Source organism: Fodinibius saliphilus, from assembly GCF_005869845.1.
GTDB classification, from domain to species: Bacteria; Bacteroidota; Rhodothermia; order Balneolales; family Balneolaceae; genus Fodinibius; species Fodinibius saliphilus.
The window spans coordinates 634,385-865,070 of the sequence record NZ_VAWF01000001.1 but is presented as its reverse complement, the minus strand read 5'-3'; the positions used below and the strand labels follow the sequence as shown (position 1 = coordinate 865,070).

Here is a 230,686-nt window from a genome sequence, read left to right as displayed (position 1 = left end):
TACATTTGTATAAAAAGTATGAGGTGACGGGGTGAAACTAATGCCTAAACTGGGGCTAAAAGATTGAAATGTTCTATTACTTGCTTGTTGATTAGTTTTTGTATCTGCTTCGAAAGTCAGGCGATCGAAACGAATACCTCCCATAAAATTTATATTACCAATGGTGTAGGTTCCATTTAAAAAGGCGGCTTGATTCCATACTCTTTCAATCTGGTCTACCGTAATGGCCCCTCGCTGGGCATTCCCTGTGTTTTCAAATTCAGTGCGGTCATCATTCTGAAATTTTGTTTCGATACCAAACTGGAGATTGGCATTATTCCAATCTTTATCAAAGGTAGCCCTAAGACCACCAGCCCAGCGATTGACTGTAATAATACCAAAGGGGAGTGGATTGCTTAAGTCTCTATAGATTCCATATCCAGTGAGATTGAATATACCAGCTGTAGTATCCAGAGTATATGACAGGCCAGCTTGCCCCTGACTTATCGTTTTTCCAGCTTTAGCAGAATCAGCGAATATTGATCGAGCCATTGTGGGATTTTCTTCGGCCTGTTGTTTTGTTAAGCTGCTGGGATGTTGTGCTTCCGGCATATAAATAACTCCCGCTTGGTACTGGAGCTGACTTTTTGAAGTGAGATTGGTTCTTCCGGTTATGCCCGAACGAAACATCTTTACTCCGCTGTAATCTCGAAACCCATCTGATGCGAGATAACTAGAATAAAGCGACATATCATGATCAGGGTTTGATGTTGAGTATTCTATTTCACCCTTTCGCATGCCATAAGATCCGGCCATGGTACGCATTCTCAGGGTATTATCTTTATTATGAGAAGGTTTTGTAGAAAGGTAAAGCACACCACCACTGCTATTGCCCCAGTAGGTAGCGGCAGGACCCCGAACGAGTTCAGCACGTCTAATAAAGGCAGGATCTATAATATTTATCATTGTTTGTCCGTCTGCTACTGTAAGGGGAATGCCGTTGAGGACAACTTGTATACCGCGTACCCCAAAAGCTGCACGCCAGCCAATACCTCGAATAGTCAGCTTTTCACCTAGTGCATAATTATTGCGGTCACTTACCCACAGCCCGGGTAACTGCGCGCCCACACTACTTAGTGAAAGGGGAGCGGATTGATTGAGCTCTTGTTCATTGATTCTGGCTGTAGTAAAGGAGATAGGAGCCGTTTCAGTACTAACAGTAGATTGAATTGCGGTAATTGTAATTGGATCTAATTCTACCTTTAAGCTATCCTTGTTTGATTGGCTAAGGGCATTACCATGAATAAAGAACAAAGCATAAAATAGAATTAAAGCTTTGGTAAAAAGTTTATTAAAATTTTCTATACTTAGTAAAACAGACATTTGACCGATAAGCATTATAAGGTTGGATCGATTTTCTGGTGGTTCCTGTATTAATAGATGTAGAATGTAAAAAAATATAGAACCAGAAGAAGTTAAATATGGAATAGTCTAGCTGTTTACGCAAAATTATAAAGGGTTTTAAAGATTATTAAAATGGATTATCAAATATTAGTAATTGATGATGATAAGCCGATGCATATTTTCATAGATAAGGTGTTATCGGATGACTATAAGGTAGTTCATGCCAATGATGCCCAAGAGGGAATCGATATTTTGTCTAAAGAGCCAATAAATCTTGTTATTGCTGATATATATATGCCGGGACTAAATGGTCTTGATTTTGTACAGGTTTTGAAAAAAGATTCTCTTAAGAAACAAATTCCAGTGTTGGTAATGAGTAATTTGCCGACAGAAGAGAAAAAGGAAAAGGCTTTAACTTATGGTGCTGCTGATGTAATCAATAAATCTGAAATTATCAGCAACCACGATGAATTACTTGAGACTGTACAACTGAAGCTAGTCACTAATGTAGTAGTACCGGAAGTGGGTGATCTTGTAAATAAAAAGAACAAGCTTATTAAAAAAATAATGTCTGATGCGCGTAACAGCGATTTTCAGACTCTTATTAAGGATTTGTGTGACGATATCTTTGAAGAATTCAATCTTGATTATGTTGCTTTTTGTGAAATATCCGATGGTGTGCCGGAACTCATTTGTGATTCCAATAAGTATTCTACAAACGGTTATAGCTTTTCAGAAGACTTGCCTAATGAAGGGACTTTTATAAAGCTAAAAAAAGAAGGTCAGCCATATTTATCTAATAATGTTTTTGGGGAAGGGGAAGGCATTATGCAAAGTTTTTCAAAAAAACATGACCTATCTTCAGAAATAACGGTACCTCTTTTTGCAGCGGATGAAAAGAGATTACTAATGAACGATATGAAAGTGCCTGATAATGCAGAGTTGTTTGGGCTATTCATACTTAAAAGAAATAAGCTTTTTACTACAGAAGAGTATCAAATGCTTTCGCGGTTATTGGTTCAGACTGGTTCAGTTTTATGGCGTATGTATACTAAATCATAGTTAGTTCATTATTTAACGGTCTTACTCATGGGCAGCACGGATATTCTATTGGTGATAGAAGGCACTTACCCTTGGTATCGGGGTGGTGTAAGTGAATGGGTTCACCAATATATGAAGGCCTGTCATAACCAGCGCTTTCATATTCTTCAGGTTGCCACGGACCAATATTTAAATGCCCCGGTTTCGGAAGCTTTGTATGAGGTTCCAGAGCACCTGCATTCCTTTTGTCGAATTCCACCCCCAAGTTTAAAAAAGAATTGGCTGGATGAATCCCAACAATGGAAAAAAAGTGTAGAAGAAAAGACTAAACAGATAGTAAGTAAATGTGATCTGGTTCATATTGCGAATACCGGTTTCGCAGGGTGGTTGGGTAAGGAAGTGGCTGTAGATACAGGAAAACCTCTGTTATTGACAGAGCATGCTCTTTATTGGAAGGAGATAGACATGGGGGCCGTAGCTTTGGAATGTGGATATAAAATTCCTGATAGAGAGCAGCTCAAAAATGAATATACAGAGATGTTTAAAAAAATGGCTGAGGGTATCTATAAGGTTGCTGACCAGGTCGTTTCTGTGTCCGAATGCAATATGGAAGAGCAACATAGAATGGGAGCAACTAATGTGCAGTATATTCCAAATGGCATTCCGGGGAATTGGATAAAGAAAGAAAAGGAATATCAAGGGGATTTAACGGTAGGATGGATAGGGCGGTGTGCCGAAATGAAGAATCCACTTAAATTTTTTTCCTTAGCAGATGCCGCTAGAAAAATGGGGGTCGATGGTATAGAGTTTATGATGCTTAGCTGCGATGCTAATGAACCAAAACTGGCTGATGCGGTTCACAAAAAAAGCAAGGAGTATCCTGAGTTAAGACTGGTATGGAATAAATCTACGGTTGAGTATATAGATAAGATGGATGCTTTATGCATTACTAGTCATAATGAATCACAGCCGCTGGTTTTATTTGAAGCTTTGGCTCGTAAGGTATTACCTATAGGTTGGAAAGCTGGGGACGTTACCAATAGGTATGGTATTATAAAAAATAAAGATGAGAGCACTAAGGGTTTGCTAAACAGTGTTTTATCAGCATGGAATAATCCATTTTATTGGCGGAAAATCGTCAATGAGAAGTCTCTTTTAGTAGCTGAGAATCATAGGTGGGAGCATATTTTTAACCGTTACCGAACAATATTTGATCAGCTATTAAAAGGATGTTCAGTATATAATGATTAACTCAAAACCCACCATATTATTTGAAACTGAGGGATCCTATCCTTACTCCGGTGGAGGTGTGTCTACCTGGGCCCATATTTTGTGTACAGAGTTAGTAGATGATATTGATTTTATTATTATGGCATTGACGGGGAATCCCTATGTAGAGGCCCGTTATCGTAAAACTCCAAATATTAAATCAATTATTCATATTCCTCTGTGGGGTGTTGAAGAACCGGTTAGTCATTTTGATAAGGATCGGCCTTTTTCTGAACATCTGCTCAAAAAGGCTAATACTTCAAATGATGTCATTGAGCAGCTTTTTATGCCAATGTACCGTAGATTTTTAGATCATATCTTTGATCCTTTCCAATCTGCTGAACAGGCAGGTGAACTTATATATGGTTTCTGGAAGTTTTTCCAGCGGTTTGATTACAAAAAGACATTGAGTCATCCATTATTGTGGGATGCATTTAAACGGCGTCTGGAACAGTATTTTGCAGATTTGGGAGATCATAGTGATTCTGAGCATCCCAGTATGCTTGATGTAACTTTCGGAATGCGATGGATCTATCATTTTATGATGCCGTTGGCTGTCGATATCCCAAAGGTGAGTGCTACTCATGCTACCCTGGCTGGTTTTCCAGCAATTTCTTCTATTGTGGCAAAATTTGAATATGGAACCCCCATGGTGGTGACGGACCATGGGGTATATATTCGTGAACGCCTGATTAACGTGAGTCAGGAAGATATGTCCTACTTCTCTCAGCGTCTACTGGTAAATATGTCAACTTTTATGACTCGTGTTGTCTACTATTTTGCCGACCGAATTGCCCCTGTTACTTCAATTAATGCAAAGTGGGAAAAAAAGTATGAGGCAACTGAGGATCGTATTAGACCGATATATAATGGAGTAGATGCTGATCTGTTTCGTCCTCAGCCTAAACCAGAACATACTCAGGATCAACCTACAGTGGTTGCGGTAGCACATGTATTTCCATTGAAAGATATAGAAACGATGATTCGATCCTGTGAGCTGGTTCGTCGTGAAATCCCGGACGTACAATATATTATTTATGGTAGTCTAGAAGTAGATAAGGCCTATGTGCAAAAGTGTAAAGATCTTGTTGAGGAGCTAAACCTGGAAGACCACTTTACCTTCGGTGGATATCATGATACGCCCAGCAAAATATTTAATGAAGGGGATTTATCAATTCTCAGCTCAATATCTGAAGGGTTCCCCTATACAGTATTGGAGTCGATGAGTTGCTCTCGCCCTGTAGTAGCAACCGATGTTGGTGGTGTTAGAGAAGCTGTAGAAGGGTGTGGTATATTATGTAAACCTAGAAATGCCAGGGAACTAGCAGATGGAGTTATAAAACTTCTGGAAGATGATGACCTTCGTATTGAGTTGGGACAGAAGGCTCGTTCACGAGTATTGTTAAAATATACTATCACGAAATCTGTGAATAATTATCGAAATTTATACCAATCTTTTCATGAGCAGAAACATATTCCTCAATCGGGTGGTATAGGATTGTCCGCTGTAAAAAAAGTTATGGAGGAGGTGAAGGCAGATGTCTGAACTTCCTGTTATTGAAAGTAAAACAATAGATTCCGTTGAGGAGCTTACCGAAGAGGTACGAGAACTGGTTGGTAACCCTTTAAGTAGGCGGGCCGTGGCAGCAACTATTGAATCTTTAGGGGTTCGGGAAGTAGATGTTAAAAAAGATTTCGGCTATGATTCAATTTTTGACTTAGCTGACGACCTATATGTTCAGTTGAAGAAAGAGACCAGGAAGCGTGAGGAAGCCAATAGTGGGGAGCAGATTGCCGAAATTACAAATACAGGCTTTTTAGAGCAGGTAAAGTTTTTTTGCTTTTACTATGGCAAAGGGTTGCTTTTTTCACTTCCGATGTTAAGCCAGATTGCAGCCGTCATTATTTTCCGATATTCGTTATGGGCGTGGCTGGAGTTTAATGAGGCCCAGGCTACTGTTGTAGCTTTTGGAACTATAACGGCTTTTGTAATTACCGGGGGATTTATCCAGGTAATGGGCAGGTCGGTAACAACACATAAGAGTAATAATAATTTTAACCTGGCATTTAAAGCTGCCAAACAGATCGTAAGTGCGGGTGTCTCTACGGTATTACTCTTAGCTCTACTCTTTTTTATGGTTAACCTGGTAATCCCTTTTTATCCACAGCCTATGATCGTTTTGGGGTTAGTATATATGGTTCTAATAAGTTTTTTACTATTGGGATCGGGTGTTTTATATGCTTTACAACAACAGATTCCGATACTAGTAATTATTGCCGCAGGAACATTTGTCGTATTATTTAATATGGAGGTTATGAACATGGGGATATATGTTTCCCAATGGTTAGCCATGGCAATTACAACAGGAACATTGTACGGATATGCTTACCTCTTTTTTAAGCTTAAAATACGATTTGGCCCCAGTGAAAATATTGAGCAGTCTTTGGCTGAGCCGGAGGTCCGTTATTACATTAACTACCGCTATTTTATTTATGGATTTGGATATTTCCTTTTTTTATTTTTGGATCGAATTCTGGCATGGTCTGCCGGTCCACCGCCACCGCCCTATATAATTTGGTTTAATACCCCTTATGAGCTAGGGATGGACTGGGCGCTGCTTACGTTAGTTCTCAGTGTGGCAGTGCTGGAGTACAGTGTTGAGGCATTTTCCAAATTCTTAGTGCCTCTACAGAAAAAGGCTAAATTCAGTGAGTTAGAATCATTTAATAAATACTACAAGAGGTTTTATTTTCGACAAATAATTTTGTTGTTACTAGTAAGTGCAATTTCGATAGCCCTTACCTATTACTCCGTAATCAGTTTAAAAAGTTTTGGCAATGAAATCCCTGAAATTCGTGATTTCTTTGCTAACCCCATGACAACGAAGGTGTTCTGGATTGCCAGCATATCCTATGTTTTTTTAAATATAGGCTTGTTGCATACTTTATTCTTTTTCACCTTACACAAACCGAAATATTCAATGTGCTCAATACTAGCAGCGGTAGTAGTAAATATCTTTGTTGGTTATTTGTGTAGCCGAATAATTGCTCTTGAATATGCTGTGTTTGGTCTACTGGGTGGTTCAATCTGCTTTGCGATTATTTCTGGTTTAATAGCTAAAAGATTTTTTCAAAACCTTGATTACTACTACTATTCTGCATTTTAGAATTCTTAAATTATGAAAGATGTTAAAAGTTACGTACAAACTATTGCCAAGAGACTGGGTTCAGCTTTTTCACTCGAAGATTTTGAGCTAGAAGATGAATTGGAGTTTTGGGCTCTGGCTGCTGAATACTTATCAAGAAGTGCAAGCCCCGAATTTCATGAAGTTGCCGAGTGGATGGACATACTCTACAATGCTCCTGTTCATTTTGTTTATCTAAAAGATGAGAAAGGGAAATTAAAACTTCAGTATCGATCTGTTTTTACTGAAAATCTGGAAAGTAAATTTTCGCTTAGTAAACTGAGCAGCAGTGAGCGTAGTGAAAAAGTAGCAAAATTTGAACAGCGCCTTGATAATCTGGAAAAGAGAGTGCTCATAGATGAGGAAATGAAGGAGATGGGGGGCGCTTCTTTTCCTATAGGTCACTGTCATCGTATTCCTTTGTTCAATGAAGATGAATTCTGTGGAATGTACTGTACGGGTCCGTATGTTGAAAATCCTAGTGGTATTATTCCACGCCTGTCAATTATTGGTCGGATTCTTTCTAATTGGTTGATCGAGTCTGACGACCGAGATGATGTAAGAGAAGTTACAGGGCAGGGAATAGAAAAAGAACTCGTGTCTTTAGAGTCTGAGGGGCTTGAAGTGTCGGGTTATGCCAATGTGTTACTAGGTCATCTTACGGGGGTTAAAATGGCAAAATCGGCAGCCTTGGTTGATCTTAGCGAGCCAATGGTGGTCGCAAAAGCAAATATGGCCGATAATTTCGTGGCTAATATTCAATATTTCGATGGTGATAAAGAAAATGCTGACGCCCTTTCTGCTTATTTGAAAGATCAATTGGATCTAACAGAGGATGAAGGTCAGTTAGTTGTTGAACCAATGAATACGCTTTCTCCCAGTACTTTTTTGATTCTTACTGTTGATGGGGGAGAAGGAGAAGATTTTAAATCGTCAGAAAATTATAAGGTGATTTTAGAGACCCTGCAACAGCTCCTTCGGTATCAGGATCAAAACAAGCATATTACCAATCGTATTACTGAAACGTATTACCAAATGCTACGAGAGATTGAGCGGAAAAGGGATAAGACTGCATATCATACGGATCGGGTCATGGCTCTTTGTAACGCTTTTGGGGATTATTTTGGAATGGGAGAAGGCGAAAAAGAGAATGTATTACTTACGGCTAAGCTACACGATATAGGATATTTAAGCCTTCGCCAAAATTCTAACAAGAGAACGGTTGGCTCTGATCTTGAGCACCCAACTCTGGGGTATAAACTGATCAAAAATCTTTCATTAGATGAAAGTGTAAAACAAGGCATACGTACCCACCATGAATGGGTTGATGGCTCTGGAACCCCGAATGGCATTGAGGGTGATGAAATTGTTTGGACCGGAAAAGTTGTTGGCTTGTTTGAGTTTGTAGCACAGTTTATTGAGAGTAGTAAAGATAACGATACTAAAAATGGTAAAGAATGGTTAGATGAATTAACATCAAGGCTTATTGAAAGAGCAGATGTTCAGTTTGATATGATCTTGATACCAACAGCGGTCGAAATGCTTAATGATTTGAATTGGAAAGAGCTTTGTAAACTTGGAGAGGATGCCTAGTATGATAAGGTATGTTGTTTTAATCTTTTGTTCGATATCTCTTTTGATTGATGCGTGTAATACTACTGAATCTGTAAAAAAGATTGATGTAGAACCATTCGCCGCAAGTTATGAGCGCATATCTTCACTTGAGAAAGTAGCTTCAAAGTATGATCTGCTTATTGTAGAGCCCGACAACTATTCAAAAGCAGCTGTTGATACCTTAAATACTCCTGATAATACCTTGTTAGGTTACATTTCGCTGGGAGAGGTTAACAAGTTTCGATGGTATTACCCTCTTATGGAAGAACAGGGCTTTATTGGTATTAATGAGAACTGGGATAGCCCATATCTTAATTTAGCAGATTCTACGACCCGATCTATCTTGCTGGATAAAGTGTTACCAAACATTATGACTAAAGGTTATGATGGACTTTTTTTGGACACTATTGATAATGTAGCACCCTATACTGAGCGTAGCCATTTGCAACCGTATATGCTCGAAATAATTGCAGGTATTAAAGAACGCTATCCCAAGGCGGTAGTAGTTCAGAATGCTGGGCTGTTTATGCTGGATAGAACTCATAAATATATTGATGCCGTACTAATTGAAGATGTAGCTACTAATTACAACTTTAAGCGAAAAGATTACCATCTCAGGTCAACCGAATCATATCGGGAAAAAGTGGATAGAATAATTAAATTAAAACAAGAATATGATCTGCCGTTTTTAATTGTTGATTTTGCTAAAACTTATAGTCTTAAAAAATTGGCGCGTAACAGGTTAGATACTTTGGGCATGCCATATTTTATAAGCACGATAGAGCTAAATGATATTTCAAAAGGGATTTCGAGCAAGCAGCAATAATATATGATTATCCTTTAAAGCTGATATCTGTGGACATTTTTTTTCAGTTACCATATGTGGTAGATGCCTTATTTGCGGCGGCACGTATTATTATTACTTTCGTGTTGTTATTTGGTTTCATTGCTCCACTTTTTTTATCCCATACAAGAAATTTACCTAATATTGAAAAGCTTATCTATTCTTGGGTAGGGTTAGGCGGTATCATTATATTTACTGTTTTTGTCCTTACTGTCCTTCATATCTACGACTTTATAAGTCTGGGATTAACCTTACTGCTAATTCCACTGATTATTAATATATATCGCAGTGATGCCCAGAGTGTGAGAGAATATCTTCGCCAGTGGGAACTACAGGCCCTCATTAAACAAGTGAAAATTATTGAAAATGAAGAAACATCACACTGGGAAGCTGTTGAAGAGAAGGTAAAAAATATTTTTACTATTGAGTCCAAAGAAGGCAGTCACTGGTTTCTTGTTTTTGGTATTGCCTTAACGGGGGGACTCATTAGAATGTATCCTGCCTTGCAACATGCTGCTCCATTTAGCCGTGGGTGGTTTGAACAGCTTGATCGTATTAAGAAGTTGAGATTACAGCAGTATTTTGCAGAAACTCCTATACCAGGAGGTATGCACTCACTGGTAAGTATTTTCAGTATGCTAACACAGATTAGCCCTGAAATGATACTGCACCTGTTAGGAGCACTAACCAGCTTTTTTCTCTGTATTATTGTGTATTGGATATCTCGTGATATTACAAAAAACCGATATCCTTTTGCTTCAATTGTCGGAATGTCTCTGTATGCTATAGTACCAATCTTATTTTTACCTATATCCCTGGACCAACAGGTAGAAGCCAGCAGTATCGATTTAGCCCTCTGTTTCGCGCTGCCAACATTAACTATTTTCATCAGAAATTTACGAGCAACGTACAAAAGTCCTTGGTTTTATATCCTTTCAGGCTTTGTAGCAACCGGATTTACAAACCTGTTTGTGGCTTTTGTTATCCTTTTTCCGCTTTTGTTTTTGGGATTGTTAAGTCTGCCGAGACGAAGATATCTAAAGTCTTTCTTAAGACTTTCGGCTTACTTACTTAGTTTGGCCGTTGTAGTGTTATTACCCTTTATAATCTATGGGTTTTATAAGGATACCGATATGCAGGCTTTTGTATTATCCCAACTTTATGATATCCAAGCATATAGTTATTTCCCGGAACTATTATTTCCAATTCAACAGTTGAGTCTCTACTACATATATATTGCAGGTGGTTTGCTGGTCTATTACCTCATTGATTATGTTTTGAATAAAGGCTCAACTATTCGGGATGAGCTAATATTCGTAGTCGTTTTTATCCTAATTGCATTGCGGTATACCACTTTACTGGATTTTTCTGAACTATTTTGGCTTGATACTGCCCAGCTCAATGAATTTTATGCTTTGATGATAGGGGTTCTTGGTAGTCTTTTGGTAGCAGTATTATTTGAGTTGTCTGAGCGATTGATCGATATTACATCCGCCACTGTTATTAAACTCTCGTGGGTAATTTCAGTAGGTGTTATTGGTGGATTAATTTACATGCAGGGCGGTATTCGAGTAAGCAGAATGCTACCTTCAACGATGCCTGATGGTTTTTTTGAGGCCTACTATCAGGTTATAGATGAACGATTGCCCTATACATATGCTACTGTGGGGCCAGAAGTATTTCGTATTCAAGCCCAAAACAGGCATTTTTATATGGACTATGAATATTTTTTGGATGAATACGGTGCTATTGATTCTCTTTATCAACAGCAATTGACATCAGAATCTGTTGATGTTGTTCCTCCTGCATCGATTTTTGTATTTACCGAAAAAGCCCCATATGGCGATATTCAACAAGGTATTTTGTATGATTCTCCAGGGGTGATGCGTGATGCTGAACAGTGGTTAGCAGATTTTAAAGCGTTACCTGAAAGAAATATTAAAAAATTTTACGATGGACCTTCGACCACTGTTTATGAGATCATAAATCGGCCAACAGAATCAAAAGTTGACGACATTTTGTTTCATATTTTCCCGGGTAATGAATCAGGATATTTGAATGAATAGGCTTTACCTCTATTTGTGTGCTGTTATTTTGGTGATTGCCACTCTTGGTGGGTGTCGTGGAGGGTGTTCTTCGGATCGACAAGTTACTATACAAAACTTTGAGGAATCGAAACCGCTGGTCATGGTGGTTAAAAATCGGTTTGATTCTTCTTCCATTTCTTCTAATGAAAATGTCACACAGGCTTTGGAGTATGCAAAAATCCCATATCAAACGCATGATTTAACACTGGGAGATTCTGAGTTGGAAATACCAAAATCCATTAAGGTAATATATTTTTCCACCGATCGGGTAGAGCAGATGAAAGAGAAAGAAGTGGAAATGTTGCTTGAGTTTGTGGCTGAAGGAAATCAGTTGGTAATATTATCGCCCCTTTATGATGAGCGATTCCAGTATTTTACCGGTTTAGATCCGAATAAAAATCCGGTGCTTAATAAAACAGCAGAAGGGTTTACCTTTAAGAAAAATGTCTTTCCCCATTATAAGGGTAAGCAATATCAAAATAGGGCAACTTTTATTCATAATGGCTTTGGTGGTGAGTATTTTGTAGATGACAAGTCGGTATTAGCAACAGCATCCACAAATTCCGAATACCCGGCAATCATACAAAGAGATATAGGAAAGGGGCGTTCTATCTATTTCAATACAACCGTTATGACCGATAAAAGTTATCGCGGATTACTGTTTTCCGTAGGATTAAAAGCCCTTGAGGGTATCCCATACCGGGTTGCTAATGTAAGCACCATATTTTTGGATGACTTTCCAGCTCCCCTATATAATGAAAAATTAGAACCTGTGGATGAAGAATATGATACCACACACGCTGATTTTGTTGCTCGAATTTGGTGGCCTGATATGAAAAGACTGGCCAACACCTATAATATGGACTATACAGCAGTTATGGCCTTTAATTATAATGCTGTGGTGGTGCCACCTTTCGATTTTAAAGAATGGAAGTCTGGAAAGATAACTTTTGATGGGGAAACATATAATGCTAGTGCCTGGCTTGCCCGGGATATTCGTGACTCGCGGCATGAGCTGGGATTGCACGGCTACAATCACTTTTCTCTTTGGAAGAAGGATTGGAGTAATATTCAGTTTATGCAAGCCTCTCTGCAGGCTGTTAAAAAGCGGTGGCGAATAGATAATCTGGGGAGTTTTCCCGTATCCTATGTACCACCTACAAACAATATTGATTCATTAGGTATACAAGCAATTTCTTTAACCATGCCTAGTATTAAGTACATAAGTTCTATTTATCTGGGTAGTTTTGAGGAGGGAGGAGATCGTGAATTTGGTCCTGAGCCTTATGCTCCAGAGTTATTTGATTATCCCCGAATTACAAGTGGGTATGTGAACGATAATGCTTCAAACTTTAATCAAAATAGTCTCTTCCTTTTTACCGGAATCTGGAATCATTTTGTTCACCCTGATGATGTTTTCCAGGTTCACCAGCGCTCTCAAGATAAATATAGGAGCAGAAATCCCCGGGGATTAGGTTGGCATAGCAATGACGAACATGATATTGGTTTGTATGAGGTTTTTAAAAACCGTGTGGATGAAACTTTGGAACGATACCCTGTTTCACGTTTTCTAGCTGTAAAAGAAGCAGCACCCATTGCACAAAGATGGCTCAATACGTACAGTAAGTACAGTTATGAGGATAACGTACTTAAAATTTCGACCGTCCCCATGGATAGACGGTACTCAAAAAATGAATCAAAATATTGGTTTACTTATGTAAGCGAAGCGAATCAACCGGTTGTAGAACAAGCGCTTTCGACATCAGATATTGCGTTTGAGCAGTCTCCATTATGGGATGGCGCTTTGTATCAGTTTAAAACAACTTCTGATTCCCTGGAAATGCCGGTCTTGGAGAGCGAGGAGGTGCGAGAAAGGGGGCAGCTTGTATCAAAGGTGAAAAGTGATTACCAGGATTATATGAATCCTCCGGAATCTGAAGTTGAAGGAACACAACAGTGGACAGATAAGCGGCTCGAAAAGGCGTTAGCTGCATATAGCAGCAATCACAATAGCCGAGAATTGCGAGAAAAGGTATTGTCGCTGGCTATTGAATTTGATAGAACGCCATTAGCGATTACTGTACTTGAACGGCTTCTGCTGAGCAATGGCGAATGGTATACACAGGATGTAGAACGACTATTGAAATACTATGGATGGGAAAATATGCCTGATCGTGCATATAGATTTACAGAAAAGCTCTGGAAAAAATACCATGATTCATCGATTTTAAAATTCAAGGATATGGTAATCAATCAGTTTGGTGTTCCAAACCAAGAGTTTCGGGATCGATGGTTACAGCGAGCCTATAATTTAACGCCGGATAATCCTGAACTACTTAAATCACTGTTGCAAGCCTCAGATACTTGGGGAAAGCGAAAAAAGTATATTTCAGAACTAATTGATTTAAATCCCCGGTCCGATTCGTTATACGGTTATGCAATTGAGCAATCAATATTTTATGGGGATGCAGATCAAACGATTAATTTACTGCAGTCTTTTCCCGATTCAACCTTCGTCGAAAGGCAAATAATACCATATGCCGATCAGATTGCATATCGATATGCAGAAAAAAATCAATTAACTCGGGCCGGCCTTTGGGCTAAAAAATCAGAAGAGATTGCTGAAACGACTAAGTTGGGTTGGTTGATGCAGCAGCAGCGATATAATGCATTTATTGATCGTAGTAAGCAGTATCTGGACAAGAATCCGGAGAACAATTCGCTGCGTACGTATATCGGTCAACAACTGATCTATGCAAAGTTCAGGGATTTAGGATATGAAACGCTTTATCCACTCTTTGAAACAGGAGAGGCTGAAAAGGAAAGTAAGAAGTTAGTGCGTGATGAAATAGGCTATATGGGATATGAGAAGCAAAAGTCTTTCTATAAAAAGTTTCCCGCTTTCTTTTCTGATAGCCTGCGAAAGGCAGTTACTAGCACATATCGTAAGAGTGAAGGAGTGATAGTGGGTTCAGAAGCTTCATTCACTTCTGATAATTTTGAAAATAATACAGGCTCCTTAGGTATTTTCGGAGAATGGGGAAATCGGACAAAATATGTGCACGGCTTATCAATACATGATCGATATGTTAGTTCTAATACATTAAATGGTAATAGAATAGATTATTTATATAATGTAAATTATAAGTATAAAAGAAATTTTAATAACCAAAGCAGCCAATTAATATTAGGGGGAAGTATTTATTCGGAAAACAATTCCTTGAAGCCTGGAGCACAGTTGGGATACTGGTTTGCTAAAGATTCTACTTATACTTCGGTTGAGGCTAAACTACAGCCGGTATTTACTAATTCTGGGTTGCAGGGTGACATCAACAAAATAGAGGGGACATTATATCGTGAAGACCATTGGTTCGATAATCGTTTTCAAACAGCTCTTTCACTCACTGCAAAATGGTATACTGATAAAAACTTTTCTTACGAGGGATTATTAAAACTATACTATCGTGTTCTTGATAATAATAGATTGACAAAAATACGCCCACTGGTTGATTTTTCTTATGCTGACGCTAAAATAGGATACCTGACCGGGGTTCCATACTATACACCTAATAACCTTGCAGTTAAAGGCGCTGGCGTAGAGCTTGGTTATCAGAATATGCGTAGTGATCCTTCATTTTCAAGTCGTTTAGAAATTTTGGGAAAACATAGTAATAGAGATGGGGCTTTTTTAGCTGCCAGTGGGAGTGTTACTGCACAGATTAATAAATATTGGGATCTGGCACTCAACGGATATTTATCTACCAGTAAAATCTATCGGTATAATAGTTTGAGCCTTAGCATTTCATATATTTTCCCTCGCAGATTGGGCAAATAAATTTGAAACTTTATTTAGGTAAAAGCGTACGTTTATAAACGTTATGAAAGAACAGCTCAAATACCTTTTTAGAAATTATTTTGAAATAACCGCTTTTTCAGTCGGATTGATATTGCTCGCTCTTATGGATCCTGAAATTGCAAACGGACCAGACCTATGTCTTTTTGAACAGGTTGGCATTACCTTTTGTCCAGGCGACGGCTTGGGGCATTCTATTGCGTATACTTTTAACGGAGATATTAGTAATGCCATGCAGTCAAATATATTAGGCCCATTTGCTATTATTATTTTAGTTGGAAGAGTTGGATATTTAATCCATAACAAAATCACTAATAAAAAAAGAAACTACATAGATTATGGCCCGAATGATTGATTTTTTGCCAGAATTAGAGGGGGATGAAGGAGCATATATTGCTAAACTTATGTCGTCGATGAATGATGAGAAAGCACAACGATTCGCCCGCGTTTATCGGGCCCGCAGAAAAGAGCCGCAGATTATTTTATTTACTGCTCTTGTTGGTTTCTTTGGGATAGCAGGCGTTCATCGTTTTGTTATAGGTCAAGTGGGGATGGGTATACTTTATCTATTGACAGGTGGACTATGTGCTATCGGTACAATTGTCGATATCATTAATTACAAAAGTTTGGCTTTTGAATATAATCGGGGAGTTGCTCAGGATGTGATGACACTTTTGGATTAATTTTACAGTCCAAATATCCGGTTTACGTTGAACCCAAATCGGAAATCGCCGGCCCAGAATTGATCTCTATTATTAGCTATAACGTATTGTTCAAGATGCCAGCGAGTGGAGGTGAAGAATAGTTGAAAGACGTGACCGCCTGTTTGAATATTCAGACCTAATGAAAAGGCGTTATTAGTATTACTATTGCGATTACCAATTACTGGATAATATTCTGCAATAAGGGTATACCGTTCTGTAAGATTGATACGGGATCCTACTCCCACTGAAAAAAGATGGTTTTCTTTATTGGCTGTAACAGAACTATAGTAACCATACATTGGAGATAATTGCAGACTAAGAGTTTGGTTGAATTTCTTAGAAACAATAGCTGACGCCAATGTACTAATATCATCTTTTAAGGGTTGTCTGTTTTCTTGGGTAACAATTCCTAGATCACCTTTGAGAGCGATACTAAGAGGTTTCGAATGATCTGTAGTTTGTTGTATCAGCGCATATTTGGTGCGTATATCAACTACATTGAAGCGGGAGGATCGACCAATGCCCACAGACCAACGATCAGTTATTCCATAGTCAAGCCCCAAACGAACATTCTGAATATTATCAAGGCCAAAGAAATTTTGTATTGCCCTGGTCGTAGCAATACCAAAACTATGCATAATGGTAGAATTGAGATTGCGTGCATCTAATGTTTCTGTTGTCGTTAGAGAGACCAGGGAAGGAGTCCAGAACGTTTCAACCGGTTCTGTAATATTGGCTCTTTGTCGTTCCATTTGGGCCTGCCCATTTACGGATATCAATAGTAAAAATAATGGCAATAGAACTATTGTATTAAATAATCGCATATATTATTTGGCTTTTGTATTAGGAGGTAAAGTTGCAGAAATGCGTATATCAATTTTCTCGCTCACTCGGTAAAATAGAATACCTGGTGGCTTGATGTTATAGTCTTTCATATTAAGTGTCCAGTTAGCTTGTAAACGCAGGCCATCACTAGTTTTTTGAAGTGTGCCATCAATAGTTATTGTATTTGAAACACCATGTACGGTAAATTCACCTTGAACAGTTACATTTTGGGGCTGATTATTTTGAGGATTAAAGTCAGAAATCAGTTTGCCATAGAATTCTGCAAAAGGATGGGTTTCAGCATCGAGTGTTTTTAGCATATCTCGATCCCTCTTGCCGATTCCTGTTTCAACAGTGTGCATATCCACATAAAAATCGACTAATGAACTTTGTAGATCTATTTTTCCTACAAGGTGATCAGAAATACCGGTAAAAGAATGGAGGGGCACAGAAGAGTCAAACTCCACATGCCCTGACTTAGTTAGGTAACTTTGACCTATACTTTTGATTGGTATAAACAACAGTACCAATAGTACTGCAAATGAATATTTAACTTTGTTACTAAGGAGGTTGGATATATGCATAACAAAAAGTTAATTATCGGGTGCGCCATCGTCGATCCATGCCTTGATGGAGTCAATTTCAGCTTGTTCCAGAGCACTTCCATTTTCAGGCATGCGGCTTCCTTCATCGGGGTTTTCTTCAATTTTATCTACTAATGGACTGTTATTAGGATTCCCCGGATCTACGATTTTTTTCTCATATTGATTCCCGGTACTATTCATAGTTGCATTATAATCGCTTAGGTTCACACCGCTACTTACACTTCCTGCGTCATGACACCCACTAGTAGCACAGTTGCCGTTAAAAATGGGTTGGATATCCTGAGAATAGCTGACAAGCCGATTTGGGTCTTCAGGCGGGGGGTCACCACCACCGCTATCATCTTGGGAACTCGTAGAGCTACTGCAGGAAAGTAGAAGAAATCCAAGTGAAAAAACAATTATTGACAGATAGTACTTATTTATTGTTGCGGAACCTGTTTTATTACTACATGAAGAGATAGAATAATACATGATATTAGGCCTATATTTGTTAATTGAGTTTTAAAGTACCATCTGGTACTGTACTACGTAATTACTGTTAGAACAGATTGGGATTATTTAATGTTATAATTAATTGAAAATAAGCTACCCAAGGAATAGAGATGAACATTTCCCCAGCCTACCTTTTTAAGAGGAAGTTTAACGAATGGTGTAGCTCTTAAACTTAACTCCTGTGTAATGTCAATTTCATAACCTACCGAAAGAGTGGCATTACTCAACCAGTGAGAGGTTCCGGTGCGCTGATGCCAGCGTTTTTTTAGACCAGGATGATAGCTTTGGTAATTGAATTGATAGTCTTCATCAAGCATGATGTAAGAGGAAAGCCCTGCTGAAGCATATAACCTTGAATGATTAAAATGCATAAAATCATATTTTATAGTAATTGGGATATCAAGCAGTATACATCTACCTATTGTTTCATCCGGTACTCTTCCATACGACCAGTACCCCGGTGGTGGCGAATACTGATCACCCTTGGCTTGGTATTGAACTTTTGTTCTCTGAACACCAACGGAGATGGCAAAATTTCGTGTAACTTTGTATTCAATTGATAACCCAAGTTTGTATCCGGGAGTTTGAAAGTCAGATAAGGTACCCACCGAACTTAGATCAGGTCCTGATAGAAAACCGATGCTAAAACGAGAGAATTGCGGATTGGGCTGTAGGCTTGTGGCACTGATCTGGTTTGATGTTTCTTCTTGTGCTTTTGCCCAAGTGGATCTGTTAACGGCTTTGATGGTTGGGATAGTGGAGGCTATCTCATTAAATCTTGTAGAAAGCTCCATGTTTTTGTCTGTAAAATTGTTAGTTACCAGCTTCTCTAGATTCAGCTGGCCCATTTCTTTAGTATCCTGCTTATCTTCAAGAGCCACTTTATTGTGCAGATTTTCTTGCTCCTTTTCATTTATCGCAGGAGGCTTGTTAATTTTGGAGGCATCTTCGGATTTTGGGTTGTTTGGTTGATCATTTGATACAATATCATCAGATTTCTCAGGAGCTGAATTTGCAGAAGGGGGGACAGTTGTTATTTGTTGTTGGCTATCCAGCTGGTTAGCTAGTTTATTGATCGTAAGCTGTTGGTTATATGTGATATAGGTTAATACAGCAAATAGTAATGCAATAACAGCTGCCGCCAACCATTTTTGTCGGCGTTGTCGGCGAAATTTATCTGCTTTATCGAGGCGCGTCTCCATATTTTCCCAGTCTTCTTCACGATATTCAATATCGTATTCCTGAGATTTTTTTCTGAAAAATTCCTCTAAAGGATCACTATTATTGCTTTGTTCATTCATAATACTGCACTAGCTAAAATTTTTTTCAACAATCGACTGTAGGTTCTTCTTTGCTTTAGACAAGTTAGATTTTGAGGTGCCTACAGTAATATCCAACAGGTCGGCAATTTCTTTATGTTTAAATCCCTCGATAACATGCAGGTTAAATACCGTTCGATATGCAGGAGAAAGCTGTTGCACCATGTCTACAATTTCATTGTAGGATATACCGCTTAATATTTCTTGTTTCTGGCTCACCTTATCTTTTTCGATGTTCAGTTCTACTAATTGATGCTCTTTTTTGTGTTTATGGTAGTGATTGATTGATGTATTTACTATGATCCTGCGCAACCAAGGTTTAAATGGTCGTTCTATATCATATGAATTGATATTGTCAAAGACTTTCATAAAGGAATCATTGAGTATCTCAGTAGCTTGTTGCCGTGAATCCGCATACCGCAGTGTTATGCTCATACCATAGGCATAGAACATCTTGTAGAGCTTTTTTTGACTTTCACGGCGCCGTTTTCGGCATCCTTTTATAATCTCTTTAATCAAAGCGGCTATTCATTGAAATTAAAGTCATATAACTCACCTCTACTAAACTGTACAATATTTGCAGGTAAAGGGTTGCCTCTTTAGAAATATTTCTGTAGTTGATATCCCCCATTCGTAAATGAGTAACACTTTATATTTTAAGTTGTAACATACACTTATGGTGTCCGTAAGGTTTAGAGACTTCAATATAAAATTTTGGAGAATAGTTGTGTTGAATATCATTACTACATTTATAGTGCGGCTAGGTTGCATGCTCGGCATTTATCTCTTTTTTGCAGTGTCGGCTTTTTCATTTACCGGTGGGGGAGTAGATTCAGTTGCTGCCACAGAGAATAGATGGGAACACACTGGTAAACCTTACTTAACGAAAGAGTTTTCCATTCAAGGAGCTGGGGTGCTAAAGACTTTTACTGCCAATGGAAATATCGATGTTTTACCATCCTCTTTGTCCAATAAAGTAAAAGTAGAGCTTTACGTGGATCGCGGATTCTCTTTCTGGTCTAATGCTAACAACCTTGACAATTTCAGAATTACAATGTTGAAACGAGATAAAGAGATTATCGCCTCCGTTGAACGAAAGAAGAGAGATACCGGACTTTTTAGTGGCAGTGTCAGTTTTTCATTTAAAATTTATGTGCCAGAAGCGATGTCATCTGAATTGAAAACACTTTCCGGTGATATTTCTTTGGCTAAAATGCATGGGCGACAGATGGTAAAGACGGGAGGGGGGCACATAAGCGTTACAGACGTGAGAGGTCAATTCAAAGGATTCACCTCTGCGGGAAATATTGAAATTAAAGATAGTCAGGGTACTATTTTTGCACAGTCAGAAGATGGAAATATTACTATAGATCGGAGTAGCGGGGAATTTCGCCTGCGGACCAAAGAGGGACGTATTTGGTCTGAGCGTATTTCCGGAACAATGCTTGCCCGTGTTGAACATGGTGATATTAGAGCTAAGTTTATACAAGTAGGCCAAGGAATTAAACTAGAAACATCAGACGGAGATGTAGATGTTGAATTGCCGGACCGAGCAGGCTATGAGCTAACATTGCAGGGCAGCAGAGTACGATTTCTTGAAGCTGAAAAGGTTGATGGACGAGTACGGGGTGCCAGTATTATAGGGGAATATAAAGGATCTGGGCCACCGATAGATCTTCGAGCCAGAACAGGAAATGTAACTCTGAAAATAAAATAGCTTGGGCGCTCTTTTGAGGGGATTATATCCACATATAAACATATACACTTTTGGGCTGATATTACTATCGGTGTTTCTAATTGTCTCTCCACAAGCATCTGATGCTCAACTAAGGAATAATATTGTTAGTATCAGCAGATCTGATATAAGTCCCAATGAAAAGATAATCTATATCACTGATACCTGGCTATTCAAACCCGGTGATAATGAACAATGGGCCTCACCATCAATTACTGACACTACTTGGCAGAGAAGTAGTACTTATTTGGGATCTTCCGAACTCAGTTTTATTAATTGGGAGGGAATTGGATGGTTCCGCTTCCATTTCAAGGTAGACAGTACATTGGTTAACTATCCATTGGCGCTGATTATGGAGCAGCATAATGGGGCTTCAGAGATTTATCTAGATGGGAAACTACTCTATGAGATTGGTGAGGTATCTTCATTTAAAGAAAATAATATACCCAAAAGAGATAACAATCCACGGCCACTAATTATACAAGATACAGCACATCATGTACTGGCGGTACGCTTTGCAAATTATGATGCTTCAACATTTGAAGAGTACAATAGTACTGCAGGTTTCCGCTTTTTATTTGGTGATTTGCAGCATGCCATTAATTCAACTGTTGAAGATACGACGGGATCTCCATGGTGGCAGCTGTTTTTTGCCGGGGGACTAATAGCATTTACAATAATCCATTTCCTACTTTTCGTTTTTTATCCTTCAGAAAAAAAGAATTTATACTTTGCTGTGTTTACTTTTTTTCTTGCAGCCTTAACCTATTCTGTCGTAGAGAGTAATTTTTCAGAGTCACCGTTAATGGCAATTACTCTTTTCCGTTTTTCTCTTATGTCATGGTTACTATCGGTGATTTATGCACTACGATTTTCGTATAGCCTGTTATCTTCTGAAACTCCAAGGCAGTTCTGGCCTTTTTTAGGAGTAGGATTAATACTGGCGGGTGCTACATGGTTTAATGTTGGAGAAGTGAGTCTTATTCGTGAGCTATTTGTCTTAGTAACATTAGTGGAGATAAGCAGGGTGTTATTTCGACTTTTTTCTACATACAAAAAAGGAGTATTAATTATTGGCGGAGGTCTTGCCGGATTTGCAGGAGGTATTTTTTATACGGTCTTGTCAAACCTTGAAATTCTGAATGGTGAACCGATATGGGGGAACTTAATGGGTGCTTCTGTGCTGATTTTGTCAATGTCGATATATTTGTCTCGTGATTTTGCACAAACGCAAAAGCGCCTCAAACATAAACTGGCAGAAGTACGTCGTCTTTCTGAAAAATCCTTGGAACAAGAACGGATAAATAAGCAGAAAGAACTTGAACGGAAGTTACTTGAAGCAGAAAATGAACGCAAATCTCAGGAATTAGAAAAAGCGCGAACCCTTCAGCTTTCAATGCTTCCCAAACAGATTCCCCAGACCGATAAATGGGATATTGCTGTATTTATGGAAACAGCACAGGAGGTAGGAGGTGATTACTACGATTTTAATATATCTAACAATGGTACACTAACAGTGGCTGTGGGAGATGCCACGGGACACGGAATGAAAGCAGGCATCATGGTAGCAACAGCCAAAAGCTATTTTCATACGCTTGCTACTGACCATGATAACTTAGGAATTATTCAACGCATGTCATCCGGTATTCGAAATATGGATTTGCATATGATGTATATGGGACTAATGCTCATGAAATGCAATGGGCATAACGTCGATATTTGTTCTGCAGGTATGCCACCCTGTTTATGGTATTGCAGTGAAAGTAACGAAATTAAGGAAATTCTGTTGAAAGGGATGCCACTAGGAAGCAAGGTCAAATATCCTTATAAGAACAAAACAATTGAGGTTAAAAATGGCGATACGTTGGTGCTAATGTCTGATGGATTGATGGAACTATTTAATGAAAATCGCCAACAACTTGGTTTAGATCGCGTTAAAAATGTGATAAATGAAAAAGTTGAGTCATCGGCTTCTGATATACTTTCAGAAATTACCAATCTAATTGATCGGTGGTCCGGTACGAAAGACCAAGAAGATGATATTACAGTATTAGTAATGAAAGCAAAACAATAGCTGTAACTTTTAATTGATTGATCTCGTAATAATTACAGACTTTTCAATGAATAAAACGTGAGGATTGCAATGCGTAGGTTTACCATTATCATTGGTTTCATTATTGGATTTTTTGGCTTTGTTCAAGCCCAATCAACGAGTGATTCAACGAATAGTCACGATCCGTTTAAAAATGATCCTTATTTTAATGATCCCATTAAAAAATTCTTTAATAGAACAGAGAAAGAAGAGGATGATACAGATGATAAGCATATGCAAAGATTTGCAGATCTTAATGAAGAAGGATTAGACTTTCAAGGGGTATTTGAAGCAGGTCCCTTTAATTCTAATGCTCTTTACACCATTTATCCTCATCTGCCAATGATCCATTTCAACCGGGTTAATTCATTATTTTTGGGATACCGGGAAGAACGAATGCAATGGTATAATGATGATGACTGGCTTGATATTCCTAATATCCGGATGCATGGGATGCTTGGATATTCAACCGGCCAACGGGATTGGCAATACTCACTGGGGCTTGAAAAAACGATTGGCAGACGAGAGTATATTATCATTGGAGGGGAATACCATAATGCTACTACAACCAATGACAGCTGGAGAGTAGGTCTTAATGAAACATCGCTAACCTCTTTTGCTGCAGGCTACGATTATTTGGACTATTATAAGCAACAGGGGTGGGGTGCCTACCTATTGGCACGATCAAGGCAATATTTTGAAGGAGGTATTGCTTATGCTGATGATCAATATAATAGCATTAATAAAGAAACGGGATGGGCACTTTTTGGAGCAGATGGACGATACCGAGACAACCCACCGGTGGATATGCAGAACGGTGGAGCGGTAGATAGAGTTAACCTATCAAGTATTTATGTCTCGGCGTCATTTAATCCTAAACAGCTGCTGTTAACACGTCATTTCACCCTCTCTTTTAATGGAATGAGTGAATATACTGATCCCAGTTATGGTTCATCAGAATTCGATTATACAAAGTTTACCGGAGAACTGATATCGTATCTCAACTTTGAACCAGGAAGTATTATTAAGCATCGGTTAAGAGTATCTGGGATAAATGGGAAGGCACCTCGTTTTAAACAATTATACCTGGGCGGTATTGGTACTATGCGTGCGTTGCCCTACAAATCTATGGGAGCAGGCAATGAAATGGTTTTAAGTAATTTTGAAATTCATTTTGGGGAACCGGACTTTAATTCTAAAGAATGGATCGATTTTGATGATTTTTATTTGAGTTTATTTTTGGATTCCGGATGGATTAATTACAACCCGGAGCTTGTAGATTCCAAGAGTCCAATTAGTGGTTTTAGTGATTTTGCTATCTCAGAATTGATGCACAATGGAGGTATTGGGATAGGATCGAGTTTGGTACGTGCTGAGTTGGCTTGGGATCTCAACCACACGAGCAAAGCTCCTGTTTTATGGATCCGTTTTAATCCAACTTTTTAATTATCAAAAGGAAACTTTTGTTGGCAAAAAGCAGTTTTGGGTATAAATAATAAAAGCTCCCAACCGTTCAAAGTTGGGAGCTTTTTCTTTAGGGCATTTGGAGCTATAGAAGCATCCAAATTGTTGCTCTTCCGATTCTTATTACGAGCGAAAAAAAAGATTGTTACAGATTAATTGGATTTTTTTTAATAAAAAATTCTGTTAATCCTTCTGTGAAGACGGTATATTTATCTTCAAAATTTTAAAAAGAATAATATTGTATGATTTCTGGAAACCCAACAATAAGTGAGAAGACCTTTCAAGAGGTAGGACAAACTCGACCTGCCGAACAACGAATGACCCTGGAAGGCACAGTAAATAAGACAGGTATTCTCTTTCTAATTCTGTTAATAGGTGCTTCTATTAGCTGGTTTACGCCTACATCGATATTTATGTGGGGCGGAGCTATAGGGGGCTTTATAGTGGCCATGGTCACTATTTTTAAAAAAGAGTGGTCGCCAATAACAGCCCCGATTTATGCAGCGTTGGAAGGGCTATTTCTGGGTGCGGTTTCTGTGATGTATTCGCAAGCTTATGGGGGCATTGTTTTTAATGCTGTACTGCTGACGTTAGGTGTTTTTGCAGCTATGTTGATGGCCTATCGTTCGGGGGTTATACAGGTGACAAAGCGATTCAGGATGGGGGTGGTAGCTGCCACCGGAGGTATTTTTTTGGTTTATCTTGCGAGCTTTGTGCTAAGCTTTTTTGGGATTAATATAAGCCTAATTCACGGTAGTGGATTAATGGGGATTGGGTTTAGCCTGATTATTGTAGGAGTAGCTGCATTAAACCTTGTGCTCGATTTTGATATGATAGAAAAAGGAGTGCAGGCTGAAGCACCCAAATACTTTGAATGGTATGCTTCCTTTGGGCTTATGATTACACTCGTGTGGCTATATATAGAAATGTTACGACTGCTTTCTAAATTACAGGAACGCTAGTTTTTTGATTTAAACTGTGTTGAATATCCGTTCTAATACTGCTATTTCCAGTGATGAGCTCATTATGGGGCTCTTGGTTCTGTTTATATCTGCTTTTTTAGTGGCAGAGTCTCGGTGGTCTCGATTACATAACGAGCAGGCTATATATTCTGATTCTGCCCATCATCTATATCTTCATGAAAAAACAGATCTGACAGAATTAAGTGATTCCCTTTCTAAAGCAGGGATTGTAAAAAATAGAGAAGAACTTCGTTGGGCAGCTGAACTCTTGGGGTGGAAGCGATTTCGTGAGGGACATTATTTGATTGATAAAAAATATACCTATGATGCATTTCTCTCAAAATTAGCTCGTGGCATTCAAGATCCCGTCTCTGTTACTATTTTACCAGGTAAAAGTGTGGGGAAAATTGCTGCTATGGTCTCTGAAGATATGCAGTTTGATTCCCTTTCATTTAGAAAGGTGATTAGAGATAGTTCAATATTGGAAAAACAGAAGTTAACCCCAAGGGGGGTTATCGGACGTTTATATCCCAATACCTATTCTTTGTTTTGGACCGCATCTCCTCGTAAGTTTTTTAAACGAATTTTAAGTGAATTTGACAAAGCGGTCATAAAACCCAATAAATCTAAATTTGAAAAACTGGATTATACCGTTGACGAAATTGTTACGCTTGCCTCAATAGTTGAATGGGAGGCTAAGTCGAAAGCTGAGCAGGCTACTATCAGTGGTCTCTATTGGAATCGGCTGGAACGAGGCATGCGGTTACAGGCAGATCCTACCGTCAATTATGCTGTAGGAGAGCGTCGGAGGTTGCTATATGAAGATTATCGGATTGATCATCCCTATAATACATATCAATATCGTGGGTTACCGCCGGGACCTATAACCAATCCAAGTTCAGGGGCCATTGAAGCAGCACTTTATCCTGAAAAACATGACTATTTATATATGGTAGCCAGCCCCGATGGCACACATTCATTTTCTAAAACCTTTGAAGAACACAAGCGGAAAAGCGCTGAATGGAGAAAGTGGCTTCAGAAACAGTATCGTATCAAGGAGCAACGAAAAAGAAACTCTGAATGATTTCAATTGACCTTTAGCGATATTTTAGCACAGGTTGTACTCCTGTTTTGGAAACGGTGAATATTTTGACTTGCTGATTAACTCGATCTCCTTCAAAAGAAATATTACTAATCAACCCCTCGTAGAGTGGCTGATTTTTTAAAGCATCTTTCAATAGAGCTGGGTTACCTATTCTGTTTAATGTGCGTAAGACAAACCCAGCTGCATCGTAACCAATCATAGAAAAACGATTGGCTTCTATATCGAATCGTTCTTCAAAACGTTTGCTAAATTGTTCTACCTTTTGACTTTTTTTATTGAGATAGAAGCTTTCTGTAAAATAAATGTTCCTATTATCAAACTGATCTTTAGGGACATTTATATCTCCCCAGACTTGAGAACCGAGGATGGGCAAAGTACTGCTTAACCCTTCAAGGTCAACCCAAAGCAGTTCTGCAAGAGTAGGGGCAGCTTGGCCGGTAAAGGGGGCATATATTCCATCAAGCTCGTGGTAACCAAGAGTATCAACTTTGACAGAATCACCGGTAAAATATTTTGTGTATTCCGTGAGCTCAAAACCTTGAGAGGCAAAGTCTTCAATAAAAAAGTAGGAGACCCGTGCCCCCAATCGTTCTGCACGATTGCGAAATTCATAAGCCGCACTTACCCCAAGGGTATTTTTTTCAGCAATTACAGCTAATGTATCCATATTAAGCGTATTTACCGCATATTCAGCCATCTGTTTACCATGGGAACCAAGAGTTGGGTTTGCCTGGTACACATAGGGATTATCACCATCTAGTTCATCGGAATTAGCCAGGGGGGCAAGCATTGGAATTTGGTATTGTTCTGCATATTCGGCCATCTTTTTTGCAGGTTCTGAGAAAAGGGGGCCTAGAATGGCATCTGCGTTAAAGTTCCATCCAAAATTATTCATCGCAAATGCCGCGGTATCTTTATTGGCAGCAGTGTTTTGGAATCTGATAAATGCTTTTTTATTGGGGTGCTGTTGGTTAAATGTTTCTGCTGCTAAAACAAATCCAAAATATAGGCTTCGAGCAACTTCAAAATCTGCCGAGTCATTATCATATGACGGTAGGGCTGCACCAATATTATATGTTAAGCCTTTGGGAATAGTGGGGCTGTTGTTATAAGATTTTTCAACTGCATAGCTTACAGAGTCACGAATCATTTTCGATAACTTCTGCATGGCAGGGATAGTAGTATCTATTTTAGTTTGTACCAATTGACTGTACAGCATCTTTGCTATCGAATAGTCCACATCACCAAAGGCAGCATTTACCAGGTCGTATTTAATTTGTGGAGCATCTGCCTGTTGAAAAGCATTTTTACGCTGATTCATCGTCAAGAAATGCAATATATCGTCATAAAAGTTAATAGCATCTGTAACTAGCTGTGTTTTCCGCTCCTGATCTTTTAATAGGTATAACCTATTTAATGCTTTACCATATTGCCCGAGCTGAAAATCGGCGAGTGCCAGGTTATATTGGGCCTCTAAATACAGTTCAGCTGTATCATCAGAATCAAGTTGTTCTAAATATGACTTAGCTGTAAGGTATTTGCCCAGCCCGAAATAGGCTTTACCAGAAAAAAGGTGTCCTTTATCTGTATCAATCTGTGTAAAAACAGATGCTGCTTCTTTATATTTTCCTTGCTGATATAATTTGAGCCCTTTATCGAAGGATTGAGCCTGCAGGGTACCAGCAAACAGAAAGAAAGAGGAGATCAGTAACAGTACCGTCTTCTTAATGAGAGCATTCTGCAGTTTAAATAAAAATTCCATATAGCGTAAAGGTGAATTAACGAATTATATTCGTTGATACTAACTGATAAGAAGTAAAAATGTTCTCTTGTTTATTCCCACTCAATAGTTGAGGGTGGCTTAGAACTAACGTCATAAACCACACGATTAATACCGGGTACTTCGTTGATAATTCTGTTTGAAACGTGGCTTAAAAATGGATGCGGGAGGTGAGCCCAGTCGGCAGTCATGCCATCAACACTGGTTACAGCACGTAGTGCTGCGGTGAATTCATAGGTGCGTTCATCACCCATAACGCCAACGGTTTGAACTGGAAGCAGAGCTACCAGGGCCTGCCAAACTTCATCATAAAGATCTTGCTTTCGTAGCTCGCTAATAAAGATATCATCAGCCTCGCGAAGCATATCAAGCTTTGATTTATCAACGTCAGATATTACCCGAATTCCCAAACCGGGACCGGGGAAGGGGTGGCGTTTAATAAAATCATCAGGAATACCTAATTCACGACCTACATTACGAACTTCATCTTTGAAGAGTTCTCGAACCGGCTCCACGAGATCAAGGTTCATCTCCTCTGGTAACCCACCTACATTATGGTGCGATTTAATTGTAGCAGAAGGACCTTTGAAAGAAACACTTTCTATCACATCCGGATAGAGTGTTCCTTGGGCAAGATATTTAAAGGTATCATCATGTGAGATGGCATCATCAAATACATCAATAAAGGTATTACCGATGATCTTACGCTTTTTCTCCGGGTCAAAAACGCCTTTCAGATTCTTAAGAAACTGCTCACTGGCATCAATTCCTTTCACCGGAAGATGAAGCTTATCCTCATAAATATCTAATACTTTCTGAAATTCGTTCTTCCGTAGCAGGCCGTTATCAACAAATATACATTGCAGTTGATCGCCAATAGCTTCATAAACGAGTGTAGCTACAACTGTAGAATCAACTCCGCCACTCAGACCACAGACAACTCGGTCATCACCTACTTTTTCACGAATTTCTTCAATGGTGGATTCTATAAATGATTTAGCCGTCCAGTTGCCTTCAAGCTCACAAATGTCAGACACAAAATTACCCAGAATCTGCTTTCCATATACGGTATGAACTACTTCGGGGTGAAACTGGACCCCAAAAATAGGCTTATCGGTATGTCTTACTGCAGCTACATTGGCATTATCGGTATGACCGATAATTTCATATTGCGATGGAAGTTCTTGTATATGGTCGCCGTGACTCATCCAAACTACCGATTCTTGAGGGATGTTTTTAAATAAGTCACTTTGGTCATCAATGATGAGGTCTGAACGTCCAAATTCGCGACGTTCTGCTTTTTCAACGCTACCCGGAATGATATTATGAGCTAATATTTGGAGTCCATAACAGATTCCTAGAACAGGTACATCCCATTCAAAAATATCGGTGTTGAGTTCCGGAGCTCCTTCGTCATTAACACTGCTGGGGCCGCCTGACAAAATAATACCTTTTGGGGGATTGTCTGAAAAAGTATCCAGATCTTTATTGAAAGGATGGATTTCGCAGTAAACATTAAACTCTCTGACTCTGCGTGCAATAAGTTGGGTATATTGAGAGCCAAAGTCTAAAATAAGGATCCAATCTTCTGGTCGATGTTGCATAAAAAATAGAGAGGTATAAAAGAAAAAGGCATCCGATCTAACGGATGCCATGTGTGAATTTAAGCTACGATTTCTTTGTATTCATCCGCGGACATTAACTCATCAAGCTGTGAAGCATCCTCGACCTTTATTTTAGCCATCCAGCCGTCGCCGTAGGGATCGTCATTAACGAGTTCAGGTTCCATTTCAAGTTCTTCGTTGACTTCCGCTACTTCGCCTGAAACGGGAGCATATAGCTCAGATACCGTTTTTACGGCTTCAACAGTCCCGAAAACTTCATCTTTGTCAAACTCAAAACCTTCCGGTTCAATTTCAACAAATACGATATCACCGAGCTCACTTTGGGCAAAGTCAGTTACGCCAATAGTTGCTGTTCCATCGCCATTGTCTCGGATCCATTCGTGTTCTTTAGTATATTTCAGATCGCTGGGATAGCTCATAATTTCGTTAATCTATTTTTCCGGATTAAATGTAAATTCTGAGAGATACTTTGTATTAAATGTACCTTTCTTGAAATTTTCGTCATCCATAAGTTGAATGTGATAGGGGATAGTTGTTTTAATGCCCTCTACAATAAATTCTTCAAGTGATCGCTTCATGCGTTTTATAGCATCTTCACGTGTAGGCGCACTAACAATAAGTTTGGCAATCATTGAGTCGTAATGAGGCGGGATACGATATCCTGCATATGCATGCGTATCAACCCGTACGCTATGTCCACCAGGGGTATGAAAGACCTCAATTTTTCCTGCTGAAGGTCGGAAATTGTGTTCCGGATCTTCTGCGTTAATACGACATTCAATAGCATGGCCCCGCATTTTCAGTTCCTTCTGCTCCAATTCTTTTCCAGCAGCAGCTTTAATCTGTTCTGCTACCAGATCATAATTGGTAACTTCTTCGGTAACCGGGTGTTCAACCTGAATACGAGTATTCATCTCCATAAAGTAGAAGTTTCTGTCTTTATCGACGAGAAATTCTACTGTTCCAGCCCCTTCATAATCTACCGCTTTTGAAGCATTAATAGCAGCTTGTCCCATCTTTTCACGAAGTTCTGGTGTCATGAGAGGGGAGGGCGCTTCTTCTAATATCTTTTGATGGCGACGTTGCAGAGAACAGTCTCGTTCTCCCAAATGAATAATATTTCCATGCTGATCTCCAAGTACCTGTATCTCCACGTGGTGTGGATCCTCTACAAACTTCTCGATATAGACATCTGGGTCATCAAAAGCCGATTCTGCTTCTGTCTTACACATACTAAAAGACTTTTGCAGGTTTTCTGGCTCATGGACGATACGCATACCGCGACCGCCACCGCCGGAAGAAGCTTTTACGATAACAGGATAGCCGATATCTTCACAAACTTTTTGGGCGTCTTCGTAGGTTTCAACCACGCCATCACTGCCGGGTACCACTGGTACGCCACTTTCGATCATGGTTTCTTTGGCCATCGTTTTATTACCCATGCGAGCAATACTGTCGGCCGACGGACCAATAAATTTAATATCGTGTTCTGCGCAGATACGGGAAAATTCTGCTTTCTCTGAAAGGAACCCATAGCCCGGGTGAATAGCTTCGGCATTGGTTATTTCAGCAGCTGCCAACAACCGGGGAATTTTAAGATAGCTTTCAGAACTTGGAGGAGGACCGATACATACGGCCTCATCAGCAAATTTAACTGGGAGGCTGTCTTCATCAGCTGTGGAGTACACGGCAACCGTGTTGATTCCCATTTCCTTACATGTACGAATAATTCTAAGCGCAATTTCGCCGCGATTGGCGATAAGAATTTTGTTAAACATGAATTATATTTTTTCTGATTTATCCGATGATAAATAAAGGTTGGTCGTATTCAACCGGTTCGCCATCCTCTACGAGGATCTTTTTCACTTCACCGGAATGTTCAGATTCAATTTCATTCATAATCTTCATTGCTTCAACAATACAGAGCGTTTCGCCTTTCTCAACATTGTCGCCCACCGATACAAAAGGATCATCATCGGGAGAAGGAGCACGATAGAAAGTCCCTACAATGGGAGAAGTAACCTCTTCACCGGAAACGCCACCACCTGACTCTTCAGCTGAGGAAGCCTGTTCTGCCTGTTGCGGCTGTTGTTGAGCCGGCTGGGGTTGAGCCTGAGCCTGTTGTGGTTGAGCAGGCATCTGGTATTGTACCGGCATCTGCGGTGCTGATGTTTCTTTAACATCAGGTTTCTTTTTAACCTTAATTTTAAAATCTCCTTCTTCAATTGACACTTCATTGACTTCACTTTCAGCAATGAGGTCAAGTAGATTTTCAATGACTTTTAAATCCATGGTATAAAATTAGTTTACGTTACACGTTCAATATATTCGGAAGTGCGAGTATCTACTTTGATTTCTTCGCCTTCATCAATAAATAGTGGTACTTGAATGGTAGCACCGGATTCCAGAGTTGCCGGCTTACTACCACCTTGAGCAGTATCCCCTTTCAAACCTGGACGAGTATCTGCTACCTTTGCTACTAATTGATCTGGAGGATGAGCGTAGAGAACCTTTTCATTATCTACATCTACCACCAGGGTGCAAACTTGTCCTTCTGCAATAAATTCTGCTTTGTTGATATTTTCTTCTTCAACAGGAATCTGTCTATAAGTTTCCTGATGCATAAAGTAATAGAGATTTCCATCCCTGTATAAAAACTGGTAGGGTTGGTGTTCTACTCGTACTTCTTCAACATCTTCACCGGATCGAAACTTCTTTTCGATATTTTTGTCGCTGACGACTCCTTTTAACTTTGTGCGAAGGAATGCGCCACCCTTACCCGGCTTTACATGTTGATAATCGACAATGGAATACAATTCATTATCGATTTTTATAACCATTCCTGTTCGGAAATTTGAGGTCGAAACTTTTGCCATAAATCTGTTTTATCATTCTTCAAATTTAGTGGCACAAAAATACCACGTCGCATGAAGGATAACAAGCACTAAAATAGTTGTTCTATGTACGATATAAGCCCTATTGCTTCTAATAGGTTATATAAAATTGCGAGCGGTGCTAGAAACTTAATAAAAATTGGCCATATTGCCTTAAAAATTGAGCTGTCAAGAGCTGGGTAGCCGTGTTCAAGTTCTTCAAGGGCATTTTCAACGGTCCATACATAACCAAGGAAGTAACAGATAAGGAAACCACCGAGTGGCAGGCCAACGGTACTAAAGATGAAGTCGATTGTACCTATTAATGAGACATCAAATGAGATGATAAGTGAGATGATTAATATTCCACCTCCAATCATCGTAGCAGCTTTTTTGCGTTTAATATTGTACTCATCAATAACATAGGAGGTAGGTACTTCAAGTAACGAAATAGTAGAAGTTAAAGCCGCCATTGAAAGCAATAAGAAAAAGCTTACACCAAAGATAGCACCTGCTGTAGTACTTAAACTATGGAAGAGGGCAGGTAATACCTGAAAAATGAGGTCTGTGCTGGCCAGAAGTTCGCCTGATTCACTGAAAATACTAACTCCAAAGGAATCGGCCATATACATAGCCGGCATAATGAGCAATCCGGCTAAGAAGGCGATGCCAACGTCGGCCAAGGTTACATAAGCGGCTGCCTCTGGGATATTTTCTTTTTTACTTAGGTAGGAACCATAGGTGATAAGAGCTCCCATCCCCAAAGAGAGGGAAAAGAAGGCTTGCCCCATGGCACTAAAAATAAGCGGGGCAGAAATTTGAGAAAAATCGGGCTTTAAGTATTGAGCAAAACCGGTGGCAGCCCCTGGTTGAAAGGAAACGTATCCTATCATAATCATTAGAATACCGATAAGCACCGGCATCATAAATTTAGTTGCCCGTTCAATACCATCACTTACACCACCCAAGATGATAGATACTGTGGCACCCATAAATATGGTGGAAAAGATGCCATTTTTTACTCCATTTGAAACTTCAGCAAAATAATTAGCCCAACTATCGAGCCCCATAAAAAAGAAGATCTCTTCAAAAACATAACTGAAGGTCCAACCGGCAACAACGGTGTAGAAGGAGAGTATCATAACTCCACAGAGGACCCCCCAGAAACCGATAAGGGGATAAAACTTGTTGGAGCTTAATGCCTTGAAGGCTCCAACAGGATTACGGTCTGTATTACGGCCAATGCTCAATTCTGCCACCATCACGGGAAACCCAATAGCAAAACAGCAGATTAGATAGATAAGAAGAAAAGCTCCCCCGCCATTAGAGGCCACCTCTGTTGGGAATCGCCAAATATTACCAAGACCAACAGCAGACCCTGCTGCTGCCAGTATAAACCCTACTTTCGAATTCCAGTTACCCCGAGATGATGTATCTGTCTGAGCCAAAGTTATTCACCGTTAATTTTTATTAGCAAGTACTGCACACTAGTTGTAAATAATTTTGCCTTAAAATGTAATGCAAGAAGATCACTTACAAATCAAATTTTTGAAAATTTACTAATATCCTTGGAACCTATAATATCGTTGTGGTATAAAAAGGGGCAAAAACTGCAGTATTAGCTTTTGCCCCTTCAGAGTATGATATACCGATACTGTTAGGTTATTGGGCTACCTGGTGATGCATCGGTTTCTACAAATTTTAAAGATCCATCTTCCTCTTCACCCATTAGTATCATTCCGTTGCTTTCAACCCCCATAAGCTTTTTGGGAGCCAGGTTTGCTACGATACATACCTTTTGCCCAATAATTTCTTCGGCGTCAAAATCGTTAGAGATGCCCGATACGACTGTGCGTGTTTCAAATCCGAGGTCAATGGTAAGTTTTAACAGTTTATCCGCTTTTTCAATAGCTGAAGCCTCAACAATCTTGCCAGCTCGCAAATCCATTTTCATAAAATCATCGAACTGCATATTCTCTTTTAGTGGTTTGTAATCTTTTGAGTCGGTTTCATCTTGCATTGTGCGTTCTTTGAGTTTTTGGAGTTGTGCTTCTACTTCTTCGTCTTCAATTTTTTCAAATAAAATAGCTCCTTTGTTAATATTTGAACCACTTTGTAGGATGCTGCCAGAAATGTCATTAAGGTTTGGCTTCTGATTCATGTTGAGTTCTTCCCGTAGCTCTTTCATTTTGTTTGGTAGGATGGGATCGAACAGAATACTCAACGCAGCGGTGATCTGAAGACACACGTGCAAGGTATTTCCGCAGGTTTGCATATCATCTTTACGCGATTGCCATGGTTCCATTTCGGTAAAGTATTTATTTCCAATACGCGCCAGGTTCATCGTTTCGGCAATGGCTTCTCGCAGTTTAAACGATTCATAGGCTTCAGTGATCTTATCTTTTTGCTTATTAATCTGAGTAAGGATCTGCATATCCTTTTCGGTGGGATTAATAAGTTCTGGCACTTTACCATCAAAATAGTTTTCTGTGAATGAGGTAGTGCGGTAAACGAAATTACCCAATATATCAGCTAGTTCGCTGTTTACTTTATTCTGGAAATCTTCCCATGAAAAATCGGAATCTTTTGTTTCTGGTAGGGTGGTGCCTAATACATAACGGAGCAGATCCGCATCAAAATCTTTGAGATATTCATCTAACCAAACTGCCCAGCCACGTGAGGTAGAAAGTTTTTTGCCTTCCAGGTTTAGAAATTCATTAGCCGGTACATTTTTAGGCAATATATAGTCTCCGTGTGCCATAAGTGTAGCGGGGAACATGATGCAGTGAAATACAATATTATCTTTACCTATAAAATGGATGAGGTCGGTCTCTTCATCTTTCCAATAAGTTTTCCAGCGTTCGGGGTCACCTTTTTCTTGTGCCCATTCTTTAGTGGCTGATATATAACCGATAGGGGCATCGAACCATACATAAAGTACTTTCCCTTCTCCGCCTTCAACGGGGACAGGAACTCCCCAGGTTAGATCACGGGTAACCGCCCGGTCTGCCAGTCCGTCATTGAGCCAGCTCTTTACTTGTCCTGCCACATTAGGCTTCCAGTTTTCACGAGTTTCAATCCATTTTTCGAGATCTTCTTGGAAATCGCCGAGGGGCAGATACCAATGTTCTGTTTCTTTAGTTTCGGGGGTGTCTCCGGTAATGGCACTCTTGGGATTGATAAGGTCGGTAGGTGAGAGTGATTTACCGCAACTCTCGCATTGATCTCCGTACGCTTCATTATACCCACAACTTGGACAGGTGCCTTTTACATAACGATCCGGAAGAAACATCTCGGCTTTGGGATCATAAAGTTGTTTCTGCTTTTTTTGGACAAAAACGCCATCTTCATACAGTTTTTTGAAGAAAGCCTGTGAAGTCTCGTGGTGAACTTCAGAGCTGGTTCGTCCATAGTAGTCGAAATCAATACCAAACTCTTTAAATATTTTTTTATTTCTGTTGTGGTACTCATCTACAATATCCTGTGGGCTTACATCATCCTTCTCTGCTGCTATGGTAATTGGCACGCCGTGCTCGTCTGAACCGCAGATGTGAATGATATCTTCACCCATAAGGCGTTTATAGCGGACATATAAGTCAGCTGGCAAATAGGCCCCAGCAAGATGACCTAAATGAATGGGGCCGTTAGCATAAGGTAGAGCAGAAGTAACAAGAGTACGTTTTGACATGAATAATAATTTCGCGGTTAATTTTCAGACGTCGAAAATAATAGTATAGCTCCTAAAATAACAAAATGGATTGGGTTTTCAGGAGATAAAATCCAATAAGGTGTTGTATCGTAAATACAGAATAATAAATAGGGTTGGAAAACGTGTTTTATGATCCGTAGTATTAATATTTCACGTATATAAAACGTATTTATAGTAGTTATATGTATCGAGCCCGACAGACCGAGCTTGAGAAGAAAGATTCAATAAGATATGTACTTTTTAAGAGGCAAAAGCCTTTGAGGTATAGAGGTTTTTTGAGCTTGTTACGCCAATCGGAGACTTTCCGCATCTTCTTTATCAAGCTTTTATCAGAAGTTCCCTTTCGAGCTTATCATTGGGAAACTCCGGCTGTAACTAGAAATACCATTGGACACCTATTTGAGTTCGTTATTACGAACAGCCAGAGCATTGACTTGCCCCCGAACCCGGGACCGTTCCGTTCTTATTTTAATGAGACCTATGCCCGCGAGGGGATCACGGTTTTCGATAATTTGGGCGGTGATGCCAAGTTGATTGCTCCTGAACCAATAGGGGAGAATCTCAATTATTCTCATATCGGAGTTTTTACCGAACAGGCTCCAATGGATCAACAACACAATTTTTGGAAAATAGTAGGGGAGGTTACAGAAGAAGAAATTTCAGACGAGCCTATTTGGTTGAATACAGCTGGGGGCGGGGTGTGCTGGCTGCATGTTCGATTGGATAGTCGTCCTAAATATTATCGATATGATGGGTATAGAGATTTTTAAGATTGTGAGACTGTGAGTGTTGAGGCTGTGGGATATGGGATTGTGAGATTTGGATTCTCGGTGTTGCGGAACAGGACGGATTGGAGAAAATATTTTAAATGATATTTAATGATGAACTATCAAAAAAAATAGTACATTGCTAACAGACAGAGTTTTGTAGTCAGGATTGGTCCGTTGGTTTTTGTTTGGCTTGTTTTCATCGAGTTTCTATAGCCATTTCTATTTCGTAAGGTGTGTATTTTTTCACTTTTATCTGAGAATATAAAACGTCGGATTCCCATAAATAATCCGTTAAAAGCTGATTGAGTGCATGCTAAACCCATTAACTGCTTTTATTCATAACAACCATTTGGGACAGAAATACTCATTTTCTAACAATCAAGATACTGAGTAACAGGGACTTGTAGTGAAAACTACATGATCATGCGTTGATGAATCTTTACGAAACACAGACTTTTATGCCAACAACAGGAAGCGATAATAATCCTACTTAACAGCAATTATTGAGAATTCAGTTATTACCTATTTGTTTAACCAAACATAAAACACATGTATATACTAAATATTACCAATAATTATGTGGCAGATATTGAGTTTGACTCAACAACGATTTCTGCTAAAGGGGGCACCCACTCAACAGGCAAGATATCAGGCCAGCATACCATAGAGGGGAAAGGAAATACGGTTTTTAACATTCTGGACCTGGCGAAAAAAAAGCTTCCCGGCTATCCGTCACTGAAGGAGACCTGGGGAGTGCTTTTTGAATATCAGGGAGACGAAATATACGCCCGGTACGAAGGTGACGGGGAGTTTAATATTACGTTTAATGAGTACGGTAATGTCAATGTCAAAGCTGTAAATGGGAAGGCGTTAAAGGTTCGTCTGCCTGGCCTCGTACTTGAGGGAGAAAAGTCTGAAGGCCATTAACAGAACCCCTTGCTAAAGCTCAAACTTCCAGCTTATCATCACGTGTGTATCAAAGCAATCTCCTTTAGAAGCGCTAAAGGGGGTATCCTTGTCTATCCGTGGTGAGAACAAGGTTGTCAAATATTTTTTCAAAAAAGAATTCAAACTATTAATCAACAAATATTATGATAGATTTTTTAATTTCTTCAATTATTGGTTGGGGACCAAAGTGGGCTCCAAGAGGTTGGGCAATATGTGGAGGTCAGCTAATAGCTATATCTGAATACACTGCTGTTTTCTCATTAATAGGAACAATCTATGGCGGTGATGGTCGTACAACATTTGCGCTGCCTGATTTGCGAGGACGAGCCCCCATTGGTTATGGGCAAAGTCCGGGCACAAAACACTATCCTCAGGGTACACGCCAAGGAACAGAAGATATGACGCTAACGGTATTGGAGATGCCTAGTCATACACATAACGCTGTTACACAAAACTTAAGTGCTTCGGTTGCAGCAAGCAGTGAAACAGAAGGGGACACCAATGTACCTGGGCCGAATAAAGTGTTAGCTAAAAGTGTGATTCCTTCAGGTGGGCCCGGTGCCAATGATCCTACTAACACATATATTGATTCTTCAAAGGCTGATACAACATTACACGGAGGTGCTGTCACCGGTAACATCACTAATACCAACACGGGAGGGGGGCAGTCGTTCTCTATCCTTCAACCGGTAACGGCTATTAACTACATCTTCTGTATGCAGGGTATATTTCCTTCCAGAAGCTAATAATACTGATATAACCATTACAGTTCTGGGGATATGATATTCCCAGAACTTTTGAATACAGATTTAAAAAACTACCTAGGTATGTTTCAGCAGCAGATCAAAATTGGGTTCCTCAATCCTTATTCAAGTCTATATCCCAACTATTCCCAACATATACTGGCCGGTTTATTCTTGGGGATGGGAGAGGACCCGTTAAAGCAGGATAAAATAAAATTTGTGCCGCACTATACCGATACCGGTAGCGTGCAAAAAACGAAAGATGCCGTACGGAAACTGATTAATTTTGACCAAGTGGATATGTTATCCGGACTAATCAGTTATGCGGTGCTGCCGGAGATCGTACCCATGCTGGAAAGTCGTGACAAGCTGGGCTTTTTCTTCGATTCGGGGGAGTATATTCCCTATTTCGATTACCTGAGCCCCAATACGTTTTTTTCTTCTAATCAGTTATGGCAGTCAGAGTTTGCTCTAGGTCAATGGGCCCGCTCTGAATACGGAGAGGGCGGAATGATGGTCATGCCGCTGCTGGAATCGGGATACCACTTACATAGTGCCTTTCAAAAAGGATTTAGTATGGGCGGCGGGGGTGAATTGCTACTCTCGGTACTTCCGTTTGATGAAGAAAATCCCCATGATTTAGATATGAATGCGTTATTTAAAAAGATAAAGGATCAAGCTCCTCCTTTCGTGCATGCAATATTTTCAGGGGAAGGGGGCAATGAATTTTTGATTCGATGGGTTGAAGAAGGCTTAAATGGAGAGGTCCCCTTGGTTGTCGCGGAACATATGATGTATGAGGAGTGGTTACAGGATGTTAAAGATCTTGAAATCCAATGCTACTCCTCCTCATTATATGATCCGGCAATAAATACCAAAGAAAATGAAGTTTTTAAAAGGGAATTCCAGCAGACAACGGGTCAGCCGGTAAATATTTTTGCGTTACTTGGCTACGAAGCGGGAATGATGTTCAGAGAAGTTTACCCCTCAATGAAGAAAAGGGACTGGGGGAAAGTCCAAAACCTCTTGCAAGAAGAACATATCGTAGGTCCGCGTGGAGAGCGAGATTTTTATCCAGACTCTGGTTTTGCACTGCCAGAAGTCAATATTACCAAGATGAATTCATCTTCAGGATCTATTAACAAAAATATTATTGCCAAGGGAAAACGACTCGCATATAACCATCATATTTTTGATGATATTCGTAAAGCAGTACCATCAGGGTGGTTTAACCCCTTGTTTTGTGTTTAGACAACAAAAAAAGAAGTACTGCCTTTTGCGGTGCAAATGAGTCTCAGTAATTTTTCAAAAATACGTTGGTATAAAATCCTAATCTGCAAAAAATAATATCGCATACTTTTAATGGTCAGGCCTAATAGCTTTGTATAAGTAGGCAGAACCATATGAGCTACAGCTCTTAATAATATCAAGCCATCATGAAAAGAATAGCTACACTTTTAACGCTCGTAATTTCCACTGTATTAATACAGGCTGCATTTGCCCAAACCACCATAAGTACCGGCAAATTTACTACTGGAGCTACCCTTGATGCTGATGCTAATATCTATGCCCTTCAATATGATTCTGCCAATGATCATTATGATGTGGTGAAATATGATGCTCCCGGCTACTCTAGTTCTACGGTGCTATATAATGGACTCTCGTATAATTCATACCCCACTGATATTGAAATTGCTTCTAACGGTGATGTATATTTCCTTGATGGTTTTGATGGAGGGCCTACTAATGGGCAAATTATTACGTTAGATGCATCTAATGGTTATTCCTCCACGGTAATTGCTTCAGGAGACTATTATTCCGCTTTGGGTATAGATTCCAATGATGACATTTTTGTAGCGCAATATGATGGCTCTTCAACATATGAAGTCGTCAAATACGATGTCTCAAATTCATACAGTACAAGTGTTATTTATAACGGTTTGGGTTTAAATTCACCCTACTCTAGAGGGTTGACGATAGATACGAACGATAATATATACGTACTAACAGACTTTAACTTAGATGGGGCTAATGGAAAAATCATCAAATTAACGGCTCCTGGTTATTCTTCTTCAATTGTGGACCAGGGAGACTACTATGTAGGTCTGGCTGCAGATGGCAATGGTGACCTTTTCGCGACAGCCTATGATGGTACAAACGACCATTACGATGTGGTCCAATATACTAATGGAACTGGAACCCCCTCGGTGGTGTACAATGATCTTACATATTCAGGCAGTGACTACCCATTTGGGTTAGGTTCTAACCGAGCGTTGGGAGACCTGGTGATTCCGGACCCTTTTGCATCTGGCGATGGTGCCTTGTATTACTATGACCGTACCGATCCAGTTACTGATGACGCCGATGGAAACCTGACGGCCGGTTCTGGTGTTTCCGAACCCGTAGGTATTGCCAGCACGCTGGACACCTCGGGCGAAGCGATTGATATTTTTGACTTTATCCTCTCTGACGGGGGTAGCGCCGACGGCTTGGCTATGACGGTATCAGAGATAACCGTAAATGTATCCGGAACCTCTACCGATGCCGAGCGAGCCGATGTCACCTGGCGGCTTAATGGTAATGACGCTTCCAATGTAACCGGCACCTACGACGCCGGGGCCGATCAAATTACCTTTACCGGCCTTAGCATTTCTATTGCCGATGGGGGGAGTGAAACTTACACCATTAACGCCTACTACAACGACAACAGCAGCCTTACTGAAGACCGAACCATTATTTTGTCGGTTGATGGGGATACCGACGTGACTACCGGTTCCGGGGGCACCAGCATGGGAACTACCTCAGCTGTGACTAACGGCTCCGGCAGCACCATCGATATTACAGCCAGCCAACTGGCTTTTACGACCCAACCGGCCAGTTCCACTTCCGGTTCGGCCCTGGGTACCCAACCCTTGGTTACTGCCCAAGATGCCTTTGGAAACACCGATGTTGATTTTGCTGAAACAGTAACCTTGACAGAAGCCAGTGCGGGTTCTTTATCCGGGGATATTGATATTACTGCTACCAGCGGAGTAGCCACCTTTACCGATGTGGCCTATACGGCCACGGCCGACCAAGAATCCTTTACTCTCACCGCCAACGATGAAGATGGTTCGGGTAGTGATCTATCAACAGTCGATGCCAATGCCGTATCTTCGGATGTAGTGGCTACCAAACTGGTTTTTAATACCCAGCCTGCACCCACTACCGTTCAAAGCGGTAGTTCTACTGATTTAACGACAGATCCGGTAGTACAGGCCGTGGATGCCAATGATGTTGTTGATACCGGTTACAGCACGGATATTACGCTGGCAGAAGTCAATGGAGCCGGTTCAGCAGTAATGAGTGCTACCGGGGATACTGACGGAAGCAGTGCTACGGTCTCGATATCGCCCTCTTCCGGGGAAGCCACGTTTTCAGATTTACAGCTTACCTATACTGCTTCGGGAGGAAGTGATGAGAATTTTAATTTACAGGCTTCTTCCGGCGGATTAACCACGGCCAACAGTACACAGTTGACAGCTACAGTAAATGATGATCCCACATTAACGGGACTCCCTTCAGATGTTACAGTTACTGAAGACACTGAAAGCGATGTAGATCTGTCTTCGGCGATATTCGGGGATGCAGACGGAGATAATATTACCGTTACGTTCACGGCTTCGGCCGGTACCTTTAGCACTCCCGCCGATGGGTCGGGCGTAGGAGCAGGTGTGACGGAAACGTTAGTTAGTGCCACTGAAATTACTTTGGCAGGAGCTCCCGGGGACATCAATACCTACCTGGATACCAATACGAACATCAAATACACCGGGGCCAGCAATGTCAGTGGTAATGATGCGGCCACTATTACCGTGGAGGCTAACGATGGCAACGGATCGGGGGATGTTAATCTGGGCACAGTGAACCTGGATATTACCAATGTTAATGATAATCCAACGTTAGCGGGACTCCCTTCAGATGTCACGGTTACCGAAGATACCGAAAGTAATGTAGATCTGTCTTCATCAGTATTTGGGGATGTAGACGGGGATAATATTACCATTACGCTGACGGCTTCAGCAGGCACTTTTAGTAGCCCGGCCGATGGATCAGGAGTTGGAAGCGGGGTGACGGAAACCAAGCTGAGTGCTACCGAGATTACCTTAGCAGGTGCTGTCGGGGATATCAATACCTATTTAGACACCAACACAAATATTAAGTACACCGGTAATGCAGATGTAAACGGAGACAATGCTGCCACCATCAGCGTGGAAGCTAATGACGGGAATGGTTCGGGCGATGTATCTTTTGGTAGCCTCAACCTAGATATCACGGCCGTGAATGACAGTCCTACTCTTACAGGGCTCACCTCGGACGTCAGCATTACCGAGGATACCGAAAGCAATGTTGATCTGTCTACTGCGACCTTCGCAGATGTGGAGGGGGATAATCTGACGATTACCTTGACTGCCTCAGCGGGTACTTTCAGCACCCCTGCCGATGGTTCGGGGGTAGGATCCGGGGTAACTGAAACATTGGTAAGTTCTACAGAAATAACTTTGGCCGGATCTCCGGGCGATCTCAATACCTATTTAGATACTAATACGAATATTAAATACACCGGGGCCTCCAATGTGAGCGGAGACAATGCTGCCACGATTACTGTGGAAGCTAATGACGGCAACGGCTCGGGGGATGTAAGCCTTGGTACAGTCAATATTGATATCACCGGTGTGAATGATAACCCAACCCTTAGTGGTCTCCCATCAGATATTACCGTAACCGAAGACACCGAAAGCAATGTGGACTTATCGCTCGCTTCGTTTAGTGATGTGGACGGGGATAATATCACCGTTACCTTAACTGCTTCGGCAGGGACATTTAGTTCTCCGGTCGATGGGGCAGGTATTACGGAAAACCTGGTTAATTCCACAACTATTACGTTGGCCGGTACTCCAGCAGATATTAACACCTACCTGGATACTGATACGAATTTGAAATATACCGGTGACAGTGATGTGAATGGCAATGATGCTGCCACTATCAGTGTAGAGGCTAACGATGGAAACGGATCGGGTGATGTGACCTTTGGAAGTGTGAATATTGATATTACTGCGGTCAATGATCCTCCTACATTGACCGGGTTGCCTAGTGATGTAACGGTTACTGAGGACACCGAAAGCAATGTTGATCTGTCTACTGCGACCTTCGCAGATGTGGAGGGGGATAATCTGACGATTACCTTGACCGCCTCAGCGGGTACTTTTAGCAGTCCTGTCGATGGATCGGGGGTAGGATCCGGGGTAACCGAAACTAAGGTGAGTGCCACTAAAATTACGTTGGCCGGTGCTCCCGGAGATATTAATACGTATCTGGGCACCAGTACGAACATCAAATACACCGGTGATACAGATGCATTTGGTGATGATGCGGCTACCATCAGTGTAGAAGCTGATGACGGGATCTCCGGTGATATTTCCCTGGGAACGGTGAACCTTGATATAGATGGAATTAATGATGAGCCAACCCTCACTGCTACGGGCACAGATCCAACCTTTATAGAAGGAGCAGGAACCCCGGGAACTAATCTTTTTAACAGTATTACTGCTTCTGCGATTGAATCGGGGCAGACACTTACCGAATTTACTCTTACGGTATCTAATATAGCTGACGGGACTGATGAGATTCTGCGATTCGATGGCAGTGATATCTCTTTAACTGATGGCAATTCGGTTACTACGGCTACTAACTCGCTAAGCACAAGTGTAAGTGTGAGTGCCTCCACCGCTACAGTAAGCTTTAATGGAGCTGCGCTGAGTGCAAGTCAGCTACAAACCCTGGTGGATAACTTGGCTTATCGGAATGCTTCAGATGATCCCACAACAGGATCAAGCCGTGTAGTTACGATTACAGAGATTATTGACAGCGGAGGAACGGCCAACGGGGGTGATGACACAGCGGCGCTTTCACTTAGTTCTACCGTAAGTTTAACAGCAGTTAATGATGCTCCGGTTTTAGCCAATCTTGACGGTAATAATACGGGGGTACAGGCAGGCGGCAATGCTGTTCATATAGATGATGGAGAGGATGCCACGGTATCCAATATTGATTCCCAGAATTATAACGGTGGATTTCTGATCATCACGGATAAAGGGGCTAATAATACGGCAAACGGTGACTTTTCTGTTGATGGGACCAATGCAATATCTGGAGGTGATGCAACCATAGCTGCAGGTGAAACCATTTTAGTGGGAGCAACATCGATTGGAACTGTTCATGCCATAAACGATGGACAAGGCGGTAATACACTGCAAATTGATTTAAATTCCGGTTCCACAAATGCCCGGGTACAAACACTGATTCAAAACCTGCACTGGTCAGTAGCTGCAGGTTCCGGAGCTCAGACTTTTACACTGACACTTAATGACGCTGATGGTACAAGTAACAGTGGGGATGAGGATGTAACAGCTGACTTTTCAATGGTTATAGGCAACCCGCCGGTTGTAGGTAATTTAGACGGGGATACCGTAGATTTTGAGGTCGGTGGCTCGGCAGTAACCCTTGATGACGGCGGGAATGTTACCCTCTCTGATGCTGATAGTCCGGCCAGCTTAAACGGCGGGAACGTGACTGTAACCGTATCTGGAAATGCTGATGCTGCTGAGGATCTGCTGCAGATTGATACCGGTGGAACTATATCATTATCAGGAACTACCGCCGGAAGTAACGTAAGTGTAGGGGGCACTGTGGTTGGGACGTTGGCAAATAATATTGCTAACGGCAATGATCTTATAGTCCACTTAAACACGAATGCCACATTAACCAGGGTACAAGAATTGTTACGGGCAATACAGTATAAAAATACCGCAAGTCCTGTATCCGTGTTTAGCCGAGAAGTAAGTGTTACGCTCACCGATAATGACGGACTTTCGAGTATTACCTCTACGGTATCTGTAAATCTGGCCGGGAATCCCCCAATTATGACTTCCGGCAATGTTACAAAAACCATTGATGAACATACGGCATCCGGAACAGCTATTACTGACAGTGATGCCAAAGATGGAGATGGCGGAGCTGCAGATGCCAATATGAGTTATGCTATTAGTTCAGGTAACCAGGATTATAACGGAGATGGGAGTTCCGCTTTTGCCATCGACATTGACGGGAAACTAACGGTTGATGATGCTTCTGATCTGGATTATGAGGGCTCCCAAACATTCTCATTAACGGTTGAAGCTACGGATACTTTCAATCAGTCGGTTACGCAGTCAGTCACGGTGAACTTGAATGATCTTGCAGAAACCTTTGTGGTCGACGGAGATTCACAGGACTCCTTTGACAGTAAATCAGAAGCCGAAGAGCGTTCCGACGGCGGTGGGTTAGATGTATATGAGGCGATAGGGTTGGCACAGGTAGAATCCAGTAGCCTCGACACCATCCGAATTAAAGAACCGCAAACATCTACGGAACAGATTTTCGTTTCCGGCAAGTCTCAGCAGGTTAATGCGGTAGTGGAAATTGCATCAGGCGTTACGCGTACCGGTACCAACGGAGCGTATATCTTCAGTTCTGACGGCAGCTCATTTGAAAAAATAATCAATAACGGTGATCTGGAGCAGGGGCAGGGTAGTTCAGTAGACCCGGTTTCGGCTTTTTACTTGAAAAATACAACGCTGACCAATGGCTTTGAAAATAACGGGCTTATCAAGAATGACTTTGGGGCTGCAACCAACCAGGCTATAATTATAGATCAGACCTCCACCATTGACGGGGATGTTACCAATACCGGGACGATTACCGGGGCAGCAACGGGTATTGATATCCGGGCCTCAATTAACGGCATCTTTTCGAACAGTGGTACAATTACAGGTGATACCTATGGCGGATACTTCGCAAGCGATATTAATGGAAATGTTACGAACTCCGGCACAATAACAGCTGTTTCGGGTAATGCACTTCGAATTGTTGGTGCTATAAACGGTACGCTGACCAATAAATCTGGCGGAACGCTTGAAAGTACTAATAATGTAGCGCTACAGCTGGGCAGTACAGATCATACTGTTGTAAATCGAGGAGACCTTACCGGCGGTAACGGTACGGCGGTAGAGCTTGGCGACGGTAATGACACCTTTACGGCAGAATCAGGAACAATTACCGGGGTTGTAGATGGGGGAGCAGGGAATGATACATTCAATGGAAACAATGCCGCTGAACAGTTCGCAGGTGGTACCGGTGATGATATTATCAATCCCGGTGAAGGCAGTGATACCATCACTTTTGGAGATGGTGCTGATGAGGTCCATGGAACGGCTCAAGAGCTGAACGGCGATACTATTACCGATGCAGCTGATGGAAATACCGTTGTCTTAGAAGGGGAAACAGGTTTTGGGTACCCGGCGACTGTCCGTACTAAAAAGGATCAGCTTGAAATTGATTTGAACCAAGATGGGTTTGGAAATGCGGATGATATTTTTGTTGATGCGTCCGGTATTGAAGGCTTCTTATTGGTGGTAACGGATGATGGTACCGATACTCGTATAACCATTACTGATAATACCCCACCAAGCATAACGTCTAATAGTACGATCAATTTTGATGAGAATAATACCGGTACGGTCGTCGATGTTGAAGCTACTGACGGCGAGGGCAATGGGGCAGATCAAAATATCAGTTATACTCTCTCGGGAACCGACGCCGGGCTGTTCTCCATCGATGCGAAGAATGGTGAAATAACTTTTAAGAACGTGCCCAATTATGAAACTCCGATTGACGATAATACGGACAATAGCTATGAAGTAACTGCAGAGGCAAATGATGGAATCGTGACTGTAACTCAGGCGATAACAATTACGGTGAAAGATGTTAATGAATCGCCCGCCATAACTGCTATTAGCGATCAAACAATTAATGAAGGTAGTTCTACAAATGCCCTTTCATTTACCATATCGGATGTTGACAATACTTTTGGGGAACTGACCATTACTGCTTCTTCTTCCAACCAAACACTTTTGCCGGATGCCAATATAACGCTCGGCGGTAGTGATGGAAATCGCACGGTTACCCTAAGTCCTGCTGCCTACCAGAACGGCAGTACAACTGTTACACTCGCTGTTTCCGATGGGGCACTGTCTCAGTCTACATCGTTTACGCTTAGTGTCACTGCTGTTAATAACGAACCGGTTATTAGCGGTACGCCAGCCAAGACTATTAATGAAGATGTTGCTTACAGCTTTACTCCTTCAGCCAGTGATCAGGAAGGAGACAATCTTACATTTACGATCCAGAATAAGCCAGGCTGGCTTTCCTTCGACCAACAAACCGGAAGTCTCTCTGGAACCCCGCTTAACGATGATGTGGGCGTTTATAAGGATATTATCATTACAGTTTCAGATGGCAATGGAGGATCAGCAAACTTGCCTGCATATGATCTGACAGTACAAAATGTAAATGATGCGCCGGTTGTTGATGCGGGTATCGCTGATCAGAGTACCGTGCAAAACAAATCCTTCAATTTTACTATACCTGCCGATGCGTTTGATGATGTAGATGCCGGTGATGCTTTAACACTATCGGTTGCCGGCTTGCCCGATGGACTTACTTTCGATGCTGCTAAAAACCTTATCAATGGTAGTGCTACGGCAGTTGATGTTGGTTCTAATACCGTAACGGTAACAGCTGAAGACCAATCAGGCAAAACAGTAAGCACTACCTTCAATTTGGAGGTCTCGGCAGAAGTACCGGGTAAAATTGTGTTATCAAATCCGGCTGATGCACTAACGGATGTGAAGGTGCGACCGCTGTTTGAATGGCAAAAAGAGTTGATTTCGCAGAAGTATGAAATCCAAATTGCTACTACCAGCTCTTTTGCGAGCGCAGATATTGTCATAAATACTGACGTTTCGGGAGATACAAAATTTGAGCCTTCTGCTGATTTGGCACGCAATACCACCTTTTTCTGGCGTGTTCGAGGTATAAATTTGGGGGTTCATGGAGATTGGTCGGCGGTAAATAGTTTCACAACTGTTCCTAAAGTTCCTGCAAAGGTTGTTTTGGATAGTCCGGCAGATCAAAGCAAGGATATAGCTTTACAACCCACGTTGACCTGGAATAGCGCAGCCCGTACTGCTGACTATCAGTTCCAACTGGCTACGGGTAGTGCTTTTGGACAGGGTGAAATCATCATAGACCAAAATAATATCACAAAAACAGAAATAGGTGTTACCAGCCAATTAGACCGGAAAACGACGTATTATTGGCGGGTTCGCGGTAAAAATACAGGGGGAGAAGGAGAATGGTCTTCAACCTTTCAGTTCGTAACACTACCCGCTATTCCGGCCAAGGTAACACTTAAATCTCCGGGAGATCAACATGGAAGTTTTCCTCTCGATGGAACACTTAGTTGGGAGACTGTGAGTGGCGCCAGTTCTTATGAAATACAGATATCGAATGATTCAGAATTTTCAGACGTCGTAGTTTCAAAGAAAAATATCAACACTGAAAAGTATATTTTAGATGGTCAGCTTTCAGACTTTTCAACATATTATTGGCGAGTAAGGGCCTGGAACAGTGCCGGAAATGGAAATTGGTCGAACAGTAGAAGCTTTATGACCGTTGCCCAAGCTCCGGTATTAACGTTCCCGGCTGATCAAGAGAAAGATATTAGTATTGCCCCGGAACTGTCTTGGCAAAGCGGATATGAAAAGACTTCATTTCGCGTAAAAATTGCTACAGAAGACCAGTTACAAGATATCGTAACGGATACAGTTGTAGAATCGACCACATTAAGTCTGGAAGGGCTTGCTACTAATACTCCATATTATTGGCATGTACGTGTAGAAAGTAATGGCAGTACCAGTCCTTATAGTTCAATATATATGTTTAAAACTCATGCCTCTGAAGATGAGAATGTACCTGAACATCAGATTACTTTTGGTGATGAGTCTTCTTCCGGTGGTAATAGCCGAAGTTTCGAGTCTAATGATTACCGGTTGGTTGGATTACCCGGTGATGATGATGTTCCGGTAGAGGATCTTTTTAAAGGCGAATACGGTAAAGACTGGAAGGTATTTTCCGATAATGGAGAACAAGAAGATTATCTTGTTGAACATTCGAAGAATAATCCGCTAACCTTTCAGGAAGGAAAAGGGTATTGGGTGCTTAGTAAAAAGGCCCTTACGGTTGGGGGAGAAATAAAACCTGTTCCCATTTCGAAGAAAGATACCTACAGCATTACACTGCAGCCGGGCTGGTGTATAATTAGTAATCCCTTTACCCGAGCGGTTAATTGGGAAGATGTTCAAAAATTTAACCAAACAAACTTCTCCATTTTTGGGTATGATGGCAGTTTTTATGAGAGCGACAAGTTAAAACCGTTTTTCGCTTACTATGTGTATAATGATGAAGGAGATGAAGTTGAGTTAGAGATTCCTTATACCAGTATTAGTAAAAGAGAACAGGAAGATAAAACAGAAAGCAAAAAACTCTCTTCAAGACCGGCAAAAATTACATTCGAGGTTAAAATGAAGGGGGTAGAACGTCCTGCTAATGTGCATCTGGTATATGATGCGCAACAGAGTAAACAAGACGGGTATACAAAATATATGCCCCCGTTGAAGCTCAGTAAATTTGGCGCTGGAATTGTAAATAAGAAGGAAGCTAACCGAAAAAAATTACTGCATACTGTTGGGGATGTTCTGGATCAGGATCGCAAGCATTATACGATAGAAATTAAAGCTGAGAGAAAAGAGATCATTAAATGGACCCCTAAGATATCGGGTCTTGATAATAATATCGCAGTAATGGTGGCAGAACCTCAAAAAGGCAGAGCCGAAATACTCGAAAACGGAGAATCGTATCCGTTTATGTCTGCTGAAGGAAGAAAACAGTTTGAAGTATATATCGGAAGGAATGCTGAACTTGAGAAAGTAAAAGACAGCATGATACCTCAGAAAATTACGTTGAATCAAAACTACCCGAATCCCTTTAACCCGGCTACAACAATTCGGTTCGGCATTAAAAAACAGAGTGACGTAACCCTTGAGGTATTTGATGTACTGGGAAGAAGAGTAAAGACTTTGGTTAAGGAAAGCCTAAAAGAAGGATGGCACCAAGTTAATTTTGACGGACGGCGTTTAGCCAGCGGTACCTATTTTTATCGATTAATTGTGGACCGAAAAGTACATACCAGAAAGATGGTCTTGATTAAATAGGGAATGAATAATGAAAATTAATATTAGGAAACAACTGATGAAGTTATATAAATCAATCTTTATAATCGGATTCATCGCATTTTGCTGGTCTTTACTGCCTCATTCTTGTTTAGGCCAAGAGTTTGATTTTGAGTTCAAGGCCGATCCTGCTAATAGTGCAGCTCATTCCATTGCTGAACATATTACCGATATCAGGGATGGAATCAATCATCCTAAAAGTTGGAGAGATTTGTCTTTGGATGGCGATCATCCCGCTATTGGCTTGTTAAATCAGGCGATTGATAAAATGGGGATTACTAAAGTTAGGCTGGCAGATACCATCCATATGCTTTCGCTCCCCGACGGGACTTACGAAATCCGAGATATGTTTGTAAAGACTGCTAAAACTGATACCCTGGAACACCAGATTTTAGCATTGCGATTTGATAGTGATGCCCAATTGATAGGTGTAGAGTTGTTATCAGCAGTTAAGAACTACCAGTTAGCTTTTGATCGAAAGGTTAAGGCCACACCTAAAGCAAGGCAAAGAGTGTTAAAGCAACTTAAAACCTTTCAAAATGCACTACAAAAGGGGGATAATACCAAGGTGACTAAACTTTTGACGGATGATGCTTATGTGGTTGTAGGAAAGGTAGCACGCTATTATCATAATAAGGAGTTCGGTCCCTACTACCAATATGCAGTTACTTTACATGAAACATTGGTTTCCGGTAATGTTGATAGGCATCAGGTTAGGCCTGAAGTTCATTATGATAATATCAATGTGTATGAATTACCCCCGTTTGATGATGTTTTTGTAGCAAACTTTTTTCAGGAATGGGAGTCGAAAGGTTATTTCGACAAAGGATATGTGGCAATGGTGTTTGACTTTAGGGATGGAGTCCGGGTTCCGGTACGTAGATGGCAGGATACACCATTTGATACCGGGTACTTAGAAGTAGATCTTTCTCCCGTGGCAGAGTTGGAAGTGCCCCGGCTCGGTAACTTTAATTATAGTCAACAAGAACTTACTGCGTTTAAGGGGATGGAAGATCGTCAGGAAAAGAAGAAGCCGGGTTTTCTCAGAAGAAATAAGCGATTAATCATTTTAGGGCTAGGTACTTCAGCCGCTGTAACAGCTGGAGCACTATTACTGACAGGTGGTGATAAAGATACTGGGTTACCTGGTCCGCCGGGCAGGCCAGCATTTCAGTAAAATGCCCGTATTAGTGTATTATCTGCTGCTGTCTTTCCCACTACGTCGTCACTCCGAACGCAGTTAGGAGTATCAAATCCGCGGTATGGCAATCGAGTCTTGGTAGGCCTGTGCTTATAGTTTGGCTTGATACTCCTCGGAGTGACAGTACGGGGTAGGAGTGAGTTCCAGACTAAGACCAATACTTTTGAAGAATTCCATATAAAGCAACCCCAACAGTAACAGAAACGTTAAGGGAATGCTTGTGACCATATTGCGGTATTTCCACAAAATCATCAATAAAATTCAGTATATCTTCATCAACTCCCGTGACCTCATTGCCAAAAACCAAACAGATTTTTTGATCCTTTGGAACTTCATAATCAGGTAGCAAAGTACTTACGGTTGTTTGTTCAAGGCCTAAAAAAAGATATCCTTCAGCTTTTAACTTTTCTATCTGATGAGGCAAATCTTCGATATAATTCCAATCTACATGTTTCTCCGCACCAATAGCTGTCTTCGAGATCTCTGGTCGGGGGGGAGTGGGGCTAAAGCCAGAAAGTAAGAGCCTGTCAATACCAAAGGCATCAGCACTGCGAAAAGCAGCACCTACGTTATGCATACTTCGAACATCATGGAGCAATATTTTGAGTTGTGAAAGCTCGCCAGGTGTTTCACGATCCAAATTCTGTTCAAGTATCTCTTTGGTACTTAGTTTATCCATAGTAGTGACATAGAAATTCATATCGGAAGTATTGCGACATTAAAATAGAAAGTTCAGCTGGTAATTGGTAATACCTTTAGAGATGGAAAAGAAAGCTAAACGAATTATTGCAGAGAGGGATGTTCAATAATTTACTTATAGCAGGGTGTATATTGGGAGTAATTGCTTTTAAGGCTTAAATTTATATTTGGTATAAGAGTGTTAATCATGGTATTTTATGGAGCTTGTAATGAATAGAATGTCAGCTTCTAGCTGGCATTTATTTTTTGTGGCTTAAAATATATTTCGAATTAAAATTGATCGTCGTGGACAAGAATTATTTATCACGTGAAGGATTTGAAGAGTTAGAAGAAGAGCTTGAAGATCTTAAAGGGCGTGGACGAAGAGAAATTGCTGAAGAAATTGCTGAGGCACGTGCAAAAGGAGACCTTAGTGAAAATGCGGAGTATGACGCGGCCAAAGAGGCGCAGGGTATGCTAGAAAAACGAATCGCGGAACTAGAAAATGCACTAGCTAATGCACGCATTCTTGATGAAGAGGATATCAAGACAGACAAAGCATATTTACTTTCAACGGTAACTATTCACAACCACACGGTTGATAAAGAGGTGAAGTATACTCTCGTATCTAAAGATGAGGCAAATTTCAAAGAGAATAAAATTTCTGTTGATTCCCCGATTGGCCAGGCCATTCTCGGATCTGAGATTGATGATGTCGTGGAAGTAGAGGTTCCGGCTGGAAAGCTTAAATTAGAAATTAAAAATATTGAACGATAATAAATGAATTTAGCAGTAATAGGCACCGGATACGTAGGGCTGGTCAGCGGCACCTGTTTCGCCGATTCCGGTAATGATGTAACATGTGTAGATATTGATGAAGAAAAAGTGGCCCGGCTTCGCGAGGGCGAAGTCCCCATTTATGAGCCGGGCCTGGAGCCGATCTTTGCCCGCAGCATCCGTGAGGGACGCCTCCACTTTACCACGGAGATGGAGCAGGCCGTCGCCGAGGCTGATATCGTGTTCTTGTGCCTGCCGACCCCGCCGGGTGGCGACGGGCAGGCCGACCTGTCGGCCGTGATGAGCGTGGCCGGACAGCTTGGCCCACTGCTGGAGGATTATACCGTGATTGTGAACAAGTCGACCGTGCCGGTAGGCACCGCCGACCGCGTGCGCCGGGCCATTGCCGAGCAGGCTTCCGAGGCCCTCTTTGATGTGGTCTCCAACCCGGAGTTCCTGCGCGAAGGCGCCGCCGTGGACGATTTTATGAAACCCGAACGTGTAGTGATCGGGGCGAGCAGTGAGCGGGCCGCTGAAATAATGACGACCCTCTATGAACCGTTTGTCCGCTCGGGCAACCCTATTATCACGATGGACCCGCGCAGCTCGGAGCTGACCAAGTATGCGGCCAACGCCATGCTGGCCACTAAGATTACCTTTATGAACGAGATCGCCAATATCTGCGAGCGCGTGGGCGCCAATGTCGACAACGTACGCCGTGGCATCGGCACCGACTCGCGCATTGGCAAGCGTTTTCTGTTTGCGGGCATCGGCTACGGGGGCAGCTGCTTCCCCAAAGATGTGCAGGCGATCCACCATACGGCCGGGGAGCATGGCTACGACTTTAAAATTGTGGATTCGGTGATGAAGGTGAATAACCGCCAGAAAACCTCCATCGTCCGTAAGATGGAAGACTATTTTGGCACTGATGACTTCAGCGGCAAGACTTTTGGGATGTGGGGGCTTTCCTTTAAGCCCGAGACCGACGATATCCGCGAGGCCCCGGCGCTGTATATCGCCGAAGAGTTGGTCAGCCGAGGTGCAACGCTCATTGCCTACGACCCGGAAGCCATCGGCACCTTCAAGCAGGCGACAACAGGAGAGGTGCTGGACCATACCACCTTCGTCCATAACCAGAAGGAAGCCCTGGACGACATCAATGCCTTGGTCATATGCACCGAGTGGAATGAGTTCCGTCGCCCTACGGTCGACAATTTTGCCGATGAGATGAAACAGCCGGTAATCTTCGACGGCCGGAACCTCTACGACCTGAACCGGGCCCGTAAGGCCGGTATCACCTATATAAGCGTAGGGCGGCCAGAAATCAATACCCCAAAGCCAGAACCTGCAGAATAGCAAGACAGTTAGTTCTTTTATTGATATGTAATAAGTAAACCTATTGATAAATGGTTTAACAATAAGGACCTTAGATAACTGCAATGCAGTAGTAGTTACATTAAACTTCTAACTCTATCATAAAAGAAGTGCAAAACAAAAAACGTGTCCTCATTACCGGAGGAGCTGGATTTTTGGGATCTCATCTCTGTGATCGGTTTGTTGAGGAAGGATTTGAGGTTATCTGTATGGATAATCTTAGTACAGGAAGTGCAGACAATATCTCTCATCTTATTGGGAATGATAACTTTACATTTATCAATCATGATGTTACCAATTATATCCATGTAGGCGGAGATCTTGACTTCATTTTGCATTTTGCATCTCCGGCTTCTCCAATTGATTATCTGGAGATGCCCATTCAAACATTAAAAGTTGGATCTTTGGGTACGCATAAAGCTTTGGGATTAGCAAAAGCCAAAGATGCGCGTTTCCTATTGGCTTCTACCAGTGAGGTGTATGGCGATCCGCTAACCCACCCCCAAAGTGAAACCTATTGGGGTAATGTAAACCCTATTGGGTTCAGAGGGGTTTATGATGAGGCCAAACGTTTTGCTGAAGCAATGACAATGGCTTATCACAGATTTCACGGTGTCGACACTCGAATTGTAAGAATATTTAATACCTATGGCAGCCGAATGCGAATTCATGATGGCCGTGCATTACCCACATTTATGAGGCAGGCTCTGCGGGGGAATCCGTTAACGGTTTATGGTGACGGATCACAAACTCGCTCATTTATGTATGTAGATGATTTGGTAGAGGGGGTATGGAGATTATCACAAACTGACCATATACATCCTATAAATATTGGAAATCCTGATGAGATAACAATATTGGAGTTCGCCAAAGAAATCATCGAATTAACCGGTTCAGAAAGTGAAATTACGTTTGAAGAACTTCCCAAAGATGATCCGCAGGTTCGTCAGCCAGATATCAGCCGTGCAAAAGAAGTGTTAGATTGGGAGCCCCAGTATGACCGTAAGGAAGGACTCAAAAAAACATTTGATTACTTTAAAAAGAAGGCCTTAAAGGAAGTATCCCAATAATTATGAGCAAATTGGTTGACCTATATCCTTACATCAGGGATAATGGGACTATAAAGCTATTGGTTCTGAAACGTGCAGCTGACGTTATATATGCAGAGCAATGGCGGATGGTAGGGGGAAAGGTCAACAAAGGAGAAAGCCATGTGGAGGCAGCTCGTAGGGAGTTAAAAGAGGAAACCGGTCTAAAGCCGGAACGATTTTGGACAGTTCCTTCTTTAAACCAATTTTACGACCACCATTCTGATGCCATTCGACAGATACCTGCTTTTGCCGCAGAAGTGGATCCAAACAAAGAGATTGAGCTCAACCATGAACATGTCGATTATATTTGGATTTCAGAAGTTGAAATTGAATCCTATATTAGCTGGCCTGAGCAAGCACGTTTGATGAAACTTATTGCTACAATTATTACCAACAATGAAATTATTGACGAGTGGTTAATTTGAATATCCGAGCGTTCAGCGCGACCCTTTTTTCTATAATATTTGCTGTTCTTAGCATTTGCGGCTCCCCGCAAAAAAGCAAAGCACAGTCTTCATATGAACTATTACCGGCACCAGATCTCTGGTATAATAGTATTGATGGTATCAGAATAGGTGGGAGGCTTCGTGGTCAGCAAGCGGGTAGTTTTGGTGATGGGCCGCATAGATTGAATCTTGGTTTTTGGGTAGGTACGAAACTGCCAGAAAATCCGGTATCATATTATATTTCATTTACTGAACCGATTCGTGCTATTTCGGATTTTGGCAGTGAAGCGAATATACAAGTAGCCAGTCAGTTTAGGACTGGTTTGCAGAGGCATGGGTTAACATTTAATAAACGGTGGCAAAACGGTTTTAATGAGGATAATTATAAAGAGCTTTCGGCAGGGTTCAGAGCTGAGCACCGGTTTGATACCGATTATTTATTGTATCCTCAACTGTGGCAAACTGACTGGCTCTACTTAACGACAATTGATTTTGTGATGACTGCCGACAATAGTCTTGGGAGATATATTATATCTATTGGAGCGGATGCCAATTTAGGTGGTAATATAGATTCCTTTTTAAGGGGAGAGGCTTCTTTTGAACAAAAAGTTCATCTGTCGTCCTCTTTCACATTATTTAGTAAGCTATATTCCGGGTTTGCCTCAGAAGCGACTACTCCAGAATATTTGTTTATGCCCGGCCTTAAAACGGCAGTGGGATGGATGGATAAAGGATTAACTCGAGCCCGTGGCACAATACCTCCTTCATGGTTAGAAAGTGGAAATATTCAAGTTACAGGCGCAGGTAATTTGCGGGGATATCTGCAACAGAATATCGATCAACTGAATAGAGGGAGTGCTCCTTTATTAACCTCTTTTTCAACGTTAAATTTAGAACTCGATTATCCAAACCCACTTGACAAAGCGATCGATAATATTTCGATTGTGGGTAATTTTCTTGATTTACGGTCATATGCTTTTTTTGATGTCGGTACTTCATTGGGATTTACTGATTTCGAGGAAGACAGATTGCTTTCTGATGCAGGGTTAGGTTTTATGTTTACACTCAATATTCCTGATTATCTTGGGAAGCCACGGGGTTTGATGATCCGATATGACATCCCACTTTGGTTATCGAATCCGGGAATAGGAAAATCTTTTAAATTTCGCAGCGTTGTTGGTATAGGAGCTGTAATATCACTTTAAAATTTTTGTGAAACTATTTACTAACATATTATTTATAGCAATACTGGGGTGCATTTTTTCAGCATGTACCAGCGCTAGATGGACAGTCAAGGATCAACAAGCAATAGATGAATCTGATCCTGAAACTATAAGTCAAAAATACTTTCTGATGCAAAGGGGAGAAGTGAGTCCCAGCGAATCTATGCTTAGCTTGGACCTCATGGCTCGCACTAAATATCGCTATACACAGCGGGTACTAGCTCAACGAAATATTCAAAAGTACAAGTTGCGGCCAGGTTTCATCGCGGTGGGATTAAGTGGAGCCGCTCTTGCCTTTATCGCAGCTAATTCTAACGCAGTCAATAAAACCAGATCCAAAGCCAGAATGTGGACCCTCAATGCGGTAGGGACAACTATGGTTGCCGCGGGTTTTTTAAATATGAAAGCGGTAGGAACTCCTCGCACTACAGGAGAAGAACGCTTTTTAAAGAAGTCCGGAAATATCGTGCGGATAGATACTGTTGCAATAAAACAGACTGAGGATGCTACTGCATATGTTTCTGTTCAGTATCAAGACTCGACAATTCGAAATGAAGAGATCAGAGCTTTAACAGATGGACAGCTTCAGATACCACTGTCAGAATTATTAAATGATCAAAATATAGCAGGACCAGATCCGGGGAACGTGAGTATTTCGATCCAGTTTAAAGATTCGTTATATGAGTACAAATATCCTGTTTATGATATTCTTGAGCCATATGCTCAGGTTGTGTCGCGCATTACTTCATTACGAAACAGTACTGACAACACAACTACGAATAATATCGTGGCTGACCTGGGAGAAGGGAGTCAAGTTAAAATAGCCAGCACGAAAGATGATGAATGGTTTCGTGTGATGTATGGTATTTCAGAACATTTTATTCATAAAGAAGATGCTGAGATTGTTTGGAGATCTTCAGATTTCAATCAACAAGATCAACTGGTAACAGTACCGAGACTGCCTTTTGGAGAAGTAGATGTTGAAACAAATATACCGGTTCTGCGAACGTCGAAAGATAATGCAATAGCTCTTATTATTGCTAACAAAAATTATTCGGGGCGATATAAACAGAGAAGTTATGCTCACCGTGATGCTCGACTTATAAAGACCTACTTGCAAACTTCACTCGGTTATAAATCGGATAATATTTTTGATGTCAGGGAGATTTCCAGCCGCGATACCCTAAATATGGTGCTCTCAAGAATGCGTTCTATTGCAAACGACAGTACTGAGCTTTCAGTATTCATAAGTGGATATGGAGAAGTGGATAGTTCTTCAGGTAACAGTCAGCTGAAATTCCTTGGAGTGAATGATATAAAAGAAGAAGCTACTGCAGTTTTAGATCTTGAAAAACTTTTCAAAACACTTTCTAAGCTTACCAAGGAAAAAACGATCATATTAAGCGATATAGACTTTAGTCAATCAATGGGCACTAATATTTCTGTATTAAAAACGCAGAGGATTTTAGAAAGTAGCATCCGGAACCTGGGTAGCGAAGATAAGTGGTCCGTATTATTCGGAGCGCAGCTTAACCAAGCATCACAAGTTTACATATCCAGTACCGGCAGTGGAAAAAAACACCATATATTTCCCTATTTCTTTGCCAAAGCTTTACAGAATAGAATTACTGATCTATCAGAGATTCATCAATATTTAGAGCGAAATGTGTCGTACACAGCCCGAAAGCTGCATGACACTCCCCAAGATCCGCTATTACTTGGTAATACACTGTTGGATTTAGGGGAGTAATAAATGGCTTATCTCTATCTGCTTTTAAGCTCTGCATGCTCTCTTACCATTGCCCACCTGCTAAAGCTGACCGAAGTAAAAGAGCTTCGAACGCTGAATACATTGACTGTAAACTATCTGGTAGCTGCAATATTTGCATTTAGCGTTGGCCTCTCCCAAAAGGCCGGTGGAGAAGTGCTTTCACAGAGTTCTTTCTTAATAGTATTCTGTATCATAGTTGGAGCCTTTTTCATTGGCAATTTTGTAGTATATGGGAAATCAGTTCATACCAATGGTGTTGGTATTACTATTGCAGCTATGAGACTATCATTGTTAATACCCGTTGTGATTTCAGTTTTTTTGTATGCTGAGTACTTGGGGATTCTTAAAATAGTGGGCATATTATTAGTATTTGGGGCAATGGGAATGTTAATACCTAAAAAAAACTCAGTAAAGATAGGAAGTATTAGTGCTTCCTGGTTATTGGTGATTACTTTTGTACTTTCCGGTTTTGCAGATGCCTCTCTTAAAATTTATGAAGAAGAATTTAGAACAAGCCTCAATGAACTTACTTTTATGGGGATGGTTTTTGCAGGGGCTTTTATAATTGGATTCGTGTTATGCCTGTTACGTAGTAAACCTTTGATCAGAAAAAAGGAACTGTTGCTTGGAGCAGCTATAGGTATTCCCAACTTATACTCTTCGATTTTCTTAATTTATGCTTTGGGTGGCATCGATGGTTCTATTGCTTATCCCATAGTGAATATATTAAACGTCTTAGGTGGTACATTCTTGGGACTACTGGTTTGGAATGATCAGGTTTCTTATAAACAATGGGGCGGTATTGCTGCTGCTATAATTGCAATTTTACTATTGATATGATGGTTTCTGTAATAAATCGTATTCGAGATAAGGCAGCTTCTAAAAATAAAAAGATTATTTTACCAGAGACTGGCGACCCCAGGGTGTTACGGGCTGGTTCATATTTATGTAATGAGAAAATTTGTGAAGTCATTTTTATAGGGGAGCAAAATGAGATTGTAAAAACAGCTAAGGAAGAAGGTATTGTATTACCAAAGGAGCTCTCTTTTTTCAATTCCAAAGAGATTGATAAGACGCTTGTTGATTATCTGTATGAGCGGCGAAAGCACAAAGGTATTAGCAGGGAAAAGGCCGAAGACGCTTTGAAAGATCCTCTTTACCTTGGCGGAGCTTTGGTAGCTAAGGAAGAAGCTGATGGATGTGTAGCCGGGTCCATTGCCACAACAGGAGAAGTTATTCGGGCAGCTATTCATACTATTGGACTTCGGGAGGGCACAGGCATTGTATCAAGCACATTTTTGATGGTGTTAAAAGATGGCAAGGTGCTAACATATGCTGATTGTGGAGTAGTTCCCTACCCGGATAGAGATCAGCTGGCTGATATTGCTATTGAATCATCCCGAACCCATAGAATATTGACCGGAGAGGAGCCTATGGTAGCGATGTTGTCATTTTCTACCAAGGGGAGTGCCGAACATGAACGTATCCAAGTAGTGACTAATGCACTCAGGATCATTAGAAATAAAAAGCCGGATCTGCCAATCGACGGGGAATTACAGTTTGATGCAGCATTTGTCCCCGATGTAGCTGAAAGAAAAGCACCGAGGTCAGAAGTAGCGGGAAAGGCTAATGTATTTATTTTTCCTAACCTCGATGCTGGTAATATTGCGTATAAAATAACCGAACGATTAGCCGGTGCCAGTGCAACAGGACCTATACTACAAGGACTTGCCAAACCAATGATGGATCTATCACGAGGATGTAGCTGGCAGGATATTGTAAATGCTGCTTGTGTTTCCATATTAATGAGCGATTCGTAACTATTCATTAGATCCAATTTGACCATTGCCCCAGCCAATAATACTTCCGTAGATTAGATGAAGTAATAGTGTCATGATGAGGTACTTAGGACCCGTTTCTAAGTATAAAGGAGAATCAACAGCTAATTTGTTGGCACTGCCAAAGCCAAAAGGTCCCCAGCCAATAATTGGGCTCAATACAATCATCATAAAGGCCCAGAGGGCTATTGCCAGGTAGATTCCATTCTTGATAGAAACGTTATCTTTTAAGAAAAAATAAAGAGCCACAGACCAGAATATCCCATAACTAAAATGCACAATTACAGGCAGTGGGCCTATATTTAACCCAAGAGTATATAGGAAAGCCGCTGAAGGAGGTATATTGAATGGGGCTATTCCCGTTACATTAATACCAACTGTCATAATAATAAACATTACCAAACTTCCTACTAATCCTGTAATAGCACTTTTAACCCATTTCATATTAATAACAGTTTAATTTACATTTCCTTTTACAAACTATTGACTTAACGTTTCTAAATATTCTTACTTTATTCATAGAGGCAGATCCGCTGACTGACAGAACACTACTGAAATTATATTATGGAAAAACCTGTACTGCGTAGAGATCTAAAGGAGAACACTCAAACATTATTAAAGACTATTTCATATTTTTCAGCAGATAAGTTTAATACAGTACCGCCAAACGGAGGGTGGTCAGCAGCACAGGTATGTCAACATCTTATATTGGTAGATGGAGGTGCTGTACGTCTTCTTACAGCAGAGGGGAGAGAAATAGATCGGAAGCCCGGAGACAAGATCCCTGTTTTTAAAAAGCGAATGCATGACTTTGAAACAAAAATGAATGCAACAGATCCTATTACACCTGATGGCAATCCTAAAGACAAAGAACAGATGCTTGGGATGTTGCAGGATATTAGGCAGCGAATGACCAGCCTTATCGAAGCTAAAGATTTGACAAAGCTTGTAGTAACCTTTGAGCATCCCTTTTTTGGGGCATTAACTCGGCTAGAGTGGATAGTATTTAGCATCCACCATAGTCAACGGCATATTTATCAATTGAAGAAAATTGCTTCCGCAATTTGAAGGTTGATAATACCAATTCCGAAATAGTTTTTACCTATTTGATAAATAGTATCATTCTATTGGTATTAAGAAGCTTTTATCATCATTTTTCGAATGCAGAAATGTGCAAAGAACAGACAATGTTATTCGCTGAAATAAGTTTAAGTTGCTAGTAAGTTTGTTTATATTCCGTGCTCGGAACAGAAAGCGTCTCTGAGGTTGTTTCCTAGAGGTAAGGGCTGTAATTCCAAGTATCACACCGTGTCTTTATTCTGAGCGTCGCACACTGTTCTGGCGTTTTGTTAGTCAATTATCAAACACATTATAAATATACCGCAGATATCAACTTATGAGTGAAACTGAAGCACTTGAATCCATGGTTGGTGGTGAGTATAAGTATGGATTTACCACCGATGTGGAATATGAAGATTTTCCAACAGGTATTAACGAGGATATCATCCGGGAAATATCTCGCCGCAAGGACGAGCCGGAATGGGTATTGGAGTTTCGTCTTGAAGCTTTTGAGAAATGGAAGCAGATGGAAGAACCCGACTGGCCCAATGTCGAATATGAGAAACCAAATTTCGATGATATTCAATATTATTCATCTACAAAGAAGAAGGATGGTAAAAAGGCTGAAAGTCTTGAAGACGTAGATGACCAGATTCTGGAAACCTATGAGAAACTGGGTATTCCCCTTGAAGAACAAAAGCAACTACAAGGTATTGCTGTAGATGCGGTATTCGATAGTGAGTCGATCTTTACTACGTTCAAGGAGAAACTTGCTGAAGCGGGCGTAATATTCTGCTCTATTTCGGAAGCTATCCAAGATCATCCCGAGCTTGTTAAAGAATATATGGGTTCGGTTGTACCCAAAGGCGATAACTTTTATGCAGCTCTTAACTCAGCGGTATTTTCTGACGGTTCATTTGTATATGTGCCGGAAGATACGGTATGCCCGATGGATCTTTCTACATATTTTCGTATCAATAATATGCAGTCTGGTCAGTTCGAACGTACTCTTATTATCTGCGAGGACAACAGCCATGTAAGCTATCTTGAAGGTTGTACTGCGCCGATGTACCAGGAAAACCAGTTGCATGCTGCCGTTGTAGAGCTTGTTGCTCTTGAGGATGCAGAAATTAAATACTCTACCATTCAGAACTGGTATTCCGGGGATGAAAAAGGGCAAGGCGGTATCTTTAACTTTGTTACTAAGCGTGGACACTGCCGTGGTGATAATTCCAAGATCTCCTGGACCCAGGTAGAAACGGGATCTGCCATTACCTGGAAGTATCCAAGCGTAATAATGCAGGGTGATGGTTCTATCGGAGAATTCTTCTCTGTAGCGGTAACCAATAATCGTCAGCAGGCCGATACGGGTACGAAGATGATTCACGTAGGTGAGAATACAAAGAGTACTATTATCTCAAAAGGTATCTCGGCCGGTGAATCTGATAATAGTTATCGTGGACTTGTTAAAATTAGTCCGCGCGCAGAAAACGCTCAAAACTATTCGGTTTGTGACTCCATGTTAATTGGACAGACCTCTGGGGCGCATACATTCCCGTATATTGAGTCGGCGAACCCTACTGCAAAAGTTGAACACGAAGCTTCAACAAGCAGGGTCGGTGAAGATCAGATCTTTTACTTACAACAGCGCGGAATGGATGAGGATGATGCAATTTCACTCATTGTAAATGGTTTTTGTAAAGAAGTGTTGCAAGAACTACCGATGGAATTTGCTGTTGAGGCCGATAAGTTGCTTGGTATCAAGCTTGAAGGAAGCGTCGGTTAGTCTTCGCATAAATCATTTTTAAAACTAAAAACAATATTAGAGGAATAAGGTAACGTGCTAGAAATAAAGGATTTACATGTATGTGTAGAAGAGGATGGAACGGAAATCCTCAAAGGTGTTAATTTGACGATTAATGAAGGAGAGGTTCATGCAATAATGGGCCCTAACGGTAGTGGAAAGAGTACTCTTTCCAAAGTTGTTGCCGGACATGAAGCGTATGAAGTAACACAAGGTGACATTCTGTTTGAGGGGGAAAGTATTCTCGAGCTTGAAGCAGATGAACGAGCTCATTTGGGACTTTTCCTTGCATTCCAGTACCCGGTAGAAGTACCCGGTGTCACAAATAAGAACTTATTACGCCAGGCTTACAATACCATTGCTGCAGAACGAGGACGTGAAGAATTAGATCCACTGCAGTTCGAAGATTATGCCAAAGAGAAGCTGGAATTGGTTGATATGAAGCCGGAATTTATTGAACGTAGCGTCAATGCCGGTTTTAGTGGTGGTGAAAAGAAGCGTAATGAGATTTTTCAAATGGCTGTCTTAGATCCTAAGATTTCATTTTTGGATGAAACTGATTCAGGACTCGATATTGATGCTCTTAAAACGGTAGCCAATGGAATCAATGAGATCTCTGATGATGAGAATGCTGTTGTCTTGGTAACACACTATCAACGTATTCTTGACTACATTACACCAGATCATGTACACGTTATGATCGACGGTAAGATTGCGAAGTCCGGTGATAAAGATCTTGCTATCAAGCTCGAAGAGCAAGGGTATGACTGGTTGATTGAACCTGCAACTGCATCTGTAAATGGAGAACAGCAATAATCAAATGGCAAAAGTGAAGCAGAAGAAAGAACGTACATTTTTACAAGATCTACTCAACTTTCAGGGCTCTTTAAACGGGAAATCACAATTTCTCGATGAAGTGCGCTTGAAAGGGGCAGAAGGGGTTCGTAGCACCCCATTTCCCACGAAGAAACTGGAAGACTGGAAATTTATCAGCCTTCGGGATCTTTATAGAGACTCTTACGAGCTAGCTGCAGATGTGGACGTTAATGTTCCTGATTTCAGTGAACATTACCTGCCCGAATGCAAAAACTCACGCTTGGTATTTGTTAATGGCTCCTTTTCCGAAGAGCATTCTTCAATGGACGCTCTGCCGGACGATGTTGTTATTGGCAATATTGCACAGTTGGCAGCGGAGGATAATGACCTGCTAAAGGAGCATTTAAATAAATATGCGGATAATAATTTCGAAGGCGATGTTTTTACGGCATTCAACAGTGCTTTTCTGAAAGACGGTGCCTTCATCTATGTCCCGGAAGGGAAGAAAGTAGATACACCTATTCACCTGCTGAATATTCAGACTGATGCGGATGAGAAATACTTTATAACCCCTCGTACAGTTATAGCAGCAGAACAGAACTCCGAAGTAACTGTTATTGAAGACCATGTAGGGCTTTCTGACAATAAATATTTCAACCTCCCGGTTGTGGAAGTGAATCTTGAGGAAGAGGCTTATGTTAAACATACCAAGATTCAGCGTGATAGTCGTGAAGCCATACATATAGCTCGAACTGCTGCTTTTGTAGCAAAGCATGCAGATTATGAGTCATATACCATTACACGAGGTGCAAAACTTTCCCGAAATGAACCGCGCATCTCTCAACGTGATGAAGAAGTCGAATTTACGGTAGATGGCCTAGTTCTAATTGACGGAGAACAGGTTTCTGATACACACTCTGTGATGGATCACCGGTTCTCTCATGCCGAAAGCCACCAGCTGCATAAGTGCGTGATTAATGGTAAGGCACATTCTGTGTTTAACGGCAAGATTTTTGTTCAACGAGATGCTCAGAAGATCGACTCTTTCCAGGAAAATCGGAACCTTCTGCTTTCTCGCAAAGGATTGGTGAATACCAAGCCCCAGCTTGAGATTTTTGCAGATGACGTTGTTTGTACTCACGGAGCTACAGTAGGACAGTTAGAGAAAGATGAACTGTTTTATCTGAAAAGTCGTGGACTTAACGAACAGCAGGCCCGAGAACTGTTGATCTATGCATTTGCACTTGAGACAATTGAAAACATCACCGTTGACTCTGTACAAAATCTATTGGTAGAAGAAGTTCGGAACTTTACCAAGCGTCAGCTCGACTCTGAATTAACGGTTTAAAAATTATGGCAGAAGCTGCACCATCAATATCAGAAGAGAAAACGGATTTTAGTAAAATTCGTGACGATTTCCATGTGCTTAAACAGCAGGTGAAAGGGAATCCATTAGTGTATCTTGATAATGCAGCTTCGAGCCAGATGCCGGCTTGTGTAGCTGAACGTATGGATAATTACCATAGAAATGAGCATGCTAATGTTCATCGTGGCATTCATACTCTCAGCCAAAAAGCAACAGATGCCTATGAATTAGCTCGCAAACGGGTTAAAACCTTAATTAATGCCGAGCATGAAGAGGAAATCATCTACACAACTGGTACCACAGATTCTATCAACTTGGTTGCCCATAGTTTTGGGTCACAATTTATTGAAAAGGGGGATGAAATCCTCATATCTGAAATTGAGCACCATGCTAATATTGTTCCTTGGCAAATTATTGCTGAACAAAAAGGGGCCAAGGTTGTTGTTGCACCGGTTAATGATGCCGGTGAGCTTATTTGGGATGAATATCTGCAAAAATTGAATGAGAATACGGCAATTGTTGCTATGGGGCATGTCTCGAATGCCCTTGGTACAGTACATCCCGTTAAAAAGATGATTGCGGCAGCTCACGAAAAAGATATACCGGTCTTGATTGACGGGGCACAAGCTATCCCGCACAGTCCTGTTGATGTACAAGATCTCGATGCCGATTTCTATGCTTTCTCTGCACATAAGATGTGTGGACCTACCGGTTTTGGGATTTTATATGGCAAAAAGAAATACCTTGAAGAAATGCCTCCATACCGATCTGGTGGGGACATGATTGATAAGGTTTCCTTTAAAGAAACGACCTTTAATGTTATTCCCCATAAGTTTGAAGCAGGTACTCCACCCATTGTAGCAGGTGTTGGTTTTGCCGAAACAATCGATTATTTAAGTAGTATTGGCATGGAACGTATTGCTGCTTATGAACAGGAACTCCTTGAGTATGGAACAGAGCAGCTCTTATCAATTGACGGCCTAAAGCTTATCGGTACTGCAGAAGAGAAAGCATCTGTACTGTCGTTTGTTTTTGATGATATCCACGCCACTGATATAGGCACTATTCTGGACCAGCAAGGTATTGCCATACGAACAGGGCATCATTGTGCTCAACCAGCTATGCGTCGATTTAACGTGCCTGCTACTGCTAGAGCTTCTATCTCCTTTTACAATAATAAAGAAGATATTGATAGACTTGTGGAAGGGATAAAAAAAGCAAAGACGATATTTTAAAAATCTTTTGTTTCGATTAAATACAGCTGTCAATTGCAATAGATTATATTTATATTCGTTCTAAATAGTGAACATTTAATAAGCTATTAGTTTAAACTGTTATGCCTAAGATCAAAGAAATTGAACGTACACCTAACCCCGATGCAATGCGATTTGTATTGGGCGAACCTCTCACCAACGGAGTCACTAAGTCTTTTGAGAATGCCGGTGATGCTGAAGGTAACGAGCTAGCTTCCTCATTATTTGCAATCGATCACGTTATTAACGTTTATTTTGTTGATAAGTATGTGACCGTAACGCAAGATGGAGATGCAGTTTGGTCTGAACTACTTCGACAATTAGCACCACCTATACGAGAAGCAACGCCACAGACAGATGCGGTAGAAGACGAAGAAGTTCATGCAACGAAAGAAGTTCAGGAATCTGATGATCCCCGTCTTAATGAGATCAATAAGATGCTAGATGAGCAGGTACGCCCATACTTATTGGCTGATGGTGGAGGATTAAAGATTTTGGGTCTGGATGGAGATCGTTTGAAAGTACACTATCAGGGAGCTTGTGGAACATGTCCTACGGCTACCAGTGGTACTTTATATGCAATAGAAAGCATGGTTAAGCGTATTGATCCGGAAATTCAAGTAGTCTCAGTTTAAAGTGGGTTAATATATGTCCATTTCTATTACTGAACGAGCAGCAGAACGCATAAAAAAAATTCGAAAAGAGCAGCAAATTGCTGATGATGCCAAACTCCGTGTAGGAGTTGTTAGCGGCGGGTGTTCAGGTCTGACATATGATCTCGAGTTCGACAGCACCCCTGAATCTTCAACTGAAGAAGACCAAGAGTTCGAAGAGAAAGGCATTAATCTTATCTGCGATATGCGCAGTTTCTTGTATTTATCAGGTACTAAACTCGATTATACGGACGGACTTAACGGCGAAGGATTTCATTTTCATAATCCGAATGCGAACCGCACATGTTCGTGCGGAGAATCATTTTCAATTTAGATTATGGTACAAGAAACCAAAGGTGAAATAGTAAATAAGGTTAAACAATCTGAAAAACTGGTCACTATTGACCTTCAGCAATACTTTGATACTACTCCTCGAGCAGAATTAGACCTTAAACAATTTCTTTTTAAGGGTATGATTCTGAAAGAGGAAGATTTTAGAGAACAGCTCAATGAGTTTGACTGGAGTCAATTTGAAGATCAATACGTGGGTATATTCTGTTCTACCGATGCGATCATATCTAAATGGGCGTATATGTTGGTAGGACAACACTTGGCACCACACGCTAAAGAGGTATTTGAAGGAGATTCTGATGATATGCTGTATGAACTATACCGTCGTAACCTTAAACAAGTAGACTGGAGTTCTTACCAAGATAAGTTCGTAATTTTAAAAGGCTGTTCAAGTAAAGAAAAGCCCGTTCCCGAGAGTATTTATCTGCATGCAACCCAAAAGCTCATCCCATATGTCAAAAAATTAATGTATGGAGAAGCGTGTTCTAATGTACCGGTATACAGGGCATAAATAATGGACATTATTAATTTCTTTTGACGATATAAGAATTGCCAGTCGGTTTGTAAGCCAATCGTTGTTACATTACATTCTATGTAATAGAAATGTTAAGAAATTCCTAGTCTTTTGTACGCATTAGTTACCGGAGCATCACGTGGTATTGGCAAGAGTATTACCAAATCATTATTAAAAGAGGGAGCGGATGTTATAGGTACCGCTCGCAGTTCGGAATTTCCAAAGGATTTTCAAAATAATGACCGTTTCGAAGGTCTGTATGCAGATCTTTCTAATCCTGAAACTTTAAAAGCAAAACTACTCCCCATTTTTAAACGGGATACAGTACCGAGTATCTTAATTAATAATGCGGGTATTTTTTTGGAATCCGGTTTTGATAGCGATGATCACTCTTGGCTTGATGCCTGGGACAAAACTATGCAGGTTAATCTACGAGCTCCGGCCTTGTTATCTAAATGGGCGCTTAACCGGTGGAAGAAAGACCAAGAAGGTGGTATATTGATTAATGTATCTTCGCGAGCCGCTTATAGGGGTGATACACAAGAGTATTCTGCTTACGCTGCTTCAAAAGGAGGGTTGGTTGCCTTTACAAAAAGTGTAGCGCGGGATTATGGAAAACATGATGTTTCTGCCTATTCTATTGCTCCGGGTTTTATCAAAACTGATATGGCGATGGACTCTATTGAAGTTTATGGAGAAGAGTATTTAACGCAGGGTATGGCTTTTGACGAAATAACATCTCCTGAAGAAGTAGGAGAACTTGTTGCCTTTTTGGCCTCCGGCAAAGTGCCGCATATGACCGGTACTACCTTCCATATCAATGGCGGAAGCTATATGATTTAACGAATTTTTTACTAATGAGCATAAAGCAGCGAAAAAAAGACCATGTTTCTTTAACAACTTCGGGAGAAGTTGACTATGAAACGGAAACAGGTTTTCAGCAGTATCGATTTATTCATAATGCCCTTCCGGAGGTTAATGTAAAAGATATTTCTACGGAATCTGACTTTTTGGGACGTACTTTTTCATTTCCTCTTTTTATCTCATCAATGACAGGTGGATACACTGACGCCGGAGCAGTAAACGCTATTATTGCTCGTTTTTGTGAAGATTACAATTTGCCCTTTGGCGTAGGGAGTCAGCGTATTATGCTTGAAGATAAAGAGGCCGTTTCTTCTTTTTCGGTAGTCCGAGAGAAAGCCCCCAATGCATTCATAGCTTCAAATATAGGTGGCGCACAGCTGGTGGAGGGACTTGCCAAAGACGATATGAATCTTTTGATAGATTCAATTGAAGCCGATGCTGTAATTGTCCATCTCAATCCATTACAAGAGCTCATGCAGCCCGAGGGCGATCGCAGGTTTAAGGGTATTGAAAGTGGAATCGACGAACTTTGCAGTGAGAGTCCAGTACCGGTAATCGTTAAAGAAACCGGGGCCGGAATCTCAGCCAATGTTGCTAAACGTTTATTGGATTCGGGTGTGCAAGTCATTGATGTTGCCGGGGCAGGAGGAACCAGTTGGGCAAAAGTTGAAAATGAAAGAGCTACTAATAAAACACCAGATAATGATTTTAACGATTGGGGGTTGCCAACACTGGAATGCATAAAGCAGGTAAATGCGCTGAGATCTGATTACAAATTTGATTTAATAGCCTCTGGGGGAATACGTTCCAGCCATGATATCGCTAAAACCCTTTGTCTTGGAGCAAATTTTTCAGCTTCCGCTCAGCCGGTAATTAAGGCGGTGATCAACGATGGTTATGAAGGCTTGGAAGTACTCTACAGAAGTTGGCGAAAGCAACTTATTACCATATTGGTACTCTTAGGCTGCGAACACGTCAATGAGCTTAATCGGAATCATATCCAATCAAAGTGATTTCGATCGTAACATCTTTCGCTAAAATTCTTATATTTGGCCTTTTATAAATTCAGCATTTGAAAATTGGAAAATACGAAGCAACAGCAAAAACTTTCTAAACGTATTGATGCTCGGCTTTCTGAGCTTGCACTGCCTAAAGAACCGTCGTTATTGTACGATCCAGTGCGCTATACATTATCGCTTTCGGGTAAGCGGGTTCGCCCTTATTTAACACTTGTGGGGTGTGGAATTTGTGGAGGTGAAGTTGAAGAAGCATTGCCTGCTGCCGTTTCTATAGAGCTGCTGCATAACTTTACGCTTCTTCACGATGATATCATGGACGGTGCAGAAAAACGTCGTGGTAAAGCGAGTGTTTTTAAGAAATGGGATGCTAATACCGCCATTCTTTCCGGCGATGCTATGTATGCCAAAGCCTTTAAGCAGTTGCAAGTATACGGTAGAGAAGAAGCCTATACAAAAGAAGATTATAGTCTTATTTTGGATATTTTTCTGAATAGTGCAGAAAAAGTTTGTGAGGGACAGGCTTATGATCTGATGTTTGAGACAGAAGAAGACGTTTCTATAGAACAATATCTGGAAATGATTGAAGGTAAAACAGCAGCCCTTATCAGTGGAGCTCTTGCAATGGGAGCAGCTGTAGCAGGAGCAACGGAAGAACAGATTGAAGAGCTCAACTACATCGGCAAAAAAGTTGGGATCGCCTTCCAGATTCAGGATGATTTGCTGGATATTCTGGCTGATCCTGAAAAGTTTGGTAAGAAAAGAGGCGGGGATATCGTTGAAGGTAAGAAAACGTATCTTTCTTTAATGGCTCTGCAACGCAGTGAGGGTTCCCAGCATAGGCAACTTAAAAAGTTGCTGTTGGCTGAAAATAACACGCAAGATGAAATTACTGATGTTATATCTGTTTTTGAATCGCTGAATGTTATTGAGGATACCAAAAGTGCTATGCAGTATCATTACCAAGAAGCTATAGAGCACTTACAGAGTTTTGGTAACTCCTCATACAAAAATGAAATTACTGATTTTTTTAATCGTTTGATCTCTCGGGAATATTGAAAGCTAAAAAGTGTATAATGAAGAATACTTCTACTATTATTATAAAAAGCTCAATTGTATTGCTAATGTTCGTACTGTTGTCGTCTTGCAAGAACCAACAGTTTATACAGCGTGGTGATACTTTACCTGTTGCTTATAAAAAAGCGATGCGATTATTCCAATCTGAAAAATATTCAGATGCAGCTAATGCCTTTGAAACAATTATTCAATTGGGAAGAGGTACAGATTATGGAAAGAAAGCCCAATATTATTTGGGTGAGTCATACTTTGAAGGTGAACGCTACTTACTAGCGGCTTCTGAGTATGAACGCTATGTTTCGCTGTTTCCTCGTTCAGAAGACCGGCAAAGTGCACAATTTAAAGAAGCCTACAGTTACTATAAATTGAGCCCGCGTTATAAGCTGGATCAAAGTTATACCCGAAAAGCTATCGAGAAATTCCGACTCTATAATTCACGGTATCAAAGTTCTGAAAAACGCCAAGAAGCTGCCCAATATATTACAGAGATGCGGGCAAAATTGGCTAAAAAACTCTATCATGCTGCTGATCTTTATATGCGGATAGATGATTATGATGCAGCTATAACATATTACGATCTTACCATTGACAAGTACCCGGAATCTACGTGGGCACAACGTTCTTTAGTTGATAAGATTAAAGCATATAATACTTTTGCTGGGAGAAGTATCTTATCTAAACAGAAGGAGCGTTATCAGAAAGCGGTTTCTGCTTATGAAACGTTTATTCAGCTTTTCCCTAATGGCGAATATCGCAGTGAGGCCGATGAGTATGTTGATGAAGCACGAGCTGCACTTGCAGAGCTGACAGTGGAAACAAATGAAGGGAACACAACCCCTGCCGGAGACACAGGAAGCGGTTATTAGTAATGACGAATGAAAAGCAAACGGTTGGGTTATTTGGGGGCAGTTTTGATCCCGTTCATAACGGACACTTATCAATTGCCCAATCGTTTTTAAATTCAGAGTTTATCTCATCACTTTGGGTGTTACTAACTCCTAATCCCCCCCACAAAGAGGACCAATCATTAACAAGCTATGAACTTCGACTTGAGATGTTGAAGTTTGCTTTTGAGGACTGGGATGATGTTACCATATCTGATATTGAAAGCAAACTACCCATCCCTTCTTATACTATTCAAACGGTACAGTATTTTTCTAAACAGTTTCCAGATAAAGAATTTTACCTCTGTATCGGCGAAGATTCCGCCCATCATTTTAAATCATGGTATCAATGGCGTAAAATATTGCAATATTGTGATCTGTTAGTTGCCCACAGACCTTCAGACAAAATATTGAAACTGGAGCCCGAGGTTGCCAGGAATGCTCATATTATAGATCATGATCCCATTAATATATCTTCAACTGAAATCAGAGAATTAATTAAGAATGAGGGTGATATTTCTGACCTGGTACCATCCCGGGTTCAGGATTTTATCAATAAAAATAATCCCTATTAAAGGACCCATATTATGGATAGAAAAGGATTTCTTAGACTCGTAGGTATAAGTAGCCTTGCCCCGGTTTTAAGTTCGGCAGGTATAATGGCACATTCATCAGTAAAGCAGGGTATAATCAAGCCAAAACGATTAGGAAAAGGGGATACTATTGGTCTGATAAGTCCTTCTAGTAGATTGCCAGAAAAGAAGCTGTACAATAAAATTGTAAAACAGATAAAAAAGTTGGGCTATAGGGTAAAAGAGGGCATGAATGCTCGTAATCAGTATGGTTACTTGGGGGGCACCGATGATGAACGCGTTGCAGACCTTAATGCAATGTTTGCCGATGATAGCATAGATGCCGTCATGCCGTTTCGTGGTGGATGGGGAGCCAATCGCATACTTGACAGTATTGACTATGAGTTAATCAGAAAGAATCCTAAAATATTGGTAGGTTTTAGTGATATTACATCACTGCTGCTAGCAATATATTCTAAAACAGGACTTATTACTTTCCACGGGCCGGTAGGAAAATCAGAATGGACAGACTATACAAAAGAGCACTTCGAAAAAATAGTTTCAGGGCAGAGAGTGGTTCGAATTGAAAAGCCAGATAATGAAGTGTGCAACGGTTGTGACAAGCATACGGTAATAACCCCCGGCCGAGCCTCTGGGCGTATCCTAGGCGGCAACCTCACTGTTTTAACGGCTATGGCAGGTTCGGACTACCTGCCGGATTGGGAAGGAAATATCTTATTCCTAGAAGATGTCGGAGAAGATATTTATCGTATAGATCGTATGATAACACAACTAAAGCTCAATGGAATATTAGACCAGATTTCTGGCTTTATTTTTGGCCAGTGTACCAACTGCGAGCAATCAAATTCATACAGCTTAACTCTGCAACAAGTGTTTGATGATCATATTAAGCCACTTGGAATTCCGGCCTTTTCTGGAGCTATGTTCGGGCACACAAGTAAAATGATTACGCTACCGGTTGGACTTAGAAGTCGAATGGATGCTGAAAGTGGTACCATTCGTTTTAATGAAATTGCTACTATACCATAAGTTAAGGGAGGGAAAGGTATTTCCTGATTATCCATTCGCATGAAAGCAGTAATATAACGACTATAAACCAACCTGCATTGCGATAAAGATAAAAGAAAGAAGTTTCTGTTTTCTGTTGCTGTTTCAATAGGTCTTGTTGCCTAAGCGTTGGCCAGAGGCTTGAGACAGAATCAAAGGTAACATATGAACCACCCGATTGGTCAGCTAAAGTTCGTAATAACTGGTCGTTGCGAGAGGTATTAATAAATTCAGCATTTGATTTAGAAACAGCGAACTCACCTTGTTGGGTATCAATTTGGCGCCCGCCTTTTTGTGCAACAGCTTTAAAAGAGTAAATGCCTTCGGCCATATGTCCTAGGTCTATACGATATCGTCCCGATCCTATATTCTCCATAGAATAGAATCTATTTTCAAGAGTGTCTGCAGATAAGGAAAGGTCCACTGATGCATTGGTTTCCATCTCTCCACGTTCATTTTCAAGATACGCATCAATGATGATATTCTCTGTTCCGGAGAAAGTTGTTTTAGCAGGTTCAACCTTTAATAATTGGTTATTGGGATCGGTAGCTGTCCAGCTAACAACATTAAGGAGCAATTCACTAGCAAAATTTTTGATTTCCTTATTATTAATTTGATTTAACTGGTACCATCCGTATGAGCTAAAAAATGATATACGTCGATTGCCCGTTTCTTGTACTGATAATACCGGCTTGTTCGTTTGCCCATCTCTATAACTGCTACTAAAAAGCTGTGTAGCAGTTGCAGAGGTAGTTATATTATCAATAGGAGCCCAAAGGTAAGGAAGCTGATTATACTTAAGGGCAGGCAAATTCATAACTGGGTGGGATGAAGCATTCTCTTGAGGAAGGAGGCCAACCTCTACATATTCCCAGGAAGCTATTGAACGGATCGGTAATGAGCGTACATTTTGTTCAAATTGTTGAATAGCAAAAAGGGGGGTAGCAAATATGATAATTGGAATTTCATTGGCAAGCTGCTTCACTTTATCCTCTAAATTAGCAGGTAAACCGGAGCGGGGATATCCGTGTATTATAGCCAGGTCAACTGTATCAGCTGAGATATTGAAAGCACCTTCAATAAAACGATTACCGGTTATCCAGGTTCGATTGGTAAGTTCGGTATTTTTATCGGACCGAAGCAAGGAACGCATGTATTTAACATCTGGATGTACTTCAAAAGCAAGGGAGACAATTGATTGCTTGGCGTCTTTGACATCCACTGAAAAACGTTTAGTGTTATTACTGCTTGTCCATTCATCCTGCAATGGTGGTATAACGATTGTGTATTGTTGTAGCCCTTCCTCTTTGGGCACTAATTCAAAAGTGATTTCATGTATGTCTGAATCTAAATCAGGAGTAACAGTCCTAGATTCTAAAATGGTATCTCCATTTTGCAATTGAACGCTAAAGGATTGGTCGCGAAATCCATTACTGGATATAGTAACGGCCAAAGGTTGAGGGGTATCAATGTAGCCGGTGGAGTTGGTTGAGATAGAACGGACAAGGAGATCTTCTTGCGTAGTACTATCACCAAGCCCTACCGTAAAGACGGGGATATCCAGATTACCGGAATTAAAAACAGGATTTTGTCCCTGGGTATAGATACCATCACTAATCAGGATGGCAGTATTAATGTCATGTTGATTAGTATTAAGAAAATTGATTGCACTTGAAAGGTTTGTTTGTTCGGCATCAAGAGTAAGAGAATCTAAATTAACAGGGGCTAAGGTATTGCCAATGGAGTAAAATTCAAGGTTTAAATCTGTTAATTCCCGAAGTTCCAGCCTATCCAAAGTCTCTTGGTAGCTTTCAACACCTTTGTAAGATTTTTTCTGAATTGCCGTACTGGCTGAGTTATCAAGCATTACCGCTATGGAGGGTTTTTCAAGATAGGAGGTCTCCGTCTTGATAAAGGGATTCAGCAAAAGAATAAGCAGTATTACAAAAACCAAAGATCGTAATGCTATGAGTAGGTATCGGTAGATGGGACTAATACCGATATGTTCTTTGTATGCCCACCACGAAAGCAGGGTAGTGCTTATAAATATGAGTACATAAGTCCACAGAGGCAGAGTCGACTGAAATCCTTGGAAAATAAAATCCACAGCGTTGGTAGTAGTTACATTTCGTCGAGCAACATGTCTATAAGTTTATCGGCTGAGAGGCCTTCGGCTTCGGCCGCATAGTTATTGACAATGCGATGGCGTAAAACTGGTTTAGCCAAGGCCCGAATATCTTCTTCGGTTACGTTATACCGTCCTCTTGTCAATGCCCGGGCTTTACCCCCGAGAACAAGAAATTGCGAAGCACGGGGTCCGGCGCCCCAGCTCATATATTTTGCAATGAAATCAGGAGCAATATCAGATTGGGGACGTGTTTTAGTGACAAGTTCTACTGCTGAGGCTAACACGCCCTCGGGTACCGGTACCTCACGAACCAGATTTTGTAGTTCAATGACCTGTTCGATATCCAGCACAGCTTCAATATCAGTCTCTTCAAGAGCAGTATTTTGACTTACAATATTTTTCTCTTCTTCCAGAGAGGGATAATCGAGCCACAGGTTAAACATGAAGCGATCAAGTTGAGCTTCTGGCAATGGATACGTTCCTTCCTGTTCAATGGGATTTTGTGTTGCAAGCACAAAAAATGGCGGCTGCAGAGGATAACTATGACCGGCAGCAGTAACATGAAACTCTTGCATACCCTCTAGCAGGGCAGCTTGCGTTTTGGGAGGGGTGCGATTGATTTCATCCGCAAGTACGATATTGGCAAAAATAGGTCCTTTTACGAATTTAAACTCTTTATGGCCGGTTTCCCGATCATCTTCTATCACTTCAGTGCCCGTAATATCTCCGGGCATTAGGTCCGGAGTAAACTGGATGCGACTAAAGCTTAGGTTCAATGTTTTAGAAACCGTACGAATTAATAATGTTTTTGCCAGGCCGGGTACCCCAATCAATACACAGTGGCCCCTCGAGAATAGGCAAATTAATAACTGGTCAAGAATTTCTTTTTGGCCGACAATAACTTTACCAACTTGCTCTCTGATTTTGGAAACCGAATCCTGGAAAAAATCAACAGCTTCAACCGAATCTTGGGGAATCTGGCTCATAGTCGTTCTCTATAATTGTTTGTATTTCTCGGGCACAGAAATTTTATACTCGACATACATCTCTTTACGAAGTTTATCCAGCAATTTGGAAAACTCCCGCTGCTGTTTTTGTTGTAAAGCCGCTGATTTAATACGAGAGTAATCCTGTTTAAGGTTTGCGGTGTGCTCCTCAATTTTGTCATCAAGGTGTACAATACGGTATGCGCGTTTTGAATTGTTTTCATTTCCCATCTGAAACTTCTTGGGCTTTGAGATGTCACCTTCTTCATCAAGCAATAGAACGATGCGATATAAAGCGGGTTCCAAGTCTTGAAGTGGGATGTGACGTTCTCCTGTTTGCGGGTGCAGTATTCGACCGCCCTGAGGCCCAGTATTGGGATCATCAGAGTGTTTGCGTGCCATTTCAGAAAAGGTGATATCCTCATTTGTTTGTACGCTATCTTTAAGCTGTTTTAACTTGTCAATGGCAGCTTGGTCATCATAGCTTTCATTATCAATTTTGATGAGAATATGATTAGTATCAATTTTATCTCCTTCACGTTTATTCAAACGAATTACATGGAATCCGAATGATGTTTCTACAACCTGCGATATATCTCCTTGTTCCAGCGAGGTTGCTGCGGCAGAATATTCTGCTACTAAGTCGTTAATAGCCATCATTGGTACTTTTCCGCCGTTTTCGGCATTTGGTCCATCACTGTGATTTTTAGCCAGTTCTTCAATGGTTTTGCCATGATTAAGTACAGAATCACGTAGTTGTTCAGCTAAATTACGTGCTTCTGATTTAGCATTAGCAAGGGTCGGGGGAACAGCAACAATTTGAGATACCGCTACCTGTTCTGGTATATTTGGCAGTGAATCTTGAGGGATTCGCTCAAAGTATTCTTTAACCTCGGGCCGCGTTATAGAAACTTCAGATCTCTTTTGTTGTTGAAACCGTTGTATTGTCATCTGTTCACGGTAGTTTTCACGAAGATCTGCACGAAGTTGAACAATACTTTTTCCCAACTGTTGTTCAAGGGCTTCTTCACTTCCGATACGTTCAACAGATTGCTGTATACGGCGGTTGATCTGTTGGTCAACTTGTTCTGTAGGCACCGAAATCGAATCTATTGCGGCCTGATCAAGCATAACATAACGGTCAATCGTATTTTGCAACACCGTGTACCAGATATCTTCGCCAAAAGAGACCTGTTTTCCCTGCTGTTGTTGCATCTGCATCATATATTGCTGAACCTGTTGATCAACCTCAGACTTGAGTATAATATGATCATTGACAAGGGCAACGATTTGGTCTAGATTTTTGCCCCCGTTCTTTTGTTGTGCTTGTAGCGAAGAGGGGATTATAGTAAGTGAAATAAGTAAAAGTAGTAAGAGATAAGCTTTATTCATCAGTTGAGTTGCTTTCAAGAGTATCTTCAAAAGTGGTTGTTGGGTTAGTTTGTGTAGGTAAAACGTTAAATGTCTCTACTTCATTATTTGATTTCGCTTTAAGATAAAGATTCTTTAGATAGGAACTGAAATTTCGACGCTGTTTATTTAAAAGCATCCAGTCCTTTATTTTATCGAGCAGCCAATCCAGGTCAGGGAGCTCGCCTTTGGCACGACTGTCGATAAGTTGTACAAAATGATAGACTCCATTTACCCGTTGAATCGGCGATATTTCACTTTGACCAATGATATTTAAATATCGGTTCATGATGCTTATATCACTTAAGGCCATGGAAATAGGCCAATATTGCTCTGCTTTTTCCAAGGCAGATTCCGGATTTATAGCATAATCGTGCGCGACTTCTTCCCAAGACACTCCCCCCAGCAGATCTTGCTTTGCCGCTCGAGCTTCTTTTAATGTGCGAGCACGCATATGTCGGAATTGTACAAACTCTTCATCCAGTGCAAACTGGTTCTTGTGAGCTTGGTAGTAGGTTCGGGCCTCTTCATCGGTAATAGTAAGGGCTTTTTCTTTAGATGCGGTAATGGTTTTTCTCAAGGCTTCACGCAGTATTTCTTCTTCAGCCTGTTTGAGCTGTTGTTGGACTGCCTTTTTTTGAGGCAGTCCAAGACGTTTAGCTTCTTGTAATAAGACTTGCTGTTTGATCCACTGGTCACGATACTTTTTGAGGGCCCCAATGCTGTCTTGTTTGAGTAAAAAAGGAGGTACTGACTTCTGTGCTTCATCAACTGTAAGGTACTTCGTTCCTACCCGTGCTAGTGCATTCTCTTTTTGCTCAGAGGGGGTAGGTGTACAGGTAGCTAATACAGTTAATGCTGTACCGACTAAGAAAACAATAACTATTTTTTTATGTGATAACATCATTAAAATAATATACCTGCAATAGTAGCAGTCATTAAGTTAGCAAGGGTACCTGCCAATACTGCTTTAAGGCCGAATTGAGCTAGTTCCGATTTTCTACTTGGGGCCAAGCCGCCAATACCGCCGATTTGAATAGCAATAGAAGAGAAGTTTGCAAAACCACAAAGAGCAAAAGTGGCCATTGTGATTGTTTTAGGACTCAAAGAGGAGGCTTCTACCATATCCGAAAGTTGTAAATAAGCTACGAATTCATTCAATACTACTTTGGTTCCCAACAGTGAACCAAGGTTTACAGCATCGGCCCAAGGCGCACCAACAATATAAGCAAGAGGAGCAATAATCCATCCCAGAACTTTTTCAATTCGCAAGTTGCCATCAGCAATCATTTCGTTAATACCGGTAATGCTGCCAAACCCTTCGAGAAAGTAATTTCCCATTGCTAGTAAGGCAATGAATGCCAGTAACATAGCACCAACATTTGCAGCAAGTTTTAATCCAGTTTTAGCTCCCGTTGCTGCCGCATCAATACCATTGGCATCTGGTTGATCAACTTTCATTTTTACATCTCCCTTTGTAACTGGTTCATCTACTTCGGGATACATGATTTTTGCTATAACCAGGGCAGCAGGTGCTGCCATTAGGCTGGCCCCCAGCAATTGTTCAGCAAACATGAGTCGTCCAACATCCAGTGCTACATCGTGGGCCTGGGCATACGAATTGCCGAGCATCTGTACATAGGCGGCCATCACACCGCCGGCAATGGTAGCCATTCCACCGGTCATTACAGCTAAAAGCTCCGATTTTGTCATCTTCTTAATATAAGGCTCAATAACGAGGGGGGCTTCTGTTTGACCTACAAAAATATTTGAGATCACGGAAAGTGATTCGGCACCGGAAGTACCCATTAATTTCTGCATCCCTGAGGCCATAAGGCGAACAATCCACTGTAAGATACCATAGTGATATAAAATGGCTGTCAGAGAAGCAAAGAAAATAATCGTGGGCAATACCTGGAAAGCAAAAAAGTTGCCCATACTTCCATCCATGCCAGGACTTTTAGCCAAATCACCGAATATGAATTTGGCTCCTTCAGTAGTAAAATCTAAAACAATAACAAAAAAAGAGGAAACCCAGCTAAAGAAATCTTTAGGCCATCTCAAGGGACCCCAGTACTGAGCCATTTGATTGCCTTTGAGTATAAATACCGCCAAGATAAATTGAATGCTAAGGCCGGTACCGACGAGACGCCAGTTTACTGCTTTGCGATTTTTACTGAATACTAAGGCAATACCGATAATTGCCAGCATTCCAATCATACCGCGTAAAATATCAATCATCTGAGACTTGGTCTTCGTTGGTGTTTTCTTGTGCAGAAATAGGAGTTATAGGCCGGCCGCGTCGTTCATCAACAGGAGGGCGGTAGCAGTGTCGTGACCGTGGTTCGTAGGCATCAGTCTCACCCACTAAGACGCGATCTTTGCTTTCTACTACTCTTTGTGAATAATGGGCCATTGTACCACTTTCAGCACACACTGCATGCAATTTCGTTACATATTCAGCAATGGCCAGCATCTGTGGCATTGGTTCAAAGGGTTGGCCTTCAAAGTCCATATCCAATCCAGCAACAATAACTCTTTTGCCATCATTAGCCAGCGTATTGGCCACATTCATTAGCTGTAGGTCAAAAAATTGTGCTTCATCAATACATACTACTTCGGCCTCACCGGTCAGTAAAACAATTTGATCTGCGGTATCAACAACCAATCCTGGTAAAACATTTTGGTTATGAGAAACCACATCTTCTTCATCGTAGCGGTTATCTACCTTGGGTTTTACAACTACAACCTTTTGTCCAGCGATATGAGCTCGTTTAGCTCTGCGAATAAGCTCTTCGGTCTTACCACTGAACATCCCTCCGCAAACTACTTCAATCCATCCCACTTTTTGCGGGACCAACGATGGTTCATTAAGCATAAATTGTTAAAAAATAGAGTTTCTGGGTGTGCTAGCTAAAGCATGGAATATATCTTTGTGAGGTTAAAAATAAAAAGATGAATTCAAGCCCTTTTATTTCTGCTAATAATCCGGTAGGGATATAACCTCTAATCAGAAATATAGTTTATTAGAAGAAATATAAATCATACCCAGAGGGTTTTGCAAAACATTGAGTCTTGATCGGAGGTACTTCTATCCTTATCACATATATGGCATCTGTATTGTAATTCATTTGGAACTTATGTTTGCCAGCTTTTTTAAAGCTCCCTTTTATGTTCTTTGAATTTCGCTCTCAACATTTTGGTAGAGCGTGCAATTTTTATTCTGTTTCATTTTTATGTTCTTCCCAAAGTATTCGACTGATACCTGTCGGAACAGGGCTTTTTGTATAGGGGAAACAGTTTAGATCTGCGTTTTTTTCATAAGTTTACGCTGCCGATACATATCTATAAATACCCAAATGATGGGATAGGGGGGAAATAGGACCGAAATAACCAGCTTAGTCGTTTTTTTTCTGGAAGGAGGATGCTGTGATATTCCGGCTATACCGGCCATCCAAAAAATGAAACAGAGAAATATAAACATGGCAATACCAATGGAGCCGAGAAAACCGAAGTTGTTATAAAAGGTTTGTAGCATTGAGTTTCTACTCTACTTTAAGTAGTTAATTCATTATTTTTAACGCTTATCACTGAAAATAACATATTAAATAAAAACTCCCACATGCTCCCTGTAGTTTCTATCGTAGGGCGGCCCAACGTTGGCAAATCTACTATCTTTAATCGTTTAATCGGCAGCCGTAAAGCCATTGTCGATGATCAGTACGGTGTAACACGAGATCGCCATTATGGTGAATCATATTGGAATGGTCGTGATTTTAATGTTATAGATACCGGAGGATATCTGCCCGGTGCCACCGATGTCGTTAAGAAAGGTATTCGCGAACAGGTGCATATTGCCATTCGAGAATCGGACCTTATACTCTTTGTGGTTGATACCGAAGCGGGTATTACTAGTTTGGATAGTTCTGTGGCCCAGTTGCTACGTGAACAGGAAATGCCCGTATTATTAGTAGCAAACAAAGCTGATAATGAAGAACGGGAATTTAATGCTACTGAATTTTATGCACTTGGCTTTGAAGAGCTATACCCGGTATCGGCCATAAGCGGTCGAGGCACCGGTGAGCTGCTCGACCGAATGGTTGAACTGCTCCCGGAAGAACAAGAGGAACCGAAGACAACCATACCTAAGCTGGCCGTAGTTGGGCGCCCCAATGTAGGAAAGAGTAGTTATGTTAATGCTATGCTTGAGGATGAGCGCTGTATTGTAACGGATATTCCCGGTACCACTCGTGATTCTATTCACAGTAAACTGCTTTATAATGAAAAGGAATATATCTTAGTTGATACTGCGGGCCTACGTAAAAAGGCAAAAGTACAAGAGAATGTTGAGTTTTACAGCACGGTGCGCACAGACCGGGCCTTAAAAGAATGTGATGTGGCTATCCTAATGCTTGATGCTATGCGCGGATTTGAGGCACAGGACAAGCGTATTATTAGGAATGCAGCTGACTATAATAAAGGACTTGTTATCGTACTCAATAAGTGGGATTTGGTGCCGGAAAAGGATACGAATATCCACAAAGAGTTTGAAGAATATGTGTATTCACGTATTCCACGTATGAAATATGTGCCGATCGTTTCTATTTCTACTACACATCGTAAGCGGATTCATAAAGTTATTGATGTGGCAGATTTAGTAATGAAGGAACGAAAGAAGACTATAAAAACTTCTCACTTTAACGACTTTTTGAAACAAATACTTAAAGAAAAGCCGCTGCCGGTGCGCAAAGAAGTACCTCTTAAAATAAAATATGGCACACAGGTGCAGGCAAATCCCCCGGTTTTTAAGTTCTTTATGAACCATCCTGAGCATCTTCCAGCTAACTACAGGCGATATATTGAGAATAAAATCCGGGAAGAGTATCAATTTACGGGGGTTCCCATCACAATGCGATTTGTCCAGAAATAAACGTATTTTTGTTTTGATGTGAATGCTTGAATCAGTTATTTTTCCAGCGATATTATGCTGAGTAACAATCAATATTTTAATTGCGAATTCAGATGGCAACACCACAAAATTTAGAGCAACCACGTGCAAATGCGCTCAACGAGAATTTTGAGCGGGAGCGTTCGTTCTCCTTTATGGAGAAATTGTACTTGCCCGAAATTTTTAAGGCCCTTTGGTATACCTTTAAACAGATGTTTCAGCCAAAGGTGACTATGCAATACCCGGAAGAGAAGTGGGATCCTCCTTCCATATTTCGTGGTCGTCCCGTTCTGGTGGAAGATAATGGCAAAGAGCGTTGTGTGGCATGTGGACTTTGTGCCCGTGCTTGCCCGCCACTTGCAATCAGCATGCAGGCCAACGAAGATTCTGATGATCCCAAAGAACGTTATCCCAACTTCTTTGAAATTAATATGCTGCGCTGTATTTACTGCGGCTATTGTGAAGAAGTTTGCCCAGAAGAGGCGATTGTGATGAGTAAAGATTATGATATCGTCTTTGAATCCAGGGAAGAAGCCATTTATGACAAACAACGACTGTTGGTGCCTAAAGAGGATGTGAAAGAACGCCTTGATTTTTTACGTGAATATAAAAATCGACAGTTTGGTCAGTTCTGGGATTTCCAGGAAGAAAATAATATCCATTCTGTGAGAGATCGCGACCGCGATTTTAATTCGGGACTGTCTTTGGTAGAGATGCTTGAGCAACAGGAACACAATGACAATGTTCAAGCAGAATCTGAATGGGCACGATAGGTAGATGATGGCAGATCGTCAAATTACCCAAGAAGAAATTAACGAACTAATCGAAGACGCTTCATACCTGCAGGATGAGGCAGAAGCGATGCAATATGTTATTGATAATGTACCGTATGATGAGCGTCCGCCCGACGGGCGTTCGATTTCAGAGATGTTGTTGCTTATAGATCATGCACAGTTATCATATTATCGGCCTATCTTGGAAAAAGCCGTAGAAAATAAGCGACCTACCCATCTCGAAAACTTTACGCACTATCGCGAAAGCTTTGAGCCGGATGAAGAAAAGTTGAAAGATGTTCAGAAGATACTTAAAAAGCTTGCAAAACATCGCGCAGGGTTGGTCAATTCCATTGATAATATCCCGCTAATAGATTGGGAAACAGTAGTTTATCGCAATGACCAAAAAGTAATGTTATATGATTTTATGCAAGAGATGATTCGTTTTGAACGGGGAATTCTTCGCGATATTGCTCAGCAGGTTAAAGTGTACAATCAAGAAAAGGAAAGAATGCGTGAGATTGAGCAGCGTCGTTCACAACGTGAAAACCAGCAGCCCACCGAAAACTCCTAATATATATTTCGATGCCTTTGACAACGTTCTTGTTGGTTCTCGTAGTCGGATATGTGGTTGTCAAATTAATAGGTCTAACCCAAAGTAGGGGACGGATAAAGTTTTTAGGCCTCACTATTGCTGCGGTGATATTTTTTATCATGCAGCTGACTGCACTTACTAATTTCTTTATCGCAGATGCTTTTTTTTCGAATACTGCCGCATTTATATTTGAATGGGGCCATATAATATGTTTGGCTTTTGTACTTAGTTCACTGGCTGTTTTTATAAGGGAATCGAAGCCGGCTTTTGCGCAATTTCCAATGCTTTATACCGGCTTACCCTTACTTATTGTCTTGTCATATCTACTCGTCAAAGATACGTATGCCTTGAAAAATTGGCTCATAACAATATATCAGGGTGGGGCTATTACCGTATCCATACTGATGTATTCTGTGTATACCTACCGCCGAAAGCAGTATGCTATTATTCTCAGCGGTAGTATCATTTTACTTTTCAGCTATCTGCTTTACTGGTTTGTACCGGCGGTCAATGGACCGTACACCTGGTTATGGGAATTATTTTTGGCCGCAGGGCTATTAACTACTGTGCTGGGATATGAACATGCTGATTCAGCGGTTATAACAGCAGATACTCAATAATTTAACAGTTACTTTTATGGAAAATAGCTTAGCTGAAGGTACAAAAGCTCCCGAGTTTACATTGCAAAATACCGATGGAGAAAAAGTAAGTCTTTCTGCTTTCAAAGGGGAGAAAAATGTAGTTTTGCTGTTTTTTCCACTTGCATTTAGCGGTACATGTACCAAAGAGCTTTGTACCACGCGAGATAATATGAAGTTATATAACTCATTAGATGCTGAAGTCATTGGTATCAGCATAGACAGTTTTTTCACCCTCAAAGAGTTTAAAAAAGCGGAAAACCTGAACTTTACTCTACTCAGCGACTTCAATAAAGAGGCGTCACAAGCATATGGCGTTTTAAATGATGATTATTTTGGAATGAAAGGCGTAGCCCAACGGGCATCTTTCGTAGTAGATAAAGAAGGGATTATCCGACACCGTGAAGTACTTGATGAATCAAGTAACTTACCTGATTTTAAGGCAATACAGAACGTTTTAAAGCAGTTTGACTAGTGTAAGAAGATTTATTTCCTGTTGGTGGCTACCTGGTACTTTAACCTTATATAACATATACAATCAAACATTACTGACAAAAGGGATACCTGTTAACACTATTACTATTACGTGCAAATTTTGCAGACCACTTCTTCACCTTGCGCGTAGGTCTCGCTTCGTAGAGCAAACAGCTTAGAATCCCAAACCAGTATGTTACTATATTAATTTTGGGGTTTAATATTTTGATTCATGTGAAATAGGTTATCCGGATCATATTTTGTTTTTAATTCCATCAGTCGTTGATAGTTGGAACTATAGGCTGCGGATATCCTGTCTTTCTCATCCTCAGTCATGAAGTTTACGTAAGCGCCTCCGGAAGCATAAGAACGGGTAGCTTCAAAAAATTCTCGTGCCCAACTGACGCACTTCTGGTCTTCTATTGGTTCTACCCAGCGTCCGTGCACATTCACGACAAATTTAGCATCGCGAGCGGCATAGGCGGTGGCCTCGACGGGCACTTCATTTGCTACTCCTGAGAGCATACCCAAGAATATCTCTGTCTGCAGGGTGGGCATGGTACCAGCAAATTTGATGATGGCATCAATCAGTCCATCACTGATTTCGGTAAAGTTGTGTGATTTCCAGTAGTTGCGAGCTCCGGGTGTGAGCAGTGGATCAAACGCCTGCTGCCACTGCACATAGGGTTGTCTGCCTACATGTTCGCCCAATGGATTACCAAACTTGCGGAGATAATTCACCAGGTTTTCTCCTTTACGTAGATCTCCATTGTAGAATACGGGAAGGACGACCACCATTTTATTGTGAATCTCTTCTGGAAGGAAAGGAAGGGGTGGGGCATGACGAACTACGATCCAGACATTGAGTTCAAGAGGTGCCGATTTTGCAAACTCCCGATATCGATTCAGCACTTTTCTTACCTGTTCAAATGGAAAAACGATAAGCCCTCCAAAGGTTTTAGTTCCAATATCATAAAGCTCAAATTCAAACCTTGTGATTACACCGAAATTACCGCCTCCACCGCGTATAGCCCAAAATAGATCGGTATTTTGTGTCTTACTCAGTGTTAACTGCTCCCCATCGGCTGTCACAATATCAGCTGAGACAAGGTTGTCAATGGTAAGTCCATACTGGCGGGTGAGCCACCCAAAACCGCCTCCCAGAGTGAGTCCGGCAATGCCGGTAGTGGAGTTAATACCGGTTGGAGTGGCAAGCCCGTGTACCTGAGTCGCCTTGTCAAAGTCACCAAGGGTTGCACCCGGCTCAACAGTTGCTCGCTTTTTTTGGGGATCCACTTTAACCTTGCGCATCATGGAGAAATCGATGGTTAGTCCATTGTCTACTATTGAGTTTCCTGCAATATGATGTCCGCCACCACGTACCGAAAGTTCTAATCCTTTTTCTTTTGCAAAATGGATCGCGGGTGGTACATCCTCGGCTGAACCACACTGCACTATAATAGCAGGTTTACGGTCTATCATAGCGTTCCAAATGGTCCGGGCTTTATCATAGTCGACATCCTCAGGCAGAATAATCCGGCCTTCTATACTGCTTTTCAGCTTTTCGATCTGACTTTTTTCTACTTGTAACATGGCAATCCCTATATGTTTAGATTAAATAGGAAACAGCAGGTAATTAATGCTGTTCATGTTATGAAGTAATAGCCGGTGAGAATCAATATCTCAATCTACAACAAAATTGAATTAAATAATAGACTGTGATAGTTTATTATTGGGGCTGGAGTTTTTTTAGATATGCAAGTAATGGTATTAATTTAAAGACAAAAGTGTAAGAAGCGTAAAAGATTACTTTTTTAATAAACTATCTGAGTGAAGTGCGTAAGCATTTTAACTATTTGAAAATATTTCCATTCATCTTGTTAAATAACAAGGAGCCAGGGTGATAATTGATTACACAAAATGTAATTTACCCAGAACGGAACGACTTGGGATATAATAATAGACAGGGTTGGAACGTCTCCTATCAGTTAAAGATCTGTGATAATTCCGTTAATATTGCTATTGATTTGGATTAACTACGGTTAACCTATACTTATACCTATCGTTTTTATAAATCTCATGGTATGCCATAATATTACCGAAGGTATATTATCCGATAGGGAAGTGGGAAGTAGCATCAATATTTGTATTGACAAGTCCATGCTGATTATACTATAACTGAAATAGGTTATCCGTAAGACTTAAAGACAAATATTCATAGTAAATGAGATGTCTAACACAATCAGACACCAAGTAAGAATAGGATTTAAATTATTTTATTAAGGTAGTCCGTAAATATTAAAGCGGTTGTCTCTCGATAATCGTTAACATAACTGCAGTAGAATGTGATATAAAAGAAACTATTTCTATTTTACATAATATAAATTATACGACAAGAATGCACTATGTTAATCACAAATCCACTTTTTATTTTAAATATTCTCTAATACATCATGCTTATTCATTTTGCTTGATATGAAGATATATGGTTCGAAGGTTCATTGAATATCATCATTGACAATCCTGTCTCATTTTTCCTGGAGTTTAAATATTGCTCTTCGACTTTTACCAATCTGATTTCTTTTAAGCATTAGCTAAATTAATTTCATGCCACTCTCCATTTTTAATCTAACTTTTGCTTTAGAATCGGTTACATTGATGCTATTATGAGTTTTATAATTGGTACTACCTCTTTATCATCTTGAATTTATGACTTAACACTGATATCGGTCTTAAATTAGTTGCATTTAGCCATAAATACGTTAAAACCCATAAAATCACCCTTAATATGTCCTAAAAGGCGAAAGTGCCATATTTCTATTCTAAGCGGCTAAAATTAATTCTTAATGTCTTCGGTAGGCTATTTTCCACATAATTTCCCAATTGTTTCCATTATCCCGTGATTTTTCCCATCTCCAGGTGAAAGAATCTTTTTTAATATCATAAAATACCATGCGCTGAATTATTGTTTTCCCATCGGCATTCGTTGTCTTTCTTTTAAAAATTCTTTTATTCTCAATAAATGATCCGACAAAATCTAGGTATGTGCCTTGGTTATCAACCCAGGTTTGTTTCCATTGCTCTGTTTTTGTGTCATAGACGGAATAACTTTTACCTACGTAACCACTTAAAGAACCTTTGGTAGCTTCAAAATTCTCTTTTATTACTTTACCGTTCAGGATCTTTTCAATGTTATTGGTTCCTTTACCTATAGTACCATCCGCTGATTCCCAACTTAATTCCCACTGACCAATCCAAAAATCAAAATATTCGGATGGATTTAAATCATTATTTAATTGTTGAGCTGTTACATGATGTACGCCCATCATGATCAGAATCATAAATAAAGTAAACCTTTTCATAACAGCCTATTCTTATTAAAGATTATAATACTATATAATTAGTATTGACGGAGCTCTACTTTTTGTAATGTAATTTTGGAACTTCTTTAATTGGTATATAATCAAAATCCTGTTATAATGTGAATTAGAAGTCAGCAAGAGAGCCCATTGTAAATTATTTAGATCCCTGATCAGGAGATTAATTATGGAATATTTAAGGCGATTTATTACTCTATCGGTTTGTTTTGTAGGTATTATGGCCGCTTCAGAGCTATGTGAGGCGCAAAATATTATGGACAAGATGAAACAACATGAGCAAGCTAAACATTTTGCTCGTGCCATCGTTGAGACCAATTTAGATCAAAAGCTCAATGATTCTGGCCCTTATACCCTTTTTGTACCTTCTAAAAAGGTGTTTAACTCATTAAATGAAGCCCAGAAAGTTAATAAGCAATTGATTCTCAATCATATATTCACCGGTATGGCAACAGAAAGAAGCCTAAAGGTGATGAAAAATGTTACTTGCTTAAGTGGAAAGAAAATCACAATAAAGTCAGATAGCAATAATAAAATGTCAGTTAATTCATTTCGACTGCTATCTTCAAATATTAAAGCCAGTAATGGAGTTATTCATATTATTAACGGAGTTATAAAGTAATCTAAAGCTTGCAAATAACAGACAAAGCACCGCTAAGTATTGAAACAGTAAAGTCGGTTTCCCCTGATTCTATAATTTCGCCATCGGCATGTATATCTACCGGTTGATCAATAGTAAAGTTTATTTTATCGATTTGTTGATATTGCACCTGGGGTAGTTTTGAAGCTTTTCCGAAATAAAATACCGGTAATAAAAGGGGAATAAGCCATCTTCTTACTTTGCGAATAGTAACCATATCCAATTGCTGATCAGTAATTGAGGCTTCAGGGGCTATTCGAAAGTTTCCCCCTTCTACCCTTCCATTAGCAAAGGAAAGCATGATTACCTTTTTAGGATTATCAAACCAATCAGACATTACGATAAAAGCGGAATGGGTAAATGTAGTACGTATTGCGGCTACTATATATCGTAAGAAAGAAGGCAAACTATTGAAATTATAGGAATACTTGTTAGTAAGTCCGTCAAAACCTAATCCAAGGGTATTTAAAAAGATGAATTCATTGCATTTTCCAACATCAATAGCTGTTGCAGTTTGTTGAAATAAGATTTCAAGCGCCCGGTCCATATCTTTGGGTATGCCTAATGTCTTACACAAATCATTACCGGTGCCCATAGGAATTATTCCTAACTCTTTAGTAGTATGAAGCAGTTCCCCGGCAATTTCGCGAACAGTTCCATCCCCACCACATGCTACAAAAACATCATAATCCCCTATGTGCTGTCGCACTAACTGGGTGATATCTCCCTTCTTTTTTGACTTTAACAGGATGCAATGGGAGTGGGTATCTATTTGTTGCTTTAACCGGTGAAGTTGTTTATTTGACTTGCCGTTGCGAGCCGCAGGATTATATATAAATGCGTACCGTTTCAAACAGAATAGTTATTTAAATATTCCGATACAATGTTGAGGGTACGTTCAATATCTCTAATAAAAACCCGTTCTCCTTTTTGATGATATGGATAGATGGCGGGTTCAAGGGCAACAGAAACAACCGCCTTATCAGCTTTATTATTAAATACTTCTCCGTAATGCAGGTAATCGTTGGTATTGTTATCAATTTTGATACGGGCATCGATACGGATAAACCGTCCTACGGTTTTTTCAGTAGCTTCAATAAGGGACTCTGAAGGTTCTAAGTCATTATATTCCCAATGTTTTGAATAGAGAGCTATACCAGGTTCCCCTTTAAATAAAGGCGTAGTATCCAGGGTAATCACTTCATCGGGAACCCAATCATGCTCTACACAATGTGTTGCTATACGCTTTGCTCCCATTCCGTGGGTATAGCCACTTCCATTATTCTTAAGGAGTTCAGGATGTTCTTTAAGCCCTTTACTCTCTTCCATTTCAGAGAAAAAGAGTAACAAATTAGGCCAATCATGATCAGATTTCATTTCGGCGATCGTTAGAAGCATGCCAAGACCGGCACAATCATCCATAGCTCCTTCAATATAATCATCGGTTACTTTTACCGGTAGCTGTTGAGGATATTCATCACCATAATGATTAATTTTATCAAGATGAGCAGCTAATGCTATAGTCGGGCGATCTTGCTGATCTCCAACTTTATAAAGTAGGTTATTGCCGTGAACCTCAATTTTATTAACCTGTGGCAGTTCGTTAACAACAGCATTAATATAGGGATGTAACCGTTCCTCATAACTACTAAATGAGGGAACCTGAGCTGTACCTGTAATATGTTTTATAGCTCGTTCAATCATAATGTCATGAATTTGAGCTGAAACCGATTTTAAAAAATCCGTCTGACTCTGAGGCAATCTCAATTTTATCTATTATAGCACTGGTATCAAGGGCTTTATATAGATGGGGAAACTTCTCACCGGTTTCTTCATCTTTTTCGTATTTAATATTTTCACCTAAGGTAGAGACATCGATTACCAGTAAAAGGATTCTGTCATTATTTTTATATAAACGGTTGGCCGTATCCTCAACTTGTTCCCCACTTGAAAAATGGATAAATCCTTCTTCATCAAGGGATTCCGGTTCATACCTACTGTTATTTTGATACTCTTTAAACTCTTCTTTTGTAGTAATATGAAATAGCAGATCGTCGCGCATAATGGTATTAAGTATTCGGTTAAATTATTGATGGTATGCAAGATGGAGTAAAGCGTCGCCCTTATGAACAACGGGCGCATAATTGAGTCCGATTACTCGGCCTTTATATGGACAAACAAATTTAAATCGTTCATTGCCATAGGGATCGGTGACATGACCCAGAACCTGCTTTTTTTCTACGCTGTCTCCAAGTTTAATTTTAGGTTGAAAGAGTCCGGCGTATTTTGCCCGAACCCAAGTAGTTTTTTTGAAAATTTCTGTACTATGTTCAGCTTCAGGAGCTTCCTCTTTAAGTCCTAGGGATTTCATCAGCCGTAATGTTCCATTGATCCCTTCCTGTATTCCGGTCTCATCATAGCGGGTAGATTCGCCGGTCTCATAAACTAAAATGGGTTTACCCTTATTATGAGCGGCTTTCCGAAAAGATTTCTTTATCAATGATGAATGGACTATAAATGGTGGCTCAAAAGCTTTGGCAAGCTTCATATTTTCATCAACATCAAAAGTACAGCGAACTTGCGGGTAGTTGGCACGTGCAGACCCTCCGGTATGAAAATCGATCCCGTAATCTACCTGGGGTATAATTTTTTTCATCAGGGTATGGGCCAGTAATCGAGCTAAAGAACCGCCCTTACTGCCGGGGAAACTCCGATTGATATCTTTACCGTCAGGCAACCCTCGTACATTTTGGATAAAGCCGTACACATTGACTAACGGTAGTGCAATAACGCTTCCGCGTTTGGGCATTAGCATATCTTTGTAAACCATCCGACGAACAATCTCTATACCATTAAGTTCGTCGCCATGAAGTCCGCCCGTTAATAAAAGTGTGGGTCCCTCCTTTTCGGCTCTAAAGACATGTACAGGCAGATCAATATTAGTATAGGTCGGCAGCCGGGCAATATTAAGTTGAATTTGCTGTCGCTCTCCGGGACCAATCGTATGATCATCGATTGAAATTGTATCAGACATTATGTCTTAGGCTATTGTTTGATGTGGAGAGTCTTTCATTTCCTCGGATTTACGCTCAACAAAAGAGATGATGCGTCCTGCAATATTTTTCCCGGTTGCAGATTCAATACCTTCCAAGCCCGGTGATGAGTTGACCTCAAGTACCAGTGGTCCTCGTTCTGACTGCAGCATATCAACTCCGGCAACAGAAAGGCTCATAGCACGTGCAGCAATAAGTGCAGCCTTGCGTTCTTCGTCCGTAAGTTTGATAAGCTCACCACTTCCACCCCGGTGAATATTGGAACGGAATTCCCCTTCAACACCTTTACGTTTCATAGCTCCAACTACTTCTCCATCTACAACGAAAGCACGAATATCTTCCCCTTTGGCCTCTTCAATGAATTCCTGCACAATAACACGGGCTTTCATACTATGAAAGGCCTGTATGATAGATTCAGCAGCTTTAAAGGTAGGTGCCAACACCACTCCTACCCCCTGTGTACCTTCCAAGAGCTTTACAATAAGTGGCGGACCGCCTACCGAATCAATTATTTTACGGACTTCAGTAGAATAGTTAGTGAAAACAGTTTTAGGCATGCCTACACCTTCGCGAGCCATTAGCTGTAGACTTCTCAGTTTGTCCCGTGATCGTACCAAAGCCTGAGACTCAACTGCCGTAAAGACTTTCATCATTTCAAACTGGCGTACAACAGCAGATCCATAAAAGGTTACAGAAGCGCCAATGCGAGGTATGACGGCATCTACGCCCGCTACACGAGTACCTCGATAATAGATACAGGGATTATCTTTTTCACTGACGATATCACATTTTAAGTGGTCTAAAACCGTTGCTTCATGGCCGGCTGCTTCAATAGCTTCAACCAGGCGGGAGGTAGAGTATAGTTTAGAATTACGAGAAAGGACAACTATGTGCATGTGTACTATATTTTCTTTTCTTCAATTTTTTGTGAGATATATTTTTGGGACACATCAACCAAAAAACGTCCATTTAGCAATTTACGTCCCAATAAAACGGGATAACGCATTTCTGAACGATCGGTGAGAGAGAATTCAGCCGTTAATTTTTCGCCGAAAAGCTGTATCGCTGATTTCACCACATAACGTTCTTCCGTAGATCCGTTCGAGCTTTTTACCATCTTTGTACGATAAATGGGCAATTCAAACGTTTTATTTTTGTATGTGTCGTGGGATGGATCTAATAAATTGAACCTTACATAACTTTCCCCATCCCGTTCGTAGGGTTCAATATGATGGCAGTGTAAACTTGAGGTATAGGCGCCGGTATCGATTTTGGCATTGATATCAAAAATATTCCATTCTGGAAAGTCAACGCGCTCGAGCCTACCAATGATTTTTAAATTATCAAATTGTGAAGCCATGTTATCCTCACACTGTTTTTGACCTACGAGATGTTTACCTTAGTATACAGGTTATTCAGCTTTGTATCATCTGTCTTTAAGCATTAAATATTGTAGCACTACTGCCCTATTTTTGATACGTTCATATCTTGAAAATAAACATAAATTTAAGGCACGCTTTTTTAGTTATGTTTCATAAAGGTTCGCTTCTAACAATAGTATTAGTAATAGTTGGGTTTATCGTTACCACCGGCTGCAGCAGCTCAGCTCCTGTTCTTGATCATCCCACAACCAATAGCACGCTTTGGATGCAACACTCGGCAGAATATAAAGCCATTACTACTTCTATATATAAAACGGCGGGTGCTAATCTTGCACTGGCATTGGAAGACTCCTATTGGTCGGCCTATACCGGGAAAACTGAAGAGAATTATCGGACAAAACCCCCTGCCGTTATTCTTGATGTAGATGAAACAGTACTTAACAACGCCGCATTTCAAGCAAGAATGATCAAACAAAACAGTAAATTTAATATTGCGGCATGGAACCAATGGGTTATGGAAGCAAAAGCGGATGCGGTAGCCGGGGCCCTGACCTTTACAAAATGGGCAGATCAAAAAGACGTTAACATTTATTACATCACAAATCGGGAAGCAAAGGTCGAGGAAGGCACACGCAAGAACCTTAAAAAGCTTGGATTTCCACTCTCTGAAGATGACGATCATATTCTAAGTAAGAATGAGCGTAAGAACTGGACCTCTGCCAAAACTGCTCGAAGGGATTATGTAGCACAAAAGCATCGCATTTTGATGGTTTTTGGGGATGATTTGAACGATTTTGTTTCAGCTAAAGGCATCAGCCAGCAAGAACGTGCGAGCCTGGTACAAAAGCACCAAGAGAAGTGGAATAAAAAATGGTATATCTTACCCAACCCCGTTTACGGATATTGGGAATCAGCGCTCTATAATTTTGAGAATTCTTTATCTAACTCACAAATTGATCGCAAAAAACTAGAACAATTAGAATCCCAAAAAGAGTAACGGTATGTCTATTTTCAAGAGAATAATACTATTCATACTAATCGTGTTAACAGTTTCTATTACATCCGTTCAAGCCCAGTTATTTGAACGTCCGACAGAAGTGCCCATACCGCAACAAAGTGTATATTTGGAACTTGGGGGTAATGCCTTAGTTTATTCTCTTAACTATGATGTGTTGTTCCAAAGTGGTTGGGGATTCAGACTTGGAGGCGGTTATGCCCTATCCCAAACTGATTTTATACCCTATCAGAAGCCTTATTCCACTTCAAATGAATTCTTAGGAGTAGCAATGGGACTTCGGTCAATCGGAAATAACAACCATAAACTAGAATTAGGCGCAGGTATACTGATTGGGACATTATCAGGAGAGAATAACAATAACTTTGTTGATCCACCCGGGGCAACATTCTCTGTAGGATACCGATTTTTACCTGTCGAACCTTCCCACTTTACCTTCAAAGCGGCATTTACCCCCGTTATAAGCTCATCAGGATTTCATCCCGGTTTTGGATTATCCTTTGGCATTACTCTGACCCCCGAAGGAGATGCGAAACTTAAATAAGTAGAGATAAAAAATTCCCGACAGTCAAAAAACTGCCGGGAACCATACATTGTGGGTATCTATGCTTATGTCGTAGTGGGCTCTACTTAGCCTGTTTTTTTTCTCGTATAAGCATAACACCCAACGTAACGGCTAATAATATGCTGGCTCCAAACAGGTATACTAATAAATTATTGGAATCGGGCTTCGCATGTTGTGCCCAAGTATCAACTCTCGCATTAAGGGTAGCCATCTGTGGCTTCTCAATAATTCCGGCATCAACAAAATTATTAGACCATTTGATTTCTAGTTGGTTCCAAAACTCTTGGAACTGTGTGAATTTTTTGTAATTGGCTTTAGATTCGTTCTCTTTACTGTTCTTTATCTGTTTATTTACATACGAGCTCAGAGAGTTATAGAACTCGTCCGAGTTTTTAAATTCATTCAGCTGAATATCATATTCAGAAAGCGAATCATGAAGTGCTGCAAATGTTTGTGTTTTTAGTTTTAGATTCCATTGGTTGATGTTATGATCTACCTCTTTTGCAAGCATTTCGGCATTTTTGCCATCATAAACTTCCCGTATTTTATTACCCAAGCGGGTCCACATTGTTTCAAATTGCTGTTGGACCTCTGCCATACGCATATAGTCATTTAAACGAAGTTTATCAGCATTTTTTTCTAACATTCTTAGGTTTTCCTCAGAGATATCATGAACCATCTCCAAGGCATTACCATTAGATTTTATGCGTGATTTTTTATCTATATTTTCCAGATCTTGCAAGGCTTCTAAATCCATTTGTTGATAAGCTACCACCATAGAATCGATGAAAGCCAGGATCAGATCATCCCTTTTCTCAAGGCTGCGGCGATATTCACTTAGCGAAGCAGAAAGCTTCTGTTCACTTTTAATAGATTTTGCCATCGCCTCCTGCAAAGAATCGGTGCGTTTGTTCAGTTGATTAAGATCCTTCTGATATATAGCCAGCTGCGTTTGGAGCTCATCCAACTTTTTCATTTGCTTGCTAATTGTTGTCAGACGTTCATTGGTAACTACAGAAGATCGTTTTAGGGCTGCTATCTTCTGGTCATACGATTTGGGATGGAGTGCTTTATCTAGCAAATTGGTATGTGCTTGATATTTTTTGTCAAACTCCTTGATACTGTCAATCAGTTTCTTTGCTTTATCGGGTGTAGAAACTGTTTCAAGTTTTTCTTCAAACTGTTCATACTGCTGTTTGAAATTCTTCTGAATTTCATAATCCGATTTTGCCTCCTGTGCTACGGCCCCACTTGTTAATAACCCACCTATCAGAACAAAAAGTAAAATTCGTAATTTCATAACTAATTCCTCTCTCTTTTGACTATTTGTGAATTGTTTTTCTGGATCTTATCAGGGAGTAGTTTCCAGCTTTGTCCAGACGTTCTATTGAGTAACTGCACATATGATGCCCGTTGGTTCAGTGCCGGCTTTTCAATACCATTCTCTGATATACTTAACTTCTTTTTTAGCGTAAGCTTCCCTTTCTCCGGGTTCATCACATACACATTCTTGTAATTTGGAGCAGTGATGTAATAGTAGCCCTCTTGCCCTCTGATATAACGTATCTGCTTTGTTGTTACTTTTGAGCTGTCTTGCGTTTCGGCATATTGCAGTGGTTTGATATTAAAGGTAAGTCCATGTTCAACATCCTTAACAAGCCCATTTTCATCAGGTGTTAACACTGATTCGATTGATTGTGAATAGTCAACCTTTTTAATGACCATTGTGGGCTTGCAACCCATAAATAGTGTTGCAGACAAAACTACAGAAACAACATAGCTGTATATTGTTGATTTCATGATACCTTTATTTAATGGTTATTAATTGTACAAATGATATATATTGCACAATTAATTATAGACGGTATCTAAGCTTTTGTTCCCTCTTTTATTTATATGGCATACAAGATTTTAGAGTAGAGATAAATTATTATACGTTTATGGCTGCCCTGTTTTCTAATATTTAGTCAATAGATATAAGAATTTCCTTGGAAATATCAGCCGGCAGCTTGTCAACTCCCTGTAATGCTGTAAGCTCTATGATGAAGGAGTAGCCTACTACTTCTCCCCCTAGTTCTTCTACAAGCTCTGTAGCGGCTTCAGCAGATCCACCCGTAGCAATAAGATCGTCATGAATAAGGATTCGATCCCCTTTTTCAAAAGCATCTTTATGCATCTGGATCTTATCTTCACCATATTCAAGAGCGTAGGTAGCTGTAATGGTTTCGGCGGGTAGTTTGCCGGGCTTCCTGATGGGGATAAAACCGGCATGAAGATCTTGTGCAAGGTTTGTACCAAAGAGGAATCCCCGAGATTCTAGTCCTACTACATAATCGATATCCATATGACGAAACGGACGGGCAAGCACTTGTGAGGTAAGCTCAAGAGTATCCGGATTTTTTAACAGCGGAGTAATATCTTTAAATTGAATTCCTTGTTTCGGGAAATCAGGAATATTACGGATATTCTCTTCAATCAGGCTGATGATTTGTTGTTTTACCGCGTCCATATGTTGTATTTTAGGGTAGTGATTTTTACGCTGCAAGTGTAATTTTATATCGACCTGATAATAGCTATTTGAAACCCAAGGAAGCAAATAATAATGAATACTGATATCCCTGGTGCCCAAAAGCATCTACAATATATGCAACAGGCTTTTTTCCTGGCTGAACAGGCTTACGATGAAAAGGAAGTGCCTGTGGGGGCAGTGGTTGTAAAAGATGATCGTATTGTGGGGAAAGGCTACAATCAAACGGAACGATTAAACGATCCTACCGCCCATGCCGAGATGTTGGCGGTATCAGCAGCATGCTCTACGCTGGGACAAAAATATCTTCAGGATTGTACACTATATGTAACACTGGAGCCCTGCCCTATGTGCACGGGAGCCTTAGTATGGTCTAAACTTGATACCGTAGTGATCGGTGCTTGGGACGCAAAGGCGGGTAGCTGTGGCAGCGCATTTAACCTTTCAACTAATGATAAGCTAAATCACCAAGTTGATGTTATTCAAGGGTTTATGGAAGATGACTGTGAGTGGATTCTAAAAAAATTTTTCGAAGAACGACGTTCAAGCGGTAATGGACTAGTTTTATAGCTGCAGCACAATTTTTTGTTGGGCTACTGGGTTATAGTCCAACGAATCATAAAAGCTAAAGAATGCCTCTTGGTATGCCATAAAACTATTTCCAGGTTAAACTCCCCCCTATCAACTACCACTCTTCTCGAAGAGGGACAATAAGTAAGTCGAGTACTTTCTTATGATCTTTCTTTGTAGTGTTGACTTGGCAATGACTGCAATAATTGCGCACAGGCTTCAGAAGTAATATCTCGCTGGGGAGTTCCCAACATCTCATATCCCACCCTGAACTTTTTTACCGTAGCAGACCTCAGTAAAGGAGGATAGAAGTGCATGTGAAAATGCCACTCAGGATGCTCTTGTCCATCGGTTGGGGCAGGATGAATTCCTGCTGAATATGGAAATGAAATTTCAAAAATATTATCGTACCGTACCGTAATTTTTTTTACAATATCTGCCAGTGATTCTTTTTCTTCATCAGACATATCGGTGAGCCGTGCAAAAGGACGTCGACTTATAATTAGTGTTTCAAACGGCCAAAACGCCCAATACGGTACCAGAACAACATAGTGTTTGTTCTTGGCTACAATGCGTTTATCAAGTTCCAGTTCAAGCTCCAGATAATCAGCCAGTAATGTACTGCCATGGTTCTCGTAGTACATATTTTGTTGCTTCATTTCTTTGGCAGGTTCATCTGGTATTGTTTGTTGGGCCCAAATTTGCCCGTGGGGATGCGGATTGCTACATCCCATAATCTCCCCTTTGTTCTCAAATATTTGCACATAATTAATTTCTTCTCGTGCTCCCAGTTGGGTATACTCATCAACCCAAAGGTCAACGACTCTCCTTATCTGGAGTAATTGCATCTCCGGCAAGGTCAAATCATGGCGTGGAGAAAAACAGAATACCCGGCAGATGCCCTTCTCCCCTTTGGCCACAAGTAAATCGTTGTTATTTATGGTTTCAGAAGGGGTATCAAGTTTGAGGGCACTAAAATCGTTGGTAAAAACAAACGTAGACTTGTATTCCGGATTTTCAGCATTTCCTGCCCGAGCATTCCCGGGGCATAAATAACAATCAGGGTCGTACTCCTTTTTTGAGGATAAGGTAGGTTCCTCCTCTTTGCCCTGCCAGGGGCGCTTGGCCCGATGAGGAGAAACTTGCACCCACTCTCCTTTTAGGGGATTGAATCGTCGGTGTGGGTCATTACTTAGATCAAAAGACATATTGGTGTGGCTGAAATTCTAAATTTATATTATCAATTAGTTGGCAGAAGTAAGCTCACCTTCGGTAACAAGGTGAGTGCCTCCAGAAACTTTGGTATCATAAACAGATAATGGTTGATCAAGTTTCTGTTCATATTTACTCGTGATCTGTTTTTTAAAAACTGGCAGCTGTTCTTTTGTAACTAAATTGATGGTACATCCTCCAAAACCGCCGCCCATCATTCGAGCGCCCAATACCCCTTTTTGATTTTGTGCAATCTCTACCAAGGTATCCAGTTCTTTACAGCTGACCTCATATTCAATGCGGAGCCCCAGGTGGGATTGATACATCCGCTGGCCGAATGATTCGAAACTATTTTGTTGTAGATCGTTGCAGGCCTGTAATACCCGCTTATTTTCTTCAACAACATACTTACAGCGTTTGAATACATCCGGGGGGAGCTCCGTCTTATGCTGCAGTAAAAATGAAAGTGATACATCGCGGAGGCTGGTAATACCCGGTTGAAACTCCTGCAGTGTGTTTACGCCTTGTTCACACTGAGATCGGCGAATATTATACTCAGAGGTAGCCAGGTCCCGGCGAATACCGGTATCACAGAGTACAATACGGATATTGTCATTGTTAAAAGGATAATATTCGTAGTCCAGTGAACGACAATCCAACTTCAACGCCTGCCCAGCCTTACCATTCAGACTTATAAACTGATCCATAATACCGCATTGCACCCCCACAAATTCATTTTCTGCTTTCTGGGCAATACGGGCCATCTTGGTGGGAGGAATCTCAAAATTGAAAAGTTTTGTCAGTCCAAATAGAAGACCTCCTTCCAAAGCTGCAGAAGAAGAAAGTCCCGCCCCGATGGGGACATTACCGCCAAAAACACAATCAAAACCACCAACGATAAAGTCATTTTTACGCAGCTGATCAATAACTCCCAACAGATAATTGGGCCATTTTTTCTGTGATTGAGTGATCTCTTCCGAGATATCAGATTCAAAAGTATCATCCATATCGGTGGCAACAAGCCGAACGGTATCCGTACCATTGGGCGACAGCGCCAAAACAATACTTTTGTCGATGGCAGCAGGTAAAACAAAGCCCTCATTATAGTCAGTATGCTCCCCGATCAGATTTACCCGACCGGGCGATTTTACCACTATATATTCCTCAGTAAAACGGTTCTCAAATTCGCGTTCAATTTTACGGATCAACGGGGTCATTTATTTATATGAATGTTAAAATTACGTTACCAAAATACGGCATATAAAACAGCAACCAGTACCAATATCACATAGGCTCCGATATTAAATGCAGGACTAGTTTTAAACAGCTTAGCTGTGGTATGAATCGCTTTGGGATCTTCGTCGTGGGGATTCGTTGTTAAGCTGACACCTGCAATAATGGCCATTGTACTAATAAGGGTGTAAAACATCTGATCTAAAAAAGGCAACTGGACGGCCGGGGTTTTCAAGAACACCGCAATAACAACTGATGCCAATACTCCATATATGGCTCCTTTAGAGGTCGTTTTTTTCCAGAATAATCCCATAAGAAATACCGCCAGTATGCCGGGGCTTACCATGCCTGTATACTCCTGGATATACTGAAAAACCTGCGGTACATTATCCAGTTGCGGCGCCATAAATACAGCAGTGATAAGAGCAATAGCCGCTGTAATACGCCCCATATTTACCGTTTGTTTGTCGGTAGCTTCTTTATTGATGTAAGGGATATAAATATCCATCGTAAATATTGTTGCAACCGAATTGAGCATGGAAGCTACAGAAGAAACAATAGCCGCGGCAAGTGCTGCTACCACCAAGCCCAAGAATCCCGGAGAAAGAAAGATTTTCATCAGCCAGGGATAAGCATTATCATATTTAATACTTCCATCCGATTGAGTAAACGTATCTATAATGCCTGTGATATGAGTGGTCCCTTCAGGCTGATTATACAGTACGTATACAATGATACCTGGAATAACAACAATCAATGGGATAATCAGCTTTAAAAATCCGGCAAATATAATTCCCTTTTGAGATTCTTCAAGCGATTTTGCGGCCAGCGTTCGCTGAATAATATACTGATTGAATCCCCAGTAATACAGGTTAGCCACCCACATCCCCCCAATTAACACCGCAATGCCCGGTAGATTTTTATACTCGGGATTTGATTTATCAAGAATCATGGTAAACTTATCGCCTGCTACCTCATAGATATGGACGAGACCATTAATAATGCCTCCTTCGGGGGTTACGTTATAGAGGCCGGCAAAGGTAACTACGGAGCCTCCCAACACAAGCAACCCTACTTGTAAAACATCGGTCCACGCGACTGCGGCAAGTCCCCCGTATAAAGAATATGCAGCTGCAATAGCCGACAATCCAATAAGCGCATATATCATCAAGCTGCCGTCGCCGGTACCCATGATTGTATCCAGAGCCAATGCCCCCAGGTAAAGAACCGTTGTGAGGTTTACAAATACAAACAAAGCAATCCAGAAAACGGCTAAAATAGTCTTTAATGTGGTGTTAAATCGCTTTTCAACGAACTCAGGAATGGTAAAGATCTCTTTTTCAATAAAAATAGGCAGAAAATATTTACCGACCACAATAAGCGTTACCGCCGCCATCCATTCATAAGATGCAATAGCCAGACCTACGGCAAACCCCGATCCTGACATCCCGATGATCTGCTCAGCCGAAATATTGGCGGCAATCAACGAAGCTCCTATTGCCCACCAAGGCAGCGACTTACCGGCCAAGAAGTAGTCTTCAGCATTTTTTTGATGTCCTTCTTTATCTCGCGACACCCACAGGCCGATTCCTACAATGAGCAGGCAATAGAGACTAAATACAATAATATCAATGGTCGTAAAGGTCATATACTATTTCGTTAACGCATATAAAAGTTATAGTTCAGTCAATTAAAGACTCCCATTCGGTAAATGGAACGCGAATTGTACGTACTATCGGGCTCAAGCACAACCGATGGAAAGGTCGCATGGTTGGGTGAATCGGGGAAATGGTGTGGTTCCAGGCAGAAACCTGTTCTGCAGTAATATGGAACTCCTTCTTTACCAATATCGCTGCCATCCAAATAATTGCCGCTGTAAAACTGTAGTCCCGGCTCAGTTGTGCTAAGCTCCAGGTAGCGCCCGCTTTTCGGTTCTTCTACCCTAGCTGCCTTATGGAGTCTATGTTCAGATGTTTTGTTAAGTACAAAATTATGATCATATCCGGAACCGTATAAAAGCTGATCATTTATCTGGTCTAAATCTTTGCCTATTGCCTTGGATTGTCGAAAATCAAATGGGGTATTTGCAACATCGGTAATTTCGCCGGTAGGAATAAGGGTATCAGTAATCGGAGTATACCGGTCCGCATTAATCATCAGTTTATGATTGTCTATAGTGCTCCCTGCCCTACCACTCAAATTAAAAAAAGTGTGATTTGTAAGGCTAATAATGGTAGGCCTGTCTGTTTTGGCGGTATATTCAATCGTAAGTTCCTGCTCATTGGTAAGCTTATACTCTATATAGACTTCCAGCCTGCCGGGATATCCCTCTTCCCCATTTTCGGATACATATTTTAAGACCACTTTGTTGTTGCCACACTGGTAGGCTTCCCATATTTTTGTATGAAACCCTCCGGGACCTCCATGCAAATGATTTCCATCTTTTCCATTACTCAAATAATACTGCTTTTCATTTAGAACAAAAGTGCCGTCTGAAATTCTATTGCTGTATCTCCCGATTATGGCGCCGTAATATTGATCAGAAGCCTCTATATATTTATCGATGCTATCGAACCCCAAAACAATGTCGGCAAGTGAACCTTGTCTGTCCGGGGTTAACCAGCTAACAATTCGGCCGCCATAATTAGTGAGTACAATTTTAGTGTCACCATCAAGGGTCAAAGTAAAAAGTTTTATTTCTTTACCGTTAAGTGTTTTTTGGAAATTTTTTTCAGGAATGTTCAAAAAAATCGTTCTTCGTTAATAGATACATCATTATCAATTAGTGCAGACTGAGGATATATAACTGACTGCCCAAGCCCTTTTAAATGTTATCGATAACATATATAAAAATGATAAGTTGTTCCAATTTTCTTTTTAATACACAATATTTACAGCAACTTTCCATATTCAAATAAATATGGAAAGTTGCTGTAATATGTACCTTTAAAGTTAATAAACGGTGATATATCAGTTATGCATTCATAGTATGTGCATCTATCAAAAGCCTTATCCTCTCCTTTTCTGTAAATCATACTTGGTATAATTATGGGATTTTTTTTCATCAACTGTTTGCAAATACTTCAGAAAACTTGTATTTAGTGTTAGCGATAACATTTAAAGTTTTGCACACCAAAATCCCAAGAAAATTAAGGTAGTATATGTATAAGGTTAGTTTATATATCCGGCATGTAGCAGCATGCTTACTATTTATAGGCTGTATGTTTTTGAGTGCTGACCTGTTGGCTCAGTCTCAACTAACAGTAGAAGGAACAGTGATTACGGAAGACACCCAGGAACCGCTGGCCGGGGTGAATATCAGTGTTAAAAATGAAAATCGCGGTACGGTTACCGACACCAAAGGGAAGTATTCTATTTCTGTTGCAAATACCGATACCCTGGTTTTTAGTTTTATAAGCTTCAAAAAGAAAACGATTCCGGTTAATGGTCGCACTACGATTGATGTGGTCATGGAAACCGATCAAATTATGGCTGAAGAGATTATTGTAGTCGGTTACGGAACACAAAAGAAATCTGACATTACGGGATCTGTTGGTTCTGTAGCAATGGAAAATGTTGAGAAGCTCTCTGGCAGTAATTCCGCAGATATGCTGCAGGGACAAGTTTCGGGAGTAAGCGTAAGTTCCGGTTCCGGAGATCCCGGCTCCTCCCCTAATGTCACGATCCGAGGTCTTGGAACTATTGGCAATAATGATCCCCTCTATATTATTGACGGGGTGCCGGGGGATATCAGTAAGGTCGATCCCAGTAATATCGAATCCATCGACGTGCTTAAAGATGCGGCCTCTGCAGCTATATATGGCTCCAGGGCTTCTAATGGTGTCATCATTGTGAAGACCAAACGAGGTACCAAGGATTCCGGATCAACCATCAGTTTTGATGCGTATACCGGGGTCCAATCGCTGGATAACAGAATAGACCTGGCTAACAGAGAACAGTACAATACGATTAGCAAGCAGATGTATAACAATGCTGGGTTACAACCACTCGCCTATACTACCGGTGGTGGAAATTATGCAGACACGGACTGGCAAGACGCTTTTTTTGATCCGGGTATAGAGCAAAAGTATAACCTTTCTATTTCCGGCGGAACCGAGAATCTAACCTATACTATTGCCGGTGGCTTTTACGATCAGGAAGGCATTGCTACTAATACCGGGCATAATAAATACAATTTGCGGGTTAATGCTGATTATACCCACGGTAAACTAAAAGTGGGCGAATCGTTCTCATACGTCCGCAGTAATACCCAAAACTTAACAGGCGGTTCTTATGACGGTGGCTATGGTACTATCTACCAGGTAATGGATATGCTGCCTCATACTCCGGTTTATGATGCAAGCAACGAAGGTGGTTATGCCGGCCCTCCCCACCCTGATATGCCAAAGAGTTCAAACCCTATGGCTACCCAGGGGCTTACCACAAATGAAAGCCAAAGTGATTTTATACAGGCCAACGTTTACGGTGAGTATGACATCTTGGACAACTTAACCTATGAGCTTCGATTTGGAGCAAATGTTGACAACGGATATTTAAACTATTTTGCACCAACCTACTACACCAGCTCAATTTATAAGCGAGAAGTTTCATACCTGTCGCAACAGCGCAGTCGAAATACTGAGACTTCTATCTATACCTTGCTGAGATATACTGAAAGCTTTAACGATCACGATATCGAAGCAATGGCTGGCTACTCCCAAGAGCGGTCAGTATACAAGTCTTCAAATGCTTCTATTGACGATCTTCCCTCTAATGAAATTCGTGCCCTGAGCGCAGGCAGTGGTAGTGCTTCGGTATCCGGCTCAATTTATGAAAGCACTATGCGATCTCAGTTTGGTCGGTTGACCTACTCTTACGACAATCGCTACCTCTTTACCGGGAACATTCGACGTGACGGCTCATCACGTTTTGCAGAAAGTAATCGCTACGGAATTTTCCCTTCTGCATCGGTAGGTTGGAGAATTAACGAGGAAGCATTCTTTAATGTGGATGCAATTACAAATTTGAAGCTTCGTGCCAGTTGGGGTAAACTCGGTAACCAGGAGATTGGTAACTACCAGTTCATCCCCACTATTTCTGCTGGCAGCAATTTCATCAACTATGTGTTAGGCCAAGAGCAGAATATTTATAACGGGGCTATCGTAACTAACTTTGCCGCTTCGGATATTAAATGGGAAACAACCACTTCAAGAAACTTTGGTGTGGACCTATCTTTATATGATGATAAGGTTCAGTTTACTGTCGACTACTATAATAATGTAACCAGTGATATGCTGGTCAATATTCCTATCCCCGCTACTTCCGGATCTTCTGCCGGGCCACTAACCAACGGTGGTGAGATGGAAACAGAAGGACTCGAGTTTTCGGCTCGTTACAGTAAAGGAGAAGGACCTTTTACCTATAATGTCCGAACGAATTTATCCACATCACGCAATACAGTAACAAAGCTGGGTTTCAAAGATGAAGCATTTACCGGAGGATATATTGAATATGGCACCCATCCTACTACACGAACAGTGGTAGGCGGAGAGGTGGCTCGCTTCTACCTTTACGAGACGGATGGCCTGTTCCAAAACGCCCAGGAAGTACAGAATCACAGTAGCTCAAATGGCCTGTTGCAGCCCAATGCAGCGCCCGGGGATATTCGTTTTAAGGATACAAACGGCGACGGTGTCCTCAACGAAGATGACAAAGTATATATGGGCAGTGCAGCTCCTGATTTTGAGTATGGTCTCACATTCAATGCCAACTATAAAAACTTTGATCTGAGTGTATTTGTACAGGGGACTTATGGAAACAAGATGTATAACGGTACCAAGTTCTTAACCCACAGAACCGATAGAAACACCAACTATTCTACCGACCTGTTGGATGCCTGGACCCAACAAAATACCGATACGGATGTACCGCGTAATATTTCTGGGGATCCCAACGGCAATGCCCGTCCCTCGGACCGATTTCTAGAGGATGCCTCTTACCTGCGTCTGAAAAACGTACAGCTGGGATATAGACTGCCGGCCAATTTTTTAGACAATTACGGGGTTAGCAAGTTTAGGGTCTATCTGAGCTTCGAGAACCTGGTAACGCTTACCAATTACAGTGGATTTGATCCAAGCCTGAATAACTTCTCGTTATTCAGACGTGGCGTTGACAGTGGACTATACCCACTGGCCCGTACATCCATGATAGGCATCCAAACACAGTTTTAATAAACAACAGACAAATATTATGAAATTTACCAACTATTTACTGTTACTAACGTTTAGTCTGCTGCTTTTAACAGGCTGCGACGACGGCTTCTTGGTGCAAACCAATGGTAATGAACTTAACAAGGAGCTTTTCTGGAAGGATAAAAGCGATGCCCAAAAAGGTATAATCGCAACCTACAGTCAACTGCAGGCAGACAACCGATGGGCATGGTTTGAAAACCACTATATAGCTCAGAATTACCGTTCTGATCTTATTCGGGCTACGCGTAAAGACCTGCCCTTTGCCCAAAAAATTGCTGGCTTTACCTTTACTTCTGATAACAAGTCGTTCAGCGATCTGTGGCAGGACTATTACAACGGCATTTTTTATGCCAACCAGGTAATAGAAAACGTACCACAAATCCCGGAAATGTCAGACAGTGACAAAAAGCACTTTCTGGCAGAAGCAAAATTTCTGAGGGGCTACTACTATCTTAATCTGGTTACCCTATTTAAAAATATCCCGCTGGTAACTTCAGTCCCACAAAACAGTGACGAGTATTATGCCGAACAAGCTAGCCCAGAAAAAGTATGGGACCAGATAATCGCAGATTTTGAAGAAGCGAAAAGTACCCTTCCTGCCTCCTACTCGGCAGCAGATAAAGGACGTGCTACCAAATGGGCTGCCCAGGGGTACCTTGGAAAAGCCTATATGTTCCTTCACGAGTTTGATAAAGCCGATGATGAATTCAAAAACATTATCGATAATGGCGGTTTCTCACTGATGTCAAACTTTACTGATAACTTTAATGGCAATGGAGAAAACGGACCGGAGTCGCTTTTTGAAATTCAGCACTCTTCAAAGCGTCCCAATGGATTCACAGAATCTACGCCCTTGTATAATGAGCAGGCTCCCGGCATCATGGGTGGTTGGGAAGAGTTCTTCCCGTCTGACTGGCTTTTCAGCCGCATGATGGAAGATACCACCGCATCCGGTGAGCTTAGCGACCGTGCAATGGGAACCGTGTTTTTTGATCATCCCAACTCCACCGCAGACGGTATTGCCTATGCTGATATTAAAAGTGATCTTGGTAGCGAAAAACGTTTCTATAAAAAATACCTCTATAGCAATGATATCTCTGATGGTAATACCACCCGGAGCGGCATGAATGTCCATCTTATGCGCTACGCCGATATCCTGTTGCTGTATGCAGAAGCACTCAATGAGCTGGGACAAACTCAACAGGCAATTCCCTATGTGAACCAGGTTCGTCAGCGTTCAGAAAGTGCAGACCTTTCAAACAGTATGAGTCAGTCGCAATTACGAACTCACCTGCGCCACGTTGAGCGACCTGTAGAGTTTGCTATGGAATTCGGCATCCGATGGTTCGACTTGGCTCGATGGAACAAAGGCAACCTCAGCATCAAAGATGTGTTAACAAACCACGGAAAACCTGATGCTGCAAACTTTGAAGAAGGGAAACATGAACTCTACCCTATTCCCCTTTCAGAAATCAATAAGAATGCAAAACTGGAACAGAACTCCGGTTATTAATCCCTTCTATTAATTAAAAAGCCCGGACCCAATTTAGTCTGGGCTTTTTGATTAGCAGAAGCAAAACATCTAGAAAATTGTGTACCTTCAACCCTGCTCCCCAGCTATTCCACAATTGGGAGCTAATATAACACAGATATAATTACTATAAGTATATGGATATGTTTAGAATACGGGTTTCATTTGTATTAACCTTTATTTTTCTGATTACAACTTCACAATCGGTTATCTCACAAACAACGAACGTTTGGGAGAACCCCACTGTTTTTCAACAAAACCGGATGCAACCTCACGCGCCCGTATTTCCTTTTACCTCCCAATCCAATGCGTTAGCGGCCCCGATGTCGGAGTCTGAAAATTATCAAAGCCTCAACGGTACGTGGAAATTCAACTGGGTAAAAAAGCCAGCCGATCGACCGAAAACATTTTATAAACCGGAATTTTCCGTCGAGAAGTGGCATGATATCACCGTTCCGGGCAACTGGGAACTACAAGGTTTTGGCACCCCCATTTATACTGATGTTGAGTACCCCTTTCCCGCCAACCCACCATTACTTCCTCATGATTACAATCCGGTAGGCTCGTATCGTCGTACTTTTACCGTACCTGATAACTGGAACAACAAGAAAGTCGCTTTACATATCGGTGCTGCGAAGTCAGCAATGTACGTTTGGGTAAATGGCGAAAAGGTCGGTTACAGCCAGGGTTCTAAAACCCCCGCTGAATTTGATGTAACTCCCTATTTGGAGGAAGGCGAAAATACACTGGCCCTACAGATCTACCGCTGGAGCGATGGGGCCTATCTTGAAGGTCAGGATTATTGGAAGGTAAGCGGTATTGAACGTGATGTATATCTGTATGCCCTGCCCAAACTCCATATTAACGACATTGAAAGCCGTGCTACGCTTGTGGATGAGTATACCAAGGGACAATTTTCAGTAAAAGCAGATCTTTTAAACAGTGCCAATCAAACTCATACTGGCGAGCTCAAGGTCGAGCTTCTTGCGGATAACGGAAAATCTGTGTTTACAGAACAGCGGTCGTACTCCATTGAGCAGGGAGCATCTGAGAGCCTTAAACTCTCTACCACCTTATCAAATCCTGATGCATGGACTGCCGAAACCCCCAATTTGTATACACTGCTTGTTACTCTGGAAGATGAGCAGGAAAACACCTTGGAAGTGGTACAAACTAAAGTGGGTTTCCGTACGGTAGAAATTAAAAGCGGGCAGCTGTATGTCAATGGTAAGTCCATCTATCTGCGTGGGGTCAACCGCCACGAACATGACCCGGTAACGGGGAATTACCTCTCTACCGAACAGATGATCAAGGATATCAAGCTGATGAAGCAGTTTAATATAAATGCCGTACGAGCTAGCCACTACCCTAACGATCCGCGCTGGTATGAACTGACGGATAAATATGGGCTTTATGTGATTGACGAGGCCAACGTGGAGACTCACGGGTTACAGAAACATCCCGATGGATTTGCTGCCATTGCCGACAATCCAGACTGGAAGGCCGCAATCCTGGATCGTACCAAGCGCATGGTAGAGCGTGACAAAAACCATCCATCAATTATCATCTGGTCGCAAGGTAATGAAAGCGGTTTCGGTTCTAATTTTAAAGCCGGTTACAAATGGATTAAGGACCGCGACCCTACCCGCTTGGTTCAGTACGAGCCGGCATGGCGGACCGAGTATACCGATATTGCGGCTCCGATGTACCACCAGATAGAGGAGATGATGGAATATGTAGCTGATGGGGTACGTAATAAACCGATGATTCTCTGTGAATATGCCCATGCCATGGGTAACAGTGTTGGTAATTTGCAGGATTACTGGGATGTAATGAAAAGCCATCAAAACTTTCAGGGCGGTTTTATTTGGGACTGGGTAGACCAGGCATTACATAAAGAAAATGAAGATGGAGAAAAATACTGGGCTTACGGCGGAGATTTTCCCGAACCTATCCCTAACGATTCCAACTTTGTGGCCAATGGGTTAGTACAGGCCGACCGTTCGTTGAAGCCACATATCTGGGAAGTAAAAAAGGTGTATCAACCCATTAATTTTGAAGAGATAGATCTGCCCAGCGGTACCATTCAAATTGCCAATGAATATGGATTTCGGAATTTAGATGAGTTTGAACTCAGCTGGATTATTGAAGAAAATGGTGAAGTGATACAATCGGGAACTCTTCCTGCGATTGACCTGCCGGGCGGTCGCCATAAAGAGATAACGGTCCCCTATTCTAAAATCACCCCTGAACCGGGTGCAGAATATCATCTCAGGATAATGGCTAAAAGTCGCAGCGAGCGCCCCCTTGTTCCCAAGGGACATACCGTTGCTTGGGAACAGTTTCCATTGCTTTTTAACAAGCCTCAACCTCCTGTTGTGGTCTCGAAGATGCCTGAGGTCACCCCTGATGCCGATAACCAGTTCCAATATGTACATGGGGAAGAATTCAGCGTCGGCTTTAGTACCGATACCGGCTTGCTAAGCTCAATTCAAGCAGATGGTAACGAGCTGCTTGAAGCCCCGCTAGAACCCGGTTTCTGGCGCCCGCCCACCGATAATGACCTAGGTAATGGCATGCCACAACGCAGCAGCATTTGGAAAGCTGCCTGGGATAGCGCAAAACTCACCAAGCTCCGATATGACAGAGAAGCACCGCAACTGATGAAGGTAAAAGCTACTTATGTACTACCTCAACTGCGGGCACAGTACAAAATAATCTATAATGTATATGGGAACGGAAAAATTGATATTACCGCCCATTTTGAACCGGGCAATACCCGTCTGCCGGAACTTCCCCGCTTCGGGATGAATATGCAGATGCCTGTCCGCTATGAACAGGTTGAATGGTACGGGCGCGGTCCCCACGAAAGTTATTCGGATCGCAAGAGCGGTGCTGCCATAGATCATTATTCGGGCACGGTACATGAACAGTATCATGCCTACGTGCGACCACAGGAAACCGGAAATAAAACGGATGTACGCTGGTTCCACCTTACTGATAAGGCCGGATACGGGTTGAAGTTCAATGGTTCACCAACGGTAAATGCCAGCTTTTATCCCTTCCCAACCTCGATGTTGGGGTATACCGAAGGCGGGCCAAACAGGCATGTTACTGATGTATATCCCACAGATATTATTACCGTAAATATCGACAAGGCTCAGATGGGCGTTGGCGGGGATGACAGCTGGGGAGCACGCCCCCACCCCGAGTACCGGCTACCGGCACAAAGCTATAGCTATGAATTTTCCATCACCATTTTAACCCCTTAGTAACGCTTAGTCGCTATTAAAGAGATTGCCCAACATATCATACTGCCCCGGTACAATCTTGGGTATTTTCGCAGCATAAAACGCTTGTCTGCCGGTTTTGCCAATGAGAATTACAAGCTTACTACAGATCGCGGCAGCGTGCTGTTTCGGGTCGTTAAACAAAAGGATAAGCATGAACTGACACATGAATTGCAACTGCTCGATTTCTTGGCTGATCATGATTTCCCTGCCGCCTATCCGCTGCCGCAGGAAAACGGTTCTTATATAAATGATGACGAGCATCTTATTGTACTATATGAGTTCCTGGAGGGCGAAGAACCGACTCTGAATGAACTGGTAGCACAAGAGATTGGCGATGCTGCTGGCCGGCTTAACGCCTTGAAAGAGTGGCAAGAGCTGGAGCGGGACAATGCTATTACACTGGAGAAATGCAGGCGCCTGATTCCCTTTTTTACAAACAAGGATGCCCAGCTTTACCCCATTTTCACCTACTTTGAAGAAGAAACAAAAGCATTAAAGTCGCCGCTATCGACTGATTTACCCACCGGTATTGTCCATGCAGATCTGTTTACCGATAATACCGTATTTAAGGGGGACAAACTGGTCGGGCTCATCGATTTCGAAGAAGTATGTATCGATCAGCTGTTATTTGATGTAGGAATTGCTATTAACGGCTTTTGTTATCCCAACAACAAACTCAATAGCAACCTTCTTACCGAACTGCTGAACGCCTACACCCAGCACCGCCCTCTTGAACCCTTAGAACGCGAGCTACTGCCTTGGTTTATACGATGGGGCGCTCACAGCCAGATCTACTGGCATCTGCGCTACGGCCTCCTCGATCATCCCAATAAAAAACAACTGCACCGCGTACAGGAACTAATACAGCGCGTAGAATGGGCTCGTGAGTACAGGAAAGAACTTTCTGATTGTATTAATCAATGTTTTAGAACTGCTAATTAACCGCTATTTATGCAACTGAAGAACTCTACATATCATATTCAAGATATTAGCATGCAAGCGCTTGCCGAAGAGTACGGCACCCCGCTATTTGTGTATAACGCATTTACTATTGACCGACAGATTAATCGCCTGCAAAATGCCTTTGACGGTTTTCCCCATCGTATCAATTATGCCGCTAAGTCATTGACAAATATTGCCGTGCTGAGGCTGATACGCAGTTATGGACTGGGGTTAGACGTAGTTTCGGTGAATGAACTTAAAATGGGGCTGGATGCCGGTTTTGATCCTGATGATATTCTTTTTACCTCTAACAGCGTCTCATTCGAGGAGATTAAGCAGGCCATAGACCATGGGATTAAGGTGAATATCGATAGCCTTTCATTGCTCGAAACCTTTGGCAAAACGTTTGGAGGCAGTGAGCCGTGCAGCATTAGGCTGAAGCTGGACCCACTGGTAGGCGAACATGAGGCCTCAACGAAGTGGCATAATAAATCGAAATTTGGCATCCATTATTCTCGTCTTGATGATATCAAAGCCCTTATTGACAGCTATGACCTAAATATTGTGGGTCTGCATGTACATAACAGCTCATCGTTTTTGGACATCCCGGTGTACCTGGAGGCTGCTGAGCGGATGTTTTCTATTGCTCAATCGTTTGAGGAACTCGATTTTGTAGATTTTGGGGGTGGAATAACGATTCCTTTTCACCCGGATGATGAGGTAATAGATGTTGAAAAGCTGGGCCATGTGTTAGCTGTGAAGGTAGAAGCATTTTATGATGATTACGGGAGCCGGCCGGAAATCTGGTTTGAACCGGGTCGCTTTTTAGTGAGTGAATGTGGCTATCTGCTCACTACAGTAACAGTACTAAAAGGAGATCGGGACCTGCCTTATGCGGGAACTGATACCGGTTTTAACCACCTGCTGCGTCCCAAGATGTATGATGCTTATCATGAAATATGCAACATTTCCAATGCAAAGGGCGAACTGAAACGATATCACGTTACAGGTAATATGTGTGAGACCGACTTTCTTGGTCGGGATCGGGAGATCGCCGATATCCGGGAGGGAGATATTCTTTGCCTCAAAAATGCGGGTGCATATGGTGCTTGTATGGCCTCGAATTACAATTCAAGGGTACGTCCTGCTGAGGTGATAATAAAGAACGGTGAGGTGCATCTCATCAGAGAACGGGAAACATACGAGGACCTCGTACACAAACAGGTTGATATTGATTGGTAATTCCATTTTCTAATACAACATTTTAGACTATTTAACGATCAATACTAATTGATTGAAATAACGATATTTGAGGACAATAACTCCATGAAATATTATAGATTACAACTGTTACTTTTTGTACTGCTTGCATTTACACTGTTTTCATGTGATTCGGTTGAAGTAATAAACGAAGATAAAATGATTTTAGATTATCCCGATGTACTTGCTATGAAGGGCGCTCCCGACAGCACCAAAGACGATAGTATTTCGGTATTTACTGACCAGGGGTCGTGGTTTGGCTTCTCCTTTACAGAAGGTAAGACGCTACAAGAGAAGGTCGGATTTTCGGGTCCCTATCACATTTCAGACAGCTGGCAAACACCAAGCCTTTGGGAGGGAAAAACGATTGCACAATTGCAACTTGTCAAGGACTCCGGGAACGGCCAACTGTCCCCTGTTGATATAGTCTCTCATGCTTATCCGGGACGTATGCAGCAACAGATCTCCTATGGAGATATGGAAGCAACGCTTACTCTTATTTTTGCTACTGATGAAACGGCCTTGGTGCGAACAATTATTAAAAATAACGGGAATAAGGTCCGGACACTCAGACCGGTTTGGAATCAAACACTTTTCAATGACCATTTTGAGCTTATATTTAGCAACGGAATCGCCCAGCTGGCGCAGGATGGTAATAAAAAGTCGCTATACTTAACCTCTGATAAGCCTCTGTCTTTTGATCGTGGCAGTAATAGATATCTCATTGAGGCGGCAAATTCTATTGAGTTATCCCCACAATCTTCTGATACCTTAACCCTGGCTTATTCCTACGCTAAAAAAGAGCCAGCGAAGATTATTATTGATGCTGCTCATTATTTTCATAAAAATAAGAAACGCTGGTCAGGGTATATCAATGATGTTTTAGCCGCTTCAACCTCTTGGAATAATAAAGAAAGGCTGCAGCGCCTATCGATAAAAAGTATTATTACGCTTATCAATAATTGGAGAAGTCCGCACGGAGATCTAACCTATAACGGTTTGTTTCCCTCCTATGCTTACCAGGGATTTCATGGCGTTTGGTCGTGGGACTCATGGAAACATGCTTCTGCCCTGGCCCTTTTTGATTCGGAGCTGGCCGAAGACCAGATGCGGGTGATGTTTGATTATCAGAATACTGCGGGCATGGTACCGGATGTTATATACGCTGACAGTACAGAAAATAATTGGCGCGATACCAAACCGCCGCTTGCCAGCTGGGCCGTATGGAATATCTATAGCCAATCAGGCGACAGTACTTTTTTAAATGAAATGTACCCTAAATTAAAGCGCTACCACCAATGGTGGTATGCCAACAGGGATCACGACGGTAATGGCTTGTGTGAGTACGGTTCTACCGACGGAACGCGCATAGCAGCTGCCTGGGAGAGCGGTATGGATAATGCCGTGCGTTTTGATAATGCGGTAATGGTGAAAAACCATGACCATGCCTGGTCACTAAACCAAGAGTCGGTTGACCTGAATGCATACCTGTATGCTGATAAGATCTATCTATCTAAAATAGCGGATAACCTTTATTTGCCCCGGGAGTCGGCGACACTATATGAAGAAGCACAGGCACTAAAAGACCAAATTAATGAAAAGATGTACGATGCGGAATCCGGTTATTATTATGATAAAAAGCTGGAGTCTGAGAAGCTTATACCGGTCAAAGGTCCGGAAGGATGGATTCCCCTCTGGGCTGGCATTGCCAATAAAAAGCAGGCAGCCACTGTACGGAATATTATGATGAATAAAGATCATTTTCGTTCGAAGGTTCCCCTTCCAACGCTACAGGTCTCGCATCCCAAATTTAACCCCCGTAATGGTTATTGGCGCGGCCCTGTATGGCTGGACCAGTTCTATTTTGGGATCAAGGGGCTTACCAGCTATGGATATAATAAGGAGGCGTCTGTGCTGGTACAGGAACTGCTGCAAAATGCGGAGGGTTTGACGGATAGACCTGCTCCCATTCGTGAGAATTACCATCCAATGAGCGGTGAAGGCCTAAATGCCCGCCATTTTAGCTGGTCGGCAGCCCATATTTTGATGTTGAGCCAGATGGATGAATTGGAGCTTTAACCCAGCACTTTTTACAGGAAAGCATTCCTATTCCGGCAGAACGATGAGATAGGTCAGAAGTGGGACCCCTCCACGTTATAAAGATTCATTTAGCTGGAACAGCCGCATGACTGCCGTATTTTAAGGGTCGTAAGAACTTCAATATTTTCGGCCGGTTCATCAGGATTATCAATGCTGCGAAGCAGACGACGTGCAGCCCTCTTCCCTACTTCGTAGGCCGGTTGATGAACGGTAGTTAAGGGTACTTCCAACAAAGGAGCTCGTACATCATCCGTAAAACCAACAACAGCAATATCTTCGGGAACTGATAATCCTGATGCTTTTATTGCATTGATTGCGCCCAGAGCAGAGGGATCGTTTACAGCCACTACCGCCTCGGGACGTTCATTTTCGGGCAGTTCCAGGAGCTCTTGCATCGCCTGTTGAGCAGATTCTTCCTGGAATCCCCCTTCTGTGATCCAATTGTCGTTAATTTCAATACCGTGATCTCGAAGAGCATCCAGGTACCCTTCTTTACGCTTTTTACCTACTGAAACTTCGGGCGGACCACTAAGATGTGCGATTTTGGTATACCCATGGACCTCAATAAGATGTTCTGTTATCTGCCGGGAGCTGGCACGATCGTTAACACTTACACAGCTGGCCCCGATATTTTCGATACAGCGGTCAAAAAATACGATTACAGTACCGGAGTTTATGATCTCCTCATAAAAAGAGTAGTCTTTAATATCTTGAGAAGAGGAAATTAACAGGCCATCTACTCGTTTTGACTGTAGGGTACGTATGGCTTCCTTTTCTCTACTGAACTCTTCATTGGCATTAGTTAAAAAAAGCTGGTAGTTGGATGCATTGGTAACCTCATCAATACCTCTTACTACTTCAGGAAAAAAAGAATGGGTTATTTGTGGAATAACAACCCCGATGGTATATGTTTTACTGGATACCAAGCTCTTTGCTACATGGTTCGGAGTATACCCCATACTCTTCGCCTTCTCGATCACCCTTTTTTTTGTTTTTTTACTGACGTTAGAGCGGTCATTTAACGCCCGTGAAACGGTCATTGCCGACAATCCCAATTCCTCTGCAATGTGCTTTAAAGTAATATTTGAGCTCACAAAAATTTGGGTTTGTTTTTATACAGTTAAGAAATTTATTGATAGTAATAAATCGATTTCAAAAGCCCCAATGGTACCCGATATATTTTATTTTAAGAATGTATCCCGAAAGTAACCTTTTTTGGGAGGGAGAACCAACAATAATTAAATGAATAACATACGATATTGAACATTTTGCTTTTTTAAAAGCCTCAGTCTCCACATTCAATGTAATGTGCCAGTGATTCCGCATAGCCATGTAGTTCATTTCAATGCTGTCTCTTGTACCATAGTACTAAGAACACAAATGGTCCCCTAACCTCTTGAACAGCAACACAATGGCTCTCGCACTTATCACCATGGAACATACTAAGGACAAGCATAAGGTAAATGGTCAACGGCAACCAATTAAAACGACTGAAGCACTGATTGCTCAATCACAAATCGAAGTCTTTCACCTCTCCCCTGAAGATCCGCATCAACGTTTATTAGCATATAATGGAAACCGATTCATTAATATGCTTTTGCATATTGAAGTGCACCACAGCCGGACTCTTAACATTAAAGGAGCAAGAGAAGAACTCACCCTAAAAGGCAATTGCAACCAGCGATTCCATGAGCATACCATTGTGATAGCACTCGAAAGTGATTTAGAGGCGATTTTAGAATGTTACGACGATACCGGGTATGCTACCATTCGTATACTTGAGGTCTATTAAGCGTCTCAAGCGGCGATCCTAATATACGGTCATATAAAAACAGTAATGCTGAAAGTGCCTGTTTTTGTATTGCCAGTGAATATTGTTTGGTTTCGGCCAAGTAGATCAGGAACCGCAGTACATCTTCTTCGTCCAGTTCAGCGGGATGCTGCATGTTATGATATTTCAAAAATTGAATTACCCATTTAATGTAGGCCTGCTCGGTAAAATAGCTGTACTGCCGGCGGCGTATTTCGGTGCGCATTTTACTAAGTAAAGATGACTGTGCCATAATCTCTCTTTTTAATAAGTATGATCCCCCAGAGGGCCAATCCTTACAATAAATATACTGGTTAGGGGTTTTAAAAGGGTATCACATTCTTTTAAAGGATTGTTGGATTAGCGGAGACGCACCCTAAGAATCAATAGGTGACTGTACCACACTCCCTTTATTTTTAATGACGTGGGTATAAACCATGGTTGTTTTAACATCTTTGTGCCCTAGCAGTTCCTGTACCGTTCGGATATCATAACCATCATTTAGAAGGTGTGTAGCAAAAGAGTGCCGAAATGTGTGGCTGCTAACCTTTTTAAGAATATCTGTTTTTTGTACTGCTTCTTTAATTGCTTTGTGTAGATAAGATGACGACCTGTGATACCGCTGTTTTAATCCCGACCGTGGATCCGTACTGATTTTATTTGTTGGAAATAGATATTGCCATCCCAGTGCTTTATTCAGTTTGGGATATTTTTTAGATAAAGCTTTCGGCAGTATTATACTCCCATAGCCATTATTTAAATCTTTCTTATGGAGCACCTTCACTTTTTCAATCTGCTCTTTAAGTTTTTGTTTACTTTTCTGAGGTAAAACGGTAGTCCGATCTTTATTTCCTTTGCCATTGCGTATCCAAAGCTGATTGAATTCAAAATCTATATCTTTAACTCGTAATCTCAGGCACTCAGACTGCCGAAGACCACTTCCATAGAGGAGTTCTACCATTAGTTGTGCATCACCATTCATCAACCCAATTATTTTTCGGGCCTCATAACGTGACAGTACTACCGGAAGGTGGTTTGATTCTTTAGCCCTGGTAAGATTATCAAATTGCCCCAGTTTCTTTTCCATCACCTGTTTATACAAAAAAACAATAGCACATAACGCTTGATTTTGTGTAGAAGCAGCCACATTCCTTTCATTAGCTAACCAATTTAGATACTCCATAACCTCTTCTTTGCCCATCTTTTCAGGGTGTGTTAACTTATGAAATTTCACAAATCGCGTTATCCAACGGATGTAGGCTTTCTCCGTACGATAACTGTAATTTCGTCTTCTAATTTCCTCTCTTACTCTTTGAAGTAATTGGCTGGCCATATTTGCCCACTCTTTCTTGATCTTATGATTTAATAGTAAGACCAACCCCCATGCAAATCCTTACACATAATATGATATTATGCATAGACATTATGTGTACTAGTACCAATAAATTGAGACACATAACATGAGTAAAATCAGGCCTTAAACCTTATTGAGGACACTTTTGCATGTTATGTGTATGATAGGTACTATAGATCTCATACAAATAAGACTATGTTAGGCCAAAATCATCAACTATGAGCAACAATCCATTTAATTCAGATTTTGAATTAGATAAATGCGCTTTTTGTAAGTTAGACAGAGAACTTAGAGAGAGTCATATAATTCCTAAATCTTTTGGAAAATGGGTAAAGAAGACCTCAGCTACCGGCTTTTTACGCAATGCAGAAAATCCAAATCTTAGAAGACAAGATGTATGGAAGACAAAATTATTATGTGATGAGTGTGAACAGAGGTTTGGGGTGTACGAAAAGAAGTTTATGGAGAAAATATTTAGACCCTACCATAAATCTGCTGACCAAGTTTTAGAGTATGATATCTGGCTCCCAAAATTTATAGCATCAATCAATTGGAGAATTTTGAAGTGTTATCAATTAGCCGGTGCATTAAATAACTATCCGAGAGGCCTTCGAATTTTAATACCGAAAGCATTAAGTAAATGGCACGATTTTATTGTTGGTGAAATAACAAGTCCAGATGGTTTTGAACTTCACCTATTACCAGTAGATTTGCTAGAATCTCATACATTTCATGACCTCCCTTCAAATTTCAATCGTTATATGGCTCGAGGCTTTGGTACTGACATAGTCTACAGTAGTAAGGCAGGTTTTATCTATACAAAATTAGCTAAATTTATGTTGTTTGGCTTCATATCAAGAGGTGATCAAGACTGGAAAGGAACAAAAGTCACATTAGGTAAAGGTAAAATTAAGCCAAAAACAAAATATGAGTTGCCAGGTGGGTTTGGTAATTACTTAATAGAAAGATCGCAAAAAGTACAAGATATATCTTCTTCCTATTCAGAAACGCAAAGAGAAAAAATAAATCAATTTATTAAAGATAATCCCGAAAAGGTTACCAACACAGAAATGTTCAAAGCTTTTCAGCAAGACCTACAAATGTTTGGAGATCGAGCATTTCTTGAGGAAGAGTAATTTTGGCCTAACCCACGCATTAAGGGGACAGGCCTCGCCTATTCTTGCCAACCTGCCATTTATTAGTTACCCTTTCATTTGTAACCAATTCCAACACGTTGGTGCCTGCAGCTTATGCGCAATGTCGTTAGGCATACTTCCATAAATTGAATTTTTAATTCAAAGACATTTTCAAATTTTTCTTATGAAAAAACTACTTGGTTTAATTTTTCTCGTTCCATTCTTAACAGGGTGCTTTAGTTCCCCTTATACAAATCCTGGAATGAGTACAAACGCTGGCAATCCCTACCGGCCTTCTGTTGAAGAACCTGAAAAAATGGAACCTTGTAATTATAATTCTCTTGATGGTGAAGAGATAATTTTATCTAAAAATCCTAAAAGTACTACTGGTTATTCTCAATACAGTGCGTCCCAAAAAGAGATGGCTAATAGTATGATTTCCAATGGGTTTCCATTAGTAAAGGTAAAGCCTTCACTTACTGCTGGTAACCTTTCCTTTAAAAAGTATTCAGAAATGGAAGGAAAAATTATTGAGAAAGTTGAGGCAGAATATAATAGCGCTGCTGAAAAGCAAGGCGTTTTAAGTAATGTCCAATTTACTAATTACTATTACAAAATTGTCCTTTCAGACTGTAGTATTGCATACACTAATACTGGAGTTGGACAAATGCAGTATACTTCAAAAGAAACCTATGATGAAGCAAAAAAACTGGTTGGAGATTCTGTATGGGTCGATAAAAGGGCTGATTTTGGTATCTATTCAGGCTCTGATTTAACTCATTTAGAAAATGTAAAAATTGTCGGAATTGAACCCGTAAGTTTCAACAGAGAAAATGAGTATATGCAAAGTGAAACGGTTTCTTCAGTTATTTTGATGGTTAAAAATTTCAAAAATGAAACTACAACTCTACCCTATAATAAAGAGTTCTTTTTTTCTGAAAATCCCATTAATCAATCTTGGCCATCAGAGATCAAATATGCAATTAAAAACCAAGAAATTGTGATCGGCATGTCAGAAAAACAAGCTCGTCTATCATGGGGACAACCAGATGATATAAATAGCACTGTTACAGCTGAAAATAGAGATGAGCAATGGGTTTATGGAGATGGAACTGAAAGAACTTATCTCTACTTCGAAAATGGAGAGTTAACAACTTATCAAAACTAAATAAAAGTATGCCTAACCCGCGCATTAAGTGGGACGTGCCTCGCCCATCGACTGCCGGTTTCGATTTGTTCAGTTCCATAGTACATTTTAAAACATAATCAGCGTCATTTTTCACGCCCCTTATGCGCCAGGTCGTTAGGGGTATAAGCTAAAAACATAAATATGAGTTCAACTAGAGAATGTGCTTACTGCGGAAGCAAAGAAAACCTAACGAAGGAACATGTCATTCCTGATTGCATTAACAAACGAAATCCAGACCAAGAGATAAGTTACTTTAGTAGAAAAAATAAGATTTTTGGAAGTGATTTAACTATCAAAGATGTTTGCGAAAAATGCAATAATGACTACCTCTCAACGCTTGATCAATATATCTGTGATTTACATGACAAATATTTCTCAAGTTATGTTGAAACTGATGAACAAATTATTTTCAAGTATGATTACGATCTACTGTTGCGAAGCCTTCTCAAAATACTATATAACTCTTCTAGAGTAAATAAAACTAGATTCAAAAGTTTACAGAAACTAAAAAAATATATATTACATGGTGAAAATAGGCCTACCCATATAAAACTTTATTTAAAATTAATTACACCTTACAAACTGAAGTTTGGTGAATTAATAAAAGCACCTCCAGAGTTTAAAAAAACTGGAAAGTTACCTCCTGAATTTACTCGTGTTACTACTTTATCTGCAGATATTGAAAAGATTGATATGCCAACGGTAGCTTTTAATTCATACTACTTTATGCTTGCAATTCCTCAAAAAAATATCACAGCACAAGAACAAAAAGAAGCAATTTCAAATTTAGAAAATCTAACTGATTCTCCTAAACAATTACTTTCAAAATCTGATTCACTCAAGACAAAAGGTTCAAGTTGGGATATAGCCAAGGTTTTTAAAGCCCAAGGTTTAAATTCAATGAAAGCCCTACTCGAATATAATGCTAGAAATTAGCTTAACCCCTAACCCGCGCATTAACGCGGACGCACCTCGCCAATTCTTTGCCGCTCTTGGTTTTAAGAGTCTACTTTCGTTAGTTGCTAATTCAACATCAATCCGTGCGCCGGTTATGCGCAATGTCGTTAGCCATTTTTACTCAAAGCTATAAGTATGATTCAAGAAGACGAAATATCAGCTGGTATTACTGGATTTATTGATATCCTAGGCTTCGGAAATAAAGTACTGAATTCAAATACACTTGAGGATATAAACAATGTTGCAAATGAGATTAAGAAAGTTCAAGAAGAGTTTGAATACAATGATCCAGAGAGAGATGCAATGGATTCGGATCTACCCACAAAAACGGTTTTAGCTTTTTCTGATTGTGTTGTAATTAACATTCCCCTTGAATCAGAATCAACTGTATATACAGGTACTTTTGATGGGTATATGTTTGAATTTGTACGAATTGCTCTGGCCCAAATAAGATGCATTCAACAATCAATTTTTTTAAGGGGAGGTATTGATTCAGGATGGTGGTATAACACTGATCATATAGTCATAAGTCAAAGTCTGACACAAGCATATAAAGTTGAGGGAAGTGCTGATGTTCCTGTTATTGCACTATCTAAGGATCTTTATGACAAGTTTGAGAATCATCCCGATAAAAAAGAATTTTATGGTGATAATTCCGGTGTATTGGAAAGCATGTTTGAATTATATGATTCTGGAGATAACACCTTTCACTTTATCAACTATCTAGAAATTGTCTTACAAAATATTAACTGGCAAACTGATGCAGAGCAACGTAAAAAGTTTGATGCGGCAGAAACTGCGGAAGAAAGAGATACAATTAGAAACCAAGGTTATCAAAAAAATACCGAGCACTGTTTAGAAGTCCATTCTTCACAAATAGAATTAGCTTTCAAAAATGCTAAATCAGAAAAAGTAAAAAATAAATACCGATGGCTATCAACTTATCATAATAAAATTGCAAAACAGTGGTCCGATAACGAAGATCTAATTTGTGAAATTTAAATAGTCTATAAATCCCATTACAAATTGAGTATAAAACAATTTAAAAATGATTTTATAAGATGGGCAATTGAGGATTACCATCTTCCAAAGGGTAAAGTTGACAAACTAAAAGATGTAATTGACAATAAATTTTGGGAAGAGCTTCGAACAAGAAATACTGAAAAGTATATTGTATTAAGACCACTCAGTAATTCTGAATATTTAAGTTTAGAATACAGTTCTTCAGGTGAAATACTTTATCAAAATACTAATGAAGAATTAATTGTTGGGACTATTACCCCATCCTGGAAAAGAGGCTGGAGGTTTATAAAAGATGAAGATGTTCAGGACATAGTTAAATTTTTTCTTCATTTCGCAGAACAATTTATTGCAAGATCAAGAGCTTTAAACATAACAGGCGCTATTGCCTTAACCTATAAAAGGGCTTGTGATTTTCGTTTCAAAGGAATTTATGCCTCACACCTAGAATATTTTAACATTGACGACATAAAACTTCCTGAATACAAGAAAGTGAATATTGATCCTAACTTTGAACTCAAAGAAGAATTCAAAAATTGGATATCAATACTTAATTGCTTAGACCCGCTAATCCATAGGACCATTTATAATTATTGGAAAGGTATAAAACTATTTGAGCAAGATGATTTTGAAGAGTCAGTAACTGCATTTGTTGCTTGTATAAGTGTGATCAGTGAGTATTGTCAAAATAGATTAGATCAAGTATCTGGAAATAGATTAAGCAAAATAGAATCGCTAAGTATAAGCCCAGATTTAATTGCTTATTTAGAAGACCTTGAAACCCTTAGAAATCATTTTGGCGCACATCCAAGTCATACAAAATGGTGGGATTTTGCTGAAATATTTGCCGATGACCTTGAAATAATAATCGATGTATTAGATAAAATTCTACTTAAACTTTGTGAAAACGAGTCAAATAACAGAATAATAACTCGTAATCCTGACGAATGGGATACATGGCTACAAAAGAATTGTGTTCATGTATTTAATGCAGTTTGGTTTCACAAATTACCACCTTTAGTTGGTGATTACTAAACTATCAAATGGCTAACAAGCGTTTCAAGCGGACTCGTTTAGGGTTCGGAATCTTAATTTTAACAACTCGGCTCGCCGCTTAAACGCAGGGTCGTTAGTTGCACTCCCAAATTCACTCTAAATTCAAAACAGTTTAAAAAAAAGAATGGGTCATTATTCAAACCTACATATAGGAGATGAAGAACTATCCTGGAAATATTATCTCCCACCGCATGTTTCATTTTTGTTTGGCAAAGACGATTATTTTGAAGATTCGGAAGTGATAGATGAGGAAGAAGAGTTACTATACTTTGGATATAAAACTACATGTGAGCAAGCTTTAAATAAGTTAGATCAATGGGGCTTTGATTGGGAATTAATTGAAACCTTCTACAAAAGTATTTATGAAGAACTAAGGGAAGACTATTTGTTTTCATTGAAATATGATTTAGAAGATCACCGCGAAAATGGAGATGTTGAGAAAAAAATTTCAGATCACTTAGAAAAATTCCCAAGATTATCACGTTCGGAGGAACTTCAGGATTACATTAATTTTATACTTCCTTTATTGAAGGCTTCAAAACATGGAGAAGAATCTACGGTTCAAAGTAAAGACGGGAACAGTTATTCAATCCAACCAAGCAGTACAAATAGTGGTTCTATTTATGTCCAACATGATCTTCATCAATTTCTTTTTGGTAGAACTTTAAAATACCCTCCTTGGATTTTCATAATTTCAAACTTGTTTGAATATGATATAGAAAGGGATTACCAAGAAATTATATCAATAATATATTTTCGATTTCTTCTTGAATCTCATCCAAAGGAAGAGCCAGTCATTTTAGACCTTGCTGATTTATATGAAGAACCAGAAGAGATAAAGAATTTCCAAGAAAAATCAGCAAATCACTTGATAAAAAAGGTCAATATCTTCAATAAGTTTTTTGAGTCGATAATTAATGAAGAAGAAAATCTAAAAAAGTTAGTTTTAAAGAATAAGATCACTGAAGAACTGGATAGAATTGACAACATTCCTTCAGGTTCAAATTATTTAAAAGGTAAAGCATTAGAAGATATAACTGACATAATTTTCTCGAATATTTCGGGCCTAGATGTAATTGATAAAAAATATTCGAATGGTGATGAAGAAATAGATTTATTAGTGAAAAATGACCTTAACAAACCCTTCTGGAATGCATTTTCTAGTCCCTTAATTTTTATAGAATGTAAAAACTGGAAGGAAAAAGTTGGTACAGCGGAATTAAGAGATTTTGAAGGTAAATTACGAAATCATTCAAAACTGGTTAAAATTGGGATTTTTGTTGGTTTCAATGGCTTTTCAAGGGAAGTGGTAACTGAATTAAAACGGTCTTCAAAAGAAGACTACCATATCGCATTAATAACTCGTCAAGATTTAGAGAGTTTTGCATCATCAAAGGATTCTATTTTGAAATGGTTAGAAGAATTAATGGTCAAAGTTTATTAGAATTATAAATAAATACCCGTGCAACTAACCCGCGCATTAACGCGGACAGGCCTCGCCATCTCCTTGCCTCCCTTCCATTTATTAGTTAATCTTTTGTTTTAAAACCAATTCGACATCTTAGCGCCTGCCGGTTATGCGCAATGTCGTTAGGCAAACTTAAAACCAAATACCCTAATTTATGTTTGAAAAGACTATTTATTGTAAAAAATGTCGAGAGAAAATTGGAAGAGATATTTTAAAAATTGCATCAGATGATAACTCAGAAGAGTCGCAATCAAAGCAAAATAATAATCCAAGTTTTGATCAGGAATTCATAGACCAGATTGATGCAGAAAAGACAGAAAAACTTGGCTTTATAGTTCGGATTCCTTGTCCCCATTGCAGTGAGTATAATTTTTTAAGTATGTATTAAAATAAAATGTTGACTTTTTAACTATTACGGACTATTTAAATAGCCTTTATTAATTTTAACAAATCAAGAAGATTACATTATGGGAGTAAAATTTGGAGAAGTAGACTCAAACCAGATACTTGAGAATGAATTTCGAATCGGGGTTTTGGAAAGTATTTTAGATCGTATTTTCCAAACTAATCCGACAATAAATGGTCCAAGCCAGAGTGAAGTGAATAAAATTAGACAACAAGTAGCTGATCAACTAAAAAAGAAATACCCAAATTCGGGTATTGAGTTTAAAAAGGATTAACCATCCTCCTCAAAATTATTTCAATTCAAGGCTTCTCTTTTTGGGGAGCCTTTTTAATTCGCTGCCCTAATTCTATTGTTGCAGTTTGCCTAACCCGCGCATTAACGCGGACGCACCTCGCTCTCCTACGCTTCAAACCCAAAGCTTTGGTGAGCATGCCCCTGCCGCTCTTGGTTTTAAGACTCTTCTTTCGTTAGTTGCTAATTCAACATCAATCCGTGCGCAGGTTATGCGCAATGTCGTTAGGTCCACCTAAAAACTTCATCAATTTATGACCAAGAATAGAGATCATACAAAACAAATTTCACCTGCTGCTCTTCATGCTTTAAAAGAGGCGTTAACTTACATTTACTGGTTTAAGTCTGATTTAAGAAGTTTCTTATCTCACAGCCTCCAAGATTCTCAATTAATTGCTAAACTTAATTGGGATGATTATAAAAGAAATGTGGTAGGTAACCTTGTTGACTTTCTTGCTCGAAACGAAGATGTATATCAAAGAAAGCTTTTGAAGTTGATGACTGATGTAGCCAAAGTTAAAGACTTTAGTCATTTGGCACGTATCGAAGATGGTGAAGAAAAAATTGAAAGAGCTGAAGATTCAGTAAAAGCCCTCCAGGAACAAATAAAAGGTCTTGAAGATATTTTGGAGGAAGAAAAAGAAATTGAAAGAAGACGTGAAGAAGCCCATCAAAAAATGATGGAGACCACTGCTGTCAAAGAAAAGCTTAAAGAGCTTAAAAAAGTTTATTATGAATTGCTTTCTTCTGATGATCCACAGCAAAGAGGTTATCAGTTAGAAACGATCCTGAAGGATTTATTTGAGCTTTTTGATCTCGATCCCAAAGCTTCTTTTAAAATCAAAGCTGAACAGATTGATGGTGCTTTTACATTTGAAAACACTGATTATCTATTTGAATGTAAGTGGCAAAATAATCCAGTTAATGCCCAAGATTTAGATAGCTTAGCAGGTAAACTATCGCGAAAACTTGAAAACACCTTAGGACTTTTTCTCTCAATTAATGGCTTTTCACAGGATGCAGTTGAAGTCCATTCTTCTGGACGAAGCCTAATGATTTTGATGGACGGTAGTGATTTAATGGCAGTTTTAGAAGGAAGAATTGACCTAATCAAACTATTGCTAAGAAAAAGAAGAGCAGCAGCCCAAAAAGGAAATATTTATCTTCAAATTCATGAAATACTGGTCGGTGGAACCTAACCCGCGCATTAAGCGGACAGGCCTCGCCTATTCTTGCCAGCCTCACTTTTTATAGTTAACCTTTCATTTGTAAATAATTTCAACACGTTAGCGCCTGCAGCTTATGCGCAATGTCGTTAGCTGGCTTAACAAGTAATTCAATTCATGGAAAACAGGAAACCTTACACTTTTGCAATTCATGGTGGTGATTATACCCTGATCAGAGAAATCTCCAGAGATACTTTCAATGAATTTGATAGGATTCACTCAAAATTGAATTACTATTACAGGGATTTTGATTTAGTATCAATTTTAGAAGCTAACTTTATCCAATTCGAACATTCTTTTTCAGAATTGCCCAAAGAATTCAATCCTCAACATTTTGACAGAGAAAAGAAATTAAATGCTTTGTTTAATGTAAACAGACATGCTGCAAACGTACTCATGGCATTCAGATTATTTCTTGATCATACCGAAACAAGGTTAAAACGAAGCTATGGAGAAAATTCAGAGATGTTTGAACACTTTGATGAAACAACATCTCATTTTTATGATGAAACAGATGATTATTCAATTATCTATCAACTCAGGAATTTTGTTCTACATGTTGGAAAACCGATTACCGCGACAGCAACCGCAAATTTACAAGATAAGTCAGAACAAACTTATAACTCAGAAATAAGTTGGCATCTTGACAGAGATGTTTTATTAAATAAGTTTGACGGATGGAAGGAAATAGAAAAGAAAAAACTAAAAGAACAGCCTAAAGAAATTGACCCTTTAAAACTTTTTGAGTCTGCAGTAAACTACATAAAGGGCATTGATGAGAAGGTTAGTTCTAAAGAAAAGGCGATTCTAAGAGATGATGCGATGAAACTAATGAACCTGTTCGATAATGAAATTGAGAAGGCTATAAATTTTGCTGTTGGATTAGTAAAAATCGAAGATGATAATGGGAAAATGGAAGCAACTTTAACCAAGTTTCCATTTGGTCCCTTGTTAGATCTAGGTTTTGAATTTGAGAATATTGATAAGCCAACCAGCTAACCAGCGCATTAACTCGGACAGGCCTCGCCCTCACTTGCCACGCTCCCGTTTATTAGTTAACCTTTCATTTTGTAATTAATTCGACACTCCGGCGCCTGCAGCTTATGCGCAATGTCGTTAGCCACATTAAACCTAGGGAGGTACAAATGAAAAAACTTCTACTTGCTACACTAATTGTTTTGTTTACATCAAATGTACAAGCACAATCCGAAAGTTTTGAAAGTTACGTTCAAAAGCTTATTCAGATTTCACAAATTGAATCAAACGATGAAAGACTTAGTGAGTACGACTTGCTCGCTGAAGAAGCTCGTTTATTATTAGATAGATTAAATCAATCTGAAAGTGCAGGAGATTGGCAAGTTCAAACTAAAACGAACCCACTTGATGATACAAAAACTGTAGTCGGTGTTATTGAAGCAAGCCAAGGAACAAATGAATATGGCAGAAGTCCTGTTTTAGTTGCTAGGTGTCAAAGTTTTGAAATAAATTTTTATATAAACTGGGGTCAATATTTAGGAGATAATGCCCGAGTTACATATAGGTTAGGAGATGATGAGTCTCAAACTAGCCGATGGAGTCTTTCCACCGATTCACAAGCCACCTTCTTTCCTAGGGGTGTAACCGACTTCCTAAAAGAAATGCAAAATCATGATAGGTTTGTTGCCCAAATAACACCTTATAATTCAAGTCCAATTACAGCAGTTTTTAATATTGGCGGTGGTGAAAGTATTATTCCTGATATTTTATCTTGTGGCAATTAAATGTGGCTAACAAAGCAAATTAAGCGGACTTGTACACTGTTTGCTCGTAGGTAAATTATTTTGGTTGTAGTAAAAATCATACATATTTACTAACTCCTAAGCGGTAAGTACAAGCCGCTTATTTGCCAAACCGTTAGCCAAACTTAACTTAATCTAAAATTTGATAATGGATTCGAGTGAACAAAACTCAGATTATGAAAAATTAAGAGATGAATTATTCGAGGTAAGAGTTGACTATAAATCTTGGTTAAGAAGTTTAAAAATAATAGCGACATCTATTTCAGTCATACTATTCATATTAGCTTTTTTTGGATACTCAAAGATAGAATCGATTGAAAATACTATCTATCAACAAGTTGATGAAAGGTTACAGATAACTGACTCTCTACTTTCCTCAATAGATCAAAGTAAAATTGACTCTTTGAACTCGAGATTAAGGGAAAAAGAAAGAGAATATGACCAAACGATTAAAAATTTGGAGAGTACAATTGATAAAAGTAAGGAGCTACAAGAGAAACTACTTGAATCAATGCCTGCAAATAGTAGGACTCAATATTCATTGGAATCACACTATGAATATTCATCAGAAGGATTATTTACCACTAATACCATTCCTCAGCAAATTAAGCCGAATTCTAAATTTGATATAAACTTAATAATTCATGAAGAAGTAGATTTGAATAAAATTGATGTAATTTATCTTTCTATCATAAAAAGAGATGAAGATGATAATAGAATTCTAGTAAAAAATAATTTTTACGAACTCAATGAAAGACTAAATAAAATACCTGTCAGATTTGATTTAAATAAAGGTAAGTTCAACTTAAGGGTTGGTTATATCGTAAGTGAAGACGGGGAAAATTATTTTTACAACAAAAGAGTGCCCATCACAATCAAATAAAGTTTGGCTAACCCGCGCATAAACGCGGACGCAACTCATACCAGGGTTGCGTCCTTTGCTTTTGGGGAAACATTTTCAGAACGTGCAATTCATCAAGATCCTGTTGCGCCGGTTATGCGCCAATCGTTAGGCATTAACCCCAAACAAAAATAGATTATGAATAAATTACTTGAGAGTATTGCTTATATCCTTCTACAAGGAGAATATTCATCTTTTATCCAATTAATTTTATCTGTAGCTATATTAGTCAAGGTCTTATCATTTATTACAAAAACCCTTCAACTTGAGTCAAGCAAGAGAGCAATAAAGGCCTGCAAAGGAATAGCTATAAAAATTGGCAAATGGTTTTTAGCAGCTAATAGACATCCATTCGAACCGAGCCCCTTGACATTAAAATTTCTAAAGTGGTCAGAAAAATTAAGTTACTGGAGTTGCGCGTTATATTTTTTCGCCTTCTTTTTAACAACTTTAGGTCTTTTAATAATAAATACACCAGAAGGGCTAAAAGGTTATTTTGCTTTTTTATTTGTTTTTTCTCTCTTCTTTGCATCGAATATCTATTATGTAAAGGGACTAAAAGTCAATACACAAATAGATAGTTAATGCCTAACCCCTTTAAAAAGGAAAATGTCAAGCAGACAGTCCTCACCTAGGTGTTCGTTTAATTTTACTCAATAAATCCTATAACCATAACCTGTTACTGGCAACCGGTTTCGTTTGATCACGTTCGGATTACCTGCCGGCATCCAAACCCCTTTTCGGGCTTATCCTCCGCCAATGGGCAGAAGCTGCAGCTCTTACGGGCTGCCCCTTAAATCCTTTATACTCTTCGTTTCTTGTTAACATATACCACACGCCTTTGGCCAGTTCCTTGGCGACCACGGCTCGGGCTACCGGGCGGCCGCTTCGGCGTTTAATCTTGTGGTAGAATTTCTTTACCACTTTATAATGAGTGTAGGCAGAGACGGCCGCTTGGCCGAAAGCTGCCCGCAGGTACTTGTTGCCATCCTTGTTTCCTGATTTATGTCTGCTCTTCCCTCCGCTGTTTTTACTACCCGGTACTAGTCGACAGTAGCTGACAAACTGCTTAGCACTCGGAAAGCGGGTGATGTCGCCAATCTCGGCCAAGATGGTCCAAGCACCGACCTTGCCCAACCCCGGCACCGCCATCAGCCGCTCGGCGGAGGCCTCAAAGGGTACCTGCTTCTCAATCTCTTCTTCGATGCGATGGATATGGCTCTGCACCTGGCTGATTTGTTCAATTAATAATTGCGCTTGCAGGTTCGCAGCAGGGGGCAGCTGTGGCCCCAGCCAGTCGCCCAGCTTATCCAGATAGCGCCACTGCGTGCCGCCGATCTGCACGTTATACTTGATAGCCTGACCCCACAACGCAGACTGCAGCTTTCCGCGCCACTGGATCAGCCGCAGGCGTCCGCGGGTCAACTCCCGCAGCTCCCGCCGGTCGTGTTGTACCTGGTAGGCTTCCGGGATAAGGTCCGCCCGGAGCAGTTCGGCCAGCGTCTTCGCATCCACGGTATCGGTTTTAACCTTAGCATAACTGATGGCTTTAACCATTTTCGCGTGAACCAGCGTCAACTCGACGCCGTTCGCCCGACACCAGTCACTGAGCCAGTACCAGTTGCTCGTACATTCGACCACTGCCCTAACGGGCCCCTCGAAGTCGCCGAAAAAATCTTCCAGTGATCGCCGGGACGTCGGCAGCTTTGCCTCCCTTATCACCTTCCCATTGCCGTTAAGTGCTACATTTACCATATTATTAGCGTGAAGATCTATTCCTACATAGGTCATGGAGTCCTCCTTGGATTAGTTACAGTTGATACTTCTAATCTAAGTGAGGACTTCCTTTTTGGAAAGATCCTGCGCATTAAGGGGGACACGCCTCGCCCATTCTTTGCCCCTCTTGGTTTTGAGTCTCTTCTTTCGTTAGTTGCTAATTCAATATCAATCCGTGCGCAGGTTATGCGCAAGGTCGTTATAGGGCTTAACCATTCACAATATTTTAGTTGCCCGAATTACTACTAAATAGATTATTTTATAAAAAGAGATTTTGTAGTTATATGTGATATGCTATGGAAACAAATAAAAATATAGGAGATGTTTCTAACCTTTCCGAAGCTCGAATTTCACGAATTAAAGAGCAAGGTTATGCTTTGGGATATAGCAAAGATGAAATTTGTCAACATGCAGTCGGCAATCGGTTTGCCTATCAAATGTGTACACTATTATTCACTACTGGTCTTATTTTAACAAATATTCCCATCTTAGCAGTGGCCATGCTAATTGCTGCTTTGACAGTTTTTTTGCCTTACCATCCATTTGATTATCTCTATAATCACAGTTTGCGGCATTGGCTTAACAGACCTAAACTCCCACCGAGAAGTGCTCAAGCAAAATTTGCCTGTGGAATTGCTTCTATTTGCTTAGGTGTTATAATTTATTTGTTTTATCAATCACTATATCTATGGGGCTATTTGTTAGGAGGAGTATTATTTGTTGTTGCTATACTTGTCAGTACCGTTGATTATTGCATTCCTTCGAAAATTTATAACGCTTTATTTCAGAATGATAAAGCTGTTTAACAATTTTGTAAACATGCCCTATAACCCCTTTAAAAAGGAAAATGTCAAGCAGACAGTCCTCACCTAGGTGTTCGTTTAATTTTACTCAATAAATCCTATAACCATAACCTGTTACTGGCAACCGGTTTCGTTTGATCACGTTCGGATTACCTGCCGGCATCCAAACCCCTTTTCGGGCTTATCCTCCGCCAATGGGCAGAAGCTGTAGCTCTTTGGGAACTACTATCCCAGATCTCCGGCCGGCCAGCCAGCCTATTCCCCAATCCCGCGCACGGGCTCGGTGTCCCTCTTAGGCGTTCGGGTTTATAGGCTGGGGCCAGCAGGTTTGCGAGGCTACCCGTACAGGGCGCCCCTTATGCGCAAGGTCGTTAGGTGTACAACACTAATCAGCATAAATTTGTAGTGGCAGTTGGGTTGCTATTTGGTCAAAGTCTTTATCATGATGGAGTAGCTCCACTTCATGTTCAATGCACCAACTTCCGATGAGCATATCTACCGTTTTTCTAATTGTTACTCCTTTCGATCGAAGAAAACGAAAATTAGATGCTGCTTTTATTGCCAGAGTCTTCCCTCCCAAATGAACACAGTCTAACGGATTAAGAGCTTGTTTGGCCAACCTAAATTCTTGTCGATATCAAAACCTTGTAGAATTTCGGTGAGAATAATATCTCCAACAAGAACTGACTGCTCAGAAAGGATCCGGTCAAGGCTTTCGGTTTGCTTGTGTTCTATGCCATTGAAATAGTCAACCCATACGCTGGTATCTACTAAAATCACTTCTCGTCAGTCCTCATGTCTTCCAAATCACCTTTCCAGTGCAATTTTCCACGCGAGGGCCGAATATTAACCGCCTGAACATTATATGACTTTCCCGTATCTACAAACCCTATTGGCTTTATTATATTCAGTTTCCTCTTAAGAAAAGTGCTAGCACAAAAGCATATTCCTCAGTATATTTTTTAATGCTTAAGCTAAAAGTGAGGGTTATATGTCAGGTAAGAAGCCGAGGAAAGATGTGGAGAATTTAGTACACGGCCATAATTGGGAGGAATCCCCGCTGGGGCCAATGGAGGAGTGGCCGGAAGCCTTTTCTGGACTATTTAAAACGATTTTGGAGATCAAAATACCTATTCTAATATGTTGGGGAGAGAGTCTGATCAGTATTTATAATGATGCGTATCGACCTTTGTTGGGCAAAAATCCAAAGGTGATGGGACAATCATTTAAAGAAATTTCCAGCGAAGCTCGTGAAATTGTCGGGCGGCAAATTAACCAGGTTCTAACCACCGGTGAACCCGTTTTGATAAACAACGTAAAATTCCCGGTATATCGAAATGATAAGGAGGAAACGGTCTGGTTTGATTACTCTTACAGTCCAATTCGAGATTACAAAGGTGATATTAAGGGTATCATTAAAATGGCTATTGATGTTACCGATAGGGTTCGAGCGGAAAGCGAACTTACGAAACTGCATAAACTGATCAACAATGATGTATCTCAGCAATCTTTAAATTTGAAGGATTATAAAAATCAACTTCAGGAGCTGATCTATCGATTAAATAAAGCACAAACCACAGAAAGTCATAAGATCGGTAAGTTGATTCATGACCACTTGGGGCAACTACTGGCTTTATGTATTATTAAAACAGACCAGTTGCGAGGGGAAGTAAAGGAAGAGGGAATACTTGCAAAGATAGAAGATTTAAAAGAGCTCCTGCTGAAAGCAAATGACAAAACCTCAGAGTTTATCAATATGCTTAAACCTCCGCCAATCCTAGAAAAAGATAACCTTGTAGAGTTGATGCAATGGTTGGCAGAACAGATGAGCAATTATAACTTAGAAGTGACTATAGAGGATGACGGAAATCCAAAACGTGTTAGTGAAGAAAATCATTTGGTCCTGTATGAAAGCGTACGAGAACTTTGCTTTAATGTAATTAAGCATGCGGGCATAGACGAGCTGACTGTAAAACTCGAACGAACGCATAATCAAATTCATATCATTGTTAAAGACAAGGGAAAGGGATTCGACGTGGAGAAAGAAAAAAATCAGTTTGAAATTGATGGAGGGTATGGTCTATTTAATATAAATGAGCGGATGAAGAAACTAGGTGGAAGTATGACTATTGAATCACAAAAAGAAAAAGGAACTAAAGTACATCTCATTTTCCCAGCTATTGATTAGCATAAACTGCACATTTGAAGGTGGCACCTTGCCAAGTTTTGCTACTTTTTTTTAAAGTATCGTGCTTCGATAGTTGTTAATTAATATCAATTTGCATGCATCTTATGTGTCATGTTTTTATACCGCTTAACTCATAGAAATATAGTTGAAAATGAGATACCTGATTTTAGTATTGATATTATTTGGCTTCATATTTAACTCGTACTCGCAAGAAACTAATAATAAACAAATGAGAGAGGACAAAATTTTAGGTCTTAGAACGGTAATTTATAAAGTTGATGATCTACAAAAAGCCCAAAAGTGGTATTCCAATATTCTCGACAAACCTCCTTATTTTGCTGAATCTTTTTATGTTGGATTTAATGTTTCAGGCTTTGAACTTGGGCTGCAACCTGTTGAAGGGGAATTAACAAAATCAAGTAATGAAGTTGCTTATTGGGGGGTAGAAAATATTCAAAAATTCTATGACCGATTAATTAAATTAGGTGCCGACCCTGTGGAGAAACCTCAGAGTGTTGGGGGAAATATAAAAACAGCCACCGTAGAAGATCCTTGGGGTAATGTATTTGGCATTATTTATAATCCAAATTTCAAAGCAGAAGATTAGTATCGCAATGAATAAAGAAGAAGCTATCAAAGAGCTTTCAACAATTCCCGGTGTAGGAAAATCAATTGCCAATGATTTATGGAATATAAATATAAAGTCAATTTTAGATTTGAAGGATAGATCACCTGAAAAATTATATGATTTAAGTAATCAGAAGGCTGGTGTTGTACAGGACAGATGCCTTCTTTACGTATTTAGATGTGCAGTCTATGTTGCGAATACTCCCCAATGGCAACAAGAAGAGGAAAAGTTAAAGTGGTGGAATTGGAAAGATGAGGAATAAATCTAAATTGATTTTTATTAGGAAACGTCAAATGGTATATCTGGAGCATTAACTCTAAGGCACCTCCCCCATCGTTCCGGATTTAGTTTTGCAACTTATTTTTCGTCACTTGCTTAGTCAGAAACGATCCATAAACAGGTTATGCCCAGGTCGTTATACTGCTCAATGAATGCTAGCTTAAAAGTTGTTTATGGAATTTTATGCAGAAGCTGTTCAATAACTTGCATTTATTAGTGCTGTGTTCAGTAGACTCGCCTTTACTGAAGCTGCCTCATTATTAAATGCAGGAACGGCAACCAATGCCCCTTTTATTTGGAATCATTTATACCTTTGTAAGATGGTAAAAGTGACTAAGTTGAAATTCCTGTACATAGACTATGTAATCCTTACAATTAACAACTACCCCCTAGTCAGAGCTTCCTCCCCCCTTCGAACTACTTAGATAGAGATTTTGTCATAATATTTGTTCTATCCGTGATTCGCACCAGTTGTTTGTGGAGATGTTTGTCGTTATACCATTTTCACCTAGAATACTCAGCGCAATAGTTAGTAAAATATAACCGCTGGATTGTGGGGGGGATAATAACTTAATTCAAATTTCAATTAGATTCTTTATATATATTAAAAAATAATGCACTGAAAAAATGTTTAGCAGTTAATATTTGTTGGAACATTATCAAGAAACTTAGTAGCACTATAATTCCAGAATAAATTGAGATCCCCTGTATGAGTTGGAAAAGAACAGTCATCCTTTGTCTCGCCATTCTTTTAGGAAGTGCTTTGATGGTTTTATTCATCTTTTCTACTGAACCTTCTGCACAAAAAACGGGAGCTACTCAAAAAACAGCCATGCTCGTTGAAACAGTAGAAGTTCAGAAGGGATCTTATCACCCCCGTATCGAGGGTATGGGGACAGTAATACCGGTCCGTGATATCATGCTGAGTCCACGTATAAGCGGCCAAATATTGGAGGTAACATCAAAAATGACACCCGGAAACTATGTCGAAAAAGGTGATACCCTGCTTAAAATAGACCCCACAGATTATCAAAATGCCTTACAACAGAGAAAAAGTCAGCTTACCCAGGCAAAATCAGATTTAGTAATTGAAATGGGACGTCAACAAGCTGCCCGTAAAGAATATGAAGCCTATGGTGATACGCTTCCTGCACAAAATAAAGCATTAGTACTTCGTAACCCCCAGTTGCAATCGGCACGTGCCCAGGTACAATCGGCAGAAGCAGCTCTATTGCAAGCCAAAGAAAACCTTGCCCGCACTGTAATTACTGCACCATTTAATGCTCAGGTTCTAAGCAGAAATGTTAATATTGGATCACAGGTAGCTCCGGGCAACACCTTGGGCCGCTTGGTAGGTACCGATCATTTCTGGGTTGAAGCAACAGTGCCGGTCTCAAAATTGAAGTGGATTCCTATTCCTGAAAATTCTTCATCTGATACTGTGGTAACAATTAAAAACCGATCGGCTTGGTCTCCAATACAAAAACGTAAAGGGGTTATCGATAAAGTACTCGGTTCACTTGAGGGACAGACAAGGATGGCCCGTATACTCGTAACTGTTCCTGACCCTCACACCTATCAAAATGAAAGTAGCAGTCGCCCAAAGTTAATGCTGGGTTCATACGTGCAAACAATAATAAAAGGCAAACAACTGCCAAACATCTTTAGAATCGACAGAGATTATATTCGGAATGACGAAACAGTTTGGGTAATGAAGAATGGGAAATTAGATATTCGGTCGGTTTCCATCCTGCTACAAGATGCAAAGTATGCATATATCTCAAATGGGTTAGAGAATAACGAACAATTAGTAACCACTAATTTATCAAACCCCACCCAAAGTGCTCCGCTTCGTCTGCAATAGCTTTCCGATATAAAATTGTTCTAACTTTCATTCTATATGGCAACAAATACAGACATGAATAATTCCCAGTCTACCAACAGTGGTATTATTGCATATATGGTGCAAAACCCTATTGCAGCTAACCTATTGATGTTTATTCTATTGGGAGGCGGAATATGGTCGATGTATACTATCCAGAAAGAAGTTTCTCCACAATTTCAACTCGATATCGTAGAAGTAAGCGTCGTATATCCAGGTGCAGCTCCGAGCGAAGTAGAGCAGGGTATTTTGCGACCAGTAGAAGAAGCCATACGAGGTGTACAAGGCATAAAAGAAGTCACTTCTACAGCTAATGAAGGCTCAGGCGATGTATCGATTGAACTGATATCCGGCACCAATCGCATGAAAACGTTCCAGGATATTGATCAGGCAATTAATCGTATTCGCACTTTTCCTGATGATATTGAAGAGCCTGAGGTACGCCTTCAATCCAATCAGCAAGAAGTAATGTCTATTGGAATCTATGGGGATACAGATATTTGGACTCTTCGCAAGTTAGCGGAAAATATGCGTGATCAGCTGTTAAACAGCAATGAAATTACACAGGTAGAGATTGGCAATGTTCCTGATTATGTGACTCATGTTGAAATACCCAGCAGTAATCTCAGAAAGTACAATATTCGTCTCGCAGAAGTTGCAGATCTAATTGCAGAATCCAGTGAAGATATTCCTGCCGGTGCAATAGAGACTAATGCAGGTGAAATTTTATTGCGCCTGCAAGAACGCAAAAAATGGGCCGAAGAATTTGAGCAGATTGAAATAATTTCTTCGGGCACCGGGGCTTCCATAATGCTTGGTGATATTGCTACAATTACTGATGGTTTTGAAGAAACGGGTTTTCACGGAACTTTTAATCATAAACCTACGGTAGATCTGCAAATTTACCGTGTAGGTACGCAATCTCCACTTGATATCGCCGAATCAGTGCGCAATATCCTTGAGAATGCTAAATCTTCTTTCCCTCCCGGCGTTACCTACCGCATTGATAGTAATAGTGCCCGTGACTATCGAGATCGTTTATCTCTGTTAACCGAAAATGGATTTTGGGCGATCATTATTGTCTTATTTATCTTAGCGCTTTTTCTTGAATACAGGCTGGCCTTCTGGGTAATGATGGGAATGACTATCTCTTTTATCGGTGGCCTCCTGTTCCTCCCTCTTATTGGGCTCAGTATAAATATGATATCAATGTTTGGTTTTTTGGTGGTACTGGGTATCGTAGTTGATGATGCCATTGTGGTGGGGGAAAATATCTTTGAGTATCGACAAAAAGGTATGACCTTTATAGAAGCCGCTATTGCCGGAACGCGTGATATGAGCAAGCCGGTTGCTTTTGCGATACTTACCAATATTATAGCCTTTATTCCCCTGCTATTTATTCCGGGTACCACTGGTAAATATTGGTGGCCTCTTCCAGCAGTAGTTATTGTTGTATTAACAGTTTCCCTGTTTGAGGCACTATTTATTTTACCGGCACACTTAGCTCACAGTTCCAAAGAAGAAAGTAACTTTATAGCCGGCAAGTACCTACATCGCTGGCAGCAGGCATTCTCAAAACGTTTTAACAATTTTATAAATACATACTACAGAAGATTTTTAAATACTTGCCTAAAATACCGCTATGTCACATTAAGTACAGCTATTGCTCTACTAGTTATCATTGGCGGATATGGGTATAGCGGGCATATGGGAATGGTTATGATGCCTGAAGTGGCTGCTGATGAGATTGAATCAGGGGTATCCCTGCCGGTAGGCACTACACCGGCCCAGGCAGAAAAAGTGGCGAAAGAGATCTCAAACTCTACTCAAAAGATGTTTGATGAACATAACCTAGATCGTGTAGCTGAGGGGATCAAGACAAATGTTCGGGGGCAGAGTTTTATAGATGTTGAAATTGTTATGAAACCTCCCAATGAACGGGATATGACGGCAAGAGAAGTTATTGAGCTTTGGCGCAATGAAATAGGTAATATAAAAGGTGTCGATCAAATAAGTTTTGAAGCAGAACGGGGTCCTGCCGGTTACCTGCCCGATATCAGTGTAGATTTAAGTCATTCTGATATAGAAGTACTTGAAAAAGCCAGCCAATCATTTTTAGAAAATGTTGAAGCTTTTGATGCTACTCGCGATGTTAATGATAATTATAACAGAGGCAAAACACAGTACGATTTCAAGCTATTGCCCGAAGGTCGTCAAATGGGATTAACTCCCTCTATTGTCGGAGAACAGCTGCGAAATGCTTTTTACGGGGCTTTAGCAAAACGTCAGCTACGAGGAACAAATGAAATTGAAGTGCGAGTGAAACTCCCCTATGAGCAACGTAAGGACCTTCACGAATTGCAAAAATTTGTTCTTCAAACCCCTGATGGGGTCGAAGTACCTCTTAAAGATGTAGTGAAAATTGAGCAAGGAGAAGCTTTTACTTCTATCAACCGAAGGGATGGACGCAGGGTAGTTTCGGTAAGTATGGATGCTGAACCGGCTGATGCTGTAGGACGTATTCTGGAATCCCTTCAAAAAGAAACACTGCCCCAGCTTAAACAAAGTTTCCCCGGAATCACATGGAGTTTTGAAGGAAGCCAGGCCGAAATGAGAGAATCTACCCAAGCCCTATGGGGGGGATTTGCGTTTGCTATGATAGTTATATACGGAATATTAGCGGTAGCTTTTAGCAGTTATTGGCAACCATTAATAGTAATGGGCGCCATTCCATTTGGAATTGTCGGAGCAGTGATAGGACATATTTTACTGGGATATAACTTATCTCTGGTTAGTCTAATGGGGGTAATTGCACTATCAGGAGTAGTATTAAATGATTCCCTGATAATGATAGATTATGCCAATAAAAAACGGCCAAACCAATCAGCCTTTGAAGCAATTAGTGAGGCCGGGTTGCGCCGTTTCCGACCTATTATGTTAACAACCTTAACAACTTTTGGAGGCCTCACTCCTATCATTTTGGAAACTTCGGGGCAAGCTTACCACTTAATACCAATGGCTATTTCGCTGGGTTTCGGTATTATCTTTGCCACCTCTATTATATTGGTGATTGTGCCATGCCTGTATATGATACTTGAGGATACAATATCGGTATTAAAATCTACATAATAACAACACATTCTTATTTGAGTTTTTGTATTCAGTCACAATAGGTAAAAATTGTACCGGTTAAAGCTATTAGCAAGAAACCACATGTTATAAATATTGTTGGATGTAATGCGTAAGTTATTTTATACCATGAATTTACCTAAATTTATATTCTATATATGGTTTTCAATGTATGAAGCTGTTCTCCATTGACAGAATCCGAGCCATCATTATTATTAGTAATCTCTTGTATTTATAGTGCTTCTCCTCCGAATTTTTTGCAAAAAAAGTAAACAATACGCTTAGGTAATAAGGAAACCTTATGCGATGCTTCAACACTTAAGGAGATTGTAAAATTTTTGTTTACGAAACCTACTTTTTCTTAAATGAAAGTGTAAATACCGTCCCCTCACCTGTTGACTGGTATTCATACTCTCCGTCAAGCTGCTTTGTTAGTTTATCAATAAGATGGGTGCCCAGAGAATCTGATCCGTCTGAGATATCAAAGTGATCCGGCAGACCAACACCATCATCTTCAATACGAACCTTCACAAGTTGCCCTTCTTTTTGCACCCCCAACATTAGGCATCCTCTTTCTCTTCCCTTAAAGGCATGTTTTAATGAGTTTGTTATCACTTCACTAGCCACAAGAGAAGAAGGAATAGCTTGGTTTAGTGATAAATCGACTTCTTTAAGGTCTGTTTTAATATCAATTTCGATATCAACTTTCATTGTATTAACCAGTTTATCAGCTATAGTCTTGATATTTTGAGAAAATGCTACACTTGAAAACATCTCCGATTGATAAATATGCTCATGGATGGAAGCCATTGTACCTATACGCGCTACATTATCAAGTAACTTGGACTCCAATTCCGGATCTTCTTCCTGAAATGCCTGTAGCTGCATCATACCGGAAACTACGGCCATATTATTTTTCACCCTGTGATGAACCTCTGCCAATAATGTCTCTTTCTCTTTAAGTGCCTCCTTGATATCTTCTTCCGCTTTTCTACGTTCTGTAATGTTTGTGAGTGAACCTACCATGGCAACCGTTTCCCCGTCTTTAACTATGGGAGCTTCATTTACTTCTACCCAAATTATTTCACCGGTTTCTTTTTGCAGCTCCAATTCGAAAGGTTTCTGTGTCTCTCCCGTAGCAATCGCTTGTTCTGTCTTTTTAAGGCCTTTTTCATTAATAGGATTGTCAGTAGCAAATTTAGTCCACTTTGTTTTAGCTTCTTCCGGGCTACAACCTAAAAATTCTTTCGATTGGGGACTCACATACGTTAATACATGATCGGGGGTATGACGGTAAAACATGTTTGTACTGTATTCAACGATTTCACGAAGTTTCTGTTCTGCTTCATTGAGTTTATTCTCAGCTCGTCTTCGAGCGGTTATATCGATAGCTAACCCTCCTGTTGAATCTTTGAGACCCGGCACATCATTAAGCGGAAACATGGAGGTGACGAAATAGCGCTCCTCCCCATCAATCGTTACACTTTCATAAAAGGTCTTTGTTACTTTGTCTTTGAGTATCTCAAGATCATGTTCATAAAATTTTTCAGCTACCGGTTTACCTAATAAATCAAATATATTCTGTCCTACCACCTTTTGATTTTCTAGTCCAAACAGCTGTTTCCATTCATAATTTGCAAGTATTATTTTGCCCTCTTTATTGCGAACCCAGATTGGAGTCTCAACATTTTCTGTAATTGATTCAAGTAAACGACGGTGTCGCTCTTCTTTTTTCTTGGCTTCCTTACGTTCAGTTATATCCTGCATTGCTCCAATAATACGAACGGCCTCTCCATTATGATCTCTAACAAGAGATGCTCTGTCAAAAATATGTTTGTAACTACCGTCTTTACATTTAAAGCGATACTCAAGTTGAAAGCGATCTGTCCCATTTTTTAGAACCTGATCAAGTTTATTAATAACACCTTGGCGATCGTTGGGGTGTATCTTTCGCTCCCACCATTTTTGTAAATTTGCGATCTCTGTTTTGTCATAGCCAAACATGTCATAAATCACTTTATTATAGCTAATTTCATTCTTTTGAAGGTCAAGGTCATAGATGGTATCACTTGTTGCTTGTGCTACAATATCGTAGCGTTCCAGGCTTTCTCGTACTTTTTCTTCTTTTTGAATCTGTTTAGTTACATCTCTTTCAATGGCAATAAAATGGGTGCAGTTTCCGTCATCATCAAAGATGGGGTCTATGGTAATATCCAACCAAATTTTCTCTCCCTCTTTAGTGTAATTTAAAATACGTTTTCTGATAGATCTTTCGTTACCAACAGCTTTTGCCAGCTGAGCAACTGTTTCGGGGGCTGTTTCATTGCCCTGCAAGAATTCCCCGGGCACTTTACCTGCTACCTCATCCTGGGTATAGCCTGTTAGTTCTTCAAACATGGTATTGACCCAAATGATACGTTCCTCATCATCTGTAATAATTACGGCATCGGTCGTTTTAGAAGCGACCAAGGAAAGTCGCTCAAGTTTTGTATTTAAATCATTGATTTTTTTAAAATCTGTAGCTGTAATAAGATATCCTATAACAGTAAGTAACAAACCAAATCCGGCTATAAACCAAAAAATAATTGCTCGCAACCCATGGGCTACTCCCGTTAATGCAGCAGTAAAAGCATCTTCATATTCTGTTAACTCCTCATCAATTTGAGCAACCTTGTGAACATACTCTCTTCGTTGCTGTGGTAGTATATTGCCTTCGGTAACTTGTTGGTGAAAGTTTCGGGCAATAGTCTCGAGTTCCCTGATTTTTTTATCAGCTTGTTTCCAAATATTGAATGGTTTTTCAACATAGGTTAAATCATGGAAATTACTTCCCAACCATACCATAAGTTCAATATCCTTAGAATGGAGCTGGCTTACCTGAAATCCTTCGCGGGCAGTTTTCAAGTCAGGAGGATCTGAAATCATCGCTTTTCGGGTATCAGAAAACCGGTTGTGCAGGTTGAGGGCTTCTTTAAACTGTTCATAATCTTGCAATTCTTCATACTGCATATACTCTAGAATATGCCTGGTTGCACTTTTTTGTGCTTTAGACCACAGCCCCTCTCCCGTTACATAAGCCCGCACAGAAGACATTGTTTTTGTACCATAATAGGATGCAATCACCAAAAAGGCGGCCAGAATTATAAATACGGCAAGGATCCGTATACGGCCGTTAGCCTCCCTAGATTTTCTATTAAATAAAGCCATCTATTTATTTGGCACCTATATAGTTAAATGTATAGTAAAAAATAAATGCATTATATGACTATATAAAAATGTTGATTTAAGTCGTAAAAATATAGTAGTATGATCTCATCTTATATTTCTATATTCGTCTTTATCATTGACTAATTAATTATTTTAAATAATGCTTTTTAAAGCTGTTGTTATTTAAAGACTGGTGATAGCCATCTTCATTCAGTATGGTACGTTATTTGTTCTACAACAATAAATAAGCAAAAAAAAATTCCTGCCTAATTATTTATAGCAGAACGCTATAAACTATTTCTTGCATTTTATAACTCATACGTTATTATCGGAAAATATTCAGCCAGGTTTAGCCGTATTACTTTGGTGTAAAAGTTATCTTATACTTAACTTCGACATCTTTCATATATTGCGAACGGCAATCTGTATTAAGCAACAACGCTATAACTAATAAGATTTTATTTTGAAGATTTCAGATTTCAAACAAACTGTCCCTATCGACCAAGTTGGAATAGAACAACGGGTAGCACGTCTTAACTCCAGGAGTATCAAAAAAGAGTCGAAAGTACAGGCCTTGAAACTGGCGTTAAGTATGGTAGATCTTACGACTCTTGCCGGTATGGATACTCCGGGTAAAGTTACTCAGCTTTGTCATAAGGCCAAGAAACCCTATGCAAATTTACCAGACCTGCCCTCTGTGGCGGCTGTTTGTGTCTATCCTAATATGGTGAGTGTTGCTGAAAAAGCGCTTCGAGGTACAGATATCAATTTAGCAAGCGTTGCTACTGCTTTTCCCAGTGGTATGGCTACACTCGATGCTAAGCTTGATGAAACTCGTAAAGTGGTTGAAGACGGAGCTGACGAGGTAGATATGGTGATCTCACGCGGTGAGTTCCTGAAAGGAAACTACAGTTATGTCTATGATGAAATTGCTGCCGTTAAAGAAGCCTGTGGTGACGCTCATTTGAAAGTAATTTTGGAAACCGGAGAACTGCAAACCTATGAAAACGTTCGAAAAGCAAGTGACCTGGCAATGCACGCCGGAGCTGACTTTATTAAAACATCTACCGGGAAGGTAAAGCCAGCCGCAACACAGCCGGTAACCTTGGTGATGCTAGAAGCTATCAGAGACTATTTTTATGATACCGGACGCATGGTAGGCATGAAGCCGGCCGGAGGCATCCGCAAAGCCAAACAGGCGATTCAATACCTTGTGATTGTAAAAGAAACACTGGGCACAGACTGGTTAACCCCTGAGTATTTCCGCTTTGGAGCCTCTTCGCTTGCTAACGACCTGCTTATGCAGATTGTGAAACAAAAGACCGGGGTGTACCAGAGTGCCGACTATTTTTCTAATGATTAATTATACCTTATAACGGAATCTAGCTTTATTCCACTTGTCAACTTGAACTCGTTTCAGGATCTGAATATAAGATTCATTATTTTACCCTTAGCTAAGTGGCCATTGGTTTCTTGCCCGTTTTCAAAGACTTATTAACTTTTCAATTGATCAAATACTATGTCCGAAGATCAACAAACTGCCGATCCCATTGAGGAAAAGCCATTTAAGCCTTCCTCTCCCAGCTCTAAGCTTAACTTTGATGGATTCTGGGAATATGATGATGCCCCACAAGGCACCGATCATGTTGAAGTGAAGGAGCAGTACAATCTTTTTATAGGAGGAGAATTTGTTGCCCCCGCAAAGGGTCGATATTTTGATTCTATTAACCCGGCTACTGAGGAGGTTCTTTGTTCATTTGCCGAAGCAACACAACAAGATATTGACAAAGCAGTAGAAGCTGCTCGTAATGCTTTTGAAAATGAGTGGTCAGAGCTTGAAGCCAAAGAACGCGGCAAATATATATTCCGTTTAGCCCGTCTGATACAGGAACGGGGCCGAGAGTTCGCCATTCTTGAATCGCTGGATGGTGGTAAACCTATCCGAGAATCCCGGGACGTTGATATACCACTTGCTGCTGCCCATTTTTTCTATTATGCCGGTTGGGCTGATAAACTGGAATATGCTTTCCCCGGGAAAAAAGCAGAACCTCTTGGCGTAGCGGGACAGATCATCCCCTGGAACTTTCCTCTGTTGATGTTAGCCTGGAAAATTGCCCCTGCCCTTGCAACCGGTAATACGGTTGTACTAAAACCGGCAGAAACCACCTCCCTGACAGCCCTGAAGTTTGCTGAGCTGTGCCGGGATGCGGGACTACCGGATGGAGTTGTTAATATTGTGACCGGAGCAGGACAAACAGGCTCTACTATTGTTAATCATAAAGGCATCGACAAGATTGCCTTTACAGGCTCTACCAAGGTTGGTAAGATTATAAAAGAGTCCCTTGCCGGCACCGATAAAAAATATACTCTGGAACTGGGTGGTAAAGGTCCTAACATCATTTTTGAAGATGCTCCCATTGATCAGGCCGTAGAAGGAATTATTAATGCGATTTTCTTTAACCAGGGACACGTGTGCTGCGCAGGATCACGCCTATTTGTACAAGAAGGTATTGCTGATGAAGTAGTTCAGAAGCTGCGTGATCGTATGGAAACCCTTATAGTAGGAGATCCACTTGATAAAAATACCGATATTGGGGCTATTAACTCTGAGCAGCAGTATAATAAGATTAACGAATATCTCGAGCTTGGCGTCAATGAGGGTGCTGATATGTATCAAAGTTCCTGCCAAATCCCTGAAGAGGGATATTTCTGTCGGCCTACCCTCTTTACCAAGGTAGCCCAGTCGCACCGCATTGTACAGGAAGAGATCTTTGGGCCGGTACTGACGTTACAGACCTTTAGGACTGCCAAAGAAGGTATTGAGAAAGCCAACAATACCCCTTACGGGCTTGCCGGTGGTGTGTGGACCGACAAAGGGTCTAAAATATTTAAAGTTGGCAGTAAAATCCGAAATGGTGTGGTATGGTCCAATACCTATAACCAATTCGACCCCACTTCTCCTTTTGGTGGTTTTAAAGAAAGTGGCGAAGGACGTGAAGGCGGGCTTCACGGTCTGTATCCCTATGTTAAGCTAGTTTAAAGTATTCTTTAAAAGAACTTACAATATTAGATCTTAGTTTTATGTCTGACAGAATAGAAGTTTTAAAAACCTATAAAACATATGTAGGCGGCAATTTTCCGCGAACAGAATCCGGACGATACTATAAAGTCTATGATAAAGATGAAAACGTACTGGCCAACGCCTGTCAATGCTCGCGTAAAGATCTTCGTGATGCCGTAGTTGCAGCTAGAGATGCTCAAGATGGCTGGAACGACCGAACCGCTTATAATCGCGGACAGATACTATATCGCATTGCTGAAATGCTAGAAACACGAAAAGCACAATTTATAGATGAGCTGGAAACCATTGGTTACAGCAATGATGAGGCCAAAGAAGAGGTCAATACCTCTATCGACCGATTGATTTATTATGCAGGCTGGTCTGACAAATACCAGCAGGTTTTCGGAAGTATTAACCCGGTTGCCAGTTCTCATTTTAATTTCTCTTTGCCCGAACCGATGGGAATCGTCAATATCTGGGCTCCCGAAGAACGCCCCCTTTTGGGATTAGTATCGGTGATGGCCCCTGTTATTGTGGGGGGCAACAGCTGTATTATCCTGGCGTCTGAGAAGTATCCATTAAGTGCGGTTAGTTTTGCGGAGGTTCTTAACTCCTCGGATGTACCCGGCGGAGTAGTCAACATTCTAACTGGATATCGCGAGGAACTTCTTGAACATATGACGACCCATATGGATGTTAATGCCTTTTTCTATACCGATCCTGATATTAGTCAAGAAGCCCGGAAACAAATTGATGAGAATGCCACTTTAAATCTTAAGCGAGTAATTCGAAAACCGGTCGAAGACTGGTTGGCTGAAGATTCCCAGTCGCCCTATTTCATCACCGACTTCCAAGAAATTAAAACTACCTGGCATCCTGTTGGTCTTTAATAAAATGATTCAATACCCACGAAATACCATTTGTTTTCTTTTAATTGCTCTTTTAGCCATGCTATGGGGGTGCTCTACCTCTCAAAAAGCTACAAATAGGGATGGGCGAACAATAATAGCAGATACTGCAGGGGCTACTGAAGCAGTAGCACTACAACAATTACTCGATGATAACAGGAGCCAACTAAGCGATCTTCATATCACCCAACAACACGATATTCCGGCGAAATTTCTTAAAAGTGATTCTGCGAATAAGGCTTTTAACAGAGATCCATTTGAGGGCTACCGCGTGCAAATTCTTTCAACTCGTGATATCGCATTAGCTGATTCGGTTACGACCTCCTTTCGATTATGGGCTGATACTACTATCGCCGGTTATAATGCGAAAGCCTATCAATCGTTTCGGCAACCGTATTACAAGGTCCATATTGGAGATTTTCAGGATCGCGATAAAGCCAACAGTTTTTCTCAGCTCATTAAAGATCGCTATCCCAGTGCATGGGTTGTTCATGATCGTATCAATCCATCCGATGTGCCGGCCGACACCGCTTCATTTTCTTTCAAAAAGAATGAACAAGACTCCTTGTCTATTAATAACTGAGGAAGCTTGTAAATTCTTAAGCCTCATTTTACGGTGGTTCTTTCCCAGTTGCTATATGGTGTAACTGGAGGGCATTTTCCTCAGATCTTATGCAAAACTCTAACCTAAAAATATACTAGGTTAGCATTGTAAGCTTCTGCTGCTCTTTGTTTTACAATAGTGTATAATTTTAAAAAAGGTACGAACTTTTGCCCGTACCTTTCTCTTATTTTTTTTACGCTATACGTTGAAACGAAACAGCATTACATCGCCATCTTGCACAATATAGTCTTTGCCTTCCTGACGCATTTCACCGGCATCTTTGACCGCTTTTTCAGATCCCAACTCTTTATAGGTTTCATAGCTTACGGTTTCAGCCCGAATAAATCCGCGTTCAAAATCACTGTGAATAACCCCTGCAGCTTCGGGAGCTTTTGCACCTCTGCGAACAGTCCAAGCCCGGGTCTCTTTGGGACCGGTAGTAAAGTAAGTAATAAGTCCCAGCTCTTTATAGGCGGCTCTAATTAACCGTTCAAGACCCGCACTTTCTACACCAAGCTCATCCAGGAACATCTCACGTTCCTCTTCATCGAGTTCGGCAATCTCTTCTTCAATTTTGGCACAGAAAGTGACCACTTCGTCATCAAAGCGATCGGCAATTTCCTGTACTTCTTCTACCCATTCGTTACCGGTATCCAGATCTTCTTCAGAAACGTTGCATGCATAGAGTACTGGTTTGTCAGAGAGTAAAAAGAGCTCACGGTAGATCTCAGCTGCATCATCACCAATTTCGAATGTGCGGGCAGCATTGCCATTTTCTAAATGCTCTTTAAGATTCTCAACGATCTCCAGGTTTTTGAGATCTTCCTTTGCACCACTCTTGGCCTCTTTTTGAAGCGTTTCAACTTTCTTTTCAACGGACTCAAGGTCCTTGAGAATAAGCTCATCCTCGATAATGTGGACATCACGAGTGGGATCGACATCCCCTTCAACATGAATCACATTTTCATCATCAAAACAGCGAACAACATGTACGATAAGATCTACCTCGCGAATATGAGACAAGAAGGCATTCCCTTTCCCTTTTCCCTCGGAGGCACCCTTAACAAGACCGGCAATATCAACAAATTCAACACTGGTCGGGATTTTTTCATCTGATCCAACAATATCATAAAGGGTATCTAGTCGCTGGTCGGGTACCGGAACGACCCCAATATTAGGGTCGATGGTACAAAAAGGAAAATTCGCGGCATCAGCACCAGCATCACTTAAAGCATTAAAAAGAGTGGACTTTCCGACATTAGGAAGTCCTACAATTCCACAACGTAAACTCATGTGTTATAGGTGGTTAAAAATGTTAAAAATAAATTACTTGTAATTTTAGTCCAGGCAGTCTTGTTGAATAAACTCCACCTCAGGCAATTTTACTGCCGTCAATTTTCCGTACCCACTGCGAGAATAAACACAACCGGTATCAATACCGATCATCATATCTCGCTGCACCGGTTCTCTAGTAGGAGTGTGACCAAAAACAACGATCTTTTCCCAAGCGGTTTCAATTGTTTTTAAATGAGAACGCTCCCATAAAAATTCTTTAACTTCGTCCTCTTCTTTGATGCTTTGGCTAATGGTTTTGGCCGGTGAAAGGCCCGCATGTACAAAAAAGTAGTTATCAGTGTTGTAATACATTTGCGTATTCTCATAAAACTGTATATGCTCGTCCGGCAGGTGAGCCAACTCATTATCAATACCATAAGACTGCAATGTGGTTCGCCCTCCGTTCATCATCCACATAGAACGCTTATCCTTATGGACAGCATCAAGAAGCATCTGTTCATGGTTGCCTCGTAAAAATACTGTGTCTACTTCATTACGTAGATCCAGTAAGCGATCTACTACCTCCCTGGAATTAGGGCCACGATCAATATAGTCGCCTACAAAAACGAATTTACGATCTTTATAGGTCTCCAGCTTTTCAAGCAGAGCTTCCATTGACCGAAGACAACCGTGTATATCTCCGATAGCTATAAATTGCTGTTCATTCACTATGGGACAGGACTAAGAATTGAGCGAAGTTTCTATGAGTCCCCGACCCTTTTTCTCGATGCGTCCGTCTTTGTTAAGCTGGTTTAGGGCCGAGTCGAGGATACCATTTACAAAGTTACCGGACTTCTTTGTAGAATACTTCTTTGCCACTTCGATAGCCTCGTTCATTGAAACCTTAGTAGGAATCTGTTCAAAATAAAGAAATTCAGTAATAGCCATGCGCAATACCAGGCGATCAATTGTTGTAAGTCGCTCAATACGCCAGTTATTGATATGCTCGCTAATAATCTCGTCAATTTCATCCAGGTTATTTACGATCTTCAAAAAGAGGCGCTCAGCAAATTTAAAGGTGTCAGTGTCGCCGCTTACCTTTGGTTTTATTACTGATTTGATAATCTGGGTCCACTGCCCTTTGCCAACATCGCTGGCATATAATGCTTGTAAAACTGCTTCTCGTGCTTCTCTGCGTTGGGCCATTACTACTTCTTTGTTTAACTTCTTGGGAATCTTAAAAATACAAAACCTCCCTCAGAGCTGAAAGAAAAAAGGATTACTTATTAAGAGTTTTGCCAAACCGTCCTTTTGATTCATTATTAGTTTTTAGTGTCTTTTTAATCTTCATTTTTGGGAAATAACGTTCGTTTTGAAATTCAATCAAGCATTGATCTTAATCAAAAATCCTGTTTTTCCAATGGACTTCTTTTTGTCAAAATGAAGAATATCGAATTTTTGGAAATGATTTTTGCGATATAGTCCTAAAGATGAGTATATTAGGCGCTCTCGGGAAAACGCATCAGTTTCTTTCTTGGGTGCTTAGCTCAGTTGGTTTAGAGCGCTACCCCGACACGGTAGAGGTCGCAGGTTCGAATCCTGCAGCACCCACTCAAAAGCTTGGTAAGTCGCAAACTTGCCAAGCTTTTTTTATTGTCCCTCACATTAGTTCTTTTAATGCTATATCAATATGTGTGGACACCTCCTTCACCGGCCGGTAAAGAGGCAAAAACTTCCAGTGATCGCTTTGTCGCTGGTATCTTCCCCTCCCTTTTTAGATAATCCCGCTTTTTAACTCGGACGCACTTCGCCTGCACCTTGCATATTTTGTTTTCTGAGTGCCAACTACCAAACTAAAATCACATTCACAAAAATTCGTGCGTACTTTTTTTGCCAGAACATTAGGCTGCGTGGTAAAGCCTTCGCGTTTGGGTTCACCGTTTTTGCTATACTATTCAATTCATCTTTTACTGGATCCACAACGAGACCATAATAGGTCTTATCATATCTCATAAATAATATGTTATTCTTTGTGAAGAATTTCCCCACAAAAAATAAGTGGCAGATTGCACATTTTTACTACGCATTAGCTATTAACTTTGGGCGTTGGCTTGAGACGGCCACTCCATTTGTAATTACACATAAAAAATTGAATTGTAAAAAATGGAGGTCATTATGGCAACTTCGCGCAAACGATCTGAAGTTGAAAAGGAGATGAAGGAAACACTTGGTCTTGTCCCAAGTTTCTTCCAAGGCATTCGAGACGAGTTCTTCGATTATGAATGGGAGCTTTTTAAACGATTAGAGCTTGGTGAAACGCTGATTCCCAACAAGTATAAAGAGCTAATGGGTATCGCTCTCCACTCTGAAACTAAGTGCCAGTATTGCACGCTTTTCCATACCGAGGCCGCCAAGCTATTTGGTGCCACGGATGAAGAGATACAGGAAGCAATACATTATGCAAAAATGTCTTTGGGATGGAGTGCCTACCTAAATGGTATACAAACAGACTACGATATGTTCGCGGAAGAGATGGAACGTATTGTTGATTATATCAAAGAAAAAGAACCGGCAGAATAATGCGACTCGAATCTGTAGATTCGACCAAATACCGGGTAACGCTTCATACTTATGAACTGGCAGCCCTTATTTCTGCAGCCCGATGGGTTGTCAACGATGCTGGAGGTGAGATACCGAATGAAGCACGGGAACAATTATCCCGAATCGTAAACTCATATGATGCAGAATCTAAACGTATAAACAAGACTAAAAACTGATCCGATTTTAAAATTCAAATTAAACTAAAGGGACGGCTTGGGCTGTCTCTTTAGTTTATCAGTTGCTGCCCCATTGACTTATTCCAGCAAGGCGTTTATAGGCGAAAAATTCCTCCAGTGTTCGTAATTTGGATAGTAATGTATTTATTAACAGCTCTCCGTCGCAATTACTCACTCCATTGTCCATATCTTCCTTGGGTTAGTTACGGATTATACCCACTAATCTAAACCGGGACCTTCTTTTTGGAAAGATACCACTCATTTAGGGTGACAATCCTCTCAAAGCCTTGCCAATCTTTCGCTTTTTGGCTAATCTTACTTTTGTAAACCTCTTTAAAACCTTGGTGCCCGATCTTATGCGCTAGCACACTAAATAACCATGTGAAATAGATTAATTTATTTTAGCTATGATTTATAGCATCAGGAAAGCCTTGAATTATTCTTTGTCATTCTTGAGCAAAGTTATTTTACCTACACTATTCATTTTATTAATAGGTGATATTAAGAAAATACGTGCCCAAGACTCTGAAAAGCCAAGTTATTCATGTACTCAAGTAATCGGTTTTAGCCAAGTTGGACAAACCGGATCAAAGGATCAACCAGGCCCTGGATACGGTTGGTATATTGCAGGAGGAGTTTTTGAATCTGCCGTAGACGATAACCGTTGGCAATTGCTTTGGAAAAGCGGTGGTAGCGTTGATCAATGGGCAAATCCTGAATACGATGGTTGGGACCAAAGAATAGTATCTCCTTGCAAAAATAATGATGATTCTCCAGACCGTGTACTTTTTTCAATCAGTGGACTATATGGTAAGGACATTAAAGGGTGGTCAACAGCCATTGAAAAAGCAGTAAATACCATACAACATAAATTACCTACCGCAGAAATAATTATTTTACAGCCAGTAGTAGGTGGACCCAATGGTGATACCTGTCCTTGCACTCGCAACTGTAATTTTGAAAATTCACCTTTCAAAAAAACTTTTAAAGAAGTACGAGCTTCTTGGCAACATTCATATATCGGAAAGGCAATTGAGCAAATAATCGCAAGCCCGATGAAAGAAATTACCGTTAAAGGTTATTTCCCACAGGTGGGATCTTGTTCACATTACATAGATGGACTTGGTCATTTAACTAAAGAAGGAGGCAAATACGTTGGAGAAAAGCTTGGCAACGATTATAAATAAGATCATGTAAAACTTAGTCTATGACCTCCAATGTCAAGTACACATCAATATTGAGGCGGCATATTCATTTACCTATACTTTAGTGCCACTCCGTTAGATCTTTACCTCACTCTCATTGTTCACCTCTTAATTCACCTGATTGATAATATGTAATATTATCAATCATTAGTCCTTCCTTTTTATGGGCGGAAAGATTTCTATAAAATCTGTTTACATAACGGCAACAGTCGTATGTGTTCATCCAGGCAGCAGTTGTAAAGAGCAGACTGCTGGAATCTTCGCAGAGAAACTTGCAAAACTCGGATATGTAACCATCGTATTTGATGCCTCTTTCCAGGGAGAAAGTGAAGGATAACCGCGATATATTGAAGATCCCGCCACTCGTGTAGAAGATGTACGCTGTGCAGTAGACTATCTAACAACGCTTGGTTACGTTGATAATAATCGCATTGGCGTACTAGGTGTTTGTGCAGGCAGCAGGTATACAGCCAAAAGCAGCAATGACAGAACGCCGAATAAAAGCCGTTGGTACCGTTGTGCCAGCTAACTTAGGCCGAACATATCGTGAAGGCGACGGTTCTCTCAATGCTGCTATCAAAACATTAGAGACAATTGCCAAACAGCGTACAGCAGAAGCCAATGGAGAAGAGCCCAATATCACCAACTGGATACCTAATTCCCCGGAAGAAAGAGAAGAAGCCGGAATTACAGATATCGATATTGTAGAAGCTGTAAAATATTATTGCACACCGAGAGGTCAGCATCCTAATTCTCCTAATAAGTTACGTTTTACCAGTATGGATGGTGTACTTGCTTTTGATGCCTTTAATTTGGCCGAGTAGTTGCTTACCCAGCCTTTACAAATAATCATCGATGATATCCCCGGAGGATTCGGTTCACACAGAGATGGATATGAACTTTTCAATAGCGCAGCTTCAGATGATAAGCATTTGTTTGTTGTTCAAGGGGCAAGTCATTATGATTTATATGACCAACCGGAATATGTAAGCTAAGCTGTTGACCAACTGAAATCTTTCTTTGGAGTACAACTTTAGAGGATCCATTTATAAATATTATACATTTCCTTCGAATGCTGGCAGGAATCTGCCAGCATTTTTTTAGATTTTATTCCTATTTGTAATGTTTTATCCCCTTCAAAAGGAAAATGTCAATCCGCCGGTCGGCGGACTCATTCAGTGTGTTTATTTCTAATGTAATTTAAAAAAAATATCAGGTTCTTAGCTGTTAATTAAAGCTCCTTTAAGACTTTTTTATATTCACTGTTAGCTTGTCTGTAAACTTCTGCCCACTCTTCAAATTCTGAATCCATATGCTTTAGCATTAAACCATCCCCCCTTTTTTCTATATTTAATTTGTCACCTATATTTAAATGCAGTTTGTCTACAAGCTCTTTAGGTATCACAATTGCTACGTCATTACCGATTTTTTTAATTTTCGTTTCCATATCAACCCCATTCTTCTGTAATATATTTATGCTACACAGGTAAGTATTTTACTCTCCCTTTTAATACCGTGTAATCATATCAACTATAAATATTCAAATATCATTCTCTTGACTAGGCCTTTCTTTTATGCCGGCTATAATTATTATTAAAAATAAAAAAGGGACAACCCAATATGAGCTGTCCCTTTAATTTAAAGTTTGGAATCAGTTAAGTTGATTACCAGTTTAACTGTATTACCATATCAACTGATCATAGATTTAGTCAAGATCAAAACGATCAAGGTTCATTACTTTATCCCAGGCTGCTACAAAGTCCTCAACGAACTTCTCTTCAGCATCATCAGTTGCATAGACTTCTGCTAATGCCCGCAGCTCTGAATTTGAACCGAATATCAGGTCTGCTCGAGTACCCGTCCATTCAACTTCTCCTGTATTACGATCACGTCCCTCGAATACTTGTTGGTCATCCGACTTGGCTTCCCAGGTCGTACTCATGTCAAGGAGATTTGTAAAGAAGTCGTTGGTTAAGGAACCGGGTTCATCGGTAAATACGCCATGATCAGAGCCATCGTAATTAGTATCCAGCACGCGCATGCCCCCAAGTAGTACCGTCATTTCCGGTGCAGTCAGGCTCATAAGTTGTGCTTTGTCTACCAGCAGCTCTTCTTCAGTGGCATTGCGATTGGTATTACAATAGTTGCGGAAACCATCTGCATCAGGTTTTAACCACTCAAAAGATTCTTCATCCGTCTGTTCAGCAGTAGCATCTGCTCGGCCCGGAGTAAAAGGAACCTCCACGTCGTGTCCGCCATCTTTAGCTGCTTTTTCCACGGCAGCACATCCCCCGAGTACTATAAGATCAGCTAGTGATACTTTTTTATCACCAGATTGAGAACCATTAAATGATTCCTGTATCTCTTCTAGGGTTGATAGCACTTTTGCCAATTGTTCAGGATTATTTACCTCCCAATCTTTCTGTGGAGCTAAACGAACCCGAGCCCCGTTGGCTCCGCCCCGTTTATCAGAATCTCTATAAGTCGATGCAGAAGCCCATGCGGCAGAAACCAACTCAGAAATAGTAAGATCGGAATCAAGGATCTCCTCTTTCAACTCAGCAATATCTTCTTCATTGATAAGTTCATGATCAACTGCCGGAATGGGATCTTGCCATAGCAAATCCTCTTCAGGTACTTCGGGACCCAGATATCGATTTTTGGGACCCATATCACGATGGATTAGCTTAAACCAAGCACGAGCAAAGGCATCGGCAAATTCATCCGGATTTTCATAAAATCGCTTCGATATTTTCCTATAGTCAGGATCTGCTTTCAAAGCAAGATCCGTGGTGAGCATCATCGGATCATTCTTTTTAGACGAATCATGAGCATCAGGAACCGTGTTTTTGGCTTCTTCATTTTTAGGTTCCCACTGCCAGGCGCCGGCAGGACTTTTTGTCAACTCCCATTCATATTCAAATAAATTTTCGAAAAAGCCCATATCCCATTCAATAGGATTACTGGTCCAGGCTCCTTCTAACCCACTTGAGACAGTATCACCGGCTTTTCCGCTACCGTAATCACTTTGCCAGCCAAGTCCCTGTTGCTCAATAGATGCAGCCTCAGGTTCAGGACCTTTATGATCTTCAGGAGCAGCGCCATGCACTTTACCAAAAGTATGTCCACCGGCGATGAGAGCAACGGTTTCTTCATCATCCATCGCCATTCTTGCAAATGATTGACGAATAAATTTCGCCGCTTTTTCAGGATCGGGATCAGCATTAGGCCCTTCTGGATTTACATATATGAGTCCCATATGGTCAGCGGCAAGACGGCCTTCGAGATTTCCATCCTTATCGTGGCGCTCATCAGCTAACATTTCATGTTCCGGTCCCCAATTAACGTCTTTTTCAGGTTCCCAGATATCTTCACGACCACCCCCAAAACCGAAGGTCTCAAAACCCATCGATTCCAGTGCACAGTTGCCTGCTAGAATCATCAGATCGGCCCACGAAATTTTCTTACCATACTTTTTCTTTACAGGCCATAATAATCGACGTGCTTTATCAAGGTTAACATTATCGGGCCAGCTGTTAAGGGGTGCAAAACGCTGATTACCGGTACTACCTCCTCCGCGCCCATCTGCTACGCGATAGGTTCCTGCACTGTGCCAAGCCATACGAATGAAAAGTCCACCGTAATGCCCCCAGTCTGCTGGCCACCAATCTTGTGAATCAGTCATCAAGTCATATAGATCTTGCTTCACTTCATTCAGATCTAACTTTTCAAACTCTTCAGCATAGTCAAAGTCTTCCCCCATTGGATCAGAGAGTGAGGAATGTTGACGTAGAATATCTAGATTCAGTTTGTTCGGCCACCAATCTTCATTTTTTGTGCCTCCCCCTGCACTTTGCTTAGGAGCTCCGTTATGAAAAGGACATTTACTTTCATTTTCCATAGTCTTTTTACCCGTATTTTCTGATGAGTTATGATTTTATTATTGCCAGAATTTATTTCATTCAAACATTTAATTATTTGCAGTACTTTACCAATAGTTATTTACTATAGACTCTATTTTATTTAGTTATCTGAGTTTCTGTATCCATATCTTCTCCTATCTTAAACTGATCAAATTTTACACAAAATACTATCAGTAATATCTGTTTTTATGATCGTATTATATAAAGAAGAAAGAAGATCATTTAAATACCAACTACTCTTCATAATTTAGAATTGATACATGGAGATCTAAGGAATTTATTCAGACACACCCTATCTGATGAAGAAATGTGAGGCTAGCTCAGTACGGCTTGTGTAGAGTTAATCTTTCGATAGTAGCCTCTCGATACCATAAAGACACCTACTATTTAACTCTAACCAAGAGATAAATATCAAATAAGGAATTTAAAAATATCGAGGGCTTTAGAGGTAAATTTAAAAGTATCCAGAAATGAGGTTCAGAACTAAAAATATCTTTCAATATTCAGCATAATTAAATACATAAAGTCTAACATATGATCTTGGATACTATTTATTTGAAGCTATTCCCAACAAGGTTAATCCTATAAATCGGTCGGGGAGATTTTTCACTATATAATGCAAAGTGAGAAAAGGTGATTGCATCGTTGCTCGTGCATTTAGCAACACTCCCACCCCTTCTTTCGCAAAAAAGTTCTAAATTCAGTAGCAAATAAAAAAGCCCTGCTTGCTAAGATAGCAAGCAGGGCAAAAAGTACGTTTTCTTTGTCTAGAACTTGTAGAAAAGTGTTAGACGTGGAATTAGGTCAGTATCTGGTTGTGGGCCAATTACTGGGTCACCATACACAATGGCTTCGATATTGGGCATTAGGCGGATGTTGTCTTCAAGCTTAAAGTCTACTCCCCCAACGATAAAAGTAGGTTCTGCATTTTCCGCAAATGGGATGTACGAATTACTACTCCCACCTACATACGGATCAAATAGGTGATCAACCCGTAAGAAGCCCTTTGTATTTTCATTAAAGGCCATATTTGTAAATGCTGAGACCAAGTCTAGTTTTGTTGCCGGTACTCCCAACGTTCCATCTATATGTCGATTTGCATATAAAGCCCCAAAATTAAAGTTATCAGACTGATAGCCACCAAAAAATTGTATCGTTTTACTATCAGTTTTTGAGGGATCATCGGCTGAATCATTCCAGTCACCATAAACCTCAACAACAAAATGTTCGGTTATCTCATATCCTAAGGAGAGCATAAGTTTTTTGCCCTTGTTAACCTCGGCCTTATTGCTATTTCCATTTCCTGCAAAGAAGTGATAGTTAAGCTTATCCGCCAGTTCCCCTTTGAAAGAAAGCCCCATATCCCGGGAACTGCCGAAATCAAACAGATCAAGTGGTGACTTCTCTACCGATCGATATCCCCATACATCTTCTACAAGCCCCCAGGTGGGAGTAGATGAGATACCGGCCAAAATTTGATGCTGCTCATTTTGCCATTTCAGATAGGCATCTTTAACATTCGGAATCATTTTAACGCTGCTTGAAAAATCTCCAGGATTACTCATGGAAAAACGCAAGCGACTTGAAAAAGAATCACTAAATTTACGCTCATACGTTAGATAGATACGACGAAACCAGAATCCGTTCTGACCTTCAATATCATCATTATTGTTTTGAGCCATCCAATAGTAGTCGCTGAATATTTTGCCTTTAAGTACACCCTTTTCACCAACTTTAACCTGAGCCTGAGTTAAAATTGGTAATGTACATAGTAAGCCTATGCATATTGCGAAAATGCGTTTCATAGTATCAATTTAGTTTTAAGTGCTGATCTTTTTTGTGTGCTATAAAAAATATGCAGGATTAAATGAGGTATTGAACAGTTTCAAGCAACCTGCAAACCCGATAAAATAAAATCTGGCAAGTACTATTTACGTACTTTTATTGTTATTTGAGTTCCGTTTTTTATGCTTAAGAACTTTAGCTTCCATATAGAAGATGAGCTCTTCAGCAATATTCTTAGTTAAATCGCCAACCCTTTCTAATTTTCGAATAATAGAAAAGAGGTATAAGTAGTTTTGAGTCTGCTCAACATCTTCCTGAATTAATTTGGCCGTTACTTCAGATGTCTCGCGATTTATCTTATTTAAGGTCTTATCAAGTTTAAAAACCTTACGTGCGAGTTCGGTATCCTCGGTAATAAAGGCATTAAAGACGTTACTCATCATTTTGATGGAGGTATCATACATCACTTTCAGTCGCATAGACTCAAAAGTTTTATCCTCAATAGGCCTTCCAAAATCTACAATATACTTTGCAATACTATTGGCATGGTCTCCCACCCTTTCAAGATCAGAGTTAATTTTGAAAGCAGCCATTACAAACCTAAGGTCTACGGCTACCGGATTATGTAAGGCCAACAGTTCCTCACAATCTCGATCGATCGTAAGTTCCAGACTGTCAACTCGTTTTTCATTGGCCATAATTTCATGGGCCAGTTCCTCATCAAAACTATCGAGCGCCTTTTGTCCTTTCTCGAGTTGATTCTTAACCAAAAACATCAACTCCAGTACGTTATCTTTTAATAACTTTATTTCAGTATCGATGTGCTGTGACATATGATGATCCTTTTATAATATTTTGGCTTGCAATTATCCAAATCGACCAGTGATGTAGTTTTGGGTTCGGTCTTTTTCGGGATTGGTAAATATCTTTTGAGTATCACCATACTCAATAAGCGATCCCATATACAAAAATGCCGTATTATCACTAACTCGACCCGCTTGTTGCATATTATGCGTAACAATTACAATAGTATAATTCTTTTTTAGCTCGTGAACCAGATCTTCAATCTTCCCGGATGAAATGGGATCTAATGCCGAAGTGGGTTCATCCATCAACAGTACAGAAGGTTTTACGGCCAGGGCCCGGGCAATACATAGGCGCTGTTGCTGTCCTCCAGAAAGAGATAAAGCAGATTTGTCTAAATTATCCTCAATTTCACTGAATAGAGTTGCCTGTTTTAGTGAAGTAATAACACGTTCTTCAATGAAATCCTCATCCTTAATACCCTGTATTCGCAGGCCATAGGCTACATTTTCATAAATTGACTTTGGAAATGGGTTCGGTTTCTGGAACACCATACCTACCGTCTTTCTAAGTTCTTCTACCTTCACATCGGGATCATAGATGTTTTTATCATCCAGTAAAATATTCCCGTTCATGCTAAATCCATCTATATAATCGTTCATACGATTGAACAACCGCAAAAAAGTGGATTTACCACATCCCGAGGGACCAATAAAAGCAGTAATTGATTTTTCGAGAATCCCAAGGCTAATATTATTAATAGCCTTAAAATCGTCATAAAAAACATCTACATTTTTGGCATGCAGTTTATAATTTTGGGTCTTGGAATCCATTTTAGGCTTCGTCTTTTCTTGCGTTGCCTTTGGATTTTTTGTTTCCGATTCCATGATCATTTTTCACTAAATTGAAAATATATAATGTTTACCAGTTCATTTTGTTTTGCCAGCGGTTTCTCAGATATACCGCAATACCATTCATTATAAAAGTTATCAATAAGAGGACGATAATAGCTGCTGCAGCATTTATGACAAATTCATGTTGTGGACGCGACACCCAGTTAAAGATCTGTATGGGAAGTACTGTAAACTCATCCATCGGTCCCTGTGGAGCAAAAGGCACATAGGCCAAGGCCCCCACAACGATAAGGGGCGCTGTCTCGCCTACCGCCCGAGAAAGGGCTAATATAACTCCTGTCAAGATGCCTCCAAAAGATGCCGGTAATATTTGATTCCAGATAGTTTGCCACTTCGAAGCTCCCAATGCATTAGATGCATCGCGAATAGAACTAGGTACAGCACTAATAGCTTCCCGAGTTGAAACAATAATAATGGGTAATATTAATAGAGCTAACGTCAGTGAGCCAGCTAATATACTATTTCCCATTCGCATAATACGCACAAAGGCTTCAAGACCAAGCAAACCATAAATTACGGAAGGAACCCCTGCCAGATTTGCAATATTGATCTCTAAAATTTTTGCCAGCTTATTTTTCTTACCATACTCTTCCAGGTAGATACCGGCACCAACACCTAACGGAAATGATATAATGGTCGTAAGTATCAGTACCCAAAGTGTACCAATCCATGCGGTATAAATACCCGACTGCTCAGCAAAACGAGAAGGTAAACTTGACATAAACTCCCAGCTTAACCGATCTATTCCCTGGTAGATAATAAAACCGATAAAAACAGCGAGTATTAGTACACAAGCAACGGTTGTACTAATGCCAAGTATGCGGAATGCTTTATCTTTAAATTTACTTGTATCCGTACTATTCATATTTCTGTTGGTATCTGGCTTTAATCCAGTAACTAATATTATTGAGTATAAAAGTGAACACAAAGAGGGTAATACCTGCTGCAAAGATAGTCTGGTAGGCTATTGATCCGTGAGGTACATCCCCCATACTTATCTGAACAATATAAGAGGTAATAGTTTGGATGGGAACCATTGGATCAAATGTGAACCTGGGCTGACTACCTGCGGCAATAGCTACAATCATGGTCTCTCCTATAGCACGAGAGATTGCTAATATAGCCGAAACAATAATTCCGGAAGATGCTGCGGGTACCATCACTTTAAAAGCAGTCTGGAATTTCGTAGATCCCATTCCAAAAGAGGCCTGCCGCAAAGAATCAGGAACCGCACTCAATGCGTCTTCACTTAAGGAAGAAACAAAAGGAATAATCATTATCCCCATTACTATACCGGGTGATAAGGCGTTGAACCCAGAAAGTCCCGGAATAAATGATTGTAGAATAGGAGTAACAATCATAAGCGCAAAGAAACCATATACTACTGTAGGCACTACAGCCAAGATTTCCAGCATCGGTTTTAGAACTTTCTTGACCTTTTTGGGAGCATACTCATTCAAATATACTGCAATAATAATACCCGTGGGTAATGCTACTGCAATAGCAATAAAAGCTGTTAAGGCTGTACCACTCAATAAAGGAAGTATACCGTAGTTCTTTTGTGTGAATAGTGGAGTCCACTGGGTAGATGTTGCAAATTCTACAATGGATACTTCTCCAAAAAAGCTAAAAGCCTCTATGGCTAAGATAAGTATGATGCCCACTGTTGTAAGCACCGTTACCAGCGCACAAGCCGCCAGTATCTTTTCAATAATTTTTTCTTTTAACCTCATATTTATCTGCTAGAGCTAAAAAGATAAGGCTGCCGTCAAAACAACCGCAGCCTTATATGTAATTCTATTTTGCTGAAGATGTTGAATCTACTTGTGAATGGAATTTCTTGAACTTTTCCTTCTGTGCTTTGTAAGCAGAATCTGGCATAGGTACATATCCAATCTGCTTGGAAAGTGTTGGCGCTTTGTCCAAGTAGAAGTTGATAAATTTCTGAACATTTTTTTCTTGTGCAGCCTCTTTTCGAACGTAGATGAAAAGAGGTCGGGATAATGGTGAATACGTATTATTAGAAACGGTGTTAAGTGAAGGCTTTACTACTTTCCCGTTTTCGTTTTCAATAGGTACAAGCTTTAGCTTATCCATATTTTCTTCATAATAAGCAAGACCAAAGAACCCAAGAGCAGAATCATCCGTACTTACGCCTTGTACAAGCACATTGTCATCCTCACTGGCTGTGAAGTCACCGCGACTGGCACCACTCTCCCCTACAATAGCTTCAGTAAAATAGTCATAGGTTCCTGAAGCAACACCAGGACCAAAGAGGTGTAGTTCTTTATCCGGCCATTCATCACGAATATCACTCCATTTTGTGACTTCGCCCTGTGCCGACGGCTCCCAGATTGTTTTTAATTCTTCGACGGTAAAATGGTCAACCCAATCGTTTTCAGGATTAACAACTACAGCAAGACCGTCAAATGCTACAGAAAGGCGTAAATACTCAATACCATTTTCTTTCGCTGTTTTAACTTCACTCGGCTTTATTTCGCGAGAAGCATTATTAATATCTGTATCCCCGCGTAAGAACTTTTGGAATCCACCACCAGTTCCGGAAACACCTACCGTTACCCGAACATTGGGTGCTTCTTTTCTGAACTCCTCGGCAGCAGCCTCAGTAATAGGGAAAACTGTGCTTGAACCGTCAATTTTAATTTCATTATTGCCTTCCGATCCACCAGAACCGCATGAGACAATAAACAATCCGCTGAATATAACGAGTGCTAAAAGCTTTTTAACCATTTTAAGTTAATTTAAGAATTGAGTTATGATGTGTTTGGCATGCTAATCTTACGGAGTCCAAAGGTATCTTAAATTTTGGAACCTAGTGTTAACTCAATATTAAGATTTAACTATTTAGCTCTAGAAAAGACACACCTGAAGCATACAATCATTGCTTGCATATATTTTGATATCGCCGACTGCGCAAAAATACATTAATAAAAATACCCTAAAGACTTTGCTTCTAATATTGTACCTTAATCTCTTAAGATTCTGAAAAGCAATAAGAAAATAACTAACATTCGCTTTATTACAAATTTATGGAATCCAATATTTCTGATAAGCTAGCCGTACTTATTGATGCAGATAATGCGCAACCTGCTATTGTTGAGGGACTTCTGGCTGAAATTGCCAAATATGGTACTGCCAATGTTAAACGGATATACGGGGATTGGACATCTACTAAATTACGCGGTTGGAAAGAGCATTTGCTGGATCACTCCATACAACCTATCCAACAATTTGGTTACACTACCGGTAAAAATGCGACCGACAGTGCTATGATTATTGATGCCATGGATCTTTTGTATACCGATCAATTTGATGGTTTTTGTATCGTTTCCAGCGACAGTGATTTTACAAAGCTGGCTGCACGCATTCGTGAAGCAGGTTTAACGGTATATGGATTCGGTGAACAGAAAACCCCGGACCCATTTGTTGCTGCCTGCGATAAATTTATTTACACCGAAGTTTTACGTAGTGAGGAAGAGAAAGAGACTGATCGTTCTTTCAAGCAAATGTCTACCAATGAGTTAAAGCAAGATACCAAGCTTGTAAACCTTACACGCAATGCTATTGAGGCTTCATCAGATGAAAGCGGGTGGGCTCACCTTGGACAAGTTGGCAGTTATATCGCCAAACAATCTCCGGAATTTGATCCCCGTAATTATGGCTACCAAAAACTGGGAGAGCTGGTGAAAGCAATTAGACTATTTGAAATTGAAGAACGCTCTACCGGACAGGGACAATCCAAAGCAATCTATATCAAAGATGGCCGAAATTAGATAAAAAGAGAATTTGAGTTTCTACTCAGAAATGGAAGTTTTCTTAATAAACCTTCTTGCCGCCCATTGACTTCCCAGAAAACCCATAAACATCGACAACAATAACATAGCACCACACAGATAGTACCATCGTCCAAAGGGCCATTCCAATATTCCGAATTGGGGCACATAGTGGGGCAAAACATATTGGAAAGAGATATACATTACCCCTATAGAAAGCAAACCGGCTATTATTCCCTGCATAATTCCTTCTACCACAAATGGGCGACGAATAAAGGTATTAGTAGCCCCTACAAGTTTCATCGCTTTAATAAGTCCGCGTTTGGCATATATAGTAAGCCTGATCGTATTGAAAACGAGTACAACAGCTGCTAAAAGGATTAACAGCCCCAGTCCTACCCCAGCAGTGGCAAATGTCCTAAAGCGATCTTCAATCATTTGCAACAGCTGTTGGTTGAACTTCACTTCCTCGACACCGCGGTAGTTCTTAATCGCTTGTACCAAGGAATCAACTTTAGTAATTTCTGTTTCCGGTTTTATTTCCACTCGAAATGATGCCGGTAAAAAATCGAGCTTTGCCAATGATCCCCCACCTGCCCCAAATTCTTGCTTAAAAATAGTTGCTGCACTGTCCTTAGAAATATAATTCACCGTCTGAACTAAGTTACTCCGGTCTATCTTGTTGGAAAGCTCACGGGTAGTGCGCTCATCTAAATCCATCAAAAATACTTCTACATCAATAGACCTTTTAAGGGATTGGCCTACTTCATAAGCGTTATAAGAAACCCTTGTTAGTACCCCAAGTAATAAAACGGCAATGAAGAGTGAAAATATAGAGGTGAATGCAGCTAGACGGGCACGGTTCAAACCAGCCATCCCTTCTTTAATTATATATCCTAGACTCATTATCAGTATCTCATTTTAATTTCTAAATAATGCACGTACACCAAAAATGAAGCGACGTTGCGACATGGGGTATTGAGCTGTCTCAAAGTAGCCGAGTTGACTAACATCATCAAGCACATTTTGCCAACGCAAAAGAAAAATAATAGAGCGAACACGGGCTGTAATATCCACATCCATGCGGTTATAAACAGGCAAAAGCTGATCCTGGCTTACTGGTTGCCAGGTATCTAGTTCTGGATTGTAATGGTCGGCCTGGTATTGAAATGGAGCAAGCATCCCGGAGACTCCTGCTTTAACATAGGTCGCACGATCAAAAAGATAACCCTTCCAATAGGCGCTTCCCTTAAGCCATATACGTTCAGACGGGTTCATTGGAATCTGGTTATCCGGCTTCAAATAACTATCTGCAAAACGATGTACAGTAGCCGATCCCTTGAATTCAAAATGAGTTAAATCCCAATTAAAAAAGAAGGTAGCAGACTGCGAAGAATATCCATTCACATTGGTAAAACTGGAATCTGTAGCCATGATACCATCGGTAATATCCTTATATTGCCCTCGCAATCCTATCTCGGTTTCAGGATTAAAATGATAGCTTAAGGTACCCCGTACTTCCTGAATATTTTCATTGCTGAGTTCTGAATTGCCTTTATAACGTGTAGAATTCCAATACAGCTGTTGCTGAGTAGGCATCAGGGTACCAGATGAGGCTCCAGAAGTCAACGTAAAGCCTCCTAAGTGTAAATCAGAGCTTACATTGAGTCGGTAAGACTGAAACCCATCACTCCGCAATTTGACAGCCGCCCCCCCGGTAAAGTCTATTATTGGAGTAAAATCTAATGAAATACGTCCTTCCCCATTTAGCAGTGCCCAGTTTGAGGTGGGCAAACTTCCATCAGCAGCTGTTTTGTTAAAAAATTGCTTGCCTTCAGCCGACGTTTCGATAGTGATATCCCCGACAGACCACCACTTTTTTGCTGTGGCCCCAACAGAACTAACTTTATAACTTGTGGTATCACTGTTCTGGGTAAGAGATCGCTCATTGCCACGGTAATTAATACCGGCACGAAAGTTATCCTTTGTCACCAGGGAATCGGACTTCCGTTTATAATAATTCAGTGCGAGTAAGCTCGAGGTTCTTTGAGAGTTACCGGAATTTTGATTGGCTGTAGCTCTAAATCGGTCAAAGTTATATAGACGCAGATCGGGAATACCATATCCAAATGGACGTCCGATATCATAATTATTATTGATATAATTGAGCTTCAAATACTGATTCCTAGATAAATGATAGCTCACCTTTCCAAAAATTTGGCGCCCAGTGATTTCTGAGTTTGGATATTCTCCACCTGCCCTTCGATCCCAATAACTGAGTTCGATATTCATGCGACGAGATAAATTATGGCTGACCTCAAATTCAAGGTCCCGTTTAGAAAACTTACTTTCACTATAAATGAGTCGTGATAATGGCTTGCTTAAATAGTTTTGCCGTAAAAAATAGGTCTGCCGGTTTTGCGTACCTAAATCCTGCTGGTAGACAGTACCGATTTTATGCTGTGGAATCAATGACCAATGAAGGGCTCCCGAAACGGGATCATTTAACAAAACTCCTTCCCAATATAACTGCTGGTGACGAGGTTCATGCGCATTGTACTGTACGGCATTGGAACGCATACTTGTTCCCATCCGATAACTAATCACTCCCGGATCTCGATTCAATTTATAGGTCCAGTCAGGCCATATCTGCCAGCGAAGGGTACTGTCAGTAGCACTTACTTCTGCACCAAGGGGAGCACGAAATTCCCAGGGCTGTACGGTAAAAGCTGAGCCACTTTTCGATGACGAAGAATCCGAAAACTCATCAATAGACACCGTTTGCAAGAGAGAACTATCAGCAATCACAGAATCGATGCCTACTACCTCAGTAGCCAATGTATCTACCTGGGCTGTTGCAGCGCTATAAAATGCTGCAAAAATAAAGAGTGTGCAATATGTAAAGCGCAGTATTCTCAAGCCTGATTCTTTTTGAGTCCGTATGGCATTTCATCGATATCCAGAATACAGCGTCGAACCATTTCTAATGCAACGGCTGCAGATCTTTCTTTATTGATCAAGCGATCATTAGTAAAACGAGCATCAAGGGCAAAATGCTGTTTGTTACTGTAAAAACCTATCCAAACAGTACCCACCGGTTTTTCTTCTGTCCCTCCCCCAGGTCCGGCAACACCGGTAGTAGAGATGGCCATATCTGTACCCAGTTGTTTGGCAGCTCCTTCTGCCATTTCAAGAGCTACTGCTTTACTTACAGCGCCATACTGCTCGATACTTTCACCATTGACGCCCAATTGATTCATCTTCACTTCATTAGAATAGGCACTAATACCCCCTTTGAAATAACGGCTGCTGCCTGGAATATTAGTAATTGCATTCGCAACATATCCTCCGGTACAACTTTCAGCCGTTGCCAGCAACAACTTATGTTCTGCAAGTGTTTGTCCAACAGCTTCAGCCAGTGTCAGATCTTTACCCTCTCCAATAATTAGATATCCGGCTTTTCTTTTAATATGCTCAATGACCGGTTTGATCTTTTCATCCACCTCTTCTCTGGAACTACCATATGCGCTCACACGTATGCGAGTCCCCTGCGGACTCGGAAGATAAGCCACACTCACCTCCTTGGGAAGTGTAGCCGTAAGATCGCCAATAATTCTATCACTCAGTGTACTTTCTCCTACTCCTGCAGTGGTTATATAATGCGAATACCGAAAGACTGATTCCCTATAACTGCTTTGAATTTTTGGCAATACCTTTTCATTCATCAGGTGCTTCATCTCGTAAGGTACGCCTGGTAATACAGCAAGTTTGGTCCCCTGTCTGTCAAACCACATGCCCGGAGCAGTACCCTGGCTATTGAACAGGGCTTCGCAACAATCTGGCACTTCTGCCTGATGATAATTTGATTTACTAAAGGGAATATTCCGCTCTCTAAATACTTTTTTTATAAATTCTAGAATTTCCTTGTCCACTTTCAATTCACACTCAAAAAGTTCTGTAACCACTTTCTTAGTGATATCATCATGTGTAGGGCCAAGACCTCCTGTTGTTATTATAAGGTCAGCTTCATCGAGTGCCGTATTTAACGTTGCTTTCATGATTGCATAATCATCACCAATAGTGTGAACATGTGTCACATCAATACCAATTTTAGTAAGTACATCACCCAGCCAGCTGGCATTGGTATTGATCGTATCTCCTATAAGAAGTTCATTACCAATACTTATAATATGGCACTGCATACACAAAAAATTATTATTTTTATGGTGATAAAATCGGAAAGCAAAATATTAAACTCTGGCAGCTTTTCGAAGCTCTTTTATTCTTTTGAAAAAAGATTTAATTCTATATAACAATTAGTATCTTTGACGCGTGCGTCAATTACCCAACATATTAAGTACGATCCGGATTATTCTGGCTCCCATTTTTCTCATGCTATACGTGCAAGAAGAAGCCGTATGGCGTGCCCTCAGTGTAGGCATTTTCGCTGTTGCCGTTGTTACCGACTTTTTTGATGGCTACATTGCCCGACTCTATGGCGCACAAACCGATTATGGTGTTTTCCTTGATCCCCTGGCAGACAAGTTCTTAACCTTTGCAGGTTTTATCTGTTTACCCTTTATTGATGCGAACCAATTTCCATGGTGGGCCATTGGTGTTATTGTTTTTCGCGATATCCTTATAACAGGTATGCGCATTCTGGCCGACTATCGAAATATCAGCATGGAAACACGGTTTACAGCCAAAGTAAAAACGATGGGGCAAATGTTTTTCCTTTACATGGTACTTCTCGTCGGGGTTTTTGTAGAAACCGACGTTTGGTTGAGCACCTACTGTATAGAACTAATGCAATCGGGGATATTATCCTGGATGATGATTGCTATCGTTATGCTAACCGTCTATTCCGGCTTCGAGTATATTTACATTAACAAAAACCTTTTTTCGTATCCAAATAATGCAGAAACTGAAACCGATCCTCGGTAGCTTTTTTTACGCAGGCTTTTTACCTAATGCACCCGGAACGTGGGGCAGTCTATTTGCCTTAGTTCCAATATATTTTATCGGTGTTTATACCCCTTGGTATGGTATTGTACTATTTACAATATTCACTTCCTATTTAACAGTTTGGGTTTCCGAAGAGTGTGAACGGGTTTGGGGTGGCGACCCTTCTCCCTTAGTTATGGATGAGCTTGCCGGCCAAGGAATGGGGTTTATTGCTATATCTTTTACAGGAGTTATTAATTATGATCTACTTCTGTTATTTTTGGGTTTTATATTTTTCCGATTTTTCGACATTCAAAAACCACTTGGGGTTGATAAACTTCAGAAACTGCCTGGTGGTTGGGGTATCTTAGTAGATGATCTGCTGGCCGGTTTTTACGCCTTTTTATGCTTAAAGGGCGTTGTGTGGGCCTTGCAAATTATATAATACATTATTTTAATACATTGATAATCTGAAAAGACTATCATCAGTAACAGCATTAACAATTAGATTTATGATAATTGATCAACAGTTCGCAGAAGAAATAGCATTAGATTTATTAGATATAAATGCAGTCATTTTACGACCTAATGACCCTTTTACCTGGTCTTCAGGCTGGAACTCACCAATATATTGTGATAACCGACTGACCATGCGGTATCCCAAAATACGTAAGAAAATCGCTCAAAAACTTGTTGCTTTTATTAAAAAGGAATACCCCGATATTGATGTAATAACCGGAACTGCAACTGCAGGTATTCCGCACGCGGCTTGGGTTAGCGAAAATATGGATAAACCTATGTCTTATGTTCGAGCCAAAGCAAAAGCATATGGGCTCGGAAATCAGATTGAAGGTGGCATACAGAAAGGGGAATCCACAGTCGTGATTGAAGATCTAATCTCTACAGGCGGCTCTGCCATGTCTGTAGTCGAAGCCTTACGCTTCGTAGGAGTTAATATTGAGGCTGTACTTAGTATCTTTACCTATGGCTTTGACAAAGCAATCCAACGCTTTGATGAAGCTGATATATCAGTATATAGTTTAACCGACTACCCTACCCTTATCCAAGTAGCGAGTAAAAATAACTATGTAGATGCAAGTGATTTAAAAACTCTGGGAGAGTGGCGGTTAAATCCTGAAACATGGCCTAACTAATTACTGCTGGAATCAAATCCGAAATCCAGATCCGGGTCCTTAAATAGGTGCCAGAAGTTTTAAAACCTATCAACCATAAGGCCCGAAGAAATTGCACTCCAAATAAACATATGAAACGGCAATCGCAGTATCTCAGAGCGAGGTTAAAGAATTTTCCTTTCCCTCTTTGAGCATAAGCTTATCTCTTTCTAGGACGGTAACCCGGTAACAGAAATGAACGGAGATAATTTTTAAAAGAGGGAGTTTATTTTAGGTTCTGGTTACTCTATTTTTACTAATCTATTTAGCTTTCATAAAAAGTCTATCTCTTCTTATATTTCATAGCTTAATCAATCAGCAATTAAACCCCGTATACATTGGATCAACGCAACTTTTATATTGAGACATACGGCTGCCAAATGAACGTCTCAGATACCGAAATAGTTAATTCCATTCTTATGGAAGACGGTATGGAACCAGTAAATGAGCCCGAAGATGCAGAAGTTATTTTCGTAAATACCTGCTCTATTCGTGATAACGCTGAAGAACGGGTTTGGAATAGGTTAAAAGAGTTCAAAGCACTAAAAAGGGAAAAAGACGGTGACCTAACCGTTGGGGTTCTTGGCTGTATGGCCGAACGAATCCGTGATAAAATCATGGAAAAAGAAGAGTTGGTTGACTTAGTTGTGGGGCCTGATGCATATCGAGACCTTCCTAAACTTCTTGCTGATGTGGACGATGGCCGCAAGGCTGTGAACGTGCTTCTTTCACTTGAAGAAACCTATGCTGATATTAAACCGGTCCGTCGTAATGATAATGGTGTAAGTGCATTTGTCACCATTATGCGAGGGTGTGACAACATGTGTGCTTTTTGTGTAGTCCCCTTTACCCGTGGCCGTGAACGAAGCCGGGATGCTGAAAGTATTATCGAGGAACTTGAACAGCTTAGTGAACAGGGATACCGTGAAGTCACATTATTGGGGCAAAATGTAAACTCTTATGATGATGGAGAACATTCATTTGCCGACCTGATGTATAAGGCAAGTCAAGTTGATCCTGAAATGCGGATTCGCTTCTCTTCTCCTCACCCCAAAGACTTTCCAGAGGAACTTTTACAAATAATTAGCGAGCAACCAAACCTTTGCAACTACATTCATATTCCGGCCCAATCAGGTAACAATGCGGTATTAGAAAGGATGCGTCGCCCATATACACGCAAACAATATCTCGATCTTGTAGATAAAATGCGCGAAATTATACCAGGGGTAACGCTTTCTACAGATATTATTTCTGGTTTTTGTGATGAAACTGAAGAGGAGCATAAAGATACTCTGTCCTTAATGGCTAAGGTTAAATATGATCTGGCCTATATGTTCTCCTATTCTGAACGTGGTCGCACGCTGGCAGAACGCAAATATGAGGATAACGTGCCAGAAGATGTTAAAAAGCGACGACTCTCAGAAATTATTGAACAACAGATGGATATACAGGGAGAACTGAATGAAAAAGAAATTGGGCGCCGTCATTTAGTCTTGGTCGAAGGCACCAGTAAGCGCTCTGATGAACAACTGTGTGGACGAACAGATACGAATAAAATGGTCGTTTTTGATCGACCTGGCCATATTGAAAAAGGTGATTATGTAGAAGTAATGATTAAAGATTGTACTTCTGCTACCCTGATGGGAGATTTTGTCAAGAAAAGTAGCATAGAAGAATTTGACCAAGAAAAAGTGGCCGTATAATAGTTTTTCTTGCCTATATTCTGTTTCCTCTTTATAAAAAAACGGAGTGCTTGTTTGCACTCCGTTTTTTGTTTGGCCTTTACTAAGGTTTATTACTACTAAAAGAATTACTTTTTACAGAAAGCAATCTTATCATACCGATTATGAGGTGTATGGTCCCCGTCAGTAAGTAACACTTGTACACTCATACTCACAATATATGCACAAGGATTTAAGTCAGCAACGCTAAAGTTAGGTGTTGCTGTTCCGTAATGATCACCTGATGTTGGAGCTGCAGGAATATTAAAACCATACGGACCGCCCGGACCTGTCATATTAATATTAACCGCTCCCAAATTGGGATGAGCTGCCGTGAACAATATGTCCAACTGATCAGCAATACCAGAACACCCATTGCCTTGTAGTTGATCAATGTTAACCATTGTTACAGCCAGCTGGTCATTTCTAACATTAGAATACCACGATGGATGACTATCAATACCATCATATAGAGTGTTATTGACAGCAATATGCTCACAGATACCTGTAACCATTTCAGTAGCAGAATTTCCCTTCTCTCGAACAATCATCCGGATAGCAAAGTGTTTGTTTTCTACAAGGGGTTTTCCTGTTGAAGTCGAACTATCGCCCGTAACCAGCCCCGATAGGTCTACATCGTTGAATGGAGCCAGAGTTCGGGTATTTAGAGCTACTAGATTATGATTTGGTGTAAAGTAGCCTCCCCCTGAAGAATCGAGTGGATGATCATCTTCCTGTGGCACCTGTATCCAATCTTTACCACTGCTATCAGTAATAATGGATACCGGTATTTCATCAGGTTGATTCGGCTTTATGACGTAATCCACATTTTTAATGGGATTTGGACTTGATGCCGGAAAGGCAGGATTCGATTTTTGTAGTACTCCCATTTTTTGCTTACCAAGTTGGCTTTTCTTGACTTGTTTCCAACTTCCTGTTGGATTTCCATTTGAATCAACCTCTCGTGTTTCAAAACGGTACTCTAACTGTTTGCCATTGTACTTTTTTGACAATGTGCCGTTTAATCGGAGGGTACGAAAAAAGGCCCTACCTTGTCCATTAGTTAGCCCGGTACCTGGAGGTATGCTGTCAATGTCATTTTCATAGTCATAGCCACCGATGTTCGTAAAAGCTGGCTTAGGTTCTGGTGGTGGCGGTATTTTATCATGCGACACACACAGATTTACGCAAAAACAGGCACCTGCATTTTCCCGGTCAGGTTGTCTACCTCTTGAAGGATCCTCAGCTAAAAGGGGAGTGCCCATTGGGGTTTTTATGGAAAAGTATAAGTCAGGTCCGCCTACCAGTTCAACATCTAAAACAGTACCTTTTTTGAAGTCGCTGGCGGAGTAGTAAATTCTAAAATATCCATTAGCGTCCGTATATCCCGACCCAAGATCATCATCTTGTAACCAATCACGGTCATGAGCAAAAACTTCAACATTCGGTATAGGGATTTCGGTTTTGCAATCCAATATTTGGCCACATATAACATAGCCCCCCAATTTTTCCCGTATACGGCACCAATAACGGTAAGGAACATAATACTCCCAACCAGCTTTCCTTTTATCTTCTTCACCCCTGGGATGCGGTTTATACACATCAGCTGTAAATTGAACAGGATCAAGATTTTGTGGGCGTTTTTCTTGGCCGGGAACTGATTCTACGTACACATCAATTTCAAATGACTCCCCATTATATCCTTTTATTTTATCCAGATTAAAATCGAATCCGCCATTGATATTAGTCTCGGTTTCGGCAAGAAGATAATCTTGCTTTGCCTCTAACTCTTTCTTTGTTAATATCCGGAAATTATTCTTGGGTTCATCAGTTGCTAAAAGCGTTTCATCTTGGGATTCTCTTAACCTATATAATCGTATTTTAACATTTGGTATTTTTTCATTACAACCGTCACAAAGACGTCCATATAGTTTACCTTCAAAAATATAACTCATAGTATACTCTCTTGGTTATTTTTGTCATTAGAAATGGTAGTAATCCCCAAAGAATATGAGGGCTCTTAAGATGATTGTATTATTATACAATAGTAGGACCTCTGGAAAGGGGAAACCTTACATATTAACTAAATTTGGTTCAACATAACTACTCAATGTACTTGATATAAAAAAGGCCCACACCCAACAGATGGGTGCGAGCCTTGGGCTTCGGGGAATAGTACTTAATTAGTTGGATGAGGGTACTGTTACAGTACCGATATCATTGGTTGATTCAACAGTGACGTTTACTCCCTCTTCAATAGTTTCGCTGTAACTATCGTTTCTAGGATTAACAGAAACATCATATGCACCCTCTTCTAATCCAATTAGCTTGAACTCGCCATCCGCAGTATCGGCAATGGTAGATGCCAATGTATCTGAATTTGCGATAGCATAAACGACTGGTTCAGCTTCAATAGGGTCAACGGTACCTGCTATATTACCTGTAATAGCTTTTTCTTTGGCATCAATTACAGGTTTGAGTACATATTTTCCACTTTCACCTGCTTTAGTAACTGATCTGCTTGCTTCGAAGTCCAGCAATAGCACGTACTCAATATCTGGTTCAATTTCTGCATTGATATTAAGTTTTACCCCTGTCTGTTGACCACCCGGAGCTTTCATTGAGTATGGTTTTCCGTCTACTACAACACTATGTCCGGTACCACTTAAAATCAAACGAATTTGATTGTAGGTCCCCGCCTCCAGTTCACTTGTTCCTATTACCGAAGTAGCACCGTTTACAAGGTCCAACAGATTGTATTCTTGTTGAGGCTCATTAAGGGTAATCCACCCCGAGCCGTCTTGGGATTCCACCTCTACTCTTTCTATGAATACATTTACTGCATCGGCTGAATCGATAGGGGCATCAGTCATCTCTACAGTCATCGTACCAGTATCACCATCAGAGCTGGTGTTACAGCTAACAAAAACCATTGAAATTATAATCAGAAGAGCAATGGGGAATGAAAGTATCTTTTTAGTTATCATAATATTATACCCTTTATTAAGATTTAATTCTTAGACCATTTCTACTTTATTCTGTCCTTATGACGAGTGGAATAACTAATGGTTACAAGGTATTTTCATTTTTTTTAAAAAGATAAGGCTGCTATTTTACAAGCAGCCTTTTACGTACATATAAATTGTAATGAGCTTTATTCGCCGTTTCGTCCTTGATTGTTACCCTTATTCCCTGTGTCTGGTTTGTTCTTTAAACCAGGAGGGATATCACCCGGAGGACCGCCTCCAACCTTACCATTAAATAAGTTTTGTAGTATCTGCTTTGCGGGAATGCCGCCTTTCATTTGTCCTGCTACCCCTTTCACTACAGACGCTGCAGGTAGTTCACTTTGCTGTTGTGCCATCTTCATGGCTGATGGTAATTTTTGAAGGTCAGAGGCTTTAAAACCACCTTTTACGGCACGTACAATAAGTTTAGAAGAAGCATTTGAGTTATCAGCAGACGAAGGGAGATCAGGTAATATCCCCATTGCTGCAATAACTTGGGGCGGACTAGACTTTGCTAGTACAGACCGGTTAGCAATTTCGTTCAATACTTCAGTTACAGCTTCAACAGACATATTCTGCATAATGGATTTAGAGGCTGTTGTTGTAAGCTCGTCTCTAAATTCTTCTTTTGTCATTGTTTTTTGCCTGTTTACCATCTCCTGCACTTGGGGCTTTTTCATCCACGGATCAACAATTTGTGCCGATTGCTGAATACTTCCCTGCATTTTTTCAACTACCGTGAGCACCCTTGGTCCCGGTATCCCTTTTGAAAACCCTTCTAAAGCTTTCTGAATAATAACTTCAGATGGTAGGTTTTGGTTCGCCATGGAAATAGCGGGTTTCATTACTCCTTTTGCCTGCTCCAGGCTCAATCCTTTATTTACAACTCTATTTTGTAATTCAGTCAACACCGTCTCGCTGATTCCTGCCTGCTTAGCTTTTTCAATCCATTCTTGCATATCAGCTTGCTGGGCGAATATGTTAGCTGAAGCCATAAAAATCATGGCCACTACTAGTAATAATGTATTTATCTTTTTAACTAAAGTCATAATGCTTCTCTGTTTTATTCAACCAATAAAATTGCGTTCTCACTTCCATATCCATCATCTACCGTATAGATTTCCTTAGCAAACGGTAGCCATTTCTCTGAATCCCCTTGCCGCTGAAGAATTTTATATTCATAACTGCCTGGCGATAAATCAAGCTGGGCTGCGTAGTTATTATTGTCTTGCTTTCGAAGCGGTATTCCCGCCTTATTCCAATTATTAAATTCGCCTACCAGATATAACCGTCCCTCAGTATTGTAATTAAGGTGTAGATGCTGACTGCTTTCTTTGATCGTCCATTTTGGACGAACGTGATCGGCGTTTTTTCCAAACTCAGGTGTAAAGCTGAAACGCACTCCGCCAGAGACCTTATAATCACTGGTTGTGATATTTGAGCTCTCAGAATGAAGCTGTAGAAATTGAAAAGAAGCAAAGAGAGTAAAATATTCGTTAACAGGCAGTGAACCGCTACTCCCTAATTGAGCTATGCGATCAGTGTTTTGTACAGTCGTAGTAGTTTGTCCACCACCGGGACCTGAACCCGGAGGCCCTCCTCCAGGGGGACCTCCCCCTGTATTAGTCTCCTCAGAAAACTCTGTTATATATTGTTGAAGACCAATATTTAACCCGATATTGGCACCATTGCTAAAGTGATAACTTACTGTGGTATTCGCATTAAAACCTTCTTGCAATCTGGGAAAAGTATTAAGAGAACCATATAAACCAGCAGTAATACTCCATTCATAACTTGGCCATGTTTCCAATTCCATGCCGTATATATCAAATCGACTACTGCCTGTTGGCCGATTTTGAGCATCCTGGTAATTCCTGAAATTCGAACCCGCCTTAATACGAACAGAGGTAAAAGGTGAAATAAGCCAGGTTATTTTAGGTTGAATCCATCCTATACTTCTACTGTAGGTAGAACTAAAGTAGCTACCTCCCACTTCAACTCCTGCACTTACGCTATTAAACCGATGGCTATAATTAACAGTGCCCATACCTCCTTTCCAGTTTTCACCAGAATTAAATATCGGCTCATAAAGCCCCCCTGCCGTAATGGAGATAGAGTTTTTATTCTTATGCCAATAAGATTGCCATAATACAGATGTAAAATTATATCCCGATTCTACTGAACTATCCCACTCAGCTAAAAATGGGTTAAGATAGCTATTGGTCGAATAGCCAAAGCGTGAATCAACAGACACAGTATTTTGCCACTGCTGACTTTTACCCAACGTTGTTATTGCTAGTGAAATACTCATAATAATTATGAATGATCTCATATGTATATAACTGCATTTTTATTCCCGAAGCCATCATCGCGGTGTACGGGCGCAAGTGGATCAGTAACCCATTCTTCTCCATCTTTTATAAACATATAATTATGTTCGCCACGTCCCATTGATACAAGCCCTGTCCAAACGGTTTTACCATTAATAACTTTTTTTGATAGTTCTACCGGTTCCCAATTGCTGAAATCGCCAGCCACAGCCATAGATTGCGCCTCATCATCAAGGTACATAAAACGTAACATCACATCGTTTGTCCCCGAGGAAACTTGCTGTATTGAGGAATCTATTTTTTGTGTATTCTCAATTTCATCAGATAACATTGAACGTTTCTCTTGCAAAAATAGTAACGGATATGACAAAGAGATGAGAACTAGAAGTCCAAATACGAAACTGTATGCAGGTCGCCATTGTATTGGGCGTGGTTCCCAAAGTTGTTCTGTCCAGTTCTTTATTCTTTCGATTACCCCTGTCCGTTGAAAGCTTTCAGATTCTTCATTAATCTGATTCATTACATTATCAGTAAACCCTTTGGGGACTGTAGCTTCTTTCTTATCAAAAACACCGGCAGAAAAATTACTGGAAAGCATTTGTTCGAAACGTAACATAGATCGCATATCAGGGTCATCTGCAATCATATGCAATGCCTCTCTCTCTTTGTCATCAGAGAGTTCTCCATTTAAGTATTTTCGGAGTAAAGTATCTTTATCCATAATAATTAACCCCGTTTTTCAATATAGTTCTTAAGTTCTTTTTTAGCTCGGTAAACACGGACTTTAAGTGCACTAACAGATGCATCTAGCCTGTTTGACATCGCTTTATAGCTCATATCCTCATTATACTTCATCATAAAGGCCTCAGCATACTCAGTATTTATATTATCAAGTCCTTCTTGCAAGAGTGCTATCCATTGTTGACGTTCAACTTCTTTATCCGGCAACCCATCATCTCGCAGGCGGGAATTAAGATCCTGTTCATCCATCTCACTAAAATTGCTGTTATTCCTGCGAATATTTTTAGCATAGTCCCTACAATGATTTTTTGCCAGTGAATAGAGCCATGAAGAAAATTTTGAATCTCCTTTAAACGAACCCAGACGTTCATAAGCTTTCACAAAAATAGCTTGTGCCAACTCTTCTCTATCTGCTTCAGCATCAACAAAGTTGTTCACGATACTAAATACCATAGGTGCATACCGATCAACAAGCGTTCTATACTCACCGCTTTGTCCATTTTGTATTTGTTCAATTAACTGTCGTTCCTTTTGCTGCTTCATGCTACCCTGTTGTCTGATAGAACCATCAGAAGGAACCTAAATAAATAGATGCATTTAAGTTTAAAGTTCATCTTCTGAATGTATGACGATTAAAACCTAAAATAGTTACTTAACTTTAAAATTTTCTAATAAAATAGCATTTACTGATGACAGTATTTTAAATAATAAAATATATCAATATCTCAGCTGGTTATAATAATATCAGAATCTCTTTATGTATCTAGGAGTGGAATTCTTACCTTTAGAGTCAATAAACATTGAATGATTTAAGACAGATGTAGCATCTCTTTATGGATCGGGAAGCATTTCAGGAAAGGTTTGGACTTATTGGAGAATCGGCTGCTCTAAAGCAGGTTATAGACAAAGTTGTACAGGTAGCCGATACAGATATTACGGTACTACTGCAGGGTGAGAGTGGTGTAGGTAAAGATGTAACTGCCAAGGCAATTCACGAAATAAGCAATCGGAAACACAATAACATGGTCATTGTTAACTGTGGAGCCATTCCCGAAGGAATTATTGAAAGTGAGCTTTTTGGTCACGAAAAAGGAGCTTTTACAGGCGCACATGAAGCACGTAAAGGATATTTTGAAAAGGCCGACGGCGGCACCATCTTTCTTGATGAGATTGGAGATACCCCTGCCAATGTGCAGGTAAAACTCTTGCGAGTACTAGAATCCGGTGAATATTTTCGTGTAGGAACCAGTAAAGTTCGTACTACTGATGTCCGTGTTATTGCAGCCACGAATAAGGATCTTTGGCAGCTGGTACAGGAAGAAACTTTCCGGGAAGACCTATTTTATCGCTTAGATACCGTCAAAGTAAAACTACCTCCTCTTCGAGACCGTCCGGATGATATTATCCCAATATTTAGAAAATTTGTTACTGAATTTTCCGCAAAGTATGACTCCGTTTTCAAAGGATTTTCTGACGAAGCCAAAGAACTGTTGGTATCATACCGTTGGCCGGGCAATGTGCGTGAACTTCGAAATGTAGCTGAGCAGCTGGTCGTTCTCGAAAAATCCCAATTCATTGATACTGAAAAACTTCAGAAATACCTTAAGGGACGACAACATACCGGCTCTGCAGATAACCTACCTGTTTTAGCAGAACAAAATGATAGTAATAAAAACGGAGCTTTTGGTAATGATGATCAAAAATTGATTTATCGTGCTCTTGTAGAATTACAAAGTGATATCGGGGATTTGAAAAAAATGCTCGCGAACTTTTTATATTCTACTTTTTCACAAAAAAACATCAAAGCCCTGCCTCAAAATATACAGGATGAAGTAAATAATCCTGAAAATACCGGCATGGATATTGACATCGGTAATGCGGCGGAAGAAGATATTGGAGTTGAATCTTATGCTGAAGCCGATATTTCTGAGGAAGAAACAGAAGAAGATACCTTTTCTGAATTTTTCACCAGTGATGAAATTCCCTCTATAGAGAAGACAGAACAGTTCTTAATTGAACAAGCTCTTCGTAAATATGAAGGCAATCGCCGGAAAGCATCAGAAGCCCTTGGTATAAGTGAACGAACTCTTTATCGAAAGCTCGACCAATATGGACTGCAATAAATTACGAACTTTTGTACTGCTTTTTCTAATGTTTTTTGCAGTCTCAGGCTGTTTCAGGTATAGTTTTACGGGTACTTCCATTCCCGAAAATGTCAACTCTATTTATATCCCTTTTTTCGCTGACCAATCAAACAGTGGAGTCAGTAATTTAAGCGATATTCTTAATCAAGCTCTTATAGAACGTTTTATCAATCAAAGTCGGTTAACTCTCGCTAATTCACGGGGCAATGCTGATGCCGTACTTGAAGGTTCAATTCGAAGATATACCAACCAAGCGTTTAGTCTCAGTGGCAATCAACAAACAAGTCGTAACGAGGTTGAAATTTCTGTTCAGGCAACCTACAAATATACTGACAAAGAACAAGCTGAATGGAGCAGTTCTTTTAATGGATCAGCAACTTATGATACTAATGAAGACCCTATTGAGGGAGAAACGGATGCTGCCCGTGAAGCCTTAAGCCAAGTTGCTGATAATATGTTTAATGATGCTGTAAGCGGTTGGTGAATTTACTTTTTTATTGACTGCAAGTACTTTCAGTTTGTATAATAGCTTTAACGTTGCTCGGGAACCTTTTACCAAATATTAATGCCTCAATTACCTTTTGAAATACCCCAATCATTAGCCTCTTATGCCGAACATTTTGATAATGATCCTATAAAGGCAACCACCCGACTAAAAAAACAACTTCAAAAGAGAGGTCCCGATGCCGTAGGACATTTTTTGCTGGCATGGTTTTACCATCTGAAAGGATTGGACGAGCAAGCAATAGAAGAAGCCTTAAAGGCACGCATGTTTGCACCGGGGAGCCCTTTCTTCGAGAAACTCCATTATTACTTAAGTCATCCTAATACGTTTAAGGCTTGGACTCCTGAAGATCTCCCTAATAGCAGTTCTACGGATTCATCTACTCATGATCCCGGTCCGGTACTAGATCTTGATAACTTAATTCAAAAGTTATCAAGGGTAGAATCTAAACGTATTAAGCCGGGAAAGATGGAATCCGAACAATCATCCAAAAAAGAAGGGAGCTCAGATAATGTAGATGATATCGCATCCGAGACACTGGCCTCGATACACGAAAAACAAGGCAAATTTGACACAGCTATCAACACCTACAAGCGATTAAAAAAAAGGTACCAGGAAAAGGAAGACCAGTATAATAAAAAAATTCAACGCCTCCAGGAGCTTAAAAAAGAAAATAAAGAAAAAGAATAGTACCTAAAAAGTTAGCCTGCTGGCTTTACAAATGGATTAGCTTGTTTCTCATGACCTATTGTTGTCTCAGGACCGTGACCAGGATAAACTACAGTATCTTCGGGAAGTGGATATAACTTTTCACGAATAGATTGTTCAAGTACGTTAAAGTCTCCTTTATATAAGTCTGTTCGCCCAATACCTTCTTTAAAAAGGACATCACCGGCAATTAGCAGCCCCCCCTCTTTGCTATACAATGATACATGGTCCGGAGCATGGCCGGGCGTATAGAAAGTATCAAATACAAAGTTACCAATCTCCCAGCCTTTCTTTATAGGTAATGTTTTGGGATCAACAGAAAAGCCATCAACCCGGAACCCAAACCTTGAAGCCTGTGAAGGAAAGTTATCCCACAAATAACGATCTTTCTTACTCAAATACACCGGCACGTCGAAATCATCAAGTACTTTTTGAAGCCCCAATACATGATCAACATGTGCATGAGTAAGAACAACGCCCTGTAATGAGAGGCTCTCTTGCCCCATTTTGTTTTTTATTTTTTCATATTCTGCCTGTTCCATAAAGCCCGGATCAATAATAAGTGCTTGATCTGCTTTAGATAAGAGATATGTATTTTCGGCAAATGGTCCAACGGTTAAACAATGTAACTGCATAAAAATCTGTTGGTTTAAAAATAAAAAAAGGATGCATCTCAGTAAGAAATGCATCCTTAATTTCTTCAAAAGCAAAAATTAGTCGTCGCTGTTTCCGTAACGTTTCTTGAAACGATCGATACGACCAGCTTTTTTCTGGTAATTCATGTTACCTGTGTAAAAAGGATGGTTTTTTGAGTCAACCTCACTGCGATAGACACCGTCTTTGGTATCCATGGTGCTTCGAGTTTTGAACTCAGTACCATCACTTAACTTAACAGTAATTTCGTTATACTCCGGGTGAATTCCTTCTTTCATGGGATCAATAAATTTCTTTGTTGCCTTAAATTCAGTGGTAGAATATAAGGGTATATTCATCTACTTGCAATGCCAAATTATTAATCAAAATCATCTGTATTGTTCAGGTCATCCATTGACCCTAGCATACTACCCAACATGTCTGAATAGGATCGGTGATTATCCATCTCTTCTTTACCAAGCATCGAATGTTGATGTAATCCCTCAATAACAAAATCCATTAGCACTAGCTCTGTTTGTGCATGCTTTTCTGCCAAATGCCCTTTAACAAGTGATTGTAGGCCCGGAATCTCCTTTAATTTTTCTTCGTACTGGTTCTGGTTTTGCCGATCGGTAATATCAAGCGTATTACCAGCCGCGAACCAATCGAGTATTGGTTTGTATTCGCTATCCCTCTCCTTTTTCTTTTCAATTTCAGGATCCGGGAATAACTGCAGAAATATTTTTTTAATAGCTTTTCCTATAATATGTTTAGCGACATTGACGGTCCCCTCCTGTTCACCTTCATACACAAGTTCTAATTTGCCTGTCAGTGCCGGTATCATATGGTATATATCAGTAATGCGAATAACTGTCTGTTCTTCTCTATTGGTTAACGCTCGTCTTTCTGCTGCTGATATTAGCTGCTCCATCGCTGTAATAGTCATCCGCGTAGAAACTCCACTTTTCTGGTCAATATATTCCGAAGAGCGAGCTTCAAATGCTATGAGTTCGAGCAGTTTTTTAAAAGCAAGAGGAACGGTAACCTGTACATTACTACCACGTGAAGTCCAGGCTTCCTGTTCAGTAATTTGCATACCCACCTCCACTTTTTGTGGATAGTGTGTCAGGATTTGAGAATCAATTCGATCTTTCAGTGGTGTAATTATATTTCCCCTATTTGTATAGTCTTCCGGATTAGCTGAAAAAACCATTAACAGATCTAAAGGAATTCGAACATTAAAGCCCCTGATTTGTATATCTCGCTCTTGCATTATATTAAGGAGTGCAACCTGTATACGCGGTTGTAAATCGGGCAATTCATTGATCGCAAATATCCCCCTGTTCGTCCGGGGCACGAGCCCAAAGTTGATAACATTTTCATCTGCCAGCGTCATTTTTTGGGCCGCAGCTTTAATGGGATCGATATCTCCGATAAGATCAGAAACAGCTGTATCGGGAGTGGCTAATTTTTCTCCATAACGCTCACTGCGGTGAAGCCAGCTCACAGATGCCTCATCTTTCTCTTCATTGAGAAGTTCTTTGCCATGTTTGGAGACCGGATTATAAGGATCTTCATTCATTTCAGTATCCTTGAGAACAGGCAGGTACTCATCCAGTAATAAAAACAGTTGCCGTAATATCTTTGTCTTGGCCTGCCCCCGCAATCCCAATAGAATAATATCATGTTTTGATAGTAAAGCATGCTGCAAATGAGGAATGACTGTATTATCATATCCCTTAATATTAGGAAATAAGTCCTTTTGGTTTCTTATTTTTAAAATTAGGTTCCTTCGAATCTCTTCCTTTACGGAAACAGACTCCCATCCCGATTCTTTCAAAGCACCTACTGTGTTAATTGATCTATGGGCCTTTTCCATGAGTGCAAATCTATTTAAATGTATTGGAATTGAATAACTGATTCTACGAGTCAATAATTTCATTACTGCAACCTTTCAAGAATAGTTTTCAAATTATTTTCCTGTTTTTTTGCATTGGATTGCAAAACCACTCCTTGATTTTTGAAATAAGCCTTGAATTAAAGTCCAAAAATTGTTAGATATAGAACTGATGAAAGCGCTTACATTTATGAGGGGACTCATAAATAACTGAAAAACCTTTAACTCTGCTTCTTTAAGAAGCCGAAGTTTTTTTAACCAAATAATGTAAGCGCTTACATTTGTGGTAAGACTAGCTGAGCAGCAATTATGAATCCAAAATATGCAACAACACCTGAGGAAATTTTCAACGGGATTTACCGAATTTTCTTCGGTTCACTCAATGTTATTCAGTAAACAAAAAGTTAAAAACACTTAATAATAAGGTAATTAAAAGAACATCTACCCTATCAAAAAATTGGCAAGGTGTTTGCTCTACCATTTAAATACTAAACCTAATTCATATGATACCTTTGAAAAAGATACTAATTACGTCATGTCTCATACTGGGGTTGGCATTGCCCGGTTTGGCACAGATTACCGTTACAGGTACTGTGACTGATGCCGAAACGCAAGAGGCATTGCCTGGTGTGAATGTAACAGTAAATGGAATGGCTACCAGAGGTACGTCAACAGACCTCGACGGGAACTACTCCCTTAAAGTACCGTCAACCCAAGATACTCTGACCTTCTCTTTTGTTGGATATATCAAACAGGTAGTACCAGTAAGTGGACGTTCAACAATTAATATTCAACTTGCACCTGATGTGCAACAACTCCAAGATGTTGTTGTGATCGGATACGGAACGCAGGATAAGGATGATAACACGGGATCAGTTACCGCCGTTAGTGCTGAAGATTTTAATGAAGGAGCAATAACATCTCCCGAAGAGCTTTTCCAGGGTAAGGCCGCCGGTGTAACTGTTACATCCAATGATGGAGCTCCTGGTAGTGGTGCTACCATTCGTATTCGGGGTGGATCCTCCCTATCAGCTGATAACAACCCGCTATATGTAGTTGATGGAGTGCCTCTTGATGGTGGTAATGTGTCTGGAATGCGTAACCCATTAAACACCATCAATCCCAATGATATTGAATCCATCTCTATTTTAAAGGATGCTTCTGCAACAGCTATTTATGGCTCACGAGCTTCAAACGGGGTCGTGCTTATTACTACCAAAAGAGGTGTTGAGGGACAAGATTTTGAGATAAGCTATACCGGTAAAGCTTCTTATCATATGCAGTCTAATGAAGTGGACGTGCTTTCCGCTGATGAATTTCAAACTATTGTTGAACAACAACACGGGCAAACGGGCACCCAATTGCTTGGGGATGCTAATACTGACTGGCAGGATCAGATATATTCCAATTCCTTTAGCCAAGACCACAACCTAAGCCTGTCGGGCGCATATAAGAGTTTACCCTATCGCCTGTCTGTAGGTTTTTCCGGCAATTCCGGGCTTTTAGAAACATCAGATATGGACCGTTTTACAGGCTCCATTGCCGTAAACCCCACCTTTTTGGATGATGCGTTAAAAGTTGATCTGAACCTCAAAGGTATGCAGGTTAAAAATCGTTTTGCCAACCGTGGCGCTATTGGTTCAGCACTGACCTTTGATCCTACCCAACCGGTTACCGTCGATAATAATGCTTATGGAGATTATTTCACCTGGACAAACCAAAATGGTGATCCTATCCCAATTGCTCCGGCAAACCCTATGGCCTTGTTGAAACAAAATTTCAATGAATCTACGGTCTATAGATCAATAGGAAACATCAAAGTTGATTATGCTCTTCCTTTTGTAGATAACCTGAATGCAGTAGTTAAAGCAGGTTATGATTACTCAGATGTAGATGACGGACAAAATAATATAATTGCAGATGCAGCCTATGCATATCAAGGTCCAAATGGTGCCAACGGGCAACGTATTGATTATACTCAGAAAAAAGAAAATGAGTTGCTGGATTTCTACCTAAAGTATAACAAAGACTTGGAGTCCATTGATAGTAAACTAGATTTGACAGCTGGGTATTCCTGGGAGCACCACTATGAAGAAGGATCAACCTATGCAACCAACTATAACACAGCGGACACCCTGGTAGTGAACCAAGACACCGATTATAAAACGGAACATTACCTAGTATCATTCTTTGGCCGTGCTAACTATACTTTTAAGGATAAATACTTGCTGACGGCTACACTCCGGCAAGATGGCACTTCTCGTTTTTCAGAAGATAATCGCTGGGGCCTCTTCCCTTCTGCAGCACTCGCTTGGAAAATCCATGAAGAATCCTTTCTAGATGATGTCGAAGAGATAAATCAACTTAAGTTGCGCCTTGGTTATGGTGTTACCGGACAGCAACGAATTAATCAGGGTAACTACCCTTATCTGCCACAGTATACGTTTAGTGAACCTACTGCTCAATATCAGTTTGGAGATACATTCATCCAGACTCTACGCCCTGAAGGATACAACCAAAACCTAAAATGGGAAGAAACAACGACCTACAATATTGGATTGGACTACGGATTATTTGATGATCGATTGTTTGGTTCCATTGAAGCTTATTATAGGGAAACAAATGATCTGTTAAACGTAATACCAGTTCCAGCTGGAACAAACTTTACCAACCGGATCCTTTCAAATATAGGTTCCATGGAAGTTAAGGGGGTTGAGTTAAACATTACCGGACGAGTATTGTCTACCGAAGACACATACTTAGAAGTTGGCTTAAACGCTTCACGTAATGTTGATAAGATTACCAAACTCACCACCGTTAACTCAGAAGATTATATCGGTGTTGAAACAGGTGGCATTTCCGGAGGAGTTGGTAATACGGTTCAAATTCACAGCGTAGGACATCCACGAAGTTCATTCTATGTGTATGAGCAAGTTTATGATGAGAATGGAAATCCAATTGAGGGAGTCTACGTAGACCGAAATGAAGATGGTAAAATAACTGCGGAGGACAAATACCGCTATAAAAACCCCTCTCCTGACGTTACACTTGGACTGTCTTCACGGTTTGAATATAAAAACTGGGATGCATCATTCTCAGCCAGAGCCAATATTGGTAACTACATATACAACAATGTAGCATCTACCAATACAATGTACAGTTCAATGTATAACTCACAGGGATATCTTAGTAACGCTATTACTGATATCAAAGAATTACAGTTCAACAATGCACAGTTTCATTCAGATCATTACGTAGAAAATGCATCATTCTTGCGAATGGATAATATCTCTGTTGGCTATACCTTTGGTGATATTTTTGATCAAGTTCAGTCAATGAGAGTTTCTGCGACTGTCCAAAATGCTTTTGTCATATCCAATTACAGCGGACTTGACCCCGAGGTTTTCAATGGCATAGATAATAATATCTATCCCCGCCCTCGCACCTTCATTCTCGGACTAAGTCTGAATTTTTAATTGAAATTATTTAAACCAGAAGATTATGTTTAAACCAAATAAAATACTGGCGATCGTATTAATCGCTTTGATGACTGTTGCTATTACGTCATGTGTGGATGATCTAAATACTTCACCACTTGACGATGATGTAGTAACATCTGAGTCTGTGTATGAAAGTCCCAGTGATTACAAAAAGGTACTGGCCAAGCTCTATGCCGGCTTTGCCACCACGGGACAGCAAGGACCTGCAGGAAATGCTGATATTCAAGGCATTGATGAAGGGTTCTCAAGTTATGTACGCCAATTGTGGGTGCACCAAGAAATTCCAACCGACGAAGCCGTAGTAGCATGGCAAGATCCTGGTCTACCCTCATTTAATTTTCAAGAATGGACAGCCTCTAATGATTTTGTGATGGGACTTTACAGCAGAATCTATTACGAAATTTCATTGGCTAACGAATTTATTCGTAATGCCAAAGGCAACGAAAACACAGAAGTACAGGGTTATATGGCTGAGGCTCGATTCATTCGTGCACTGAGTTATTGGCACGCCCTCGATTTTTATGGAGGCGGCGTTCCCTTTGTTACCGAAGAAGACGGTGTAGGTGCTTACTTACCTGAACCCTCTTCTGCTGAAGAGCTCTTCAATTTTATTGAGAGTGAGCTTAAAGCAATAGAGTCTGAGTTACCTGCTCCCAAGCAAAATGAATATGCAAGAGCAGATCAAGCTGCCGTATGGACCTTACTCACCAAGTTATATCTGAATGCTGAGGTCTATACCGGAGAAGCTCACTACAATGAGGCCGTTACATATGCTGACAAAATTATTAATGATGGTAGTTATACCTTAGAGAATAATTATGGAGATCTCTTTAAAGCGGATAACCATACTGCCAATGGTATTATATTTCCCATTGCTTTTGATGGGGTAAATATTAAAACCTATGGCGGTACTACCTTTATTACGCATGCTGCAGTCGGTGGTAATATGAATCCCGCTGAATTTGGAATCGACGGAGGATGGTCTGGACATCGCGTTACCCCTGAATTTGCAAATAAACTTGAAAAAACAGGGCTTAAAACTAATAACCCGGATAACGATAATGAAATATTCGTGCCCGGTGGGTACCAATCATCGAGTGGTTATGGCTCTGATTGGACCCCAGAAGATTCTTCTCCCCTAGTTTCTGATAGCAATAATGATATTTATACTGGCTTAGTTTACTTCAAAAGTGCTGGTAATGAGTTCAAATTTGCTAGTGATAATTCTTGGTCACAAAATTGGGGAGATAATGAAGGTGATGGTACCTTGGAGGCAAATGGTGGTAACATTACAAATACTAGTTCCGGGTTGCATCATATTACTGTCAATTTAAATGACATGACCTACCAGGTAGAACATATCGACAACAGAAATACGTTATTTACTGATGGACAAGATAAAGAGATCACAAATGTAAAAACTGATATAAGTGACTTCTCTAAAGGCTATACCATTACTAAATGGAAAAATATTACCTCCACCGGACAAGCAGGTTCTGATGAAGAATTTGTAGATATCGATTATCCAATGTTCAGATTGGCTGATGTTTATCTTATGTATGCTGAAGCAACACTGAGAGGTGGAAGTGGAAGCGTAAGCAAAGCGCTTAACTTAGTTAATGATATCCGAGAAAGAGCGTTCGAGAATAGTTCTATGAACATTAGTTCTTCTGAATTAACACTAGACTTTATTCTGGATGAACGAGCGCGCGAGCTTTATTGGGAAGGTCACCGACGAACTGACCTAGTGCGGTATGATCTTTTTACTACAGGAGATTACGTATGGGCCGGCAAAGGCAAAGATGCTAACGGGACGGCGACAAATGATAATTTCCGTCTTTTCCCTATCCCTGCTTCTGACGTGAATTCCAATACAAACCTAACTCAGAATCCGGGTTACTAATCCAATTTAATTATAAAACTGTAGAATGATGAAAAAACTAACATTATTAGTTCTATCGATCTTTAGTATCGTTATGTTCAGCTCCTGTGATAAAGGTCAGTTGGGGCCGGTGGCAAACACTACTGATCCTGAGGCACCTTCTATCACTTCTCCGAGTTCGGGAGAGAGTTATACTTTAAGTCGTAACCAAGCTGATACGGCTACTGTTATGACTTTAAAATGGCTAAAACCTGATTATGGATTTACTTCTGCTCCTACTTATGATATACAACTTGATGTGGCCGGTAACAACTTCTCTGATGCCACAGAAGTTGCCAGTATTCAGGATACGGCTTACTCAATAGCAGTAGGCGATCTTAACAAGATGCTCTTGTCAAAAAATCTTGCAGGAGGGCAGGCTCATAGTATTGAGATTAGAGTATTAGCAACGATCAGTGACTCAGTTCAAACTACTGTCTCAAGTCCTGTAGCTTTATCGATTACTCCATTCCAAACAGACTTCCCTCCTATCTATATGATTGGAACTGCTGTTAGCGCTTGGGATCCGGGCCAGGCTGTTATAGTTCCAAGTACCGAACCTAATGTTTATTCGACATTAGCTGAATTTACGAATGGCGAAGCATTCCGTTTCTTTGGACAGGAAGACTGGGGACCCGATAGCTGGAATTATCCATATTTCTCAACGGTAGATAATTTATTTGTTAATGCCAACGATAATGACAGCAACTTCCAGTTTACTGGTCAAACCGGCTGGTATAAAGTTACAGTAAATATGGATGATAAGTCTGTATCCCTTGAAGCAGCTGATGAACCTATAATGTATATGACTGGCTCCGGCATTGGTGGCTGGAACGAGCCTGGTACCGGTGAAAGTGTTAAAATGACTTATGTGCAGGATGGAGTTTTTGAGGCAACTACTGAGTTTAATAAGGATGGTGCTTTTAGATTCTTTGCTCAAGCTGGATGGGGTCCTACAAGCTATAACTATCCTTATTTCTCAGATAATGATGGTACTATTGATGAACTCCTTATCAATGCTGAAGATGGTGATAAAAACTTCCAATTTACGGGTGAAACCAAGAACTACTATGTCAAAGTAAATATCAATGACTATATAGTTGAAATGGAAGCAAAATAGTAAATCCAATTCAGCTCGAATTCCTAACTTATTTAAAACCCACTCATCTCGGTGATGGGTGGGTTTTTTAATACCTAACCAATAATCGGTTTGCAGATAACTATGAAACGCCTGCTCTCTACCCTATTATTTTTACTTTTTTCTGTCTCACTACTGCAAGGACAAGTAGTAACCGCTGATCCCGAATTTCCAAGGGTCGACCAATCGGTAACGATTTATTTTTACGCTACAAAGGGTGATCAGGGCCTTAAAGGACATATCGGTGACGTATATGCACATACTGGAATCTCTACTGATCAAAACGCCAACCAAGCCTGGAAGTGCGTAAAAAACAGTTGGCCAACAAACGAAAATTTCACCGGCAATCGTAGCGATACAAAACTAACCCGTGTTGAAGGCACTAACAACCAGTACAAGCTTAAAATAAACGACATCAGGGCATACTACCAAGACACAAGTACTAGTTGTTCACTGGCAGAAGATGAGACCATCGAGTCAATGAATTTTGTATTTCGTAACAGTGACGGTTCTAAAGAAGGTAAAGCGGCTGATGGTAAAGATATCTTTGTTAAAGTATATGAAAATAGTTTGAACGTAAAATTTCTGCAACCAACCGATAATCCTTCTTTTATAGCAAGCGACAGCAGCCTGGCAATTAAGGGTATTTCATCCAGCGAACAAACCACAGAGCTTGCACTTTTTATTGACGGCAAAAAAGAGCGTTCAGTATCAAATGATACTTTAAGCTATACCTTTACTCCATCCACCGCTGGTACCTTTACGATGAAGTTAGCAGCCACCGATGGCTCACTCAGTGATACGCTTTCACAACAACTGGTAGTAAATCCACAAATTAATGAACAGGCTCGACCGGCAGGATTACAAGATGGTATTACCTATGTTGATGCTAATACTGTACGCCTATCTTTATTTGCACCCAATAAAGAGTTTGTATATGTAATCGGGGATTTTAATGATAATGATTGGCAGCCCCAAGCCAAATACTTCATGAACCGGGAAACAGTCAATGCCGACAGTACGTACTATTGGATTGAATTAAACGGGCTTACTGCAGGCAAAGAATATGCTTTCCAATATTTTGTAGATGGAGAAATACGTGTAGCGGATCCCTATTCTGAAAAGATATTGGATCCATACAACGATAAGTATATCGACAGTCAAACGTATCCTAATCTAAAATCATATCCACAAGGAAAAACAGAAAAAATTGCAGGGGTTCTTCAACCGGGTAAAACAGCTTTTAATTGGCAACACAATAATTACGACCGTCCGGATAAAGAAAATTTAGTTACCTACGAGTTGCTAATTCGGGATTTCACTGCTAATCATAATTTTGCCACCCTTACTGATTCTCTCGATTACCTGGACAGTCTGGGGGTCAATGCTATTGAATTAATGCCAATAATGGAGTTTGATGCTAACAGCAGTTGGGGATATAACCCCACCTTCCATTTGGCCACGGATAAATATTACGGCCCCGCTGAAGACCTAAAAGCATTCATTGATGAGGCCCACAGTCGGGGAATAGCTGTAATATTGGATATGGTGCTCAATCATGCCTGGGGCCCCTCTCCCCTCGCTCGTCTTTGGAATGACGGTGATTTTGGAAAGCCAACGACCGAAAACCCGTACTTAAACCGAGAACCCAAACACAATTTTAATGTAGGGTACGATTTCAACCACGAGAGTCAGGCTACACGATATTTTGTTGATCGTGTGAACAAATATTGGCTTGAGGAGTTTAATTTTGACGGTTTTCGTTTTGACCTTTCAAAAGGGTTTACACAGAAAAATACGCTGGGTAACACTAATGCCATGAGCCAATATGACGCATCGCGTATTTCCATCCTCAAACGGATGGCTGATAAAATATGGGCTGTTGATGATTCGGCCTATGTTATCCTGGAACACTTTGCCCAAAGTAGCGAAGAGCAAGAACTATCTAATTACGGTATGATGCTTTGGGGCAATGCCAACCATAATTATGCAGAAGCAACAATGGGATATCACAGTGGGGGGAAAAGTAATTTTTCTCATGTTTCGGCAGATGGACGGGGATGGTCAAAGCCACACCTGGTTGGTTATATGGAAAGCCATGATGAAGAGCGACTCATGTATAAAAACCTTACCTCCGGAAACATTAGCTCTGATGAGTTTTACGATGTTAAAACAGTTAAAACAGGTTTGGAACGCAATAAAATGGCCGCGGCTTTCTTCCTTACAATTCCCGGGCCTAAATTAATCTGGCAGTTTGGAGAGCTAGGATACGACATCAGCATTAATAAAAATGGACGTACCGGCGAAAAACCTATCAAATGGAGCTACTACTCTGATAAAGAACGTAAGAAACTATATGATACCTACAAGGCCTTGATTCGCCTCCGCAATACACATCCTGCCTTCACTTCCTCAGATTCACAGCTGTCACTGGATGTAGGTAATGCTGTAAAGAAAATTGGGATCAGTCATCCAGATATGGAAGCAACGATCATAGGAAATTTCGATGTAACAAGTCAGGATATAAAACCCGGCTTTGCCAGCAGCGGTAAGTGGTACCGCTTTTTCAGAGGTGATTCTGTTAATATCTCTAATACTGATACCACCCTGACGCTTGCACCGGGAGAATTCTATATTTACACTGATAAAAAAATAAAATCTCCGGATAATGATCTAATTTCACTGGTTCCCTCGAGTATAGACGTTCAAATTTCAAAGTCATTTAGCGGGACCTCCTCATCCCAAGATTATAGACTGGTGGCATTACCGGGACAAGTAAATAAATCACTATCCAATGCATTAAATGGTGATGCAGATGTTGATTGGCAAGCTTTTTGGGATAACGGGAAACCCAATGACTACTTGGTAAAATATGATGACAGTTCTACTTTTACCTTGAAATCGGGTAACGGATTCTGGGTAACCAGTAAACGAAATTTCACTTTCGACCAAACTGTTGCTACTGTAGCACTCAATGGCAATAGTCAAGCTTCTATTCCACTGCATGAGGGATGGAATATTATTTCAAACCCACTGCATGTTGATATAGAATGGAGTAAAGTCTCTACCGCCAATGGTGGTGGCCTACAACCCATATGGGCATTTGACGGATCTTACAGCCAGTCTGCTAATTTTACTTCGGCTCGTTCCGGGGAGGCCTATTACTTTTATAATGATCAGGGTATTAACAATCTTCTTATCCCCTATGAAGAGACCTCATCCAAGAGTAAAACCGAGACGAATACAACCGAACTTCAATTAATTACCGAAGTTAATGGTGATACAACTTCCAAAAGCAGCCTGGTGATCACTGATTCCAACGAAAGTACGCATGCTGATATAATAGCTCCACCCTCAGGATTTGAAGGGGCATCTCTTCGTTTTGTCGGCGAAAATGAAGATGTATCGCGAGCTAGTTCATTCGCTCAAATCTATTGCAGCCCGAATCATCAGGGATATAAGATAGATCTTATCTTATCTGCCACACCTGGAAAAACAGTAACTATCAGAGCTAATGGCTGGCAAAATAGCGGAGCTAATCAACTTGTATTGCTAAATCCCCAAACCGGCCGCAAGTACAATCTGGCCAATAGTGATAGCATAACGTTGACAGTTGATAATGAACAAACTCCTTTACTACTGCTAACCGGTGACAGCCGTTATATCAATGAACAGCAGGATAACTTTTTGCCTAAACAGGTTGAAATCACTCCTAATTATCCGAACCCATTTAATCCATCTACTACCCTGCAGTATAAGTTACCCAAACAGATGAAGGTTAGGGTTCAGGTATATAATATCTTGGGGCGACGTGTTAGCACCTTGATCAACAATGAAGTTCGAGAAGCCGGTATTCATACCATTAGGTTTGATGCCAGCCGCCAATCCAGCGGTATTTATTTTGCCGTGTTTGAGATTGGAGATCGTCGATTTGTCCAAAAAATGATGTTAATTAAATAGAATTGAACTTAATGAAACGTAAATATCTACTCCCTGTATTAATACTTGCTCTGTGTGGACATCTATCACTTGTGTCTTGTAGTAGTTCATCCACAGGACCTGACAATAAGGACAATACGAATACTCCTTCTGCACCGACCAATCTGAGCGGTCTCTCGGGGGATCAGGAAATTAAGTTAAACTGGGATTCCAATAGTGAAGACGATCTGGGCGGTTATAATCTTTACAGGTCGACCAGCAGTTTTTCAGAAATATCAGGAATGGATCCTGTTAATGGTGGAAGTTTGATTTCAAACGCCACTTTTACCGATAACAAACTTGAAAATGGAACAACCTACTATTACCGGCTTACCGCTGTTAATAATGACGGTGAAGAAAGTAACCTTTCCACAGAACTGGAGATTACTCCCTTTTCAAATCCCCCCGACCGGCCATAAATAGAATGTGTAGAGATTTAGTATGGGTTACAAAAGGTAATTGGAGTCATCTCATATATATTACTACTGAAATGGGCAAAATAATCTCACTGGCTAAAAGGGAAAAAGGAGATTTATCAATCGGCTTTAAAAACTAATAGCAAATAATTGAAACCCTATCATGAGTATCTGGTGTGACAAAATAGATGGGGATTCATTTGTCCTAATTAAGGGCTAATGAACATCGTTTTAAGAAGTTAATTCACTGTTTTAAACTACAGAAGATGATAAATGTAACTTTCAAAGCACCATAAAATACCTCAAGATCTTACAGCAGGGCTATCATTATTCTTATTAAATTTTAGAATATTAGGAAGCAGAAACTCACATCCCGATTCTGGTCATATTTACTTCCGCAATTAAATCTCACAATTATGAAATTGAATATTCGCTTTTTGGCATTATCACTGATACTAGTTCTCTGTACTAGTTTCGTCAGAGCACAAGATTATCAGATTGAACGTGTAGAACCGCTTCATTGGTGGGTGGGGATGGAGAACCCCGAGGTACAACTTATGATGTACGGCAACAATATCAGCAACCTTAATCCAGATATCGATTATAAGGGTATCAATATTAAGCGTGTACAAAAAGTAGAAAATAATAACTACCTTTTTATTTATCTGAATATTGCCCCCGACACCAAAGCTGGCTCCTTTGAAATCCACCTGAATAGCAAAAATAAAGAGATACTCAGTTATGAGTATGAACTAAAAGAACGGGAAAAAGAATCGGCTTACCGCAAGGGTTTTAACTCCTCTGATGTTATTTATCTGCTAACCCCAGACCGCTTTGCCAACGGAAATCCAGATAACGATAGCGTAGAAGGATATGCTGACAAAAAGAATCGCAGTGATGATTACGGCCGCCACGGTGGTGATATCCAAGGTATTATTGATCACCTAGATTATATCGAACAAATGGGCTTTACTGCCCTGTGGCTCAATCCAGTACTGGAAAATGCTATGTCCGAAAGTTCCTACCACGGCTATGCTACTACCGACTATTATAAAGTAGATCCCCGTTTCGGAAATAATGAACTGTACAAGAAACTGAGCAAAGAAGCAGAGAAACGTGATATCAAGTTGATTATGGATATGATCATGAATCACTCAGGGGCTAATCATTGGTGGATGAAGGATCTACCCACTCAAGATTGGGTGCACTATCCCTCAGAATATCAAAATACCAATCATCGGCGTACTACTCTCCATGATCCCTACGCATCAGAAATTGACAAAAAAGTATTCACCGATGGCTGGTTTGTAAAGGCCATGCCTGACCTAAACCAGAGCAACCCGCTTTTAGCCGACTACTTGATCTACAACAGTCTCTGGTGGATTGAATATGCCGGTCTCCGTGGAATTCGCCACGACACCCACCCCTATGCCGGCGAAAAGTTTATGGCCGAATGGGGTTGTCGTATTATGGAGGAGTACCCCAATTTCAATATTGTAGGCGAAGAATGGGGGGTGAATCCGCTTATTCTTTCAAAATGGCAGCGCGGCAGTAAACTGCCTACTGATTTTAAATCTTGCCTGCCAAGCTTAATGGATTTCCCACTTCAGGTTTCGCTAATAGAGTCACTTGTTGAGGAAGAGAACTGGGACAGCGGCTTTATTGATGTCTATGAGACCCTAACTTTTGATTACGCCTACCCTGACCCTGATAATTTGGTAATCTTCCCTGATAATCATGATATGGACCGTTTTTACAGACAGGTGAACAATGACTATGACCTCTATAAAATGGGGCTCACGTATATAATGACGATGAGGGGAATTCCCCAATTTTACTATGGTACTGAGCTACTAATGAGTAATGATAAAGGCGGTGACCACGGAGAAATTAGAGAAGACTTCCCGGGTGGTTGGAACTCCGATGATAAAAACGGTTTCACCGGCGCAGGACTTTCTGAAAAACAACAAGAAGCAAAGAGATTTGTAAAAAAGCTTCTTAACTGGCGTAAAGACAAGTCGGTAATTCATGAAGGACAGCTAATGCAATATACTCCAAACCACGATGGTCTTTATATTTACTTCCGATATAATGAGCAGCAGACAGTAATGATTATCCTCAATAAGAATGAAAAAGCGATGAAGATCAATACTGATCGTTACTATGAACGACTAGATGGCTTCAGCAAAGGAACCGATGTTACGACCGGCAAAACGTATTCTATGAATAATCTAACGGTTCCCCAAAGGTCTGCACTAATTCTAGAGCTTGAATAGTTCATTTGACATATAGCCATCACAATTTTGGGAGCCATGTGATGGCTTATATGTCCCATCCTATTTTCACAGTAAAGCTCCCGAATGAGAATGGAACCAGAGCTTTATCCTATTTCTGCTGCTTCCATATCCTCAGCAGCTTTATCGTCAACAAATACCATCATGGCTGCTGCTATAGTCAAAGAAACGCCTCCGGCAATAAGGGCATAGATAGCCTCGCCTCCAAAAAAGTTGCGCAACATCGTTCCCAATATACTTGCAGCTACAATCTGGGGAATCACAATAAAGAAATTAAACAGACCCATATATACCCCCATTTTAGTAGACGGAATTGCCCCCGATAGAATTGCATAAGGCATTGCAAGGATACTACCCCAAGCCAATCCAATACCCAACATCGGTACAACTAACATCATCGGATCAGAAACAAAGTAAATACCCGCAAGACTAACCCCACCAATTAAGAGCGAAGCGGCATGTACAATTTTACGACTTGACCACTTAGCAAGCTTTGGTAAAGCAAATGCAATAAGTGCCGCAAAGCCGTTATAAATGGCAAAGCAAATGCCTACCCAGTCTGCCCCTTCATTATAAAGCATCGAAGTGGTGTCACTGGTCCCATAAATATGGGATGTTACCGCTGCTGTGGTATATATCCACATGGCAAAAAGAGCAAACCAAGAAAAGAACTGCACAAAAGATAACTGTACCATGGTGGTCGGCATGCTCAGAAAATCAGAAACCACAACCACCAAGCCGTGGTCCTCCATACCTGCTTTCTGCATTAAACCGGCAATAGTCATAACTGCTCCAAAAACAGCGACCCCAATGCTGAATATGAATAACTCTTTCTCAAAGCCAGCGCCATTTATGTAATAAGTAAGCCCCAAACCAAAAGCCATAAGAGCAGAACCAATCACGAACTTCTTCTTTAGACCTCCCAGTGATTCCGTCGCCTTTGCTGCATCAATCAAGGAATCACTGGCTGATTCGTCTTTAACAAATCGATCAAATTTTTCAGGCGGATATTCCTCCGTCTTCAAAACGGTCCAAAGTACAGACCCCAAAAAAGTAAGGCCCCCAATATAAAAGGACCACTTTACTGCCGAGGGGATCTCTCCTGCTGCCGCTGTATTTGAGAGCCCTATCCAATTAGTCATAATGTAAGGAAGTGCTGATGCTATTACCGCACCGGTGCCAATAAAGAAGGTCTGCATAGCAAATCCCTTAGTATGCTGATCTTCGGGCAACATATCACCTACAAAAGCGCGAAATGGCTCCATCGAAACATTTATCGAGGCATCCATAATCCAGAGCATTCCCGCCGCAATCCATAAGTAGGGGGAATTGGGCATAATAAAGAGCGCGAGAGAGGCAAAAATTGCCCCAAAAAGAAAGTAAGGGCGGCGCCTTCCAAGACTATTCCAGGTTTTATCACTCATATGCCCGATTATTGGTTGTACCACCAGCCCTGTAACCGGGGCAGCGATCCATAATATCGGGATATCATCCACACTTGCCCCGAGCGTTTCAAAAATTCGACTTACATTGGCATTCTGCAAGGCGAACCCAAACTGAATACCGAGAAATCCAAAACTCATATTCCAGATTTCCCAAAAGGTTAATTTAGGCTTGGTACTCTGTTTATTCATAGGGTCAATACTTAGTTAAAAATACTATCACATATCAAAGCTAATTATATATTACGCATAACTTTATGACACATCTATTACGCGTTTACTCATCGTTCAAGTATAACAAACTGATGGGCTTTTAATGATACCTCATTGTTGTTAAGGGTTTCGATATCACCAGTAAATACATTGGTATACTCTTTTTCACTGTCGAAGTCAGGCAAAGTAATTTCCTGCTTTTTATCACTGAAATTAAGAACCACAACGACTTCTTGATCCCCCTTCAGACGTTTATAAGCATACACTCGTTTTGATGGAGTCGTCTCCAGATGTTCAAAATGCCCACCGTACTGACCATTCCAAAGTGCAGCATTCCGATCCTTCAATCCAAATAGCGTCTTGTAAAACGATTCATATTCATATCCATCCCAATTAATGGGATCTTTTTTGAAAAATTCCAGGCGCTTGTCCAGCCCCGTTTCCTGTCCACTATATACAAGTGGCATTCCTTCAATGGTAGCGGCCATCACAGCAAAGTTCTTGAAGTTGTCTCCAAACAACTCTTCATCCGTACCATTCCATGAATTTTCATCGTGATTAGAAGTAAAGTACAGTCGGTAGGCGTGATCTGGAAAAAGGGTATCCTGTTTAGCCATATAATCAGAGATTGCATCCAGAGATTTATCCCCTTTGGCAATATCTGTTGTGAGGTGGAAGTATTCCCAGCTATATGTTGCATCAAACCAGGGATGCATTTCAGGAGTATTCCATTCCGCCAGCCAAAAAATATCCTCTTTTGCTTTATCTACTTCAGGCACTGCTTTTTTCCAAAAAGCTAATGGGATATCGTGGCCGGCATGATCAACACGATAGCCATCTATATTTGCTTCTTCGATCCAATATTTCATCTTTTCTATCATCTTATCCCAAAGCTCCTTATTCTCATAGTTGAGCTGAGCTATATCAGTCCAATCTGCTTCATAGGTAATAGCTCCAGTAGAATCTTTCATATAATATTCAGGATGTTCTTTCACCCACGGATGATCCCAAGCTGTATGGTTTGGTACCCAATCAATAATAAGCTTCATGTCCTGCTTATGAGCTGCCGTTACCAATTCAACAAAATCTTGCTTGGTCCCAAAGTTGGGGTTTACTGCGGTATAATCTTTAATAGAATAATAACTGCCCAATTCTCCTTTACGTTTTTCTTCTCCAATAGGATGAATAGGCATGAGCCACAGTATATCAACCCCCATATTTTTGAGGCGAGGTAATTCTTCCTTAAATGCGTTAAAAGTCCCCTCTTGGGTATACTGTCGAATATTCACCTCATACATATTCGCATTCTTGGTCCACTCGGGATGCTCAACCAGTTTCTTATTTTGAGGATTCTTGTCATTATTTTGAGCAGATTGGCTACATCCTATTCCTGCTGTTAATAATGCAAGTACTACAATCCCGACTTGAAAATAATTGGAGATTCTATTTACACTTTTATGCATAGTATTCTTGTTTGATGTTTTATAATAAGATTAAGCAACCGCTTTCTTTCGAGTCAGCTGTAATGGGTTATCAGGTGTTATTTGATATTGTTCATCATATACGTAGCATTTGACGGCCTCCCCATCTTCACAGGTGATTTCAATCTCCTCATCTGCTACCCTAACCTTCATTCTTCGTCCCTTATAAAGTATTTTAAAAGAGTAGGCTGTCCATTTATCTGGAAGAGTAGGTGAAAAGTATAATTCACCTTCTTTAGCACGCTTGCCGGCGAATCCTTCAACAATAGCCATCCACGTTCCGGCCATACTGGTGATATGTAATCCTTGGTGAACTTCTTCATTGTAATCGTCAAGATCGAGCCGTGCCGTACGCAAATAAAATTCATAAGCCTTATCACGATAACCCAGCTTCGAAGCCATTATAGCATGAATACATGGCGATAATGAAGATTCATGAACCGTTCGAGGCTCATAAAAGTCAAAATTTCGTTGCAACGTTTCTTCATCAAAATGATCTTCAAAGAAATAGAGTCCCTGCACTACATCTCCCTGTTTAATAAAACAAGAACGTAGAATACGATCCCATGACCAGTATTGGTTTAAAGGGCGTTCGTCATCATCCAAGTCCTGAACAGTACGCTGTTCTTTGTCAAGATAATTATCCTGTTGTAAGAATATACCGCGTTCCTCATCTTCCGGGAGATAGACATTGTCCATGATCTCTTTCCAACGAGTAGTTTCCTCTTCAGAGTAATTGGTTTTCCTCTTTATCTCTTTAAAGCGCTTTGGGTACTGCGATTGAACTTTTGCAATACTTTCTAAGGTGTATTGCATTGTCCAGCAACCGATGTATGTGGTATACCAGTTATTATTGACATTATTTTCATACTCATTAGGACCCGTGACCCCCAACATTACAAATTTGTCTCGTTTTTCGGAGTAATTAAAACGCTGACTCCAAAACCGTGAAATGGCAATAAGTACTTCCAAGCCAGCATCACTCAGGTAAGCCTCATCTCCCGTATGCTGGATATAATTATAAATGGCATAAGCCATTGCCCCATTTCGATGAATCTCTTCAAAAGTAATCTCCCACTCGTTGTGACACTCCTCTCCGTTCATCGTTACCATGGGATATAAGGCTGCTCCATCTGTAAAACCAAGCTTTTCAGCATTTTCAATGGCCTCAGAAAGTTGTTGATAGCGATATAGCAACAGGTTTCGTGCCACCTCATTTGGTGCCGTATTTAGATAAAAAGGCAAACAATAGGCTTCCGTATCCCAATAAGTACAACCACCATACTTTTCTCCGGTAAATCCTTTTGGACCAATATTCAATCGTTTATCCTCACCTGTATAGGTTTGATAAAGCTGGAAAATATTGAACCTGATCCCTTGTTGGGCTTTATCATCTCCTTCAATAAGAACATCACTGCCGTCCCAAATTTCTGACCAGCGCTGCGTATGTTCATATAATAATTTTGGAAACCCTAGCGCTGCAGTATCTTTTATCAATGCACCTACGTGAGACTTTAATTGTTCTTTTTTGTGATTTAATGAAGAAGCTACTGCCGCAATCTTATGTAGCGTTACCTCATCCCCTTCCGTAACTGATATTGAGTACTCCTCAGAAACCTCCATCGGGATAACTTCAGTTTCAGTATTTATATTGAGGTCTTGACCATTTTTTTGGAGCTTATTTGTCATACCGGCACAGACATGGAAATCCAGCTTTTTTGTACGTGTTGTTACCAATCCGCCTTCTTCAAAACTAGTCTGCTCAACTTCTGACCAAAAATGTTCATCATAATTAGCATCTTCATTTCGAACATCCCCATTTATGTATGGCTTAATGGTGATTTCTCCATTAAAATTAAGGGCTTCTATATTATATTCTATTGCACCTATCTCCTTGCGAGCCATACTAATAAATCGCATTACCTCAACCTTTATCTTATCTCCGGTTGGTAGTTCTGCAATAAAAAGCCGCTGTAGATAGCCCTTCTTCATATTCAACACCCGTTTGAAAGCGCTTACATCGCATTCAAAAATATCGAGTGGTTCCCCATTTATTTCAATATCAATACCGATCCAGTTTACCGAATTCAATACCTTGGCAAAATACTCTGGATAACCGTTTTTCCACCAACCTACCTTCGTCTTATCCGGATAGTAAATACCACCGATATAACTCCCTTGAAGAGAATCTCCACTGTAGCATTCCTCAAAGTTGGCACGCTGTCCCATATGGCCATTTCCCAAACTAAAAATACTTTCAGAAGAACGCTGGTGCTCCGGATTAAAGCCCGTTTCTACTATTTTCCATTTATCAACTTCTAAATACTGGTTCATATCATCCTTATTTTATACTGATAATATTCAAAGTGTTTAGTTCAATTTCTCTAATAGATCTTTGGGCGACATATCCACAAAAGAATCAACAACAAGATCCGCCTCACCTAGTACTTCTTCACCCCCTACTCCCACACATACCATATTGGCTCTTTTAGCAGCTTCTACCCCCGATTCAGCATCCTCAAAAACAATGCATTCTTCGGATTCCGAACCTACTGCGCGGGCTCCTTTTAAAAAAACTTCCGGATTAGGCTTGGTCTTTTTCACCTTTGTTCCATCAATTATTGCATCAAAGGTTTCAGTTAACTGCAAATAATCGAGTATATATTGCGCATTTTTACTGGAAGAACCTATAACAAGTTTTGCCCCCATCTCTTTTAATTTATTCAGAAAAGCAGGTATCCCATCGAGTATATCATCAGGACTAAGCTCTGCAATATAATTTTGATACCAGCCATTCTTTTTATCCATCAAATGCTGGAACTCTTTCTCAGAAACCTGTCTTTCATCCAGATCTAAAATAATCTGCAGTGATTTTGCCCTGCTAACTCCTTTGAGTGCCTCATTATGCGATTCTTCAAACGGAATATCCAAAGAGTCTGCCAATCGTTTCCAGGATTTAAAATGAAATTGTGCAGTTTCTACAATTACACCATCTAAATCAAATATCCAGGTTTTGGGTATGTGCATATGATATCCAACAATCTTTTTAGTTCTTATTGCACCTGCATGCAAAATATGAATGTAAGCGCTTACATCACAGGTTAAAAAAATTCGTCCCCTTTAAAAAACCAAAACAACAGTGAATTAGCAATTATTTTAATTGTTTATTTCAGTAGATGAACGCAAAATAAGTTCAGGAGAGTATATTTTTTGGATAGGTCCCTCCTTACGATTCTGCATACGCTCAACCAAGTTTTTAGTAGCGAATGCCCCCATATCATGCATCGGCTGTCGGATTGTGGAAAGTCCAATGTAATTGGAGATGGTAATATCATCATAACCGATAATTGGAATATGGACACCTCGCTCCTTCATCGCTTTAATAGCTCCCACAGCCTGTATGTCTGAAGAACAAAAACAAGCCTCCGGTGGATTATCCAGGTCTAGAAGCTTAATCATCGCTTCATATCCATTTTGTTCAGAAAACCCATCCCGATACATCGAGTCCCCTGCTACAATTAAATCTTCATCAATTGATATTCCTGCCTCGCGCAGCTCCTTCTTATACCCTTCAATACGTTCTTCACCCGGCTTTGATGATTTCAAAGCACTGATCATAGCAATACGACGTAAGCCCTGCTCCAGAAAATATTGCATTGCCTGTTGAATACCCTTTTGATTATCTACACTTACAGAATCTATACCTGAATAATCTTCATCAACAAGAGTCAGAGGTACATCATAACTTTCCAGTTTCTTTAGCTGGTGATCCCGAAGGTGTGTGGAAATAAACAGGTATCCATCAGCCCACTGCCGTTTAAGAATATTCTCTACCTGTTCAAACATGTTATTACCTTCGTTCTGGATATTGAAAATATTCAGATCATAATCATAATTAGATATTTCATCCTGAATACCTGAAAGTACCTCCATGAAGAAATAGTTGGATAATACCGGCACTACCACCATAATAATATTCTTTTTCTTGCGAGCTAATCCCTGGGCATAGGCTTGCGGGTGGTATCCAAGATCGTCAGCTACTTTTAATACTTTTTTTCGGGTCTTATCAGCAATACCCTCGCTCTTATTCATGACACGAGAGACAGTAGCAATACTTACCCCTGCTTTTTTTGCGATATCGTAAATTGTACTTCCGGCCAATGGTGCAGATCTTTTAAAGTTCGTTCTGTTATTTTTCGTTATGCGTAGTTTAGAATGAAACGCGAAAATATTGAGGCTACTAAACTAAAGGCTTCCCATATTCTAAAGCAAATAGAAGATGCTCTCTTTAAAAAAATTAATTCTGTATCAACGTTTATTAGCCTTTTATGGGCTCTTCTGCTATCGTCCGTTGCAATGCTCGAGTCTTAATCAATGTTTCTTCCCATTCCCTTTGGGGATTTGAATCTGCAGTTATTGCTCCACCTGCGGCATAATATAGTTTGTCATCTTTAATGATCGCTGTTCTGATCACTACATTAAAATCGAAATCACCATTGGGACGTATATAACCTACTGCCCCAGAATAGATTCCCCGACGATATTCTTCTAACTCCTCAATCGCTTCCATAGCACTAATCTTTGGGGCTCCGGTCATAGACCCCATGGGAAAACATGCTTTAAGTATGGCTACCGGATCATCAACTGCAACCTCTGCTGTTACCGTTGACACCATTTGGTGTACAGTATCAAACGATTCGATCTCAAAAAGCTTGGGCACTTCTACGGTACCATGACGTGCAATTTTACTCAAATCATTACGCACTAGATCTACGATCATCAGGTTTTCGGCCTGTTCTTTTGGGGATTCGATCAATGCCCGCTTAAGCTGCTCATCTTCCTGGTCATTCTCTCCTCGTTGCGATGTCCCTTTAATGGGTTGAGAAAAAACGGTATTCCTCTCTTTACGAATAAACCGCTCGGGGGATTGGCAGCATACTTTAATATCTTCGAAATCCAAGTAGCTCCCAAAAGGTACCGGTCCAACTCTTTTCATCTGTTGATATAATGCAAAAGCACTACCTTTGAAGTCGGCCTTAAGTTGGTGGGAAAGATTTATTTCGTAAAAGTCACCTTCCGCAATTCGGTGCTGCGCCTCCTTAATTTTTAAAATATAATCAGCGCTGTTCAATTGAGGACGCAGATTTATAAAATTAAATAAGGAACCAGGTTTATTATTATCGCTCCTCAACTGCATATCAGATGGCAACTCCCCTTTTATCATTTCAAAATGTCCCGTTGCATGATGGTATTTAACGAGCACTTCAGGGACCATAAAAAAAAGGTCAGGAGCTCTAACAGGATCATTGTTAGCCGAGTAAAGTTCTTCAGTATGATTCTTTAAATCATATCCCAAGTAACCAAATAACCAATCAGAATGATTCTCTCGAAACTCTTGCAATGCTTTCCATGGGTTTTCATTGAAGATAGACTTCCCTTCCCCCTCAACAGATATATTTCGATCTCTGGCTTTTATTATCGCTTTAGGTTTGCCAGCTATATACGAAGATCTTCCCCATGGATGTTTTGGAGATTGGGATTCGAGCAGCAGTAATGGCCCCTGTTCAGACAAGTATTGTGTAAGCTCGTGAAGTGATGCCATCATGGGTTTTACAAAGGTTCTAAATGCTGGTCGCGATAGGTTTCAAATGCATGTTTTATCTCATTAAACATTGTGTCATCTGTAATATACGTCTTTTCATCTAGAGCTTTAACCGCTAATAATTCACGCACAGAATTACATATCCATACAGTATCAGCTTGCTTAATATGATTAAGACCAAAACTACCACGGCGTAAACTCAAAGATGAATGGTTATCAATTACTTCCATCACAATACTGCGAGTAATTCCGGGAAACAGGTCACATTCTGTTGAAGGAGTATAGACCTGCTTATTTTTTCGCCAAAAGATATTGGCAATGGTGGTCTCAGATATATCTCGATCCAACGTCAGCATTAGGGCATCACTACCTTTCTGCTGCTTGGCTTCTTTTGCAGCAAGAATATAGTTGATACCATTGGTATACTTAAATTCTGATGGCATTGATTGACTTGGAGTGCGTCTACAATCCACAGTAACAAGGTGAGGATGGGGATATACTTCTTTACACTTCGAGGCCATAACTGAAAAATGCAGGCGACCGGCTTCAGTTGTACGGTAACCGCGTTCTCCTTCTCGCCAAAACTGCAGTCGAACTACAGCATCAGAATGAAGCAGATCTTTTTTCGATAATAGCTTCGTTATAGCCTGTTTGAGATATTCTTTTGATAAATAATCTGGTATGGTAATACCCAGTGACTGAAGCCCTTTTACCGTTCTTTTATAGTGATCACTAAAGAAAAGTGTTCGCCCTGAATAAACACGAAGAGTATCAAAAACCCCTTCGCCATACATTAAACCACGAGATTTGACAGGCGCTACCGCGGTCTCTGTATCACTTAGGACCCCGTCAAAGCATATCCATTCTTTATTTGTAGCCATTGCTTAAAAGTGAACGTAAACTATCGTATTGACTTTCATTCTGGTACCCCAAAAAAACAGTCTGCAACTTGCCCTCAGGGTTGAAAATTAACTGTGCCGGTAACCCTGGAACCGACAGGTCTGAAAACTGACGGGAACCAGCAACAAAATGAAAAGGAAATTTATGTTCTGCAATAAAATCCAAGGCTTCCTTTTTTTGAAGACCTACCGCTGCTGCAATGACTTGTAGCGTATCGTTATATTGCGATTTCAATGTTGCCAACTCTTGCTGTGATTCTATTGTAGCATCAGACCAGTTGGCCCAAAAGTTCAGCACAACAAAATTCCCCTTAAAGTCTGCTATCCTAATACTGTCCGACTTTTGAACCTGTTGCCAATAGACCGTCTGTAACGAATCGTTAGAAGCTATACGTTCTTTAAATGCACTTTTTTCATTACTACGATTTTGCAAGGTGAAAAATGTAATTAATGATGCCGCCACGAGAGCAACAATCACTAAAAAAGTGTTAAAATATTTAGGATCTATTTGCATTATCTTGTTTCTCAGGTGCTAAAATTGCACCGGTTACAGGAGAAAGAGTTAGAGTTGCCTCTTCCCCATTTATTCTGATGCGTGTATCGGTTACTAAATTTTCAAAATGTTTATCTGCTGGAATATCAAAATTTGAGAGCGGAATTGATACCTTTTGTGTCTTTTCTGATCTATTAATAACCACGATACAGAACATGTTCTGATTCAAGATACGTGCATAACAAAATACATTTTGTGCATTATCAACGGCTAGTTCTTGAAATCCCCCTATCCTAAGCGAAAGGCGAGTATTTCTTATGGCCCCGAGCTTTTTGTACCACTTGAAAAGCTGGCTGTCAAAGCTATTTTCATCTACCGGACGATCTTCCCCCAATGGATGTTTTTGTTCGGGATCATACTCATACTCTGGCCAAACCATCGGTTTTCGGTCATCGGGATCATCGGCACCCCACATTCCGGCCTCTGTGCCATAATAGATCATCGGTGCCCCAACGTAAGTATATTGAAACAGGGCAATAAGGCGTTGCAGTCTACGCTCCTCAACAGTCGGTTTCCGTACCTTGAATCCTTCGTTAGGCTTGGTTTCTTCACCAAATTCCAGATCAGAATTTACAATCATGGAAGCCAGCCGAGGGGTATCATGGCTATCCATCAAGTTTTGTAAAACAAATTGGGCCTCATGCGGAAATTGACGCCGAAGTGCACGTAATTCTTTTAAGAACTCTGATGCTTTCACCGATTCATTTACCAGATATTCTATGACAGCATTAGTAAATGGATAGTTCATCGATGACTTGAACAGATCTTTACCCACCCAATCTTTAGATTTCTTGGTCCAAATTTCCCCTACCGTAAATGCTTCAGGGTTAATAGACTCAACAAGCTCATTCCACTCTTTCCAAAAATCCTTCCCTATCTCTTCAGGCACATCTAAACGCCAGCCGTCAATACCATCTGACGGATCTCCATCCCCGTCCGGATCCATCCAACGCCTGGTAATTTCAAAAATATGTTCTCTAACCGGTGCTGCCAATGTCTTTCCCTCTTCTTTGAGAGCCGGCAGACTTTTAACCCCCCACCAGCTGTCATATAAAAATTCACTATTGGGTTCTGAGGGGTCTTTAAAAGACTGTATAGCATACCAGTCTTTAAACTGTGAATGCTCCTGATGTTCTAAAATATCCCGGAAAGCCCAGAAATCAGTTCCAGTATGGTTAAAAACGCCATCTAGAATAATTTTCATACCACGCTTATGGACTTCCTTAATCAACTTAAGAAGCAACTTATCGGCAGATGTCCATTGCCAGGTAGACGAATCGCTGGGGTCTTCTGCTTTCATAATTTGGGCATCTCCCTCAGGGTCGGGTCCAAAAAATCGATCTACATGGTGATAACAACTGGCATCATACTTATGCAGAGATACCGCATCAAAAACGGGATTAAGATATATCCCTCCTATTCCCAACTCTTCCAGATAATCCAGCTTATCTAAAATGCCTTGTAAGTCGCCGCCATAACGTCGTTTATAAACACTTTTTCGAAACGTATTGCTGTATTCTTTTTCCCAAAGAGCCTGTTCATACCAATCACCTGTCCAGGGAGAAATTTCCCATCCTTCCGGCATTCCCAGCCGCTCACGAGTAGGGTCATTAGAGGGATCTCCATTGCAAAAACGTTCTGGAAATATTTGATACCAAATAACATGTTTGGCCCACTCGGGCGTAGTGTATTCTTTATCCTGCTGTTCTAACAAGGCAGCTGCTTATTTTTATTCTTGAAATACAATTAAATAGATATGATATCAGCAATACGTAGCAGCTCATCGTCCATCTTCGGATTCTGCTTTGTAGCTTTCTCAAAATCCGTGAACTTCACTTTCCGGTTCCTTACCCCTACCATTTCATTATGATGTCCATCCATAAGGGCCTCAACGGCATTAACTCCCAATCTGCTGGCCAAAACACGGTCAGCACAACTAGGCCGACCGCCCCGTTGCACATGGCCCAAGATAGTCACTTTTGTCTCATAACGATCACCAAATCGTTCTTTTACTTCATCCTCGAGATCATAGACACTTCCATTTTTATCCCCTTCGGCTACTAGCACAAGACGTGAACTTTTTTGACGTTGAGAGGTACGATCTAATGATTCGAAAAGCTGTTCTATACCTCGATCTTTTTCAGGAATAAGCACCTCTTCTGATCCAGCTGCAATACCTGAATAAACCGCAATAAAGCCGGCATCACGTCCCATAACTTCAATAAAAAACAACCGATTATGAGAAGTTGCAGTGTCTCGAATTTGGTCTACAGCATCAACAACCGTATTTACGGCCGTATCAAAACCTACTGTGAAATCAGTGCCGTAGATATCATTATCAATAGTACCAGGTATCCCTACAATCGGGAAATCGTGTTCATTTCCAAAAACCATAGCCCCATTAAAAGTACCGTCACCTCCAATAACTACAAGCCCATCAAGCTCGTGCTTCTTTACATTCTCCCATGCTTTTTGCCTGCCTTCTTTAGTTTTAAAATCCAAGCTTCGTGCCGATTTTAGTATCGTGCCACCTTGATGGATGATATGTTTCACAGAACCGGCATTCATTTTTTTGAATTTATTTTTTATCAATCCATCATACCCCTGGTAAATGCCATAAGGGGTAATTCCATAATAGACACACGTTCTTATCACGGCCCGTATCGCAGCATTCATGCCCGGGGCATCACCACCTGATGTTAACACACCAATTCTATTAAGATCAGTTTTATCAACAACCACTATTCAGAAATACTTTGTTAAAAAAAGTTTATATAAAATTCCTAACTTATTCTCTCACAAAAACTAACGCAGATCTTCTACAAGGTCTTTACATTCGTTTTTTAATTTAGAATCATCCGGAGTCAGCAATGGTTTTTTGAGTGCCACATTACATTTATCAATGGCATCTTGTTCTCGTCCCATCTCTTCATATACTTTTGCCAAATCAAGGTAATAAAGGATGTAGTCTTCATTTAAAGAGATCGCTTTTTCAATAGCTTCTGCTGCTTTTTCATTACTAGCATCTCCGGGAATTCCACCAAATAAGGTATTGGCAGCTGCTCGCTCAATCCAGCTTAAATTAGCAACTTTAAAATGCCAGCGTCCCAAGACATGCCAGGCTCCGGCATGGTTTTCATCATCCTTGAGTGCCCGATCAGCATATTTCTTTATTGCCCGCGAAGCTGCAACACGATCTTTAGCCCCGGAAATAAGAGCTTTACGGCCTTTAGCAACGGCCATCACAAAGTTGGATTGACTGTCGGTGGAATCTGCTTTCAATGCCCGTTCTGCCAAAGAAATTGCTTTGTTAAAATATTCTTTTTTTTCCGATTTCTTATCCAATCTGTTTCCCACTCTGGAGTATAAGAAACTACCTCTCCACAAAGCTTCATAATGTTCAGGCTCTTGTTCCAAAATCTTCAGGTAAGAATCCAGAGCCTTTTCTTCATTAAAGGATTCATACAGTGAATCAGCCTTAACAATCAAAGAACTATCGGCTTGTTGTGCGAATAATAAAATGGGAACAATAAATAATAACGCGATCGAAAGTATAAGTTTTCTCATATCATCTGAGTTTGTTTATTGGATACCAATCTGCCCTTTCCTACCAATGAGATATTTATTCTCCACAATTTGTTCCTGTTCTATAGGATATTTTAAATTGCGATCACTGACAGAGGTAATATATACGAAATCCCCCTTTTGGGACACCCTAATATCCGTTGAAATTTTTTGTGACAAATTTTTCCTGAAATTTCCCACGACCTGAAAATCCAGTACTTTATCCTCTTTATGTGTTACTACCAGCAATTCTAAGTTTTCGTATACCGACGCTCTCTCTAATATTATCCATCGAATAAATATCGGCTCAAAATAGGAATAACCTATAATTTCTACGTCAAAACTGGTATTAAAATGCTTCGTTACTCTCGAACATTTTGAACCGTCACTTTTCAAAAGATTTTTCTTAAACTGCAAAGGAAAGGATAATTTCGTCTTTTTTTTACACACTACAAGTGCATTGATAAATTTTTCCAAAGAATGCCTGTCACTAACTTGTGCGGCATACTCTTGTTTTTGAGTCTTACTAAACTGTTTAAATTCTTTTGAATTTAGGTACCTTTTATCGACCGGGGCCGAATCACAACCGCCAAATATTATTAATATTCCCAATATCAGGCCTACACTTCTGGCAGAGGAGATTCTCATCACTACCCTATTTGCCCTTTTCTGTTATTAAGCGCAAGAATCTCCTCATAACAATATTATTCCCCTGCCTGTTGCACAGTTTCAGTCTCTTCTTCACTGCTCTTTCCATAATTTCGTCTTACATAGTTATCCAGTATCTCTCTAAATTCTTTTCCAATATGATCACCACGCAAGGTAGAATGATGGTCCCCATCCATATAGACCGGCGCTTTTGGTTCTTCAAATGTCCCCGGAAGTGAAATTCCTATATTGGCATTTCGTGATTCACCGGGTCCATTTACTACACAACCCATTACTGCCACATTCATCTCTTCAACTCCCGGATAAACATCCCGCCAGATCGGCATCATCTCACGCAAATAGTCCTGTATTTCCTCTGCAAGCTCCTGAAAGTAGGTACTATTGGTTCGTCCGCAACCCGGACATGCAGTAACCTGCGGAACGAAATTTCGGATCCCCAGCGACTGTAGCACTTGTTGGCAAACCCTAACCTCTTCGGCACGATCTCCTCCTGGTTTAGGAGTCAAAGATACGCGAATAGTATCCCCTATTCCCTGCTGCAACAACACGGAAAGAGCTGCTGTACTTGCCACCGTTCCCTTCATGCCCATCCCAGCCTCAGTAAGCCCTACATGCAATGGATAATCCAGTAGTTCTGCAATGCGCTCGTACACATGAACCACATCTTGTACATGCGACATTTTACAACTGATAATAATCTTGTTGGAAGCCAACCCAACGCTTTCTGCCAATTCAGCGGATCGGCGGGCACTTTCCACCATCGTATCGAGCATCACCTGCTTAGAGGATTTGGGATTTGCGAGCTCATTATTGGCATCCATCTTTCTTGCCAATAACTTTTGATCCAGAGAACCCCAGTTTACACCAATACGAACTGGTTTATCGTACTTAATCGCCTGTTCAACTATGGTACAAAAATTTTCATCTCGTGTTTTTGTTCCTGTATTTCCCGGATTAATACGAAATTTTGATAAGGCTTTTGCTGCTTCGGGGTATTTTACCAACAACTTATGGCCGTTATAGTGAAAGTCTCCTACAATGGGAACGTTCACCCCATCTTGCAACAACTGCTCTTTTATGTGTGGCACCGCTTCTGCAGCAGCATCATTATTAACAGTTATACGTACGATTTCTGACCCTGACCGGTGTAAATGTTTAATCTGTTCAACCGTGGCAGCAATATCTGAGGTATCAGTATTAGTCATTGATTGTACCACAACAGGTGCTTTTCCGCCAACGGGTACATCTCCTACCATTACCTGTATTGAATCGCGTCGTTTAATATGAGACATAGTTATTTTTTTTCGTAAAGCGTCCGTTTATCACAAAAACGAAGTAAACGGGAGTAATCATTCAAATTTATAATTAGTTTTTTTTGCTGAGCTCGAAGAGTTTTTTCTTTTCCGCATCGGTAAGCCCATCATATCCTTTATCAGAAATCTTTTCGAGAATTTCATCCAGTTCAGATTGCTCAGTCTCATCAATTATCTCGACATCAGAAACCGAATACATATGATCATTTTGGGGGCGCGATTTTTTTTGCTGATAAATACTTTTCAAACGGTACCAAAGCTGTTCAACCGGTAACATCCATTTACCAAGTTCGGTACCATTATGTTGAGCTTTCATCATCAGATATCCAACTCCCGCCCCAGCCAGGTGGACAATGCGAGCTGTGCCATCAGAAGATCCCAGCAAAAGGGTGTCAATAGCTATTAAACCTGCCACAACATAGCGTGCCTGTATGGGGGGTAACAAAATTAACATAATAGGCATTGTAGGATACAGCATTGCAAAAGATACCATAATGCCATAAACAGCACCAGAAGCACCAATAACGGGATTAAACCCTAATAAAGGAGCAGCAACTATATTAAAGAGAGCACCTCCGATACCTGCCCCAAGGTATATTACAGAAAATGTGCGTGGTCCTAGTGATTCTTCAACGGCTCGCCCCATCCACCATAACCAAAGCATGTTAAAGACAAGATGGAACGTCCCTCCGTGTAAAAACATATAAGTAAAAGCACGCCATGGCTGAAACAGTGCTGTCTGCCAATCCGGATAAAAGGCAAAAGCATTTATCAGGGCATTGCTGTAAGCCGGGCTAATAATCCCCAATATTACCTGTAGTACAAATACCGCTACATTAAGCGTAATTAACGTTCGTATTGCCACAGGCAAACCACGGTAACCACGCTTTAATGAATTTCCAAATGAATCGTCATACATGCTTTAAATACCTGGTTGGCTTCAATTTTCGTGACATTAAGCCAACAGTTCGTAACTGGTTAACCTGCAATTACTATAATTTAAAAAAAAATATTATCAGTAGTAGGATTCCTGTTTTTTTAATCCCCAATACTTAATTAGAATAAAACCTACTAGCATTCCACCAAGGTGGGCAAAGTGAGCAACACCCGAGTTTGCTCTTGTAAGTCCACTGATAAGTTCGATTGCTCCAAAAATAGCTACAAAATATTTTGCTTTCATAGGGATTGGTGGGATTAAGAGCATAATTTGACGGTCTGGAAACATCATTCCGAATGCTAACAGGATACCATAAACTGCTCCTGAGGCACCCAGCGTTGGACCGCCCCCACCAACCAGCATATGAAAGAAACCGGCTCCTATACCTGTTAAAAAATAAAAGATCGTAAAGCGTCTGGTTCCCCAAAATCGTTCGATGGATTGTCCAAACATCCACAAAGCAAAAAGGTTGAAAAATATGTGTCCCATTCCTCCATGTAAAAACATATAGGTGACCGGTTGCCAAAAATGGAAATACCCAGAATCAATGGGCCAGAGCACCCCATAGTTTTGAATATATGGACCAATGACAGGAGTAAACATTCCTATAAAGACCAGTGCGTTCACGATCAGCAGATGTTTAACCGCTGGCGGAAAAACTGATAACTGGGTATTTGGGCTATATTGCGAGTTTTGGTAATTCAAGAATAGATTAAGTTAATTGCTGTTTTCTTTCATCCGAATATACGGTTCCTATGCATCAATTCTAACCATTGTATCATACAATAAGTTCTGCTGAGTCATTGTGCTAAAACCACATTTATAATTTACGAAGATAACGGCTACATGTTTTGTTTAATTATCTTTATGACAAATATCGCTTAATTCTGTGAAAAGCATTAATACCGCTTATTGCAACGCCGGGAATGCCCTGTCCCGGAAATACCGTATCCCCAGATAAAAACAATCCGGGAAAAGGTGTTTCGGCCGGCATCCAATCGGCAAGTGAACGGGCCATACTCTGTGGAATACCACCTACTCTTCCCTTTTTTCTATATACCCAATTTTGCCAGGTATAGGGAGTGGCCGAAAATTGTTCAACAATATGTTTGCTATCAAATCCAGGCAGTAGTTGATCTAGCTTATCAATAATAAATTTTGTTACGATTTCTCGACGGTTTTCATAGGCATATTTACCCTCACCAAACCAGAAGTCTGGTCGTGTATGCATTGATATATTGAGCACCCGCTTCCCTTCAGGAGCCCGTTTGTTATCTGATGGATGAGAAAATGAAACAAATATCGAATTTGAATCTATTTCTTTAGGCTTTTCATTATCATGTAAGTGAAGTTGATGGTGTAATGGCATCTTATCGGGATAAATATCTGAGGTTACAATCCCCATTGTAAAAGCGCCCCACGCCTGTTGATATTGCTTCGACTCTTCCACAAAGTAATTCCTTATGTTTCCTCTGGAAAGGCTTGGCATATTCCAAACGGGAATATTAGATAGTACTACGGGAACTTTATACGATGAATTAGCAGTATGGATATCATAGTCTCCATTTCTGTGACTAATCGACACAACAGGAGATTTTGTTTTTACCTCTCCCCCCTTTTTAAGAATGTAATCCCTGATTTCATGAATCATTTTAATTAATCCACCGGGCACATAATAATTGGAATAATTGGTATAGGTAAGTCCGGCTGCCCCGAATAAAAAAGGTGTTTCTTCAGCTGTAGACTGGGCTGTAATCATTAATTGCTCATTGATAAATTGTCGAAATTCCGGGAAGTATAAATGAAAATCCTTCATTACATCTGCCACAGATTTTAAGGCATATGGTAATACCCATAAATCTTTGGGATTATTATTACCAAATAGCGATATCAGATCTTGCCACTTTACCGGAGGGAAAAAATGGTTGTTCAGTGACACTTTCCAGATTACATCTGAAATCTTATAAGCCAATTCCCAAAAAGAAAGCTGTTGAGATCTCTGTCCAAATACTCTCACAACCTCCTCAATCCATTTCTTTTGCCCCTTGTATCGACATATCACTTCACTATTTTGGTGTACCTGCATAGCAGGCTTAATTTCTATACGGGGAATCTTGATATCGGTATGCTTTTCAAGGTATCGAAGAGGTTGATTTTTATCAAAGCCGATAAGAGTGGTAGCCCCACTTTCAAACCAATATCCTTTGCGGTAGTAAGATGAGCTACAGCCACCAAGTGCATGGGCAGCCTCCAATACCATCACCTTATACCCTTCACTTGCCAGTAAGGCAGCAGCTGTCATTCCTCCCATCCCAGAACCTGCAATGATCACGTCATAATTCGTTGATTTTCTCATAATGTGCTACAAACACAACTAACCAACAGAAAGGTTCCCCAAAAAGAAAAACCCCTGACCTTTATATTGTCAGGGGTTAAAATTCATTCTATATAAAACCAGTAACTACTTGTCATTCTTAACCATATAATCGTAGGCCAAACGAGCAAGTGATTTAACACCTAGCTTCATTCCTTTTTCCTCAATGTAAAAATCAGGGGTATGGTGTGGAGCAGCATCAGCGGGATTCATTCCTTTGGGCATACCACCTACGAAATAGTAAAAACCTGGAACCTTTTTTTGGAAAAATGAAAAATCCTCGGCACCAGTAATGGCATCAGTAAGCACCACATTTTCATTTCCAGCAATAGCTTGTAAACTGGGCACCATCTCTTCGGTAAGCTCAGGATCATTATATGTTACCGGGTATCCTTTTTGAATATCTACCTCAACAGAAGCACCCATACTTTCTGCAGTTTTAGTGGCAACATGGCGAATTTTCTCGTGTATAATCTTCTGCATTTCGGTATCAAGTGTACGTATAGTCCCGATCATTTCAGCTTTTTCAGGGATAATATTATTTCTAACCCCAGCCTGTATTTTTCCCACTGAAATTACAGCTGCCGCCTTGGTAAGTTCTGTCTGCCTACTGATAATAGATTGCAACCCTTCTATAATCTTGGCAGAAGTTACAATAGGATCTACGCCTGTCCAGGGTGTAGAGCCATGTGTTTGTTTACCATTCACGGTAATAACGAATCTGTCAGCTGCAGCCATAGTACCACGCGGTCGATAGCGAATGGTGCCTACCTCGGTTTGAGAGTTAATGTGTTGTCCGAAAATTACATCTACATCTGGATTTTTGAGTACTCCTTGTTCCACCATAAGTTCAGCACCGCCTTCTTCTCCTGGAGGAGCTCCCTCTTCAGCTGGTTGAAAAATGAACTTAACCGTTCCCCTGAGTTCTTCTTTTATATCAGTTAAAATTTTTGCCGCTCCTAGAAGCATTGCAATGTGAGTGTCATGCCCACATGCATGCATAACCCCCACTTCTTGTCCAAGATAGGTAGTCTTCTTTGTCGATTTAAAAGGGACATCGGTGCGTTCTTTCACAGGTAAAGCATCAATATCTGCGCGCAAACCTACTATTGGTCCTTTCATTCCTCCTTCAAGAACACCAACCACACCAGTATGTGCAACTCCGGTTTCCACTTTCATTCCCAAAGAACGCAGGTATTCAGCAATATAAGCAGCCGTCTCATCTTCTCTGTTAGAAAGTTCTGGGTTTTCATGGAAATGACGTCGCCATTCTATCACCTGGTCAAAAATTTGATCCGCCTGCTGGTTTATCTGTTGGTGAATCCTTTTCGTCTCGTCTTCTTGGGCAAAACTCTGAAATTGAAGCCCTAAAGACATAATAAATAATACCACAATCATTCTTTGAAAACATTTCATAATTGATACATAGCCCTTAATTAGATATTAGTTTGTCATATACTGTCGAATTATTTTCAAATCCGCAAAATGTTAACCCAAATTTTCACAGATATTCATTAAAAAAGGCGACGCCAAAAATGACGTCGCCTATTCTCACTAATGAACATATTGGTTATTTAACAAATAACATTTCCCGATAAATTGGCAGTGGCCAATAGTCATCGGCAACATGTCGCTCAAGGAAATCAACCGAATCACGAATCTTCGTCATCGCGGGTTTAACATTTTCCTTAACATGAGTTGCGCTATCGATTACCTCATCACTATCAGAGTTTAGTACGGCTTCCCGCAATTCCTCAAGTGCAGTGCCGAGGTCATTTAACCCCTTATTAACTTTTTTAAGCATGTTCTTAGATCCTTTGCTGTCAATGCCAAGCTCTTGAACACGCTCCACATTTTCTGCCAATTCATTCATATAACGAACTGCGGCAGGATAGATCATTGTTTTTGCCATCGATTCAGTGGTATCTGCTTCGATATTTAAGGTTGTTAAATATTGCTCTGCCCATATCTCCTGACGTGAGTGTATTTCGCGTTTATTTAGCACTTTGTGCTTCTCAAAAAGCGAAATATTTTTCTCATCAGTTAATTTTGGCAATGCATCAATAGTAGTTTTAAGGTTAAGTAAACCACGCTCCTCAGCTTCCTTTTCCCATTCTTCTGAATAACCATCACCGTTAAAGATGATATCTTTACATTCCCCCAATGCGTCTTGCATTACAGTACCCAGAGCATCTTCAAATGAGTTAGCTCCATCAACTTCAGCTTCCAGATTAGTGCATAATTCATCAATTGCATCTGCAACGATGGTATTTAGCACCACAATTGGGAATGAAATCGATTGACTGGAACCTACCGCACGGAACTCAAATTTATTACCGGTGAAGGCAAAAGGAGAAGTGCGATTTCTGTCACCGGCATGTTTTGGCAGTGAAGGTAATACAGGTGAACCAAGTCCTAAAAGACCACCCTGCTTTGATTCTTTTGCCACACCGTTAAGCAGCTGGGTTAATACATCTTCGAGCTGCTCACCAATATAGGCAGAAATAATGGCTGGGGGTGCTTCATTTCCTCCCAATCGATGATCATTACCGGCATGGGCAATACTGATACGAAGCAGATCTTGGTTTTCATAAACAGCCTTTAGTACAGCTGTAAAGAAGAACAGAAACTGCATATTGTCATGCGGATTATCACCGGGCTCCAGTAAGTTCATACCTTCTTTAGTAGCCATAGACCAGTTCAGGTGCTTACCGCTTCCATTAAGTCCATCAAACGGTTTTTCATGAAGCATACACTCAAGGCCATAATTTCTGGCAATACGCTTGAGTGTTATCATCATCAGCTGTTGATGATCGGCGGCAATATTGCAGGTCTCAAAAAGAGGTGCAATTTCATACTGGCTAGGAGCCACTTCATTATGTCGCGTTTTTACCGGGATCCCCAATTTATATAGTTCTTTCTCAGCTTCAAGCATAAAAGAGAGTACACGTTCCGGGATAGAACCGAAATAGTGATCATCCATCTCCTGCCCCCTGGGAGGTTTTGCTCCTACTAATGTTCGACCCGAGGTCATTAAATCAGGACGACGATAATAGAATTCCTGATCAATCAGGAAATACTCCTGCTCGGTACCTACCGTAGCAGCAACACGTTTGGTTTCAACATCAAACAGGTCAAGTGCCCTTTTGGCCTGTTTATTCAATGCTTCATTAGATCGTAATATCGGTGTTTTATGATCCAATGCTTCGCCTGTCCAAGAGGCAAAAGCAGTTGGAATACACAAGTAAGACCCATTTTCATTCTCCATAATAAAAGCCGGAGACGTTGGATCCCAAGCAGTATATCCTCGAGCTTCAAATGTCTGGCGAAGCCCTCCGTTAGGAAAACTGGATGCATCAGGCTCACCTTGAATCAGATCATTTCCAGAAAACTCAGCAATAGCCCCGCCACCTTGATTAGGGGTGATAAAACTATCATGCTTTTCTGCTGTTAAACCTGTTAATGGCTGAAACCAGTGTGTGAAATGTGTGGCTCCTTTATTCATCGCCCAATCTTTCATCGCTACGGCTACAGCATCAGCTACATCGGGATTCAACTGCTCCCCCTCGTGGATTGTCTTTTCAAGATCTTTCCAAATTGATTTGGGAAGTTGCTCCTTTAAATCTTCTTGCTGGAATATATTCTCACCGAATATTTCCGTTACATTCATGGATTCCATAGGCTCCCCATTTTTGTTGGGAGACCAGTTCCGTGCAGCAGCCAGCGTGTCGTAACGTCTAAGTGCTTTAGTCATTGAAGTAGTGTGTTCTTTATTTTTTTAAGTGATCGTTTTCGAATCGCTCTAAAGATAATTAAGATTTATATAATTGCACAAATTTTTTAATTATTTTTTTATTAAAGCATTAATTTAAAAGGTATATTATTTCATTTATTTAATTTTTTTATGTTTAGGGGGCTTAATATCAACTATCATCTAATTTAATTTTGTATAAATACAGTGATGGCTTGTTTTTTTAAGCAGAGGATTTATTACTATTATTGGACCAACAAATTATCCCCAATATTTACCCCATTTTTTACCATGCCGAACACCAATTATCTGAAATGTTGGATTCAAGCTGCGCGTCCTCAAACATTGGCTGCGGCATTTGTGCCCGTTTGTGTTGGAGCTTCCCTTGCTTATCACAATAACGCCTTTGATCTAATTCCAACTATTGTCGCATTACTTTGTGCCTTTTTAATTCAGATCGGAACTAATTTTGCTAATGATTATTTTGACTTTAAAAAAGGTGCTGACACTGAAGAACGTATTGGTTTTGAGCGGGCAACTGCTACAGGACAAATTTCTGCCAATACCATGCGTAATGCCACACTTGTTACTATGGGTCTTGCCTTTCTATTGGGGTTGTACCTTGTTTGGCATGCCGGTTGGGTAATTTTAGTAATTGGAATTCTATCATTAATATGTGGCATACTTTATACGGGCGGACCTTTCCCCTTAGGATATAATGGGTTAGGTGACCTTTTTGTATTCCTGTTTTTTGGCATTGTTGCTGTTATGGGTACCTATTATATAAATACTTTGACGTGGAGTGCTTCCTCCTTTTGGGCCTCTCTGGCTGTAGGAGCACTTTCTACCAATATATTAGTCGTTAACAATTTAAGAGATATTGAACAGGATGGTCCGGCCGGAAAAAATACCCTGGGAGTTCTCTTCGGAGAAGGGGTATTGCGGTGGGAATATTTAACTATGGTGATAATTAGCTGGGTGGTTCCCCTTTATTTTTATTACCAACTGGGATACAGTACAGTAATATTAATTCCCTATCTAAGCTTACCCATAGCAGTTATATTACTATTTCGAATTTGGACTAATAAAGATAAACGGAAACTAAATAAAACACTTGAACACACCGCTCAATTTATGGTCTTATTTGGTGTTTTATTTAGCACTGCTATTATTTTAGATGTACTATGAGTTTAACAGCTTATCAATATCACCTACCTTTCAAAAAAAAATTAGATACCAGTAGCAAAACTTTCGCCTACAGGAAAGGCATTGTACTGGTATACCAAACTAGTAGTGGAAAAAAAATATTCGGAGAAATAGCTCCTCTCCCCGGCTTTTCAAAAAACTCACTCGATAAGATCGAAACAGAACTTCAAGAACATGTTGATATAATTATTGAAACATTAAAAAGTTCATCTCCTGTCGTTGAACTCCAAAAAATGTATGATAAATTTACCTTTAGTCCCTCTCTAACCTTCGGCCTTGATACTATTGCCTATCAAACTACTGCATTAGATAAGGGAATTAATATGGCAGATATTTTATTTTCAACATACAATGAAACAGTACCAGTTAATACTTTAGGAAATTTACTGTCAGAAAACGTTTGTACTGAAGTTCATCAGTTAACCAGAAAAGGATTTAAAACAATCAAATTTAAAGTAGGTCGCAGTATTGAGACTGAATATCAGCAACTTCGGGAAATTCGTTCTACTTTTCCTGAATTAACAATTAGACTCGATGCCAATAGAGCTTGGACATTAGAAGAAGCCATTACAAACTGCAAGCTATTTTCACCCTTAGATATTGAATACCTGGAAGAGCCTTTAAAACGGGCTACTACTCAAATGTATAAGGAGCTCTTTCAGGCTACAAATTTGCCATTAGGTATCGACGAAACTATAATTAAAGATGATTTTTGGCCAGACATTTTACCATTTACATCACATGTGATTATAAAACCGATGGTATTAGGAAATTTTAAAAAAATATTTGCAACAAATACCCTTGCTAATACTCATGATAATAAAACAGTATATACCACAAGTCTGGAAAGTGGAATCGGCCGTATAGTAACTGCTCTTTTCGCCTCTGGACTGGGTAGCAACCAATCAGCACATGGCTTAACAACAGGTTCCTTACTAGATCGTGATCTTATTTACGACTCAAATAATATATTTAACGGAGTGTACCAACTCCCATTTAAGGATATTCCTTTTAGTATAGATTCACATATACTAGAACAATTATCTCAAATTAAACTATGGAAGTGAAAACGCAAACTAAAAATAAGGTCCCTACATTTTCTGCTCCCAGGGCAGAAGATCTTTTTCTTGGATCCAGTTTTGGATTACACAGTTATGGTGACCTAAAACAGTTCCAGCGTTTTTTTCTTCAATTTTTATTCGATTTTGATCACGACTTTGATAAACCGGTTGGGTTCATCTCACCTTCGACGGATACATTGGTTTTTGCCATTGCCGCCTGCTGGAACTTGGGTATTCCCTTTATTTCTTTTGATACCGAATCAACTGCTGCTGAACTAGAAACACAACTTCAACATATTGATACCGGCTTAATTTTTAGTAGTAAAGAATCACAAAAAAAACTAGACTATTCTCAGCAGATTGACATTAAGCAATTAGATTTACCTCGCTCCCTAACTGTTGATGTAAAGCTGGGATATGCAGCTGAAAATTTCATGCCATCAACAGAGCCTGAAAGTATTTTTGGTTATTTCTTTACATCCGGCACCTCAGGAACACCTAAAATAGTTCCTCTGAAACGCAGACAAATGCATTTTGCTGCTGAAGCATCGGCTCGGAATTTCAAACCAAGACTTAATCATTTTTGGTTACTTTGCCTTCCCCTCAATCATATTGGGGGTATCTCCATAATTTTGCGTTCTTTATTATATGGTTCTTCGATTTTCAGGATGAAAAGCTTTCACCCTGACATGATTCATACATTTCTCTCTGAGAATAAGCTATTCCAAGCAGCCTCGCTGGTACCCACTATGCTTAAACGGTTACTTAAGAGGAGAAACTTTCATGTACACAACAATTTTCATGCAATTTTACTTGGAGGGGGGCCAATAGACTCTCAACTAGTAAAAAGATGCAATGATCGTGGTGTACCCTTAGTACCCAGCTATGGAATGACTGAAACATGTGCCCAGATTGCAGCAAACCCGATTCTAAAACCTAAAGGCACATATGGCCCCATGAGTAGTGTTGGTAAAGTTTTTTCACCCAACAATATTCAAATCCGAGACAAAAGTGGTGCCCCTTTAGGCTTTAATAACTCGGGATCAATATGGCTTAAAGGGCCTCAAGTTTTTGATGGATATGTAAATATCCCTGATTCAAAAGTCTTTGATAGTAACGGATGGTTTAATACAGGCGACTTTGGGCACCTCAATGCCAATGATCAATTATTTATAGAAACACGCCGAACTGACCTTATCATTACGGGGGGAGAAAATGTATCTCCTTTTGAAGTGGAAAAGGTTCTTACCAATCTCGATAGTATATCTGAAGCAGCTGTAGTAGGCTTAGCTGATAAAGAGTGGGGGCAAAAGGTTGTAGCTGCAGTCGTGCCCGAAGAAAATCATTCGTTTGATGAGGGAAAAATCCAACATTCATTGAAATCTGAATTAGCCTCTTTTAAGATTCCTAAACAGATTATTCAAATCAACGAAATTCCCAAAACCAGAACAGGAAAAGTAAAAAGAAGCAAACTCCCCAAACTATTTAATAGTACGTAACTACTATAATATTAGGTTCTCACTCCCTTTTGCAGCAAAAAGCTATTGGTCTTTGTACCTTAGTCCTTTTGCTCCAATATCCGTTCGATAGTATTTGTTTTCAAAAGAGATTTTATCTACTTCATCATAAGTCTTTTTAATAGCCTTACCTAACGTATCAGCAGCACCTACTACACTCATTACCCGGCCGCCGTCGGTATAAATATGGCCATCTTCTTCTTTTGTGCCAGCATGAAATACCAATGTATCATCAGAAACATCATTAATACCCGAAATTTCTTTCCCTTTCTCGTATTCCAGAGGGTACCCATCGGAGGCTAAAACCACGCAACAACGATATAGTTTATCTATCGCTACATCTCGAGAATCGAGCTCACCATTAGAAGCTGCATACATTAAATCCAGAAAGTCAGATTCAATTGCAGGTAAAATAGCCTGACACTCGGGATCTCCTAATCGACAATTAAACTCTACCACTTTGGGTCCGTCAATTGTAATCATGAGACCACAATAAAGAATACCTTTATAAGGATGCTCATCTAATAACATTGCTGATATTGTGGGCAAGATAATCTCTTTTTCAACGCGCTGGAGCATACGACTGCCAATTACAGGAGTTGGGGCATAAGCTCCCATACCACCAGTATTCAGTCCGGTATCACCATCCCCAATTCGTTTGTGATCTTGCGCATAGTGTAGAATTTTAGCAGTCTGACCATCAGAAATAACAAAGACCGAAGCCTCCTGCCCTTCCATAAATTCTTCAACGACCAGGGTTTGGGCAGCATCTTCAAATTTATCACTCTTTTTAAGCTCATTAAGACGCTTTTCAACTTCTTGTTCTGTCTCACAGATAAAAACGCCCTTTCCACCGGCCAAACCATCTGCTTTCAGCACTACGGGATATTCCCCCTTTGATTTAATGACTCCAAGTGCTTTATCGAACTCTCTGCGGGTATAGGTTTCAAAATCGGCTGTTGGAATACGGTTTTCCTTCATAAACTCATTGGCAAACTTCTTGCTACCTTCGAGTTGAGCAGCATATTTCGACGGTCCAAAAACACTATGACCGTGTTTTTCTAGGAAATCAGTAATGCCATTGACTAACGGCTTTTCGGGCCCCACTACCGTTAGCGATATATCATGCTTCTCTATAAATTTGAGGATGGCATCAAAATCTGACAGTAACAGATCAACATTTGTCCCTAACTCTGCGGTCCCCGGATTGCCCGGCGCAATATATAGTTGGTTCAACTTATCTGATTGGGCGATGCTCCACGCCATAGTATGTTCACGTCCACCGCTTCCTAGAAGTAGTACATTCATGTGTTATTGCTGGTTTATTCTTCCTGGAAATATTTTTTATTTACAAATAATGTTTACAACAACCGACTTCAACTTCAAAACAAGTTGTTATTTCTGTTATGATGAAAGTTGATCAGCAATATCAATAATCTCAGTAAAACTATCGGCCTTTAATGAAGCTCCACCAATAAGCCCTCCATCAACATCAGGTTGTTGTAAAAGTTCCTCTGCGTTATGGGGCTTCATACTACCTCCATATAGTATTCGAATCTTTTCGGCCTTTTTCTGGCTAAACACTCCTTCAAGCACTGATCTAATCATCTTATGCATTTCTTGAGCCTGATCAGGAGTTGCTGTTTCTCCTGTGCCTATAGCCCAAATAGGTTCGTAGGCGATCACGACCTTTGCGGCATCTTTCTCTTCAACGGCTGTTAGAGCAGCCTGTATTTGCTTACGAACCCGTAACTTATGCTCATCCGCTTTTCGCTCTTTTAGAGATTCACCAACACAGATAACTATTTTCAAGTCATCGTCTAACGATTTTAGCACCTTGGCATTTACAATTTTATCTGTCTCTCCAAAGTATTCACGCCGTTCTGAATGGCCTAAAATCACATATTCACACCCAATTTCATTTAACATCTGAGTGCTTATTTCTCCGGTATAGGCTCCATTATCTTCAAAATGGACATTTTGTGCTCCCAGAGAGAGGCCTTCAATACCTTGCAATACATTGGCTGCAGCATGTAATGAGATCGAAGGCGGACATACCAAACCATCTACACCCTTGGGCAGTGACGTTGTGATTTCTTTTATACCATTAAGAAGTTCGGTTGTAGCAGATATGCCACAATTCATTTTCCAATTGCCGGCAATTAAAAAGTTCCTCATGATGCTGGTTTTTTTTCTTTTTTAATGAGTGTTCTAATACCATTAATGACGTCTTGATATTCAGTACCTACATATTTTCGGATAATTTTTCCTTTACTACTAACCAAGAAACGTGTTGGGACCAATCGAATATTGAATTTTTCTACTAACTGTTGTCTATCAAAAGACTCGGCATCGGCAACCGGCCACGGTTTAAGTCGTTCTTCAAAGAAAGCATCAATGGTAATCTGGCTTTGATTGAGTGGTAACGTTATGACCTGTAAACCAAAATTTTTATAAATACTATGAATTGCTATTGTCCGATCAAATTGGCTCTGATATAATCGATTCGACAGATCTGTTATTTCAAGGATATAAGGAGTACCCAATAAGGATTGTTGACTTATTTTTCGACCGTTATCCTCAAATGCAAAAGTTGGGATAGTATCACCCGGTGATAAATAACTTAAGTCATAACTCATAGATTTAACCCATTCTTCAGGCTGATTACTCTCAGAGAACCGTTCTTTAAATGCATCTAATTCTTTTTTTGCTGCATCAACACGAGCACTGTCATACAAAAGTTTGATGCGTTCCATGTTTATAAGCATCAATTTGTTCTTATTCTCTGTAATATCGTTTAATGTATCCAAATAGCTGAGAGCCGGGTCTAATCCTCTAGTCTTAGCGATATAGTTTTTACCAATCGTTGCCCCCACATCACTAAATTTATCTTGTTTTTGCACTGCGCGGAGACGTGCCATCATTTTATTATTATCTATCCCCTGCAGTACCTGAATTGCCCTGCGTGCCGCAAGTTCTGATGCAAAAGTACCTCGTTGTTCAGCGTAGACATCCCAATAGATATCGCTAAATTTCACGTATTCTTGCCTGAGAGTATCTCCTTTTAGCAGTCCTGCTTGTGCATAACGCTGAACTCTACTGAAGTTTTTATTAACTCGGTCATACACTTCCATCGCATTATGCTCTGTCGAGGAAATTGAAAATGACTTTTCCAAATTTGGTAACGTTCCACTAATATGGATAGAATCTCCATCAGCAAGTATTATTCCAACCCTTCCCAAATTTGTGCTGTTTCGACTTATGATAGCAGGATATCGCTGTTTCTTCTCAAATGAAACTTGCCCCGAAAATTCACCTGCTGAATCCGTAATGGCATAAAACAGGGTATCAGCATTAGTATTTGCTGAATCTTTTTTTATAACAGCCAACCCAATACCGGAGTAATCATTCGATCTCTGTACTGAGTCAGCAACTGAAAATTCAGCCGATATATGTGCCGTCTTTATGTTTGATTTTTTAGAACATGCCAATGCCATTAGCCCGATCAGGACTATCCCCAAATACCGATGTATAAAAGTTGTCATATTAAAATAGAATAGAATTTATGCAATACCCCTAATTAGTCATCCAACCGTTCACTAATGATCTCACGAACCATATTGGGATTGGCCTTTCCCTGTGAACGTTGCATCACCTGGCCAATAAAAAATCCGATTAGTCCTTT

General features: G+C 40.4%; 191 protein-coding genes, 1 tRNA gene and 1 pseudogene (2 of these 193 cut by a window edge). 104 read left to right on the top strand and 89 right to left on the bottom strand.

Features of this window, described 5'->3' with window-relative positions:
* Positions 1-1,362 carry the 5' portion of a TonB-dependent receptor family protein gene (locus FCN14_RS03545; RefSeq protein ID WP_171032793.1) on the bottom strand. Its footprint begins 699 nt before the window's first position, so only the first 1,362 of its 2,061 coding nucleotides appear in the window; it begins with the start codon at positions 1,360-1,362; its stop codon lies beyond the left edge, outside the window.
* Positions 1,363-1,515: 153 nt separating this feature from the next.
* On the opposite strand from FCN14_RS03545, the gene FCN14_RS03540 reads away from it, so the two are divergent.
* From FCN14_RS03540 to FCN14_RS03495, 10 genes are read left to right on the top strand one after another with little or no spacing between them, the layout of a single operon-like run.
* Positions 1,516-2,445 carry a response regulator gene (locus FCN14_RS03540; RefSeq protein ID WP_138429708.1) on the top strand — a complete coding sequence of 310 codons (930 nt, stop codon included), beginning with the start codon at positions 1,516-1,518 and terminating at the stop codon, positions 2,443-2,445.
* 27 nt (positions 2,446-2,472) lie between these two features.
* A complete protein-coding gene (locus tag FCN14_RS03535) occupies positions 2,473-3,675 on the top strand; it encodes a DUF3492 domain-containing protein (protein WP_138429707.1) in 1,203 nt (400 codons plus the stop codon).
* Complete coding sequence (gene pelF, locus FCN14_RS03530; RefSeq protein ID WP_138429706.1) at positions 3,668-5,239, top strand: GT4 family glycosyltransferase PelF; 1,572 nt, start codon at positions 3,668-3,670, stop codon at positions 5,237-5,239. Before FCN14_RS03535 ends, pelF begins: the two co-directional genes overlap by 8 nt.
* Complete coding sequence (locus FCN14_RS03525; protein ID WP_138429705.1) at positions 5,232-6,860, top strand: exopolysaccharide Pel transporter PelG; 1,629 nt, start codon at positions 5,232-5,234, stop codon at positions 6,858-6,860. Before pelF ends, FCN14_RS03525 begins: the two co-directional genes overlap by 8 nt.
* Before the next feature lie 12 nt (positions 6,861-6,872).
* Positions 6,873-8,471: an HD-GYP domain-containing protein gene (locus FCN14_RS03520; protein ID WP_138429704.1), complete on the top strand. Its 1,599-nt coding sequence runs from the start codon at positions 6,873-6,875 to the stop codon at positions 8,469-8,471.
* 43 nt (positions 8,472-8,514) lie between these two features.
* Entirely contained in the window at positions 8,515-9,318 is an 804-nt protein-coding gene (locus tag FCN14_RS03515) for an endo alpha-1,4 polygalactosaminidase (protein ID WP_212747554.1), read from the top strand.
* Positions 9,319-9,347: 29 nt separating this feature from the next.
* On the top strand, positions 9,348-11,402 hold the full coding sequence (locus tag FCN14_RS03510) for a hypothetical protein (protein WP_138429702.1): 2,055 nt from the start codon (positions 9,348-9,350) through the stop codon (positions 11,400-11,402).
* Entirely contained in the window at positions 11,395-15,258 is a 3,864-nt protein-coding gene (locus FCN14_RS03505) for a DUF2194 domain-containing protein (RefSeq protein WP_138429701.1), read from the top strand. The genes FCN14_RS03510 and FCN14_RS03505 overlap by 8 nt, the downstream gene beginning before the upstream one ends.
* A gap of 43 nt (positions 15,259-15,301) precedes the next feature.
* On the top strand, positions 15,302-15,631 hold the full coding sequence (locus FCN14_RS03500) for a DUF2752 domain-containing protein (RefSeq protein ID WP_138429700.1): 330 nt from the start codon (positions 15,302-15,304) through the stop codon (positions 15,629-15,631).
* Complete coding sequence (locus FCN14_RS03495; protein WP_138429699.1) at positions 15,615-15,959, top strand: TM2 domain-containing protein; 345 nt, start codon at positions 15,615-15,617, stop codon at positions 15,957-15,959. Before FCN14_RS03500 ends, FCN14_RS03495 begins: the two co-directional genes overlap by 17 nt.
* 2 nt (positions 15,960-15,961) lie before the next feature.
* Here FCN14_RS03495 and FCN14_RS03490 read toward each other — a convergent pair whose 3' ends face one another.
* The 5 genes from FCN14_RS03490 to FCN14_RS03470 form a co-directional block, all read right to left on the bottom strand.
* Positions 15,962-16,732: a DUF5777 family beta-barrel protein gene (locus FCN14_RS03490; protein ID WP_138429698.1), complete on the bottom strand. Its 771-nt coding sequence runs from the start codon at positions 16,730-16,732 to the stop codon at positions 15,962-15,964.
* A gap of 75 nt (positions 16,733-16,807) precedes the next feature.
* Complete coding sequence (locus FCN14_RS03485; RefSeq protein ID WP_138429697.1) at positions 16,808-17,389, bottom strand: YceI family protein; 582 nt, start codon at positions 17,387-17,389, stop codon at positions 16,808-16,810.
* Between the two features lie 9 nt (positions 17,390-17,398).
* Entirely contained in the window at positions 17,399-17,881 is a 483-nt protein-coding gene (locus FCN14_RS03480; RefSeq protein ID WP_138429696.1) for a c-type cytochrome domain-containing protein, read from the bottom strand.
* Positions 17,882-17,964: 83 nt separating this feature from the next.
* Positions 17,965-19,203, bottom strand: coding sequence for a hypothetical protein (locus FCN14_RS03475; RefSeq protein WP_138429695.1), 1,239 nt, complete (start codon positions 19,201-19,203; stop codon positions 17,965-17,967).
* 9 nt (positions 19,204-19,212) lie between these two features.
* Positions 19,213-19,740, bottom strand: a complete 528-nt coding sequence (locus tag FCN14_RS03470; RefSeq protein ID WP_212747553.1) for an RNA polymerase sigma factor — start codon at positions 19,738-19,740, stop codon at positions 19,213-19,215.
* Between the two features lie 250 nt (positions 19,741-19,990).
* Here FCN14_RS03470 and FCN14_RS03465 point away from each other — a divergent pair, with 250 nt between their 5' ends.
* From FCN14_RS03465 to mltG, 5 genes are all read left to right on the top strand, one after another.
* A complete protein-coding gene (locus FCN14_RS03465) occupies positions 19,991-20,938 on the top strand; it encodes a DUF4097 family beta strand repeat-containing protein (RefSeq protein WP_171032791.1) in 948 nt (315 codons plus the stop codon).
* A 70-nt stretch (positions 20,939-21,008) separates the two neighbouring features.
* Positions 21,009-23,030 carry a SpoIIE family protein phosphatase gene (locus FCN14_RS03460; RefSeq protein WP_138429693.1) on the top strand — a complete coding sequence of 674 codons (2,022 nt, stop codon included), beginning with the start codon at positions 21,009-21,011 and terminating at the stop codon, positions 23,028-23,030.
* Positions 23,031-23,099: 69 nt separating this feature from the next.
* Positions 23,100-24,494 (top strand): BamA/TamA family outer membrane protein, encoded by a 1,395-nt coding sequence (locus FCN14_RS03455; RefSeq protein ID WP_138429692.1) that lies wholly within the window; start codon positions 23,100-23,102, stop codon positions 24,492-24,494.
* A gap of 260 nt (positions 24,495-24,754) precedes the next feature.
* Positions 24,755-25,474: a Bax inhibitor-1/YccA family protein gene (locus FCN14_RS03450; RefSeq protein ID WP_138429691.1), complete on the top strand. Its 720-nt coding sequence runs from the start codon at positions 24,755-24,757 to the stop codon at positions 25,472-25,474.
* Positions 25,475-25,490: 16 nt separating this feature from the next.
* Positions 25,491-26,558: an endolytic transglycosylase MltG gene (mltG, locus tag FCN14_RS03445; protein WP_246043090.1), complete on the top strand. Its 1,068-nt coding sequence runs from the start codon at positions 25,491-25,493 to the stop codon at positions 26,556-26,558.
* Between the two features lie 13 nt (positions 26,559-26,571).
* On the opposite strand, the gene FCN14_RS03440 is transcribed toward mltG, so the two are convergent.
* The 8 genes from FCN14_RS03440 to metG all read right to left on the bottom strand — a co-directional run bounded on the left by FCN14_RS03440 (position 26,572) and on the right by metG (position 36,545).
* Positions 26,572-28,341 (bottom strand): ABC transporter substrate-binding protein, encoded by a 1,770-nt coding sequence (locus FCN14_RS03440; RefSeq protein ID WP_138429689.1) that lies wholly within the window; start codon positions 28,339-28,341, stop codon positions 26,572-26,574.
* Positions 28,342-28,412: 71 nt separating this feature from the next.
* On the bottom strand, positions 28,413-29,963 hold the full coding sequence (gene guaA / locus FCN14_RS03435) for a glutamine-hydrolyzing GMP synthase (protein WP_138430695.1): 1,551 nt from the start codon (positions 29,961-29,963) through the stop codon (positions 28,413-28,415).
* A 59-nt stretch (positions 29,964-30,022) separates the two neighbouring features.
* Entirely contained in the window at positions 30,023-30,403 is a 381-nt protein-coding gene (gcvH, locus tag FCN14_RS03430) for a glycine cleavage system protein GcvH (RefSeq protein WP_138429688.1), read from the bottom strand.
* A gap of 12 nt (positions 30,404-30,415) precedes the next feature.
* A complete protein-coding gene (gene accC / locus FCN14_RS03425) occupies positions 30,416-31,762 on the bottom strand; it encodes an acetyl-CoA carboxylase biotin carboxylase subunit (RefSeq protein ID WP_138429687.1) in 1,347 nt (448 codons plus the stop codon).
* Between the two features lie 19 nt (positions 31,763-31,781).
* Positions 31,782-32,276 carry an acetyl-CoA carboxylase biotin carboxyl carrier protein gene (accB, locus tag FCN14_RS03420; protein WP_138429686.1) on the bottom strand — a complete coding sequence of 165 codons (495 nt, stop codon included), beginning with the start codon at positions 32,274-32,276 and terminating at the stop codon, positions 31,782-31,784.
* 14 nt (positions 32,277-32,290) lie between these two features.
* Positions 32,291-32,860, bottom strand: coding sequence for an elongation factor P (gene efp / locus FCN14_RS03415; RefSeq protein WP_138429685.1), 570 nt, complete (start codon positions 32,858-32,860; stop codon positions 32,291-32,293).
* Positions 32,861-32,928: 68 nt separating this feature from the next.
* The gene (locus FCN14_RS03410) at positions 32,929-34,305 is read right to left on the bottom strand and encodes a sodium-dependent transporter (RefSeq protein WP_138429684.1); all 1,377 of its coding nucleotides are present in this window, start codon (positions 34,303-34,305) and stop codon (positions 32,929-32,931) included.
* A gap of 209 nt (positions 34,306-34,514) precedes the next feature.
* Positions 34,515-36,545 carry a methionine--tRNA ligase gene (gene metG / locus FCN14_RS03405; protein WP_138429683.1) on the bottom strand — a complete coding sequence of 677 codons (2,031 nt, stop codon included), beginning with the start codon at positions 36,543-36,545 and terminating at the stop codon, positions 34,515-34,517.
* Between the two features lie 296 nt (positions 36,546-36,841).
* Between metG and FCN14_RS03400 the strand changes: the two genes are divergently transcribed.
* From FCN14_RS03400 to FCN14_RS03375, 6 genes are all read left to right on the top strand, one after another.
* Complete coding sequence (locus tag FCN14_RS03400) at positions 36,842-37,336, top strand: DUF6940 family protein (RefSeq protein ID WP_212747552.1); 495 nt, start codon at positions 36,842-36,844, stop codon at positions 37,334-37,336.
* Positions 37,337-37,885: 549 nt separating this feature from the next.
* Complete coding sequence (locus FCN14_RS03395) at positions 37,886-38,263, top strand: hypothetical protein (protein ID WP_138429681.1); 378 nt, start codon at positions 37,886-37,888, stop codon at positions 38,261-38,263.
* A 164-nt stretch (positions 38,264-38,427) separates the two neighbouring features.
* Positions 38,428-39,030: a phage tail protein gene (locus tag FCN14_RS03390; RefSeq protein WP_138429680.1), complete on the top strand. Its 603-nt coding sequence runs from the start codon at positions 38,428-38,430 to the stop codon at positions 39,028-39,030.
* Positions 39,031-39,111: 81 nt separating this feature from the next.
* A complete protein-coding gene (locus FCN14_RS03385) occupies positions 39,112-40,278 on the top strand; it encodes an ABC transporter substrate-binding protein (RefSeq protein WP_171032790.1) in 1,167 nt (388 codons plus the stop codon).
* Between the two features lie 185 nt (positions 40,279-40,463).
* Complete coding sequence (locus tag FCN14_RS03380; protein ID WP_138429678.1) at positions 40,464-51,218, top strand: putative Ig domain-containing protein; 10,755 nt, start codon at positions 40,464-40,466, stop codon at positions 51,216-51,218.
* 37 nt (positions 51,219-51,255) lie between these two features.
* Positions 51,256-52,413: a hypothetical protein gene (locus FCN14_RS03375; protein ID WP_138429677.1), complete on the top strand. Its 1,158-nt coding sequence runs from the start codon at positions 51,256-51,258 to the stop codon at positions 52,411-52,413.
* Positions 52,414-52,585: 172 nt separating this feature from the next.
* Here the strand turns inward: FCN14_RS03375 and FCN14_RS03370 are convergent, their stop codons facing one another.
* A complete protein-coding gene (locus tag FCN14_RS03370; protein ID WP_138429676.1) occupies positions 52,586-53,116 on the bottom strand; it encodes a TrmH family RNA methyltransferase in 531 nt (176 codons plus the stop codon).
* A gap of 305 nt (positions 53,117-53,421) precedes the next feature.
* Here FCN14_RS03370 and greA point away from each other — a divergent pair, with 305 nt between their 5' ends.
* The 8 genes from greA to pta all read left to right on the top strand — a co-directional run bounded on the left by greA (position 53,422) and on the right by pta (position 61,617).
* On the top strand, positions 53,422-53,892 hold the full coding sequence (gene greA, locus FCN14_RS03365; protein WP_246043088.1) for a transcription elongation factor GreA: 471 nt from the start codon (positions 53,422-53,424) through the stop codon (positions 53,890-53,892).
* Between the two features lie 3 nt (positions 53,893-53,895).
* Entirely contained in the window at positions 53,896-55,248 is a 1,353-nt protein-coding gene (locus FCN14_RS03360) for a UDP-glucose dehydrogenase family protein (protein ID WP_138429675.1), read from the top strand.
* 128 nt (positions 55,249-55,376) lie between these two features.
* On the top strand, positions 55,377-56,336 hold the full coding sequence (locus tag FCN14_RS03355; protein ID WP_138429674.1) for a UDP-glucuronic acid decarboxylase family protein: 960 nt from the start codon (positions 55,377-55,379) through the stop codon (positions 56,334-56,336).
* Between the two features lie 2 nt (positions 56,337-56,338).
* Positions 56,339-56,782, top strand: coding sequence for an NUDIX domain-containing protein (locus tag FCN14_RS03350; protein ID WP_138429673.1), 444 nt, complete (start codon positions 56,339-56,341; stop codon positions 56,780-56,782).
* Positions 56,770-58,008, top strand: coding sequence for a BamA/TamA family outer membrane protein (locus tag FCN14_RS03345; protein ID WP_138429672.1), 1,239 nt, complete (start codon positions 56,770-56,772; stop codon positions 58,006-58,008). The genes FCN14_RS03350 and FCN14_RS03345 overlap by 13 nt, the downstream gene beginning before the upstream one ends.
* Before the next feature lie 148 nt (positions 58,009-58,156).
* Positions 58,157-59,776 (top strand): caspase family protein, encoded by a 1,620-nt coding sequence (locus FCN14_RS03340; RefSeq protein ID WP_138429671.1) that lies wholly within the window; start codon positions 58,157-58,159, stop codon positions 59,774-59,776.
* A 3-nt stretch (positions 59,777-59,779) separates the two neighbouring features.
* Complete coding sequence (locus FCN14_RS03335; RefSeq protein WP_138429670.1) at positions 59,780-60,637, top strand: hypothetical protein; 858 nt, start codon at positions 59,780-59,782, stop codon at positions 60,635-60,637.
* Positions 60,634-61,617 (top strand): phosphate acetyltransferase, encoded by a 984-nt coding sequence (gene pta / locus FCN14_RS03330; RefSeq protein ID WP_246043087.1) that lies wholly within the window; start codon positions 60,634-60,636, stop codon positions 61,615-61,617. The genes FCN14_RS03335 and pta overlap by 4 nt, the downstream gene beginning before the upstream one ends.
* Here pta and FCN14_RS03325 read toward each other — a convergent pair whose 3' ends face one another.
* A complete protein-coding gene (locus FCN14_RS03325; protein ID WP_138429669.1) occupies positions 61,618-62,079 on the bottom strand; it encodes a hypothetical protein in 462 nt (153 codons plus the stop codon).
* Between the two features lie 120 nt (positions 62,080-62,199).
* On the opposite strand from FCN14_RS03325, the gene FCN14_RS03320 reads away from it, so the two are divergent.
* The 14 genes from FCN14_RS03320 to FCN14_RS03255 all read left to right on the top strand — a co-directional run bounded on the left by FCN14_RS03320 (position 62,200) and on the right by FCN14_RS03255 (position 74,914).
* Positions 62,200-62,703 (top strand): DinB family protein, encoded by a 504-nt coding sequence (locus FCN14_RS03320; RefSeq protein WP_138429668.1) that lies wholly within the window; start codon positions 62,200-62,202, stop codon positions 62,701-62,703.
* A gap of 328 nt (positions 62,704-63,031) precedes the next feature.
* The gene (sufB, locus tag FCN14_RS03315) at positions 63,032-64,480 is read left to right on the top strand and encodes a Fe-S cluster assembly protein SufB (protein WP_138429667.1); all 1,449 of its coding nucleotides are present in this window, start codon (positions 63,032-63,034) and stop codon (positions 64,478-64,480) included.
* A gap of 54 nt (positions 64,481-64,534) precedes the next feature.
* Positions 64,535-65,314 carry a Fe-S cluster assembly ATPase SufC gene (sufC, locus tag FCN14_RS03310; protein WP_138429666.1) on the top strand — a complete coding sequence of 260 codons (780 nt, stop codon included), beginning with the start codon at positions 64,535-64,537 and terminating at the stop codon, positions 65,312-65,314.
* Entirely contained in the window at positions 65,298-66,662 is a 1,365-nt protein-coding gene (sufD, locus tag FCN14_RS03305; RefSeq protein WP_138429665.1) for a Fe-S cluster assembly protein SufD, read from the top strand. The genes sufC and sufD overlap by 17 nt, the downstream gene beginning before the upstream one ends.
* Positions 66,663-66,667: 5 nt before the next feature.
* On the top strand, positions 66,668-67,915 hold the full coding sequence (locus tag FCN14_RS03300) for a cysteine desulfurase (RefSeq protein ID WP_138429664.1): 1,248 nt from the start codon (positions 66,668-66,670) through the stop codon (positions 67,913-67,915).
* A 101-nt stretch (positions 67,916-68,016) separates the two neighbouring features.
* Positions 68,017-68,568 (top strand): NifU family protein, encoded by a 552-nt coding sequence (locus FCN14_RS03295; RefSeq protein ID WP_138429663.1) that lies wholly within the window; start codon positions 68,017-68,019, stop codon positions 68,566-68,568.
* A gap of 13 nt (positions 68,569-68,581) precedes the next feature.
* Positions 68,582-68,920 (top strand): HesB/IscA family protein, encoded by a 339-nt coding sequence (locus FCN14_RS03290; RefSeq protein WP_138429662.1) that lies wholly within the window; start codon positions 68,582-68,584, stop codon positions 68,918-68,920.
* A gap of 3 nt (positions 68,921-68,923) precedes the next feature.
* A complete protein-coding gene (locus FCN14_RS03285) occupies positions 68,924-69,448 on the top strand; it encodes a DUF2480 family protein (RefSeq protein WP_138429661.1) in 525 nt (174 codons plus the stop codon).
* A gap of 114 nt (positions 69,449-69,562) precedes the next feature.
* Complete coding sequence (locus tag FCN14_RS03280) at positions 69,563-70,294, top strand: SDR family NAD(P)-dependent oxidoreductase (protein ID WP_138429660.1); 732 nt, start codon at positions 69,563-69,565, stop codon at positions 70,292-70,294.
* Positions 70,295-70,308: 14 nt separating this feature from the next.
* Positions 70,309-71,328 carry a type 2 isopentenyl-diphosphate Delta-isomerase gene (fni, locus tag FCN14_RS03275; protein WP_138429659.1) on the top strand — a complete coding sequence of 340 codons (1,020 nt, stop codon included), beginning with the start codon at positions 70,309-70,311 and terminating at the stop codon, positions 71,326-71,328.
* A 66-nt stretch (positions 71,329-71,394) separates the two neighbouring features.
* Positions 71,395-72,390, top strand: a complete 996-nt coding sequence (locus FCN14_RS03270; protein WP_138429658.1) for a polyprenyl synthetase family protein — start codon at positions 71,395-71,397, stop codon at positions 72,388-72,390.
* Between the two features lie 17 nt (positions 72,391-72,407).
* Positions 72,408-73,274: an outer membrane protein assembly factor BamD gene (locus FCN14_RS03265; protein ID WP_138429657.1), complete on the top strand. Its 867-nt coding sequence runs from the start codon at positions 72,408-72,410 to the stop codon at positions 73,272-73,274.
* A gap of 2 nt (positions 73,275-73,276) precedes the next feature.
* Positions 73,277-73,867 (top strand): nicotinate (nicotinamide) nucleotide adenylyltransferase, encoded by a 591-nt coding sequence (gene nadD / locus FCN14_RS03260; RefSeq protein ID WP_138429656.1) that lies wholly within the window; start codon positions 73,277-73,279, stop codon positions 73,865-73,867.
* Positions 73,868-73,879: 12 nt separating this feature from the next.
* Positions 73,880-74,914 carry a S66 peptidase family protein gene (locus tag FCN14_RS03255; protein WP_138429655.1) on the top strand — a complete coding sequence of 345 codons (1,035 nt, stop codon included), beginning with the start codon at positions 73,880-73,882 and terminating at the stop codon, positions 74,912-74,914.
* 1 nt (position 74,915) lies between these two features.
* Here FCN14_RS03255 and FCN14_RS03250 read toward each other — a convergent pair whose 3' ends face one another.
* From FCN14_RS03250 to FCN14_RS03220, 7 genes are all read right to left on the bottom strand, one after another.
* Positions 74,916-77,039 carry a vWA domain-containing protein gene (locus FCN14_RS03250; protein ID WP_138429654.1) on the bottom strand — a complete coding sequence of 708 codons (2,124 nt, stop codon included), beginning with the start codon at positions 77,037-77,039 and terminating at the stop codon, positions 74,916-74,918.
* Positions 77,040-77,053: 14 nt separating this feature from the next.
* On the bottom strand, positions 77,054-78,046 hold the full coding sequence (locus FCN14_RS03245) for an AAA family ATPase (RefSeq protein WP_138429653.1): 993 nt from the start codon (positions 78,044-78,046) through the stop codon (positions 77,054-77,056).
* Between the two features lie 9 nt (positions 78,047-78,055).
* Entirely contained in the window at positions 78,056-79,438 is a 1,383-nt protein-coding gene (locus FCN14_RS03240) for a peptidylprolyl isomerase (RefSeq protein WP_138429652.1), read from the bottom strand.
* The gene (locus FCN14_RS03235; protein ID WP_138429651.1) at positions 79,431-80,363 is read right to left on the bottom strand and encodes a peptidyl-prolyl cis-trans isomerase; all 933 of its coding nucleotides are present in this window, start codon (positions 80,361-80,363) and stop codon (positions 79,431-79,433) included. Before FCN14_RS03235 ends, FCN14_RS03240 begins: the two co-directional genes overlap by 8 nt.
* The gene (locus FCN14_RS03230; RefSeq protein WP_138429650.1) at positions 80,363-81,697 is read right to left on the bottom strand and encodes a NupC/NupG family nucleoside CNT transporter; all 1,335 of its coding nucleotides are present in this window, start codon (positions 81,695-81,697) and stop codon (positions 80,363-80,365) included. The genes FCN14_RS03235 and FCN14_RS03230 overlap by 1 nt, the downstream gene beginning before the upstream one ends.
* Positions 81,690-82,334, bottom strand: coding sequence for a thymidine kinase (locus FCN14_RS03225; protein WP_138429649.1), 645 nt, complete (start codon positions 82,332-82,334; stop codon positions 81,690-81,692). The genes FCN14_RS03230 and FCN14_RS03225 overlap by 8 nt, the downstream gene beginning before the upstream one ends.
* A gap of 423 nt (positions 82,335-82,757) precedes the next feature.
* Positions 82,758-82,994: a hypothetical protein gene (locus tag FCN14_RS03220; RefSeq protein ID WP_138429648.1), complete on the bottom strand. Its 237-nt coding sequence runs from the start codon at positions 82,992-82,994 to the stop codon at positions 82,758-82,760.
* A gap of 84 nt (positions 82,995-83,078) precedes the next feature.
* On the opposite strand from FCN14_RS03220, the gene der reads away from it, so the two are divergent.
* From der to FCN14_RS03195, 5 genes are all read left to right on the top strand, one after another.
* On the top strand, positions 83,079-84,386 hold the full coding sequence (der, locus tag FCN14_RS03215) for a ribosome biogenesis GTPase Der (protein WP_138429647.1): 1,308 nt from the start codon (positions 83,079-83,081) through the stop codon (positions 84,384-84,386).
* 92 nt (positions 84,387-84,478) lie between these two features.
* Positions 84,479-85,177 carry a NuoI/complex I 23 kDa subunit family protein gene (locus FCN14_RS03210; RefSeq protein WP_138429646.1) on the top strand — a complete coding sequence of 233 codons (699 nt, stop codon included), beginning with the start codon at positions 84,479-84,481 and terminating at the stop codon, positions 85,175-85,177.
* Positions 85,178-85,181: 4 nt separating this feature from the next.
* Entirely contained in the window at positions 85,182-85,751 is a 570-nt protein-coding gene (locus FCN14_RS03205) for a hypothetical protein (RefSeq protein WP_138429645.1), read from the top strand.
* A gap of 11 nt (positions 85,752-85,762) precedes the next feature.
* Positions 85,763-86,392: a hypothetical protein gene (locus FCN14_RS03200; RefSeq protein WP_138429644.1), complete on the top strand. Its 630-nt coding sequence runs from the start codon at positions 85,763-85,765 to the stop codon at positions 86,390-86,392.
* Positions 86,393-86,408: 16 nt separating this feature from the next.
* A complete protein-coding gene (locus tag FCN14_RS03195) occupies positions 86,409-86,885 on the top strand; it encodes a peroxiredoxin (RefSeq protein ID WP_138429643.1) in 477 nt (158 codons plus the stop codon).
* Positions 86,886-87,088: 203 nt separating this feature from the next.
* Here FCN14_RS03195 and FCN14_RS03190 read toward each other — a convergent pair whose 3' ends face one another.
* Together FCN14_RS03190 and FCN14_RS03185 are read right to left on the bottom strand one after the other, a co-directional pair.
* On the bottom strand, positions 87,089-88,477 hold the full coding sequence (locus FCN14_RS03190) for an FAD-binding oxidoreductase (protein ID WP_138429642.1): 1,389 nt from the start codon (positions 88,475-88,477) through the stop codon (positions 87,089-87,091).
* Positions 88,478-89,727: 1,250 nt separating this feature from the next.
* The gene (locus tag FCN14_RS03185) at positions 89,728-90,246 is read right to left on the bottom strand and encodes a hypothetical protein (RefSeq protein ID WP_138429641.1); all 519 of its coding nucleotides are present in this window, start codon (positions 90,244-90,246) and stop codon (positions 89,728-89,730) included.
* Between the two features lie 184 nt (positions 90,247-90,430).
* Here FCN14_RS03185 and FCN14_RS03180 point away from each other — a divergent pair, with 184 nt between their 5' ends.
* Positions 90,431-90,883 carry a fasciclin domain-containing protein gene (locus FCN14_RS03180; RefSeq protein ID WP_138429640.1) on the top strand — a complete coding sequence of 151 codons (453 nt, stop codon included), beginning with the start codon at positions 90,431-90,433 and terminating at the stop codon, positions 90,881-90,883.
* A 1-nt stretch (position 90,884) separates the two neighbouring features.
* On the opposite strand, the gene FCN14_RS03175 is transcribed toward FCN14_RS03180, so the two are convergent.
* From FCN14_RS03175 to FCN14_RS03150, 6 genes are read right to left on the bottom strand one after another with little or no spacing between them, the layout of a single operon-like run.
* Positions 90,885-91,754, bottom strand: a complete 870-nt coding sequence (locus FCN14_RS03175; protein ID WP_138429639.1) for a diacylglycerol/lipid kinase family protein — start codon at positions 91,752-91,754, stop codon at positions 90,885-90,887.
* Positions 91,751-92,605, bottom strand: a complete 855-nt coding sequence (locus tag FCN14_RS03170; RefSeq protein WP_138429638.1) for a zinc-binding metallopeptidase family protein — start codon at positions 92,603-92,605, stop codon at positions 91,751-91,753. Before FCN14_RS03170 ends, FCN14_RS03175 begins: the two co-directional genes overlap by 4 nt.
* Before the next feature lie 4 nt (positions 92,606-92,609).
* Positions 92,610-92,963 carry a DUF952 domain-containing protein gene (locus FCN14_RS03165; protein WP_138429637.1) on the bottom strand — a complete coding sequence of 118 codons (354 nt, stop codon included), beginning with the start codon at positions 92,961-92,963 and terminating at the stop codon, positions 92,610-92,612.
* A gap of 24 nt (positions 92,964-92,987) precedes the next feature.
* Positions 92,988-93,935, bottom strand: a complete 948-nt coding sequence (locus FCN14_RS03160; protein ID WP_138429636.1) for a succinylglutamate desuccinylase/aspartoacylase family protein — start codon at positions 93,933-93,935, stop codon at positions 92,988-92,990.
* A 6-nt stretch (positions 93,936-93,941) separates the two neighbouring features.
* Positions 93,942-94,850, bottom strand: a complete 909-nt coding sequence (rimK, locus tag FCN14_RS03155; protein WP_138429635.1) for a 30S ribosomal protein S6--L-glutamate ligase — start codon at positions 94,848-94,850, stop codon at positions 93,942-93,944.
* A gap of 5 nt (positions 94,851-94,855) precedes the next feature.
* The gene (locus FCN14_RS03150; protein WP_138429634.1) at positions 94,856-95,314 is read right to left on the bottom strand and encodes an ATP-dependent zinc protease family protein; all 459 of its coding nucleotides are present in this window, start codon (positions 95,312-95,314) and stop codon (positions 94,856-94,858) included.
* Between the two features lie 167 nt (positions 95,315-95,481).
* On the opposite strand from FCN14_RS03150, the gene FCN14_RS03145 reads away from it, so the two are divergent.
* Entirely contained in the window at positions 95,482-96,333 is an 852-nt protein-coding gene (locus FCN14_RS03145; RefSeq protein ID WP_138429633.1) for a 5'-nucleotidase, lipoprotein e(P4) family, read from the top strand.
* A gap of 4 nt (positions 96,334-96,337) precedes the next feature.
* Positions 96,338-96,895, top strand: a complete 558-nt coding sequence (locus FCN14_RS03140; RefSeq protein WP_138429632.1) for a hypothetical protein — start codon at positions 96,338-96,340, stop codon at positions 96,893-96,895.
* An 82-nt stretch (positions 96,896-96,977) separates the two neighbouring features.
* On the opposite strand, the gene FCN14_RS03135 is transcribed toward FCN14_RS03140, so the two are convergent.
* From FCN14_RS03135 to FCN14_RS03125, 3 genes are all read right to left on the bottom strand, one after another.
* On the bottom strand, positions 96,978-98,216 hold the full coding sequence (locus tag FCN14_RS03135) for a hypothetical protein (RefSeq protein WP_138429631.1): 1,239 nt from the start codon (positions 98,214-98,216) through the stop codon (positions 96,978-96,980).
* 2 nt (positions 98,217-98,218) lie between these two features.
* A complete protein-coding gene (locus tag FCN14_RS03130) occupies positions 98,219-98,716 on the bottom strand; it encodes a hypothetical protein (RefSeq protein ID WP_138429630.1) in 498 nt (165 codons plus the stop codon).
* 163 nt (positions 98,717-98,879) lie between these two features.
* Positions 98,880-99,425 carry an adenine phosphoribosyltransferase gene (locus FCN14_RS03125; RefSeq protein WP_138429629.1) on the bottom strand — a complete coding sequence of 182 codons (546 nt, stop codon included), beginning with the start codon at positions 99,423-99,425 and terminating at the stop codon, positions 98,880-98,882.
* Between the two features lie 93 nt (positions 99,426-99,518).
* Here FCN14_RS03125 and tadA point away from each other — a divergent pair, with 93 nt between their 5' ends.
* Positions 99,519-100,013: a tRNA adenosine(34) deaminase TadA gene (gene tadA, locus FCN14_RS03120; RefSeq protein ID WP_246043086.1), complete on the top strand. Its 495-nt coding sequence runs from the start codon at positions 99,519-99,521 to the stop codon at positions 100,011-100,013.
* A 161-nt stretch (positions 100,014-100,174) separates the two neighbouring features.
* Here the strand turns inward: tadA and FCN14_RS03115 are convergent, their stop codons facing one another.
* Genes FCN14_RS03115 through FCN14_RS03100 form a run of 4 tightly spaced genes read right to left on the bottom strand, consistent with a single transcriptional unit; the run spans position 100,175 to position 105,203 of the window.
* Positions 100,175-101,221 (bottom strand): UDP-glucose--hexose-1-phosphate uridylyltransferase, encoded by a 1,047-nt coding sequence (locus tag FCN14_RS03115; RefSeq protein ID WP_138429628.1) that lies wholly within the window; start codon positions 101,219-101,221, stop codon positions 100,175-100,177.
* Between the two features lie 36 nt (positions 101,222-101,257).
* Positions 101,258-102,442, bottom strand: a complete 1,185-nt coding sequence (galK, locus tag FCN14_RS03110; protein ID WP_138429627.1) for a galactokinase — start codon at positions 102,440-102,442, stop codon at positions 101,258-101,260.
* A 26-nt stretch (positions 102,443-102,468) separates the two neighbouring features.
* Entirely contained in the window at positions 102,469-104,106 is a 1,638-nt protein-coding gene (locus tag FCN14_RS03105; RefSeq protein ID WP_138429626.1) for a sodium/sugar symporter, read from the bottom strand.
* A gap of 38 nt (positions 104,107-104,144) precedes the next feature.
* Positions 104,145-105,203: an aldose epimerase family protein gene (locus FCN14_RS03100; RefSeq protein WP_171032788.1), complete on the bottom strand. Its 1,059-nt coding sequence runs from the start codon at positions 105,201-105,203 to the stop codon at positions 104,145-104,147.
* 416 nt (positions 105,204-105,619) lie between these two features.
* Between FCN14_RS03100 and FCN14_RS03095 the strand changes: the two genes are divergently transcribed.
* From FCN14_RS03095 to FCN14_RS03070, 6 genes are all read left to right on the top strand, one after another.
* A complete protein-coding gene (locus FCN14_RS03095; protein WP_138429624.1) occupies positions 105,620-108,688 on the top strand; it encodes a SusC/RagA family TonB-linked outer membrane protein in 3,069 nt (1,022 codons plus the stop codon).
* 19 nt (positions 108,689-108,707) lie between these two features.
* Positions 108,708-110,222 (top strand): RagB/SusD family nutrient uptake outer membrane protein, encoded by a 1,515-nt coding sequence (locus FCN14_RS03090; protein ID WP_138429623.1) that lies wholly within the window; start codon positions 108,708-108,710, stop codon positions 110,220-110,222.
* 155 nt (positions 110,223-110,377) lie between these two features.
* Complete coding sequence (gene lacZ, locus FCN14_RS03085; protein WP_138429622.1) at positions 110,378-113,512, top strand: beta-galactosidase, LacZ type; 3,135 nt, start codon at positions 110,378-110,380, stop codon at positions 113,510-113,512.
* An 84-nt stretch (positions 113,513-113,596) separates the two neighbouring features.
* Entirely contained in the window at positions 113,597-114,475 is an 879-nt protein-coding gene (locus FCN14_RS03080; RefSeq protein ID WP_171032787.1) for a homoserine kinase, read from the top strand.
* Between the two features lie 9 nt (positions 114,476-114,484).
* A complete protein-coding gene (gene lysA / locus FCN14_RS03075; protein WP_138429620.1) occupies positions 114,485-115,717 on the top strand; it encodes a diaminopimelate decarboxylase in 1,233 nt (410 codons plus the stop codon).
* Positions 115,718-115,801: 84 nt separating this feature from the next.
* Positions 115,802-117,814 (top strand): MGH1-like glycoside hydrolase domain-containing protein, encoded by a 2,013-nt coding sequence (locus FCN14_RS03070; RefSeq protein WP_138429619.1) that lies wholly within the window; start codon positions 115,802-115,804, stop codon positions 117,812-117,814.
* A gap of 89 nt (positions 117,815-117,903) precedes the next feature.
* Here the strand turns inward: FCN14_RS03070 and FCN14_RS03065 are convergent, their stop codons facing one another.
* The gene (locus FCN14_RS03065) at positions 117,904-118,929 is read right to left on the bottom strand and encodes a LacI family DNA-binding transcriptional regulator (protein WP_138429618.1); all 1,026 of its coding nucleotides are present in this window, start codon (positions 118,927-118,929) and stop codon (positions 117,904-117,906) included.
* 317 nt (positions 118,930-119,246) lie between these two features.
* On the opposite strand from FCN14_RS03065, the gene FCN14_RS03060 reads away from it, so the two are divergent.
* Complete coding sequence (locus FCN14_RS03060) at positions 119,247-119,627, top strand: hypothetical protein (RefSeq protein ID WP_138429617.1); 381 nt, start codon at positions 119,247-119,249, stop codon at positions 119,625-119,627.
* Here the strand turns inward: FCN14_RS03060 and FCN14_RS03055 are convergent.
* Together FCN14_RS03055 and FCN14_RS03050 are read right to left on the bottom strand one after the other, a co-directional pair.
* Positions 119,599-119,898 carry a site-specific integrase gene (locus FCN14_RS03055; RefSeq protein ID WP_138429616.1) on the bottom strand — a complete coding sequence of 100 codons (300 nt, stop codon included), beginning with the start codon at positions 119,896-119,898 and terminating at the stop codon, positions 119,599-119,601. The genes FCN14_RS03060 and FCN14_RS03055 overlap by 29 nt on opposite strands.
* Positions 119,899-120,021: 123 nt before the next feature.
* Positions 120,022-120,978, bottom strand: a complete 957-nt coding sequence (locus FCN14_RS03050) for an integron integrase (RefSeq protein WP_138429615.1) — start codon at positions 120,976-120,978, stop codon at positions 120,022-120,024.
* Positions 120,979-121,217: 239 nt separating this feature from the next.
* Between FCN14_RS03050 and FCN14_RS03045 the strand changes: the two genes are divergently transcribed.
* The 13 genes from FCN14_RS03045 (at position 121,218) to FCN14_RS02985 (ending at position 133,012) form a co-directional block, all read left to right on the top strand.
* Positions 121,218-122,135, top strand: a complete 918-nt coding sequence (locus FCN14_RS03045; protein WP_138429614.1) for a hypothetical protein — start codon at positions 121,218-121,220, stop codon at positions 122,133-122,135.
* A gap of 184 nt (positions 122,136-122,319) precedes the next feature.
* The gene (locus FCN14_RS03040; RefSeq protein WP_138429613.1) at positions 122,320-123,303 is read left to right on the top strand and encodes a hypothetical protein; all 984 of its coding nucleotides are present in this window, start codon (positions 122,320-122,322) and stop codon (positions 123,301-123,303) included.
* A 162-nt stretch (positions 123,304-123,465) separates the two neighbouring features.
* Entirely contained in the window at positions 123,466-124,260 is a 795-nt protein-coding gene (locus tag FCN14_RS03035; protein ID WP_138429612.1) for an HNH endonuclease, read from the top strand.
* A gap of 156 nt (positions 124,261-124,416) precedes the next feature.
* Entirely contained in the window at positions 124,417-125,283 is an 867-nt protein-coding gene (locus tag FCN14_RS03030) for a hypothetical protein (RefSeq protein ID WP_138429611.1), read from the top strand.
* Between the two features lie 24 nt (positions 125,284-125,307).
* A complete protein-coding gene (locus FCN14_RS03025; protein WP_138429610.1) occupies positions 125,308-126,336 on the top strand; it encodes a hypothetical protein in 1,029 nt (342 codons plus the stop codon).
* A 145-nt stretch (positions 126,337-126,481) separates the two neighbouring features.
* The gene (locus tag FCN14_RS03020; RefSeq protein WP_138429609.1) at positions 126,482-127,801 is read left to right on the top strand and encodes a restriction endonuclease; all 1,320 of its coding nucleotides are present in this window, start codon (positions 126,482-126,484) and stop codon (positions 127,799-127,801) included.
* A gap of 178 nt (positions 127,802-127,979) precedes the next feature.
* The gene (locus FCN14_RS03015; protein WP_138429608.1) at positions 127,980-128,213 is read left to right on the top strand and encodes a hypothetical protein; all 234 of its coding nucleotides are present in this window, start codon (positions 127,980-127,982) and stop codon (positions 128,211-128,213) included.
* 79 nt (positions 128,214-128,292) lie between these two features.
* Entirely contained in the window at positions 128,293-128,505 is a 213-nt protein-coding gene (locus tag FCN14_RS03010; RefSeq protein WP_138429607.1) for a hypothetical protein, read from the top strand.
* Positions 128,506-128,776: 271 nt separating this feature from the next.
* Positions 128,777-129,721 carry a restriction endonuclease gene (locus tag FCN14_RS03005; protein WP_138429606.1) on the top strand — a complete coding sequence of 315 codons (945 nt, stop codon included), beginning with the start codon at positions 128,777-128,779 and terminating at the stop codon, positions 129,719-129,721.
* A 144-nt stretch (positions 129,722-129,865) separates the two neighbouring features.
* Positions 129,866-130,747, top strand: coding sequence for a hypothetical protein (locus FCN14_RS03000; protein ID WP_138429605.1), 882 nt, complete (start codon positions 129,866-129,868; stop codon positions 130,745-130,747).
* 146 nt (positions 130,748-130,893) lie between these two features.
* On the top strand, positions 130,894-131,508 hold the full coding sequence (locus tag FCN14_RS02995; protein ID WP_171032786.1) for a type VI secretion system-associated protein TagO: 615 nt from the start codon (positions 130,894-130,896) through the stop codon (positions 131,506-131,508).
* Between the two features lie 166 nt (positions 131,509-131,674).
* On the top strand, positions 131,675-132,409 hold the full coding sequence (locus FCN14_RS02990; protein ID WP_138429603.1) for a hypothetical protein: 735 nt from the start codon (positions 131,675-131,677) through the stop codon (positions 132,407-132,409).
* Positions 132,410-132,565: 156 nt separating this feature from the next.
* Positions 132,566-133,012 (top strand): hypothetical protein, encoded by a 447-nt coding sequence (locus FCN14_RS02985; RefSeq protein WP_138429602.1) that lies wholly within the window; start codon positions 132,566-132,568, stop codon positions 133,010-133,012.
* Between the two features lie 129 nt (positions 133,013-133,141).
* Here the strand turns inward: FCN14_RS02985 and FCN14_RS02980 are convergent, their stop codons facing one another.
* The gene (locus FCN14_RS02980) at positions 133,142-134,218 is read right to left on the bottom strand and encodes an IS110 family RNA-guided transposase (protein ID WP_138429601.1); all 1,077 of its coding nucleotides are present in this window, start codon (positions 134,216-134,218) and stop codon (positions 133,142-133,144) included.
* A gap of 281 nt (positions 134,219-134,499) precedes the next feature.
* Here FCN14_RS02980 and FCN14_RS02975 point away from each other — a divergent pair, with 281 nt between their 5' ends.
* Positions 134,500-135,009, top strand: coding sequence for a DUF4395 domain-containing protein (locus tag FCN14_RS02975; protein WP_138429600.1), 510 nt, complete (start codon positions 134,500-134,502; stop codon positions 135,007-135,009).
* A gap of 382 nt (positions 135,010-135,391) precedes the next feature.
* On the opposite strand, the gene vapC is transcribed toward FCN14_RS02975, so the two are convergent.
* On the bottom strand, positions 135,392-135,625 hold the full coding sequence (gene vapC, locus FCN14_RS15865; RefSeq protein ID WP_212747551.1) for a type II toxin-antitoxin system VapC family toxin: 234 nt from the start codon (positions 135,623-135,625) through the stop codon (positions 135,392-135,394).
* Between the two features lie 372 nt (positions 135,626-135,997).
* On the opposite strand from vapC, the gene FCN14_RS02965 reads away from it, so the two are divergent.
* The 5 genes from FCN14_RS02965 to FCN14_RS02945 all read left to right on the top strand — a co-directional run bounded on the left by FCN14_RS02965 (position 135,998) and on the right by FCN14_RS02945 (position 143,112).
* Positions 135,998-137,194 carry a sensor histidine kinase gene (locus FCN14_RS02965; RefSeq protein WP_138429599.1) on the top strand — a complete coding sequence of 399 codons (1,197 nt, stop codon included), beginning with the start codon at positions 135,998-136,000 and terminating at the stop codon, positions 137,192-137,194.
* A gap of 229 nt (positions 137,195-137,423) precedes the next feature.
* On the top strand, positions 137,424-137,801 hold the full coding sequence (locus tag FCN14_RS02960; protein ID WP_138429598.1) for a VOC family protein: 378 nt from the start codon (positions 137,424-137,426) through the stop codon (positions 137,799-137,801).
* A gap of 7 nt (positions 137,802-137,808) precedes the next feature.
* Positions 137,809-138,084, top strand: a complete 276-nt coding sequence (locus FCN14_RS02955; protein ID WP_138429597.1) for a helix-hairpin-helix domain-containing protein — start codon at positions 137,809-137,811, stop codon at positions 138,082-138,084.
* Between the two features lie 726 nt (positions 138,085-138,810).
* Positions 138,811-139,965, top strand: coding sequence for an efflux RND transporter periplasmic adaptor subunit (locus FCN14_RS02950; RefSeq protein WP_138429596.1), 1,155 nt, complete (start codon positions 138,811-138,813; stop codon positions 139,963-139,965).
* Between the two features lie 36 nt (positions 139,966-140,001).
* Positions 140,002-143,112 carry an efflux RND transporter permease subunit gene (locus FCN14_RS02945; protein WP_212747550.1) on the top strand — a complete coding sequence of 1,037 codons (3,111 nt, stop codon included), beginning with the start codon at positions 140,002-140,004 and terminating at the stop codon, positions 143,110-143,112.
* A gap of 351 nt (positions 143,113-143,463) precedes the next feature.
* Here FCN14_RS02945 and FCN14_RS02940 read toward each other — a convergent pair whose 3' ends face one another.
* A complete protein-coding gene (locus tag FCN14_RS02940; protein WP_138429595.1) occupies positions 143,464-146,319 on the bottom strand; it encodes a PAS domain-containing sensor histidine kinase in 2,856 nt (951 codons plus the stop codon).
* A 463-nt stretch (positions 146,320-146,782) separates the two neighbouring features.
* On the opposite strand from FCN14_RS02940, the gene deoC reads away from it, so the two are divergent.
* From deoC to FCN14_RS02920, 4 genes are all read left to right on the top strand, one after another.
* Positions 146,783-147,682, top strand: coding sequence for a deoxyribose-phosphate aldolase (gene deoC / locus FCN14_RS02935; protein WP_138429594.1), 900 nt, complete (start codon positions 146,783-146,785; stop codon positions 147,680-147,682).
* Positions 147,683-147,838: 156 nt separating this feature from the next.
* Positions 147,839-149,359, top strand: a complete 1,521-nt coding sequence (locus FCN14_RS02930) for an aldehyde dehydrogenase family protein (RefSeq protein WP_138429593.1) — start codon at positions 147,839-147,841, stop codon at positions 149,357-149,359.
* 41 nt (positions 149,360-149,400) lie between these two features.
* The gene (locus FCN14_RS02925) at positions 149,401-150,270 is read left to right on the top strand and encodes an aldehyde dehydrogenase family protein (protein ID WP_138429592.1); all 870 of its coding nucleotides are present in this window, start codon (positions 149,401-149,403) and stop codon (positions 150,268-150,270) included.
* Between the two features lie 4 nt (positions 150,271-150,274).
* The gene (locus tag FCN14_RS02920; protein ID WP_138429591.1) at positions 150,275-150,871 is read left to right on the top strand and encodes an SPOR domain-containing protein; all 597 of its coding nucleotides are present in this window, start codon (positions 150,275-150,277) and stop codon (positions 150,869-150,871) included.
* A gap of 219 nt (positions 150,872-151,090) precedes the next feature.
* Here the strand turns inward: FCN14_RS02920 and ychF are convergent, their stop codons facing one another.
* Genes ychF through nusB form a run of 3 tightly spaced genes read right to left on the bottom strand, consistent with a single transcriptional unit; the run spans position 151,091 to position 153,373 of the window.
* Positions 151,091-152,185 carry a redox-regulated ATPase YchF gene (gene ychF, locus FCN14_RS02915; protein ID WP_138429590.1) on the bottom strand — a complete coding sequence of 365 codons (1,095 nt, stop codon included), beginning with the start codon at positions 152,183-152,185 and terminating at the stop codon, positions 151,091-151,093.
* Between the two features lie 45 nt (positions 152,186-152,230).
* Positions 152,231-152,896 (bottom strand): metallophosphoesterase family protein, encoded by a 666-nt coding sequence (locus FCN14_RS02910; protein WP_212747549.1) that lies wholly within the window; start codon positions 152,894-152,896, stop codon positions 152,231-152,233.
* Positions 152,897-152,908: 12 nt separating this feature from the next.
* Positions 152,909-153,373 carry a transcription antitermination factor NusB gene (nusB, locus tag FCN14_RS02905; RefSeq protein WP_138429588.1) on the bottom strand — a complete coding sequence of 155 codons (465 nt, stop codon included), beginning with the start codon at positions 153,371-153,373 and terminating at the stop codon, positions 152,909-152,911.
* A gap of 330 nt (positions 153,374-153,703) precedes the next feature.
* Here nusB and FCN14_RS02900 point away from each other — a divergent pair.
* From FCN14_RS02900 to FCN14_RS16050, 5 genes and pseudogenes are all read left to right on the top strand, one after another.
* Positions 153,704-153,778: transfer RNA gene (locus FCN14_RS02900), tRNA-Val, on the top strand.
* Between the two features lie 564 nt (positions 153,779-154,342).
* A complete protein-coding gene (locus FCN14_RS02895; protein ID WP_171032785.1) occupies positions 154,343-154,747 on the top strand; it encodes a carboxymuconolactone decarboxylase family protein in 405 nt (134 codons plus the stop codon).
* Positions 154,747-154,944, top strand: coding sequence for a hypothetical protein (locus FCN14_RS02890; protein WP_138429586.1), 198 nt, complete (start codon positions 154,747-154,749; stop codon positions 154,942-154,944). The genes FCN14_RS02895 and FCN14_RS02890 overlap by 1 nt, the downstream gene beginning before the upstream one ends.
* 407 nt (positions 154,945-155,351) lie before the next feature.
* Complete coding sequence (locus FCN14_RS02885) at positions 155,352-156,131, top strand: hypothetical protein (protein ID WP_138429585.1); 780 nt, start codon at positions 155,352-155,354, stop codon at positions 156,129-156,131.
* A gap of 220 nt (positions 156,132-156,351) precedes the next feature.
* Positions 156,352-157,144: pseudogene (locus FCN14_RS16050) on the top strand (alpha/beta hydrolase); the annotation flags it as partial.
* Positions 157,145-157,380: 236 nt separating this feature from the next.
* Here FCN14_RS16050 and FCN14_RS02875 read toward each other — a convergent pair.
* The 8 genes from FCN14_RS02875 to FCN14_RS02840 form a co-directional block, all read right to left on the bottom strand.
* Entirely contained in the window at positions 157,381-157,596 is a 216-nt protein-coding gene (locus tag FCN14_RS02875; protein WP_138429584.1) for an AbrB/MazE/SpoVT family DNA-binding domain-containing protein, read from the bottom strand.
* Between the two features lie 258 nt (positions 157,597-157,854).
* Positions 157,855-160,050, bottom strand: a complete 2,196-nt coding sequence (gene katG / locus FCN14_RS02870; protein ID WP_138429583.1) for a catalase/peroxidase HPI — start codon at positions 160,048-160,050, stop codon at positions 157,855-157,857.
* A gap of 789 nt (positions 160,051-160,839) precedes the next feature.
* On the bottom strand, positions 160,840-161,877 hold the full coding sequence (locus FCN14_RS02865; RefSeq protein WP_138429582.1) for a hypothetical protein: 1,038 nt from the start codon (positions 161,875-161,877) through the stop codon (positions 160,840-160,842).
* Between the two features lie 126 nt (positions 161,878-162,003).
* Complete coding sequence (gene phoU, locus FCN14_RS02860) at positions 162,004-162,690, bottom strand: phosphate signaling complex protein PhoU (RefSeq protein ID WP_138429581.1); 687 nt, start codon at positions 162,688-162,690, stop codon at positions 162,004-162,006.
* A 33-nt stretch (positions 162,691-162,723) separates the two neighbouring features.
* A complete protein-coding gene (gene pstB / locus FCN14_RS02855; RefSeq protein WP_350354171.1) occupies positions 162,724-163,494 on the bottom strand; it encodes a phosphate ABC transporter ATP-binding protein PstB in 771 nt (256 codons plus the stop codon).
* An 88-nt stretch (positions 163,495-163,582) separates the two neighbouring features.
* Positions 163,583-164,440 carry a phosphate ABC transporter permease PstA gene (gene pstA / locus FCN14_RS02850; protein ID WP_138429579.1) on the bottom strand — a complete coding sequence of 286 codons (858 nt, stop codon included), beginning with the start codon at positions 164,438-164,440 and terminating at the stop codon, positions 163,583-163,585.
* Entirely contained in the window at positions 164,433-165,308 is an 876-nt protein-coding gene (pstC, locus tag FCN14_RS02845) for a phosphate ABC transporter permease subunit PstC (RefSeq protein WP_138429578.1), read from the bottom strand. The genes pstA and pstC overlap by 8 nt, the downstream gene beginning before the upstream one ends.
* Before the next feature lie 64 nt (positions 165,309-165,372).
* Positions 165,373-166,326 (bottom strand): PstS family phosphate ABC transporter substrate-binding protein, encoded by a 954-nt coding sequence (locus FCN14_RS02840; protein WP_138429577.1) that lies wholly within the window; start codon positions 166,324-166,326, stop codon positions 165,373-165,375.
* Between the two features lie 299 nt (positions 166,327-166,625).
* Between FCN14_RS02840 and FCN14_RS02835 the strand changes: the two genes are divergently transcribed.
* Complete coding sequence (locus tag FCN14_RS02835) at positions 166,626-167,369, top strand: NYN domain-containing protein (RefSeq protein WP_138429576.1); 744 nt, start codon at positions 166,626-166,628, stop codon at positions 167,367-167,369.
* 21 nt (positions 167,370-167,390) lie between these two features.
* On the opposite strand, the gene FCN14_RS02830 is transcribed toward FCN14_RS02835, so the two are convergent.
* From FCN14_RS02830 to FCN14_RS02820, 3 genes are read right to left on the bottom strand one after another with little or no spacing between them, the layout of a single operon-like run.
* Positions 167,391-168,275 (bottom strand): cell division protein FtsX, encoded by an 885-nt coding sequence (locus FCN14_RS02830; RefSeq protein WP_138429575.1) that lies wholly within the window; start codon positions 168,273-168,275, stop codon positions 167,391-167,393.
* Positions 168,276-168,290: 15 nt separating this feature from the next.
* Positions 168,291-170,288, bottom strand: a complete 1,998-nt coding sequence (locus tag FCN14_RS02825) for a putative porin (RefSeq protein WP_138429574.1) — start codon at positions 170,286-170,288, stop codon at positions 168,291-168,293.
* Entirely contained in the window at positions 170,285-171,571 is a 1,287-nt protein-coding gene (locus tag FCN14_RS02820) for a competence/damage-inducible protein A (RefSeq protein WP_138429573.1), read from the bottom strand. The genes FCN14_RS02825 and FCN14_RS02820 overlap by 4 nt, the downstream gene beginning before the upstream one ends.
* A 130-nt stretch (positions 171,572-171,701) precedes the next feature.
* Between FCN14_RS02820 and FCN14_RS02815 the strand changes: the two genes are divergently transcribed.
* From FCN14_RS02815 to miaB, 4 genes are all read left to right on the top strand, one after another.
* Positions 171,702-172,313 carry a CDP-alcohol phosphatidyltransferase family protein gene (locus FCN14_RS02815; protein ID WP_246043085.1) on the top strand — a complete coding sequence of 204 codons (612 nt, stop codon included), beginning with the start codon at positions 171,702-171,704 and terminating at the stop codon, positions 172,311-172,313.
* Entirely contained in the window at positions 172,285-172,758 is a 474-nt protein-coding gene (locus FCN14_RS02810; RefSeq protein WP_138429572.1) for a phosphatidylglycerophosphatase A family protein, read from the top strand. The genes FCN14_RS02815 and FCN14_RS02810 overlap by 29 nt, the downstream gene beginning before the upstream one ends.
* A 67-nt stretch (positions 172,759-172,825) precedes the next feature.
* Entirely contained in the window at positions 172,826-173,467 is a 642-nt protein-coding gene (gene pyrE / locus FCN14_RS02805) for an orotate phosphoribosyltransferase (protein ID WP_138429571.1), read from the top strand.
* A gap of 356 nt (positions 173,468-173,823) precedes the next feature.
* Entirely contained in the window at positions 173,824-175,188 is a 1,365-nt protein-coding gene (gene miaB / locus FCN14_RS02800; protein ID WP_246043084.1) for a tRNA (N6-isopentenyl adenosine(37)-C2)-methylthiotransferase MiaB, read from the top strand.
* 107 nt (positions 175,189-175,295) lie between these two features.
* Here the strand turns inward: miaB and FCN14_RS02795 are convergent, their stop codons facing one another.
* The 6 genes from FCN14_RS02795 to FCN14_RS02770 form a co-directional block, all read right to left on the bottom strand.
* Positions 175,296-177,161, bottom strand: a complete 1,866-nt coding sequence (locus FCN14_RS02795) for a transthyretin-like family protein (RefSeq protein ID WP_138429570.1) — start codon at positions 177,159-177,161, stop codon at positions 175,296-175,298.
* Positions 177,162-177,389: 228 nt separating this feature from the next.
* Complete coding sequence (locus tag FCN14_RS02790; protein WP_138429569.1) at positions 177,390-178,193, bottom strand: DUF4382 domain-containing protein; 804 nt, start codon at positions 178,191-178,193, stop codon at positions 177,390-177,392.
* A 167-nt stretch (positions 178,194-178,360) separates the two neighbouring features.
* Complete coding sequence (locus tag FCN14_RS02785) at positions 178,361-179,263, bottom strand: hypothetical protein (protein ID WP_138429568.1); 903 nt, start codon at positions 179,261-179,263, stop codon at positions 178,361-178,363.
* A gap of 14 nt (positions 179,264-179,277) precedes the next feature.
* On the bottom strand, positions 179,278-180,525 hold the full coding sequence (locus FCN14_RS02780; RefSeq protein WP_138429567.1) for an early set domain-containing protein: 1,248 nt from the start codon (positions 180,523-180,525) through the stop codon (positions 179,278-179,280).
* Between the two features lie 17 nt (positions 180,526-180,542).
* Complete coding sequence (locus tag FCN14_RS02775; RefSeq protein WP_138429566.1) at positions 180,543-181,265, bottom strand: early set domain-containing protein; 723 nt, start codon at positions 181,263-181,265, stop codon at positions 180,543-180,545.
* A gap of 5 nt (positions 181,266-181,270) precedes the next feature.
* A complete protein-coding gene (locus FCN14_RS02770) occupies positions 181,271-181,828 on the bottom strand; it encodes an RNA polymerase sigma factor (RefSeq protein WP_138429565.1) in 558 nt (185 codons plus the stop codon).
* A gap of 290 nt (positions 181,829-182,118) precedes the next feature.
* On the opposite strand from FCN14_RS02770, the gene FCN14_RS02765 reads away from it, so the two are divergent.
* The 3 genes from FCN14_RS02765 (at position 182,119) to FCN14_RS02755 (ending at position 184,624) form a co-directional block, all read left to right on the top strand.
* Positions 182,119-183,408, top strand: coding sequence for a sigma-54 interaction domain-containing protein (locus FCN14_RS02765; protein ID WP_138429564.1), 1,290 nt, complete (start codon positions 182,119-182,121; stop codon positions 183,406-183,408).
* The gene (lptE, locus tag FCN14_RS02760; protein ID WP_138429563.1) at positions 183,395-183,913 is read left to right on the top strand and encodes an LPS assembly lipoprotein LptE; all 519 of its coding nucleotides are present in this window, start codon (positions 183,395-183,397) and stop codon (positions 183,911-183,913) included. The genes FCN14_RS02765 and lptE overlap by 14 nt, the downstream gene beginning before the upstream one ends.
* An 81-nt stretch (positions 183,914-183,994) precedes the next feature.
* Entirely contained in the window at positions 183,995-184,624 is a 630-nt protein-coding gene (locus FCN14_RS02755) for a hypothetical protein (protein ID WP_138429562.1), read from the top strand.
* Between the two features lie 11 nt (positions 184,625-184,635).
* Here FCN14_RS02755 and FCN14_RS02750 read toward each other — a convergent pair whose 3' ends face one another.
* From FCN14_RS02750 to FCN14_RS02740, 3 genes are all read right to left on the bottom strand, one after another.
* Positions 184,636-185,277, bottom strand: coding sequence for an MBL fold metallo-hydrolase (locus tag FCN14_RS02750; RefSeq protein WP_138429561.1), 642 nt, complete (start codon positions 185,275-185,277; stop codon positions 184,636-184,638).
* A gap of 78 nt (positions 185,278-185,355) precedes the next feature.
* Entirely contained in the window at positions 185,356-185,574 is a 219-nt protein-coding gene (rpmE, locus tag FCN14_RS02745) for a 50S ribosomal protein L31 (protein ID WP_138430688.1), read from the bottom strand.
* Between the two features lie 80 nt (positions 185,575-185,654).
* Positions 185,655-187,154: a sigma 54-interacting transcriptional regulator gene (locus FCN14_RS02740; RefSeq protein WP_138429560.1), complete on the bottom strand. Its 1,500-nt coding sequence runs from the start codon at positions 187,152-187,154 to the stop codon at positions 185,655-185,657.
* A gap of 530 nt (positions 187,155-187,684) precedes the next feature.
* Between FCN14_RS02740 and FCN14_RS02735 the strand changes: the two genes are divergently transcribed.
* The 6 genes from FCN14_RS02735 (at position 187,685) to FCN14_RS02710 (ending at position 200,401) form a co-directional block, all read left to right on the top strand.
* Complete coding sequence (locus tag FCN14_RS02735; RefSeq protein WP_212747546.1) at positions 187,685-190,648, top strand: SusC/RagA family TonB-linked outer membrane protein; 2,964 nt, start codon at positions 187,685-187,687, stop codon at positions 190,646-190,648.
* A 25-nt stretch (positions 190,649-190,673) separates the two neighbouring features.
* Entirely contained in the window at positions 190,674-192,575 is a 1,902-nt protein-coding gene (locus FCN14_RS02730) for a RagB/SusD family nutrient uptake outer membrane protein (RefSeq protein WP_171032783.1), read from the top strand.
* A 73-nt stretch (positions 192,576-192,648) separates the two neighbouring features.
* On the top strand, positions 192,649-193,713 hold the full coding sequence (locus FCN14_RS02725; protein ID WP_212747545.1) for a SusE domain-containing protein: 1,065 nt from the start codon (positions 192,649-192,651) through the stop codon (positions 193,711-193,713).
* A gap of 102 nt (positions 193,714-193,815) precedes the next feature.
* The gene (locus tag FCN14_RS02720) at positions 193,816-197,691 is read left to right on the top strand and encodes an alpha-amylase family glycosyl hydrolase (RefSeq protein ID WP_138429557.1); all 3,876 of its coding nucleotides are present in this window, start codon (positions 193,816-193,818) and stop codon (positions 197,689-197,691) included.
* A gap of 11 nt (positions 197,692-197,702) precedes the next feature.
* The gene (locus FCN14_RS02715) at positions 197,703-198,128 is read left to right on the top strand and encodes a fibronectin type III domain-containing protein (protein WP_138429556.1); all 426 of its coding nucleotides are present in this window, start codon (positions 197,703-197,705) and stop codon (positions 198,126-198,128) included.
* A 413-nt stretch (positions 198,129-198,541) separates the two neighbouring features.
* Complete coding sequence (locus FCN14_RS02710) at positions 198,542-200,401, top strand: glycoside hydrolase family 13 protein (RefSeq protein WP_138429555.1); 1,860 nt, start codon at positions 198,542-198,544, stop codon at positions 200,399-200,401.
* A gap of 104 nt (positions 200,402-200,505) precedes the next feature.
* On the opposite strand, the gene FCN14_RS02705 is transcribed toward FCN14_RS02710, so the two are convergent.
* From FCN14_RS02705 to FCN14_RS02620, 18 genes are all read right to left on the bottom strand, one after another.
* Positions 200,506-202,053 (bottom strand): MFS transporter, encoded by a 1,548-nt coding sequence (locus FCN14_RS02705; RefSeq protein WP_138429554.1) that lies wholly within the window; start codon positions 202,051-202,053, stop codon positions 200,506-200,508.
* An 89-nt stretch (positions 202,054-202,142) separates the two neighbouring features.
* Positions 202,143-203,537 (bottom strand): alpha-amylase family glycosyl hydrolase, encoded by a 1,395-nt coding sequence (locus tag FCN14_RS02700; protein WP_138429553.1) that lies wholly within the window; start codon positions 203,535-203,537, stop codon positions 202,143-202,145.
* Between the two features lie 30 nt (positions 203,538-203,567).
* Positions 203,568-205,889 carry a family 65 glycosyl hydrolase domain-containing protein gene (locus FCN14_RS02695; protein WP_138429552.1) on the bottom strand — a complete coding sequence of 774 codons (2,322 nt, stop codon included), beginning with the start codon at positions 205,887-205,889 and terminating at the stop codon, positions 203,568-203,570.
* A 36-nt stretch (positions 205,890-205,925) separates the two neighbouring features.
* Positions 205,926-206,582 (bottom strand): beta-phosphoglucomutase, encoded by a 657-nt coding sequence (gene pgmB / locus FCN14_RS02690; RefSeq protein ID WP_138429551.1) that lies wholly within the window; start codon positions 206,580-206,582, stop codon positions 205,926-205,928.
* A 129-nt stretch (positions 206,583-206,711) separates the two neighbouring features.
* The gene (locus tag FCN14_RS02685; protein WP_138429550.1) at positions 206,712-207,716 is read right to left on the bottom strand and encodes a LacI family DNA-binding transcriptional regulator; all 1,005 of its coding nucleotides are present in this window, start codon (positions 207,714-207,716) and stop codon (positions 206,712-206,714) included.
* Positions 207,717-207,873: 157 nt separating this feature from the next.
* Positions 207,874-209,160: an aminodeoxychorismate synthase component I gene (pabB, locus tag FCN14_RS02680; RefSeq protein WP_138429549.1), complete on the bottom strand. Its 1,287-nt coding sequence runs from the start codon at positions 209,158-209,160 to the stop codon at positions 207,874-207,876.
* Between the two features lie 5 nt (positions 209,161-209,165).
* Complete coding sequence (locus FCN14_RS02675; RefSeq protein ID WP_138429548.1) at positions 209,166-210,038, bottom strand: aminotransferase class IV; 873 nt, start codon at positions 210,036-210,038, stop codon at positions 209,166-209,168.
* Positions 210,025-210,570, bottom strand: coding sequence for a TlpA family protein disulfide reductase (locus FCN14_RS02670; RefSeq protein ID WP_138429547.1), 546 nt, complete (start codon positions 210,568-210,570; stop codon positions 210,025-210,027). The genes FCN14_RS02675 and FCN14_RS02670 overlap by 14 nt, the downstream gene beginning before the upstream one ends.
* On the bottom strand, positions 210,554-212,323 hold the full coding sequence (locus FCN14_RS02665) for a glycoside hydrolase family 13 protein (protein ID WP_138429546.1): 1,770 nt from the start codon (positions 212,321-212,323) through the stop codon (positions 210,554-210,556). Before FCN14_RS02665 ends, FCN14_RS02670 begins: the two co-directional genes overlap by 17 nt.
* A gap of 32 nt (positions 212,324-212,355) precedes the next feature.
* Positions 212,356-213,351 (bottom strand): 6-phosphofructokinase, encoded by a 996-nt coding sequence (gene pfkA, locus FCN14_RS02660; protein ID WP_246043082.1) that lies wholly within the window; start codon positions 213,349-213,351, stop codon positions 212,356-212,358.
* Positions 213,352-213,414: 63 nt separating this feature from the next.
* Positions 213,415-214,176, bottom strand: coding sequence for a tetratricopeptide repeat protein (locus FCN14_RS02655; protein ID WP_138429545.1), 762 nt, complete (start codon positions 214,174-214,176; stop codon positions 213,415-213,417).
* Positions 214,177-214,191: 15 nt separating this feature from the next.
* On the bottom strand, positions 214,192-214,821 hold the full coding sequence (locus FCN14_RS02650; protein ID WP_138429544.1) for a hypothetical protein: 630 nt from the start codon (positions 214,819-214,821) through the stop codon (positions 214,192-214,194).
* 56 nt (positions 214,822-214,877) lie between these two features.
* Complete coding sequence (ispG, locus tag FCN14_RS02645) at positions 214,878-216,134, bottom strand: flavodoxin-dependent (E)-4-hydroxy-3-methylbut-2-enyl-diphosphate synthase (protein ID WP_138429543.1); 1,257 nt, start codon at positions 216,132-216,134, stop codon at positions 214,878-214,880.
* A gap of 73 nt (positions 216,135-216,207) precedes the next feature.
* Entirely contained in the window at positions 216,208-217,074 is an 867-nt protein-coding gene (locus FCN14_RS02640) for a rhomboid family intramembrane serine protease (RefSeq protein WP_138429542.1), read from the bottom strand.
* 96 nt (positions 217,075-217,170) lie between these two features.
* Complete coding sequence (locus tag FCN14_RS02635) at positions 217,171-217,797, bottom strand: rhomboid family intramembrane serine protease (RefSeq protein WP_138429541.1); 627 nt, start codon at positions 217,795-217,797, stop codon at positions 217,171-217,173.
* 160 nt (positions 217,798-217,957) lie between these two features.
* On the bottom strand, positions 217,958-219,448 hold the full coding sequence (locus FCN14_RS02630) for a phytoene desaturase family protein (RefSeq protein ID WP_138429540.1): 1,491 nt from the start codon (positions 219,446-219,448) through the stop codon (positions 217,958-217,960).
* Positions 219,449-219,553: 105 nt separating this feature from the next.
* On the bottom strand, positions 219,554-220,843 hold the full coding sequence (locus FCN14_RS02625) for an amidohydrolase (RefSeq protein ID WP_246043081.1): 1,290 nt from the start codon (positions 220,841-220,843) through the stop codon (positions 219,554-219,556).
* Between the two features lie 193 nt (positions 220,844-221,036).
* Positions 221,037-223,220: a glutamine synthetase III family protein gene (locus FCN14_RS02620; RefSeq protein ID WP_138429538.1), complete on the bottom strand. Its 2,184-nt coding sequence runs from the start codon at positions 223,218-223,220 to the stop codon at positions 221,037-221,039.
* Positions 223,221-223,508: 288 nt separating this feature from the next.
* Between FCN14_RS02620 and FCN14_RS02615 the strand changes: the two genes are divergently transcribed.
* The 3 genes from FCN14_RS02615 to FCN14_RS02605 are packed head-to-tail and all read left to right on the top strand — an operon-like array spanning position 223,509 to position 226,983.
* Positions 223,509-224,405 (top strand): 1,4-dihydroxy-2-naphthoate polyprenyltransferase, encoded by an 897-nt coding sequence (locus FCN14_RS02615; RefSeq protein ID WP_138429537.1) that lies wholly within the window; start codon positions 223,509-223,511, stop codon positions 224,403-224,405.
* Positions 224,402-225,490 carry an o-succinylbenzoate synthase gene (gene menC / locus FCN14_RS02610; protein ID WP_138429536.1) on the top strand — a complete coding sequence of 363 codons (1,089 nt, stop codon included), beginning with the start codon at positions 224,402-224,404 and terminating at the stop codon, positions 225,488-225,490. Before FCN14_RS02615 ends, menC begins: the two co-directional genes overlap by 4 nt.
* Positions 225,481-226,983, top strand: coding sequence for an AMP-binding protein (locus FCN14_RS02605; RefSeq protein WP_138429535.1), 1,503 nt, complete (start codon positions 225,481-225,483; stop codon positions 226,981-226,983). The genes menC and FCN14_RS02605 overlap by 10 nt, the downstream gene beginning before the upstream one ends.
* A 42-nt stretch (positions 226,984-227,025) precedes the next feature.
* Here the strand turns inward: FCN14_RS02605 and purD are convergent, their stop codons facing one another.
* The 4 genes from purD to gatB form a co-directional block, all read right to left on the bottom strand.
* The gene (purD, locus tag FCN14_RS02600) at positions 227,026-228,309 is read right to left on the bottom strand and encodes a phosphoribosylamine--glycine ligase (RefSeq protein WP_138429534.1); all 1,284 of its coding nucleotides are present in this window, start codon (positions 228,307-228,309) and stop codon (positions 227,026-227,028) included.
* Between the two features lie 96 nt (positions 228,310-228,405).
* Positions 228,406-229,179 (bottom strand): triose-phosphate isomerase, encoded by a 774-nt coding sequence (gene tpiA / locus FCN14_RS02595; protein ID WP_138429533.1) that lies wholly within the window; start codon positions 229,177-229,179, stop codon positions 228,406-228,408.
* The gene (locus FCN14_RS02590) at positions 229,176-230,546 is read right to left on the bottom strand and encodes a TlpA family protein disulfide reductase (RefSeq protein ID WP_138429532.1); all 1,371 of its coding nucleotides are present in this window, start codon (positions 230,544-230,546) and stop codon (positions 229,176-229,178) included. The genes tpiA and FCN14_RS02590 overlap by 4 nt, the downstream gene beginning before the upstream one ends.
* Positions 230,547-230,581: 35 nt before the next feature.
* Positions 230,582-230,686: the 3' end of an Asp-tRNA(Asn)/Glu-tRNA(Gln) amidotransferase subunit GatB gene (gene gatB, locus FCN14_RS02585; RefSeq protein ID WP_138429531.1), read on the bottom strand. 1,344 nt of this gene lie beyond the right edge of the window; only the last 105 of its 1,449 coding nucleotides appear in the window; its start codon lies beyond the right edge, outside the window — the gene reads right to left on this strand; its stop codon occupies positions 230,582-230,584.

Bases quoted from the DNA above. Each gene is read 5' to 3' on its own strand.
- FCN14_RS03395 (WP_138429681.1), top strand. From the start codon at position 37,886: ATGTATATACTAAATATTACCAATAATTATGTGGCAGATATTGAGTTT.
- FCN14_RS02625 (WP_246043081.1), bottom strand. From the start codon at position 220,843: ATGTCTTTAGGGCTTCAATTTCAGAGTTTTGCCCAAGAAGACGAGACG.
- FCN14_RS02710 (WP_138429555.1), top strand. From the start codon at position 198,542: ATGAAATTGAATATTCGCTTTTTGGCATTATCACTGATACTAGTTCTC.
- FCN14_RS03370 (WP_138429676.1), bottom strand. From the start codon at position 53,116: ATGGATAAACTAAGTACCAAAGAGATACTTGAACAGAATTTGGATCGT.
- FCN14_RS02840 (WP_138429577.1), bottom strand. From the start codon at position 166,326: ATGGTTAAAAAGCTTTTAGCACTCGTTATATTCAGCGGATTGTTTATT.
- FCN14_RS03255 (WP_138429655.1), top strand. From the start codon at position 73,880: ATGGATAGAAAAGGATTTCTTAGACTCGTAGGTATAAGTAGCCTTGCC.
- FCN14_RS02980 (WP_138429601.1), bottom strand. From the start codon at position 134,218: ATGACCTATGTAGGAATAGATCTTCACGCTAATAATATGGTAAATGTA.
- FCN14_RS03020 (WP_138429609.1), top strand. From the start codon at position 126,482: ATGGGTCATTATTCAAACCTACATATAGGAGATGAAGAACTATCCTGG.
- FCN14_RS02965 (WP_138429599.1), top strand. From the start codon at position 135,998: ATGTCAGGTAAGAAGCCGAGGAAAGATGTGGAGAATTTAGTACACGGC.
- FCN14_RS03055 (WP_138429616.1), bottom strand. From the start codon at position 119,898: ATGGCACAGTCATCTTTACTTAGTAAAATGCGCACCGAAATACGCCGC.
- accC (WP_138429687.1), bottom strand. From the start codon at position 31,762: ATGTTTAACAAAATTCTTATCGCCAATCGCGGCGAAATTGCGCTTAGA.
- FCN14_RS03035 (WP_138429612.1), top strand. From the start codon at position 123,466: ATGAGTTCAACTAGAGAATGTGCTTACTGCGGAAGCAAAGAAAACCTA.
- FCN14_RS03240 (WP_138429652.1), bottom strand. From the start codon at position 79,438: ATGAATAAAGCTTATCTCTTACTACTTTTACTTATTTCACTTACTATA.
- FCN14_RS03200 (WP_138429644.1), top strand. From the start codon at position 85,763: ATGCCTTTGACAACGTTCTTGTTGGTTCTCGTAGTCGGATATGTGGTT.
- FCN14_RS03230 (WP_138429650.1), bottom strand. From the start codon at position 81,697: ATGATTGATATTTTACGCGGTATGATTGGAATGCTGGCAATTATCGGT.
- FCN14_RS03185 (WP_138429641.1), bottom strand. From the start codon at position 90,246: ATGAAAAGGTTTACTTTATTTATGATTCTGATCATGATGGGCGTACAT.
- FCN14_RS02705 (WP_138429554.1), bottom strand. From the start codon at position 202,053: ATGAATAAACAGAGTACCAAGCCTAAATTAACCTTTTGGGAAATCTGG.
- FCN14_RS02930 (WP_138429593.1), top strand. From the start codon at position 147,839: ATGTCCGAAGATCAACAAACTGCCGATCCCATTGAGGAAAAGCCATTT.
- FCN14_RS02885 (WP_138429585.1), top strand. From the start codon at position 155,352: ATGATTTATAGCATCAGGAAAGCCTTGAATTATTCTTTGTCATTCTTG.
- FCN14_RS02830 (WP_138429575.1), bottom strand. From the start codon at position 168,275: ATGAGTCTAGGATATATAATTAAAGAAGGGATGGCTGGTTTGAACCGT.
- rpmE (WP_138430688.1), bottom strand. From the start codon at position 185,574: ATGAAAGAAGGAATTCACCCGGAGTATAACGAAATTACTGTTAAGTTA.
- tadA (WP_246043086.1), top strand. From the start codon at position 99,519: ATGAATACTGATATCCCTGGTGCCCAAAAGCATCTACAATATATGCAA.
- FCN14_RS02675 (WP_138429548.1), bottom strand. From the start codon at position 210,038: ATGGCTACAAATAAAGAATGGATATGCTTTGACGGGGTCCTAAGTGAT.
- FCN14_RS02955 (WP_138429597.1), top strand. From the start codon at position 137,809: ATGAATAAAGAAGAAGCTATCAAAGAGCTTTCAACAATTCCCGGTGTA.
- FCN14_RS03195 (WP_138429643.1), top strand. From the start codon at position 86,409: ATGGAAAATAGCTTAGCTGAAGGTACAAAAGCTCCCGAGTTTACATTG.
- FCN14_RS03385 (WP_171032790.1), top strand. From the start codon at position 39,112: ATGTTTCAGCAGCAGATCAAAATTGGGTTCCTCAATCCTTATTCAAGT.
- pelF (WP_138429706.1), top strand. From the start codon at position 3,668: ATGATTAACTCAAAACCCACCATATTATTTGAAACTGAGGGATCCTAT.
- FCN14_RS03105 (WP_138429626.1), bottom strand. From the start codon at position 104,106: ATGACCTTTACGACCATTGATATTATTGTATTTAGTCTCTATTGCCTG.
- FCN14_RS03500 (WP_138429700.1), top strand. From the start codon at position 15,302: ATGAAAGAACAGCTCAAATACCTTTTTAGAAATTATTTTGAAATAACC.
- FCN14_RS03130 (WP_138429630.1), bottom strand. From the start codon at position 98,716: ATGAAATCAACAATATACAGCTATGTTGTTTCTGTAGTTTTGTCTGCA.
- FCN14_RS02620 (WP_138429538.1), bottom strand. From the start codon at position 223,220: ATGACTAAAGCACTTAGACGTTACGACACGCTGGCTGCTGCACGGAAC.
- FCN14_RS02725 (WP_212747545.1), top strand. From the start codon at position 192,649: ATGTTCAGCTCCTGTGATAAAGGTCAGTTGGGGCCGGTGGCAAACACT.
- pgmB (WP_138429551.1), bottom strand. From the start codon at position 206,582: ATGCACATACCCAAAACCTGGATATTTGATTTAGATGGTGTAATTGTA.
- FCN14_RS02820 (WP_138429573.1), bottom strand. From the start codon at position 171,571: ATGCAGTGCCATATTATAAGTATTGGTAATGAACTTCTTATAGGAGAT.
- FCN14_RS03140 (WP_138429632.1), top strand. From the start codon at position 96,338: ATGTCTATTTTCAAGAGAATAATACTATTCATACTAATCGTGTTAACA.
- lptE (WP_138429563.1), top strand. From the start codon at position 183,395: ATGGACTGCAATAAATTACGAACTTTTGTACTGCTTTTTCTAATGTTT.
- guaA (WP_138430695.1), bottom strand. From the start codon at position 29,963: ATGCAACATCGACCAGAAGATTGGATCCTTATTTTAGACTTTGGCTCT.
- FCN14_RS02755 (WP_138429562.1), top strand. From the start codon at position 183,995: ATGCCTCAATTACCTTTTGAAATACCCCAATCATTAGCCTCTTATGCC.
- FCN14_RS02990 (WP_138429603.1), top strand. From the start codon at position 131,675: ATGGATTCGAGTGAACAAAACTCAGATTATGAAAAATTAAGAGATGAA.
- FCN14_RS03235 (WP_138429651.1), bottom strand. From the start codon at position 80,363: ATGATGTTATCACATAAAAAAATAGTTATTGTTTTCTTAGTCGGTACA.
- FCN14_RS03210 (WP_138429646.1), top strand. From the start codon at position 84,479: ATGGCAACACCACAAAATTTAGAGCAACCACGTGCAAATGCGCTCAAC.
- lacZ (WP_138429622.1), top strand. From the start codon at position 110,378: ATGGATATGTTTAGAATACGGGTTTCATTTGTATTAACCTTTATTTTT.
- FCN14_RS03165 (WP_138429637.1), bottom strand. From the start codon at position 92,963: ATGCGCGACGATCTGCTATTTCATATTACTACAAAAGAAGAGTTTAAA.
- FCN14_RS03490 (WP_138429698.1), bottom strand. From the start codon at position 16,732: ATGGAACGACAAAGAGCCAATATTACAGAACCGGTTGAAACGTTCTGG.
- FCN14_RS02720 (WP_138429557.1), top strand. From the start codon at position 193,816: ATGAAACGCCTGCTCTCTACCCTATTATTTTTACTTTTTTCTGTCTCA.
- katG (WP_138429583.1), bottom strand. From the start codon at position 160,050: ATGGAAAATGAAAGTAAATGTCCTTTTCATAACGGAGCTCCTAAGCAA.
- FCN14_RS02640 (WP_138429542.1), bottom strand. From the start codon at position 217,074: ATGTATGACGATTCATTTGGAAATTCATTAAAGCGTGGTTACCGTGGT.
- metG (WP_138429683.1), bottom strand. From the start codon at position 36,545: ATGTCAAAACGTACTCTTGTTACTTCTGCTCTACCTTATGCTAACGGC.
- FCN14_RS03540 (WP_138429708.1), top strand. From the start codon at position 1,516: ATGGATTATCAAATATTAGTAATTGATGATGATAAGCCGATGCATATT.
- FCN14_RS03290 (WP_138429662.1), top strand. From the start codon at position 68,582: ATGTCCATTTCTATTACTGAACGAGCAGCAGAACGCATAAAAAAAATT.
- FCN14_RS03300 (WP_138429664.1), top strand. From the start codon at position 66,668: ATGGCAGAAGCTGCACCATCAATATCAGAAGAGAAAACGGATTTTAGT.
- lysA (WP_138429620.1), top strand. From the start codon at position 114,485: ATGCAACTGAAGAACTCTACATATCATATTCAAGATATTAGCATGCAA.
- FCN14_RS02655 (WP_138429545.1), bottom strand. From the start codon at position 214,176: ATGAGAAAACTTATACTTTCGATCGCGTTATTATTTATTGTTCCCATT.
- FCN14_RS03095 (WP_138429624.1), top strand. From the start codon at position 105,620: ATGTATAAGGTTAGTTTATATATCCGGCATGTAGCAGCATGCTTACTA.
- ispG (WP_138429543.1), bottom strand. From the start codon at position 216,134: ATGTCTCATATTAAACGACGCGATTCAATACAGGTAATGGTAGGAGAT.
- FCN14_RS02785 (WP_138429568.1), bottom strand. From the start codon at position 179,263: ATGACTTTAGTTAAAAAGATAAATACATTATTACTAGTAGTGGCCATG.
- FCN14_RS02715 (WP_138429556.1), top strand. From the start codon at position 197,703: ATGAAACGTAAATATCTACTCCCTGTATTAATACTTGCTCTGTGTGGA.
- nusB (WP_138429588.1), bottom strand. From the start codon at position 153,373: ATGGCCCAACGCAGAGAAGCACGAGAAGCAGTTTTACAAGCATTATAT.
- FCN14_RS03465 (WP_171032791.1), top strand. From the start codon at position 19,991: ATGCTCGGCATTTATCTCTTTTTTGCAGTGTCGGCTTTTTCATTTACC.
- FCN14_RS03375 (WP_138429677.1), top strand. From the start codon at position 51,256: ATGAAGTTATATAAATCAATCTTTATAATCGGATTCATCGCATTTTGC.
- FCN14_RS02605 (WP_138429535.1), top strand. From the start codon at position 225,481: ATGGAAGTGAAAACGCAAACTAAAAATAAGGTCCCTACATTTTCTGCT.
- FCN14_RS03170 (WP_138429638.1), bottom strand. From the start codon at position 92,605: ATGATTGAACGAGCTATAAAACATATTACAGGTACAGCTCAGGTTCCC.
- FCN14_RS02920 (WP_138429591.1), top strand. From the start codon at position 150,275: ATGATTCAATACCCACGAAATACCATTTGTTTTCTTTTAATTGCTCTT.
- FCN14_RS02740 (WP_138429560.1), bottom strand. From the start codon at position 187,154: ATGGAAAAGGCCCATAGATCAATTAACACAGTAGGTGCTTTGAAAGAA.
- gcvH (WP_138429688.1), bottom strand. From the start codon at position 30,403: ATGAGCTATCCCAGCGATCTGAAATATACTAAAGAACACGAATGGATC.
- FCN14_RS02750 (WP_138429561.1), bottom strand. From the start codon at position 185,277: ATGCAGTTACATTGTTTAACCGTTGGACCATTTGCCGAAAATACATAT.
- FCN14_RS03005 (WP_138429606.1), top strand. From the start codon at position 128,777: ATGACCAAGAATAGAGATCATACAAAACAAATTTCACCTGCTGCTCTT.
- pstB (WP_350354171.1), bottom strand. From the start codon at position 163,494: ATGGATTCCAAGACCCAAAATTATAAACTGCATGCCAAAAATGTAGAT.
- FCN14_RS02945 (WP_212747550.1), top strand. From the start codon at position 140,002: ATGGCAACAAATACAGACATGAATAATTCCCAGTCTACCAACAGTGGT.
- FCN14_RS03325 (WP_138429669.1), bottom strand. From the start codon at position 62,079: ATGAAATGGGTTAAAAGTGCTATTACAGGATTAGTAGGAAGTTTGGTA.
- FCN14_RS02960 (WP_138429598.1), top strand. From the start codon at position 137,424: ATGAGAGAGGACAAAATTTTAGGTCTTAGAACGGTAATTTATAAAGTT.
- pstC (WP_138429578.1), bottom strand. From the start codon at position 165,308: ATGAGGTTAAAAGAAAAAATTATTGAAAAGATACTGGCGGCTTGTGCG.
- FCN14_RS02695 (WP_138429552.1), bottom strand. From the start codon at position 205,889: ATGAACCAGTATTTAGAAGTTGATAAATGGAAAATAGTAGAAACGGGC.
- FCN14_RS02730 (WP_171032783.1), top strand. From the start codon at position 190,674: ATGTTTAAACCAAATAAAATACTGGCGATCGTATTAATCGCTTTGATG.
- FCN14_RS02765 (WP_138429564.1), top strand. From the start codon at position 182,119: ATGGATCGGGAAGCATTTCAGGAAAGGTTTGGACTTATTGGAGAATCG.
- galK (WP_138429627.1), bottom strand. From the start codon at position 102,442: ATGACCCCGTTGATCCGTAAAATTGAACGCGAATTTGAGAACCGTTTT.
- FCN14_RS03145 (WP_138429633.1), top strand. From the start codon at position 95,482: ATGTTTCATAAAGGTTCGCTTCTAACAATAGTATTAGTAATAGTTGGG.
- FCN14_RS03150 (WP_138429634.1), bottom strand. From the start codon at position 95,314: ATGGCTTCACAATTTGATAATTTAAAAATCATTGGTAGGCTCGAGCGC.
- tpiA (WP_138429533.1), bottom strand. From the start codon at position 229,179: ATGAGGAACTTTTTAATTGCCGGCAATTGGAAAATGAATTGTGGCATA.
- FCN14_RS03220 (WP_138429648.1), bottom strand. From the start codon at position 82,994: ATGCTACAAACCTTTTATAACAACTTCGGTTTTCTCGGCTCCATTGGT.
- FCN14_RS03295 (WP_138429663.1), top strand. From the start codon at position 68,017: ATGCCTAAGATCAAAGAAATTGAACGTACACCTAACCCCGATGCAATG.
- FCN14_RS02995 (WP_171032786.1), top strand. From the start codon at position 130,894: ATGAAAAAACTTCTACTTGCTACACTAATTGTTTTGTTTACATCAAAT.
- FCN14_RS03480 (WP_138429696.1), bottom strand. From the start codon at position 17,881: ATGTATTATTCTATCTCTTCATGTAGTAATAAAACAGGTTCCGCAACA.
- phoU (WP_138429581.1), bottom strand. From the start codon at position 162,690: ATGTCACAGCACATCGATACTGAAATAAAGTTATTAAAAGATAACGTA.
- FCN14_RS03245 (WP_138429653.1), bottom strand. From the start codon at position 78,046: ATGAGCCAGATTCCCCAAGATTCGGTTGAAGCTGTTGATTTTTTCCAG.
- FCN14_RS03475 (WP_138429695.1), bottom strand. From the start codon at position 19,203: ATGAATGAACAAAGCAATAATAGTGATCCTTTAGAGGAATTTTTCAGA.
- FCN14_RS03045 (WP_138429614.1), top strand. From the start codon at position 121,218: ATGAGCAACAATCCATTTAATTCAGATTTTGAATTAGATAAATGCGCT.
- FCN14_RS03015 (WP_138429608.1), top strand. From the start codon at position 127,980: ATGTTTGAAAAGACTATTTATTGTAAAAAATGTCGAGAGAAAATTGGA.
- FCN14_RS03525 (WP_138429705.1), top strand. From the start codon at position 5,232: ATGTCTGAACTTCCTGTTATTGAAAGTAAAACAATAGATTCCGTTGAG.
- der (WP_138429647.1), top strand. From the start codon at position 83,079: ATGCTCCCTGTAGTTTCTATCGTAGGGCGGCCCAACGTTGGCAAATCT.
- FCN14_RS02630 (WP_138429540.1), bottom strand. From the start codon at position 219,448: ATGAGAAAATCAACGAATTATGACGTGATCATTGCAGGTTCTGGGATG.
- FCN14_RS02700 (WP_138429553.1), bottom strand. From the start codon at position 203,537: ATGCATAAAAGTGTAAATAGAATCTCCAATTATTTTCAAGTCGGGATT.
- FCN14_RS03285 (WP_138429661.1), top strand. From the start codon at position 68,924: ATGGTACAAGAAACCAAAGGTGAAATAGTAAATAAGGTTAAACAATCT.
- nadD (WP_138429656.1), top strand. From the start codon at position 73,277: ATGACGAATGAAAAGCAAACGGTTGGGTTATTTGGGGGCAGTTTTGAT.
- FCN14_RS02650 (WP_138429544.1), bottom strand. From the start codon at position 214,821: ATGAGAATCTCCTCTGCCAGAAGTGTAGGCCTGATATTGGGAATATTA.
- FCN14_RS02835 (WP_138429576.1), top strand. From the start codon at position 166,626: ATGGAATCCAATATTTCTGATAAGCTAGCCGTACTTATTGATGCAGAT.
- sufB (WP_138429667.1), top strand. From the start codon at position 63,032: ATGAGTGAAACTGAAGCACTTGAATCCATGGTTGGTGGTGAGTATAAG.
- FCN14_RS03450 (WP_138429691.1), top strand. From the start codon at position 24,755: ATGATTTCTGGAAACCCAACAATAAGTGAGAAGACCTTTCAAGAGGTA.
- FCN14_RS02670 (WP_138429547.1), bottom strand. From the start codon at position 210,570: ATGCAAATAGATCCTAAATATTTTAACACTTTTTTAGTGATTGTTGCT.
- FCN14_RS03520 (WP_138429704.1), top strand. From the start codon at position 6,873: ATGAAAGATGTTAAAAGTTACGTACAAACTATTGCCAAGAGACTGGGT.
- pabB (WP_138429549.1), bottom strand. From the start codon at position 209,160: ATGATGGCATCACTTCACGAGCTTACACAATACTTGTCTGAACAGGGG.
- FCN14_RS03125 (WP_138429629.1), bottom strand. From the start codon at position 99,425: ATGGACGCGGTAAAACAACAAATCATCAGCCTGATTGAAGAGAATATC.
- FCN14_RS03225 (WP_138429649.1), bottom strand. From the start codon at position 82,334: ATGCTTAATGAACCATCGTTGGTCCCGCAAAAAGTGGGATGGATTGAA.
- FCN14_RS03090 (WP_138429623.1), top strand. From the start codon at position 108,708: ATGAAATTTACCAACTATTTACTGTTACTAACGTTTAGTCTGCTGCTT.
- pstA (WP_138429579.1), bottom strand. From the start codon at position 164,440: ATGAATAGTACGGATACAAGTAAATTTAAAGATAAAGCATTCCGCATA.
- FCN14_RS02790 (WP_138429569.1), bottom strand. From the start codon at position 178,193: ATGATAACTAAAAAGATACTTTCATTCCCCATTGCTCTTCTGATTATA.
- fni (WP_138429659.1), top strand. From the start codon at position 70,309: ATGAGCATAAAGCAGCGAAAAAAAGACCATGTTTCTTTAACAACTTCG.
- FCN14_RS03485 (WP_138429697.1), bottom strand. From the start codon at position 17,389: ATGCATATATCCAACCTCCTTAGTAACAAAGTTAAATATTCATTTGCA.
- FCN14_RS02810 (WP_138429572.1), top strand. From the start codon at position 172,285: ATGCAGAAACTGAAACCGATCCTCGGTAGCTTTTTTTACGCAGGCTTT.
- FCN14_RS03320 (WP_138429668.1), top strand. From the start codon at position 62,200: ATGGAAAAACCTGTACTGCGTAGAGATCTAAAGGAGAACACTCAAACA.
- FCN14_RS03010 (WP_138429607.1), top strand. From the start codon at position 128,293: ATGGGAGTAAAATTTGGAGAAGTAGACTCAAACCAGATACTTGAGAAT.
- FCN14_RS03390 (WP_138429680.1), top strand. From the start codon at position 38,428: ATGATAGATTTTTTAATTTCTTCAATTATTGGTTGGGGACCAAAGTGG.
- FCN14_RS02950 (WP_138429596.1), top strand. From the start codon at position 138,811: ATGAGTTGGAAAAGAACAGTCATCCTTTGTCTCGCCATTCTTTTAGGA.
- FCN14_RS03070 (WP_138429619.1), top strand. From the start codon at position 115,802: ATGAAATATTATAGATTACAACTGTTACTTTTTGTACTGCTTGCATTT.
- FCN14_RS02590 (WP_138429532.1), bottom strand. From the start codon at position 230,546: ATGACAACTTTTATACATCGGTATTTGGGGATAGTCCTGATCGGGCTA.
- FCN14_RS03160 (WP_138429636.1), bottom strand. From the start codon at position 93,935: ATGTCTGATACAATTTCAATCGATGATCATACGATTGGTCCCGGAGAG.
- FCN14_RS02985 (WP_138429602.1), top strand. From the start codon at position 132,566: ATGAATAAATTACTTGAGAGTATTGCTTATATCCTTCTACAAGGAGAA.
- FCN14_RS02615 (WP_138429537.1), top strand. From the start codon at position 223,509: ATGCCGAACACCAATTATCTGAAATGTTGGATTCAAGCTGCGCGTCCT.
- FCN14_RS03190 (WP_138429642.1), bottom strand. From the start codon at position 88,477: ATGTTACAAGTAGAAAAAAGTCAGATCGAAAAGCTGAAAAGCAGTATA.
- rimK (WP_138429635.1), bottom strand. From the start codon at position 94,850: ATGCACATAGTTGTCCTTTCTCGTAATTCTAAACTATACTCTACCTCC.
- FCN14_RS02775 (WP_138429566.1), bottom strand. From the start codon at position 181,265: ATGGATAAAGATACTTTACTCCGAAAATACTTAAATGGAGAACTCTCT.
- FCN14_RS03115 (WP_138429628.1), bottom strand. From the start codon at position 101,221: ATGTCTTTTGATCTAAGTAATGACCCACACCGACGATTCAATCCCCTA.
- FCN14_RS02890 (WP_138429586.1), top strand. From the start codon at position 154,747: ATGCGACTCGAATCTGTAGATTCGACCAAATACCGGGTAACGCTTCAT.
- FCN14_RS03535 (WP_138429707.1), top strand. From the start codon at position 2,473: ATGGGCAGCACGGATATTCTATTGGTGATAGAAGGCACTTACCCTTGG.
- FCN14_RS02770 (WP_138429565.1), bottom strand. From the start codon at position 181,828: ATGAAGCAGCAAAAGGAACGACAGTTAATTGAACAAATACAAAATGGA.
- FCN14_RS03180 (WP_138429640.1), top strand. From the start codon at position 90,431: ATGGAATATTTAAGGCGATTTATTACTCTATCGGTTTGTTTTGTAGGT.
- ychF (WP_138429590.1), bottom strand. From the start codon at position 152,185: ATGAGTTTACGTTGTGGAATTGTAGGACTTCCTAATGTCGGAAAGTCC.
- FCN14_RS02795 (WP_138429570.1), bottom strand. From the start codon at position 177,161: ATGAGTTATATTTTTGAAGGTAAACTATATGGACGTCTTTGTGACGGT.
- FCN14_RS03050 (WP_138429615.1), bottom strand. From the start codon at position 120,978: ATGGCCAGCCAATTACTTCAAAGAGTAAGAGAGGAAATTAGAAGACGA.
- accB (WP_138429686.1), bottom strand. From the start codon at position 32,276: ATGGATTTAAAAGTCATTGAAAATCTACTTGACCTCATTGCTGAAAGT.
- FCN14_RS03360 (WP_138429675.1), top strand. From the start codon at position 53,896: ATGAATTTAGCAGTAATAGGCACCGGATACGTAGGGCTGGTCAGCGGC.
- FCN14_RS03455 (WP_138429692.1), top strand. From the start codon at position 23,100: ATGCGTAGGTTTACCATTATCATTGGTTTCATTATTGGATTTTTTGGC.
- FCN14_RS03000 (WP_138429605.1), top strand. From the start codon at position 129,866: ATGGAAAACAGGAAACCTTACACTTTTGCAATTCATGGTGGTGATTAT.
- FCN14_RS03040 (WP_138429613.1), top strand. From the start codon at position 122,320: ATGAAAAAACTACTTGGTTTAATTTTTCTCGTTCCATTCTTAACAGGG.
- pyrE (WP_138429571.1), top strand. From the start codon at position 172,826: ATGATAATTGATCAACAGTTCGCAGAAGAAATAGCATTAGATTTATTA.
- menC (WP_138429536.1), top strand. From the start codon at position 224,402: ATGAGTTTAACAGCTTATCAATATCACCTACCTTTCAAAAAAAAATTA.
- FCN14_RS02865 (WP_138429582.1), bottom strand. From the start codon at position 161,877: ATGAAACGCATTTTCGCAATATGCATAGGCTTACTATGTACATTACCA.
- FCN14_RS03205 (WP_138429645.1), top strand. From the start codon at position 85,182: ATGATGGCAGATCGTCAAATTACCCAAGAAGAAATTAACGAACTAATC.
- FCN14_RS03440 (WP_138429689.1), bottom strand. From the start codon at position 28,341: ATGGAATTTTTATTTAAACTGCAGAATGCTCTCATTAAGAAGACGGTA.
- FCN14_RS03335 (WP_138429670.1), top strand. From the start codon at position 59,780: ATGGCTTATCTCTATCTGCTTTTAAGCTCTGCATGCTCTCTTACCATT.
- FCN14_RS03380 (WP_138429678.1), top strand. From the start codon at position 40,464: ATGAAAAGAATAGCTACACTTTTAACGCTCGTAATTTCCACTGTATTA.
- FCN14_RS03505 (WP_138429701.1), top strand. From the start codon at position 11,395: ATGAATAGGCTTTACCTCTATTTGTGTGCTGTTATTTTGGTGATTGCC.
- efp (WP_138429685.1), bottom strand. From the start codon at position 32,860: ATGGCAAAAGTTTCGACCTCAAATTTCCGAACAGGAATGGTTATAAAA.
- FCN14_RS03030 (WP_138429611.1), top strand. From the start codon at position 124,417: ATGATTCAAGAAGACGAAATATCAGCTGGTATTACTGGATTTATTGAT.
- FCN14_RS03350 (WP_138429673.1), top strand. From the start codon at position 56,339: ATGAGCAAATTGGTTGACCTATATCCTTACATCAGGGATAATGGGACT.
- pta (WP_246043087.1), top strand. From the start codon at position 60,634: ATGATGGTTTCTGTAATAAATCGTATTCGAGATAAGGCAGCTTCTAAA.
- FCN14_RS02975 (WP_138429600.1), top strand. From the start codon at position 134,500: ATGGAAACAAATAAAAATATAGGAGATGTTTCTAACCTTTCCGAAGCT.
- purD (WP_138429534.1), bottom strand. From the start codon at position 228,309: ATGAATGTACTACTTCTAGGAAGCGGTGGACGTGAACATACTATGGCG.
- FCN14_RS03135 (WP_138429631.1), bottom strand. From the start codon at position 98,216: ATGAAATTACGAATTTTACTTTTTGTTCTGATAGGTGGGTTATTAACA.
- FCN14_RS03340 (WP_138429671.1), top strand. From the start codon at position 58,157: ATGCAAAGGGGAGAAGTGAGTCCCAGCGAATCTATGCTTAGCTTGGAC.
- FCN14_RS03495 (WP_138429699.1), top strand. From the start codon at position 15,615: ATGGCCCGAATGATTGATTTTTTGCCAGAATTAGAGGGGGATGAAGGA.
- FCN14_RS02780 (WP_138429567.1), bottom strand. From the start codon at position 180,525: ATGAGTATTTCACTAGCAATAACAACGTTGGGTAAAAGTCAGCAGTGG.
- FCN14_RS02895 (WP_171032785.1), top strand. From the start codon at position 154,343: ATGGCAACTTCGCGCAAACGATCTGAAGTTGAAAAGGAGATGAAGGAA.
- FCN14_RS02925 (WP_138429592.1), top strand. From the start codon at position 149,401: ATGTCTGACAGAATAGAAGTTTTAAAAACCTATAAAACATATGTAGGC.
- FCN14_RS02940 (WP_138429595.1), bottom strand. From the start codon at position 146,319: ATGGCTTTATTTAATAGAAAATCTAGGGAGGCTAACGGCCGTATACGG.
- FCN14_RS03265 (WP_138429657.1), top strand. From the start codon at position 72,408: ATGAAGAATACTTCTACTATTATTATAAAAAGCTCAATTGTATTGCTA.
- sufD (WP_138429665.1), top strand. From the start codon at position 65,298: ATGGAGAACAGCAATAATCAAATGGCAAAAGTGAAGCAGAAGAAAGAA.
- FCN14_RS02875 (WP_138429584.1), bottom strand. From the start codon at position 157,596: ATGGAAACGAAAATTAAAAAAATCGGTAATGACGTAGCAATTGTGATA.
- FCN14_RS03060 (WP_138429617.1), top strand. From the start codon at position 119,247: ATGGCTCTCGCACTTATCACCATGGAACATACTAAGGACAAGCATAAG.